The organism is Bowdeniella massiliensis, assembly GCF_023634005.1.
GTDB lineage: Bacteria > Actinomycetota > Actinomycetes > Actinomycetales > Actinomycetaceae > Bowdeniella > Bowdeniella massiliensis.
Window position 1 is genome coordinate 1 of the sequence record NZ_JALIQR010000005.1, and the last position, 191,943, is coordinate 191,943.

Annotated in this window: 172 protein-coding genes and 1 pseudogene; 43 read left to right on the forward strand and 130 right to left on the reverse strand. The window is 65.3% G+C overall.

The annotated features are described in order from the left end of the window. From MUN85_RS04230 to MUN85_RS04245, 4 genes and pseudogenes are all read left to right on the forward strand, one after another. Positions 1-689: IS256 family transposase (locus tag MUN85_RS04230; protein WP_250505531.1), on the forward strand; the 689-nt coding region annotated here is incomplete at its 5' end. 108 nt (positions 690-797) lie between these two features. Next, positions 798-2,975, forward strand: coding sequence for a type I restriction endonuclease subunit R (locus tag MUN85_RS04235; protein WP_284500907.1), 2,178 nt, complete (start codon positions 798-800; stop codon positions 2,973-2,975). A gap of 248 nt (positions 2,976-3,223) precedes the next feature. Further along, positions 3,224-3,820, forward strand: a pseudogene (locus MUN85_RS04240) (transposase family protein); the annotation flags it as partial. Positions 3,821-4,187: 367 nt separating this feature from the next. Continuing rightward, positions 4,188-4,781: a hypothetical protein gene (locus MUN85_RS04245; RefSeq protein ID WP_250505533.1), complete on the forward strand. Its 594-nt coding sequence runs from the start codon at positions 4,188-4,190 to the stop codon at positions 4,779-4,781. 142 nt (positions 4,782-4,923) lie between these two features. Here MUN85_RS04245 and MUN85_RS04250 read toward each other — a convergent pair whose 3' ends face one another. The 12 genes from MUN85_RS04250 to MUN85_RS04305 form a co-directional block, all read right to left on the reverse strand. Further along, entirely contained in the window at positions 4,924-5,160 is a 237-nt protein-coding gene (locus MUN85_RS04250) for a type I restriction-modification system subunit M N-terminal domain-containing protein (protein ID WP_348647944.1), read from the reverse strand. A 444-nt stretch (positions 5,161-5,604) separates the two neighbouring features. Then, a complete protein-coding gene (locus MUN85_RS04255; RefSeq protein ID WP_250505534.1) occupies positions 5,605-6,252 on the reverse strand; it encodes a hypothetical protein in 648 nt (215 codons plus the stop codon). Then, positions 6,233-6,520 carry an extracellular solute-binding protein gene (locus tag MUN85_RS04260; protein WP_250505535.1) on the reverse strand — a complete coding sequence of 96 codons (288 nt, stop codon included), beginning with the start codon at positions 6,518-6,520 and terminating at the stop codon, positions 6,233-6,235. Before MUN85_RS04260 ends, MUN85_RS04255 begins: the two co-directional genes overlap by 20 nt. 196 nt (positions 6,521-6,716) lie before the next feature. Further along, positions 6,717-8,213 carry an FGGY-family carbohydrate kinase gene (locus tag MUN85_RS12880; RefSeq protein WP_250505536.1) on the reverse strand — a complete coding sequence of 499 codons (1,497 nt, stop codon included), beginning with the start codon at positions 8,211-8,213 and terminating at the stop codon, positions 6,717-6,719. A 133-nt stretch (positions 8,214-8,346) separates the two neighbouring features. Next, positions 8,347-10,803, reverse strand: coding sequence for an alpha-ketoacid dehydrogenase subunit alpha/beta (locus MUN85_RS04270; protein ID WP_250505537.1), 2,457 nt, complete (start codon positions 10,801-10,803; stop codon positions 8,347-8,349). A gap of 24 nt (positions 10,804-10,827) precedes the next feature. After that, positions 10,828-12,195 (reverse strand): dihydrolipoyl dehydrogenase, encoded by a 1,368-nt coding sequence (lpdA, locus tag MUN85_RS04275; protein WP_250505538.1) that lies wholly within the window; start codon positions 12,193-12,195, stop codon positions 10,828-10,830. Between the two features lie 9 nt (positions 12,196-12,204). Continuing rightward, a complete protein-coding gene (locus tag MUN85_RS04280) occupies positions 12,205-13,596 on the reverse strand; it encodes a dihydrolipoamide acetyltransferase family protein (protein ID WP_250505539.1) in 1,392 nt (463 codons plus the stop codon). Between the two features lie 8 nt (positions 13,597-13,604). Continuing rightward, positions 13,605-14,354: a DeoR/GlpR family DNA-binding transcription regulator gene (locus MUN85_RS04285; protein ID WP_250505540.1), complete on the reverse strand. Its 750-nt coding sequence runs from the start codon at positions 14,352-14,354 to the stop codon at positions 13,605-13,607. Between the two features lie 85 nt (positions 14,355-14,439). Then, positions 14,440-16,101 carry an alcohol dehydrogenase catalytic domain-containing protein gene (locus tag MUN85_RS04290; RefSeq protein WP_250505541.1) on the reverse strand — a complete coding sequence of 554 codons (1,662 nt, stop codon included), beginning with the start codon at positions 16,099-16,101 and terminating at the stop codon, positions 14,440-14,442. A gap of 11 nt (positions 16,102-16,112) precedes the next feature. Continuing rightward, complete coding sequence (locus MUN85_RS04295; protein WP_250505542.1) at positions 16,113-18,353, reverse strand: SDR family NAD(P)-dependent oxidoreductase; 2,241 nt, start codon at positions 18,351-18,353, stop codon at positions 16,113-16,115. 15 nt (positions 18,354-18,368) lie between these two features. Further along, complete coding sequence (locus MUN85_RS04300) at positions 18,369-19,118, reverse strand: DeoR/GlpR family DNA-binding transcription regulator (RefSeq protein ID WP_250505543.1); 750 nt, start codon at positions 19,116-19,118, stop codon at positions 18,369-18,371. 83 nt (positions 19,119-19,201) lie between these two features. After that, complete coding sequence (locus MUN85_RS04305) at positions 19,202-20,650, reverse strand: rhamnulokinase (protein ID WP_250505544.1); 1,449 nt, start codon at positions 20,648-20,650, stop codon at positions 19,202-19,204. 329 nt (positions 20,651-20,979) lie between these two features. Here MUN85_RS04305 and MUN85_RS04310 point away from each other — a divergent pair, with 329 nt between their 5' ends. The 7 genes from MUN85_RS04310 to MUN85_RS04340 all read left to right on the forward strand — a co-directional run bounded on the left by MUN85_RS04310 (position 20,980) and on the right by MUN85_RS04340 (position 29,198). After that, positions 20,980-21,411 (forward strand): RbsD/FucU domain-containing protein, encoded by a 432-nt coding sequence (locus MUN85_RS04310; RefSeq protein WP_092564673.1) that lies wholly within the window; start codon positions 20,980-20,982, stop codon positions 21,409-21,411. Beyond that, complete coding sequence (locus MUN85_RS04315) at positions 21,404-22,930, forward strand: sugar ABC transporter ATP-binding protein (protein ID WP_250505545.1); 1,527 nt, start codon at positions 21,404-21,406, stop codon at positions 22,928-22,930. The genes MUN85_RS04310 and MUN85_RS04315 overlap by 8 nt, the downstream gene beginning before the upstream one ends. Then, positions 22,927-23,949, forward strand: coding sequence for an ABC transporter permease (locus MUN85_RS04320; RefSeq protein WP_250505546.1), 1,023 nt, complete (start codon positions 22,927-22,929; stop codon positions 23,947-23,949). The genes MUN85_RS04315 and MUN85_RS04320 overlap by 4 nt, the downstream gene beginning before the upstream one ends. A gap of 32 nt (positions 23,950-23,981) precedes the next feature. Beyond that, complete coding sequence (locus MUN85_RS04325) at positions 23,982-24,974, forward strand: ABC transporter substrate-binding protein (protein WP_250505547.1); 993 nt, start codon at positions 23,982-23,984, stop codon at positions 24,972-24,974. Positions 24,975-25,044: 70 nt separating this feature from the next. Then, the gene (gene xylB, locus MUN85_RS04330; RefSeq protein WP_250505548.1) at positions 25,045-26,532 is read left to right on the forward strand and encodes a xylulokinase; all 1,488 of its coding nucleotides are present in this window, start codon (positions 25,045-25,047) and stop codon (positions 26,530-26,532) included. Further along, positions 26,532-27,545, forward strand: a complete 1,014-nt coding sequence (locus tag MUN85_RS04335; protein WP_250505549.1) for a LacI family DNA-binding transcriptional regulator — start codon at positions 26,532-26,534, stop codon at positions 27,543-27,545. The genes xylB and MUN85_RS04335 overlap by 1 nt, the downstream gene beginning before the upstream one ends. Positions 27,546-27,560: 15 nt before the next feature. Beyond that, complete coding sequence (locus MUN85_RS04340; RefSeq protein WP_250505550.1) at positions 27,561-29,198, forward strand: hypothetical protein; 1,638 nt, start codon at positions 27,561-27,563, stop codon at positions 29,196-29,198. Between the two features lie 67 nt (positions 29,199-29,265). Here the strand turns inward: MUN85_RS04340 and MUN85_RS04345 are convergent, their stop codons facing one another. Further along, positions 29,266-29,925 (reverse strand): transaldolase family protein, encoded by a 660-nt coding sequence (locus MUN85_RS04345; protein ID WP_250505551.1) that lies wholly within the window; start codon positions 29,923-29,925, stop codon positions 29,266-29,268. Positions 29,926-30,564: 639 nt separating this feature from the next. Between MUN85_RS04345 and MUN85_RS04350 the strand changes: the two genes are divergently transcribed. Beyond that, positions 30,565-31,056 carry a hypothetical protein gene (locus tag MUN85_RS04350; RefSeq protein WP_250505552.1) on the forward strand — a complete coding sequence of 164 codons (492 nt, stop codon included), beginning with the start codon at positions 30,565-30,567 and terminating at the stop codon, positions 31,054-31,056. Between the two features lie 5 nt (positions 31,057-31,061). Here MUN85_RS04350 and MUN85_RS04355 read toward each other — a convergent pair whose 3' ends face one another. The 15 genes from MUN85_RS04355 to hisD form a co-directional block, all read right to left on the reverse strand. Beyond that, on the reverse strand, positions 31,062-31,817 hold the full coding sequence (locus tag MUN85_RS04355) for a TrmH family RNA methyltransferase (RefSeq protein ID WP_250505553.1): 756 nt from the start codon (positions 31,815-31,817) through the stop codon (positions 31,062-31,064). Positions 31,818-31,877: 60 nt separating this feature from the next. Continuing rightward, positions 31,878-32,261 (reverse strand): 50S ribosomal protein L20, encoded by a 384-nt coding sequence (gene rplT, locus MUN85_RS04360; protein WP_092564691.1) that lies wholly within the window; start codon positions 32,259-32,261, stop codon positions 31,878-31,880. A 41-nt stretch (positions 32,262-32,302) separates the two neighbouring features. Beyond that, complete coding sequence (rpmI, locus tag MUN85_RS04365) at positions 32,303-32,497, reverse strand: 50S ribosomal protein L35 (protein ID WP_092564693.1); 195 nt, start codon at positions 32,495-32,497, stop codon at positions 32,303-32,305. 86 nt (positions 32,498-32,583) lie between these two features. Continuing rightward, entirely contained in the window at positions 32,584-33,255 is a 672-nt protein-coding gene (gene infC / locus MUN85_RS04370) for a translation initiation factor IF-3 (RefSeq protein ID WP_284500910.1), read from the reverse strand. 131 nt (positions 33,256-33,386) lie between these two features. Continuing rightward, the gene (locus tag MUN85_RS04375) at positions 33,387-34,319 is read right to left on the reverse strand and encodes a DUF4184 family protein (protein WP_250505555.1); all 933 of its coding nucleotides are present in this window, start codon (positions 34,317-34,319) and stop codon (positions 33,387-33,389) included. A 65-nt stretch (positions 34,320-34,384) separates the two neighbouring features. Beyond that, a complete protein-coding gene (locus MUN85_RS04380) occupies positions 34,385-37,174 on the reverse strand; it encodes a cation-translocating P-type ATPase (protein WP_250505556.1) in 2,790 nt (929 codons plus the stop codon). Positions 37,175-38,075: 901 nt separating this feature from the next. Then, positions 38,076-39,287, reverse strand: a complete 1,212-nt coding sequence (locus MUN85_RS04385) for a hypothetical protein (RefSeq protein ID WP_250505557.1) — start codon at positions 39,285-39,287, stop codon at positions 38,076-38,078. Between the two features lie 574 nt (positions 39,288-39,861). After that, positions 39,862-40,635 (reverse strand): SseB family protein, encoded by a 774-nt coding sequence (locus MUN85_RS04390; RefSeq protein WP_250505558.1) that lies wholly within the window; start codon positions 40,633-40,635, stop codon positions 39,862-39,864. Further along, positions 40,628-41,374 carry a bifunctional 1-(5-phosphoribosyl)-5-((5-phosphoribosylamino)methylideneamino)imidazole-4-carboxamide isomerase/phosphoribosylanthranilate isomerase PriA gene (gene priA, locus MUN85_RS04395; RefSeq protein ID WP_250505559.1) on the reverse strand — a complete coding sequence of 249 codons (747 nt, stop codon included), beginning with the start codon at positions 41,372-41,374 and terminating at the stop codon, positions 40,628-40,630. Before priA ends, MUN85_RS04390 begins: the two co-directional genes overlap by 8 nt. A 13-nt stretch (positions 41,375-41,387) precedes the next feature. Next, positions 41,388-42,020 carry an imidazole glycerol phosphate synthase subunit HisH gene (gene hisH / locus MUN85_RS04400; protein WP_250505560.1) on the reverse strand — a complete coding sequence of 211 codons (633 nt, stop codon included), beginning with the start codon at positions 42,018-42,020 and terminating at the stop codon, positions 41,388-41,390. Beyond that, a complete protein-coding gene (locus MUN85_RS04405; RefSeq protein ID WP_250505561.1) occupies positions 42,013-42,624 on the reverse strand; it encodes a hypothetical protein in 612 nt (203 codons plus the stop codon). The genes hisH and MUN85_RS04405 overlap by 8 nt, the downstream gene beginning before the upstream one ends. Next, complete coding sequence (gene hisB, locus MUN85_RS04410) at positions 42,621-43,247, reverse strand: imidazoleglycerol-phosphate dehydratase HisB (RefSeq protein WP_092564707.1); 627 nt, start codon at positions 43,245-43,247, stop codon at positions 42,621-42,623. Before hisB ends, MUN85_RS04405 begins: the two co-directional genes overlap by 4 nt. Continuing rightward, on the reverse strand, positions 43,234-44,346 hold the full coding sequence (locus MUN85_RS04415; RefSeq protein ID WP_250505562.1) for a histidinol-phosphate transaminase: 1,113 nt from the start codon (positions 44,344-44,346) through the stop codon (positions 43,234-43,236). Before MUN85_RS04415 ends, hisB begins: the two co-directional genes overlap by 14 nt. 10 nt (positions 44,347-44,356) lie before the next feature. After that, on the reverse strand, positions 44,357-44,794 hold the full coding sequence (locus MUN85_RS04420) for a GNAT family N-acetyltransferase (protein ID WP_250505563.1): 438 nt from the start codon (positions 44,792-44,794) through the stop codon (positions 44,357-44,359). A 67-nt stretch (positions 44,795-44,861) separates the two neighbouring features. Further along, a complete protein-coding gene (gene hisD / locus MUN85_RS04425; protein ID WP_250505564.1) occupies positions 44,862-46,178 on the reverse strand; it encodes a histidinol dehydrogenase in 1,317 nt (438 codons plus the stop codon). Between the two features lie 77 nt (positions 46,179-46,255). Between hisD and MUN85_RS04430 the strand changes: the two genes are divergently transcribed. Then, on the forward strand, positions 46,256-46,774 hold the full coding sequence (locus tag MUN85_RS04430) for an O-acetyl-ADP-ribose deacetylase (RefSeq protein ID WP_250505565.1): 519 nt from the start codon (positions 46,256-46,258) through the stop codon (positions 46,772-46,774). Here the strand turns inward: MUN85_RS04430 and MUN85_RS04435 are convergent. Genes MUN85_RS04435 through MUN85_RS04470 form a run of 8 tightly spaced genes read right to left on the reverse strand, consistent with a single transcriptional unit; the run spans position 46,771 to position 54,375 of the window. Beyond that, positions 46,771-48,012: a Zn-dependent hydrolase gene (locus tag MUN85_RS04435; RefSeq protein WP_250505566.1), complete on the reverse strand. Its 1,242-nt coding sequence runs from the start codon at positions 48,010-48,012 to the stop codon at positions 46,771-46,773. The genes MUN85_RS04430 and MUN85_RS04435 overlap by 4 nt on opposite strands. Beyond that, the gene (locus MUN85_RS04440) at positions 48,009-48,908 is read right to left on the reverse strand and encodes a ribokinase (RefSeq protein WP_250505567.1); all 900 of its coding nucleotides are present in this window, start codon (positions 48,906-48,908) and stop codon (positions 48,009-48,011) included. The genes MUN85_RS04435 and MUN85_RS04440 overlap by 4 nt, the downstream gene beginning before the upstream one ends. Next, positions 48,905-49,960 carry a nucleoside hydrolase gene (locus MUN85_RS04445; protein WP_250505568.1) on the reverse strand — a complete coding sequence of 352 codons (1,056 nt, stop codon included), beginning with the start codon at positions 49,958-49,960 and terminating at the stop codon, positions 48,905-48,907. The genes MUN85_RS04440 and MUN85_RS04445 overlap by 4 nt, the downstream gene beginning before the upstream one ends. Next, positions 49,846-50,595: a glutamine amidotransferase gene (locus MUN85_RS04450; RefSeq protein WP_250505569.1), complete on the reverse strand. Its 750-nt coding sequence runs from the start codon at positions 50,593-50,595 to the stop codon at positions 49,846-49,848. Before MUN85_RS04450 ends, MUN85_RS04445 begins: the two co-directional genes overlap by 115 nt. Before the next feature lie 16 nt (positions 50,596-50,611). After that, the gene (locus MUN85_RS04455) at positions 50,612-51,643 is read right to left on the reverse strand and encodes a phosphotriesterase family protein (protein ID WP_250505570.1); all 1,032 of its coding nucleotides are present in this window, start codon (positions 51,641-51,643) and stop codon (positions 50,612-50,614) included. Next, positions 51,640-52,644 carry an ABC transporter permease gene (locus MUN85_RS04460; RefSeq protein ID WP_250505571.1) on the reverse strand — a complete coding sequence of 335 codons (1,005 nt, stop codon included), beginning with the start codon at positions 52,642-52,644 and terminating at the stop codon, positions 51,640-51,642. Before MUN85_RS04460 ends, MUN85_RS04455 begins: the two co-directional genes overlap by 4 nt. 7 nt (positions 52,645-52,651) lie before the next feature. Beyond that, the gene (locus tag MUN85_RS04465) at positions 52,652-53,386 is read right to left on the reverse strand and encodes an ATP-binding cassette domain-containing protein (protein WP_250505572.1); all 735 of its coding nucleotides are present in this window, start codon (positions 53,384-53,386) and stop codon (positions 52,652-52,654) included. 35 nt (positions 53,387-53,421) lie between these two features. Continuing rightward, entirely contained in the window at positions 53,422-54,375 is a 954-nt protein-coding gene (locus tag MUN85_RS04470) for a substrate-binding domain-containing protein (protein ID WP_250505573.1), read from the reverse strand. A gap of 186 nt (positions 54,376-54,561) precedes the next feature. Between MUN85_RS04470 and MUN85_RS04475 the strand changes: the two genes are divergently transcribed. Beyond that, on the forward strand, positions 54,562-55,557 hold the full coding sequence (locus tag MUN85_RS04475) for a LacI family DNA-binding transcriptional regulator (RefSeq protein ID WP_431603545.1): 996 nt from the start codon (positions 54,562-54,564) through the stop codon (positions 55,555-55,557). 19 nt (positions 55,558-55,576) lie between these two features. On the opposite strand, the gene dnaE is transcribed toward MUN85_RS04475, so the two are convergent. The 23 genes from dnaE to dinB form a co-directional block, all read right to left on the reverse strand. Beyond that, positions 55,577-59,119 carry a DNA polymerase III subunit alpha gene (gene dnaE / locus MUN85_RS04480; protein ID WP_250505575.1) on the reverse strand — a complete coding sequence of 1,181 codons (3,543 nt, stop codon included), beginning with the start codon at positions 59,117-59,119 and terminating at the stop codon, positions 55,577-55,579. Positions 59,120-59,237: 118 nt separating this feature from the next. Beyond that, on the reverse strand, positions 59,238-59,714 hold the full coding sequence (locus tag MUN85_RS04485) for a GNAT family N-acetyltransferase (RefSeq protein WP_250505576.1): 477 nt from the start codon (positions 59,712-59,714) through the stop codon (positions 59,238-59,240). Further along, on the reverse strand, positions 59,711-60,640 hold the full coding sequence (locus tag MUN85_RS04490; RefSeq protein WP_250505577.1) for an RluA family pseudouridine synthase: 930 nt from the start codon (positions 60,638-60,640) through the stop codon (positions 59,711-59,713). The genes MUN85_RS04485 and MUN85_RS04490 overlap by 4 nt, the downstream gene beginning before the upstream one ends. Then, positions 60,637-61,182, reverse strand: a complete 546-nt coding sequence (lspA, locus tag MUN85_RS04495) for a signal peptidase II (protein WP_250505578.1) — start codon at positions 61,180-61,182, stop codon at positions 60,637-60,639. Before lspA ends, MUN85_RS04490 begins: the two co-directional genes overlap by 4 nt. A gap of 70 nt (positions 61,183-61,252) precedes the next feature. Beyond that, positions 61,253-61,909: a DivIVA domain-containing protein gene (locus MUN85_RS04500; protein WP_250505579.1), complete on the reverse strand. Its 657-nt coding sequence runs from the start codon at positions 61,907-61,909 to the stop codon at positions 61,253-61,255. Between the two features lie 126 nt (positions 61,910-62,035). Continuing rightward, positions 62,036-62,326: a YggT family protein gene (locus tag MUN85_RS04505; RefSeq protein ID WP_250505677.1), complete on the reverse strand. Its 291-nt coding sequence runs from the start codon at positions 62,324-62,326 to the stop codon at positions 62,036-62,038. A gap of 24 nt (positions 62,327-62,350) precedes the next feature. Beyond that, positions 62,351-62,833, reverse strand: coding sequence for a cell division protein SepF (locus MUN85_RS04510; RefSeq protein WP_092564728.1), 483 nt, complete (start codon positions 62,831-62,833; stop codon positions 62,351-62,353). A gap of 42 nt (positions 62,834-62,875) precedes the next feature. Then, positions 62,876-63,556 carry a purine nucleoside phosphorylase YfiH/LACC1 family protein gene (locus MUN85_RS04515; RefSeq protein ID WP_250505580.1) on the reverse strand — a complete coding sequence of 227 codons (681 nt, stop codon included), beginning with the start codon at positions 63,554-63,556 and terminating at the stop codon, positions 62,876-62,878. A gap of 14 nt (positions 63,557-63,570) precedes the next feature. After that, positions 63,571-64,815, reverse strand: coding sequence for a cell division protein FtsZ (ftsZ, locus tag MUN85_RS04520; RefSeq protein ID WP_250505581.1), 1,245 nt, complete (start codon positions 64,813-64,815; stop codon positions 63,571-63,573). Positions 64,816-64,951: 136 nt separating this feature from the next. Next, entirely contained in the window at positions 64,952-65,878 is a 927-nt protein-coding gene (locus MUN85_RS12885; protein WP_250505582.1) for a cell division protein FtsQ/DivIB, read from the reverse strand. After that, a complete protein-coding gene (murC, locus tag MUN85_RS04530; protein WP_250505583.1) occupies positions 65,875-67,215 on the reverse strand; it encodes a UDP-N-acetylmuramate--L-alanine ligase in 1,341 nt (446 codons plus the stop codon). Before murC ends, MUN85_RS12885 begins: the two co-directional genes overlap by 4 nt. Beyond that, complete coding sequence (gene murG, locus MUN85_RS04535) at positions 67,212-68,342, reverse strand: undecaprenyldiphospho-muramoylpentapeptide beta-N-acetylglucosaminyltransferase (protein WP_250505584.1); 1,131 nt, start codon at positions 68,340-68,342, stop codon at positions 67,212-67,214. The genes murC and murG overlap by 4 nt, the downstream gene beginning before the upstream one ends. Further along, on the reverse strand, positions 68,339-69,580 hold the full coding sequence (locus tag MUN85_RS04540) for an FtsW/RodA/SpoVE family cell cycle protein (protein WP_250505585.1): 1,242 nt from the start codon (positions 69,578-69,580) through the stop codon (positions 68,339-68,341). The genes murG and MUN85_RS04540 overlap by 4 nt, the downstream gene beginning before the upstream one ends. Before the next feature lie 65 nt (positions 69,581-69,645). Further along, a complete protein-coding gene (gene murD, locus MUN85_RS04545) occupies positions 69,646-71,103 on the reverse strand; it encodes a UDP-N-acetylmuramoyl-L-alanine--D-glutamate ligase (RefSeq protein WP_250505586.1) in 1,458 nt (485 codons plus the stop codon). Continuing rightward, positions 71,096-72,184 (reverse strand): phospho-N-acetylmuramoyl-pentapeptide-transferase, encoded by a 1,089-nt coding sequence (mraY, locus tag MUN85_RS04550; protein WP_250505587.1) that lies wholly within the window; start codon positions 72,182-72,184, stop codon positions 71,096-71,098. The genes murD and mraY overlap by 8 nt, the downstream gene beginning before the upstream one ends. Then, positions 72,181-73,593, reverse strand: coding sequence for a UDP-N-acetylmuramoyl-tripeptide--D-alanyl-D-alanine ligase (locus MUN85_RS04555; RefSeq protein ID WP_250505588.1), 1,413 nt, complete (start codon positions 73,591-73,593; stop codon positions 72,181-72,183). The genes mraY and MUN85_RS04555 overlap by 4 nt, the downstream gene beginning before the upstream one ends. Beyond that, the gene (locus MUN85_RS04560) at positions 73,590-75,119 is read right to left on the reverse strand and encodes a UDP-N-acetylmuramoyl-L-alanyl-D-glutamate--2,6-diaminopimelate ligase (RefSeq protein ID WP_250505589.1); all 1,530 of its coding nucleotides are present in this window, start codon (positions 75,117-75,119) and stop codon (positions 73,590-73,592) included. Before MUN85_RS04560 ends, MUN85_RS04555 begins: the two co-directional genes overlap by 4 nt. 25 nt (positions 75,120-75,144) lie before the next feature. Beyond that, a complete protein-coding gene (locus MUN85_RS04565) occupies positions 75,145-76,932 on the reverse strand; it encodes a peptidoglycan D,D-transpeptidase FtsI family protein (protein ID WP_250505590.1) in 1,788 nt (595 codons plus the stop codon). 12 nt (positions 76,933-76,944) lie between these two features. Further along, positions 76,945-77,334, reverse strand: a complete 390-nt coding sequence (gene ftsL, locus MUN85_RS04570) for a cell division protein FtsL (protein ID WP_250505591.1) — start codon at positions 77,332-77,334, stop codon at positions 76,945-76,947. After that, positions 77,331-78,287: a 16S rRNA (cytosine(1402)-N(4))-methyltransferase RsmH gene (gene rsmH, locus MUN85_RS04575; RefSeq protein ID WP_250505592.1), complete on the reverse strand. Its 957-nt coding sequence runs from the start codon at positions 78,285-78,287 to the stop codon at positions 77,331-77,333. Before rsmH ends, ftsL begins: the two co-directional genes overlap by 4 nt. 108 nt (positions 78,288-78,395) lie before the next feature. After that, positions 78,396-78,827, reverse strand: a complete 432-nt coding sequence (gene mraZ / locus MUN85_RS04580) for a division/cell wall cluster transcriptional repressor MraZ (RefSeq protein WP_250505593.1) — start codon at positions 78,825-78,827, stop codon at positions 78,396-78,398. 249 nt (positions 78,828-79,076) lie between these two features. Then, a complete protein-coding gene (locus MUN85_RS04585) occupies positions 79,077-79,448 on the reverse strand; it encodes an SCO2097 family morphological protein (protein ID WP_092564757.1) in 372 nt (123 codons plus the stop codon). A gap of 76 nt (positions 79,449-79,524) precedes the next feature. Beyond that, positions 79,525-80,736: a DNA polymerase IV gene (gene dinB / locus MUN85_RS04590; protein WP_250505678.1), complete on the reverse strand. Its 1,212-nt coding sequence runs from the start codon at positions 80,734-80,736 to the stop codon at positions 79,525-79,527. 34 nt (positions 80,737-80,770) lie between these two features. On the opposite strand from dinB, the gene MUN85_RS04595 reads away from it, so the two are divergent. Together MUN85_RS04595 and MUN85_RS04600 are read left to right on the forward strand one after the other, a co-directional pair. After that, positions 80,771-81,601, forward strand: coding sequence for a spermidine synthase (locus MUN85_RS04595; RefSeq protein ID WP_250505594.1), 831 nt, complete (start codon positions 80,771-80,773; stop codon positions 81,599-81,601). A 64-nt stretch (positions 81,602-81,665) separates the two neighbouring features. After that, positions 81,666-83,558 carry an HNH endonuclease signature motif containing protein gene (locus MUN85_RS04600; protein ID WP_250505595.1) on the forward strand — a complete coding sequence of 631 codons (1,893 nt, stop codon included), beginning with the start codon at positions 81,666-81,668 and terminating at the stop codon, positions 83,556-83,558. Between the two features lie 54 nt (positions 83,559-83,612). On the opposite strand, the gene MUN85_RS04605 is transcribed toward MUN85_RS04600, so the two are convergent. Further along, positions 83,613-84,968, reverse strand: coding sequence for an MFS transporter (locus tag MUN85_RS04605; RefSeq protein ID WP_250505596.1), 1,356 nt, complete (start codon positions 84,966-84,968; stop codon positions 83,613-83,615). A 24-nt stretch (positions 84,969-84,992) separates the two neighbouring features. After that, positions 84,993-86,075 carry a PAC2 family protein gene (locus MUN85_RS04610; protein WP_250505597.1) on the reverse strand — a complete coding sequence of 361 codons (1,083 nt, stop codon included), beginning with the start codon at positions 86,073-86,075 and terminating at the stop codon, positions 84,993-84,995. A 185-nt stretch (positions 86,076-86,260) separates the two neighbouring features. Between MUN85_RS04610 and MUN85_RS04615 the strand changes: the two genes are divergently transcribed. From MUN85_RS04615 to MUN85_RS04625, 3 genes are all read left to right on the forward strand, one after another. Then, positions 86,261-88,486, forward strand: a complete 2,226-nt coding sequence (locus MUN85_RS04615) for a HelD family protein (RefSeq protein WP_250505598.1) — start codon at positions 86,261-86,263, stop codon at positions 88,484-88,486. A 69-nt stretch (positions 88,487-88,555) separates the two neighbouring features. Beyond that, positions 88,556-89,800, forward strand: coding sequence for a phosphoglycerate dehydrogenase (gene serA, locus MUN85_RS04620; RefSeq protein WP_250505679.1), 1,245 nt, complete (start codon positions 88,556-88,558; stop codon positions 89,798-89,800). Between the two features lie 78 nt (positions 89,801-89,878). Beyond that, complete coding sequence (locus tag MUN85_RS04625) at positions 89,879-91,615, forward strand: AMP-binding protein (protein ID WP_250505599.1); 1,737 nt, start codon at positions 89,879-89,881, stop codon at positions 91,613-91,615. Positions 91,616-91,630: 15 nt separating this feature from the next. Here the strand turns inward: MUN85_RS04625 and nrdR are convergent, their stop codons facing one another. After that, entirely contained in the window at positions 91,631-92,086 is a 456-nt protein-coding gene (gene nrdR, locus MUN85_RS04630) for a transcriptional regulator NrdR (protein WP_250505680.1), read from the reverse strand. A gap of 63 nt (positions 92,087-92,149) precedes the next feature. After that, positions 92,150-92,710: a LysM peptidoglycan-binding domain-containing protein gene (locus tag MUN85_RS04635; RefSeq protein WP_250505600.1), complete on the reverse strand. Its 561-nt coding sequence runs from the start codon at positions 92,708-92,710 to the stop codon at positions 92,150-92,152. 184 nt (positions 92,711-92,894) lie between these two features. Here MUN85_RS04635 and lexA point away from each other — a divergent pair, with 184 nt between their 5' ends. Further along, on the forward strand, positions 92,895-93,680 hold the full coding sequence (gene lexA / locus MUN85_RS04640; RefSeq protein WP_250505601.1) for a transcriptional repressor LexA: 786 nt from the start codon (positions 92,895-92,897) through the stop codon (positions 93,678-93,680). Here lexA and MUN85_RS04645 read toward each other — a convergent pair. Both MUN85_RS04645 and hflX read right to left on the reverse strand, forming a co-directional pair. Further along, entirely contained in the window at positions 93,677-95,665 is a 1,989-nt protein-coding gene (locus MUN85_RS04645) for an ATP-dependent DNA helicase (protein WP_250505602.1), read from the reverse strand. The genes lexA and MUN85_RS04645 overlap by 4 nt on opposite strands. After that, positions 95,662-97,125, reverse strand: a complete 1,464-nt coding sequence (gene hflX / locus MUN85_RS04650) for a GTPase HflX (protein WP_250505603.1) — start codon at positions 97,123-97,125, stop codon at positions 95,662-95,664. Before hflX ends, MUN85_RS04645 begins: the two co-directional genes overlap by 4 nt. A gap of 383 nt (positions 97,126-97,508) precedes the next feature. On the opposite strand from hflX, the gene MUN85_RS04655 reads away from it, so the two are divergent. After that, positions 97,509-98,120, forward strand: coding sequence for a class I SAM-dependent methyltransferase (locus MUN85_RS04655; protein WP_250505604.1), 612 nt, complete (start codon positions 97,509-97,511; stop codon positions 98,118-98,120). A 10-nt stretch (positions 98,121-98,130) separates the two neighbouring features. On the opposite strand, the gene dapF is transcribed toward MUN85_RS04655, so the two are convergent. From dapF to miaB, 3 genes are read right to left on the reverse strand one after another with little or no spacing between them, the layout of a single operon-like run. Next, positions 98,131-98,970: a diaminopimelate epimerase gene (gene dapF, locus MUN85_RS04660; protein ID WP_250505605.1), complete on the reverse strand. Its 840-nt coding sequence runs from the start codon at positions 98,968-98,970 to the stop codon at positions 98,131-98,133. Next, positions 98,961-99,929 (reverse strand): tRNA (adenosine(37)-N6)-dimethylallyltransferase MiaA, encoded by a 969-nt coding sequence (gene miaA, locus MUN85_RS04665; RefSeq protein ID WP_250505606.1) that lies wholly within the window; start codon positions 99,927-99,929, stop codon positions 98,961-98,963. The genes dapF and miaA overlap by 10 nt, the downstream gene beginning before the upstream one ends. 14 nt (positions 99,930-99,943) lie before the next feature. Further along, entirely contained in the window at positions 99,944-101,467 is a 1,524-nt protein-coding gene (gene miaB, locus MUN85_RS04670) for a tRNA (N6-isopentenyl adenosine(37)-C2)-methylthiotransferase MiaB (RefSeq protein ID WP_250505607.1), read from the reverse strand. A 91-nt stretch (positions 101,468-101,558) separates the two neighbouring features. Between miaB and MUN85_RS04675 the strand changes: the two genes are divergently transcribed. Continuing rightward, positions 101,559-103,874: a S1 domain-containing protein gene (locus tag MUN85_RS04675; protein WP_250505608.1), complete on the forward strand. Its 2,316-nt coding sequence runs from the start codon at positions 101,559-101,561 to the stop codon at positions 103,872-103,874. A 176-nt stretch (positions 103,875-104,050) separates the two neighbouring features. On the opposite strand, the gene MUN85_RS04680 is transcribed toward MUN85_RS04675, so the two are convergent. After that, positions 104,051-105,751: a formate--tetrahydrofolate ligase gene (locus tag MUN85_RS04680; RefSeq protein ID WP_431603546.1), complete on the reverse strand. Its 1,701-nt coding sequence runs from the start codon at positions 105,749-105,751 to the stop codon at positions 104,051-104,053. 169 nt (positions 105,752-105,920) lie between these two features. Here MUN85_RS04680 and MUN85_RS04685 point away from each other — a divergent pair, with 169 nt between their 5' ends. From MUN85_RS04685 to MUN85_RS04700, 4 genes are all read left to right on the forward strand, one after another. Next, a complete protein-coding gene (locus tag MUN85_RS04685; RefSeq protein WP_250505609.1) occupies positions 105,921-106,670 on the forward strand; it encodes an amino acid ABC transporter ATP-binding protein in 750 nt (249 codons plus the stop codon). Positions 106,671-106,682: 12 nt separating this feature from the next. Then, complete coding sequence (locus MUN85_RS04690; protein WP_092564788.1) at positions 106,683-107,531, forward strand: glutamate ABC transporter substrate-binding protein; 849 nt, start codon at positions 106,683-106,685, stop codon at positions 107,529-107,531. Positions 107,532-107,605: 74 nt separating this feature from the next. Next, positions 107,606-108,271 (forward strand): amino acid ABC transporter permease, encoded by a 666-nt coding sequence (locus tag MUN85_RS04695; RefSeq protein WP_250505610.1) that lies wholly within the window; start codon positions 107,606-107,608, stop codon positions 108,269-108,271. Further along, positions 108,268-109,167: an amino acid ABC transporter permease gene (locus MUN85_RS04700; protein WP_250505611.1), complete on the forward strand. Its 900-nt coding sequence runs from the start codon at positions 108,268-108,270 to the stop codon at positions 109,165-109,167. The genes MUN85_RS04695 and MUN85_RS04700 overlap by 4 nt, the downstream gene beginning before the upstream one ends. Here the strand turns inward: MUN85_RS04700 and MUN85_RS04705 are convergent. Then, positions 109,164-109,304 (reverse strand): hypothetical protein, encoded by a 141-nt coding sequence (locus MUN85_RS04705; RefSeq protein WP_250505612.1) that lies wholly within the window; start codon positions 109,302-109,304, stop codon positions 109,164-109,166. The genes MUN85_RS04700 and MUN85_RS04705 overlap by 4 nt on opposite strands. Between MUN85_RS04705 and MUN85_RS04710 the strand changes: the two genes are divergently transcribed. After that, on the forward strand, positions 109,293-109,487 hold the full coding sequence (locus MUN85_RS04710; RefSeq protein ID WP_250505613.1) for a hypothetical protein: 195 nt from the start codon (positions 109,293-109,295) through the stop codon (positions 109,485-109,487). The genes MUN85_RS04705 and MUN85_RS04710 overlap by 12 nt on opposite strands. An 80-nt stretch (positions 109,488-109,567) precedes the next feature. Here MUN85_RS04710 and MUN85_RS04715 read toward each other — a convergent pair whose 3' ends face one another. From MUN85_RS04715 to dapA, 10 genes are all read right to left on the reverse strand, one after another. Next, entirely contained in the window at positions 109,568-110,170 is a 603-nt protein-coding gene (locus MUN85_RS04715) for a regulatory protein RecX (protein WP_250505614.1), read from the reverse strand. A gap of 3 nt (positions 110,171-110,173) precedes the next feature. Next, on the reverse strand, positions 110,174-111,226 hold the full coding sequence (gene recA, locus MUN85_RS04720; RefSeq protein ID WP_092566147.1) for a recombinase RecA: 1,053 nt from the start codon (positions 111,224-111,226) through the stop codon (positions 110,174-110,176). Between the two features lie 224 nt (positions 111,227-111,450). Then, the gene (locus tag MUN85_RS04725; protein ID WP_250505615.1) at positions 111,451-111,693 is read right to left on the reverse strand and encodes a DUF3046 domain-containing protein; all 243 of its coding nucleotides are present in this window, start codon (positions 111,691-111,693) and stop codon (positions 111,451-111,453) included. 1 nt (position 111,694) lies between these two features. Further along, positions 111,695-112,093 (reverse strand): helix-turn-helix domain-containing protein, encoded by a 399-nt coding sequence (locus MUN85_RS04730; RefSeq protein WP_284500915.1) that lies wholly within the window; start codon positions 112,091-112,093, stop codon positions 111,695-111,697. 5 nt (positions 112,094-112,098) lie between these two features. Further along, positions 112,099-112,608: a CinA family protein gene (locus MUN85_RS04735; protein WP_092566151.1), complete on the reverse strand. Its 510-nt coding sequence runs from the start codon at positions 112,606-112,608 to the stop codon at positions 112,099-112,101. Further along, positions 112,605-113,201: a CDP-diacylglycerol--glycerol-3-phosphate 3-phosphatidyltransferase gene (gene pgsA, locus MUN85_RS04740; RefSeq protein ID WP_250505616.1), complete on the reverse strand. Its 597-nt coding sequence runs from the start codon at positions 113,199-113,201 to the stop codon at positions 112,605-112,607. Before pgsA ends, MUN85_RS04735 begins: the two co-directional genes overlap by 4 nt. Then, positions 113,177-115,732 (reverse strand): DNA translocase FtsK, encoded by a 2,556-nt coding sequence (locus tag MUN85_RS04745; protein ID WP_250505617.1) that lies wholly within the window; start codon positions 115,730-115,732, stop codon positions 113,177-113,179. The genes pgsA and MUN85_RS04745 overlap by 25 nt, the downstream gene beginning before the upstream one ends. Positions 115,733-115,961: 229 nt before the next feature. Next, complete coding sequence (locus tag MUN85_RS04750) at positions 115,962-116,885, reverse strand: PfkB family carbohydrate kinase (protein WP_250505618.1); 924 nt, start codon at positions 116,883-116,885, stop codon at positions 115,962-115,964. 5 nt (positions 116,886-116,890) lie between these two features. After that, positions 116,891-118,576, reverse strand: coding sequence for a ribonuclease J (locus tag MUN85_RS04755; protein ID WP_431603547.1), 1,686 nt, complete (start codon positions 118,574-118,576; stop codon positions 116,891-116,893). Between the two features lie 62 nt (positions 118,577-118,638). Next, positions 118,639-119,538, reverse strand: a complete 900-nt coding sequence (dapA, locus tag MUN85_RS04760; RefSeq protein ID WP_250505619.1) for a 4-hydroxy-tetrahydrodipicolinate synthase — start codon at positions 119,536-119,538, stop codon at positions 118,639-118,641. Positions 119,539-119,603: 65 nt separating this feature from the next. On the opposite strand from dapA, the gene MUN85_RS04765 reads away from it, so the two are divergent. The 7 genes from MUN85_RS04765 (at position 119,604) to MUN85_RS04795 (ending at position 128,000) form a co-directional block, all read left to right on the forward strand. Then, positions 119,604-120,278, forward strand: a complete 675-nt coding sequence (locus MUN85_RS04765; protein ID WP_250505620.1) for a glycerophosphodiester phosphodiesterase — start codon at positions 119,604-119,606, stop codon at positions 120,276-120,278. Then, complete coding sequence (locus tag MUN85_RS04770) at positions 120,275-121,111, forward strand: sensor histidine kinase (RefSeq protein ID WP_250505621.1); 837 nt, start codon at positions 120,275-120,277, stop codon at positions 121,109-121,111. Before MUN85_RS04765 ends, MUN85_RS04770 begins: the two co-directional genes overlap by 4 nt. After that, positions 121,104-121,784 carry a response regulator transcription factor gene (locus MUN85_RS04775; protein ID WP_250505622.1) on the forward strand — a complete coding sequence of 227 codons (681 nt, stop codon included), beginning with the start codon at positions 121,104-121,106 and terminating at the stop codon, positions 121,782-121,784. The genes MUN85_RS04770 and MUN85_RS04775 overlap by 8 nt, the downstream gene beginning before the upstream one ends. A 123-nt stretch (positions 121,785-121,907) precedes the next feature. Next, positions 121,908-122,957, forward strand: coding sequence for an ABC transporter substrate-binding protein (locus tag MUN85_RS04780; RefSeq protein WP_250505623.1), 1,050 nt, complete (start codon positions 121,908-121,910; stop codon positions 122,955-122,957). Between the two features lie 18 nt (positions 122,958-122,975). Then, the gene (locus tag MUN85_RS04785) at positions 122,976-124,730 is read left to right on the forward strand and encodes an ABC transporter permease (protein ID WP_250505624.1); all 1,755 of its coding nucleotides are present in this window, start codon (positions 122,976-122,978) and stop codon (positions 124,728-124,730) included. A gap of 1 nt (position 124,731) precedes the next feature. Further along, on the forward strand, positions 124,732-125,877 hold the full coding sequence (locus tag MUN85_RS04790; protein WP_250505625.1) for an ABC transporter ATP-binding protein: 1,146 nt from the start codon (positions 124,732-124,734) through the stop codon (positions 125,875-125,877). Positions 125,878-126,095: 218 nt separating this feature from the next. Then, positions 126,096-128,000, forward strand: coding sequence for an HNH endonuclease signature motif containing protein (locus MUN85_RS04795; RefSeq protein ID WP_250505626.1), 1,905 nt, complete (start codon positions 126,096-126,098; stop codon positions 127,998-128,000). Positions 128,001-128,080: 80 nt separating this feature from the next. Here MUN85_RS04795 and MUN85_RS04800 read toward each other — a convergent pair whose 3' ends face one another. The 5 genes from MUN85_RS04800 to MUN85_RS04820 are packed head-to-tail and all read right to left on the reverse strand — an operon-like array spanning position 128,081 to position 132,015. After that, on the reverse strand, positions 128,081-128,728 hold the full coding sequence (locus MUN85_RS04800; RefSeq protein WP_250505627.1) for a response regulator: 648 nt from the start codon (positions 128,726-128,728) through the stop codon (positions 128,081-128,083). Then, complete coding sequence (locus tag MUN85_RS04805; protein WP_250505628.1) at positions 128,725-129,276, reverse strand: sensor histidine kinase; 552 nt, start codon at positions 129,274-129,276, stop codon at positions 128,725-128,727. The genes MUN85_RS04800 and MUN85_RS04805 overlap by 4 nt, the downstream gene beginning before the upstream one ends. Next, positions 129,249-129,878, reverse strand: coding sequence for a hypothetical protein (locus MUN85_RS04810; RefSeq protein WP_250505629.1), 630 nt, complete (start codon positions 129,876-129,878; stop codon positions 129,249-129,251). The genes MUN85_RS04805 and MUN85_RS04810 overlap by 28 nt, the downstream gene beginning before the upstream one ends. After that, on the reverse strand, positions 129,875-130,825 hold the full coding sequence (locus tag MUN85_RS04815) for a D-alanine--D-alanine ligase family protein (RefSeq protein WP_250505630.1): 951 nt from the start codon (positions 130,823-130,825) through the stop codon (positions 129,875-129,877). Before MUN85_RS04815 ends, MUN85_RS04810 begins: the two co-directional genes overlap by 4 nt. Next, positions 130,810-132,015 (reverse strand): alanine racemase, encoded by a 1,206-nt coding sequence (locus MUN85_RS04820; RefSeq protein WP_250505631.1) that lies wholly within the window; start codon positions 132,013-132,015, stop codon positions 130,810-130,812. The genes MUN85_RS04815 and MUN85_RS04820 overlap by 16 nt, the downstream gene beginning before the upstream one ends. 122 nt (positions 132,016-132,137) lie before the next feature. Between MUN85_RS04820 and MUN85_RS04825 the strand changes: the two genes are divergently transcribed. Then, positions 132,138-132,704 (forward strand): GNAT family N-acetyltransferase, encoded by a 567-nt coding sequence (locus MUN85_RS04825; protein ID WP_250505632.1) that lies wholly within the window; start codon positions 132,138-132,140, stop codon positions 132,702-132,704. Here the strand turns inward: MUN85_RS04825 and MUN85_RS04830 are convergent. Then, entirely contained in the window at positions 132,701-133,249 is a 549-nt protein-coding gene (locus MUN85_RS04830; RefSeq protein WP_250505684.1) for a DUF4232 domain-containing protein, read from the reverse strand. The two genes, MUN85_RS04825 and MUN85_RS04830, sit on opposite strands and share 4 nt — an antisense overlap. Before the next feature lie 59 nt (positions 133,250-133,308). On the opposite strand from MUN85_RS04830, the gene MUN85_RS04835 reads away from it, so the two are divergent. Next, a complete protein-coding gene (locus tag MUN85_RS04835; RefSeq protein ID WP_250505633.1) occupies positions 133,309-133,674 on the forward strand; it encodes an ArsR/SmtB family transcription factor in 366 nt (121 codons plus the stop codon). Between the two features lie 5 nt (positions 133,675-133,679). Beyond that, the gene (locus tag MUN85_RS04840; RefSeq protein WP_250505634.1) at positions 133,680-134,972 is read left to right on the forward strand and encodes an MFS transporter; all 1,293 of its coding nucleotides are present in this window, start codon (positions 133,680-133,682) and stop codon (positions 134,970-134,972) included. Here MUN85_RS04840 and dapB read toward each other — a convergent pair. The 14 genes from dapB to rimP form a co-directional block, all read right to left on the reverse strand. Further along, positions 134,878-135,618, reverse strand: coding sequence for a 4-hydroxy-tetrahydrodipicolinate reductase (gene dapB / locus MUN85_RS04845; RefSeq protein WP_250505635.1), 741 nt, complete (start codon positions 135,616-135,618; stop codon positions 134,878-134,880). The genes MUN85_RS04840 and dapB overlap by 95 nt on opposite strands. 153 nt (positions 135,619-135,771) lie before the next feature. Beyond that, on the reverse strand, positions 135,772-138,144 hold the full coding sequence (locus MUN85_RS04850; protein ID WP_250505636.1) for a polyribonucleotide nucleotidyltransferase: 2,373 nt from the start codon (positions 138,142-138,144) through the stop codon (positions 135,772-135,774). A 158-nt stretch (positions 138,145-138,302) separates the two neighbouring features. Then, positions 138,303-138,572, reverse strand: coding sequence for a 30S ribosomal protein S15 (gene rpsO / locus MUN85_RS04855; protein WP_092565689.1), 270 nt, complete (start codon positions 138,570-138,572; stop codon positions 138,303-138,305). A gap of 155 nt (positions 138,573-138,727) precedes the next feature. Continuing rightward, complete coding sequence (locus MUN85_RS04860) at positions 138,728-140,197, reverse strand: basic amino acid/polyamine antiporter (protein WP_250505637.1); 1,470 nt, start codon at positions 140,195-140,197, stop codon at positions 138,728-138,730. Between the two features lie 9 nt (positions 140,198-140,206). Continuing rightward, positions 140,207-141,154 carry a bifunctional riboflavin kinase/FAD synthetase gene (locus tag MUN85_RS04865; RefSeq protein WP_348647947.1) on the reverse strand — a complete coding sequence of 316 codons (948 nt, stop codon included), beginning with the start codon at positions 141,152-141,154 and terminating at the stop codon, positions 140,207-140,209. Beyond that, positions 141,151-142,164 (reverse strand): tRNA pseudouridine synthase B, encoded by a 1,014-nt coding sequence (locus MUN85_RS04870; RefSeq protein ID WP_250505638.1) that lies wholly within the window; start codon positions 142,162-142,164, stop codon positions 141,151-141,153. Before MUN85_RS04870 ends, MUN85_RS04865 begins: the two co-directional genes overlap by 4 nt. Then, a complete protein-coding gene (gene rbfA, locus MUN85_RS04875; protein WP_250505639.1) occupies positions 142,157-142,585 on the reverse strand; it encodes a 30S ribosome-binding factor RbfA in 429 nt (142 codons plus the stop codon). Before rbfA ends, MUN85_RS04870 begins: the two co-directional genes overlap by 8 nt. A 10-nt stretch (positions 142,586-142,595) precedes the next feature. Beyond that, the gene (locus MUN85_RS04880; protein WP_092565681.1) at positions 142,596-143,075 is read right to left on the reverse strand and encodes a response regulator; all 480 of its coding nucleotides are present in this window, start codon (positions 143,073-143,075) and stop codon (positions 142,596-142,598) included. A gap of 3 nt (positions 143,076-143,078) precedes the next feature. Then, the gene (locus tag MUN85_RS04885; RefSeq protein WP_250505640.1) at positions 143,079-144,983 is read right to left on the reverse strand and encodes a sensor histidine kinase; all 1,905 of its coding nucleotides are present in this window, start codon (positions 144,981-144,983) and stop codon (positions 143,079-143,081) included. Beyond that, positions 144,980-146,395, reverse strand: coding sequence for an SLC13 family permease (locus tag MUN85_RS04890; RefSeq protein WP_250505641.1), 1,416 nt, complete (start codon positions 146,393-146,395; stop codon positions 144,980-144,982). Before MUN85_RS04890 ends, MUN85_RS04885 begins: the two co-directional genes overlap by 4 nt. Before the next feature lie 397 nt (positions 146,396-146,792). Continuing rightward, positions 146,793-149,624 carry a translation initiation factor IF-2 gene (infB, locus tag MUN85_RS04895; RefSeq protein WP_250505642.1) on the reverse strand — a complete coding sequence of 944 codons (2,832 nt, stop codon included), beginning with the start codon at positions 149,622-149,624 and terminating at the stop codon, positions 146,793-146,795. Between the two features lie 135 nt (positions 149,625-149,759). Next, positions 149,760-150,044 (reverse strand): YlxR family protein, encoded by a 285-nt coding sequence (locus tag MUN85_RS13045; RefSeq protein WP_092565673.1) that lies wholly within the window; start codon positions 150,042-150,044, stop codon positions 149,760-149,762. Positions 150,045-150,079: 35 nt separating this feature from the next. Beyond that, a complete protein-coding gene (nusA, locus tag MUN85_RS04900) occupies positions 150,080-151,054 on the reverse strand; it encodes a transcription termination factor NusA (protein WP_250505643.1) in 975 nt (324 codons plus the stop codon). A 76-nt stretch (positions 151,055-151,130) separates the two neighbouring features. Next, on the reverse strand, positions 151,131-151,589 hold the full coding sequence (rimP, locus tag MUN85_RS04905) for a ribosome maturation factor RimP (RefSeq protein WP_250505644.1): 459 nt from the start codon (positions 151,587-151,589) through the stop codon (positions 151,131-151,133). 122 nt (positions 151,590-151,711) lie between these two features. Here rimP and MUN85_RS04910 point away from each other — a divergent pair, with 122 nt between their 5' ends. After that, positions 151,712-152,521, forward strand: a complete 810-nt coding sequence (locus tag MUN85_RS04910; RefSeq protein WP_250505645.1) for a hypothetical protein — start codon at positions 151,712-151,714, stop codon at positions 152,519-152,521. Here the strand turns inward: MUN85_RS04910 and MUN85_RS04915 are convergent. From MUN85_RS04915 to MUN85_RS04925, 3 genes are read right to left on the reverse strand one after another with little or no spacing between them, the layout of a single operon-like run. Beyond that, the gene (locus tag MUN85_RS04915; protein ID WP_250505646.1) at positions 152,518-153,075 is read right to left on the reverse strand and encodes a DUF488 domain-containing protein; all 558 of its coding nucleotides are present in this window, start codon (positions 153,073-153,075) and stop codon (positions 152,518-152,520) included. The genes MUN85_RS04910 and MUN85_RS04915 overlap by 4 nt on opposite strands. Further along, positions 153,059-154,855 carry a proline--tRNA ligase gene (locus MUN85_RS04920; RefSeq protein WP_250505647.1) on the reverse strand — a complete coding sequence of 599 codons (1,797 nt, stop codon included), beginning with the start codon at positions 154,853-154,855 and terminating at the stop codon, positions 153,059-153,061. The genes MUN85_RS04915 and MUN85_RS04920 overlap by 17 nt, the downstream gene beginning before the upstream one ends. 9 nt (positions 154,856-154,864) lie before the next feature. Then, positions 154,865-155,263: a hypothetical protein gene (locus tag MUN85_RS04925; protein WP_250505648.1), complete on the reverse strand. Its 399-nt coding sequence runs from the start codon at positions 155,261-155,263 to the stop codon at positions 154,865-154,867. Positions 155,264-155,507: 244 nt separating this feature from the next. Here MUN85_RS04925 and MUN85_RS04930 point away from each other — a divergent pair, with 244 nt between their 5' ends. After that, on the forward strand, positions 155,508-159,164 hold the full coding sequence (locus MUN85_RS04930) for a S8 family serine peptidase (protein ID WP_250505649.1): 3,657 nt from the start codon (positions 155,508-155,510) through the stop codon (positions 159,162-159,164). A 325-nt stretch (positions 159,165-159,489) separates the two neighbouring features. Continuing rightward, positions 159,490-162,870: a S8 family serine peptidase gene (locus MUN85_RS12675; RefSeq protein ID WP_284500916.1), complete on the forward strand. Its 3,381-nt coding sequence runs from the start codon at positions 159,490-159,492 to the stop codon at positions 162,868-162,870. Positions 162,871-162,924: 54 nt separating this feature from the next. Here the strand turns inward: MUN85_RS12675 and MUN85_RS04945 are convergent, their stop codons facing one another. The 11 genes from MUN85_RS04945 to rpsB all read right to left on the reverse strand — a co-directional run bounded on the left by MUN85_RS04945 (position 162,925) and on the right by rpsB (position 173,349). Beyond that, the gene (locus MUN85_RS04945) at positions 162,925-163,815 is read right to left on the reverse strand and encodes a GNAT family N-acetyltransferase (RefSeq protein WP_250505650.1); all 891 of its coding nucleotides are present in this window, start codon (positions 163,813-163,815) and stop codon (positions 162,925-162,927) included. 6 nt (positions 163,816-163,821) lie between these two features. Continuing rightward, entirely contained in the window at positions 163,822-164,964 is a 1,143-nt protein-coding gene (gene ispG, locus MUN85_RS04950) for a flavodoxin-dependent (E)-4-hydroxy-3-methylbut-2-enyl-diphosphate synthase (protein ID WP_092565653.1), read from the reverse strand. A 79-nt stretch (positions 164,965-165,043) separates the two neighbouring features. Further along, positions 165,044-166,315 carry a M50 family metallopeptidase gene (locus tag MUN85_RS04955; protein WP_250505651.1) on the reverse strand — a complete coding sequence of 424 codons (1,272 nt, stop codon included), beginning with the start codon at positions 166,313-166,315 and terminating at the stop codon, positions 165,044-165,046. Beyond that, positions 166,303-167,520: a 1-deoxy-D-xylulose-5-phosphate reductoisomerase gene (gene dxr / locus MUN85_RS04960; protein WP_250505652.1), complete on the reverse strand. Its 1,218-nt coding sequence runs from the start codon at positions 167,518-167,520 to the stop codon at positions 166,303-166,305. The genes MUN85_RS04955 and dxr overlap by 13 nt, the downstream gene beginning before the upstream one ends. Further along, positions 167,520-168,071, reverse strand: coding sequence for a DivIVA domain-containing protein (locus MUN85_RS04965; RefSeq protein ID WP_250505653.1), 552 nt, complete (start codon positions 168,069-168,071; stop codon positions 167,520-167,522). Before MUN85_RS04965 ends, dxr begins: the two co-directional genes overlap by 1 nt. Beyond that, a complete protein-coding gene (gene rlmN, locus MUN85_RS04970) occupies positions 168,068-169,237 on the reverse strand; it encodes a dual-specificity RNA methyltransferase RlmN (RefSeq protein ID WP_250505654.1) in 1,170 nt (389 codons plus the stop codon). Before rlmN ends, MUN85_RS04965 begins: the two co-directional genes overlap by 4 nt. Further along, a complete protein-coding gene (locus tag MUN85_RS04975; protein ID WP_250505655.1) occupies positions 169,234-170,163 on the reverse strand; it encodes a phosphatidate cytidylyltransferase in 930 nt (309 codons plus the stop codon). The genes rlmN and MUN85_RS04975 overlap by 4 nt, the downstream gene beginning before the upstream one ends. After that, positions 170,164-170,721, reverse strand: coding sequence for a ribosome recycling factor (gene frr / locus MUN85_RS04980; protein ID WP_250505656.1), 558 nt, complete (start codon positions 170,719-170,721; stop codon positions 170,164-170,166). A 41-nt stretch (positions 170,722-170,762) separates the two neighbouring features. Next, positions 170,763-171,482 (reverse strand): UMP kinase, encoded by a 720-nt coding sequence (gene pyrH / locus MUN85_RS04985; protein ID WP_250505657.1) that lies wholly within the window; start codon positions 171,480-171,482, stop codon positions 170,763-170,765. 76 nt (positions 171,483-171,558) lie between these two features. Next, a complete protein-coding gene (tsf, locus tag MUN85_RS04990) occupies positions 171,559-172,383 on the reverse strand; it encodes a translation elongation factor Ts (protein ID WP_250505658.1) in 825 nt (274 codons plus the stop codon). Positions 172,384-172,395: 12 nt separating this feature from the next. Continuing rightward, positions 172,396-173,349 carry a 30S ribosomal protein S2 gene (rpsB, locus tag MUN85_RS04995; protein ID WP_250505659.1) on the reverse strand — a complete coding sequence of 318 codons (954 nt, stop codon included), beginning with the start codon at positions 173,347-173,349 and terminating at the stop codon, positions 172,396-172,398. 348 nt (positions 173,350-173,697) lie between these two features. Here rpsB and MUN85_RS05000 point away from each other — a divergent pair, with 348 nt between their 5' ends. Then, positions 173,698-174,219, forward strand: a complete 522-nt coding sequence (locus tag MUN85_RS05000) for a M23 family metallopeptidase (protein ID WP_250505660.1) — start codon at positions 173,698-173,700, stop codon at positions 174,217-174,219. On the opposite strand, the gene MUN85_RS05005 is transcribed toward MUN85_RS05000, so the two are convergent. The 16 genes from MUN85_RS05005 to MUN85_RS05080 all read right to left on the reverse strand — a co-directional run bounded on the left by MUN85_RS05005 (position 174,216) and on the right by MUN85_RS05080 (position 190,771). Further along, positions 174,216-175,142: a tyrosine recombinase XerC gene (locus MUN85_RS05005; RefSeq protein WP_250505661.1), complete on the reverse strand. Its 927-nt coding sequence runs from the start codon at positions 175,140-175,142 to the stop codon at positions 174,216-174,218. The two genes, MUN85_RS05000 and MUN85_RS05005, sit on opposite strands and share 4 nt — an antisense overlap. Positions 175,143-175,166: 24 nt before the next feature. Further along, positions 175,167-176,303 carry a DNA-processing protein DprA gene (gene dprA / locus MUN85_RS05010; protein ID WP_250505662.1) on the reverse strand — a complete coding sequence of 379 codons (1,137 nt, stop codon included), beginning with the start codon at positions 176,301-176,303 and terminating at the stop codon, positions 175,167-175,169. Further along, a complete protein-coding gene (locus MUN85_RS05015) occupies positions 176,287-177,828 on the reverse strand; it encodes a YifB family Mg chelatase-like AAA ATPase (RefSeq protein ID WP_250505663.1) in 1,542 nt (513 codons plus the stop codon). The genes dprA and MUN85_RS05015 overlap by 17 nt, the downstream gene beginning before the upstream one ends. Next, positions 177,825-178,184, reverse strand: coding sequence for a YraN family protein (locus MUN85_RS05020; RefSeq protein WP_092565630.1), 360 nt, complete (start codon positions 178,182-178,184; stop codon positions 177,825-177,827). The genes MUN85_RS05015 and MUN85_RS05020 overlap by 4 nt, the downstream gene beginning before the upstream one ends. Positions 178,185-178,284: 100 nt before the next feature. Next, a complete protein-coding gene (locus MUN85_RS05025; protein ID WP_250505664.1) occupies positions 178,285-178,584 on the reverse strand; it encodes a DUF2469 domain-containing protein in 300 nt (99 codons plus the stop codon). 81 nt (positions 178,585-178,665) lie between these two features. Continuing rightward, positions 178,666-179,349, reverse strand: a complete 684-nt coding sequence (rnhB, locus tag MUN85_RS05030) for a ribonuclease HII (RefSeq protein WP_250505665.1) — start codon at positions 179,347-179,349, stop codon at positions 178,666-178,668. Beyond that, positions 179,333-180,121, reverse strand: a complete 789-nt coding sequence (lepB, locus tag MUN85_RS05035) for a signal peptidase I (protein WP_250505666.1) — start codon at positions 180,119-180,121, stop codon at positions 179,333-179,335. The genes rnhB and lepB overlap by 17 nt, the downstream gene beginning before the upstream one ends. A 110-nt stretch (positions 180,122-180,231) precedes the next feature. Continuing rightward, positions 180,232-180,573, reverse strand: coding sequence for a 50S ribosomal protein L19 (rplS, locus tag MUN85_RS05040; RefSeq protein ID WP_092565622.1), 342 nt, complete (start codon positions 180,571-180,573; stop codon positions 180,232-180,234). 135 nt (positions 180,574-180,708) lie between these two features. After that, entirely contained in the window at positions 180,709-182,046 is a 1,338-nt protein-coding gene (gene trmD / locus MUN85_RS05045) for a tRNA (guanosine(37)-N1)-methyltransferase TrmD (RefSeq protein WP_250505667.1), read from the reverse strand. Next, positions 182,043-182,549 carry a ribosome maturation factor RimM gene (gene rimM / locus MUN85_RS05050; protein ID WP_250505668.1) on the reverse strand — a complete coding sequence of 169 codons (507 nt, stop codon included), beginning with the start codon at positions 182,547-182,549 and terminating at the stop codon, positions 182,043-182,045. Before rimM ends, trmD begins: the two co-directional genes overlap by 4 nt. Positions 182,550-182,605: 56 nt before the next feature. Then, positions 182,606-182,842 (reverse strand): RNA-binding protein, encoded by a 237-nt coding sequence (locus MUN85_RS05055; RefSeq protein ID WP_250505669.1) that lies wholly within the window; start codon positions 182,840-182,842, stop codon positions 182,606-182,608. Positions 182,843-182,844: 2 nt separating this feature from the next. Beyond that, positions 182,845-183,333: a 30S ribosomal protein S16 gene (gene rpsP, locus MUN85_RS05060; RefSeq protein WP_250505670.1), complete on the reverse strand. Its 489-nt coding sequence runs from the start codon at positions 183,331-183,333 to the stop codon at positions 182,845-182,847. A 220-nt stretch (positions 183,334-183,553) separates the two neighbouring features. Next, the gene (locus tag MUN85_RS05065; RefSeq protein WP_250505671.1) at positions 183,554-183,973 is read right to left on the reverse strand and encodes a VOC family protein; all 420 of its coding nucleotides are present in this window, start codon (positions 183,971-183,973) and stop codon (positions 183,554-183,556) included. Positions 183,974-184,008: 35 nt separating this feature from the next. Beyond that, complete coding sequence (locus MUN85_RS05070) at positions 184,009-184,863, reverse strand: helix-turn-helix domain-containing protein (protein ID WP_250505672.1); 855 nt, start codon at positions 184,861-184,863, stop codon at positions 184,009-184,011. Positions 184,864-184,897: 34 nt separating this feature from the next. Beyond that, positions 184,898-185,785: a DNA-formamidopyrimidine glycosylase family protein gene (locus MUN85_RS05075; protein WP_250505673.1), complete on the reverse strand. Its 888-nt coding sequence runs from the start codon at positions 185,783-185,785 to the stop codon at positions 184,898-184,900. Positions 185,786-185,788: 3 nt separating this feature from the next. Further along, on the reverse strand, positions 185,789-190,771 hold the full coding sequence (locus MUN85_RS05080) for an Lhr family helicase (protein WP_250505674.1): 4,983 nt from the start codon (positions 190,769-190,771) through the stop codon (positions 185,789-185,791). 110 nt (positions 190,772-190,881) lie between these two features. Between MUN85_RS05080 and MUN85_RS12680 the strand changes: the two genes are divergently transcribed. Further along, positions 190,882-191,013: a hypothetical protein gene (locus tag MUN85_RS12680; protein WP_284500918.1), complete on the forward strand. Its 132-nt coding sequence runs from the start codon at positions 190,882-190,884 to the stop codon at positions 191,011-191,013. A 64-nt stretch (positions 191,014-191,077) separates the two neighbouring features. Continuing rightward, positions 191,078-191,943: hypothetical protein (locus tag MUN85_RS05085; protein WP_250505675.1), on the forward strand; the 866-nt coding region annotated here is incomplete at its 3' end.

Consider the following 191,943-nt stretch of genomic DNA (forward strand, 5'->3'; position numbering starts at 1 on the left):
TGGGTATCTGGGTCCAAGACACCGAAGGGTCAGCATTCTGGGCCCACGTGTGCGCGGACCTGGCCAACCGGGGCGTGGCCGATGTGCTGATCGTGTGCTGTGACGGGCTTCAAGGCCTGCCAGAAGCCATCGAAGCGACCTGGCCGGACTCGATGGTCCAGACCTGCGTGGTCCACCTGATCCGGGCCTCGATGCGGTTCGTGGCCTACCAAGACCGGAAGAAAGTCTCGGCTGCGATCAAACCGATCTACACTGCCCCAAGCGAGGAAGCCGCACTGGCGGCCTTGGGTGAGTTTGAGGCATCCGCTCTGGGACAGAAGTACCCCTCGTCGGTCGCGACCTGGGAGAAAGCCTGGGACCGGTTCACCCCGTTCCTGCAGTTCCCGCCGATGCTCCGCAAGGTCATCTACACGACGAACTCCATCGAGTCGTTGAACTATCAACTACGGAAGGTGACGAAGAATCGGGGCCATTTCCCGTCAACGGACGCGGCCGTCAAACTCCTGTGGTTGGCGATCTGCAATATCGAGGACAAGCGAGCGATCGAGCGAGACAAAGAACGAGGCAAACCCCGCGAGCAACGCAAAGCACACGGCCGGCTCGTCGAGGGCCAAATCGTCACGAACTGGAAACAAGCACTCGCCCAACTCGCAGCCGCCTACCCAGACCGTATCAACCCCTACTTGTAACCAATCAACTTACACAAAAAACTTGACAGGCCCAAGGATTCCCTGCTAGATATTCTCCATCGGTTCGTCCAGTTCATTCCGCACGAGAGCGACCGGCGCAAAGACAAGTTGATCTTCCCGCGCTACCACCAGCTTGATGCCGTGCGTGCGCTCGTGGCCGACGCCAAAATCCACGGTGCAGGGAAGAATTATCTGGTTCAGCACTCGGCCGGGTCAGGCAAGTCGAACACTATTGCGTGGCTTGCCCACCACTTGTCGAACCTGCACGATGACCAGCAGCGCGCAGTCTTTGACTCGATCATTGTGATCACAGACCGGCGCGTGCTGGACAAACAGCTACAAGACACGATCTACGCGATGGACCACACCGCTGGCGTGGTGGTGAGGGTCGATAAGAACGCCCGCCAACTGACAGAGGCGCTCGCCGATGGTGCGAAGATCATCATTTCCACGTTGCAGAAGTTCCCCTTTGTCGACGTGAGCAATGTGGCGACGACTGGTAAGCGCTTCGCGGTCATCGTTGATGAGGCGCACTCGTCACAGACAGGCGAGGCGTCGGAGAAGCTCAAGCAAGTGCTCGCAGACACCGCCACTGCTGGCAAGGAATCTGAGGAGGACCTGCTTGAACGCTATGCGGCCGCCGAAGCCCAGATCGAAGCGGAACAGCTAGAGATTGATGAGCAGATCGCCGAAGAGCTGCGCACACAGGGCCGTCAGCAGAACCTGTCGTTCTTCGCGTTCACTGCGACGCCGAAACAGAAGACGCTAGAGATATTCGGCACTCCGGTACAGGATGCTACTCCACGCCCGTTCCACGTGTACTCAATGCGTCAAGCGATCGAAGAGGGCTTCATCCTCGACGTTCTGAAGAACTACACCACGTACCAGACGTATTACCGGGTCGGGAAGACCACGGCTGAGGACCCTAAGTACTCCACCAAGCAGGCGAACAAAGCTCTGGGAAAGTATCTGAGCCTGCACCCGTATAACTTGCGGCAAAAAGCGGAAATCATCATCGAGCACTTCCGCACCAACGTTGCCCACAAGATTGGCGGGAACGCTAAGGCGATGCTCGTCACCGGCTCTCGCCTGCACGCGGTGCGCTACTATTTCGCCTTCCGTGACTACATTATGCAGAGAGGTTACACCGACCTTGGCGTGTTGGTGGCATTCTCTGGAACGGTCGAAGACGAGGGTGCCGAGTACACCGAAGAACAGCTCAACCAGATTCCAGAAGCGGAGCTACCCGAGAGATTTGCTACCGGCGAGTACCAGCTGCTGCTGGTTGCAGAGAAATACCAGACAGGCTTTGACCAGCCCCTGTTGCACACCATGTACGTGGATAAGAAACTCCACGGAGTGAAAGCCGTACAGACGCTATCGCGGATCAACCGTATGCACCCGGGAAAGACCGACACCTTCGTCCTCGACTTCGTCAACTCCGCAGAGGACATTCAAAGGTCCTTCCAGGACTACTACATCTCCACTGGTATCACGGAAGAAACCGACCCCAATATCGTCTACGACCTGTACCACTTCCTTGCCTCATACCATTTGTGGACAGACAAGGAAATCGAGGCTTTTGCCAAGGTGTTCTTCACCGAGCAAAAGAAGCAAACGAATCTCGACTTCAGCAAGCTCAACGCCTACCTTGACCCGGCGGTAGGCCGGTTCAACGAGCTTGACGAAGAAGACAAACTGGAAGTGCGGGCAAGGATGAACAAGTTCACCCGCAACTATGACTTCCTGACACATATCATCCGCTACGACGACGAGCGCCTCCACCGCTTTGCCGCATACGCCAGGCTCCTGGTGCGAAAGCTCCACATCGACGGTGACCCCGCGCCGAGCCTTGAGGACGAGGTTACCTTGCAGTACTACCGCCTCCAGCAGGTGTACGAAGGTTCGATCGACCTCGCTGATGAGGAAGGCGAACTGTCGAACAATCCCGATACGGGTGGGGCCAGTGAGGACGAGAAGGACACTTTGTCAAACATCCTCTCCAAGCTCAACGACCGCTGGGGCACCGAGTTCACCCACATGGACAAAGTCATCGAACAGCTCACCGAGGACATGGTTGACGACCCTGAGGTTCAGTCACGTGCCCACAACTCGCTGGACATGTTCGCCATTGTTTACGGCGAGCGCATCCAAGACATTGTGCTCGAACGGATGAGCCAAAACCAGGATTTTGCGATCAAGTACCTCTCCGATCCTCAGTTCAAAGCAGATGTTGACCGCGTGCTCTTGCCCCTGATTCACGACCGACTCAACCGCAAGGAGTAGCTACCCCGGGCAGCCTGCAGGACTGTTCGACGCGCCCCAAGAAGACTTCTTGCAACCCGCTCAATTCGCGTGTTCGCATGGTAGCGAACACGCTAGGAGGATAGATGAGCAACCAATTTGAGTTCGGGAGATTCGTGGCTCTTCGCAGATGAGGGGGTAGCTGGCTGAGCGCGTCGGTGGCCGGTTGAGGGTCGAGGTCTTCCGATGATGGAAGTTCTCACGCTGACCATCTGCCGGAAGACCTCGACGTGCTCCACGCTACCTTCGCGACCCCTGATCTGACCGTGTTCTGCCGTCTCGATGAGCTCGGCCTCCAAGCTGTTGGCCAGTGCCTTGAACCGGATCGTGCGGTGATTGAGTGCCGCGTCGCTGAACCGGATCCGTGGTGTCGGGGTTGCGGCGGCCAGGCGCTGTCCCGCGGAACGGACACGCGGTTGCTCGCGCACGAGCCGTTCGGTCACCGCCCGACCACGCTGCTGATCCGTGTCCGCCGTTACAGGTGTCCCGGTTGCGGGCGCTCCTGGCGCGAAGACATCACTGCGGCGGCACCTGCGCGGGCGAGGCTGTCCCGTCGCGGGATGCGGTGGGCACTGGAAGCGCTCGTGCTCGACCACCTCACCGTCGCCCGCGTCGCCGCGGGCCTTGGCGTGTCCTGGCACACCGCGAACAACGCGGTCCTTACTGAAGGACATCGAGTGCTCATCGACGATCCCGACCGGTTCGACGGCGTTCGGGTGATCGGCGTGGACGAGCATGTCTGGCGCCACACACGCCAGGGTGACCGCTACGTCACCGTGATCATCGACCTCACCCCGGTGCGCGAGAAGTCGGGACCATCGCGGCTCCGCCCTCGGCTTCCGGAACCTCACGAACTACATCGCCAGATCGCTCCTCGAGACCGGCGGGTTCAGAAACCACCTACACCCTCAAATGCGATGAGCCGGTTTGGTCGTTCATTTCCGGCCTCAAGCTGGGCGATGTGATGGGCTACATAGTCCTGATTCTCATCCCACTCGGAATCATCTTTGCGGATTCCGTTTGCAAACCAACCCACCACCCCGGGTTCACTTGCCGTTCACCGACGGTTGATGACCGATTCACCTCGGGAAGTTAGCTTAATCTCAAAAGATACTTTCTTTGGCCTTTGGGGTCAGATTTCTGCAGCTCTACCAGCGAAAGCGGTGTACTGCACCGAATACAAAGGACATCGCCGTGACAACCTCACCAGAAGCAACGAATACTTCGAAAACTCCGATGGTTCGCAGGCTTCTCAAGAAGGCCCCGCCTCAGATCCGAATTATCTTCGGCGTCCTCGGAGCACTCCTGCTCTTCGGGCTGTTCACCGTAGGGATGAGCCTGTTCATGCTCCTGATCGCAGTGATGTTGGAAGTGCCGTGGGTCGCATCAGGGATTCTCCTTGGGATCTTCCTCTTACTGCTCCTGCCATGCAAAGGGTGGACCGTGTTCGGTACCGGCCTGTTCATCATCGGGGCCATCGCCAGCGCGCTCGCCGACGTCCCCGGCAATCCGATCTACAACGCGCCGTTCGAAGCGCTGTTCCTCAACGAGGGCGAATACCTCTCCGCTAGCGTCATCATCGAACACCCCACTCAAGGCGAAACGGCCATCACCGGCGACAACATCATCGTGGACGCGGAGGGCAACAAGCTCCGCGACATCAACGACTTCCTCACGTTCCTCTACCGCCTGGTTCTGTATTCGGTCATCTACGGCGTACTCATCACCCTGCGCGGCTTCCTCACGAAATTTAAAACCACGTCCACGAGCGCCTCCCCGAGCGGATAAGGGTCAGTCAAGAGTCGTCTCAAGACGCCCTAGGCACGGCGGCGCCGGATCAGCTGGTGCATCCGCTGGCTGTTCGATGGTGGACTTCTTCTCCACCCCGAACGTCGGCCGCCGCATCTCAGCGATAGCTTCCCCATCATCGTTATGTGCGACAAGTCTGAAGGTGCGGGCACTCTGGTTGCCGTTCCCTGACTGCTTGGCGCGGGCCGTCGCGTCGATTATGTAGGTTATTGGCATACATCAGCTGCTCAACCTGATCGGAGAGGAATTTATAGAAGATGAAGCCGAGGATGTAATCCTTGTACTCCTGAGCCTCAATCTTCGACCGCATAGTGTTGGCCGACTCCCAAATGCGAGAGGCGAGTTGTCGTTTATCCACGTAGGTACTCCTGACGCTTACGCTACCCAAAATCTGGCGATCTCATACCACCCGCTACTCCGATACATACCGATGCAGTGATCGGCCTCAGCCCGTGTACGTGATCGTTGAATATGAAACAAAAAGTAACACAACGCAACGACGGCGATATCGTAAGTTCAGCGCAACTCGACACAGGTCGAAGGAGCATTGCACTCGGCTTCACCGGCAGTATGCGAGTGCCCATGAGCAGCTCCGTAATCCTCAACCGTATCGAAGCCACCATTCGGCCCACCCTCCTAGGGAGGTTGGGGGGGTAGATCCACCTATTGCCCTTTTCTCGAGATCCTCCTTTCACCGGAGTAGCGAAAAAACAATCAAGTTATGTCTGTGTAGTTCCTGCTAGCGCGGCGAACTCGTCGCCACACGCATTGCCTGATCCTGCCAAAACCTGCACGTCTCTTATCACCAGATTCTTACGACGAAATCTGGCAGCCCCTGTTTCGTGGAGGCGTATTCAACGAGTAGTCTCTGCGCTCCGTCCATATCAGAAGACTCCAGCACTCGATGGACAGCACAGCGGTCCCGGCTAACAATATCGATTGTGTCAATGCCCTCGATTGGTGCAGAGAGCTCGAAGACAAAGGTGTTGAGCGGAACATCATTATTGTCGAGGTTTTGCTCCCATAACACCTTCGTGTTCGCATCTCCCGATTCGCCCCCGTGATGTTTCCTATTTTGGGAGGAGCTCATAAATCCGAGATCCTCTACAGACCATGCGCCTTGTCTCGGCCCTCCACTGGAGCGGCGTACGAACCCCTCAGGACGTTTCAGAGACAAACTGATACGCGGCAAGGAACGTGGCTTCGCACTCTCCATCGATCGATATATCTCATGGTGGCTCAAGGCCCGGTCCCAAACAGTAATCGCGGCAATCCGCCCCGCAAAATAGTTCCCCATTCGTGGCGTGACACGTACCGCGCCGACAGTGAAGTCCGAAATCGATGTCGAGTTGAGCCCCTCATCGAAGACGTAGGGGGTTTTCGAGTAAGTCGTGCGATTCCCAATTGGCGGCGCGGGCTCTTGGTAATCTTCAAAAATGTCGGTTTTCAACGGGGTTGTCAAAGAACTGGTAGTCACGAACGAACTGGTCGTTGGCCTCGGCGAGAGCGAGCGTGTACCAGAGCTGTCCCATCGGGTACTCCGCTCCGGCTTCGGCGAGCGGTGTCATACCGGCTTCAACGAAAGCGTCCATCGCATCTTCAAGCTCGTCGAGAGTCGTAGGAATCTCAACGCCGACCTCATCAAAAAGCTTCTCGTTGTAGTAGACGAAGACGAACTCATCGTAGTTGGGGATGCCATACCAGCTTCCGCTTCCCATGAGATGCAGAGTTCACAGGCCCAGCGCCTACCGCAACTCCCACTGTTGTCGCTGGTATCGGACATGTGGAGAACTGCGGAGGAAACCGTTGGCGAGCGACGATAGAACCGGACTCCCATGGGCCGCTGCTCGTAGAGTTCGGCTAACCCTATCCTCGCGGCACGATCCCGCCTCCTCAGGGGGCGGGATCGTTGCGTCACGACCGCCCGTCACCCTCGCGCTGAATGGCCGCGAGCGCGTGCATCTGCTCCATATTCGCGGGGTACAGCGACTTATAAAGGCGGTAGAGCTCGTCGTATCGTGCGTAATCCTCCGCGTTCGGCTCGAGCGTCCGTGCGGGCGGATTCCACTCGTGCGCGGGGATCGGTTCGATCGCGCATGCGGCGAGCCATGCCATTCCAAAAGCGGCCCCGATGGTGTGCGTCGGGATGACCTGCGGCCGTCCAGTCACGTCCGAGACGATCTGCGTCCACAGATCTCCCTGGGTGCCGCCGCCGACGGCAATGATCCGCTCGATTTTGCCTCCGACAGCTTCGATCGCTTCGATGTTGTGGCGGACTCCCATGGCTGTGCCTTCGAGCGCTGCGCGGTAGAGGTCGCCCCGGGAGTGGTCGAGGGTTAAGCCGAGGATGAGTCCGCGGGCATCAGGATCGGAGATCGGGGTCCTCTCCCCCGCGAAATACGGCAGCATGATTAGGCCGTTCGCGCCGAGTCCCGATTGCCGAGCTTGCTCGGTGAGATCTGCATAATCCGCGTCGCCGAAGAGCCTGCGCAGCCAGCCGGTGATGGCACCCGATGTCGCCATTCCGCCGGCGACGTTTCGCGTATTGGGCAGAGCACCGACGGTGCCCCACAGCTCTTTCGACAGCACCGGCGAATCGACGGTGTTGATGAAGAACATCGTCGTGCCGTACATGAGCATGAGATCGCCGACGTTGTGGGCATCGACCGATAGCGCTTCGGACCATGCGTCAATCGTGCCGGTGACGACAGGAATCCCCTCGGGAAGGCCCGTTGCCGCATGGCCTTTCGCCGTCACTGTTCCGACGGTCTCGCCCGCCCAATAGAGCTCCGGCAGCTCGATCGCTGGGGCTGACTGCTTCGCCCAGGGCTCGTACCACGTGAGGGATTCCGTGTCGTAGAGCGGCGTGCACTGTGAGGCCGACTGATGATCGAGGGTGTACTGGGAGGTCAGCTGCCACACGAGGAAGGACGCCGGCATAAAGAACCGCTCGGCCCGGTCATAGACCTCTGGCTCATTGTCCTTCACCCAGAGAAACTTGGGGCCCGCCGCCTGCGAACTGAGGACGGATCCGCCTCGCTTGAGGATCTCTTCCTCTCCGCCGAGCTCCTCGGTGAGGCGAGAAACCTGGTCCATCGCTCGGGTATCGACTCCGTAGAGGATTGCTGGGCGTACTGGCTCCCCATCACGGGTTGTGAGCGCGACGCACGGCCCCATTCCTGAGACGCCAACCGAGACGACCTCGACCTCGGGATGTTGGTCTAGGAGCTCGTGGGCGACGTCGCAGAGCTCGGTCCACCAGATTCTCGGGTCCATTTCCACGTGCCCACTGTGGGGCCGCTGGACGTCGTGCGGGCGTTGGGCGGTTGCGAGGATCTCCCCGCTCAAGGTCGTGAGAACGCCCTTGCTGCTAGAGGTTCCTACGTCGAATCCAAAGACTGCCTTCACCACTACTCATCCACTTCGTTGTCGATTTCGTACTTCATGCGGACTCAAAAGCCTACTGCACCGCTGAGCGCCGATCCGAATACGCGACCGGGGTCATCTTCTCGGACTGACGATGACCCCGGTCTCTGCTATCGGCTTACAACCCCTTGGCTGCTCGCCGCAGGATCTCGCCTTCCGTTGCATTCGTCGTGGGCGTATGTCCCTTCAGGGGAACGATGCGCTCGTGGATGGTGTCAATCATCCAGTCGACCTGCGGGAAGTAGAGGTCTTCCAGCTCGGGGGCCGGAGTGACGTTGTTGCGCGATCCGACGACAGCCACGGGTGCATCGAGGTAATCGAAGGCCAGGGTTTGCATGTCGGAGGCAACCTGGTTGAGGAAGGAGCCGCGGGTGACCGCGTCGGAGGACAGCAGCAGGCGCCCGGTCTTCTTCACCGATTCCAGCAACGTGTCGTACTTCAGCGGACACAGGAAGCGAAGATCAATGACCTCAGCCTCCAGGCCGTACTTCTCTTTCAGCACGTCGGCGGCTTCCAGCGCGCGGTACAACGTCGCGCCAATGGTCGCGATGGTGATGTCCTTACCCTCGCGGCGGATGGCGGGCTCGCCTTCCTCGGTCTCGTAGTAGCCGGTCGGCACGCCCTCGGGCTCGAACTCTTCGCCCTTGTCGTACAGCAGCTGCGACTCCAGGAAGACCACCGGGTCGGTACCGCGCAGGGCAAGGTTGAGCATGCCCTTGGCGTCCGTCGGAGTGGCCGGGAAGTAGACCTTCAGGCCAGGGATGTGGGCGACGATCGAGGACCAGTCCTGCGAGTGCTGGGCGCCGTACTTGTTACCGACCGACACGCGCATGACGAGCGGCATTTTCAGCAGGCCTGCGCTCATCCCCTGCCACTTGGCGGCCTGGTTGAAGATCTCATCGCCGGCGCGTCCGAGGAAGTCACAGTACATGAGTTCAACGACCGCGCGGCCGCCGGACAGTGCGTAGCCAACTCCTGCGCCGATGATGGCGGCTTCCGAGATCGGCGAGTTGAACAGGCGGCGGTAGGGCAACAGTTCGGTCAGGCCACGGTAGACCGCGAACGCACCGCCCCAGTCGCGGTTTTCCTCGCCCCATGCGGCCATGGTCGGGTCGGTCGCAAAGCCGTGGGCCATGGCCTCAAAGAGCGCATCGCGGAAGGAGAACATCCGGATCTTGGAGACCGGCTTGCCGTCCTCGGTGTGCGAAGTGCGGATCTTCTTGGCCAGCGACTTGACGCGGTCGTTGTCCTCGAGCGGCTGGGAGAGCTCGACCTCGGCGTCCGAGAGCTTGGGCTCGTTGCCGTTGGAATACAGGATGGACTCCATGAACGAGGCATCCACGCGCGGGCAGGCCTCGTCGTCGATCGTCAGCGCGAGGACCTTGGTTAGGCGCTCGTCGATCTCTTCGGTCATCTGGTCGACCTCGGAGCGCTTGAGGACCTTCTTCTTCACGAGCAGGTCGCCGAAATCCTTGATCGAATCGACGCTCTCCCACAGTTCGACCTCTTCGCGGGTGCGGTAGGAGGAGGCATCCGAGGGCGAGTGGCCGGCGTAGCGGTAGGTGATGGTGTCCATGAGGACCGGGCCGCGGCCAGCCAGCAGGAGTTCCTTCTTGCGGCGCACGGCATCGGCGACGGCGAGCGGGTTGTAGCCATCGACTCGCTCGGCGTGCATCTGGTCGACGTTCACGCCGGCGCCGACGCGGGCGAGGATGTCGTAGCCCATCGTCTCGCCGGAGGTTTGGCCGCCCATGCCGTAGAAGTTGTTGAAGAAGTTGAACAGGATCGGCGGGTTGCCGCCGTCCTCTTCGCGCCACAGGGTGCGGAACTGGTCCATAGCCGCGAACGACATGGCTTCCCATACCGGGCCACAGCCCATGGAGGCGTCACCGATGTTGGCGATGACGATGCCGGGTTCCCGGTTGATGCGCTTGTACAGCGCCGACCCTTGCGCGATTGGCGCCGAGCCGCCGACGATCGCATTGTTCGGCATGGAGCCGAACGGGGCGAAGAAGGCGTGCATCGAGCCGCCCATGCCGCGGTTGAAGCCTGCGGAGCGAGCAAAGATCTCGGCTAGGGTTCCCACGAGGATGAAGTTCTCGACGAGGTCTAACTCGCCGTCATACGGGATCTTCTCGGCTAGGCGCAGTGTGTCGCCGTCGAGGAAGTCCTTCATGATCGACTGGATCTTCGGCATCTCGATCGAGCGGGAGGCTGAGAAGCACTTGGCCAGGATTTCGCCATGGGAGCGGTGGGAGCCGAAGACGAAGTCCTCGGCACCGAGCTCGGCGGCCTGCCCAACGGCGGCGGCCTCCTGACCCATCGACAGGTGGGCCGGGCCGCGGTGGTTGTATTCGATGCCGTTGAATCCGCCGGTCTTCTTGATCGAGTCCAGCATCGATTCGAATGCGCGGATGGCGATCATGTCGCGCAGCATGTTCTTCAGGCCATCCTTGCCGTGATGCTTCAGCTCGGCCTTGAAGTCCATCTCGTAGGCGTTGACCGGGATATCGGAAAACGTGATGGATTGGGATTTCCGGACGTCGGCCGGATCAACAATGAGGTGCTTGGTCATGTCCTATTCACTTACCTTCGTGGGTTAATCGGCGATGGCCCAGGCCGCTTCGCGGATACCCTCGGAGACGGTCGGGTGGGGGAAGATGACCTGCCGTAGGTCATCGATACTGAGTTCTTGTTCGAGGGTGGCGGCCGCGCCCCAGATGGTCTCGGGTGCGTAGTTGCCGACCATGTGGATGCCGCGGATAACGCGGCTGTCAGCTTCGGCGATGAGCTTGACGGCTCCGGGCTCCTTCACGCCGTTTTCGGCGACGAAGCGACCCGACAGGACGAGCGGGACGGTCACCGTCACCGGCTCGATTCCCTGGTCTGCCAGCTGGGCTTCTGTCAGGCCGACGCCGGCGGCTTCCGGCAGCGAGTAGACGGCCCAGGGAATGCACTCTTCGCGCAGCACCTGGCCATCGGCCTTCGCCTTGGCGCCATCGATGATGTGGGCCGCGGCGATCTCGCCCATCCGGTAGGCGGCGTGCGCGAGTAGCGAGCGTCCGGTGACATCGCCGACCGCCCAGACGTTCGGCAGGTTGGTGCGCATCGTGTCATCGACGCGCACGCCGCGCCGGTCCAGTTCCAGTCCAGCCTCGTCAGCGCCCCAGCCCTCGGTCGCGGGCTTGCGGCCGACGGCCATGAGGACGACGTCCGCTTCGAGCGTGTTGGTCTTGCCCTCGGGATCGGTGAAAACGACTGTAGAGCCCTTGATCTCGGTGACCTGGCATCCGAGGTGGAAGGAAACGCCGGGCATCGCCGAGCGCAGCAGGGAGCCCAGCTCGTCGTCCATGAAGGGCACGATCTCCGGGAGCATCTCGATGACGTGGACCTCGGTTCCTAGCGCGCCAAAGATCGAGGCGAATTCAACGCCGATGACGCCGCCGCCGATGATGACGAGGCGCTTGGGCAGCTCCGAGATTTCGAGCAGGCCGGTGGAGTCCACGACGGCGGGGTTGTCCTGCGCGCCCGGGATGGGCGGCATGACCGGCACCGAGCCGGTGGCAACGATGACGTGCTCGCAGCTGAGTTCCTCATCGCCGACCCGGACCTTGCCGGGGCCAACGAGGCTGGCATGCGCATTGCGGACATCGACCTTGCCGCGCTTGAGCAGCTGGCGCACACCGCCAACGAGCGTCGCGACGGTCTGCGCCTTCCACGCCTGCATGGTCTCCCAGTTGGCGCTCACGCCCTGAACGCTCACGCCGAACTTCTCGGATTCCAGCGCGTGGCGGTAGAGCTTGGCGGAGTTCAGCAGCGACTTCGTCGGGATGCAGCCCACGTTCAGGCAGGTGCCGCCGACGGTGTCCTGTTCGGCGACGCAGACCTTCTTGCCGGCGTGGGCGAGGCGCTCGGCGGCGATGTAGCCGCCCGGTCCCCCGCCGATGATGATGACGTCGTAATCCATGACCATCCCCTAGCCGATGACCGTGAGGTCGATGTTCTCGATCGCGGCGACGAGGTCGCGCAGGAAGCGTGCCGCGTCGGCGCCGTCGACGACCTGGTGATCGGCCGTGAGGGAGAATCCGATTCGCTGCTCGACGACGACGTTCCCTTCGGCATCCGTCGTGGCGCGCGGCGAGATGGTGTTGACGCCGAGAATGCCGGTTTGCGGGACGTTAATGATCGGGGTGAAGGACTCGATGCCGAAGGCGCCGAGGTTGGAGACGGTGAAGGTCGCGCCCGAGAGGAGTTCGGGATCGATCTTGCCGCCGATCGCCTGGCTGGCGAGGTCCTTCGTGGTGGCCGACAGTTCGCGGATGCCCATGGCGCTCGCGTTGCGGATCGTGGGAACGAGCAGGCCGCGGGGCGTGTCGACGGCAAGGCCCAGGTGGACGGCCGCGAACTCGGTGAGGGTGCCGCCCTCGAGGTGAGCGTTCAGCACCGAGTGCGAGGCGAGCGTCTTGACCGTGGCGAAGCAGACGAGGTCGCCGATCGTGATGGCCGAGTAGCCGAGCGCCGGGTCCGAGTTCTTGAACCGGGCGCGCAGTGCGAGCAGGGCCGCGGCGTTGGCGCTCGTGGTGTAGGACAGCTGCGCGGAGGTCTCCAGCGCATTGCGCATCCGGTCCGCGATGAGCTTGCGAACGCCCTTGAGTGGGGTCTGCGTCCTCGCGCCCGGGTAGTCGCGGCCGGTCGCTGCGGGAAATGCCGCTGCCGGCTCGGCCGCGCCTTCGAGGTCGCTGCGGCGCACGCGGCCGCCGAGCCCGGTGCCCTGGACCTCGCCCGGCCGGTACTCGCCGCTCGCCTTGACGGCAGCGCTCGCGCCGCGGCCGCTGGCCGCTGCCGCAACGACATCCTGCTCGATGATGCGCCCGTGGGGTCCGGTGCCGCTAACGGAATCGAGGTCGATGCCCTCGTGGCTGGCGCGGCCGCGCGCCCGCGGGCTTGCCGGCGCGCCGGCGACGGGTGCCGGGCGCTCGGCGGCCTCGGGGGCCGCCGGTTCGCTCGTGGTGGCTGTCTCATCGGCTTCGGGGGTGAGCGGATCCTCGCTCGACTCGTCGACCTCGCCGGCTTCGCCGGTGGTCTGCGGTTCGATGCCGAGCTCCTTCAGCGCGGCCTCGGCGTTTTCGTCCGCGTTGCCGATAAGGATGATGGGGTCCTTGACTGGGACCTCATCGCCTTCCTCGGCGAGCAACGCGAGCACGGTGCCGCTGACGCCCGATTCCACGTCGATCGTGGACTTATCGGTTTCTGCTTCGCACAGGACGGTGCTGGCTTCGACGCTATCGCCGACCGCCACATTCCAGGACACGAGGATGCACGATTCGACGGTGTTACCCGCCTGCGGCATCACAACGGTTTGGGCCATGATTCCTCCTAGACGGCACGCACGTCGGCGTGCTCTGACACCTCATCGACCGCGCCCTCGGGTAGATCGGTGTCGGTGATAATTCCGGTGAGCTCGGATAGTCCGAGCACGTTGACGAAGCCTGCGCGCCCATATTTCGATGAGTCGGTCAGGAGCCAGGTTTCAGTTGCTGCCTCATGCATCGCAGTGATGATGTCGGCGCCTTCCGCGAACTCGGTTGTCAGGCCGTCGCGCGAAAAGCCGTCGGTGCCGACGAAGGCGAGGCGGACGTTGTAGTCGCGGATCGAACGGATCGCTCCCGAGCCGACGAGCGACTCGCTTTCGCGGTGGAAGGATCCGCCCGTCACGATGATGTGCAGTTCGGGGTTGACGCGCGCTTGGTTGAGCACGAGCGTCGAGTTCGTCACGATCTTGATGTTGCGCCGGCCGGTCAAGAATCGCGGGAGCAGCGAGGTGGTCGTCCCGGCCTCGATCATGATGGTGTCGCCATCACGCACGAGCGCCGCGGCGGCCTGCGCGATGCGTTCCTTTGCCTCGGCGTTTTCGCCGCGGCGCTCGAGCACGTGCTGGATCGAGGATGGGCGGGCACCGCCGTGCGTGCGCATGAGCAGGCCGCGCGATTCCAGGTGACGCAGGGTGTTTCGGACAGTTACCTCGGAGACATCGAATTCCTTGGCAAGATCCGCCACGTACACCTGGCCATCGCGGCCCAAGCGATCGAGAATGAGCGCTTCTCGCTCGCGCCGATCCCCGTTCATGATCCTCACTGACCTACTTTCGCTTCACTTTCGATCCTATTCCGACTACCTTTCGGTCGCAATAGCTTCGACAGTTTTTCGTGCGTCAGTTTCCGTTCCCGCCACGCAGCAGCTCCTCCTCTGCGGCCCGCGTCCACAGCCCGCCCTCGAGCTTGGCGGCGACCTCGGGCAGCTGGTCGGCAAGGTCCTTCAGCGAGATGAGGGGCAGGTCGTGCAGCTGCGGGTAGACCATGATCTTGCCGCCGGAGGTCCGATTGATGACGGCGTTGATCGCGTCGTTGAACCCGGCCATGCCGGTGATCGAGTCGAGCGAGATCGTCGTATCGTAATCGCCGCGCTCGATCTTGTTCACAACCGTGCGCATATCGGAGACGTCCGAGCCCGAGGTGCCGATCATGAAGATCTGGCGCTCGATGACGCCTTGGACGTCGATCTCGGCGAGCGTGCCGGCGGGAATGCCTGCGAAGGCGTTGACGATCGCACCTTCGCCGGCGATGGTGACGGCCTCGGCGATGAGGGCCGGCGCCGGCACCATGACGACGACGTAGGAATAGCCGGCTTCGAGCTGCTGCTCGCTCGTATTGAGGTAGGTGACGGGCACGCCCGTCTCGGCTGCGACCGGGTCGATGACGCTCGCGAGGTGCTCGAGCCGGGAGGCCGACAGGTCGGTGGCGTCGATCGAGATATCGGGCAGGCCAAGGACGACGGCGCGCATGGTGTGCATAAGGCCCATGGGCCCGGCCGCACCCATGATCGCGAGCTTGTCGCCGGCGCGCACCTCCCCCGTCTCGGGGATCCAGGCGTAGCCGGCCGCCGGGTCGGAGCCCGTGGTGCCGCAGTAGCGGATGAAATCGTAGTGGACGCGGCCGACGTCGACCTTCGTGACGCCCTCGATCCGCTTGCCGCCAAGCACGATGTTGAAGATCGAGCGGGCGGCAAGGCGGGCGCCCAGGTCCGTGATGACGCCGGCATCGGCGCCGAAGTAGATGATGTCATCGAAGCGCTGCTCGCCGAGCTCGGCTAGGCTCGCAGTGGTCGTTGCGGCAACGCCCAGGGCCTCACCGGTAGTCCCGACGGCGGTAATCTCGCCCGGGGCCGCCTCCGATACCAGGGCCGCGATCGAGGAGACGGCAGCATCCGCGTCGGCGACGACGAGGAGATGGCCGCCAGCCTTGAGCGTGCGGCGCTCCCGCCACGCGTAGGCGCCCTCGACGGTTGCCCACGGTTCGATCAATCCGATCGCTGCGGCAGTTGGCTCTTCGGCGACGCGGATGAGGAACTCATCGCCGTTAGGAGCAACGATGCACCGCTCGTCGACGACGACAAATTCCTGCAGGGCGCCTTCAAAGTTGTAGCCGAAGGCGGCGTTCGACTTCGCCGTCGGCAGGTGCTTCCAGTCCGCCTGGACAAGGACGCGCTCGCCCACTCGGAAGTGGGTCACCTTCTCGCCGACCTCAATGATGCGGGCGACGGGCTCGTGCCCGGGCACGGTGGGAAGGCTACCCGGCTGGTAGCCGGGGATCTCAGCGAGTTCTTCTTCCGTCAGGCCTGCAACGACCTCGGACTTGCGGGGGTGGGCGTCGAAGGCGTGCAGCAGCTTGGTGTCGGAAAAACAGATGCCGCATGCTTCGATCTGCAGCATGATCCCGTGCGGGCCGACGCTCGCGACGGGCTTTGCGGGATTGATGGTGATCTCATCGACGCCAGTGAACTGGACGGCGTACTGGGTGGAGGGCACAACACTCATCGGGGCATTCCTTAATTCAGCATGTTCTGGCCGCCGGTGACAGGCAGCGCCTGCCCGGTCTCGTAGGCCTGTTCGGTCAGGTAGAAGATGGCTCGCGCAAGGTCGATCGGCAGGCAGCCGCGACGCATCGGGACCTTGGCTTCGTAAAACTCTCGGACGTCGTCGATCGTTTGGGCGCCCGGGACCTTGCCTGCGCGCAGATATTGCACGAACAGGCCGCGCTCCGGGTCGGTCCACAGCGGCCCGTCGAGGTAATTGCCCGGGCAGACCGCGTTGACCTTGATGCCATGGTCGATCAGTTCGAGCGCGAAGGACTGGGTGAGGCCAATGCCGCCGAACTTGGATCCGGCGTAGGCGAAGTTTCGCTTCGAGCCCTCCAGCCCCGATTTGGAGTTGACCTCGACGATGTCGAGCAGGCGGGAGGGGTCGGCTTCGAACTGGGCGGCCATGACGGGCGCGACCGCGCGCACGCACAGGAAGTAGCCGCGGTAGTTGACGTTGGTGACGAGGTCAAAGTCCGCAACCGGCTGGGTCATGACGCTCTCGGCGCGCAGCACGCCAGCGTTGGAGACGAACAGGTCGATACCGCCGAAGGTGGCGACGACCTCGGCGATGGCCTCCTTGCAGGAGGCTTCGTCGGAGACGTTGATGGCCATGGCGCGGGCCCGACCCTCGCCGTACTGCCCCTCGAGGCGTTCGGCTTCGGCGCACGCGAGGTCGATGTTGAGATCGGCGAGGACGACGGTGGCGCCCTCGGCCAGGAGGTGCTCGCTGATGCCGAGCCCGAAGCCCTGGGCGGCGCCCGTGACGACAGCGATCTTGCCGGAGAGCCGGCCGGCGACCGACAGTGGCTGCCCAATCGCGTAGAGCGCGCCGCCAGCCACGACGAGCTGCGGGTCGTCGCCGTGCTCCTCGCGATAGCGCGCGAGGGACTCGCGCAGCTCGGCGATGTCTGCGGCGGCGGAGACCTCCCACGCGCCAGCAAGGTCGGCGTCGGCGGCGTCATCGGTCACAACGATCGCCGGACCGGCCTCGGTTGCGAACAGGCCTCGCAGCTTCGGCGCGAGGAGATCCGGCTCGGATCGGCGCGCGGCGCCAGCCGCGGCGCGGATGAGGCGATCGCCCTCTGCCCGCAGCTCATCGACGTCGCCGACGACGCTGCCATCCTCGCCGATATAGCCGGGCTGACCGTTGCGCGTGCGCTCCTGATGCGCGGCGACCACGCAGGTCGCGTCGTAAAAGGCCTGCCGCGCCATGTCGGACAGCGGGCCGTCGGCGCAGTGCGGCAACAGTGGGAGCCGCTCCTGCGTGTTGTGCTCGGTCCCGGCCATGACAATGATGCCGGCGGCGGTGAGTTCGGTGACGTAGCGGTCGACGATCTCGCTGCGGTTGCGGTTCGGGATGAGCTCGACGGCGAAGATGCCGCGCGCTTTGAGGTGGCCAGCAAGGACATCGGGCGTCCACTCAAACTCCGAAAGTTCAGGGGCGCCATCGGCCAGGATTGGGAAGGTCGGGATGCCGCCCATCTCGAGGATGTAGCGGTAGGCGTCGGAGAAATCGAGCGGGACCTCGGGCGCATATCCGGGGGTACCGGACTTCATGAGCCGCGAGCGAATCTCGCCTTGGGTCGCAACCGAATCCGCGGGATCCTGGTTCGGCTCGCCGCCGTAGAGCGCTCCAAGCGTCGCGGCGCGCTCACTTTCCGGCAGCTTGTCGATCTCATCGGCCACCGCACGCGCAATGTGGCGCTCCTGCAGCGAGACCCATTCGGCGGGGACACCGCCGCGCTGTGCAACCTCGGCCTCGATGTCGCTGGTCTTCAGGCCGGGCGCCACGCCGTGCTCGCGCAGGTGGGCATCGAGCCGCTCCACCATGAGGCCCGAGCGCTCATCGTTGCCGGTGCGGATGTCGCGAGCGATGGTCTCGGCGAGGTCGGACTTGGTGCGGAACGGGTCAATCCCCTTGCCGCACAGGTAGATGCGTCCCGGGTTGACCGGATCGTTGACCTTCACGCCCGCCGCCGCCAACTCCTCATCGAGCGTGATGAACTCCAGGCCGAACAGGGGCACGATGCCCGCGTCCTCGGCGAGCGTCGCGAATGTCGAATAGACCTGCTGGTCAAAGAAATTGGAGACCCCGAGCGCGGCGACGCCTTGCGCGGCGGCCTCGGCTACCGCATCTTCGGGGCTGGAAAACGCGGAGAAGTTGGGCGGAATGTGGACGTGTGTATTAACAACGGGCGGCTGCGACATACCTAATCCTTCGGGTTACAAAATCTCGACGTGATCGCGGAAGGGATCAAGCAGGGGGTCGTCCGGATCCAGTTCCGTGACGAGTACGTCGATCTCGGACAGCGGGAGGGACAAATTGGCGGCGGTCGTCATGAACTTCGACGAATCCGTGGCGAGCACAATCTCACCGGAGCGAACCCGCAAGGCCCGCTTAAACGCGGCAGTTTCGATCGTCGAATCTGTGGCACCAAACTCGGGGTGCAAGGCTGAGATCGAGATGAAGGACCGCGCGAAGTAGAAATCCTCCAGTGCCTTCAGTGCCACGGGCCCCACGAGGTTGTCGGTCGCCTCTTCCAGTTCGCCACCGGAGAGCACGACACGCTTGGCCTTGCCTCGCATGGCCAGGAAGTTCTCGATGCCGGTGGTAAAGACCTCGACATCAAGCGCATCAGATCGCAACGCGAAGGCGTGCAGTGTGGTGGACGAGTCCATCCCGATCATCCCGCGCGCCGGAATGAGGGCACCGAGCTTGCTCGCGATCTTGATCTTGGCGGAGCGGTTCATCGCGACGCGGCGCTCGAAGCGTTCTGGTTCCACGGAGACAGCTCCCCCGCGAACCCGTTTGACCAGGCCGCGTGATTCCAGCTGCTGCAAGTCGCGGCGGATTGTCATTTCCGAGACGCCGCATGCTTCGGCCGCTTCTGCCAGATCGAGCGATCCGCTCTTTTCCAGCAGGTCGGTCAAAACTGCGTGGCGCTTCTCTGCGCTGAGTGAGCCAATAGCCATCGACTATCCCATCTGCTTGTTAGATCATGTTAAGTCTAACAGCTCCGAACATTGGTGGGAAGGACTTTTGTCTCGCGCGTCTGCTAGAAGATTCGGCTCGCTGCCTCATCCCAGGGCCGAGCGCTGCCGTGCGGCTCGTAGCGGATGACGCCACCGGAGTTCGCGATGACCTTTCTGAGCGCCGCGCGGTCGCCGTCGAGCTCGCCCATGGCGCGGGCCTGCACGATGATGTTGCCGAGGGCGGCGGCTTCCACGGGGCCCGCGACGACGGGCAGCTGGCAGGCGTCGGCGGTGAGCTGGCACAGCAGCTCGTTTTGGCACCCGCCTCCGACGATGTGCACGGCGTGGACCTCCGGTCCCCCGAGCTCTTGGATGGCGCGGATCGTGCGGGCGTGCGCCAGCGCGAGCGAATCGAGCACGCACCGAACCATTGCTCCCTTGTCCTGCGGCACCGGTTGGCCGGTCCGGCGGCATTCCTCGGCAATGAGGCTCGGCATATCACCGCGAGCAAGGAAGACCTCCGAGCCCGCATCAACGACGGAGACGAGCTCCTTTGAACGCGCCGCGGCGTCAAGCAGATCGAAGAGGTTCGCGTCCTCGCCGGCTTCCTGCCACACGCGCTGACATTCCTGCAGCAGCCACAGCCCAGTGAGATTGCGGTTGAAGCGCACGGTGCCATCGATCCCAAGTTCGTTCGTATAGCCGGCCGCCAAGGCCTCACTCGATTTGATCGGCTCGAGGAGCTCGGCACCCACGACCGACCAGGTGCCACACGAAATGAAGGCGAAGTGTTCATCGACTGCGGGCGTCGCCGCGACAGCCGATGCCGTGTCGTGGCCACCGACGGCAACGAGTTCGATCTCGCTGTCCTCGATGAGGCCCGGGCGCAATCGCCCGCGGCGAGTGCCGGGCTCTTGCAGGTCGGCGAAGATCTCCAGCGGGATCCCCGCGGCGCTCGCCATCTCCGGAGACCACTGGCGGGTGGCAGCGTCTAACAGCTGCGACGTCGAGGCGATCGTCGCTTCAGCTCCGCGCGCTCCACTAAGCAGGAAGCCAACGAGGTCGGGAGTAAAGAGCACCTGATCGACGAGCGGCCACTGCACGGACGTCATGTCGTCCATGAGCTGGTAGATCGTGTTGTAGGCGGCGCCAGGCTGAATGCCCGTCATCCGGTAGAGCTCGTCATCGGCGAACTGAGCGCGGAGTTTTTCTTGCTGCGCGATGGTGCGCTCATCGCGGTAGTGGCGCGGCGATCCAAGCAGTTGGCCCTCGGTGTCGATCCGGCCGTAGTCCACGCCCCACGAATCCACGCCCACGGAGGAGACCTTGCCTACCCGGTTTGCGCGACGTAGACCTTCGACGACTCCGGCATACAGCCCCAGCGTGTCGGTGTAAAGATGGTCGCCAACGGGAATACCGCCGTTTGGAAAGCGATGAATCTCGGTTAATGTGACCGCCCCATCGGCCACCGACCCGATCATGACTCGCCCGTTTGAGGCTCCTAGATCGACTGCCGCGTGTTGCGTAGCCATCGTTCACTCTCCTTCGTGTGACGCGCCGGCATTGATGTGGAAATCGGTTTCATCATAACGTGCCCCGACTCACGATGCAGCCCCCGAAAATGACCAGAATCGCTACTGAACGCAAGAAATCACCCGGAATCGAGGCTGGCCACGCACGCCAGAATCGATGTCGTCGGCTGAAGCCACCTGCCTTCCGCGCGCCCATCTCCAGGGTTTCAGCTGTTTTTTAGCGCACTTTGAGTTATTTTTCGATGGCGCTTGACGAAACGTGTGTCGTACCATACGCTCTAAGAAATCGATTTCGTGAAATTGGTTTCACTCTACCGTTGGAGGCAAAGGTGCTGCTCAACATCAATCCCTTGCTCACAGGCCAGATCCTGGCTGCCCTGGACGCAATGGGACACTCTGACTCCGTGGTCATCGCCGATGCCCACTTTCCCGCTGCTCGGTTAGCTCACGCCGGCATCAGCATTGATCTTCCCGGCACCTCGACACCCGAAGTCCTGGCGGCAATCTGCACCGTCATCCCTCCCGATGACGCTCCCGGACTGGACCTTATGGAAAGTCCCGAGCCCGAATTGCTGCCGGTCCAAGCCGAGCTCGTGGCCGCCGCGGGATTAACGCGCGAGACCGTCCGCCTCGTCGAACGCTTCGCCTTCTACGACGCCGCGGCTGACGCACAGCTGATTATCCGCACCGGTGAAACCCGGATCTATGGCAACGCCCTGCTGCGCAAGGGTGTGGTGCCGATGGGAGTGACTCATGGCTGACCAATCGTTGTTGCTTGAGCTGAAGAACGTCTCCAAGACGTTCCCCGGCGTTAAGGCTCTACAAAATGTCGACCTGACGCTGCGCAAGGGAGAAGTGCTGGGCCTGTGCGGTGAGAACGGCGCAGGCAAATCCACCCTGATGAAAATCCTGACCGGCATCTACACGATGGATCCCGGCGGCGAGATCTACCTGCAAGGCAACCGCGTGAAGGTCAAGGATGTGAACCACGCGCGCGACCTGGGCCTATCGATCATCCACCAGGAACTCAACATGGTGCCGGACCTGACAGTGGCACAGAACCTGTACATGGGCCGGCCCGGATACTCCCGCGGCGGCATCATCGATGACAAGAAGATGCTTTCCGATGCCCGCGATCTATTTGATCGTCTCGGCATGGAAATTGACCCGAAGGCCTACTGCCGGGAGCTGTCGGTTGCGCGGCTGCAGATGATCGAGATCGCTCGCGCCCTGTCCTACGACTCCAAGGTCCTCATCATGGATGAGCCGACCGCGGCGCTGACCGTGCAAGAAACCGAAGCCCTGTTCGAGATGATTAGGGACTTCGTCGGCCCCGAAACCGGCCTCATCTATATCTCGCACCGCATGCCCGAAATTGAGGAGATCACCGACCGCGTCTCCGTCCTGCGCGACGGCGAGTACATCGGAACGGTCGAGACCGACAAGGTCGAGGTCCGCGAGATCATCTCGATGATGGTCGGCCGCCAGGTGGCAGCCGACGCGCGACCGAAGACAGCTCCCCTGTCCGATGAGATCGTCCTATCCGTATCCGGGCTGTCGACCAAGCGCCTCTTGCATGACGTCAGCTTCGATCTGAAGAAGGGCGAGATCCTCGGCTTCGCGGGACTCATGGGCGCCGGCCGCACCGAGGTCGCTCGCTGCATTTCGGGGGCCGATCACCGCACCGAAGGCACGATCGAGGTCCACGGTAAGAAGGTCAAGATCAGTAACGCCGCAGACGGTGTCCGCCACGGGATCGGTTACCTGTCCGAAGACCGCAAGCAGTTCGGCCTGTTGGTCGACCAGGACGTCAAGACCAACACCGCCATCGCCTCGATGGACCATTACACGAGCGCCGGCGTCATCAACGATGCTAAGACCAAGCGCGATGCCGACAAGTACCGTGGTCAGCTGCGGATCAAAACGCCGTCCATTAACCAGACGCTGAACAAGCTTTCTGGCGGCAACCAGCAAAAGGTCGTGATCGCCAAATGGCTGATCCGGGACAGCGACATCCTCATCTTTGATGAACCTACCCGCGGCATCGACGTGGGCGCCAAGGAAGAGATTTACCAACTGCTCGAGGACCTGACGGCCCAGGGCAAATCCATCATCATGATTAGTTCCGAACTGCCCGAAGTCCTCCGGATGTCCCACCGGATTGCTGTCATGGCCCACGGACGAATCACCGGCATTCTCGACAACGAAGAAGCCACTCAGGAAAACATCATGGAGCTTGCCACCGTCGGCAAAGCCCTTATGGAGGGAGACGCGTCGTGACCGAAACAACCCCACGCGAACGGGCGGAAGCCCGCGCTGAGGAAGGAGCCCCGAACCCCGTACTCGGGTTCTTTAGGGCCTCCATGCAGCAGCTCTTTGCGGCAGCAGCCCTCATTGCGGTCTATATCATCTTCCTCATTTTCGCCCCCGGATTCTCCGGGCCGACGATCCTGCCAGACATTTTGCTCAAGACTGCAGCGATCGGTGTTATGGCACTTGGTGCAACCTTCGTCATCGCGACTGCAGGCATTGACCTGTCGGTCGGAACGGGCATGACGCTGTGTGCTGTGATGGCAGGCCTCTTCCTGTCTACTGACCACATGGGCCTGCCACTTCCAGTCGGCTTGCTGCTCACCCTAGGGGTCGGCTTACTTCTCGGCTTCATTAACGGCGCAAATATCGCGATTCTCGGTATCCCACCGTTCATCGCCACGCTCGCCATGATGATGGTCGCCAACGGCCTTTCCCTCATCCTGTCCAAGGCATCCTCGATCCAGATCCAGTCGCCCACCTACTACGCCATCTCCAATGGCAACATCATTCCGGGTTTGAAGAACGCAGCACTCGTCTTCATCGTGTGCACGATCATCGCCGCGTTCTTGCTTTCCAAGACTCTCGTCGGGCGCTACGCGCTCGCGATCGGTTCGAACGAAGAAGCAACTCGTCTCTCGGGCATCAACGTGAAGAAGTGGAAGATCATCATCTACATGGTGGCCGGCCTCTTCACCGCTATTGGTGCCATCTTGTACAGCGCGCGTTTCGGATACTCCCAGCCTGCTGAGGGCCTGGGCCTCGAATTGCAAGCTATCGCCGCCGTCGTCATCGGTGGCACGTCCCTGGCTGGTGGTCGAGCCAACATCATCGGCACCATGATCGGTGCTCTGCTGATGAACACGCTCACGACCGGTCTCCAAATGATGGGAGTCGCCCAGCAGTGGCAGCTCGTCGTCACGGGCATCGTCGTCCTTCTGGCCGTCTTTGCCGATAACGTCCGCCGCAGCCGCGCGGCCGCCGTCTAGTCCAACACAACACATCAACGAAAGAGGAAACCATGCGTCGACTCAAGACGATCGCCGTTGCAGCCGTATTGTCGCTCGGCCTGGCTGCCTGCGGCGGAGGAAATAACGCTCCCTCCGATACCGGCGGAGCAACAGGTTCCACCGAAGGTGGCGGCGGGGAGCAGACGATCTACCTCGTCTCCAAGGGCTTCCAGCACCGCTTCTGGCAGGCAGTGAAGGAAGGCGCGGAGGAAGCCGGCAAGGAATTCGGTTACAAGGTCGAGTTCGTTGGCCCCGCAAACGAGCAGGCCATCACCGAGCAGCTCGATCAGCTGAAGACCGCGCTGAACACCAAGCCGGCAGCCCTCGGGTTTGCCGCGCTTGACTCCAAAGCCGCCGCGCCGCTGCTGGAAGAGGCGAAGAACGCCAACATTCCGGTCGTCGCATTCGACTCCGGTGTCGAGTCCGATATCCCGGTCACGACGGTCCAAACGGATAACAAGGCCGCTGCCGCGGAAGCCGCCAAGCAGCTGGCCGAACTTCTCGGCAACAAGGGCAAGGTAGGCCTGGTCTGCCATGACCAGACCTCCCAGACGGGCAAGGACCGTTGCTTCGGTTTCAAGGAGTGGATGGAACAGAACGCTCCGGACATCGAGGTCATCCAGGAGCAGTACGCGGGTGAGGTCGGCAAGGCTGCTGACGTCACCAAGGCCATCCTGAACTCGAACTCTGACATCACCGGCATGTACGGCACTAACGAAGCCGCAGCCATCGGCGTTGTTCAGGGCGTCAAGGAATCCGGCAACGTCGGCAAGGTGACCGTCGTCGGCTTCGACTCCGGCAAGCCGCAGCTGGATGCGATCAAGGACGGCTCCATGGCCGGCGCTATCACCCAGTCGCCGGTGAAGATCGGTTACGAGACCGTCAAGGCTGCCATCGCCGCGATCAAGGGCGAGAGCCTCGAGCCGGTCATCGACTCGGGCTTCGCCTGGTACACCAAGGACAACATGGACAGCGACGAGATTAAGCCCAACCTCTACGAGTAAGTAGAACGGCCAGATCTCTTGCGGGGGCAGGCCGCCGGTCTGCCCCCGCATTTCATGAAAGGAGGACATCGTGCTCATCGCTTTTGACATTGGAACATCGGCGACCAAGGCGACCCTGCACGATGACGACGGCACCATTCGCGCCGCATCGAGTGCCTCCTACCCGACCGCATATCTGGCGGGCGCTCGCGTAGAGCAGAACCCCGACGACTGGTACCACGCCGTCGTCAGTACTTCGCAGCAGTTGCTCGCGAAGACCGCGACTCCCCCGGCAGCGATCAAGGGCCTGTGCGTCAGCGGCCAGATGATGGGCCTCGTTTGTCTGGATCGATCCGGCACTCCCATCCGGCCCGCGCTCATCTGGTCCGACCAGCGCGCTGCCGCCCAAGCCGCGGCCCTGACCGAAGCCCTCGGGGACGAACATAGCTACGAGGTCACAGGGCACCGCCTCGCAGCGACCTACACGCTGCCTAAACTCATGTGGGTCCGTGACCACGAGCCCGAGAACTTCTCGAAAATTTCTCGCATCTGCGTCGCCAAGGACTACGTCAATTACCGCCTGACGGGCGAGGTCGCGACCGACCACTCCGATGCCTCATCCACCGGCGCCTACGACATCAAGAATAAGACGTGGTCGAATGAGGTCCTCGCCGCAGCCGGGATCTCAAACGATATCCTCCCTCCCATCCATTCCTCGATCGACACGCTCGGAGTGTTGCGCAGGGACGCGGCAGCCGAACTCGGATTGCAACCGGGCATCCCCGTCATCGTTGGCGGTGGCGATGGCCCTATCGCGAGCATTGGAGCCGGCTGCACCGCAAGCGATGATCCGCCCTACCTTTCGCTCGGTACCTCCGCGTGGGTGGCCGCTACGACGCATGACGTGTTGTCGGATCCGCAGCGCCGCGGCTTCACCTTCGCGGCCATCACCCCGGACCATTACTGCCCGTGTGCTACGACCCAGAATGCGGGCAGCACTCTTGAGTGGATCGCCCGACTCGTCGGAAGCGACACCCCCACCCTCATCTCTGAGGCCCTGAGCCTGACGGATCCGGACCCCGATCTCATGATGGTCCCCTACCTCCTCGGCGAGCGCTCTCCCTGGTGGGATGCCGATGCTCGAGGCGCAACGATCGGACTCACGCCGCGACACACCCGCGCAGACATCACGCGGGCCGCACTCCTTGGCATCAGCTTCACGCTCGCGCTGTGCCTAGAGGCCGTGGCACCCGAGGATACCTCCCCACGCTCCCTCGATGCCGTTGGCGGCGGCGCGCAATCTGACGGCTGGCTCCAACTGCTCGCCGATATCGTGCAACTGCCAATCAATCGCCGCAATGTCACAACCAACGCCACCTCGCTTGGCGCCGGAATCACCGGCCTGGTGGGGCTCGGCCAGCTCAGCTTTAGCGACGCCCGGAGCGCATCGCGCATCACCGCGACCTTCGAGCCGCAGACTCGTCAGTATCGCGATGAGCTTCAACGATTTACCGAGGTCTACCGTACGGTAAAGAAGATTGATGATCTCCCTCGGTTCGGCAAGGAGCTAGCCCGGTAATGACAACGATTTACGATGTGGCTCAACTCGCGAATGTCTCGCCTGCGACGGTCTCTCGCGTCCTCAACGGCGGGCGGACCTCCCCCAAGAGCATTTCCGCTGTCATGGCCGCGGTGCAAGAACTGGACTTCGTACCGAACCGCAACGCCAGACGCCTCCGTACCCGGGCCTCCGAGCTCATCGCCATGCTCGTTCCCGACATCGCGAACTCCTTTTACACAACCATCGTGCGAGCGGTCGAGGATATCGCTCGCTCCCGCGGCTACGCCGTTATGATCTGCAATACCGACGAAGACCCGGTCAAGGAAGCGGAATACCTCAAGGCGGTTATCTCCGAGCCGGTGGCCGGAATCATCTCGGCACCGGTCAACGCCCAAACGGACTACTCGCTGGCCGAGCTCCATCGCGTTCCTGTCGTCACGATCGACCGGACGGCACGACTCAACAGCCTCGATTCCGTCATCATCGACAACGTCCAGGGCGCGCGCGATGCCGTGCTCGCCCTCGCCTCACACGGCTACCGAGACATCGCCTGCATTACGGGGCCTCCGGGGACCGAAACCGCAGACAATCGGGCCGAAGGCTGGCGTCGAGGAGTCTGGGACGCCTTCGAAAAGAACGCCCGGCCAGACCTTCTCGTTCGCACGAGCTACACGATCGATGGTGGCATAAGCGCCGTGCGCGAACTCTTGGCGCTCGATTCTCCGCCAGACGCGATCTTTGCGGCCAACAATCGCCTAACCGTCGGAGCCCTGCGGGAACTCGCTCGGGCCTCGATCCATCCGCCGGAGATGGGCATCTTCTCCTTCGGTGAGTTGCCCTTCATCCTTGATCCACCGGCAGGAATCCTCGTCGCGGGCATGCCCATGCGCGAGATGGGATCCCACGCCGCCCACATGCTGATGGAGCGCATTGAATCTAGCGCTGCGCCCACCAAGTCGATCGTCCTGCCACCGACAATCGGGACAGAATTCGCCACTGCACCTCCGACTATTCACTCGGTAACCGCATAACCCAAGGAAGTGAAGATGAGTTACACATTCCCAACCATTGCTGAGCGCCCCAAGGCCAAAGACAAGACTTTGTATGTCGTTGCCAATGGCGATCTACGTTTGACCACGAACGTCAAGACCTGGGACAAGCAACAAGAGGTTGAGAGCCAGTTCGCCGCAGCAGCCAAGGACTTCGGTTGGGACGTTGAGCGGGCTCACGACGTCAATCCTGAGACCGGTCACGGTTTCATTGACTCCCAAAAGCGCGGCATGGAGGTCTTTGCGACCATCCCGAAGGACGCCCCGCTCGTCGTCATTGAGGCTGTGTGGCAGTACTCCCACCACCTGCTGCACGGCCTACGAGACCACGAGGGACCGATCCTCGTCGTCGCGAACTTCGCCGGTGACTTCCCGGGCCTCGTCGGCCTGCTCAACCTGACCGGATCGATGACCAAGGCCGGCATCGACTACTCCGCACTGTGGAGCGAGGAGTTCACCGACGACTGGTTCAAGGACAAGCTCAAGGAGTGGCTCGAGACCGGATCGATCGAGCACGATACCTCTCACGTAAAGGATCTGCCGGAGCTTGCCGATTCGGATGAAAAGCGCCTGGGCGTCGCGCTCGCCCGCCAGCTCAAGGAAGAAAAGGCCATCCTGGCCGTCTTCGATGAATACTGCATGGGCATGTACAACGCCCTGCTTGAAGACGAGCTCATCAACCCGGCCGGCATCTACAAGGAGCGCCTGTCCCAGTCGGCCCTCGTGGCCGAGATGGAGACCGTCTCCGATGAAGAGGCCGACGAGGTTCGAGCCTGGCTCGACAATGCGGGCATGACCTTCCACATCAACAATGAGGGCGATGAGAAGGAAAACCTGACCGATGAGCAGGTCCGCTCGCAGTGCAAGATGTACATCGCGGCCCTTCGCATGGCCGATGATTTCGGCGCTGACGCCGTCGGCATCCAGTACCAGCAGGGCCTGAAGGACGTCGTGCCGGCGTCGGATCTCGTGGAGGGCCTGCTCAACGATCCAAACCGCCCGCCGGTGAAGTCACGCGAAGGTGACCGCGTACTGTACGAGGACAAGGCGTTGCCGCACTTCAACGAAGTTGATCAGTGCGTCGCCGTCGATGCGCTGGTCACCAACCGCATCTGGACCGCCATGGGCCTGGATCCTTCCACGACCCTGCACGATGTGCGCTGGGGCGGTATGTGGGACGACGAGTTCGTGTGGGTGCTGGAGATCTCCGGCGCCGTTCCGGCCTCGCACCTGGGCGGCTACGAAAACGCCCACTCCTACCGCCAGTCCTACTACTTCTTCCCGCTCGGCGGCGGCACCCTGCAGGGCACGAGCAAGCCCGGCGAGATCGTCTGGTCGCGCGTCTTCGTCATGGACGGCAAGCTCCATGTCGACCTCGGACGAGGCACCTGTGTGGAGATGCCAGATGAAGAGGTCCAGCGCCGCTTGGATGGCACCAACCCCGAGTGGCCGATCATGAACGCCATCTTGCACGGTGTCACCCGCGATCAGATGATGGCCCGCCACAAGGCGAACCACCTGAACGTCGTCTACGCTCCCGACGAGGAGACCGCAGACAAGGCTCTCACTGCCAAGGCCGCAATGTTTGAGGCCATGGGCTACGAAGTCCACCTCGTTGGAGACGTCTCCATCTAGGTCAGTTCTCCTACCGCTGACCACACGGCGCCGCTCATGTATCTGAGCGGCGCCGTTCTTTTTGGTCTTAGCGCTCGAGGTTGCGGTCGTGGTGACTCATCTTTTCTGAGTCACGCATGAACGCATCGACCGCCTCGAGAGTGTGTGGATTGTCGATGATGCGCTCGGCGATCTCCACGCTCATCGTGAAATCGGGAACGCCCCGGGCCCCCAGGATTCCCACGATGTCGGGGCTCCGCAGCGATGCCGCAAACGTGCGCACCCCGGTGCCGCGCAGAATGTCGACCATCGTGGCGATGGTCTTGACGGGGTCCTGGCCGAGATCTTCGAGCCGACCGGCGTAGGGCGCAATCCCCCAGCAGCCCAGTTCCTTGGCGGCCATCGCCTGAGTGGGGTGGTAGGCCGCGGTCAGCAGTGTGGGAATGCCGCGTGAGTGGAGCTCGTGCACAACCTCGTAGCCTTCGCGGGAGGCGGGCACCTTCACGATAATGTTGCGTCCGAGGTTCGCGATTTCCAGACCCGATTCCAGGAGTTCACCGGTGCTGTAGCCGATAGCTTGAAAGAAAATGTGCTCGAACGGGAGCTTGCAAAACTCCTCGTAGAGTCCGGGGATGGCGTCCTGCCCCAAGTTCGAGCGGGCGAGGATGGTGGGATTCGTCGTAATACCTTTGAAAAGGCCGGTGCGAACGAGTTCCTTGGCCTTATCGACGTTGGCGGTATCGAGCATCAGCATAAGATGGGGCCCCTTTGAAAACTGAGGTGGTACGCCCAGTCTAACGCCGAGGTGAATCCCTGGATCTGAGCCTCTTGGCCTAGATGGTGCGCCAGAATCGACCGAGTTCTGCGCGCGGCAATCCTCTCAGACCATAGGAAACTGAGGGGGGAAAAACCTCGAACTCGTTGCATTGCGTGCAGCGCCGATATCGGCGGCAGACTTCGGCTCATGCACCTGACCGCAAACCGCCATCTTCGTTGAGAATCCATCCACAGAAACCTCATGCACTTCAGATCTGCCCGAATATGATGACGGTGTGGCCTCACATTTACTCGCTTTTAGCGAGCATCTCGTGCCAAGCCATGCCATCAAGAAATTCACCGCCGTAGCAGTTCTTAGTTTGCTGCTTACCTCCTGCGGAACCTCGTTACCCGAACCAGCAGCGATTACGACCCCCTCGACCGCGGAGGCCGCGGACAAGCCATCATCTGCTCCTCCACCTACACCCTCTCCGGAGGCGGCTACAACGCCGCAGCAGTCTGCACAACCTACCGTTCAACGGCACCTTCCCCAAAGGAGCCGGTCGAGAAAGTAGCACCGTCACCAAAGGCGAAGAATCCCCGGCCGAAGCTACGCGAGTGTCCTCCTCAGGTGTTTCCCATCTGGGGTACAGAGCCGATGTGCGTCGGCGGCTACATACTTTTGACCGAAGATCTCCAGTATCGTTCAGGAAGTTTCTGTAGCCCCTTCATCAACAGCAACAGCAACAGCAGAAGTATCGAGCTCTTTTTTGATTCGACTGCGCAGAAGTGGCTCGACACACAGCAAGGCAAAAAGTGTCCGTTCACATCCGCTGGTCTGCCTAATCACTTCATCGAAATCAGTCACGATATTGCCTCGCCAACTGCGCCGGAAACAACCATGGCGCCCGAAAACAAACGGATTCCGAACTTAGGTAACAAGATCAGCCGCGAAAGGAGCGGCGAGCAGAGCGAGTTGATGAAGTGTTCAATCTACCTGGAGGGGATCAAGCTTGCAGTACGCACTTCCTATGACTCAGCAGATCCCCAGGGCCAGAGAGTATTCCTTAGCCGGTTCCTGCGCACTTACATCACGGAAAGCCCATTTTTTACGGGCGAGTGACTGGTTTACCAGATCCGGGTGTACATGCAAATTGCCGCTGCTGCGGCGACATTGAGAGATTCAGCGCGCCCGAGTAGCGGCACCTTTGCTAGCTCGTCGCATGCCGCGCGCTCGGCTGCGCTCAGACCGTGGGCTTCGTTGCCGAAAACCCAAGCGAGACGATCCCGCTGTAGTGCGGGAACGTTGGGCAGTTCGTTGTGTGCATGCCCATCAGCCCCAACCACGATGTACCCCTGGTCGCGCAGTAACTGGGCGACAGAGTCGAACTGGGTATCGGTGACGATCGGGAGGTGGAACACCGAACCGACACTGGATCGAATAACCTTTGGGTTCGTGAGCTCCACGGATCCGGAACCGATGATGACGGCATCAGCGCCGGCAGCATCAGCGATCCGGATCAGGGTGCCGAGGTTTCCCGGGTCGGAGATTTGCGGCAGACACATCACGAGGTGGCCACCGCTCACCGCTTCGGCCAGGTCTGCAGCAGCTACTGCGAGTGGCAGCTCGGCAACTGCGGCGATTCCCTGACAGTCGGCGGAGATCGCGCGCATGACCTCGCTTGTTGCAATCGAGGTGCGTACTCCGCCGGATTTAGCTTCCCGCGCGATTTCACCGATCGCGACGTTCGCTACGGACAGATCTGCGTAGAGGTCCACGATCGAGGTCGGCGCGAACCTCACGGCTTCGCGAACAGCCTGGGGTCCTTCGATGAGATAGCGACCGTGGCGGGAACGCACAGAGCGCCCGCCGAGTGCTGCCACCTTCCGGATCCGATCGGATCGGGGGTTAGCGAGCACTGGCGGGCGCTCTGAATTGCTCAACTAGGAAGCCTTGGGAGCGTTGACGTCCTCCGGCAGAGCCTTCTTCGCAGCGGCGACCAGGGCCTTGAAGGCGGCCGGGTCGTTCACGGCGAGCTCGGCGAGCATGCGGCGGTCAACCTCGATCTCGGCGAGACGCAGGCCCTGCATGAACCGGTTGTAGGTCATGCCTTCGGCGCGGGCGGCCGCGTTGATGCGCTGGATCCACAGGCGGCGGAAGTCACCCTTCTTCGCCTTGCGGTCCCGGTAGGAGTACACGAACGAATGCGTGACCTGCTCCTTGGCCTTGCGGTAAAGCCGCGAACGCTGGCCACGGTAACCCTTGGCGCGTTCCAGAGTTGTGCGACGCTTCTTATGGGCGTTAACTGCCCGCTTCACGCGTGCCATCTACTTCTCCTTGATTCTCTAAAAAGTCTTCAGTGCGCCGGTTACTTACCGAGCAGGCGCTTGACGGTCTTGGTTTCCGCCTTGGCCAGCACAACGTCCTTCGACAGACGACGCTTGCGCTTGGTCGGCTTGTGCTCCAGCAGGTGACGCTTGTTGCGGCGCTCGTGCATAATCTTGCCGCTGCCGGTCACGCGGAAGCGCTTCTTCGCACCGGAGTGCGTCTTGTTCTTCGGCATATCCTGTGTCCTTCAGGTGTGCGCCTTGCGGCGCTGTTGTCCTGCCCGGAACCGGTGGGCACCGGGCGATTCACGAATAGTGGCGGTTAGGCGTCCTGTGCGGCTGCCTGCTCGGCCTGCTTGGCTTCGCGGCGGCGACGCTGTTCGGAACGGGCCTGAACCTTCTTCGCCATGGGTCCAATCACCATGGTCATGTTGCGTCCGTCCTGGCGGGGCTGCGACTCAACATTTCCGTACTCGGCGACGTCATCGGCTAGGCGCTCAAGGAGGCGAATGCCCATCTCCGGTCGTGACTGCTCGCGGCCACGGAACTGGATGATCGCCTTGACCTTGTCCCCACCCTTCAAAAAGCGGATCGCATGCCCACGCTTCGTTTCGTAGTCGTGGTCGTCGATCTTCAGGCGGAACCGGATTTCCTTCAGCTGCGTGTTCGCCTGGTTGCGGCGAGCATCGCGGGCTTTCATGGCGGCTTCGTACTTGTACTTGCCGTAGTCCATGAGCTTGGCCACCGGGGGCCGAGCATCGGGGGCTACCTCGACGAGATCGAGGTTCACCTCTTCTGCGAGTTTCATTGCTGCGTCGACGCGAACGACACCGACCTGCTCGCCATCGGGTCCGATAAGACGGACCTCTGGCACGCGGATCCGATCGTTAATGCGTGGCTCGTTGATGTGATCGCTCCTTGCAGTTTGAGGGGCCGCCACGAAGAAAAGGCCTCCGTAGCGGGGTGCGCACGGAGGCCTACAATGACGCCGCATGCCAAAGGCTGCGGTATCGTGACCCGGCACCAGTCATCGGGATTATCCGAAGGTCGGCACCTGGGTGGGAAGCAGGCTTCCGCTTTGCAATGACGGTATGGACCGTCTACCAGCAAGCTACTTTACCAGAATCACTTCGATGCGCCAGGGGTCGGCGGTGTGGCGTGCGCCAATTCCTGCAGCGCCGTATCCCTCGATCCCTCATCGCGGGGCCGAGCCAGGTTTGCTCGGTTTGCTTGGCTCACCACGTGCCACATGATCGCCCCCAGGGTAGCTCCGGCCGCTGCCCACACCACGCCGACCGTTCCCGCGTAGGCAACTACGTAGGAAAACGGAGCCGTGAGCATGACGCTTACAGCCTTTCCCATGCCGACGAGGGCGCCACCGATGAGGGCCGTCCTCATGAGCAGCCGCCGGCGGTTGCGCAAGGCCTTCGCCGTTGTCGAAACCCATTCCTTCGCTCCCGAATCGAGCTCGGAGTCCTCACCCTTGCGTTCGAGCAGCCAGCTTCGAATGGCCAGAAAGACAACGACCAATCCGAAAACTGAACCGGCATACTGAGCCCATTGCGCGACGCTCACTCCGGCGATCAGCGTGTCATACCAAGCGATGGCCGTGTGGGCCCAGCGCCCTTCATGCGTGAATTCATCGACGAGAACGTGACTCGCAGCCCCAATCCACAGCCCGAGGATCGAAAGCCCTGCCGTAAAGATCCTGGACCGGTTCCCGCCCCTCCCCCTGCGGTGCCTGGTTCTTCTCCACGGATCGATGTCGGGGTTGGAGTTGCGCCAGGAGGCCGGCAGCGCGTCGTACAGCGGGCGCCGGATGAATAGCCACCACGCCCAGAGCACTATGCCGGTAGCGAGGCACAGCGTGAGGATCCCCGTGACCGAGTGGGTAGCGGAATAGCTCCACCCCGCGTTTCGCAATGGCCTTCCCACGCCAACCATCTGTGCCCAAACGGGCAGGTCAGGCGTGAGCGAACCGATCGCGAGCGCCGTGGTAGGAAGGCCAAGTCTGCGCAGCGGGATCGCGAACGCTGGGTGAGACAGTGTGTAAGGCACACTAGGAACGCTACGGGCGAGCCCCCTTCTTCAGATCCTTCCCGAGCATCGACGGGACCGTAACTTCATCGTGCACGAGACCGATGAGAAATAGCCGAAGTGCTGACAATCCACCGCCGCACGAGCTTGGAAAGCTCTTCGGACCACAGCACGATCGAGGCGAGTCCGACGGCGGTGCCCCACTGGGTCACGGTCATTGATTCGGTGGAGAACGCCACCTGCATAAACGGCACGTGGACGACGGCAATTTGGAGTGCGATCGCGAGCGCGATCGACGCCCACAACCACCGGTTGGCGAAGAGCCCGCGGAACGCGCTGTGGTGATCGGAGCGGGAGTTCAGCGCATTAAACAGCTGGGCGAAGACCAACGTGGTGAAGCCGACGGTGCGGGCTCCCTTGAGTGAATCTGGCTCGATCGTGACGAGGCCCCCTGGCAGGAACATGTCGATCGCGAGGAGCGAGACCGTCGCCATGATGACCCCGATGAAGCCGATCCGGCCCCACATGTGGCGGTCGATGATCGCCTTTGACGGGTCCCTGGGCCTGCGCTGCATGACGTCGCCGTCCTCCGGATCGACCCCCATCGCGAGCGCGGGGCCGGAGTCGGTCACGAGGTTGATCCACAGGATCTGGGTGGCGAGCAGCGGCACGGCAAGCCCGGCGCCAGCGGTCTGCGACAGGCCAAGGAAGCTCGCAAAAACGACGCCGAAGAACACCGTCATGACCTCGCCCATGTTGGACGACAGCAGGAAGCGCAGGAACTTTCGGATGTTATCGAAAATGGCGCGGCCTTGGCGCACGGCGGCGACGATCGTGGCGTAGTTATCGTCGGCCAGAATCATCGAGCCGGCTTCCTTGGTGACCTCGGTGCCGGTGATGCCCATGGCGACGCCGATATCGGCGGCCTTCAGCGCGGGCGCGTCGTTCACTCCATCGCCCGTCATCGCGACGATCCGGCCCTCGTCTTGCAGCTCATCGATGATCCGCAGTTTGTGCTCGGGCGAGACGCGCGCGTAGATGCTGACCTCGCGTACGGCCGCGCGGAACTGCTCGGGACTGAGGGTATCGAGGTCGAGGCCGGTCAGGGCCCGGGCGCCGGGCTCAACGATGCCCAGGTCGGCGCCGATGCGCGCGGCGGTGCGAGGGTGGTCGCCGGTGATCATGATTGGGCGGATGCCCGCGGCCTTCGCTTCGGAGATCGCGTCCTTGGCTTCCTCGCGCGGCGGGTCCATGATGCCGACGACGCCGACGAACGTGAGGTCCTCTTCGGCGTCCGCGCCGAGCTCATCGCCCGCGTGCTCGAGTGCGCGATAGCCCACCCCTAGCGTGCGATAGCCCTCGGCCGACAGGCGCTCAACCTCGCGCAGGATCTCGCTGCGGCGCTCATCGCTGAGCGCTACTGCGTCGTGGCCGGAGCGTTCGGTTCCGCAGTGCGCGAGCAGCACGTCGGGCGCGCCTTTGGTCAGGAGGATTGGCTCGCCGCCGCCGCGCACGCCGGCGACGGACATCATCTTGCGCTCGGAAGTGAAGGGGATCTCGCCGCGGCGCTCGAAATCGGGCTCCTCGCCCAGGACCTTGCGCAGCGCGACGAGGAAGGCGGCCTCCGTCGGATCGCCCTCGATCGACCATTCGCCGTCGTTGGTCAGCTGGGAGTTGTTCGCGAGCGCCCCGCCGATGAGGACGGCGCGGGCCTCGGCGAGCGTCTCGGCGCTCGGCTCGCCCAGGATCTCGCCGTCGGGGCTATAGCCGGTTCCGGAGACCTCGAGCTGGCCGGAGCGGGTGATGATCGTGCGCAGCGTCATCTCGTTGCGCGTCAGGGTGCCGGTCTTGTCGGAGGCGATGACGGAGGCGGCGCCGAGCGTCTCGACGGAGTGGAGATTCTTCATGATCGCGTTGCGTCGCGCCATCGCGCGCACGCCGATCGCGAGGACGAGGGAGAGGATCGCGGGCAGACCCTCGGGCACGGCGGCTACGGCTAGGGAGACGCCGAGCAGCAGGATTTCGACCGCCTCGGAGACGTCGTCGACGTCGTTGAGGAGGAAAAGCGCCCCCATGACGATGATGGCGATCGCGATGACGAGGATGCCGAGGAGCTTGGAGACCTTGTCGATCTCGCGGGTCAGGGGCGATTGATCGGCTTCGGTTGACTCGAGCATGTCGGCGATCGCGCCGACCTCGGTGTCCATTCCGGTGGCCGTGACGACCGCGCGGCCGACGCCCTGGACGACGCCCGTACCCTTGTGGACCATCGTGGTGCGGTCACCGAGCGGGGCGGGCCCGGAAAGGGCCTCGGTCTGCTTCGCACTGGCCTCCGACTCTCCCGTCAGCGAGGCCTCCTGCACGCGCAGACTCGTCGCGGAGATGAGGCGTGCGTCGGCGCCGACGGCGTCGCCTTCGGAAAGGACGAGGATGTCGCCGGGGACGAGGTCCGCGGACTCGATCGTCGTGAGGGCACCGTCGCGCAGGACGGTGGATGTCGCGGCCGTCATTGACGACAGCGCCGCGACCGCGCCTTCGGCCTTGCGTTCTTCGATGAGGCCGATGATGGCGTTGGCGACGACGATGAGGGCGATGACGATGGCGTCGATCGGCGCTCCCGCCGCGCCCTCGACGAGCCAGGCGACCAGCGAGATCGCCATGGCGATAAACAGCAGGTAGACGAGCGGGTCCTGGAACTGGGCGAGCACCTTGCGCCACATCGGCACGGGCGGCGCGTGGCGCAGCTCGTTGCGGCCATAGCGTTCGCGGAGCTTATCGGCCTGCTCGCTCGTGAGGCCCGACTCGATGTCGACGTCGAAGTCGGCTGCCACCTCGCGGGCGGGGCGCTGGCTGGGATGCGTAGTGATGGTCTCCACCTAGAAACGTCGGGACGCGGACGTCTCCATTGTCTCGCGTGCCGCTACGAAAGCGCGCGCACCGCTACTTTTCCGTCGAATCACGCTTCTGGCGATATGCCTTCTATTGCCCCAAGGCATTCAGAATGACGGCGCCAAGCACATTGGCACCAGTACTCGATACGAAGTTTGAAAGTGCATTGTGGAGCGCCACCAAGTCCTTACGCTTCGGAGAATCAGCGTGAAGTTTCTTTATCTCTTCATTAATGCTTCTGAGGAGTTCCTCAACAGTGGCTTCAGGAGATAGCCAAGCCCCAGCAACCCGCAAGCCCAATCTCAACACCGGCCGTCGCGTTCGATTGGCAGGCAGGCGAGAGTTGCACGTTCGAGTTCGATGCGTTGGTCGGTGACTCCAGCTCGAGCCGATTCAGCAGTCAGAAACTCATTCAGATCCGGGCGCGTCTAGGTAGCGTCGGACACCGTTCTTTCAGAAGAGGAGCGTGAGAGTTCTCATCTTCGGAAGCCGCACCTTCAGCCAGCCGACACGCCGCAACCCCGAACAGCTCAACCTATACCCTCGTTTGGGAAGAGCCAATTTGGCGGCATTGACTCCAAAGTAGCGACTACGACAAGCTCCACCCGATCCGCGCAGTTAGTGCACAGCTGCCCAGACTGTCGGCGCAGCTAGACACGAGTCGAGAGCGCAACGCCAATGCCTGGAACGGCTCGCCTCGCCGCGTCCAGCGCTCCAGCTGTCCACACTCCCGCTCGGTCAACTCCCGCTTGGTCATAGTGGGTCCGGTTCGTTACATACCCCAGTCCTACTATCTATAGAATGAAACTACAGCGCAACACACTAGAAGTACGCCATTCTACATTACTCACACGGCTCTACACTGCTTACTATTTCGCCATCAACAACCTAGTTATAAGTGTTGTAGCAACCGGGCAGTGACCGAGCCTTCTCCGCCGAAAAATTCCAGGAGCTCGAGGCATTAGGAACCTCAGGTGCAGGTACCACAGTGCCCATACAAGCACTCGAAGGAGATAGTGGTAGAAGTGTCTTAACAGCTCCGTCAGAAGTATGCGAATATTCGCAAGAGTTAAACACAGCCTGATATAACCCACTCATCGGGCTCGATGCCGGCCACCCCCTAGGTGCGCGAATCTCAATTCTAAAACTCTTCACCCCAGCAGAGTTCTCCGGTATATTCCCTGGATGAGCTATACCAACCGCGATCGATTGCCGGTCACACGAATCAAATATGTCCGTCCAATCCCAGTAGAATCCGATCTCTTTATGATCGATCTGAGGGCCAGCTTCAGTGAGAATAGACCAGGAGTCGATGCCATCGTTCGATGAATTATACCGAGCGGCCCAAAAATCGTCCAAGTACCGCCTATCGCCTTCCTTCGGATCATTTGGGTCATAGCCACAGTTTGGGCGAATAGCAGGCGGGATTGTCGGCGGAATGAGGTTATCGTTATAGAAGTTAAACTCTACCTCCATGCCGAAATGCTCCGGCAAAGCGCGGGCATCGAAACCCTCATATGGCAACCAAGCTGACGATAGTTCCATGACGGCTTGATCACCTTCGTTATAGCCCCGCCAATACGTATATGGTCCCGGCGCCCAAGGGGCAATCTGTTTAACCGAACCTGCCGCCTTTAGGCCGCTACGCATCGCAGTACCGTGTCTCTGCACCTCTGAAAGCTTCGCTGAAACGGATTCGGGATCGAGGCTCTCCGGTTCAGCCATGGAGACCTCGGAGGATAGCAAACGGACGAGCTGTTCGGTCGAATTGCTCGAACCTCGGTCAACTTTGGCAACAAAACCGATAAATGCAGGGGTTGCGTCGAATTCATTCTGGAAGGCAGAAACGAACTCTGTTATTGACGTTTCGTCTACTTTGAATATCTCCCCTGTAATGCCGGGATTAGAATACCGGACAGCGACTATCTTCACGCCAGACCCGCGCACGGAAATGTCGTCTCGTAGGCTCTGTACCCCTTTTGCGTCGACAGGATGCGAAAAAGGCAGGTCGATAATTCTCTCGCTGCTGCTCGCCCTGTCTTCGGAATCGAAATAACTACCAGGCGGCGATACAGCACTCGCGGGGGTTAGCGTCGCCATTAGCGCGCTCGCCCACAGAGCAAGCACACTACCAGTACCTAGAGACCTCTTTAGCATTGATCCTCCTCGTAGGATCATCGACAAATGGTTGACTTCAGAAGATCGCAATCCTACTGGCGGTCTATAAAACACTTTGAGATATAACGTAATACTCCTCCCGCTATAAGCAAACCTACGGCGATGAGTCCAATATTTGACATGTCTAACTGAATTACCCGATCATCAGTTCCAACGTCGAGACAATAGGATTTCATAGTGATAAATGATGCTTCCCACGAATCAAATCCTCGACGCCCACAGTTTTGATCCATCTTGAAAATGAGGGCAAAGAAAGAAAAGGCAAACGTCATGCCAGACAAGAGAAAGCACGTGAACGAGAGATAGCCGTAGGGGACAAACCTGGCTAACATTTTCAACGACAACGGTCGCTTACTCTTGGGCTGCCTCACCTGCTGTGTCTCCTAGGGTCACGGACAACTTATCGGCGGGGATCTGCGCGTTTCAGACCACCCTGGCTGTAGCGCGACCCTACCATAGAAACAGATGTCGTATTTGCTCAGGGGCAGTGAGGTTTCTAGGCTTCGGCGAGCGAAATCGGGTAGAGCTCCATCGATTCGACGCGCAAGCGCACGTCGTCGTTGTTCTTTAAGCGTTCGCTGGCCTCGGTCAGGCTCGCGCGCAGCTGCTCGGCATCAAGGCCAGGACGCAGGGCGATGACGATCCTAATCTCCGTGGTCTTACCCGGCTCCACGCGCACGCCCGCCAGGTGCGGGACGCCCGTGAGGGTGCGGGCGATCAGGCCCCCGAGCTCGGGATCGCGCTGGGCGGGGATCCACTCGCGGCCCTGGGCGAGGGCCCACGCGGCGGGGCGCGGGATGAGGGTGGCGTGCTCGCTGCCCGGATCCAGCAGCATGAGCCCATCGGCTTCGCTCGCGGCCGCGAGGGCGGCGCGCGGCGCCTCGGTGGGCACGGGCCGCGCGGCGCTATTCCACTCGCGCATCCGGTCATAGGAGGAAAACACGGGCATGGCGTGGCGACCGTCGGCAAGCTCGACCGAGACGAGCTTTGCCGACTCGCAGGCGTTGTCGACCTCGTCCTCGTCGTGCTTCATGTTCACGCCGCCGTCGGCGGTGCGGCCGGGGTGGGCGTGCGGGACGACGGGCAGCAGGATGCGCTCGGTTGCCAGGGCCGCAACGACGGCGATCGTGCGCTCGTCGGCGGCAAGGGCCGCCGCAAGTGCGGTCGGGCAGGAGCCGTCGTCATTGCTGAACGGGTTGGCGCGCAGGAACTTCTTCGGCGTGGGCGGCGGCGGGGCGGCGACGCCCTCGGGCAGGTGGGCCTCAACCACGGCGGGCCTCGGCTGCGGTCTTCCCGGCGGCGACTCGCAGGGCCTGGGCGAGAGTGAAGTTCCCGGCGTACAGCGCCTTGCCGATGATGGCGCCCTCGACGCCGGTATCGACCATGCCCGCAAGGGCCTCGACGTCCTCGAGTTCGGCGACGCCGCCGGAGGCGACGACGGGCGCGTCGGTGGCGGCGCAGACCTTGGCGAGCAGCTCCAGGTTCGGGCCCTTCAGCGTGCCGTCCTTGGTGACGTCGGTGACGACGTAGCGCGCACACCCGGCCTTATTGAGGCGCTCGAGTACCTCGAAGAGCTCGCCGCCCTCCTTCGTCCAGCCGCGGGCGGCGAGCGTCGTGCCGCGCACGTCGAGCCCGACGGCGATGCGGTCGCCGTGCTCGGCGATGGCGCGCTCGGTCCACTCGGGGTTTTCCAGCGCGGCGGTCCCCAGGTTCACGCGGCGGCAGCCGGAGGCGAGCGCCCGCTTAAGGGAGGCGTCGTCGCGGATCCCGCCGGACATCTCGACGTTGACGTCGAGGGCGGCGACGATGCTGGCGAGCAGCTCGGCGTTCGATCCGCGCCCGAAGGCGGCGTCGAGGTCAACCAGGTGGATCCAGGTGCCGCCCTGGTCGGCGAAGTCCTGGGCGGCGGCGAGCGGATCGCCGTAGCCGGTTTCGGTGCCGGCCTCGCCCTGCACGAGGCGAACGGCCTGGCCATCGACGACGTCGACCGCGGGTAGCAGCTCTAACACGGGGGTCCTTTCGTTACAGGCGCTGCAGCCAGTTGGCGAGCAGCGTCAGCCCGGCCTCGCCGGACTTTTCGGGGTGGAACTGGGTGGCGACGAGCGGGCCGTTTTCGATCGCGGCAACAAAGCGCTCACCGTAGGTGGTAAAGGAGGTCAGCGGCTTTCTCGTCTTGGACTCGCCGTACAGCGCGGCCGGGTCCTCGTGCGCGGCATAGGAGTGGACGAAGTAGAAGCGCTCGCCCTCGATGCCCGCAAACAGCTGGGTCTCGGGGTGCGTGGCAACGGTGGACCACCCCATGTGCGGCACGACGGGCGCCTGCAAGCGGGTGACATCGCCCGGCCACTGGCCAAGGCCGCTCGTGTACTTGCCGTGCTCATCGCCGCCGTCGAACATGATCTGCATGCCGACGCAGATCCCGAGGACCGCGCGCCCGCCGGCTAGGCGCCGCTCGATGAGGCGATCGCCATCGACGGCGCGCAGCTGCGCCATGCAGGCGGCATAGGCGCCCACTCCCGGCACAACGAGGCCATCGCACTCGAGCACGGAGGTGAAATCGGCGGTGAGGGTGACATCGGCGCCGACGCGCTCCAGGGCGCGGCAGGCGCTGCGGACGTTGCCCGAGCCGTAGTCGAGGACGACGACCTTACTCACTCGCCTCGCCCTTCGGGCCGCGGCGCAGTCCGCGCATGAACAGGCGGGCGGCCTTCAGCCGAGACAGCTTCGAGGAGTCGTGGACCTCGGGCAGCTCCGCGAGGGTGACCTCGCCCAGCAAAAGGTTTTCCACGACGTCATCGGCGCTAGCGAGCACAAGCCCGGGCGAGACGTCCTCGCCGGGCTCCCCGTTCGCATAGTTGCGGGCGATCATCTGGCCCGTCGTGCCCTGCCCGCCCTCGGGATCAACGCTCACCTCGACGACGAGCAGCACCGCGCCCATACGGGAGGTCTTGGACAGCGCCCGGGCGGCCTCATCGGCAAAGGCGGGCACGGCAACGCCGCTCGTGAGCGCCTCGACGCTCCAGTCCTCTTCGGGTGTGAACTCGGCGGCCGCGACGGCGCCCGTCGATGAGTCGATGACTTTTAGGTCGAGCCCCGCCATTGCGCACAGGCCCGCGAGCGCCTGCGCGGAGGCGATCGGCGTCATGATGACTGCGAGCGCGCGGCGCTCCGCGGCCGCGATGTCCTCCTCGCCGAGTTTGTCGAGCCCCTCGGCGCGCATCATCTGCGCGAAGATGTCGTCGACGTTCTCCTCGCTCATAGCGCGCCCTTCGTTGAGGGGATCGCGTCCGTGCGCGGATCCTTCTCGCAGGCGAAACGCAGCGCTCGGGCGAGGGCCTTGAACTGGGCCTCGACGATGTGGTGCGGATCCCGGCCCGCGAGCAGCCGCAGGTGGATACAGATCTCGGCGTGCAGCGCGATCGATTCGACGACGTGGCGCATGAGCGCACCGGTGAAGTGCCCGCCGATGAGGTGATACTGCTGGCCCTCGGGCTCGCCCTCGTGCACGACGTAGGGCCGCCCGGCCAGATCCACGACGGCGAGCGCGAGCGCCTCATCCAGCGGCACGGTCGCGTCGGCAAAGCGCCTAATGCCGCGCTTATCGCCGAGGGCCTCTTTCAGCGCCAGGCCGAAGCAGATCGCCGTGTCCTCCACCGTGTGGTGGGCGTCGATGTGGGTATCGCCCGTCGCGGCGATCGTGAGGTCGATCAGCGAGTGCTTGGCGAGCGAGGTGAGCATGTGGTCGTAAAACGGCACGCCCGTGGAGATATCGGAGACGCCGGTGCCATCGAGGTTGAGGCTGAGCGTGATCTGGGATTCGCTCGTCGAGCGCGCGATGCGCGCGGTGCGATCCTTGGTCTTCGTCTTGCTATAGCGCGCCACCGGTAACCTCCATGAGCGAGCGGTAAAACAGGTCCATCTCGTCGTCGGTGCCGATGCTCACGCGCACGAACCCCTCGGGTCCGACCTCGCGGATCAGCACTCCCTTATCCAGCAATTGTGCCCACACCGCGTGCGAATCGGGAAACCGTCCAAACAGCAGGAAGTTGGCATCGGAGTCGACGACCTCAAAGCCGCGCGCATCGAGCCACGCGGCGGCCTTATCGCGCAGCTGCCGCAGGTGCGCGATCTGGGCCATGAGTTCCTCGCGGTGGGACAGCGCCGCAATCGCGGCGGCCTGCGTGATCGCCGAGAGGTGATAGGGCAGCCGCACGACGCGCAGCGCGTCGACGATCTCGGGGGTGGCCGCGAGGTAGCCGAGCCGCAGCCCCGCCATCCCGAAGGCCTTCGACATTGTGCGCGTCACGACGATGTTCGGGGCCTCGGAGAGCAACGTGAGTGCGGAGTCGACGCCCTCGCGCCGGAATTCGGCGTAGGCCTCATCGACGACGAGAAGCGTGTCCGAACCGTTCGGCCCGACGCCGCGCACCCGCGTCGCGAGATCGAGCAGGTCGGCAAGCGGGGTGGCCGTGCCCGTCGGGTTATTGGGCGAGGCGATGAGGATGAGCGAGGCGTTGGTGCGCGCGGCCGCGATCGCGAGGGCTTCGACGTCGATCGAGAAGTCCGCGCGGCGGGCCACCAGCTGGTACCCGGTGAAGGTATCGCGCGCGTACTCGGGATACATCGAATAGGTCGGATTGCTGGAGAGCACGACGCGCCCCGGCCCGCCGAAGGCCTGCATGAGGTGGAGCATGACCTCGTTCGAGCCGTTGGCCGCCCAGATCTGCTCCGGGGCCAGCCTGACCCCCGATTCCGCCGCGAGGTAGTCCGCGAGCGCCTCCCGCAGCGCCGGAAAATCGCGCTCGGGATACCGATTGGCGTCCTTGGCCGCCGCAAAGACGCACTGCGCGATCGATTGCGCAACCTCGTCGGAGGGGCGGTAGGGGTTTTCGTTGACGTTCAGCCGGGCCGTCACCCGAAGCTCGGGCGCGCCATACGGCGAGCTGCCAACGAGGTCATCGCGAAGCGGAATGGAGGTCATCGGGGCTTTCTTAGTCGACGGCGGAATAGCGGTACACGTTGGTCTCGCGCACGGCGAACCCGCAGCGCTGGTAGAGCCGGTTGGCGGCCTCGCGGCTCGGGCGGGAGGTCAGGTCGATGCTGCGCGCGCCGAGCTTTTCTGCATAGCTCGTGGCGGCCTCGACGAGCTGCTGGCCGGCCCCCTGGCCGCGGGCATCTTCGTGGACGACGACGTCCTCGATCCAGGCGCGCAGGCCCGTCGGAATCCGGAAGGTGGCGAGCGTGAGCATGCCAAGGAGCGCCTCGGTTGCCGGGTCGCGGTAGACGAACAGGTAGACGCCCTCCTGGTGGACGACGGCTTCAACGTCCTCGAGCGTCAGCTCCCCCGTCGAGCTCGACAGCTGCGGGATGAGGAGGTTTACGGCCTCGAGGAGTTCGGGTGAGACGACCTCGATCAGTTCAACGCCCATGATGGGCCCCTTCCAGTGAGAAACGATGCCCCTCTATTATGTCGGAGCGATGCCAGCTGGCGGCGAGCTATGCCCCGCGAACCTCGGCAGCAAACGCGTGCGCGGGCAGGTCCTCGGCGCGTGCGAGGGTCACGAGCGGCTCCGTGATGGCGGCGAGCGCCTCCCGGCTGTACGTCACCTGCTGCACGGGTCGGATATAGGCCATGACGCTCAGCCCCGCGGCGTGCCGGGCCGTGCCGCCCGTGGGCAGGACGTGATTGGAGCCGGCAACGTAGTCGCCCGCCGGCACCGGCGTGTAGGGCCCGACGAAGATCGCGCCCGCATTGAGGATTCGCGCCGCGACGCCCTCGGCGTCCTCGGTCTGGATCTCCAGGTGCTCGGCGGCGTAGGTATTGGCGACGGTGATCGCGTCCTCAATGCTCGCGACGAGCACCGTCGCGCTCTGCGGGCCCGAAAGCGCCGTGCGCACCCGCTCACGGTGGCGGGTCGCTGCCACCTGGGCGGCCAGCTCCGCATCGACGCGATCGGCGAACTCGGCCGAATCCGTGATGAGCACGGAGGCCGCCGCCGGGTCGTGTTCGGCCTGGGACAGCAGATCAGCCGCGACGAACGCCGGATTGGCGCTGTTGTCAGCGATCACCGCAATCTCGGTCGTGCCTGCCTCGGCATCGATACCGCAGCGCGAGGCAACCGCACGCTTGGCGGCCGCGACGTAAATATTGCCCGGGCCGGTCACCACATCCACGCTCTCGCACAGCACCGAGCCGTCGGCGTTCTTCGCGCCATAGGCAAACATCGCGATCGCGCCCGCTCCCCCGACGGCATACACCTCGTCAACGCCCAGGAGGTAGCACGCGGCGAGCACGCTCGGGTGCGGCAGCCCACCGAACTCTTTTTGCGCCGGGCTCGCGAGCGCAATGTCCGCCACGCCCGCGACCTGCGCAGCGACGGCGTTCATGACGACGGAGCTCGGGTAGACGGCGAGCCCGCCGGGCGCATACAGCCCGACGCGTCGCACCGGAATCCAGCGCTGGCGGATCGTGCCGCCGGGCACGATCTCGGTTGTCACCTCACGCGGCAGCTGCGCCGAGTGCCCCGCCCGCGCGTGCTCGATCGCGACTTTCAGCGCCGCCGTCAGCTCCGGGTCGAGCTCGTCCGCCGCCCGCTTCAACTCCGCAGCCGGCACCCGCAGGTGTTCGGGCCGTACCCCGTCAAAGCGCTCGGCCTGCTCGATCAGCGCCGGAGCCCCGCGATGTCGTACATCGTCGATGACGCCCTGCACCTGAGCCAGGGCCTCACTCACGTCGAGCGCCGCGCGCGGCAGCAGCTCCTCGATGTCGCACGTCGCGAGGTCAGTAGTCCGCAAATCGATCCGGTTGAGCATGATGCCAGGATAGTTGAGCGCGGGCGCCAGAACCCGGGCCGTCCAGCGAAAACTGGGACTCCTACTACGATCGAGTCATGAAGATCACAGCTGTCACTGGCGACATCACCGAGGCCCACGTTGATGCGATCGTTAACGCCGCGAACTCCTCGCTCATGGGAGGCGGCGGCGTCGACGGCGCGATCCATGCCGCCGCCGGCCCGGAGCTCCTTGGCGCCTGCACCGAAGTGCGCAGAACCCAGTACCCCGACGGCCTGCCCGTGGGCGAAGCCGTCTCGACGCCGGGATTCGATCTGCCAGCCTCGTGGGTGATTCACACCGTTGGGCCGAACCGCCACCGCGGCGAGTCCGACCCGCAGCTGCTCGCGAACTGCTTGCATTCTTCTCTCGAGGTAGCGCGCCTGCTGGAAGTCCAGTCCATCGCGTTTCCCGCAATCTCAGCCGGGGCCTACGGCTGGGACATGGACGAGGTCGCCAAGGTACTGGTCGCCGCGGCGCGGCAGGAAGCCAAAAACCCGGAAAATGACGGCATAGCTGAGCTCCGCTTTGTTCTGTTCTCCCCCGAGATGACCGAGGCGTTCAAGTCGAAGCTCTAGGTGAGGTCTCGTAGTCGGACAGCCTCGGCGAGGACGTCGATCCCCTTGACGATCTGATCGAGGTCGGTCCATTCCTCAGGGCAGTGGCTCCGCCCGTCCTTTGATGGCACGAAAATCATGGCGCTGGGGACGAGCGCGGCCATTTCCACACTGTCGTGGGTGGCACCGGAGTACAGCCGCATGGCCTCATGTCCGACGTTGGAGGCTGCCTGCACAGCGATCGACGAGAGTGCGTCATCCATGACGGCGGGGGCGTCAAGCTTCCATGACAGTTCTGAGTGCGTCCCGTGTCGAGCACCGAGGTCCGGGATCGTCCGTTCAAACGTTTCTCGCAGCTGTGTGAGGTCGGACTCGCGTGGGCTGCGGAATTCCCCGGTCACTCGCGCCTGCTCGGAGATGGTATTTGTGAGCGGGCTCGTCGTCGTCACGGCCCCCACGGTTCCTACGGAGTCACTGCCCGCGGCTGCGATCCGCTGGACGGCAAGGACAGCGTCCGCAGCGCAGCACATCGAGTCAGCGCGCTGGTCCATCGGCATTGTCCCGGCGTGATCGCGGCGTCCTGAGATATCCAGGACGAACGTGTTAATGCCACAGATATGCGTCACGACGCCGACGCTGGCGTGTGCTGCCTCCAGGTGTGGGCCCTGTTCGATATGCAGTTCGAAATAGCTGCACAGATCTTTGGGGTTCCATCGTGCTTTGGCTGCGTAGTCGGGAGATCTTCCACCCGCTTCCATCAGAGCCGCTAGTGTCTCGCCTTCATCATCGGTAGCAAGCAGAGCAGAGCGGCGAAGGGTGCCCGCTGCTGCCCGCGAGCCAACGAGCTTGATGCCCTGTGGATTGCCCTCCTCATTAGAAAAATCGACAACCCGCAGACCGTGTCGAAGACGAACCCCTGATCGGCGGAGAATCTGCACCACTTCGATGGCTCCGACGACTCCGACGATGCCGTCAAACCGGCCTCCACCGGGCACGGTGTCGGAATGCGAGCCGATCACGATGTCGGGGGCGTTGGGGTCCTCGCCTTCCAGTCGGCCAATAACGTTGCCGACCGCGTCGGTCACGACATCGAGGCCCACCTTCCGCATTTGGTGGGCTACCCAGTCACGGGCCGCCCGATCCTGCTCGCTAAATCCGGTGCGCGACCAGCCCGGAAGGTCGGTATCGGTGAGCGTCGACAAATACTCGATTCGCTCGTCGACCCAGTCGGGATCTGCAGATCGCAATGTGTCGGTCATCGCGGGCTCCTCACTGGCATTTGAGCTCCCGGGATCGTCGTGCTTTCGGCGGCTAAGATCACGGCGTACTCTGTTGCCTCAATGAGGTCTACTCCCCGACTGACGGCGCATGCAAGAGCGCCACAAAACACGTCACCCGCACCACTGGTGTCGACCGCGTCAACTTCTGGTGCGGGAATATGGATGGCAGCTGCGTCAACGTTTTCAAACACGGCCGCGCCTTGAGACCCGAGGGTGACAACGACCGATCGTGCGAAATCGAGACTTCGAACGCACTGTTCTACCTCGCCTAGCGCCGTCGGAGTCGCTCGGCCGGATAGATCGCCGAGCTCCGACTGGTTTGGCACGACAACATTCGCCCGGTCCAACAGTGGCCGGATCTCATCGACTGCCATCATCGGGGCAGGGTTCAAGATGAACACGCGCCGGGGGTCATGGTCAGCGGCCGCTTGGACGGCCTCGACCGGCACTTCAAGCTGACACAGGACGACGTCAGCCTCGAAATGGGTGAGGACCTCGGTTACATGGTGGGCGCTCAGCTTGGCGTTGGCCCCCGGATTGACGACGATGACATTCTCACCGGTGTCATCGACGATGACCGTCGCGGTCCCCGTTGGTTCGTCATCGACGAATTGCACACCAGTGATATCGACACCGTGCTGGCTCATGCTCTGCAGCAGCGTCTCTGATGCGGCGTCGTGCCCGAAGGCGCCGATAAACCACACGTTGCCGCCAGCAACCCGAGCCGCGACCGCTTGATTAGCGCCCTTACCCCCGGGTGTGACGCTGCTATCTGTTGCCAACAGTGTCTCCCCCGCTAGCGGCACTCGAGGCACCCGTAGCGTTGTGTCGAGATTGGCAGAACCTACGATCGCCACATTGCCGTCGATTGTCATGATCGCCTCCCAAGGTCATCGATCGCCTGCAAGACGAGGCCCCAATACCTATCTCGATCTAGTGTGATCGCAATAGCGGCATTTTTGGGCTGGTCTGCGTAACGATCATGGAGATCGACGATCGTCGTTCCTCGTGTCCAGGTCCCTTCGAGTTCAACGGCCAGGAACGATTCTCGCCACTCAATCACGTCGGGATCAATCAAGGCGGCAATCGTGCAGGGGTCATGCACGGGCGGCGCCTCGAACTCCCAGATCCTGTTGTAGGAGTCGCCGAAGAATCCCATCCAGTCAGCACAGATGTGCCCGATTGTGTGCTCCATAGCCGACATCGAGCGGACCACGTCGGGGGTCGCAAGCGCCTGGTGCGTGAGGTTGAGCCCCACCATCTTCACGGGTACCCCGCTGTGCAGCACGACATCGAGCGCCTCGGGATCTGCATACACGTTGAATTCCGCCGTGGGAGTGTGGTTGCCGCGCCCGGTCGACCCCCCCATGAAGATCACCTCAGCAACCTTCTGGATACTGCTCGGGTGTTCCTGAAACAGTTGCGCGATGTTAGTCATGGGGCCCGTGACGGCGATCGTGACCTTTTCGTCCGAGTCACTCAAGACCTGGGCTAGCAGATCTGGTGCTGACTCAGAGCCAACTGACATCGCCGGTTCTGGTAATTCTGGCCCATCAAGGCCGGAAGCCCCGTGCACATAATTGCCCAGGGCAAGCTCGCCTCTCAATGGACCGGAAGCTCCCTTGGCAACGGGGATCTCCGTCGCGCCATAGAGACTGAGAATCCTCAGCGCGTTATATGTGGCGTCGTCAACGGAGCAGTTGCCAAAGCAGGTTGTCACAGCCAGGAGTCTGACTCGGTCGGAAGCTACGGCTAGGAGTAGCGCAAGGGCATCGTCGTGTCCTGGGTCGCAGTCGATGATGAGTGGTCGCGTCACTGGTCCCCCTCGCCAGCAAGCCAGCGCAGCATTCCTCCAACGAGAGCCGGGAACCCTTCCCAGTCCAGGAACGGTTGGGGGCACCAGTGCGGACCGATGTCCGTAGACCATGCGAGAGAACGTCCCTTACCCACCTGTTGGGTGGCAAGCAGGACGTCATCGGCTACTTTCGCGACCACGTCTGCTTCCTCTTTAGCCTGCAGCTCGTTGTAGCCCAAGAGGTGCGGAGCGCCGGCAAATAGCGACGCCAGTGGATGGTTGGATTCCACTCCCACGACTTTTGCTCCTTCGGGGGTTTCTACTCGGTCATCGCAGGTCAACATGGTGACCGGTAGGACCTCTGCGAGTGGACTCCGCGCGAAGTTTGCGGCGGCATTAATTCCCTGAAAGCTCAGGTAGCCACCGGCCATCATGAGGCCGCCACCCGATTTGGTCCACTCGACGAGCGACTTCAACGAGTTGGTGCTCTGCTCGCCGTCCGACCACGTTTCAGGGGTGAGAACGAATGAGTTGTAGCCAATATCGGAAATGATGATGACGTCATATTCGGACTGCTCTTCAACAGTGCGGGGAAACTTCGCTGGGACGTCGTGACCATACATCTGCTCCACGTCGATCCCCTGCGCCGCCGCTGCCGCAATGAAGGCATCAGCGCCGGTATCGAACGTCGTGCTTGTGAAGATGTCGAAGCCTTTTTGGTGGGTTTCGTGAACGACCCAGCTCTCTCCAGCGAGAAGTACACGCATCAGTTTCTCCTTGTTCTCATGAGCCCTGGAAGAGGGCCTGCGGGTTGGTGATCAGAAGTTGGTTCGTGTCATCCGTGGACAATCCGTGACGGTGAAGTCGTGGAACGAAATACTGCAGAATATGCCCATATCCCGGCCCGCCATGGGCGCGGAGGAGCGATTTGAGGAATATGTCCTGGGAGATCAGTAATTGGCTGATCCACCCGCGCTCCACAAGACGCGCAATCCATTGGGCGTTTTGTTCATCGGAGGGGCACTGGACATCTTGGTCGGCATAGAACACTTCCATGCCGACCATGTCGTATTGCACCCATGCGCCACGGCGGAGGAGCGCTTCTTGATAGGCAAGGTCCTCCCCCGACGGCCCCATGTGGCAGAGCACCACATTCCGCGGGGAGACTTCGCACTCTTCAGCGATATCTAGGACTTCCGTGCCGCGCCTAAACCATGCGGGCAGGTGAACCTGGACCGGAAGACCCGTTTCCCGCTGAGCGAGGAAAGCTCCCCTCAGGCTGCGGTGTTCCGCTTCTGGAAAATCAGCCCCAACACCGATCTCACCGATGATGCCCGGCCGAACGCCGGACTTACCGTTTCGGATGTCATCCAGAATCTGCTCCGCGATGTCCTCGGGACTGAGCTTTTCAAACTCGGGAGGGTGGCTGGGTTCCAGGTAGTACCCGGTACCCGCGATGATGTGAACACCTGTCCGCTCACTGACCTCGCACAGCCCCGCGAGCCGACGCCCAGTATTCATACTCGTCGCATCGATAATCGTCGCGCCACCGAGATCACGGAATCGTGACACCTCCGTGACGGCTAGATCGAGGTCATCAAGCTTGCAGTTATCCAGGTTGCCAAACGGGTCGTGTTTCAGATCCCACAGGATGTCTTCGGAGACGGGATGTACCGCGTATTCTTCGGGATCCCATCCCTGCGATGATGTGGTGTGGCTCCAGGAGGAGACATCATTGAGGACATGTTCATGCGGCAGCGTCACTCCCATTTCCGAGACAGGGATTTCACCTCGGACCGTCATGACGTGGGTCATGATCGCGTCCCCGAAAATCGACCGAATAGTTTGGTGTTCATGAGGATTGCAATGACCAAGATGAGGCCTTGAACAATCGGAACCCAGTACACATCGACCCGTAGGAGCACGAGCCCATTACTGATGATGCCGAGAGTGAGAGCGCCAATGGCAGAACCGATCACCGATCCTCTGCCGCCCATCAGACTGGTACCACCTAAGACGACTGCCGTGATGACTTCGAGCTCGAACATCGTTCCCGAGTTGGGCGAGCCGCTGGCGAGCCGCGCCGCGGTGACGACGCCCGCGAGCGCCGCGGCGAGTCCCGTCAGCGCTAGCACGGCCATCTGAATCTTCCTGATATCGACACCGGAGCGACGGAGCGACTCGGCGTTTGATCCCACGGCAACGACGTATCGACCAAAACGGGTGTGATTGAAGACGTACCAAGCCAGGGCTACGACGACGATCGCAATCCACGTCGGGGTATATAGTCCGAGAAGCCGTCCCTGCCCTAGCGGCAGCAGGAATGGGGACGTAATGGGGGTGCTATACCCTTCCGTCAAGTACAGCGCGAGCCCACGGAAGGCTGTTAACGCTGCCAGGGTGACGATAAAGGACTGCATTCGCCCGTATGCGGCGAGCGCGCCGTTGACGAGCCCCGCAACGAGCCCCAAGAGCAACGTCCCGATGAGCGCAACGACGGGGCTGCCGCTTGCGGCCCACAGCCCAAGTAGCGCTGCTGACAGTCCAACAATCGAGCCGACCGACAGGTCGATCTGACCGGTTGTGATCACGAAGGTCATGGCCATCGCAACGATGACCGTGGGAGCGATCTGTCGAAGCACGTTGACGAGATTGTCGACCGTGAGGAAAGCATCGGCGCGCAGGGCGAAAAACATAAAGAGGATCACGAAGACGACCGAAATCGACAGCACGCCAAAATGGCGACTGACGAATGTGGATACCGCGGAGTAATCTTTCTTCTTTGAGTCTTGCGTTGTGGTGGTGGTAGTAGTCACTCCTCGCTCACTTCCCCATCATTGCCGTGACCAGTTCGGTCAGATCGGTCTTGTCAGGCTCGAGTTCGCGGTGTAACACACCTTCATAGAGGACCACGAAACGATCACACACTTCGAACAGGTCTTGCAGACGGTGCGTAATCAAGACGACGCTCACTCCTCGGTCAGAGACATCTCGCACAAGTTGAAGCACCATCTCCACTTCTTTAGCCGCCAAGGCGGCCGTCGGTTCATCGAGCACAAGAACCTTCGGATCGAACGTGACGGCGCGGGCAATAGCAATGGCTTGCCGCTGCCCACCCGACATGTTCCCGACTTCTTGTGTGGTATCCGAGATTCGAATGTGGAGCTTCTCCAACTCCTCGGCAGCCTCCTCATGCATCCGGGCATGGTTAAGCCGCCGATTGAACGGGTTGTAGATCTCTCGCCCGAGGAAAAGATTGGCCGCAACATCGAGATCGTTGCACAGTGCCAGATCTTGATAGACCATCTCGATTCCGGCGGCTCGTGCCGCCCGGGGCCCGGAATCAGTCACCTCTTTGCCATCGACAAGGATCTTGCCCGAATCCGGGCTCACGGCTCCCGCAAGCATCTTCATCAGCGTGGATTTTCCGGCGCCGTTATCACCGACGAGGCCGACGACCTCTCCCGGCGCGACCGCCAGATTCACTCCACGAAGGACCGAAAGGGCACCGAATTTCTTTCGGATATCAACCATCTCTACCCGAGCGGTGGATGTCATCGTGCCTCCCTTACTTTGGTCAACGGACACCGCGTCTATTCGAAGATTGAGCGGTACTCGTCGACGTTGTCTGCCGTCACGATGTCGATCGGTACATCAATGAAGCCCTTGGGCTCAGCGCCATCCAGGATGGCCTTGATCTCCTTGACCGCCTCGATCCCTTCTTGCTTGGGATTCTGCTGAATCACTGCATGAACGAGGCCGCTGTCGATGCCGTTGATGACTTCCTTCGTGAGGTCCCACCCGATGATGACGGTGTTCGTGTTACCGGCGAGCGCTGAAACGGCGCCGACGGTAGCGGGCTCGCCAGTCGTGTAGACAAAATCGAGGTTGGGTTGAGCCGTGACAAGGTTCTGTGCTGCCGTCGCGGCCTTTTCTTGCACGTTGTCGCCGTTGACGCTCTGCGTGTACTTTGCGCCAGCCGCATCAATGGCCCCGCGGAAACTGTCTTCCCGCTGGTTCTGGATGAAGGAGTTTCGGGCGTTCACGACGCCGTAGGACTTGCCGTCAACGAGGCCTTCTTCGATCATCCATTCGCCGACCTGCTTGCCGGCGGTCTCGTTATCGACCCCGACGAAGGTCTCGACATCCTCGAGCTGGGCATCAATGGCGACGACCGGAATATTTTGATTCCTGGCGGCATCGACAGCCGGTTTGACGCCATTGACATCGATGGCCACCACGATGATCGCGTCGACGCCCTGGCTGACGAAGTTCTCGATATCGCTGGACTGCCGCGCAGAGTCATTGTTGGCGTTGGCGATGGAGACCTCACACCCGACCTCCTTGGCAGCTTCCTGAGCGCCTTCATTCATCTGTGTGAAGAAGATGGCTGTCTGGTTGATCTGAGTCATGCCGATCGTGCAGGACTCCGACCCGGTATTTTCACCGCCAGCAGCATCGGTCGTCGGACTGGCGGGGCTCTCGTTTCCAGTAGAACAAACAGCAAGCAAAGTTGCTGCAAAGGCCGCAGCAGCGGCGGCGCGCAAACGGGGACGGGTCCTTGTCATGATGCCTCCATTGGAATCTTGGAAAACGTTTACCAGCTATGGTCTGCCAACCATAACGTGACCCACACCCCATTTGGCAAGAGGATCGAGGCACGATGTAGGTAACGATTCGATCACGAAGTCACGCGTGTGTAACCTGCAGGTAATTAAGTAAGGGGTGGAGTGATGAGGGACAAACGAGTCACGATTAAAGATGTTGCCGCTCATGCAGGCGTCTCTCTCGCTACTGCGTCTCGCGCCTTGACCGGCAGTCGCCCGATGTCGCAAGACCTTCGCTCCCGAGTCCTTGCCAGTGCCGCCGAGTTGAACTACCAGGTCAATCTCTTAGGTCGAGCGCTACGGCAGAAGAGGCATCCGGTCGTAGGGTTGACGGTGCCCGATCTCGACAACCCGTTCTTCGCATCCCTCACCGAACATCTCAGCCGCACGATGCGGGCGGCTAACTATGAACTCCTCGTCTCGAGTGCCGGCGGATCCGTCGAGGCGGAAGCCGAAGGCGTCCGCGCATTCCTCGGGCGTCAGGTCCATGCCGTGGTCATCATTCCCTGCGATGAGGCGTTAAGTGCAAGTACCGTGCAGTTCGCATCACAGCAGGCGCTGACCATTCAATTTGACCGGAAAGTTGACGACGCTAATGCGGCATATGTCGGTTGCGACAATCTGCATGGAATGGACCTCATCGCAGACTACGTTCACAATGCCTTGGGCCCGGATCAGCCACTGCACTTCGTCGGTGCCGGAATGGAATCATCCTCCGCGAGGGAACGGCTCCAAGGATTTCAGCGTCACTTCCCCGATGCGCCCACGATGCTCGGAAACTTCAGCCATGAGTGGGGGGTGACTGCCGCTAAGAGGATCCTGGAGCAAGGCGTGAGCAGCGGGATTATCGTGGCAGCCGCAGACGTCATCGCATTGGGACTGATTTCTGGGCTGCGTACCAATGGCTATCGGGTTCCTAAAGATTTCCAGGTCATCGGATTTGATGGAGTCGGCCCCGCAGCGTTTGCTCATCCCCCGTTGCTGACCATCCAGCAACCTGTCGAAGCGATGTGTGAATCCATCCTTAAGCTCGTCCAAGAGGGCAGCTCGGATAGTCATGAGGAGGATGAATCCTTCAAGTTCAAACCGGTGCTGGTGGGCGGGGACCACCCAACCGCGTAGGAGCTCACTGCGGGCGACGTCAGCGCAAACAGTTTGCTCCGAGCAGTGCTTTAAGATCACCGAACAGTGCCGGCCCTGGCTTCACGCGATAGGCATCGGCAAGAGCCACAACGGTCCGGCGTCCGGCCGACGTTAAGTGAATGCGCACTTCGCTCGGCCCGTGATGGTTGGAAAGCACCCTGGTGAGCGACTTGATCGTGGACTGGGTGCAGCGGTGTGCCGGCAGCGAGATGTGCACGGGCGCTCCGGAGTCGATGTCGACATCGGGAATGGACATCTCCATCGCAGCGATCGTGGGTGACTGTCCTTCTTCGGCACGGAACCGGCCCTTGATCGCGACGACCAGGTCCTCGGCGATCTCGGTGGCGACCGTTTGGTAGGTCTGCGGGAAGAAGTTCACCGTGACGCCGCCGGTAAGGTCTTCAATCTCGAGCGATGCCCAGGGTTTACCGAGCTTTGTCACCCTGCGGTGGACCGCCGAGATCAGGCCACAAATCTCGACTCGGTCACCATCGCGCTGCTCGGGTTGGTCCATGAGTGAGGCGACCGTTGTGTTCGCGTGCATGCTCAGGACATGTTCGAGGCCGGACAGCGGGTGGTCGGAGACGTAGAGCCCGAGCATTTCGCGCTCGAACGTGAGTTTTTCTCGCTTGTCCCAATCCGGGATGTCCGGTACGACGGAGGTGAAGTTGGTGGATTCTTCCTCATCGTCGACTGCCGAGAACAAGTCAAACTGGCCGGCCGCTTCTTTACGTTTGATCGAGATGATCTCGTCGACGAAATCTTCGTGGCAGACCACGAGCGCCCGGCGTGAGGGCTGTAGTTGGTCGAAGGCGCCGGCTTTGATGAGGGATTCGATCGTGCGCTTGTTACACACCTGGACCGGCACCTTGTCCAAGAAGTCCTCAAAGCTCGTGAAGTCGCCCTTTTCTGTGCGAGCTTCGACGATGCCTTCCACGACGTGGGCGCCGACGTTACGGATCGCTCCGAGACCGAAGCGGATGTCCTTGCCCTGCGGCGTGAAGGTCGCTTCCGAGGAGTTGACGTCCGGCGGCAGCACGGTAATGTCTAGGCGACGGCACTCGGCAAGGTAGACCGCGAGCTTATCCTTGTTACCCTGCTGGCTTGTCAGCAGCGCCGCCATGTACTCGGTGGTGTAGTTGGCCTTGAGGTATGCGGTCCAGTAGGACACGAGACCGTAAGCCGCCGAGTGCGACTTGTTGAATGCGTAATCAGAGAACGGCAGCAGGATGTTCCACAGCGTCTCGACCGAGTCTTCCGGATAGCCGCGCTCGATCATGCCGGAGTGGAAGCTCTCGTACTGCTTGTCCAGCTCGGCTTTCTTCTTCTTGCCCATGGCTCGACGCAGCAAGTCTGCTTGGCCGAGCGTGTAGCCCGCGAGCTTCTGGGCGATCGCCATAACCTGCTCCTGATAGACAATCAGGCCATAGGTCGTGCCGAGGATCTCCTGGAGAGGTTCTTCCAGGGCCGGGTGGATCGGCGTGATCTCTTGCAGCCCGTTCTTGCGCAGCGCATAGTTCTTGTGGGAGTTCGCGCCCATCGGTCCGGGACGATACAGCGCGCCCACGGCGGAGATGTCTTCGAAGTTGTCGGGGCGCATGAGGCGCAGCAGTTCGCGCATGCCATCGCCATCGAGCTGGAAGACACCGAGCGTTTCCGCGCGCGACATGAGTTCATAGGTGGCCTTGTCATCGATCGGTACGTGATCGAGATCGAGCGGCGCTCCCCCGTTTTTCACGATGTTATCGAGTGCATCGGTGATGACCGTGAGGTTGCGCAGCCCGAGGAAGTCCATCTTCAGCAGGCCGAGGGTCTCACACGTAGGGTAATCGAACTGCGTGATGATGGTGCCGTCTGCGGGCCGCTTCATCAGCGGAATGATGTCCATGAGCGGGGCACTGGACATGATGACCGCGCAGGCGTGCACGCCCCACTGGCGGGTGATGCCCTCGATCCCCTTGGCCATGTCCACGATTTTTTGCACGTCCGGATCTTCGCCGTGCATCTCGCGGAACTCCGCTGCTTCGGCGTAGCGCTTGTCCTTCGGATCGAAGATGCCGGGGATCGTGATGTCTTTGCCCATGACCGTGGGCGGCATCGCCTTGGTGATGCGGTCGCCCATCGCGTAGGGGTAGCCGAGCACGCGAGAGGAATCCTTCAACGCCTGCTTGGCCTTCATGACACCGAAGGTCACGACCTGCGCGACGCGGTCCTCACCGTATTTATCGTTGACGTAGTCGATGACCTCGCCTCGGCGGCGCTCATCGAAGTCGACATCGAAGTCCGGCATCGAGACGCGGTCCGGGTTGAGGAATCGCTCGAAGAGCAGACCGTGCTGGATCGGGTCGAGATCGGTGATGCGCAGCGCGTAGGCGACCATCGAACCGGCACCGGAGCCACGCCCCGGACCGACCCGGATGCCGTTGTTCTTCGCCCAGGTGATGAAGTCGGAGACGACCAGGAAGTAGCCGGGAAAGCCCATCTGCAAGATGACTTTGACCTCGTAGTCCGCCCGCTCGCGCACGTGGGCGGGAACCCCACCCGGGAAGCGCAGCTGCAGGCCCTTTTCCACTTCCTTGATGAACCAGGACTCTTCGTTTTCCCCGGCCGGGACCGGGAAGTGCGGCATGTAGTTGGCGCCATCCGCGGTGGTCGTGAACTTGACGTCGCACATCTCGGCAACGAGCAGCGTGTTGTCGCAGGCCTCGGGCAGTTCGGGCCACAACGCCCGCATCTCTGCCTCGGGACGGATATAGAAGGTATCGGAATCGAACTTGAAGCGATCCGGATCCGACAGCGTTGAGCCGGATTGCAAGCACAGCAGCGCGGAGTGCGGGATGGCGTCTTCGGGCTTGACGTAGTGCGAGTCGTTCGTCGCGATGAGCGGGGCCTTGAGCTGGCGGGCGATCTTCAGCAGATCCTGGCGGACCCGGGTTTCGATTTCCAGGCCGTGGTCCATGAGTTCGACGAAGAAGTTCTCCTTGCCGAAGATGTCCTGGAAGTCGCCGGCCGCGCGCAGCGCCTCGTCGTAGTGGCCGAGCCGAAGCCTGGTCTGAACCTCTCCCGAGGGGCACCCGGCCGTGCCGATGAGGCCGCTTGAGTACGTCTGCAGCAGATCGCGGTCCATGCGCGGCCACTTGCCGAGCTGGCCTTCCATCGAGGCGAGCGAGGCCATCCGGAACAGGTTGTGCATACCCTCGGTGGTGCGAGCAAGTAGCGTCATGTGCGTGTAGGCGCCGCGGGCCGAGACATCATCTCCGGCGCGCTGCTGGGCTTCCGTGCCCCACGTGACGCGGGAGCGATCCTTGCGGGAGGTTCCGGGCGTCATATAGGCCTCGACACCAATAATGGGCTTGAGGCCGTAGGAGGTGGCAGTCTTCCAAAACTCGTAAGCGCCGAAGACATAGCCATGATCGGTCATGGCTATGGCGGGCTGGCCGAGCCGAGCGACTTCCTGGCAGAGTTTGTCGATCTTCGCGTGACCGTCCAGCATGGAGTACTCGGTGTGTACATGCAGGTGAACGAAGTCCTCGGAAGCCATGGCCCCAACTCTACCTAGCGGGGCGGTTACGCAGGCGCCTGGTCCGCCGGGGTGTCGAACGCGGCGGCGGCGGTTTCCGCATGGTCTACGCGACTGGTGAATTCAGCGGTGAGCAACCTCATTGCACGGGAGTGATGAGTGTTTTGCGCATGTCGTGGTGCCAGATTCCGGCATCGAGGTAACGCTCCCGCCCGATCGTCTCGTAGCCCGCCTTGCGATAGAAATCCAGGGCGTACTCCTGTGCCGACAGTTCGCTGATGAGGCCCGCGGAAGGGTCCGGCGTGAGCTGGCGGATCGCTTCGGCTTCGAGCTCGGCAAGCAGGCGCGCTCCCAGCTGCTGACCGCGATAGCGCTCAAGAACGGCGAGGCGGCCGACGTGCACGACGCCGGGGTGATCGTGGTCCGGTAAGAGCCGCCCGGTACCGGCGGGCTTACCTTCAATCGTCATGAGGACCTGGATCGTGTCGGGCAGGGCATCTCTCGCATCGACCTCCAACACGAGCGGGACCTGCTGTTCAATAACGAAGACCTCGTAGCGGATTCCTCGCGCGGCCTGGATGTCTGCCGGGTCGCTGACGACGCGGAAATCGATCATGACTCTCGTCCTTTCCTGAGCGTTGCAAGCGCGGCGGCAAGTTCCTCGGCCGGCTCGCTCCGGAACGTCACGGTCTCCCCCGTGCCCGGGTGGGTAAAGCTCAATTCGTAGGCGTGCAACCACTGCCGGATGAGGCCGAGAGCGTCGGCCTCTTTCGGGTTTGCGCCATAGGTCAGGTCCCCGACGAGCGGGTGTTTGATCGCCGAGAAGTGCACCCGGATCTGGTGCGTGCGCCCGGTCTCCAGGTCAACGTCGACGAGGCTCGCGCCCGGCAGCTCTTCGATGACCTCATAGTGGGTAATCGCGGGTTTGCCGTCGTTGCGGATCGCCATCTTCCACTGCTTGCCACCCTGGTGCGCGATGGGCGCATCGATCGTGCCTACCGCGGGGGTGACGGTGCCCTGGGCGAGGGCAAGGTAATTCTTTTTCACCTCGCGATACTTAAACGCGCGCTTCAGGGCCGAGTAGGCGCGATCCGAGCGGGCCACGACCATGAGTCCGGAGGTCCCGACGTCCAGGCGGTGCACGATCCCTTCGCGCTCGGGCGGCCCGAGGTTGGAGACGCGGAAGCCGGAGGCCCGCAGCGATCCGACGACGCTTGGGCCCTCCCAACCCGAGGACGGGTGGGCGGCAACGCCGGCGGGTTTGTCGACGACGATGATGTCGGGGTCTTCGTGCAGGATCCGCATGCCGGCAACGACGATGTCGGCGGGCGGTTCCTCCTGCGGGATCGTGATGTCGAGCAGCATGTCGCCGCTGAGTTTTGCGCTGCGCGCGAGCGGCATGCCGCTGGCGTAGACGTGGCCGGCATCTAGCAGGTCGGCGACCTTGGAGCGAGACATCCCGAGCATCCGAGCCAGTGCGGCGTCGGCTCGCTGGCCGATCAATCCGTCGGGCACGGGCAGGTAGCGCCGCTCGGCGGTCATGAGCCGGCTGCCTCCTCGTCAACAAATGCCGTTCCGTCGTCGGTCAGCAGCTTGCGGCCGGGCCGCGGATCGGAGGTGAAGGACAAGATGGCGAGCACGATCGCGGCGCCCACGATGAAGATGTCGGCAACGTTTCCGACGAACCAGTTCGAATATGACAGGAAGTCGACGACGTGACCCTGGAAGGCGCCCGGAGCACGGAAGATCCGGTCAATGAGGTTGCCCGCACTACCGCCGAGCAGAACCGCGACGACGATGATCCACGCGGGATGGGTAATGCGGGTCAGGGCGTAGGTGGCGCCGATGACGCAGGCCGCGGCAACGATGGTGAAGATCCAGGTGGCGCCCGAGCCGAAGGAGAAAGCGGCGCCGGAGTTGAATACGAGCGTCAGGCCAAAGGCGCGCCCGAGGACCGGGTGGTAGACGCCGGGCTCCAGGGCGGACAGCGCCCAGATCTTTGTGGCCTGGTCGATGGCTAGGCAGGCGAGCGCGATGGCCATCCCGATGCCGAAGGCCGCCCGCGGTGCGCGTTCGCGTTGCACCAATTCAGTTCCGTTCTGGACATGCGCAACGGCGGCACGTTCTACGGTGCCGCCGTTGTGCAAGGGGGTGTTAGGACAGGGTCTCAGGCGAGGCCTCGACGTCACGCAGCAGGCCCTCGAGGTAGCTCTTCAGGCGCGAGCGGTAATCCCGCTCGAAGGTGCGCAGCTCATCGATCTTGCGCTCGAGCAGCGAGCGCTCCTTCTCCAGCTGAGCAAGCGTGTTGTTGTACTTGTCTTCAGCTTCCTTGATGATGCTGTCGCCCTGCTGGCGGGCCTCGGTGACGATGCGTTCGCCTTCGTCCTGGCCGTTGCGCACGTATTCATCGTGCAGGCGCTGCGCGAGAGCAAGCATGCCGGCTGCGGACTGGGCGGAATCGCCCCCCTCGCCGGGAGCGGCGAAGGCGTGGGCCTGGGGCTCAACCGGGGCCTGCTCCTCGTGGACCTCGGGCTCGGCCGGGGTCTCCACTTCTTCGGCGACGGGCTCGTCCACCTGGGCGGGGGTTTCCTCGGCGGGCTGGTAATCGCCGCCACCGGCGCCCAGCTCGGAAATCCGGCGCTCAGCGGCCTGCAGCTTAGCCTTCAGCTCTTCGTTCTCGGACTGTACGGCTCGCAGCGTGTTGACTACTTCGTCTAGAAAATCGTCGACCTCATCCTGGTCGTAACCTTCCCTAAACTTCGTCTGCTGGAACTTTTTGTTGAGGACGTCGTCCGCTGTTAGCAGCGCCATTGTCGTCACCTCGTGGTCGTAGTTGCAGATGTGCGCAGCGCAGGGTCTGCGCGCTAAAAATTACAATACCTGAAACATCGCTACGATGCGCATTCTCTGGCTGAGTATTCGCGGTACAGATTGAGATTAGACCGCGATAGCTAGCGAGATAAATATGCGCTCTAAGATGATCACGCCGAAGACGATGACGAGGAATCCAACGTCTAGCGCGATGCCGCCGAGCCGCAGCGGCGGGATGATCCCGCGCAGGGCCTTCACGGGCGGATCGGTCAGCGCGTAGATGACGTTGGCGATCACCAGGATGGGGCCGCTGGGGCGCCAGGATCGATTAAATACCTGAATCCAATCGAGGATCACACGAGCGAAAAGAATCAGCAGGTAAATCGAACACAGGCGCGCCAGCAGCACAAAGAGCATGGACACGAAAGTGTGGGGTCCTTCTTAGCCGAGGTGCTTGACCGGGTCGGAGTCTTCCGCATCGCGGTAGACCTCGACCGTGGCGGGCGAGAGCAGGAAGACCCGCTGGGTCACCTTCTCGATGCCGCCTTCCAGGCCGTAGGCCAGGCCCGAGCAGAAGTCGAGCATGCGCTTGCCGTCGGCTTCCGACATACCAGACAGGTTCAAGATGACCGGGATGCCCTCACGGAAGGCGGTGCCGATGACCTTGGCTTCGTTGTAGGCCGTGGGGTGGAAGGTGACGATGCGGGAGAGTTCCTGGGAGGAGGTGTTCTCGTGCACGTCGAAACGCTGGCCGGCGGAGGCGGCGCGGTGGATGGGGGTCACGGGAGCAGCAGGCGTCTCGTCCACGGTGTCCTTCACGTTGTTGACAATGTCGGTGGTGAAGTCGTCGTAGACTTCCTCGGTCTCTTCTTCCGGCTGCGACAGCGCCAGATATTCCATGGACTTGCGAAGGAATCCAGCCATCGGGATCTCCTCAAAACTCGTGTGGGTACTCGTGTCTTTACGTTATGGGTGATTCTGGGCGCCGGGCGGCAACGGGCTCGGCGTGTCATCGATCAGCAGGGCGCTCGTGATCCGCCGGGACGTTCCATCTCGCCGGTAGGACCACCACGCCTCGTTTTCCAACGTGCACCACTGCTCGGTGGGTACGTCGACCTCGACCACGTGAACGCCGCCGTCGGCAAGTTCGCGGCGCGCCATCGCGGTGAGGTTCAGACCTGGGGTGCCCCACGAGGTGGTGGCGCGGGCTTCGTCCCGCTCGCGCGCGACTTCTTCTTGCAGCTCGGCGGGTACCTCGTAGCAGCGGGCACATATGTGCGGACCGATGAGGGCCCACAGCGGTTCGCCCGTGAGTTCACGCAGTCGCTCGATCGTCTTGGTGATGATGCGCGACTGCAGGCCTTTGCGTCCCGCGTGGGTGGCCGCCCGCACGGTGCCGGATTCGCTCGCAATGAGGACGGGCACGCAGTCGGCGGTCAGGACCGCGGGGGCGAGGGCGGCCTCGCGGGTGATGACGGCATCGCCTTCCCCGATGATGCCTGGGGCGGCGGATTCAAGGACGATGTCGGAGTGGATCTGGGCGGCGCGAGTCAGCTCGACGGCGCCGCAGTGCTCGAACGGGCCGGGAGCTGCCGCGGTCGTGATGACCGCGAGCGCTCCCGGCCCGCATGGGAGGGAATAACGCACCTAACGAGGGCTCGTTATTTCAGGAAGTCCGGGATGTCGAGGTCGTCATCCTTGGACTGGTTACGGCCCCCGTCGGGAAAGACCGGGGGAACATCGAGCTCGGGGGTGGCCTCTTCGGGCTCCGGGCTCTTGTCGGACTCGGTGAAGCCGGGCACGGCGGGAGCGGTGCGCGGTACGGAGTGCTGGCCCTGGCGGTCGGCGACCTGGCCGGGGGTGCGATCTTCGGTGGGCTCGGGTGCGGGCTCTTCGCGCTTGGGCTCGGGGGCCGGGCGCTGCGGAGCCTGCTGGCCACCGGCGGGCTTGCGGCCCTCGGGCTGCTGATCGAAGCCGGCGGCGATGACGGTGACGCGGACTTCGTCGCCGAGGGCATCGTCGATGACGGCACCGAAGATGATGTTGGCTTCGGGGTGAGCGTTTTCCTGGACGAGGCGCGCGGCCTCGTGGATCTCGAAGAGGCCGAGGTCCGAGCCACCCTGGATCGAGAGCAGCACACCGTGCGCGCCGTCGATCGAGGCCTCGAGCAGCGGGGAGGAGATCGCGAGTTCGGCGGCCTGGACGGCGCGGTCCTCACCGGAGGCGGAGCCGATGCCCATGAGGGCGGAGCCGGCGTCCTTCATGATCGACTTAACGTCCGCGAAGTCGAGGTTGATGAGGCCCGGCGTCGTGATGAGGTCGGTGATGCCCTGAACACCTGAGTGCAGCACCTGGTCCGCGGCGCGGAAGGCGTCGAGGACGGAGACGTTGCGATCCGAGATCTGCAGGAGGCGATCGTTCGGAATGACGATCAGGGTATCGACTTCCTTGCGCAGCGCCTCGATACCGGCCTCGGCCTTGGTGGAGCGCTGGCGGCCTTCGAAGGCGAAGGGGCGGGTGACGACACCGATCGTCAGGGCGCCGATTTCACGAGCGATCTTGGCGATGACGGGCGCGCCACCGGTACCGGTGCCGCCGCCCTCACCGGCGGTCACGAACACCATGTCGGCGCCGCGCAGGGCTTCGGTGATCTCCTCGATCGAATCCTCGGCGGCCTTGCGACCGACCTCGGGATCGGCGCCGGCACCGAGGCCGCGGGTCAGGTCCCGGCCGATGTCGTGCTTGGAGTGGGCGTTGGATAGGACCAGGGCCTGGGCATCGGTGTTGATCGCGACGAACTCGACGCCTTCGAGCCCCTCTTCGATCATGCGGTTCACCGCATTGACGCCACCGCCGCCAATGCCGACCACTTTGATGACGGCCAAATAATTCTGTGGTGATGTCACGGGTTTCCCTCTCGTTGCGAGCCTTCAACCTTCAAGCTCAGGTTGAAGGTGAAACTTTTGTCGTCGTTAGGCGCAAGCAAAGTACGCGCTTGCAGGAGGCAGAACAACGACCGACACGGCGTGTTGGGAAATCGAGTTATTTCGTCACGGGGGTTCGCGGCGCGGAGACGTCGTAGACCTTGGCCTCCTGGGTGAGTAGCACCTGCAGCACCCGCGATTTCAGCTCGGTGTCGTTGGAGCCGCCCCAGATGACTCGGGCGGAATTATCGAGTGTGAAGCTCATAAGGCCGTCGCCGTCGATCGCGGCGGAGCTCAGGCGCGAGCGCACCTCATCTGGCAGGGCGCCGAGCGTCGTGAGGACGTCCTGGACGAGCGCGCCGCGCAGGTGTTCTTCTCCCCCAACGGAAATGACGGGGATGCCCTCGGGTGCCTCACCGCGCTTGCCAAGGACAACGCCGTGGGCGTCCAGAAGTTCGAACTCACCGGAATCGGCCAGTTGCTGGGCGGCGACGGCTTCGCGTCCCTTGACCGTGACGATGACTTCCTTGGGCCAGGATCGTGCGATCTGAACGGTCTCCACGACGGTCAGTGCCTCGACGGCTGCGCGCATATCGCCGGTAGAAAGTCGTGGTAGTGGCGTCCCGCGGTAGGGCTCAAGGACGGCCGTCACAGCCGATTCCGAGACCTCCGGCCCCTCGGTTTTCACCTTAATCGTCGTCAGCGCAAACAACGGGGAGAAGAACGCGCCCCACACGAGCGCCGCAATGAGCACGATGGCCCCGGCGGCCCAGTAGGCATAGCGCTTGCGGGCGTGCCACACGGCTCGGCGGCGTTCATCGCGCACCCGGTTCAGCGAGGTGACGGGCGAGTGGTCGCGGCGCAGAGTTTCCTTTGCGCGCGCGGCGAGCTGCGTGATCGGGGCGGGCGAGCGCTCAGCTTCGGCGCGGGGCTCGGGCTTGGCCCGGTCCTCGGCCTCCTCCTCGGGCGCGATGAGCGCTTGGCGGTCGTCCTCGTTCAGACCCGGCCGGTGGATCCGCGGCCTTGGGCGTGGCGGTGGTTTCACCGTGCCTGCTCCGACAGTTCGGCAATAACGGTTGCGTCGGCTTCGGTGATCGAGCCGGCTCCCATGGTGAGGACGATGTCGCCGGGGCGGGCTAGGCTTGCGGCCAGGCGCGCGGCTTCATCCATGTCGGCGACGTAGCGGGCCTTGGGGAGCTTATCCGTGATGAGTTCGGAGGTCACGCCCGCAACCGGGGCCTCGCGGGCCGGGAAAATGTCGGTGACGATGACGGAATCGGCGCCCTTGAGCGCTCCGGCGAACCGATCGGCGAAGGCCTGGGTGCGGCTAAAGAGGTGCGGCTGGAAGATGACGATGACGCGCGAGGCACCGACCTGGGTGCGGGCGGTCGCGATTGTGGCGGCGACCTCCGTCGGGTGGTGCGCGTAGTCATCGATGACGCGCACGCCGCGCACGTAGCCACGCTGTTCGAAGCGGCGTCCCGTGCCTGCGAAGGCGCCGAGTGAACGCGACATCAGGGTGGCCGGCACGCCGAGTTCGATACCGGCGATGAGGGCGGCGGCAGCGTTCAGGCGGTTGTGGTCCCCTGCCACCTGCAACGCGAGGCGATAGTGGCGATCATCGATGATGACGTCATCGCCCGCGACGCCGACATCAGCGTTCTTGGAGCGGCCATAGGTGACGACGCGCAGCCCCTCGGCGGCAGCGCGCTCCGCCAGGTCGGCAGCGCCCGGGTCATCCGCGCAGCAAATGAGGAGCCCGCCCTCGGTCAGGCGCGACGCGAAGTCGAGGAAGGCCTGCTTGAAGGCCGCCTCCGAGCCATAGTGATCGAGGTGATCGGGTTCGACGTTCGTCACGATCGCGACGCGCGGCGCGTAGTTCAAGAACGAGCCGTCGGATTCATCGGCCTCGGCAACGAACACCGAACCGGTGCCAAGCCTCGCTCCGGAGCCGAGCCCGAGGACCGTGCCGCCGATGGCATAGGACGGGTCGGTACCGGCCTCCACGAGGGCGGCGGCCAGCATGCCGGAGGTCGTCGTCTTGCCGTGGGCCCCGGCGACCGCGACGAAGTCCAAGCCTTCGGCGGCACGTACGAGGGCCTCGGAGCGGTGCAGGATCTGCTGGCCGCGATCGATGGCGAGCGCGAGTTCCGGGTTTGTGTCCTTGATCGCCGTGGAGCGCACGACGGTGAAATCAGCGGGCAGGTTCGTGCCGTCGTGGCCGATGAAGCAGTGGATGCCCTTGGCGCGCAGGCGCTGCAGCGCCGCGGAGTCCTTCGCATCCGAACCCTGAACGATCTGGCCGCGGGCCGAGAGCAACTCGGCGATGACGGACATCCCCGCACCGCCGATCCCGATGAAGTGGTAGCGCTCGCGGTTCATCGCCGGACCTTTTCAATTTCGTCAACGAGTTTCGCGGCGCCGTCGATTGCTCCGATGCGGGCGGCGGCCGCTCCGGCCTGCTCGAGCGCGCTCGGGTCGGTCAGCCACGGGCTGATCGTCGCCGTGAGGGAAGCCGGAGTGAGGTCCGAATCCTCCAGCAGCAAGCCACCACCGGCGGCGAGCACATCGGCCGCATTGCGGCGCTGCTCCCCGTTGCCGATCGGCAGCGGGATGTAGATCGCGGGCAGCCCGAGCGCGGTGAGTTCGGCGACGGTGCCGGCGCCCGAGCGGCAGATGACCATATCTGCGGCTGCGTAGGCCTCGTGCATCGCGGGCAGGTATTCGCGCACGTGGTAGTTTCCGAGTTCCATGCCGTGATCGGCGAGCGCGGCGTGCACCTCGCCCGCCTTGCCCTTGCCGGTCAGGTGCAGGACCTGCACGCTGCGCTGGGCGAAGTAGGGCGCGTTCTCCGCGGCGGCGGCGTTGATGGACTTGGCGCCGAGCGAGCCACCGGTGACGAGCACGGTCGTCATCTCGGGGTTCAGGCCGAGCTTTTCGGCGGCCTGGCTGCGGGCCCACGCGCCATCTCCCCCGCGCCGGCGCATCGCGAGATCCAGGATCGGGCCACGGATGGGCAGGCCCGTCGTCACGGTCCGGCCGCGCTTAGCGGCAAGCGGCGTCGACGGGAAGGTCAGGGCGACGACGGCGGCGCGCTTGGCGCCGAGCTTATTGGCATAGCCGGGCCTGGCATTTTGTTCGTGGATAACGAACGGGATGCCATCGCGCCAGGCAGCGAGGTAGGCGGGGGTGGCGACGAAACCACCGAAACCGACGACGAGGTCGGCTTTCACGTCGGCCAGGACCCCGCGCACCTGAGAGATCGCAGAGCGAAACTTCACCGGGAAGGTGAGAGCGCTCGGGGTGGGTTTGCGCGGCATCGGAACCTTCGGGATCGTCACGAGATTGATGCCCGCGGCCGGAACCAATTCGGTTTCTAATCCGCTTGCTACCCCGAGCGCCGTAATCCGGGCGGCCGGGTAGCGGGCAGCGATTTCGCTGGCTGTTGCGAGCAGCGGGTTGACGTGTCCCGCGCTGCCACCACCGGCCAGAACGATCGAGTGAATCACGAACTTCTCCTTGCACGGCGGCCGATCACCGATAGTGACCGCCTCACCGCGGATGTCGATTGCGCCAGGGCCACGCTAGCGCCGGGCTCGGTTCGAGCCAGGGCCAGCAAGACTCCGATGGCCATTATCGTACTGACGAGGGAGGAACCGCCAGAAGAGATCAAGGGCAGCGGCACGCCAATGACCGGCGCAAGGCCCAGCACAACGAAGATGTTCATGAAGGCTTGCCCGATGATCCAGGTGCCGAGTCCCGCCGCAAGCAGCCGCGCGTAATCGTCGGTCAACACCTGGTAGAGCCGGAAAATTCCCCAGGCCAAAACGGCGAAGAGCACGAGCACGAGCGAGGTTCCCACGAGGCCGAGTTCCTCGCCGATGATCGCGAAAATATAGTCATTGTGCGCCTCGGGTAGGTAGGCCCACTTCTCGCGCGAGGCGCCCAGTCCAACCCCAAAGACACCGCCGGTGCCAAGCGCCCAGCGGCCGTGGCGCGGCTGATAGCCGAGCGCATCGGAGGTGCCCTCGGTCGCGTGTTCCATGCCGGGCAGGAACTGGATGATTCGGGCCATGCGCGTCGGGTTATCGATCACCATGTACACGACGGCGCCGAGCGCCAGGATCGCGAGCACGCCCAACCACTTCTTCGGCAGCCGCGCGCAGACCAGCATCGCGGCGACCATGACCGCGATGACGAGCGCGGTGCCGAGATCGTGGCCACCGAGGACAAGAACCATCGAGATGCCCACGGCACCCAGCGGCACGACGAGATGGCGCCAGTTCTCCAAGTGTCGCCGGTGCGCCGCAAGAATCGAGGCGAGGAAGAGCGCGAGGGTGAGTTTGATGAACTCCGATGGCTGGATCGCAAACGGCAGGCCCGGAATTCGGATCCAGGCGACGTTACCGCCCTTGCCGACGGCCAACGGTGTGAAGATTAGCGCGCCGACCACCCACGAGCCGAGGAGCGCGAACGGAGCGATCTTGCGCAGCGTTGGAATGGACATCCGCGACAAGAGGTATGCCGGGATGAGCGCGGCGGCGGCGAAACCCATCTGCCGGGTGGCGTCGTTGTACGGGGTACGCCCCTCCTTGATGGAGGTGACCGTCGACGCCGACATCACCATGGTGATGCCAAAAACGAGCAGGACGACGGCCGAGCCGAGGATGAGGTAGTAGGACAGCGCGCCCGGGTGAGTCCGGGTCAGCGAGTGCTTCGGTGTTTCTTGCGTCAACGTGACCGGCATGACTCCCCTTCCCTCTCCCCTATTGTGCGGTGCGATTGGTGTGCGGCGTGCCTAACACGCCGCGACTAGCCGTTGCGCACGGCCGTGGCGAATTCCTCACCGCGCACGGCGTAGTTCGCGAACTGATCCATCGAGGCGCACGCGGGCGCGAGCATGACGGTATCGCCTTCACTTGCGAGTTCGCGCGCGGCGGCGACGGCGGCGGCCATGACGCTGCGGTGCGCGGGATCGATGACGCGCACCGGGATTTCGGGGGCCTCGGCTGCGAGGGCACTCGCCAGGGGTTCCTGGTCGACGCCGATGAGCACGGCGGCCTTGAGCTTTGGCCGGACCTCGGCGACGAGTTCCTCGAAGCGCGCCCCCTTGGCCAGTCCCCCGGCGATCCACACGACGCTGCCATCGGCCATACCCGTGAGCGAGGCGCGGGCGGCGTGGGCGTTGGTGGCTTTCGAGTCGTTGATGTAGCGCACGCCGTCGATCTCGGCGATCGTTTCGATCCGGTGGGCGCCGGGCGCGAAGGAGCGCAGGCCCGCGGCGATCGCTTCCGGCGGCACATCGGCGGCGCGGGCCAGGCCCGCGGCGAACAGCGCATCGATGACGACGTGGCCGGGCAGGCTGCCGCCGGGCGCGAGGTGAGCGAGGTCGGCGAGCGTTGCGAGTTCGACGCCTTGGGTGTGGCGCTCCGCGTGGTAGGCGCGATCGACGAGCATATCCTCGACGAGGCCGAGGCCCGCGAGCGGTGGCGTGTCGGTACCAATCGAGATCGCGCGGGCACCCTCGGTGACGTCGGCCTCCTCAACCATCTGGCGGGTTGCGCCGTCGTGGCGGGAATACAGGCAGGCACGCAGCGTGCCGCGGTGCACGCGCGCCTTCGCGGCGGCGTAGGCGGCGGCCGAGCCGTGCCAGTCGAGGTGGTCATCGTCGATATTCAGGCATGCCGAGGCGAGCGCCCGAACCGAGGACGTCGAATGGAGTTGGAAGCTGGAGAGTTCGGCGGGCAGCGCGTCCACGCCGCCGCGGGCGGCGACGAGCACCGCAGGGGTGCCGACATTCCCGATGGCCGGCGCGACGAGGCCCGCGCTGGTGAGGATCGTGCTCGTCATCGTCACCGTCGTCGTTTTGCCGTTCGTGCCGGTGAGCGTGAGCCAGGGCGCGAAGCTGCCGTCGGCCTTCGGGGCCTGCACGCGCCAGGCCAGCTCGATCTCGCTGATAACCTCGACGCCGCGGTCGGCGGCGCGGGCATACAGCGGCGTGTGGGGCGCGATGCCGGGCGAGACGACGACGATATCGCGATCGCCCGTCGCGAGGTCAGCAAAGTCCTCATCGCTCGTGGCGTGGGCGAGACGGCCGGGCAGCTGCTGCTCTGCGGCGGCCTCGATGGCGGCCTCTGAGTGGTCGACGCCGAGCGCGTCGATGCCGAGCGTGCCGAGGACCTCGAGCGCGGCCTTGCCGGAGGCGCCGAGCCCGGCGACGGCGACGCGCGCGCCGGAAAGATCAACGCGGGTGCGGGGCGTGCTAGCCACTGAGTGACACCCACTCCCCATAGAACAGGCCGAGGCCGAGCGCGACGCACAGGCCGGCAATGATCCAGAACCGGATCACGATCGTGACCTCGCCCCAGCCCTTGAGCTCGAAGTGGTGGTGCAGCGGCGCCATCCTGAAGACACGTTTGCCAGTGAGCTTGAACGAGCCGATTTGGATGACGTCGGACATCACGATAATGACGAACAGGCCACCGATGACAACGGCGAGCACCTCGGTGTGGGTGAGGATGGAAAAGCCCGCGACGGCGCCGCCAAGGGCCAGCGAGCCGGTATCGCCCATGAAGATTTGGGCGGGCGAGGCGTTCCACCACAGGAACCCGAAGCACGCGCCCATGAGGGCCGCGCCAAGGATCGCGAGGTCTCGCGGATCGCGCACCTCGTAACACGCCTGGGTGGGCTCTGCCAGGAACTGGCAGGACTGGTTGGACTGCCACATCGCGATGACGGTGTAGGCGGCGAAGACCATGACGGAGGCGCCGGTCGCGAGCCCGTCGAGCCCGTCGGTCAGGTTCACGGCGTTCGACCAGGCCGTAATGAGGAAGTTGGACCAGATGACGAACAGGATCATCCCGAGGACGACGCCGGCGAAGGCGAGGTCGATCGGCGAATCACGCACGAAGGAGATCCGCATCGAGGCGGGCGTGCGGTTGTTTTCGTTCGGGAACAGCAAGACGGCGACGGAAAACGTGATCCCGATGAACGCCTGGCCGAGGATCTTGCCGAGCGGGTTCAGCCCGAGGGAGCGTTCGCGCGAGATCTTGATGTAGTCATCGAGGAAGCCGATGATGCCGAGCCCGATGATGAGGTAGAGCAGCAGCACGGCCGAGACGTTCGGCAGCCGGCCGGCAATGAGGTTCGCGCCGGCGTAACTCAGGACCGTGGTAAGGATGATGACGACGCCGCCCATCGTCGGCGTGCCGCGCTTGGTGAAGTGCGCGGCCGGCCCGTCCTGGCGGATGAACTGTCCATAGTTGCGCTTGACGAGGAACTTGATGAACAGCGGCGTCCCCAACAGGGACAGCACCAGGGCGATGGTGCCTGAGTACAAAATCGCGGTCATGCGCCGGCTTTCTGATCTGCTGCGAGATGATCCGCTACCGACCATAGCCTGGCGCCGTTGGAACCTTTGACTAAGACGACGTCACCGTCACGAAGCTCACCTTCAAGCAGCGCGAGCGCAGCTTCGTTGGTTTCCAGGGCGTCGACGCGAAGTTCGCCGCGAGCTGCCTCACGGGCGCCGCTGGCGATCGCATCGGCTGCGACGGATATCACCCAGTTCAGGCCAGCGGCCGCGGCATGGGAGCCGACCTCGGCGTGCTGGGCTTCGGCCTCGCCCCCCATTTCGAGCATCGTGCCAAGCAGCGCGATGCGGCGCGTGGCCGAGAGCCTAGCGAGCGCATCGATCGCGGCGCGCATCGACTCGGGGTTGGCGTTGTAGGCATCATCGAGGATCGTTACGCCATCGGCGCGCTCGGTCAGCGCCATCCGGTGCGGGCTGATCGTGGCACCCTCGATCGCGCGCGCGGCCCGAGCTAGGTCCAGGCCCAGCGCTGCGACGGCGGACAGCGCCGCCAGCGCATTATTGACGTGATGCACGCCGACGATCGGCAGGCGCACCTCGATGCCGTCGAGACTAAAGCTCGCGCGGCCAAGGGCGTCCTCGCGGATGTCCGCGGCGGCGAGCCCCGGGCGCCCGGCCAGATCACCGCGCGCGGAGAAGTAGCGCACGTGATCGGCCGCAAGGGCGCTGCCATCGGCGTGGGTGGGACGCATCGCGGAAACGCGCGCGTCATCGGCGTTGAGGATGGCGGTGCCGCCGGGGCGGATCGCTGCGACGAGTTCGCTCTTGGCTTTCGCGACGTCGGTAAGCGACCCGAACCCGCCGACGTGGGCGTGGCCGACCATGAGCACGATCGCGATATCGAGCGGCGCAATCGTCGTCAGCCGGGTGAGTTCGCCCGCGGCCGACGCACCCATCTCGGCGACGAGGTAGCGCGTGTCCTCGTCGCAGCGCAGCACTGTCAGCGGCAGGCCGATGTCATTGTTGAAGCTCGCGACGGGCCAGATCGTCGGCGCGAATGCGGACAGCGCCGCCCCGAGCAGGTCCTTCGTCGTCGTCTTGCCGGAGGATCCGGTCACGCCGATGACGCTGATCTCGCCGCGCTCACGCAGGGCCCGCAGCACGTGGGCGGCGAGCGCGCCAAGCGCCTGCACGGTGGAGGCGACGCGCACGTGCGGGACGTCAACGTCTTGCTCACTGAGGATGACAGCGGCGCCGGCATCAGCGGCGCCCGCAACGTAGCGGTGCCCGTCGATGTTCTCGCCCGCGATCGCGACGAAGCAGTCCCCGGGCGCGACCTCGCGCGAATCGGTGACGACCTGGCCGGTAACGCTCGCATCGGCTGCGAGCCCGCCGGCGAGCACTCCCCCGGTTGCCGCCGCAATCTCGGCGGCGCTCAGCGTGATCATGCATCCTCCCGTTGCGTGAGCGCTTCGCGGGCGACGGGCACATCGTTATACGGGTGCATGACGCCCTGAATTTCTTGGTAGGGCTCCGCGCCCTTACCCGTGACGACAACGGTATCGCGCGGCCCCGCGGCAAGGATCGCATCGGTCAGTGCCTGCCGGCGCGTCTCCCCCTCGATGACCCCCGCCATATCCGGGCGCACCTCACGCACGCCGGCCAGGATCGCGGCCCGGATCGCGGCCGGATCCTCGCTGCGCGGATTCTCGTCCGTCACATACAGCCGATCGGCGAGCCGCGCGGCGACCCGCCCCAGGTCCGGGCGCTTGTCGCGATCGCGGTCCCCGTCGGAGCCGAAGACGATCGTCACCTCACCGGGGGTCAGCTCCCGCAGGGTGGAAAGGATCGCCTCGAGCGCTTCGGCGGTGTGGGCATAGTCGACCATGACGAGCGGGTGGCGCTCGCTTCTCGCCCCGACGACCTGCATGCGCCCGGGCGCGGGCGAGACGGTCGCCATCGCGTCGGTCACGTCCTGCCAGTCGATCCCGAGCGTGCGCGCGAGCCCAATCGCCACCATGGCGTTTTGCACCATGATCTGGCTCGATAGCGGCATCTCGATGACGTGGCGGTCCTCGCCCTCGACGACGGTGAAGCGCGTGCCCGCGCCAATCGCGGTGATGTCGGTGGCGATGAGATCGGCCGGCTTGTCGGTGGCGACGGTCAGCACCGGGATCTCGCAGCGCGCCGCGAGCTTCTCGCCCCACTCATCGTCGACACACACGACGGCGCGTTCGGCATATTCGGGCGTAAAGATCATTGCCTTGGCTTCGAAATAGGACTCCATCGTGCCGTGGTAGTCCAGGTGATCATGCTGCAGGTTGATGAACCCGACCGCGGCAAAGCGCACGCCCGCCACGCGCCCCAGGTGGGCGGCATGCGAGGAGACTTCCATCGCGACGGCGGGCACGTGATCCTCCCGCGCGAGGGCCAGCAGCCGGTGCACGACGCTCGCCTCCAGCGTCGTGCGAGGCGAGACCGAGGCCTGCTGGCCAAGGCGCACCTCGACCGTGCCGAACAGGCCCGATTCCCCATGCGCGCGCGCGAGGATTTGCGACAGGATCGTCGACGTCGTCGTCTTGCCGTTGGTGCCCGTCACGCCGATGACCTGCACGTCACGGGCGGGATCGCCATAGACCAGGCGCGCGGCCGTCCCGACGACCGCCCGCGGATCGGCGACCTCGAGCAGCGCGACGCCCGGCGCGTCACCGATGAGGTCGAGCCCCTGCTCGTCGGTGATGATGGCGCGCGCCCCGCCGGCGATCGCCTGCCCGGCGTACTTCGCGCCGTGGGTGGTGAAACCGCCGATCGCGATGAAGGCCTCCCCGGCGCGGGTATCTGCCGAGTCCACCGACACTCCCGTGACCGGCCCCTCGCCGGCATCACGCACGACGCGCGCGCCGATCGCGCTCGCTAGATCCGATACGCTCAGCCCGAAAACGCGCGGGCGGCGGTGCAGCAACTCATCAGTCACGCAGCTAGGTCCTTAGAACTTGAGGTTATTCGTATTCGACGGGGTAAAGCTCCGGGGCCTTACCCGAGGGCGGAATGCCTAGATAGCGTACCGCGAACGTCGCAATCTCCTTAAAGACCGGGGCCGCGACGATGCCGCCCTGGAAGCCGGAGGACGGGTTATAGACGACGACGGAGATCGCGAGGCGCGGGTTATCCGCCGGAATGACGGCGTTAAAGACGCCCGCGGTTTGCGTCAGCGCGCCCGTCGGACCCGCGACCTGCGCGGTACCCGTCTTCGCGGCGACGCGATAGCCGTCGATCGCGGCGCGGATACCGGTGCCGCCGGGCTGGGTGACGCCCTCCATCATCGTGAGCATTTCCTGCGCCGTCTTCTCGCTGATCGCCTCGTGCCGCTCGGGGGTCTCCGCCGCGCGGTAGACGCCCTGCGCGTCGGTCACGCCGGCCACGAGGGTGGGCGCTACCCACTGCCCCTTGTTCGCGATCGCCTGCACGATTCCCGCATTTTGCAGCAGCGTGACGGCGTAGCCTTGGCCGAACATCGTCGTGTATTTTTGCCGGCCATCCCACTTCTCGGGCGGCACGAGGATGCCGGCGCTTTGCCCGGGCATTCCGACGTCGATGACCTGGCCGAGGTTGAACTTCTTGAAGTAGTCGTAACGCACCTGGTCGGTGATCGTCTCGCCGATCTTGACGGTACCCGTGTTGTAGGAGCGCATGAGGATGCCCGCCACCGTGCGCTTTTCGACGCCGTGATCGGCGAAGTCCTTGATGACCTGGCCGTTTGGCGTCGTATAGCGCGACGGGTTTTCGAAGTGCGTTTCGGGCGTGACCTTGCCCTGGTCGATCGCGGTCGCGTACGTCAGGAGTTTGCCGGTAGAGCCCGGCTCGTAGACCGCGGAGATCGAGCGGGCGCCCTGGTTGGCGGCGTCCGACTTCCAGTATTCGTTCGGGTTGACGGTGTCCGAATCGGCGATCGCGAGCACCTTGCCGGTGCCGACCTCCTGGACGATCGCGGCCGCCCAGCTCGCCCCGTAGGTGTCCTTCGCGTTTTGCACCGCCTGCTGGCTGACGTCTTGCAGGTCGCGCAGCAGCGTGAGGTGGACGGTCGAGCCCGGTACGGCGTCGACCTTTTCGTTCAGGCCCGTCGGGATATGCGGGCCACCGATGCCGACCTCCACGCGTTCCTTGCCGGGTATGCCCGTGAGGTCCTCGTCGTAGCTCATCTCCAGACCCGCGGAGGCGACGCCTTCCTTGTTGACGAACCCGATGATGTTGCCGGCCGTCGTGCCGTTGGGGTAGGTGCGAATCGAGCGGAAATCCGGTTCGATGCCATCGATGCGCAGGTCCTTGATTTGGCGCCACTGCGCGGGCGTGAGGTTCTTGGCCAGCACGCGGTAGGTGGAATCGCCGGTGAGCTTGCCGCCGAGTACGGCCGCATCTTCGCCGAGCAGCGGCGCAAGCTGCTTGGCAGCCGCCGCGGGCCCGACGCCGACGATTGTTTTGCCGTCCTCGCCGCGCTGGACGTAGTCGCGCACCTTGATTTGGTTGACGCCGACGTGCACGATCTGCGTGGAAGCGGCAAGCACGTTGCCTTCGGCGTCGACGATGGGGCCCCGCGGCGCGGAGATCTCAAAGGTTTTGGTGCGAAAATCGCGCGCCTGCTCGGCGAGCGCCGGAGCCATGATGATCTGCAGCCAGATGAGTTTGGTGAACCCGGCGAGCAGCGCGACGAGTGTCAGGACGAGGAATTTATTGGACCGGTGCCACCAGGCCTTGACGCGCGCGTAGAGCGAAGTTTGCGACCGTGCCATCGCGCGTCTCCTCTACTGTTGGCCCTCCTGCAGGGCCGTAATCGTGCCTGCCTGCAGGTTCATAATGAACGTCGTCGAGGCCGGAACCATCCCGATCTTGCCCGCGGCACCGCGAAGGTATTCGGGTGAGCCGAGAGTTTCGACCTCAGCTTTCAGTGTCTGTGCTGTTTCGGTTAACTCGACCAACTGGGCGCGCGTGTCGCGAATCTCGTAGGAGGTCACAGCCATCTGAGTGTTGAGCATGAGCGTCAGCCCCATGGCCGTGGCAAGGATTGTGATGAGGAGCGTGAGGAACGGCGCGATGGACCGGCGCAGCGCCGGGGCGCGCACGACCGACAGGCTCGGCCGCTCGATCGTCGTCGTTGTCCGCCGTGGGCGGGCGGCAGTCGCGAGCATGCTCATGTCGTACTCCTAATTTTGCGCACGGCGCGCAGCCGTACCGGGGCCGAACGGGGGTTTGTTTCGAGCTCTCGCTCATCGGCGCGCTCGGCGCCGCGGGTGAGCAATTCCAAGCGGGGCTTGGCGGATTCGGGGATGACGGGCAGGTCGAGCGGCGCCGTGCTCGTGGCGCCGGCGGCGAAGACCTGCTTGACGATGCGGTCCTCCAGCGATTGGTAGGACTCGACGACGAGGACGCCGCCCACATCGAGGGCGTCGATCGCGCGCGGCAGCGCTTCGGCCAGGATCCGCAGCTCGTCGTTGACGGCGACGCGCAGCGCCTGGAAGACGCGCTTGGCGGGGTGGCCGCCGGTGCGCTTGGCGGCTTGCGGGATGCACTCGCGGATGATCGCCACGAGCTCATCGGTCGTGGTCAGTGGCGCCTGCTCGCGGGCCTCGACGATCCGGGCCGCGATCCGGTTGGCGTACTTTTCCTCGCCGTAGGTCCGAAACGTTCGAGTCAGCTCCCCGACGCTCGCGGTTGCGAGGATCGAGGCGGCCGTGACCTCGCTGGTCGGATCCATTCGCATGTCCAGCGGCGCGGATCGCGCATAGGAAAACCCGCGCTCGGCCTCATCGAGCTGCATCGAGGAGACACCCAGGTCCATCAAAATGCCGACGACGGCGAGCCCGGTGCGCTCCCGCATCTGCTCGGCGACGTCGCCGATCTCGTCGTAGGTGGTGTGAAAGGCGTGGAAGCGATCGCCAAAGCGCGCCAGGCGCTCGCTCCCAAGCGCGATGGCGCGGTCATCACGGTCGATTCCCGCGACGACGAGTTCAGGGTTCGCCTCGAGGATCGCCTCGCTGTGGCCGCCAAGGCCCAGCGTCGCGTCGATGATGACACCCTTGGACGATCCGGACAGCAGCTCGACGCAGCGATCGCGCATCACCGGGATGTGCCGCGTCGTGCCCGCCATACTCACGCCCTTTCAGTTTCGAGGTGCTCACAAGAGGTCTGGACCCACTCCGGCTGATCCGGCGACGGGGAAGTTCGCCGGAGCATCGGAGTAAGTCCACGCGTCTTGCTAAAAGACACCGGGAACAATCTCGTCTTCCGTGTCGGAGAATTCGGACTCCTGAGCCGACAGGTAGTCCTGCCATGCCTTGTTGTCCCAAATCTCCACCCGGGTCCCCATGCCGATGACGGCAAGATCCCGACCGAGCCCGGCATAGGAGCGCAGGTTCGCGGGAATGGTGATCCGGCCTTGCTTATCGGGCTGTTCGTCCGCCGCCCCGGACAAGAACACGCGCAGGTACTGCCGCGCCTGCTTGCTCGTCAGGGGTGCCGCGCGCAGCTGCTCGTGGATCTCCTCAAACTCCCGCATCGGAAAGACGTACAGGCATCGTTCCTGTCCGCGGGTGATGACGAGGCCGCCAGCGAGCTGCTCACGGTACTTGGCGGGCAGGATGAGTCGACCCTTGTCGTCCAGCTTCGGTTCATACGTCCCGAGGAACATTCGGATCCACCTCCGTCCTGCCACGAACCGCCGATTAACTCCACAATACTCCACTTTCCTCCACGCGCAAGCGTTATTTGCTTGTTTTGCCTCTTTCTTTCCCGACGACATTCGCGTGATCTCGCGGAAAACCAGCAAGTGGCGGGCAGTGGAGGGATGAGCCACATTCGGGCCGGACGAGGACCCGAAAACGGGCAAGAAAAAACCGCCCGGAGACCGGGCGGCCAGGAGAAGGGAGGGAAGTGGAGGTTAGCGGCCGTCCTTGCGCTGCTCCCAGCGCTCGGCCTGCTTATCCATAAACGAGGAGCCCGACGTAGGCGCCTTCGGCTTGGGGCGCGCTCCCCCGCGGGCGACCCGCCCACCGCGCGTGGGCGACATCGCCCACAGCACCGAGCCGAGCATGACCACAAACCCGAGGACCCCGAGCCAGATCTGGCTGGCAGCAACGCCGCCGATCAACCCGAGCAGGCCGACGATAAAGCCCAAGATGCCAAGCGAGATCCGTTTCGCGTCAAACTGGGGGCGCGCAGAACCCATCTGCTGAGCGAGCTTCGGATCATCCGCCCGAAGATGCTGCTCCATCTCCTTTAAGACGCGCTGCTCATATTCGCTGAGAGCCATGACGTCCTCCTTGGCCTCGCGGCATTGTTTCGGGCTTTTATCGTACGTCGTTAAGGGCCCAATTGCCACTGGGGTTTCACTGCTGATCTAGCAGTCTCGCCGGTCGGATTGCATCGCTGCCGAAGCGGGCCGCAATCTGGTCGGCGACGCTCTCCGCCTTGCGCGCCCGACCATCGTCATCAAGCGCCAATTGCACCCCGCGCGAGCGCTCCTGCAACTGGTCCACCTTCGTGCCGATGAGGCGGATGCCGGAGTCCGGAATGACGATTTTGTCGAGCAGCGCGAGCGCCGCCTGCGCGATCTCGCCGCCCACGTCCGTCCCGACGCCGATCGACACCGAGCGCGTGAGCGTGGAAAAGTCCGCCATCCGCACCTTGATCCCGATGCTCGATCCGAGCAGGCCCGCCGCGCGCAGCCGGCGCGCCAGCCCGTGGGACTGGCCGATGATCGTGCGCTCCAAGACGTCGCGATCGCGCACATCGGTGGCAAACGTTTCCTCGGAGCTGACAGACTTTTCTCGCCGCTCCGGATGAATCCCGCGCACCTCCTCGCCCGCCGCATAGCGACGCAGCGCGGCCGCCTGCGCGCGGCCCAGCCACGCTGCAAGGCGCGCCGGTGGCACCGCCATGAGGTCCGCGACGGTGCGCAGCCCGTAGCGTTCGCACACCTCCGTGCCCTTCGCCCCCACCCCCGGCATCGCCGCCACGGGCAGGCCGTAAAGGAACTCGCGCGTGCGCGCATGAGGAATGAGCATCATCCCATCGGGCTTGGCGAATGTAGAGGCCATCTTCGCCACGTGCGTCACGCTCGCCACCCCCACGCTCGCGGGCACGCCGACCTCCTCGCGCACGCGCGCGCGGATCCATTGTGCGATCTGCGTCGGCGATCCCATGCGCCGCAGCGAGCCCGCCACGTCAATGAAGGCCTCATCGACGCTGACCTGCTCGAGAGTCGGCGAAACCCGGGAGATCACGTCCATCACGCGCGCCGAGACCTCGGAGTAGACCCCCTTTCGGTTCGGCACGACGACAGCCTGCGGGCACAGCCGCCGGGCCCGGCTGATCGGCATCGCGGCGTGCACCCCGAAGGCCCGCGCCTCATACGTCGCACTCGTGACGACGCCCCGGTTGCCCGACCCGCCCACAATGAGCGGCTTTCCCGCCAGTTCGGGACGGTACAGCAGCTCGACGGAGGCGAAAAAGCAGTCCATGTCGACGTGCAGCACCGTGCAGCCGGTATCGTCATCGCCCCAATGGCGGGCAATCGCCGGCCGGATCCCTCGCGACATCGCTGCCACCTCCCTTCCTCGTTAGGCTATCGGCATGGCCCGCACTCGAGCATCCGGCTCTCCCACCGCTTTTCCCGCTGGCACCCTGACGACCTCTACCGGCTCCCTCACCTTCGACGCCGTCACGCCCCGCGCCGCGCTCCTCGTCCTCGACGGGATGGAATCCTCCTACATCGATCTCGACGATCCGACGCACCTGGAATTTGAGTACATGCAGCAGATGGACCTTGCCGCCCGCGTCGCGCTCAGCGACGGCCCCATCCGAGCCCTGCACCTTGGTGGCGCCGGCTGCGCGCTCGCCCGAGCCTGGGCGGCCTCCCGCCCCGGCTCGCGCCAACTCGTCGTCGAATGGGATGCGGTTCTTGCCGAGCTCGCCCGCGAGTTTTGCGACGTGCCGCGCGCGCCCGAGGTGAAGATCCGCGTCGCCGAAGCCCGCGCTGCGCTGCAGCGGTTTCCGGAAGATCGCTGGGATGTCGTCGTGCGCGACACCTTTACCGGCGGCGCCGTGCCCGCCCATATGCGCACCTATGAGGTGGCGCTTTCCGCCTCCCACACCCTCGCCGAGGGCGGGCTGTTCCTCGCTAACCTCACCGACCGTCCGCCGCTAGCCATGGCCCGCAGCGAGGTCGCGACGATCTCGGCGGTATTCCCGCACGTCGCCATGATCATCGACCCGGCAATCCTGCGCGGCCGCCGCTACGGCAACGCCCTCATCGTCGCCGCCAAGGCCCCCTTCGACGTGACCGCCCTCGCCCGGGCCTGCCGCGGCCTGCCGCTGCCCGTCACCGTCGTCGCGGGCGAGAAGCTGCGCGACTTTGCGGGCACGATGCCCGTCCTGCACGACGAGGCCTCGACCGCCCCCTAACAGTTATCCACAGGCCAGGCGTCGGCCCTTGTCGGGTGCGAGAGCGGCCATTAGCGTCGCTTGCATGACAACCGGCACGATGCTCGAGCAGCTGCGCAGCGCACATGACGCGCTCGCCGCTATTGACGCCTCGATGCTCATCGCCGTGAGCGATGCGGAGAAATTGGAGGCCGCTCGCCTAACCCTTGCGATCGAATCGAATCTCGCGGGTCTGCGCGATGATCTGATCGCTGCGGTCGAGGCCGACGAGACGACGCGCCGCGTCACCGGCCAGCCCACCTCCACATGGATTCGCACGACGACAAACTCCACCCAGGGCACCGCGACCCGCCTCGTCAAGCAGGCCACGGCCACCTCCCGCTATCCCGCGCTGCTCGCCGCGCTGCGTGAAGGCAGCATCACCGACGCGCACCGGCACACCGCGCTCACCCAGCTCGAGATCCTCTCCCGCGAGGAGCACGTCATCGCGGATCCGAGCATCCTCGTCGCCGCCGAGCAGGCCCTCATCAACCTCGCTCGCGATCTCGAACCCCGCACCTTCAAGACGGAAGCCGCGCGCCTGACGGAGTCGATTGCCGCGCGCTCGACGAACGATGCGGAAGAGGCCGCCGCCCGCGCGACGGCGCGCGTGCGAGCCGCGCGCTCCCTGTCAATCTCGACGAGCGCTGACGGCCACACGACGTATATCAACGGAACCTTCGCAACGGTCGACGCACTGAACGCCGTCGCGATCCTCAACGCTCGCGCCCAGGCCAAGTTCTCCCAGTCGCGTGATACCGCCGGAGCCTCATCGACGGGGCCGGAGGCCGCGAGTCCAGACCTCACGCGAGACACCTCCCCTGCCACCGTGCGCAAGTTCCTCGCCGACGCCTTTCTGGAGGTCATCACCGACGAGCAGCGCGCGGGTGGCTCCCCGATGCTGGGCGGTGACCGCCCCCGCATCGTCATCACCGCTGACTTCCGTTCCCTACTCGCCGAGTCCTGCCAGCTCCTTGGCATCACCGAGGCCGAACTCGCGCCGCCCGCAGATCTTTTCTCCACCCCTCCCGAGCCCGCCTCCGCGGACCCGGTGAGCGATACTGACCTCGATCGCGACCTGGCCGAGGCTGCAGAAGCGGACCCCATGGCAATATTCGACGCCTGGCCGCCGCTTGTCGACGGCGATATCGCCGACGCCCCGGATTTCGCGCAACCCCTGCCCGGCGAATATGAGGATCCGCCGCCACCGACACAACCATCCACCCCACCACCGGAGTCCATCGCTCCGCAACCGACGTCCCTCGTCCCGCTGCCGCATTCCATCGCGCAGATGCCGCAGGCCATCGCCCCACCACGGCAGGACTACCCGCCACCGTCGTCGCCGGAAGAAAACGTGGCGCGAGCCCGCGCCCGCGCGATGGTCGAGGCCCTGCGCACCACCGCCTCACGCTACTGGCATCGTCGCCTCGATAACGGCCACCACCTCTCGGCGCTGCACCTGCGGCTGCTGGCCTGCGACGCCGAAGTCATGTTCGTCGACCTCGATGAGCACGGCCTGCCGCGCGGCTCCAGCCCCCGCTCCCGCGTCGTCGGCGCCAAACTCCGCCGTGAGCTGGCCATCCGCGATCGCGGCTGCGTCTATCCCGGCTGCACGGTGCCGGCCGCGGGCTGCGAGTCCCACCACATCGAGGCCTGGGCGCTTGGCGGCCCGACGACGATGTCGAACCTCGTCCTGCTGTGCGCCTTCCACCACCGCGAGGTCCAGCACGACGCCGGCGACACCGAGAACTGGCGGATCCGCATGACCGCCGCGGGCCTCCCCGAGCTGATCCCGCCGCTGCGCGTCGATCCGGACCAGCGCCCGGTCATCCACGACCGGTTCAAGCCCTACCGAGGGCCGGCCGCCGACGACGCTACCCCCGTCGGCACCAGCATTGCTGACGACGAGAGCATCGCTGGCGACGAGAGCGTCGCCTAGTTCCTCGATCCCGAGCGCTCAGCTCGCTCGCAGGCTGACGCCTTTCGTCGGCCCTCAGTCCCCTTGCGGGGCCTCGCCCCCGCGCCCGCGCCGCCGAGGCAGGCGCCCACCGCGCGTCACATGCCGCACGATCTGCGGCACCGACATCGGATACACGCCCTCGGTGGCGAGCCGTCGCCGCATGAGCGCGCGCGAGATGACGATCCCCGCAACGCCGATGAGCGCGATCGGCACCATCACCGCGAGCGCTAGCCGGAAGTCATCGTTCGTGTAGTTCTTATCGGGCGCGAGGTAGTCGAGGACGAGGCCGATGCCCCAGACGACGGCGATCGAGGAGATGAAGCCGCCCATGTTCACGAGCCCGCTCGCCGTGCCGTAGTGGTGCGGCGGCAGCGAGGTGCGCGCGATGTCGAAGCCGATGGAGGAGCCTGCCCCGCCGAAGGCAAGCACGATGACGAGCAGGGCCCACAGCCACAGCGGTCGCTGCCCACCCGGAACGAGGACGGCCGCCCACGCGGCCGCGAGCACGCCGATGATGAACAGGACAAGCAGGGCACGCTGCCACGGGTGTCGCACGAGCATCGCGGCGACGGCGGGCCCCGCGATCACGCCGGCGAGCGAGTTCAGGGAGATGAGCGCCGCGGCGGTCGCGGCAGAGTAGCCCTGCCCGACGGTCAACAGCGGCATCCCCCACAGGATGAGGAAGACGTTGGGCGAAAACAGCAGCGTGAAGTGGGTGAAGAACCCGAGCCAGGCACCGGGGTGCGCCGTCACCGAGGACATGATCGTCGCGACGCGATCGCGCGGCGGCGCGGCGGCAGCCCCGCCTCCGGGGGCGTCGCGGATCGCGAGGAAGGCCAGGAGTGCGACGAGCACGCCCGCCGCGGCGAGCGAGATGAAACCGGCGCTCCAGCCGAAGCCGCGGACCGTCGCGAGGAATGGCACCGCGGAGATGATCGGGCCGGCCTGGCCAAGAATCGCCGTCAGCTGCGTCATGAGCGGGATGCGGCGCGCGGGAAACCACGCAGGAATAAGCCGGATGACGGAGACGAAGGCGGTCGCATCTCCGGCGCCGACGAGCACTCGCGCGGCGACGGCCCACCCGTAGCTGGGCGCGACGGCTACGGCGAGTTGACCGGCTGCCAGCAGCAGCGCGCCGCCGCCAAGCATGACTCGCGGCCCGAATCGGTCCAGGGCTAGGCCGACGGGGACCTGGGCGAGCGCGTAGACGCCGAGGTGCACGACGACGAGGGTCGCGAGCGCCCCGGCAGAAATCGAGAACCGGTCGCTTGCGATGACGCCGACGACGCCGAAGCTCGTCCGCCCGGCGATCGCGATGATGTAGACGACGACGGCAGCCAGCCAGACGCGCATCGCCACCGAGGGGCGCGCAGGAACGGTGAAAGGCACGCCCCTATCGTGGCATGACGTGGGCTAGCGGGGCTCCTCGCCCTCAGCATCCGGCCGCGAGTCGGCTTCAGCGTCCTCGCTCGCGGCTACCGCGTCCTCGCCGTTGCTCGGCAGTTCGCCAAAGTGCTCGCGCCTGCGCTCGCCCTCGCGGGCGGACTGCTCGCGAATGAAGTCCGCGAGGAAGGCCTCGGCGGCGGCGCCGATCTCGTCGGCGCTGGGAATGTCGGCGAGGCTCGTCTGGCCCTGTTCGGCGCCCGCCTCCGAGCGCTCGTCGTACTGCGATTCCATCCACCCGAGCATCTGCTCCATGCGCGCATCGCCCTGAAGCTCATTGCTGATCGCAGCCGAGACCTGCAGGGACGCCGCCTCCAGGTCCCCCAGCGGCAACGCAAGGCCCGAGACATCCGAAATCTTGCGGATGAGCTCGGCGGCGGCTTGCGGATAGGGGTTTTGCGCGATGTAGAACGGGATGCCCGCCCCGAAGCCGATCGCGTCGATCCCGGCCTGGCCGAGCTTGTATTCGATCGTTGAGGCCATCGACGCCGGCCACTGAGCGACGCCGTCGACGATCTCCTCATCGGCGCCAAGCCCCTCGCGGTTGGCGTGCTGGATGACGTGCACGGGCCGCGTGTGCGGCACCGTCATCGGGATGGAACGCACACCGATCGCGAGCTCGGCGTCGAACTCCTTGACAATTTCGACGACGTGGCGCGAGAACTTCTCCCAGCCGAGGTCCGGTTCCGGGCCGTGCAGGAGTGCGACCGTGCGGCCCTCGTCATCGCGCAGCACGTCGATCGCGATCTCAACGGGCTGATAGTCGACGAAGCGGTTGCGGTCGAGCGTCACGAGCGGGCGCTGGGAGGAATAGTCGATGAACTGATCGGGATCGAAGGTGAAGACGCGCTCGCCGTGCAGGCTGGTGAGCAGGTTTTGCGCCAGCAAATAGTTTGCTTGGCCGGGCTCACCGCGGCTGCCGAGGGCGTGAATGAAAACATCGGCCTGCGGCGTGGCACGGTGGCGCGTCACGACGCCGTCCTCGAGCGGAAACTCGGTGCGGCCATGCCGCTGGCGGCGCGTCTGGCCCGCACTCTGCTCGTGTTCGCTCATGTTCCACCTCCGAAATAGGTCCTTCTATCTACCCTAACGCGGCCCGAGCGCCGGACATTCCCGCGCTCGCCAAGGTGCGGCGCCCACGCGCCGCCCACCTGCCGCCGCCCGCCTACCTCTTGGCATTCGGCGCGCGGTGGCGGATAATGGAAGGCCGCCATTTTTGCCATGAAAGGCTAGCCTCCGTGCAGACCAACTCTCGCCGCGCCATGAGGGAAATCGAAGTCGAGCAGCGGGCCGTGTCGCGAATTTACGCGCGACTCGATGCCCTGCGCGCCCATTACCGTCACCAGCTCGCCAAGGTGCGGCGCCAAGAGGCCACGGGCAGCGCGCAGGCCCGCGCCGAGCGCGACGCCTTCGCCACGCACTATGAGGACACCCTCGCCCGGCTCGACAACGTCGAAAACCGCCTCGTCTTTGGGCGCCTCGACCTCGCCGACGATACCCGGCTGTACGTCGGGCGGATGGGGATCAGCGACGAGGATCGCAAACCGCTGCTGATCGACTGGCGCGCACCCAACGCCCGTCCGTTCTACCAGGCGACGGCCGCCCACCCGGGTGAGGTCGTCCGCCGCCGCCACATCACCACCCGCGAGCGCACCGTCGTCGATCTGGAAGACGATCTGCTCAACGTCGCCGCCGCCGGCCCGGAGCTCGCCGAAACCCTCACCGGCGAGGGCGCGCTGCTCGCGAGCCTCAGCCAGGCGCGCGATGGCCGGATGACGGATATCGTCGCGACGATCCAGGCCGAGCAGGATGCGATCATTCGCGATCAGCCCGACGGCATCCTCGTCGTGCAGGGCGGGCCGGGCACGGGTAAGACGGCCGTCGCGCTGCACCGCGCCGCCTATCTGCTGTATGCGCACCGCGAGCGGATGGAAAAGCGCGGCGTCCTGCTCGTCGGGCCCTCCTCGATCTTTTTGGACTATATCGACCAGGTGCTGCCCTCCCTCGGCGAGACGAACGTCGTCGCGACGACGATGGGCTCGCTGCTGCCGGGGGTGCGGGCCACCGAGCACGATGAGCTCGACGTCGCCGACGTCAAGGGCTCGCTGTTCATGTCGCGCCTGGCCGAGCGGGCCGTGCGCGGGCTGCAGCGCGTGCCCGAGGAGGACCGCGTGCTCACGATCGAGGGCACGCGCCTGACGCTGAGCCGCGCGCAGATCGCCGAGGCGATGGAGCGCGCCCGCCGCACCGGCGCCCCCCACAATGCCGCCCGCGTGAGCTTCGTGCTGCCGCTGCTCAAGCAGCTCACGAGTGCCTACGCCAAGGCCCGCGGGATGGATGAGAAGGAGGATTACGCCTTCCTGTACGAGGACGTGCGCCAGGCGCGTGATGTGCGCGTCGCCCTGAATCTCGCGTGGATGCCGACAACGCCGCAGGGCCTGCTAGAAAAGCTCTACGCCAACCGCGACGTGCTCGCCGAATACGGCGAGGAGTTCGACGAGCGTGAGCGCGAACTGCTCTACCGCAGCGCGGGCAGCGAGTGGACGATCGAGGACATCCCGATGCTCGACGAGCTCGCCGAGCTGCTCGGCGAACACGAGGGCGCGGCCGCGCGCCAGGAGCGGATCGCGGCCGAACGCCAGGCTCGCGCCGACGTCGAGTTCGCGGCCGAAGCGATCGAGGGCCAGAACCTCGGCGGCGGCATCGTCTCGGCCGAACAGCTCGCCGCGCGCTTTGCCGACCGCGGCCCGCGCCGCACCCTGGCCGAGCGCGCCCGCGCCGATCGCACGTGGGCCTACGGCCACATCGTCGTCGACGAAGCCCAGGAGCTCTCCCCCATGGCGTGGCGTTCGCTGCTGCGGCGCTGCCCCCAGCGCTCGATCACGGCCGTCGGCGATCTCGCCCAGCGCTCCACCGCGGCGCCGGCCTCCTCGTGGCGCGCGATCATGGGCAAAGCCGGTCGCGAGCAGGTGCGCCAGGCCGCGCTCACCGTCTCCTACCGCACCCCGGCAACGATCCTCGACGCGGCAATGCGCGTCCTGCAGGCCTACGCCCCGGGCGATTACATCCCGGTGACGGCCGCGCGCGATGCGGAAAATTCGCTCGCGGACACTCCCGGGCCCTGGCGCGAGATCCTCGCCGACGTCGTCGCCGCGGAGCTGCGCCACATGGGGCCGGGGCGCCTCGCCGTCATCACCCCGCACGGCCTGCGCGAGGAGGCCTTCGAGCTGCTCGCCCCGCAGCTCGGCGGCGCGATGACCAACCCGTCTGGCTCGCTGCTGCGCTCCCCGCTCGTCGTCATGGACCCCACCGAGGTCAAGGGCCTGGAGTTCGACGTCGTCGTGCTCGTGGAGCCCTCCCTCATCGCCGACGATGCCGCGGGCGATATCTACGTCGCGATGACGCGCCCAACGCGCCGGCTGCACGCCGTGCACACCGGCCTGCCCGCGGGCTGGTACGTCTAGCGCCCAAGCCGCTTCCCACTGGGCGGAACTGTGCCGCGCGGCTGCGCCCGCTGCGGCATGCTGGAGGCCATGAAGGCCCTCATGCTCGAAAACCCGCACACCAACGCCGACCCCTTCCTCGCCTCGGCTGGGCTCGCCGTCGCGCGCCATCCCGGCGCACTGCAGGGCGAAGAGCTCATCGAGGCGCTGCAGGGCGTGACCGTCCTTGGCATCCGCTCCAAGACGACGATCACGGCCGAGGTGCTTGATCGCTGCCCCAAGCTGCGCTGCATCGGCGCCTTTTGCATCGGGACGAACCAGATCGATCTGAAGGCGGCCACCTCCAAGGGCGTCGCGGTGTTCAACGCGCCGTTTTCCAACACGCGCTCCGTCGTCGAGCTCGCCATCGCCGAGATCATCGCGCTGCTGCGGCGCCTGACCCAGCGCGACCGCGCCCTGCACGAGGGCCGGTGGGAGAAATCGGCCGCCGGCGCCCACGAGGTGCGCGGCAAGGTGCTCGGCATCGTCGGCTACGGCAACATCGGCGCGCAGTTGTCCGTCGTCGCCGAAGCCCTCGGCATGTCCGTCGTGTTTTACGACAAGGCCGAAAAGCTCGCGCTCGGCAACGCGCGCCGGATGCGCAGCCTGGAAGAATTGCTGCGCACCGCCGATATCGTCACCCTGCACGTCGACGGCGTCAGCTCCAACGCCTCGCTGTTCGGCGCCGAGCAGTTCGCGGCGATGAAGCCCGGCTCGATCTTTTTGAACCTCTCGCGCGGCTTCGTCGTCGATACCTCGGCGCTGCGCGATTACATCATCGAGGGGCATATCGCCGGCGCCGGGATCGACGTGTTTCCCGACGAGCCTGACGCGAACGGCGATCCGTTTACCTCCGAGCTGCGGGGCCTGCCCAACGTCATCCTCACCCCGCACATTGGCGGCTCGACGCTGGAGGCGCAGGTCTCGATCGCGCAGTTCGTCGGCACCCGCATCTCGCGTTACGTGATGGATGGCACGACGAGCATGTCGGTCAACCTGCCGCGGCTCGCGCTCGATCCCAGCCAGGATACGAAATTCCGCCTCACCTACGTCCACCGCAATACGCCGGGCGTGCTCGCGCTCATCAACCAGGCCCTCGCCGAGCACGGGGTGAACATCACCGGCCAGATCCTCGGCACGGCCGCGGAGATCGGCTACGTCATTACCGATATCGCCTCCGATATCGACGACGCCTTTATCGCTGGGATTACGCAACTGCCGGACACGATCCGGCTGCGCATCATCGACCGCAAGGGCGTGACGCTGGCCGCGCATTCCGGGCAGGGCTACCTCTAGCCCGCCCGCGCATCGCCCGCGCATGACCTCGTGCGGTTACGTGGGCGTAGGTTACTCACGCGTAGGTAGAATGGGGGCATGGTTTCCGAGGTCACTGCGCGCTCCCGCGCCCACTATCCCGCCGCCGTTCCTGCCGAGATCGAGGTCCCCGAGCTCGTCCTGCCGGACCTGCTGGATGCCGCGGCGCGCGATTTTCCGGACCGCCTCGCGATCGACTTTATGGGCCGCAAGACGAGCTACGCGAAGCTCGCGGATCGGGTGGAGCGCGCCGCCGGGCTCTTCCATAACCTCGGCGTGCGGCGCGGCGACGTCATTGCGCTCGTCATGCCCAACTGCTCGCAGCACGCCATCGCGATCTTCGCGGCGCTGCGCCTGGGCGCAATCGTCGCCGAACATAATCCGCTCGCCCCGGCCGACGAGATCCAATCGCAGCTCGCGCGCCACGGCGCGAAGGTCGTCATCGCGTGGGAGAAATCGCTCGACGCCGTCTGCCCCGACGGCGATCTGGGCGGGCGCGTCGTCCTCGCGATGGACCTCACGCGCGACCTGCCGCATGTCAGCCGCCGCCTGCTTTCACTGCCGCTGAAGCGCACCCAGGAGCTGAAGGACACCATGCGCGCCCCGATCCCCGCGGGCGTCGGCAGCTTCGTCCACTTCCTCAAGCGCGCCAAACCGATCGGCGACGACGTCGAGCGCCCCAAGCCGGGCGATACCGCCTTCTATTTGCACACCGGTGGCACGACGGGCTCGCCGAAGACGGTGCCGCTGACGCACCGAAACCTCGTCGCGATGGTCGAGGAGGGGCGCGTGTGGCTGCCGCAGTTCGCGCGCGGCACCGAAACCGTGGGCGCGGTGCTGCCCTATTTCCACGCCTTCGGGCTCACGCTATCCCTGTTGTTCGCCGTCCACATGGCCGCGAGCCAGGTCGTCTTCCCGCGCTTTGACGTGGAGATGGTGCTCTCGGCGCAGCGTCGGCGCCCCATGACGTTTCTACCGGGCGTACCGCCGATTTTCGACCGGGTCGAAAAAGAGGCCCGGGCCAAGGGCCGCAGCCTGTCCTCCATCCGGATCGCGCTCGCGGGCGCGATGAGCCTGGACGGGGAGGTGGCGCGCCGCTGGGAGGAGACGACGGGCGGCCTCATCATTGAGGGCTACGGCATGACGGAGGCCTCCCCCGTGCTCGTCGGGAACCCGACCTCGCCGCAGCGCCGGCCCGGCACGCTGGGCATCGCTTTCCCCAATACCGATATCCGCATCGTTGATCAGGAGGATCCGAGCGTCGACGTGGCGCCGGGTGAGAAGGGCGAACTCATCGCGAAGGGCCCGCAGATCTTTGCCGGCTACCTCGACGCGCCGGAAGAAAACGCCGAACTGTTTACCGCCGACGGGTGGTTGCGCACCGGGGACGTCGTCGTGGAGGACGACGGCTTCATCAAGCTCGCGGATCGTCGCAAGGAACTCATCATTTCCGGCGGCTTTAACATCTACCCCTCGCAGGTGGAGGACGCCGTGCGCAATATGCCGGGCGTCGTCGACGTCGCCGTCGTCGGTGTGCCCTCGGGCGCGGTGGGCGAAAAGGTCGTCGCCGCACTCGTGCTGGAGGCCGGCGCCCGCGTCGATCTGGAATCGGTGCGCGCCTGGTGCGATAAGAAGCTCAGCCACTACGCGATCCCGCGGCAGGTCGAGGTGCTCCAGGAGCTGCCGAAGTCGCAGCTGGGTAAGACGCTACGCCGCAAGGTCCGCGAACAGATTATGAGCGCGAGCGAATCGATGAAGGATGCCTCGGACCGGCTGCGCGGCCGCGACGATTCGTAGCGGATGCGCGGCTGCTCAGGCGTCGTCGCGTTCGGCGCGCAGCTCTGCGATCGCGGTTTCGAAGTCCTCGAGCGAGTTGAAGCCGGAGTAGACGGAGGCGAAACGCAGGTAGGCGACTTCGTCCAGTGCCCGCAGCGGGGTGAGGATGGCGCGGCCGACCTCGCCCGCGGGAACGACGGCATTGCCGAGGGCGCGCACGTCGTCTTCGACTTTTTCTGCCAGCAGGGCGAGCTGGTCATTGGTGACGGGGCGGCCCTGGCAAGCCTTGCGCACGCCCGACATGACCTTGTCGCGTGAGAAGGGTTCGGTCACGCCCGAGCGTTTGATGACGGAAAGGCTCGTCGTTTCCATCGTGGTGAAACGCCGCTTGCACGACAGGCATTCGCGGCGGCGCCGAATGGAGGAGCCATCGTCGGCCGTGCGGGAGTCCACGACTTTGGAATCCTCGTGGCGGCAAAACGGGCAGATCATCGCGGGCATCCTCCGGGCAGTGCGCACAATAGTGTGTGCTGACACGCTAGAGCCAAGCGCGAGTTAAGGCAACTTCGGAAGGGTGAGGGCCTGACCGGCCTCGATCGTCGCGGAGTCAAGGCCGTTCAGCGCGATGATGGCCGCGACGTAATCGCGCGTGGCGGCGGCGTTTTCAGTGTGGGCTGCGGCGATCGACCACAGGGACTGGCCGGCCGTGACGGTCACGGTCACGCCCGAGGAGGTGACGGGCGGGTTGAGGGCCGAGGCGATACCGCCCGCGACGCCGATCGTGAGCGCGGCGGCGAGCGTCCAGCCGAGGGCCGCCTTCACGAGCTTGGCGGGCAGGCCGGTGGTGCGGGCCGAGGTGGCGGCGCGTGCGGCGGCGGACGTTGCGGTGGCAGCCGATGCCGGTGCTGCGGGGGCTGCGGCAGGTGCGGCGGCGGAAGCGGCGGCGGGCGCCCCTTGGGGCATGGTGAGGGGCAGTGGGCGCGCGGGAGCCGCGGCCGGCAGCGAGCGGAAGGGCAGCGTCGCTGGACGAGCCGCCTCCACATCTTTGCCGCCCACGAGGCGCAGGCCACGCGTCGGAGCTAATTCGGGAAGCGCTGCGAGGGGAAGAGCAGTCATGTCAGCATTCCTTTCACGAACAGGTGTTCGTCGAACATCTGTTCTCATTGTAGAACGAGTGTGCGGCCAATGTCGAGACACGCTCGAACGAATGTTTGAGTTTCGCCCACCGCGCCTCTACGCTGAAAGCAGTTAACCGCGAAGGTAGGACACGCAGGTGATCTCGCCGGGAAAGGATTCGAACATGGCCGCAACGATGACAACCGCGCCGGCGGATCTGACCGAGCGCCAGTGGCAAATTCTGGCGACGATCGCCTCTTCGGTGAGCGAGCGGGGCTACTCCCCCACGATGCGCGAGATCGCCTCGGCGGTGGGCCTAGCATCGCCCTCGTCGGTCAAGCATCAGCTCGAGGCGCTGGAGACCAAGGGCTATATCCGGCGGGATCCGAAATCCCCGCGCGCGATCGTCATCGACGACAAGGCGCATGCGGCGCTCGGCACTCCGGGAGCGGGCGGCGGGCCCGGGGCCGATGATGAGCCGGGCGGCCCGGACGAGATCTCGGCCGCGCGGCAGGCGGGGCGAGGAGGGGGGCGGCCCGCGGCGCAGCATCGCGCCCAGCAGGCGGCGATCGACTTTCTGGGCGAGGCGGCAATTGATACGACGCCGGTGCCGCTCGTCGGGCGAATCGCTGCGGGCGGGCCCATCCTCGCCGAGCAAATGATCGAAGACGTCTTCACGCTGCCGACCCAGCTCGTCGGCTCAGGCGAACTTTTTATGCTGCAGGTCCAGGGCGATTCGATGATCGACGCCGCGATCTGCGACGGCGACTGGGTCGTCGTGCGGCAGCAGGATGACGCCGACAACGGCCAGATCGTGGCGGCGATGATCGACGGCGAGGCGACGGTCAAGACGCTGCGACGCAAGGACGGCCACCAGTGGCTGATGCCCGCCAACTCCGCCTACACCCCGATTTGGGGCGACGATGCGCGGATCCTTGGCAAGGTCGTCTCGGTACTGCGGGCGCTCTAGCCGGATTGCTCGCGCAGGCGCGCGAGGGCGTTTTTCGCCAGGCGGGTGTCGCTCGTCGGCCACATCTGCGGCATCGAGGCCGCGAGAAAGCCCCCGTAGCGAGCGATCTTCAGCCTCGGATCGAGCACCGCGACGACGCCGCGATCACTGTGCGTGCGGATGAGGCGGCCCGAGCCCTGGGCCAGCATGAGCGCGGCATGCGTCGCCGAGACCGTCATGAACGCATTTTGGCGGCGCGAGGTCGCCAGCTCGTTACGCGCTTCGATCATGGGATCGTCGGGCCGCGGGAACGGGATCCGATCGATGACGACGAGGCGGCAGGTGGTACCCGGCGCGTCGACGCCCTGCCACAGGCTGAGGGTGCCGAGCAGGCTCGCGGATTCGTCGGCGAGGAAATCATCGACGAGCTGGGAGAGCTGCCCTTCGCCCTGGACGTAGACGGGCGTATCGATGCTCACGCGCAGCCGTTCGGCGGCGCGTTCGGCGCCGCGACGCGAGGAAAACAGGCCGAGAGTACCACCGCCGGAGGCCTCGACGAGTTCGGCCATGACGTCCAGGGCCTCTTCGCTGATGCCGTCCCGGTCCGGGCGCGGCACGTGCGTCGCGATGTAGATGATGCCCTGCTTGGCGTAGTTAAACGGCGAGCCGACGTCCAGATCGGTGACGGTATGGTTCGCCAGCAGGTGCGCCCCGACTTCGGCCTTCGCGGCGGCGAAGGAGCCGCCGAGGCTCAGCGTCGCGGACGTGAGCACGGCGCCGCGTTCGGCCAGCAGCTCGTTCGCGATGAGCGGCGCGACGTCCAGGGGCGAGATGTTCAGCCGCGGCGCCTCGCTGCCATCGCGACCGCGATCGATCCAGGCGACGTCTGCGCCCGAGGTGATGCCCTCGGACAACACGCGCACCGCCATCTCCGACAGCTCAAGCAGCGCGGCCTTGGCTTGGGCGCGGGCGCCGGAGGCCTCGGGATCGGCGGTGCGGCGCGCGCCGGGGGCGGCCGAATCGCTCCGGCCCGCTTCGGCGGCCTCGGAGGCGGCGGAGCCGAGCAGCAGGAAGGCGTCGTGCAGCGCGGGGCTAAGGGCGCGCAGCCGGCCGGCGGGCGCCTCCTCAATTGCCTCTTCTACCGCCGCGACGGCGTCATCGAGGTGCGTCGTGGGGAATTCGCGGGCGGCAGTGCGGTGCAGCCGCGCGAGCATCGCGCCCGAGATCTGCAGCGTGCCCGCCTGGGTGACGCGCGAGACGAGATCGTGAGCTTCGTCGACGATGAGCGCGTCGAAATCCGGCAGGACGGGCACCTCGGAGGCGGCCTGAATGCCGAGCAGCGTGTGGTTAGTGACGACGAGATCGGCCTCGGCTGCGCGGGCGCGGGCACGCACGGCGAAGCACTCCTCGAACAGTTCGCAGCGCGAGCCGAGGCACTCTTGGCGGGAGACCGAGACCTGGCGCCAGGCACGATCGTGCACGCCGGGCGTGACGTCGTCGCGGTCGCCGGTTTCGCTCTCCTTGGCGAATTCGCGCAGCCGCAGGATCTGATCGCCGAGGGTGCCGGCCGCGGCGGCGGTATCGTCCTCGGTGAACAGCGTCTCGCCCTCGTCGGGATAGCCGCCGTTCAGCTTGTGCAAACACACGTAGTGGTGCCAGCCCTTTTGGACGGCGACGGTGATGGCGCTGCCCGTGGTGGCGCGCACCGCCTCGGCGGCGAGCGGCGCGTCCTTGATGAGGATTTGGCGCTGCAGCGCGAGGGTGGCGGTGGCGACGACGACGCGGTTGGCCTCGCCGGTGGCGAGCGCCGTCATCGCGGGCACGAGGTAACCGAGCGACTTACCGGTGCCGGTGCCCGCTTGGATGAGCGCGAGGTGGCCCTCGCTGAGCGTCTCGATCACGCGCTTCGCCATGGCCGACTGGCCGGGTCGGGGCTCGCCACCAAGGTCCGCGACGGCGGCCGACAGCGCGCGCTCCGTGAGCTCGGCGGGTTCCTGCCCCGTCATGACTGATCGGCGGCGGCCAATTCGCTGGCGAGATCCGGGTGGGCGCGGCCCACGATGTGCGTGCCCGCCTCGGTGTGCTCGAGCGAGTCGATGTCCCCCTCGGCGTGCATGTGCGAGACGAGATCCCCGCGCGTGTAGGGAATCGTCACGTCGACGTCGACATCCGGATACGGCAGCGCCTCCGCGATGCGGGCGATGAGTTCGTCGATGCCGGCGCCGGTGCGCGCTGAGGTGAGCACGATGCCCGGGAACGTCGAGCGCAGCGTGAGCTTCGTCGTCTCATCGATGAGGTCCGATTTGTTCCCGACGATGATCGTTGGCAGGTCACGCGCGCCCTCGATATCGTGCAGCACGTCATTGACGGCCGCGACCTGGGCGAGCGGGTCGGGGTGGGCGGCGTCGAGGACATGGACGATGAGATCGGCCTGGCCGACCTCCTCCAGCGTGGAGCGGAAGGCCTCCACAAGCTGGTGCGGCAGGTTGCGCACGAAGCCGACGGTATCGGCGATCGTGTAGGTGCGCCCGTCGGGGGTCTCGGCGCGGCGGACCGTCGGATCCAGGGTGGCGAACAGCTGGTTTTGCACGAGCACGCCCGCGCCCGTCAGGCGGTTGAGCAGCGCGGACTTGCCGGCGTTCGTATAGCCCGCGATCGCGACGGAGGGCACGTGGCCGCGGCGGCGCGAGGCGCGCTTCGTCTCGCGGGCCGGCGCCATATTCGCGATATCGCGCCGCAGCTTGGCCATGCGGGTGCGGATGCGGCGACGATCGAGTTCGATCTTCGTCTCGCCCGGGCCGCGCGAGCCGATGCCCTCACCGGAGGCGGCGCGACCGCCCGCCTGGCGTGACATCGATTCACCCCAGCCGCGCAGGCGTGGCAACAGGTACTCCAGCTGGGCGAGCTCGACTTGCGCCTTGCCCTCTTTTGACTTGGCATGCTGGGCGAAAATGTCGAGGATGAGCGCGGTGCGGTCCACGACCTTGACGCCGACGACATCCTCCAGCCCGCGGCGCTGGGAGGGGGCAAGCTCGGTATCGACGATGACGGTATCGGCGCCGAGATCAGCGACGAGGCGCGCGAGCTCCTTGGCTTTGCCCGACCCGAGGAACGTTGCCGGGTCCGGGTTCGCGCGGCGCTGCAGCAAGCCGTCGAGCACGGTGGAGCCGGCGGTCTCGGCGAGCGCGGCGAGCTCCTGCAGGGAGACCTCCGCGTCGGCGGCGGCCCCGTCGAAAATGCCGACGAGGACGACGCGCTCCAGGCGCAACTGGCGGTATTCGACCTCGGTGACGTCATCGAGTTCGGTGGACAGGCCCGCGACGCGTCGCAGCGCGGAGCGTTCGGCCTGCTCCAAGGTGTCACCGGTGGCTTCCGCCTCATCGGTGTCCTCGGTTTGCAGCGCCGCCGCGGCGCGGGCGAGAACGCGGGCGACCACGTCCTCGGTGCGATCGTTTTCGCGGGTCATATCGTCCTTTCGGTAACTAGGGGTTGTGTGCCGAGTGCGCGGGGCGAATCGGCTCCCCCCAGCTTGTCACGAAAGCGGCGAGCGGTCGCCTTGTTTTTGCAATCGGCGTAGGGCGGGCCGGTTTCCTTACGCGCGCGGGTGGGCGCGCGAGGGACCGGCGAGGTTTCCTTATGCGCTCATGCGTAGGGCCTGCCGCGTCCACGCACTCACCCTCACCGGAGAGGTTTCCTTACGCGCGCGGGCGTAGGACGGGTGCTCTTTCCTTATGCGCGCGGGTGCGCGGGCGCGCGGGGGGGCGCGGCGACGTTCGCACCAGGGCAGGTGCGGATGGGGAGGCGAGCGTAGTCGGGCGGGCGAGCGAGCGGCGTCGCTACGATAGGTGCGTGGCCCACTACTTTTCCTCCTCCCCCGATTCGGACGCCAAGCGCACGCCCATCCGCGTGGAGCTCGCCGACAGAGACGTCGACGTCGTCACCGCGGCCGGCGTCTTCTCCCCCGGGCACGTCGACCTCGGCACGCGTCAGCTGCTGCGCGCCGCAACCGAGCTGCCCGAGCGCGGGCTTTTCATCGACGTCGGTTGCGGCTGGGGGCCGATCGCGCTCGACATGGCGCTGCGGCGGCCGCAGGCGCGCGTCGTCGCCGTCGATGTCAACGAGCGGGCACTTGAGCTCACGCGCGAAAACGCCCAGCACCTCGGCACAACGAATCTCGAGGCAATGACGCCGGAGGAGGCTGCCTCGCTCGCGGACATCGACGTGATCCGCTCCAATCCGCCGATTCGCATCGGCAAGCAGGCGCTGCATGAGCTGCTGGCGGCGTGGCTGCCGCGCCTTAGCGAAGATGGCGTCGCGGAGCTCGTCGTCTCTAAAAACCTCGGCGCGGATTCCCTCGCGGCCTGGATCGGCGCGGAGCTCGGCCTCGCGTGCGAGAAACTCGCGAGTCGCAAGGGCTTTCGAATCCTGCGCGTGACGCGCGGCGCTAGCTCAGCAGGGTGACGGCGCGGCGCTAGCTCAACAGGGTGACGTCGGCGACGAGTTCGGCCGGCCCCGTGAGGTAGACGTCCTCGCCGTCGATCTCGACGACGAGGGTGCCGCCGGGCACGCGCACCTGCCAGATCGCAGGCGCGCCCGCACCGGCCCAGTGGCGCACGGCGAAGGCGGCGGCGCACGCGCCCGTGCCGCACGAGCGCGTCTCACCCACCCCGCGTTCGATCACGCGCATATCGATGACGCCCTGCCCGTCGGAGGTTTCGCCACCCGGCACGACGAGCTCGACGTTGGTGCCGGCGCGCGGAGCCGGATCGATTTGCACGTCGGCCTCGGACAGCCACGGCAGGGCGGCAAGATCGGCGGCGTCGGGTAGCGCGACGACGACGTGCGGGTTTGGTAGCGCAACCGATAGGCCGGGGCGCTGGCCCGCGATGCCGGCGATGGTGACGGCGACGTCGAACCCGTCGCGCTCGGCGATGTCGCGGGCGGGCATGATGGCCCGGCCCATGGCGACGCGAAAACCCCCGGCAACCGCGTCGACGGTAACGATGCCACCGCGAGTTTCGATCCGGGCGGGCGCCGAAAATTCGTGCAGGCCGCGCTCACGCAGGTATGCCGCCATCGCGCGGATGCCGTTGCCGCACATCTCCGCGTAGCTGCCGTCGGCGTTGCGGTAATCCATAAAAAAGTCGCCCTCGCGCGCGGGTGCGATGCGGATGAGGCCGTCGGCGCCGATGCCGAGGCGGCGGTCGCACAGGCGCCGAACCTCGGCGTCGGTGAGCGGCTCGCTAACACCGGCGAGGTCGGCGTACAGGAGGAAGTCGTTCGCGGTGGCGTGCGCTTTGGTTAGCTGCATGCTTCAAGCATAGGGGCGAGATCGAAGCCCTCGCTCGCACCGGCAGCGCTGCTTGCGCCTGCCGGACCGCTCGTGCCAGCAGCGCCGTTCATCTCGAGCCAGGTGATGCGGGGATCGGCGCGGAACCAGGTGGATTGCTTTTTCGCCAGCTGGCGGGTGGCGAGCGTAATCGCCTCGCGGGCCTGTTCGGCGCTGAGCTCGCCGCGCAGGTAGGCTGCCGTCTGCGCATAGCCCGTCGCCTTGGCGGCGGTGCGTCCCCACCCGGCGGCCATGAGCTGCTCGGTTTCCTGCGCGAGGCCCGCGCGCCACATGGCCTCGGTGCGCGCGGCGATGCGCGCGGCAAGGGCATCCGCCGCAAGCGCGCACCCGAACTGGTGGGTGGGCGCGACGTAGCGGCGGCGCGGCATCGTCGCGGAAAACGGCCGGCCCGTGACCTCGAAGACCTCCAGCGCCCGCACGACGCGGCGCACATTGGCGGGGTGCAGCCGCTCGGCAGAGACCGGATCGACCGCCGCCAGCCGCGCATGCAATGCCGCGGGCCCCTCACGCTCGGCTTCGGCCTCCAGGCGCGCTCGGATCGCCGCGTCGGTGCCGGGAAAATCGATCTCATCGAGCAGCGCGCGCACGTACAGCCCGGAGCCCCCGACGACGATCGGCAGGTGGCCGCGGGAGCGGATCGCGGCGATATCGGCGCGGGCGTGGCGTTGGTAGGCGGCGACGGAGGCCTCCTCGCGCACGTCGAGCACGTCGAGCTGGTGGTGGCGCACCTCCGCGCGCATCTCGGGTTCGACCTTGGCCGTGCCGATGTCCATCCCGCGGTAGAGCTGCATCGCGTCGGCGTTGATGATCTCGGCGTCGCGGTAGCGCGGCGCTGCTCCAGCGCGGATCGCGCGCACGAGCGCGAGGCTCGCCGCGGTCTTGCCCGTGGCCGTCGCACCGACGATCGCGATGATGGTCATGATTGCGTGCCCCCCTAGGGCCGGCGTAGGCTCGGCATCCCCAGTCCGACGGCGGTGGTGGGGTGCTCGCTCGCCTCGCGGGCCTCGCGCGCGGCGGCCTGCGCGGCCTGCCAGGTATCGCCCGCCCGGGTAGGTTCGACCTCGAACAGCCCGCCGGCAAACGCGGAATCGGCGACGAGGTAGTGCGGCGCGCCGTGGGTGACGCGGGCGCGCACGATATCGCCCGGACGCGGCACGGGCCCGGCCAGCTCCGGCGGCAGCGCGACGTGTACGAGCCGGTTATCGCGGGCGCGCCCCGAGATCCGCTCGCTCGCCTCGTCCTTGCGGCCGGAGCCATCGGCGACGAGGACCTCGACGACGCTGCCCTGCAGCGCCTCGTTTTCCTCCGTCGAAATCCGATCCTGTAGCGCGATGAGCCGCTGGTAGCGCTCGGTCACGACGTCGGCGGGCACCTGGTCGGTGCGGTCGGCCGCGGGCGTGCCGGGGCGCGGCGAGTACTGGAAGGTGTAGGCCGAGGCAAACCGGGAGGCTTCGACGACGGCGAGCGTCTGCGCGAAATCCTCCTCGGTCTCGCCTGGGAAGCCCACGATGATGTCCGTCGTGATGGCCGCATCCGGCATCTTGTCGCGCACCCGCTCAAGGATCCCGAGGAACTTTTTCGACCGGTAACTGCGCCGCATTTGGCGCAGCACGGCATCGGAGCCGGACTGCAGCGGCATGTGCAGGCTCGGCATGACGTTCGGTGTCTCGGCCATCGCGTCGATCACGTCGTCGGAAAATGCCGCCGGATGCGGCGAGGTGAAGCGCACCCGCTGCAGGCCCTCGATCTGGCCGCAGGCGCGCAGCAGCTTGGCGAAGGCGCCGCGGTCACCAAAGCCCACCCCGTAGGAGTTGACGTTTTGGCCAAGCAGCGTGACCTCGATCGCGCCGGCGTCGACGACGGCTTGAATCTCGGCGAGGATGTCGCCCGGGCGGCGGTCACGCTCCTTGCCGCGCAGGGAGGGCACGATGCAAAACGTGCACGTGTTATTGCAGCCGACGGAGATGGAGACCCAGGCGGCGTACGGGTTCTCGCGCTTGGTGGGCAGCGTCGAGGGGAAGACCTTGAGAGACTCCTCGATCTCGACGGCGGCCTCGTGATTGTGGCGGGCGCGCTCCAGCAGTACCGGCAGCACGTCGATATTGTGCGTGCCGAACACGACATCGACCCACGGCGCGCGGTGGACGATCTCCTCGCGCATTTGCTGGGCGAGGCAGCCGCCGACGGCGATCTGCATGCCGGGGCGCTCCCGCTTGACCGCGGCGAGCTGGCCGAGGTTGCCAAACAGGCGGGTGGCCGCGTTTTCCCGCACGGAACAGGTATTGACGACGACGATATCGGCGCCGCCATCGCCCGCGTCGGTCGCGCGCGCCGCGGCATCGGGCACGAGGTCGACCGGCGTGTAGCCGGCGTCGACCAGCAGCCCGGCCATGCGCTCGGAGTCATGCACGTTCATCTGGCACCCGAGGGTGCGCACGGAAAAAGTCGTGGGAGTCATCGCCCCGATTCTAACGGCGTTATGGCCCGTTGCCGCACCCGCTGCGGTGATCGCTGGCACAATGGAGGGCTAACGATCCAAGGAGGAGACCATGCCAAAGCGCAAACGCTCGAAGGAGCGCGCGGCGCCCGCACCCGCTCATCGCTCCCCGGACGTCTCACCGCTTTCGCTCTCCCCCACCGCCGAACGCCCCTATGCCGGCGAGATCCAAACGATCGACGACGAACGCCTCGCACGCAACCTCGCGCACTACCTGATCGACGAGGACCGGCCCGTGCCGATCGTCGTGCTCACGACGAAGCCTGGCGAGACCACGCCCGCGATCCCGCCCGGCCCGCTCGTGGCAGCCGCGGCAGGCAAGGCCGACGTCGTCGTCATGGTCACGGGCGATGTCTCGCGTGCCTTCGAGGCCGATATGCCGGCGGGCACGCACGTCTTTGGCGGCGCTGGTCGCGTCTACCCGACGGGCAGCAAGTGGACGTCCGCGCCGCACACCTCGCGGCTGCGCCTGATCACCGGCGCCCGCACCCCCGAGATTGCTAGCCGCGATCTCGTGCGCGATCTCACGCACCACATTCGCGCGGTGGCGGCCCGACGCAAGCGCCTGGAGCGCGAGGAACGCGCCCGCATCCTTAACTCGCGCCCGGCCGCGGCCGCGGGCAGCGTCGAACTCGCGAACGCCACCTACACCGTCGTCGGGGAACGCGCCGCCGAGCGCCTCGCCACGCGCCTGATGCACCCCGAGCGCGATTTCCCGCTGCTCGTCATCTCTATCCCGACGGGCCAGCTCGCGCCGAGCATCGACGTCGCGCAACTTGAGGACCACCTCAAGGGGCTCGTCGAGATCGCGCTCCTACCCACCGATCGCACCTCCTGGCGGCTCGCGGACATGCTGCCGCCGGGCACGAACGTCTACGGCGGCGCGGCCCGCGTCTACCCGCCGGGCACGCAATGGATGCAACGCATCGACCTCGCGCCGCTGCGGTTTTCCTACGGCCCCGACGATGAGGCCGCCGCGACCGACGTGCTGCTTGCCGATGCAATGCGCGTCGCGCGACTGCGCACCCACGGCGCCGCGACCCGCCCCGCCAGCGGCATCGTGCGCGGCCTCGTGGACGAGACTCGCGCGCTCGTAGAGTTGAGCGACGGCGTCTACTGCACGATCTGGTCCGACCTCACGCTCGCACAGGCGCCGCTGTCCTCGCTGCTCGCCGTCGATCAGCGCGTGAGCGGCATTCTCGACGAGTCCAGCCGGCGGCTCGACATCACCGACATGCTCACGAAGCCCACGCTCGACTACTCCCCCGGGGACGTCGTTCTCGCGCGCGTGCGCGACGTGCGTCCCGCGCGCGTGTCTCTCGCGCTGCTACCGGGCGTGGAGGTCGTCGTCCCGCGTGAGCTCGTTACCTCCAATCCGCGCGATGCGCTCACCTCGCTGTTTTCCCTCGACGAGGTCGTCGCCGCGCGCGTCGGACGCGATGAGGACGGCGAGCTCATGTTGCGCCTCGATGACGTCGACGACGATGAAGTGGCGGTGCGCCCGCCGGCCCTGACCCGCGGCGGCCCGCCCTGGCTCAGCCTCACCGGCCCGGAACCGGAGGAGGATGAGGAGGAAAGCGTCGACTGGGACACGCTCGTGTCCTGGCGGGACGACGAAGGCCAGCGCGAGGCGAGCGCCGCGAGCCCAGCGCCGAGCCCCGCGCCCGGGCCTACCCCCGCACCTGTACCGATCCCCACGCCGAGCGCGATCGCGTCCCCCAGTGCACCCGCCGCGCCAACCGCGCCGCTGCCCGCAGCAATGCCGCCGGGCGCGGCCGCCCGGATCGCCGATCTCACTCAGCGACTGCGCGACGCCGACCGCCAAAACGTCGCGGTGCGCGAGCGCGCCGGCAAGCTCCGGCTGCGCATCGACGCCCTAGAAAAGGATGTCCGCGCCCTGCGCACGGACCTGCGCCAAACCAAACGCCAGCTCGCGGCCAAACGCCTCGCGGGCTGGGGCGGCGATGAGGTCAGCGTCGAAGAGATGGTGCGCTTCGCCGTCTTTCGCGCCTGGCGTACCCGCCTGTCAACCGGCGAGCGCCGCGGCGAAACCCTGCCCGATTACACGCTCGGGCCCGATTTCCTACCCACGGTCAAACAGCTGCACGGCCTGGACCAGGCCAAGCTCGTCGACGTTATCGTCGACGTGCTGACGGGCCGCGCCGCCGAACTCGACTCGCGCGCCCTGCACCGGCTACGCACCGGGCCGGGCGGCGATGACCCCTACCGCGAGCGCGCCGACGGTGCCAAGGCCTACCGCGTCGCGCTCGAACGCAACAGCCCCTCGGCGCGCCGGCTGCACTACTGGAAGCTCGGCGAGGTCTACGAGTTCGCGCGCGTCGTCACCCACGACGACATGCGGATCTAGGCGATCGCCGCCTCGTCCAGGTCGGTCCGCGCGGCGAGCTCGCCCGCTGCTGACGGCGCAAGCAGCGCGATCCGCACGTCCTGCCCGTCGAGGCGGAAGTCGACGTCTGCCTCGCCCGCGTCGGGATCAAAGTGCGCGATGAGCAGCCCGTTGGGATCTGCGGCCCAATCCCGCCCCTAGCTCAGTCCCACAATGTTGCCCTCGGAATCGAGGTCGATCCGCTCGGCGGCGGGATGCGAGGACAGGCCCGGCATCGTGCGCATATCGCCGCAGATCGCGTAGATATAGCCGGCGCCGGCCGCGAGCCGGACCTGGCGCACGGGCAGGCGCCAGCCCGTCGGCGCGCCGAGCAGTTTCGGATCGGCCGACAGACTCAGGTGCGTCTTCGCCATGACGATCGGTAGATCGCCGTAGCCGAGCTCGGTGAACTTGGCGAGCTCGCGCCGGGCCGCGGGCGCGAAGTCCACGCCGTCGGCCCCGTAGACGCTCGTCGCGATCTTCTCGATCTTCGTCTCCAGCGGTTCATCGTCGCGATACAGCGGCGCAAAGTCCACCTCGAAGGTCTTAAGCGCCGTCATGAGCGCCCGCGCGAGCTCGACGGCCCCCGCCCCGCCGTCGGCGACGTGCGTGGAGCGCGCCACCTCGGCGCCGGCCTCGCGCGCGATCGCCTCAATCTCGGCGAGCTCCGAATCGTGATCGGTCGGGAACACATTGATCGCGACGACGGGGGCAACCCCGAAGGAGCGCACGATGTCGATGTGCTTGACGAGGTTTGCGGCGCCCGCCCGCACGTCCTCGACGTTCTCGGCGAGCATCTCCTCGGGCAAGGGCTTACCGGGCACGACGGAAAAGCGCCCCGAGTGGGTCTTCAGCGCCCGCACCGTGACGACGAGGACGGCGGCGTCGGGCGCGAGGCCCGAGGCGCGGCACTTGACGTTGAAGAAGCGTTCGGCGCCCATGTCCGCGCCGAAGCCCGCCTCGGTGAGCAGCACCTCGCCCATGTGGATGCCGATCCGGTCGGCGACGACGGAGGAATTGCCCGTCGCGATATTGCCAAAGGGCCCGGCGTGGATGAGCACGGGCGTATTTTCGGTGGTTTGCAGCAGGTTCGGGTCGATCGCCTGCCGCAAAATGACGGCCATCGAACCCGCGGCCTTCAAATCCTCGGCGGTGACGGGCTTGCCGTCGTAGGTGTAGCCGATGACGATGCGCCCGAGCCGCTCGCGCAGATCGGTGAGATCGGAGGCGAGCGAGAGGATGACCATGACCTCCGAGGCCGAGGTGATGTCGAAGGAGGATTGGCGCGTCACGCCATCGCCGCGCGCGCCGAGCCCGATGACGACGTTGCGCAGCGAGCGGTCATTGACGTCGAGCACGCGCGGCCAGGAGATCGCCCGCGGGTCGATTCCCAGCTCGTTGCCGTGGTGCAGGTGATTGTCGATCATCGCGGCGAGCAGGTTGTGCGCCGCCGTCACGGCGTGAAAGTCGCCCGTCAGGTGCAAGTTGAGGTCTTCCATCGGAACGACCTGGCTGTAGCCGCCGCCGGCTGCGCCGCCCTTGATCCCGAACGTCGGGCCCATCGACGGCTGCCGCAGCGCGAGCGTCGCGCGCGTACCGATCTGCTGCAAGCCCTGTGCCAGCCCCACGGCCGTCGTCGTCTTGCCCTCCCCGAGCGGCGTCGGCGTCACCGCGGTCACGACGACGTACTTGGCGCGCTCGCGGGCCGCTTCCTCGGTCACGGCCGCCGTCGGGACTTTCGCGACGTGGTGGCCGTAGGGAATGATCGCCTCCGGATCGAGCCCGGCAGCTGCGGCAATCTCTGTTAGCGGCCGGAGTTCAGCGGCCCGGGCAATCTCGAGGTCAGATGGCAGTGTCACGCGGAAACCTTTCACGTCGTTGTTCTCGGTGCGCTTGCACGCACCCTCAGCTTAAACGTCTCACCCGCCGCTGTCCCCATCGCCGCTGGCTGCGCCCGACAACAATTGTGGCCAAACTGTGACCCGGCCGACATGACACAGGTCACTTAAGTGCGGTAGGTTCACCGTCATGGCCTCTTCCGACATGCCCCTCGTCGCCCTGCACGATGTCAACAAGCACTTCGGCGACCTGCACGTTTTACAGGACATCAACCTCGCCATTAATCCCGGCGAGGTCGTCGTTGTGATCGGTCCTTCGGGCTCCGGCAAGTCGACGCTGTGCCGCACGATCAACCGGTTGGAGACGATCGACTCCGGCACGATCACGATCGACGGGCAGGAGCTTCCCAAGGAGGGCAAGCAGCTCGCCCAGTTGCGCGCGAAGGTCGGGATGGTCTTCCAGTCTTTTAACCTCTTCGCCCACCGCACCGTGCTCGATAACGTCATGCTCGGCCCGATGAAGGTGCGCGGCATCAAGAAGCCCGAGGCGAAGAAGCGCGCGATGGAGCTGCTGGAGCGCGTCGGGGTCGGAAACCAGGCCGAGAAGTACCCCGCGCAACTCTCCGGCGGCCAGCAGCAGCGCGTCGCCATTGCCCGCGCCCTCGCCATGGACCCGAAGGTCATGCTCTTCGACGAGCCGACCTCCGCGCTCGACCCAGAAATGATCAACGAGGTCCTCGACGTCATGACGGACCTTGCCAAGGGCGGCATGACGATGATCGTCGTGACGCACGAAATGGGCTTTGCTCGCAAAGCCGCCGACCGTGTCGTGTTCATGGCCGACGGCCAGATCGTCGAGGAAGCCGAACCCGACACCTTTTTCACCAACCCCACGTCCAACCGGGCCAAGGACTTCCTGTCCAAGCTCATCACTCACTAAAGGAGACACCTCATGCGGACGACTACCAAGATTGCGGCGGCGATGGCCGCCGCGGCACTCGCCCTCGCCGGGTGTGCGTCAAACGACGGCAACGGGGGCGGCGATAACGCATCCGGCGACGGCGACAAGGGCAAGATCACGATCGGCATCAAGTTCGATCAGCCCGGCCTCGGCCTGAAGGAAGGCGCCAACTACACCGGCTTCGATGTCGACGTCGCAAAGTACGTCGCCAAGGAGCTCGGCTACAACGAAGACCAGATCGAATGGAAGGAATCGGTCTCCGCCCAGCGCGAGAACATGATCGCCAACGGTCAGGTCGACATGATCGTCGCCACCTACTCCATCACCGATAACCGCAAGGAGAAGGTCGCCTTCGCAGGTCCCTACTTCGTCGCCGGCCAGGGCCTGCTCGTGCAGGAATCCAACTCCGATATCTCGGGCCCCGACAGTCTCGACGGTAAGAAGCTCTGCTCGGTCGCGGGTTCCACCCCGGCCGAACGCATCAAGGAAGAGTACTCCCAGGGCGTGCAGCTGCAGGAAGCCCAGGGCTACTCCGAGTGTGTTGAACTGCTCGGCTCCGGCACCATCGATGCCGTGACGACCGATGACATCATCCTCGCGGGCTTCGCCGCCCAGGACCAGTACCAGGGCAAGCTCAAGCTCGCCGGCACGCCATTTTCGGAAGAAAACTACGGCGTCGGTGTCAAGAAGGACTCCGACATGTGCGAAAAGGTCAACGAGGCCCTCACCAAGATGATCGACGACGGCTCCTGGGAGAAGTTCCTGAAGGAGAACATGGGTGAGAACTACAAGCCCAACGAGTCGACGAACCCGCCGAAGCCCGGCGGTAACTGCAGCTAAGTCACGATGATTCCGGCCGCGGGCCCAGCGTCCGCGGCCGGAACACATCTAAGGAGAGGAAGAGCGCAGCCCCCATGGGTGAACTGTTAGCCAACTACGACGTCGTCGGGGCGTTTTGGGTCAACATTCAGTTGACCTTCTTCTCCGCGATCGGCGCCCTGATCCTTGGCACGATCCTCGCCGTCATGCGGATCTCGCCCTCGGCCGCGCTGCGCGCCGCGGGAACCGCCTACGTCAACCTCGTACGTAACACTCCACTCACTCTCATCATCTTGGGCTGCTGGCTCGTGCTGTGGGGCCAGCTCGGCGTCAATGTCTCCTCTGACCTGCAGCGCAATAACTTTTGGATGGCCGTCATTGGCCTGGCCGTCTACACCGCGGCCTTTGTGTGCGAGTCGCTGCGCTCCGGCTTCAACACCGTGCCCGTCGGCCAGGCAGAGGCAGCCCGCTCGATCGGACTTGGATTCGCCCAGACGGTGAACCTCGTCATCCTCCCCCAGGCCTTCCGCGGCGCAATCGCGCCCCTTGGTAACACCTTGATCGCCCTGACAAAGAACTCGACCGTCGCGGCCGCCGCCTCCGTGCTGCAGGCCTCGACAGTCATGCAGCAGATGATCGAATTCGACTCCAACCAGGGACTTGCCATTTTCATGGTCATCGCCCTCGGCTTCGTTGCCATCGTCTTTCCCATGGGCCTGCTGTTCACCTGGCTCTCCAAGCGTCTGGCGGTGGCCCGATGAACCAGCTGCAAAATCTCTTTGACGTTCCCGGCCCCCGCGGCCGCCGCAACCTCGCGATCCTCAATACCCTCGGCGCATTGCTCGTCGGCGGCATCGTCATCGCGATCATCATCTTCCTGGTCAACAAGGGCCAACTCGCGGCCGCGGCCTGGCAACCCTTTTTCACCGCCGAGGTCTGGAGCGAGTACCTCATTCCGGGCCTTCTTGCCACGCTGAAGGCCGCGGTCATCGCGATCGTCACGTCGAATATTCTGGGCCTGCTGCTTGGCATCGGGCGCCTATCCGCCATCGCGCCCATTCGCTGGCTGTGTGGCATCATCGTCGAGTTCTTCCGGGCCGTGCCCGTGCTCGTCATGATGATCTTCTTCTACTTCATGCTCTCCGAACTCGCGAACCGCACGGGCGTGATCTCCTCATCCGACGCACCGTTTTACGGCGTGGTCCTGGGCCTGACGCTCTACAACGGCTCGGTCATTGCCGAACTCGTGCGCTCCGGCGTCTATAACCTGCCCAAGGGCCAGCGCGAGGCGGGCAAGGCTATCGGGCTGCGCCACGGCCAGCTGCTGCGCCATATCGAATTGCCGCAGGCACTCGTGGCGATGATGCCCGCCATGGTCTCCCAGCTCGTCGTCATCCTGAAGGACACGGCCCTCGGCTACATCGTCGTCTATCCCGAACTCCTGCGACAGGCAAAGCTCGTCGGAACCTCGTATTCCAACCTGCTGCCCGCCCTGATCGTCGCGGCACTGATCTTCATCATCGTCAACACTCTGCTCGGTTTCACGGCCGACTGGCTGCAGCGCAAACTCTCGAGCCGCACCGCCGGGGGCGCGATGGCTGCCAACGCCGAGATGGTGACAGACGTCGATCCCTCGGTGCTCGTCGAGGGCGACTAGCCGCGAGGCGCGGAAGCTGCCATCTTCTGCAGGGCGCGCCTTACGTCGCCTTCCATGATGAACTGCAGATCCGAGGTGAGCCGGACGGGATCCGCCTGCATGTCGGTCGCGAGCCAGTGCAGGAAGTGACCGAGCACGCTCGACGTGTCCTGACAAACAGCGCGGTAGCGGTCTACCCGGTGAAGGTCATTCGGACACGTCGTCGCAATCCGCTTCGCGATGAGCTTTACGACAACACACCGCAGTTCCAGGAGATCGTCGCGCAGCACAAGCCCATTGAAACAGGGGACGGGGTGCTGCGTACGGAATTAGCGGTCTAGCCCTTGCCCGCGATCACGCCGAGATACAGATTTTCCCCGGAGACCGTCACGGTTTCCGGGGAAGTTCTCTTTGTTGGTGTTTAGTCGCGACCGAGCGCCTCGTCGATGACGCGATACGCCACCGACGAGCTGTGGCCCTTGCGGCCGAGTGCTCCAAGGAGTCGGCGCTTTTGCACATCGCGCGGGGCGCTTTGCATGGATGACTGCCTCATCCGTTTGGCGACGATTTCGCGGGCCGCCTGGAGTTCATCATCCTCGTCGACCTGCTCGAGAGCTTCCGACGCTGCCGCGCCGGTAATGCCTTTCTTCATCAGCTCGGCACGCAGGGCTTTGCCCGCGAGTTGGCGCTCTGCGTGCCGTGTTCGCACGAGCATCGCAGCGTAGGCCGCATCGTCGATGAGACCGACCTCTTCGAAGCGGTCCAGCACGCGGTCGGCGATATGGTCCGGGACGAGCTTTTTCGCGCACAGCTCCGCGAGTTGGGAGCGGGATGCGGAGGAGCGATCGAGTCGATTCAAGATGATCGTGCGCGCGATCTGTTCGGCTTGCTCATCGCTGACCGGCTGCGGGTCTTCGCCCTCGCGCTCGGGCTCCCGCTGCCAATGGGAGCGCGCCCGCCCTCGACGGACGGGCGCGCGCTCCTCGTCTGGCTCAATCCACGGGTTCGTGGTCGGCTCTGCCATGACTTACAGCCCCGCGGGAACCTCGTTGGCGACGTTTTCCGCCTGCTCGGTTCCGGCAACGATGATGCCGAGGGCCGACAGGATCTTGTGCTCAATCTCGGCGGCGAGCTCGGGGTTGTCCTTCAGGAAGCGGCGAGCATTCTCCTTGCCCTGGCCGAGCTGGTCTCCCTCGTAGGTGAACCACGAGCCGGACTTTCGCACGATCCCGTTATCGACGCCGAGGTCGATGAGGCTACCCTCGCGGGAGATGCCCTGGCCGTACAGGATGTCGAACTCTGCCTGCTTGAAGGGCGGAGCCATCTTGTTCTTCACGACCTTGACGCGGGTGCGGTTGCCGACGGGCTCGCTGCCTTCCTTCAAGGTCTCAATCCGGCGGACATCCAGGCGAACCGAGGAGTAGAACTTCAGTGCCTTACCACCGGTGGTGGTCTCGGGAGAGCCGAAGAAGACGCCGATCTTCTCGCGCAGCTGGTTAATGAAGATCGCCGTGGTGCCGGATGCAGACAGGGCGCCGGTGATCTTGCGCAGGGCCTGGCTCATGAGGCGGGCCTGCAGGCCGACGTGGCTATCGCCCATCTCGCCTTCGATTTCGGCCTTTGGCACGAGCGCGGCGACGGAGTCGACGACGATGATGTCGAGCGCGCCGGAGCGGATCAGCATGTCCGCGATCTCCAGGGCCTGCTCGCCGGTATCCGGCTGAGAGACCAGCAGGGCGTCCGTATCGACGCCGAGCTTCTTGGCGTATTCCGGATCCAGGGCGTGCTCCGCGTCGATGAAGGCCGCGACTCCGCCGGCACGCTGGGCGCTCGCCACGGCGTGCAGCGCAACCGTCGTCTTACCGGAGGATTCCGGCCCGTAGATTTCAACGACGCGGCCGCGGGGCAGGCCGCCGATTCCGAGGGCGACATCGAGTGCGACGGAGCCGGTGGGGATGACGGCAACGGGCGGACGGTTGTCATCGCCGAGGCGCATGACGGAGCCCTTGCCGAAGTTCTTATCGATTTGCGCGAGTGCGGCTTCTAGGGCCTTGCTGCGATCAGCCTTGGGTGCGGCCATGGTGTTCCTTCCATCGAGGCGGCTCTCCGCCGACGTATCCTTCAGGTCGTTTCTGAAGGTGCCGCCCTCTCCGGGTGGCGACCTGGGACCACCGTATGCCCGACCTGTGACATTGCGGCGGGCGAAGATTCCAGTTGTGGATAACTCTTCGCCTGGTTATTCCCACAGCAAGCATAAGGCGAACACGTGTTCGAAGCGCAACCGGGATGGGCGTGTCGTGATTTTTATCCGGAGCGGCCGGCGCGTCGCTCTCGAGTGAGCGAGCGGTGATAGAAGCGAACCTCGTCGTCTGCTTCCATCTCGTCACAAAACGCGGCCCACACCCTGGCTGGATCAATGCCGTCGGCGAGGGCTGCATTCATACTTCGGCCGCCGAACTGCACGAGGGCAAGATCGGCGGCCAACGAAGTACCGAGGGCCTCACCGTAAGTTGCGGTGAGAGCCTCGAAAAGCTCGGAGCGACGCACGTTAGGCGCGTGGCATCGCCGGAGCGAGGTTTGCCGGAATCGTGTCAGGCACGACGACGGCGGCTGCCTGCTCGGCGGCATTGACGCGCAGCGCCACGTCCTTTAGGAAATGGGACAGGCGATAATCGAGCGCGTCGCAGATCGAAGCGAGGAGTTCACTGGAGGCTTCCTTCTGACCGCGTTCTACTTCGGATAGGTAACCGAGGGAGACCTGCGCTGCAGAGGAGACCTCCCGCAGGGTGCGTCCCTGATCGAGACGGATCTCGCGCAGAACCGCACCGATGACCTCGCGCAGCACGATCGGCTCAGCGGCCGGGGCCGCCAACTGCCGCATAATGGCACGAGGGTTGGAGCGTTGTGCCGGTCGGGTGCCGGCGCCAGGGTGCGTCATATTTTTCATCATCACTATCCATAACACACGGGCGGCCCGGTTTGTTCCCCGAGTGTGGATACGAGATCGAGCGCGGCCCCGGCGGCGACCGTTCGCACGCGATCGCGGTCCCCCTCAATCGCGAGTTCGCGCACCAGCAGGTGGTGATCAACGCAGGCAGCGACGTAGACGGTCCCGGCGGCCTTCCCATAGGACGGGCCGGGGCCGGCAACTCCCGTCGTCGCCAGACCGAAGTCGGCGCGCAGCAGGCGGGCGGCTCCCAGAGCTAGTTCGGCGGCGACCTTGGGGTGGACGGGACCGTGGCGGCGCAGCAATTCCTGATCGACGCCGAGCAGCGAGTGTTTAATGTCGGTGGCGTAACAGACCACTCCCCCACGCAAAATAGCGGAGATTCCGGGGACGGTCGCGAGCGTAGAGGTGATGAGGCCGGCGGTCAGCGACTCGGCGCAGCCCAGGGTGCGGCCTTTAAGGACCTGGGCGACGTATTCGACCTTGGCGCACAGATCGTCGGGCGCGCTGCTCATGGTGTGCGGCGAGCGATCCGCCAGGCGGAAACGCAGTATTCGAGGCCCGTGACGACGGTGACGGCGAGCGCGGCCCACATGATGACCTCAGCGACGGTGACCATCGTGTGGCCAAAGCCGCCGAGCCCAAGGCCCGTCCACGGCACCAGCATGAGGGTAATGAAGAGCATTTGCAGCACCGTCTTCACCTTGCCGCCACGTGAGGCGGCCATGACGGAGCGGCGCACCATGAAAAAGCGTAGGACGGTGATGCCGAGCTCGCGCACGACGATGAGGATCGTCACCCACCAGGGAACGAGTCCCGTCGCTGACAGCAGCGCGAGGGCCGCGATGACGAGTGCCTTATCGGCGATCGGGTCCGCGAGCTTACCGAAGTCCGTGATGAGGCTGCGGCTGCGCGCGAGATGGCCATCGAGCTGATCGGTGGCGGCGGCGATCATGAAGGTGATCGTCGCCCAGATTTGGCTCGTCGTATCCCCCCGCAGGAACAGGTAGATAAAAACGGGCACGAGCAGGATCCGCACCACCGTGAGAACGTTGGCAATATTGAGCACGGGAACCTTGCCCGTTAGCTCCGATCGGTTAGATCCCACGCGTCCTCCTCACCGGCTGCCTCGACGACCTCGAGGTGGGCGTCGGCCGGATGGATCATCGTGTCCATCTCGTCGGCGGATGCCTCTCCTTCATCGTCGTCCTGCGCCTCGGTTGGCGCAACTTCCTCCCCGCGCAGCATCGCGAGCACGGTCGGCAGTTCTTCCGGCGGGACGAGCACATCGCGCGCCTTGGACCCCTCCGAGGGCCCGACGATGTCCCGCGATTCGAGCAGGTCCATGAGCCGGCCGGCCTTGGCGAAACCGACGCGCAGTTTGCGCTGCAGCATCGAGGTGGAACCAAAGTTCGAGGTGACGACGAGCTCCGCCGCGGCGAGCAGATCCTCGAGATCATCGCCAATATCCTCGTCGATCTTCTTCTTCGACGCCGTCTCCATCACATCGTCGCGATAGACCGGCTTCATCTGGTTCTTGACGTGATCGACGACGTGGCGGATTTCGGTTTCGGTGACCCAGGCACCCTGCACGCGCATCGGCTTGGCTTTGCCCGACGGGTGGAAGAGGGCATCGCCCTGGCCGATGAGTTTCTCGGCGCCGGCGGCATCCAGGATGACGCGGGAGTCCGCGAGCGAGGAGGTAGCAAAGGCGAGCCGGGAGGGCACGTTGGCCTTGATGAGGCCGGTGACGACGTCGACCGAGGGCCGCTGAGTGGCGAGCACCAGGTGGATGCCGGCGGCGCGCGCCAACTGCGTGATGCGCTGGATCGAGGCCTCCACATCGCGTGCGGCGACCATCATGAGGTCCGCGAGCTCGTCGACGATCACCAGGAGGTAGGGGTAGGGCGCGATCTTGCGTTCCGAACCCGACAGGGGTTTGACCTGGCCCTTGCGCACCGCCGCGTTGAACTCGTCGATGTGCTTGTAGCCGAACTGCGCGAGATCGTCGTAGCGCATGTCCATCTCGCGCACGACCCATTCGAGTGCCTCGGCGGCCTTCTTCGGGTTCGTGATGATCGGCGTGATGAGGTGTGGGATGCCCTGGTAGATCGTCAGCTCGACGCGTTTGGGATCGACGAGGACCATGCGCACCTCTTCCGGGGTGGCGCGCATCATGATCGAGGTGATCATCGAGTTGACGAAGGAGGACTTACCCGAGCCGGTCGCGCCTGCCACGAGCAGGTGCGGCATCTTGGCGAGGTTGGCGACGACGTAGCCGCCCTCGACGTCCTTTCCAACGCCGACGACGAGCGGATGCGTGGAGCGGCGGGCGACCGAGGAGCGCAGCACGTCGCCGAGCGCGACGGTTTCGCGGTCATCGTTCGGGATTTCGATGCCGATGGCGGACTTGCCGGGGATCGGCGAGAGGATGCGGACGTCGGCGGAGGCAACGGCGTAGGCGATGTCCTTGGCCATGCGCGTGACGCGGTCGACCTTCGTGCCGGTGCCGAGCTCGACCTCGTAGCGCGTGACCGTCGGCCCGCGCGAGAAGCCCGTGACCTGGGCGTCGATGGAGAATTCCTCAAAGACGCGGGTCAGACGTTCGACGACGCGGTCGTTGACGGCGGAGCGGACCTTGTGCGGCGCCCCCTTGACGAGCATATCGTCGGTGGGCAGTTCGTACATGACGTCGGAGCCGAGCGTCAGCTGCTCGGTGCGGTCCGGTAGCGGGTTGAGCGGCGGCGGGCTGAGCTCCGTCGCCGCGCCATCGCCGCCTGCCGCGTCACCGGCGGGTGCTCCCGTGGCGGCAGCGGCTGCTGCCCCTGCGGCGCCGGCACCAGCGGCCCCAGCGCCCGCGGCAAGGATGCGCGTCGCATCGTCATCGGCCTGGGCGTCAAAGACCTCGGTCTTCTTGCCGCGCGAGCGGCGCGGTTTAGCGGGCTTGGCGGCGCCGTCGAGTTCCGCGGCCTGCCTAAAGGGCTCATCGCCGTCGTAATTGTCCTCGACCTCAACGCTCTTGCGCCGGCGGCGGGCACGCTTGGCTAGCGCCTGCTGCCCGTCGGCATCATCGAAGGGCTCCTCCGCTGCGGGCTCGCCGCGGGACGACAGGTACATCGTCGTGTTGCGGAAAAAGTCCGGGATCGCCGACAGCGGCGTCGCGGTAATCGACATGATCGACACGCCAATGAGCAACAGCAGGATCGGGATCGCCGCGTAGTGCGTGAACAGGATCGACAGCGGTTCGCCAAATACCCAGCCGACGATGCCGCCGGCGGATTCGACACCCGCGAAGTTCTCCAGCAGGTTTGGCCGCCCCTTGAAGATGTGGATGAGGCCGGCGATGCACGAGATGAGAATGGCGAGTGCGATCGCGACGCGGCCATTGGCGGCGACGTTTTCCGGGTGCGCGATCAAGCGCACCGCGATGATGACGAGCAGGACAGGCAGCAGCACGGCGAGCAAGCCGACGAGTCCGGCGGAGGCGTGATGCAGGATCGCGCCGGCCGCGCCGGACAGGTTGAACCATTCGCGGATCGCCACGACGATGGCGAGCGCAATGAGGGCGACGGCCCAGCCATCCCGCCGACGGGTGGGGGCTTCGCTCTTCGCTGCTGAGGCAGACGTGCGTTTGGACATGATATTCAGACGTTACCGTGAACTGGGCGCTGGCCGCGGGCCGCCACCCCGGGCGGCGACGTTGTTTTCGGCCTCACGTTTGTATCCGCGACTTCCTCGCGCGCGTGCGCGTGCGCGCGTGTGCGTGCGCGCGGGTGGGCGCGTGCGGATGCGCGCGTGCGTATGTGCGCGCGGGTGCGCGAGTGGATCCGCACACGAGGGGCGAGCAACTCCCCCACCCGGGACCCTGCTAATGCGCCGCGAGGTAATCGTCGATCTCGCTGCGGCTCGGGCAGCGCGCCGGGCCTAGCCGCTCCACGGACATGCCCGCCGCGACGTTGCCGCGCCGGATCGCCTCGATCAAGTCCAGGCCGTCCATGAGCGAGGCTGCCACGACGCCGGTGTGCGCATCGCCGCTGCCCGTCGTGTCGACGACGGTGAACGAAAATGCGGGGACGCGCTCCGGTACCGCGCCGGCACGCACCTGCACCCAGCAGCCCTCGGAGCCGGCCCGCACGAGCGCCTGGCACTCCTCGGAAACAAGCGAGCGGATCGCAGCAAACCGCTCCGAAACGCCCGTCATGTCGGCCACCAGTCCGGCCTCGCGGCGGTTGAGCGAAATGAGGTCGCAGCGCGCGAGCACCGGATTCAAATGCTCGGGCGCAATCTCGTTGACGATCGGGCCGGTGTCGACGATGAGGCGGACGCCCTCGGGCAGGTTGGCGGCAAATCGCGAGACGACGGGCGCCGAGCTCGGGTAGGCGAGGTCGTAGCCGGAGACGTAGACGACGTCGCCTTCGCGCACGTCGATCGAGTCGAATTCGTCGTGGCTGGGCTCAGCCTCCACGCCGAGCGTCGTAATAAAGGTGCGTTCCCCGTCGGGTTCGCGCAGCGTCAGGCACAGCCCGGTATCGCCGACGAGGGTCTCCCCGACGTGCTCGATGCCCTCGGCTTCCAGCGCGAGCCGCACCTGCGCGGAGTTTGCGCCGGTGCCAAGCGGTGAGGCGAGCAGCGTCTCGATCCCCTGGCGGGCGACGGCGGATACGACGTTGAAACCGCCCCCGACGACGGCGCCCGCGCTCTTGGCGATCACGTCGCCGCCGCGCGTCGGGAAATGCGGCAGGTTCATTGGCAGGTCGAGAACGCAGCTGCCGGTTGAGATAAATCGAGCCATGGTGCCTACTTCATGACGACGGCGGGAATGATCATGGGCCGGCGCCGCAGCCGCTTGGAGGCGAACTGCCCGACGACGCGGCGCATCGCCTGCTGCAGCGCATGCTCCTCGTTCACGCCCTCGGCGAGCGCCTTATCGAGCGCCTCGCGCACCTTGGGTTCGATCGCGGTGAAGACCTCATCACCCTCGGCCACGCCCTTGGCTTGAATGCGCGGGCCGGCGAGAACCTCGCGCCGCGCCACGTCGATGACGGCGAACACGGAGATAAAGCCCTCCTCAGCGAGGATCATGCGGTCCTTGAGCTCGGCCTCGGTGATCTCGCCGATGGAGGAACCGTCGACGAAGACGAGCCCACACGGCACCGCGCCGACGAGTTTCGCGACGCCGTCCTTCACATCGACGACGCCGCCGTCTTCGGCCAGGATGACGTTCTCGCGCGGCACGCCCGTCGCGGTGGCGAGGTTGCCGTTGGCCACGAGGTGGCGGATCTCGCCGTGAATCGGCATGACGTTTTCCGGCCCGACGATGTTGTAGCAGTACAGCAGTTCGCCGGCCGAGGCGTGCCCGGAGACGTGTACGCGCGCAATCCCCTGGTGAATGACCTTCGCGCCCAGGCGCGTGAGCCCGTTGATGACGCGCGAGACCGAGTTTTCGTTCCCCGGGATGAGCGAGGAGGCAAACAGCACGGTATCGCCCACGCCGATCTCGATCTTGTGGTTGCGGTTCGCCATCCGCGCGAGCGCCGCCATCGGCTCGCCCTGCGAACCCGTCGCGACGAGCACCACCTTGTCATCGGGCAGGTCCGCGAGCTTGTTCAGCTCGACGAGCACACCCTCGGGCACGTTCAGGTAGCCCATCTTTTCGGCGATGCCCATGTTGCGCACCATCGAGCGGCCGACGAAGGCGACCTTGCGGCCGTGATTCTTCGCGGCGTTGAGCACCTGCTGAATGCGGTGGACGTGGGAGGCAAAGGAGGCGACGACGATCTTGCCGGGCGCCGCACCAAACACCGAGTCGATCACCGGCCCGATTTCGCGTTCATGCGTGGTAAAGCCCGGCACCTCGGCGTTGGTGGAGTCGACCATGAATAGGTCGACGCCCTCGTCGCCAAAGCGTGCGAACGCGCGCAGATCGGTGATGCGTCCGTCGAGCGGCAGCTGATCCATCTTGAAGTCGCCGGTGTGCAAGACGTTGCCGGCCTTCGTGCGGATCATGACGGCGAGCGCGTCGGGAATGGAGTGGTTGACGGCGACGAACTCGCACTCGAAGGGCCCGAGCTGTTCGATGTCGCCCTCGGAGACGGTGAGCGTCAGCGGCGTAATGCGGTGTTCGGCTAGCTTGGCCTCGATGAAGGCCAGCGTGAGGGAGGAACCAATGAGCGGAATGTCCGGCTTGAGCTTGAGCAGGAAGGGCACCGCGCCGATGTGGTCCTCGTGGCCGTGGGTCAGGACGATAGCGAGCACGTCATCGAGCCGGTCTTCGATGTAGGAAAAATCCGGCAGGATGAGGTCGACGCCAGGCTGATCATCCTCGGGGAACAGGACGCCGCAGTCGACGATGAGCAGGCGGCCGTTGATCTCGAAGACGGTCATATTGCGCCCGACCTCGCCAAGGCCGCCGAGCGGAACGATCCGCAGGGTGTCGTCGGCTAGCGGGGGCGGGGCAGGAAGTTCACTGAAGAGGGCAGTCACGTCGCTAATTCTACGAGGTCTGTCCAATCGGAGCGGCCAGCAGCCCGCATCCGGGCCGGCCGCTACAGGTAGTTCAGCGCTTCCATCGCGCTGCGCAGTCGCGCGACTTGGGCCGACGTCGCCGCCGTCAGCGGCAGCCGGAATGAGGCGGCGGGGAGGTGACCCTGCAGCGCGACGGCGGTCTTGGCCATGACCGCGCCGAGCCCCTCGCCCATGACGGCATCCACCAGCGGCAGCACCTCGTGGTGGATCTCGGCCGCGCGCTCCAAGTCTCCCGCATCGAGCGCATCGACCATCGCGCGGTAGCGATCGGCCGCGACGTGGGCGACGACGGAGACGACGCCCACCCCACCGTGCGTAAGGAAACCGAGATTGAGCGCATCATCGCCGGAATACACGGCCGTGCCGGTCGCGCGCCCGCGCGCGATCCCGCCCACGACGTCGCCCGTCGCCTCTTTGAACGCCACAATCTGCGGATGCTCGGCGATCTGCTCGGAGCACTCGGGGCCGATCTTCACCCCGGTGCGTCCCGGGATGTCGTAGACCATGACGGGCACGCCACCCGCGTCAGCGACCGCGAGGATATGAGCCGCAATGCCCTCCTGGCTCGGCTTGTTGTAATACGGCGAGACGACGAGCAGCGAATCCGCGCCGGATTCCACGGCCTGCTCCCCGATCCGCACCGCGTGCTTCGTATCGTTGGACCCCGCACCGGCCATGATGCGTGCCCGGTCGCCGACGGCCTCTTTCACGACGCGAATGAGCTCGTTCTTTTCCGGGGTGTGCGTCGTTGGCGACTCCCCCGTCGTCCCCGACAGCAGGATGCCGTCACAGCCCTGCCCCACCAGGTGATCGGCGAGCCGTGCCGCCGCGTCAAAGTCGATTGATCCATCCTCGGCAAAGGGCGTGACCATCGCAGGAATGACCGAACCGAAGATTGCGCGGGCCTCATTGCGTTCCATGTCAGAAGGGTAGAGCCACGCATGTCGCACACAGGTGCCTGACCAAAGACTGGGACGATTGAGACATGCAGGTCATCAGCCACCGCGGCTACCACGCGCGCCACACCGAGAACACGCTGCCCGCAATCCGCGCCGCCATGGAACTCGGCGTCGCCGGCGTCGAGGTCGATATCCAGCTCGCCGGCGACGGCTCGATCGCCGTCATTCACGACGCGACGACGGCCCGGCTGTGGGCCGATCCCCGCCCGATCTCCGCCCACAGCGCGGAAAGTCTCGCGGCGCTTGGCACCGGCGAGGACCGCATCCCGACGCTCGACGAAGTCCTGCAACTCTCGGCCGATTACAACATCCCGATCATCCTGGACCAAAAAAGCCCCGAGGTCGCCCTCGCCGCCCTCGGCCTTCTCAAGCTCAAAGGACTCGAAGGCCGCGTCGCGTTTTGTGGCGAGCTGCCGGGCCTCATCGAGGTCCGCCAGCATTCCACGCGCACCGAGATCTATCTGAACGACGAGGGCCTTTTCACCCCGGACATTCGCATCCTCGCAAACCTCAAACCGAGCGCGATCAACCCGCAGTTTTTCGGGGTTAGCCTCGGCCTCGTGACCTCCGCTCACGCCTTCGGCCTCGACGTGTCCTGCTGGACGCCCAACAGCGAGCCGGAACTTCGCGCCATGGCCGCCCTCGGCGTCGACAAGGTCATGACCGACAACGTCGAGCTCGCCCTCGAGCTCGCGCAATGAGCCCCCTCGCACAGTGGCCGGCGGCCGCCGTCCTCACCCTCATCGCGGCCCTCGCCGTGACCGCCGTGGTTGCCGCGGTGAGTATTGTCCGACTGCGCAAGGCGAGCCATACCCACCGCGCTATGAGAGCCGAAGCCGAACGACTTCGCGCCCTGGCCAAGGATCGCGCCCAGCGCATTGCGATGCTCTCCCACGAAGTGCGTACTCCCCTAGCCCTCATTCGCGGCGCCGGCGAGCTCTTGCAGGACGGCTCGGCCGGTCCACTGACCGAAGAGCAGCAGCGTTTTACCGCGACGATCATGGACAACACGACGCACGTCATCTCGCTCGCGGAAGACCTGCTAACCCACGCTCGGTTGGAAGCGACCCTATTCGACCTGAATGTCGAGCGGCTCGATCTGCGCTCGCTTGTGCGAGCCACGGTTCGCGAATTACGCGCGATCCATACCGCCAGAATCCAACTCGATAACAGAGGCCGCCCCATCCCGGTTCTTGCAGATCCGCGCCTGTTACGAGAAGCCCTGTGGAACCTCGGAAATAACGCCATCCGCCATGCCGGAGCCAGCGCGGTCATCACGTTTCGAGTAACCGAGGGCGAGGGCCAGGCGGTGCTTGCCGTCGCCGACGACGGCCACGGCATCGATCCCTCCACCCGCAGGCGCATGTTCGATCCGTTTCACACCACCAGCCGCGACGGAACCGGACTCGGCCTCACGATCACCAAAGCTATCGTGGAGCTACACGGTGGAAACGTCCTAGTCGATACCGCTGCCCGCAGTGGCACGACGATGTATTTCACGATTCCGACGGCTCGGGAGGACAGCGATGAATAACGACGGCAGTGGTCGCATCCTCATCGTCGAGGACGAGCCTCAGATGGCCGACATCATCGCATTCGTCCTCGCCAAACATGACTTTGAGCCCACCGTCGCTACCACCGGAGAAGCGGGCTGGCGGACGTTGCGATCCAAGGACTTTGATGCCGTCGTCCTCGATGTCATGCTGCCCGACCTCTCTGGCCTGGCGCTGTGTTCGCGTATCCGAACCGCCAGCGACATCCCCATCATCTTTTTGTCCGCCCTCGGCTCCGAAGACGAACGCATCGCGGGTCTGGAGGCCGGGGCCGATGACTACCTTGCAAAGCCCTTCTCACCCCGCGAGCTTGCGCTTCGCGTCAAAGCCCTGCTTGCTCGCACGCGCACGGGTGGATCGCACGTCATCACGGTAGGTTCACTGGCCATTGACACAAGCCAACCCGTCGCGATCTATCACGATGATCGCCTCCAACTCACGTCGACCTCGCACGCGATTCTTCGAGCGCTCGCTGCCCGACCAGGTGAGGTCGTTACTGTCAAAGAACTCCTCAACGAGGTGTGGCAAACGTCCTCGGGCCTCGGTGGCAAGCAAATGGTGAAGACCGCCATCTACCGGTTGCGGCAAGAACTCGGCGAGGCGGGTGACCTCGTCGCGACCCGACGAGGCGCCGGATACAGCTTGAAGAAATAGCGACCCTTTCTCCTTTATTTTCGCCAGGTCACGCAACCGTGACCTTTTGTAACCATTTCTTGCTCCCGCACGCGAGATAGCAGTGGCACGCTGCAAGTATCACCACTCAACGAGGAGAACACCATGAAGCTCAAAGCTCCCGCCCTCACCGCCAGCGCCTTGGCATTGACCCTCAGCCTCGCCGCATGCGGCTCATCTGACGGCGATGGCTCATCCGATGGAGGCAGCGGCCAGATCACCATCGCCTGCGGCGCGATGGAGGACCTGTGCCAGAAGTGGACCGAAGCGTTCACTGAAAAGACAGGCATCAAAGCAAACTTCGTCCGCTTGTCATCTGGCGAGACGGTCGCCCGCCTCGCCTCTGCCAAGGACAGCCCCGAATTCGATGTGTGGCATGGCGGCCCCGTCGATGGTTATGGCGCCGCAGTAGAGCAGGGCCTCATCGCTGAATACGCCTCCCCCGAGGCCGAGGCGATCCCCGATAAGTACAAGGATCCGAACCACATGTGGACCGGCGTCTACGTTGGCGTCCTCGGTTTCTGTTCCAACCAGTCGGTGTTGCAGAACCTCGGAGTTGAGCAGCCCAACAGCTGGGATGATCTGCTCGACCCGAAGCTCAAGCAGCAGGTCTCCACCGCCCACCCCTCGACCTCGGGAACGGCATTCACCACGCTGTGGACCCAGGTCGTGCTCAACGGCGGCGATGAGGGCGGTCTCGACTACATGAAGAAACTGCACCCGAACGTCTTGCAGTACACCAAGTCCGGTACCGCGCCCGGGCAGGTAGCCGGACGCGGCGAAGTGGCCGTAGGCCTCGTCTTCTCCCACGACTGCGTGAAGTACAAAGAAGAGGGCATGAGTGATCTCGAGGTTTCCTTCCCCGAGGAAGGAACCGGCTACGAAGTCGGCGGTGTCGCCATGATCAAGGGCGCCAAGAACGAGGAGGCTGCAAAGAAGTACATCGACTTCGCGATCTCCACTGATGCCCAGAATATTGGGCAGACCGTCGGCTCTTACCAGGTGTTGACGCACCCCGATGCCAAGGTCGATGACCGCATGGTCAAACTCGACGACGTCAACCTCATCGACTACGACTTCGCCAAGGCCGCCGCCGAAAAGCCCGGACTGACCGCGAAGTTCGACGAAGAGATCGCTGCGGCGCCGCGCGACTAGATTTCCTGAAGGCTACTCATGAGCACAGTCGCTCACGTGCCCGGAGCCCCCGCCGTCGTACCACGTCCGGCGCGGGGCTCCGCCCGCACCCGTGTGAAACAGGATCCGGTCACGATCTCGCTGATCGTCGCCGTCGTCCTCATCTTGTTACTCCTCGTTGGAATGCCACTGGCGCAAATCCTCGCCAAGGCCTTTGGTGAGGAGGGACTGTCCGCGCTGAAACGGATTTTCACTTCCCCAGTGAATCTCCGCATCATCCGCAATACCGTCGTTCTCGGGGCGCTCGTTGGAGCGATCGGGACCGCCGTCGGTTTCCTATTCGCCTACGCGCAGGCTCGCCTGCAGTTCCGTGGCAAGCGAATCCTGCATCTGATCGCGTTGCTCCCGATCGTCTCGCCTCCGTTCGCGGTCGCGACGGCGGCCATCACGCTTTTTGGTCGCAACGGAATCGTCTCTAAGCAGTTCCTTGGCATGCCGTGGAACATTTATGGTCTCGACGGTCTGACACTCGTATTGTCGTTGTCCTTCTTCCCGGTCGCGTACATGAACCTCCTTGGCATGTTGCGATCACTCGATCCAGCGATGGAAGAGGCAGCCGCGTCCTTGGGAGCGTCGAAATGGAAGATCTTCCGGACCGTAACGCTGCCGCTCCTCGTGCCCGGTTTCGCAGCGTCATTCCTCCTGCTCTTTGTGGAGGCTATTGCGGATCTCGCCAACCCACTCGTCATCGGTGGCGACTTCACTGTCCTTGCCTCACGGGCGTATATCGCTATTACCGGCGAGTACAACACTGCTGCGGGGTCCGCATACTCCTTGGTCCTTCTTATCCCGGCGCTGCTCGTCTTCATCGTTCAGCGGTACTGGACCGGCCGAGCATCCACTGTCACCGTTACCGGCAAGCCAGCCGGCCAGGGGAAACTCAACACGTCCTGGAAAGCACGCGTTCCGATCCTCACCGGTGTTGGAATCGTAACAGCCCTGGTCATCACTATTTACGCGGCCGTCTTTATCGGAGCATTCGTGAAGATCCTCGGCGTCAATAACACCTTCACGCTGGATAACTTCACCTACCTGCTTTCGGGAATCGGTAACGATGCCATCATTGACACGACAATTCTGGCCCTCATCGCAACCCCGATTGCGGGTATCCTCGGCATGCTCATTGCCTGGCTTGTGGTCCGACGACTCAAGCGTGGCCGAGACCTGCTCGACTTCTTCGGCATGTTGGGTCTCGCTGTGCCTGGAACCGTCATTGGTATCGGTTATGCGATCACCTTCAACACTCCCCTGAAGATCGGAGGAGTCACCGTCCTACCTGCGGTTGCCGGCGGCGGAGCTATTCTCGGCGGTGCCATCGCTATCGTCATGGTCTTTATCGCGCGGTCGATGCCTGCTGGACAGCGTTCGGGCATCGCGGCGCTGCAGCAGATCGATCCGGCAATCGATGAGGCCGCAACGTCGCTCGGAGCCTCCGGTCTCACGACCTTCCGAACCGTGACGCTACCGCTCATCCGGCCGGCCTTCCTGACCGGTTTGTCATACGCCTTTGCTCGATCCATGACGACACTGTCACCGATCATTTTCATTACAACGCCGCACACACGGATCATGACGTCGCAGATTCTCTCCGAAGTCGACGCTGGTCGCTTTGGTAACGCTTTCGCCTTCTGCACCATTTTGATCGTCATCGTTATGACCGTCCTTGGCCTTATCAACCTGGCTGTCCGTGGCAACCCTGCGGTTAAGGCCCCCATCACCCCCGCAGGAGCATGAGATGACTGCACATACTGACACGATTGAAGAATTCGAGCAGACCGAGGAAACAGGTCGACTGAAACTCGACGTGCTGAGAAAAACTTTCGGCTCGGGAGACTCAGCTGTCCATGCGGTCGACGGTATTTCACTCGATATCAACCCGGGAGAATTCGTCACGCTGCTAGGTCCTTCCGGCTGCGGAAAGACGACGACCTTGCGGATGGTCGCGGGATTCGAGGACGCGACTAGCGGGCGTGTCGAACTCGACGGCGTCAATCTCGTCGATCAGCCGCCCAACAAGCGTCCAATGGCCATGGTGTTCCAGTCCTACGCGCTCTTCCCTCACCTTTCGGTCCGGGACAATATCGCCTATGGATTAAAGCTCAAGAAGCTACCCGCCGAAGAGATCAAGGAGCAGGTTGAACTGGCACTGACGTCCATGAATCTCAACGCACTTGCCGACCGTGCCCCTAACCAGCTATCTGGCGGGCAGCAGCAGCGCGTCGCCCTCGCCCGAGCAATGGTGATGCGACCGAAGGTTCTCCTGTTCGATGAGCCCCTGTCTAACCTCGATGCCAAGCTCCGCGTACGCATGCGCCAAGAAATCCGGCGCCTGCAGCACCGACTGGGAATCACGAGCTTGTACGTGACCCACGACCAGGCAGAAGCGATGAGTCTGTCAGACAGGATCGTCGTGATGAATGCTGGAAAAATCGAGCAGGCTGCCTCACCCGATGAGATTTACCGCCGTCCAGCATCCGAATTCGTCGCAGACTTCATCGGACGAGCAAACTTCCTGTCAGCCGAGGTGTTACACAAAGCTGGCGATAGTGCGACTGTTAAGGTCCTCGAACGTGAGTTCACCATCCCTGCCCATCCCGACGTCGAAGTTGGTCGACCTGCGCTCGTACTTGTCCGACCGGAATCAGTGCGGTTAGAGAAGGTCGCCGCCAACGGCTCGACGAACAATGTTGTAGGCGACCATGGACAGGTTCTGGCTGCGGTTTTCTACGGCGAGAACGTCGAATACGAAGTCGAAACCGAACACGGCACGATCGTCGTGATCGAATCCGATCCGGATCCCGCCCAGATTCACGAGGAAGGCAGCGAAGTCCGAGTCGACTTCAACTCTGAGCGCTCCTGGCTCTTACCTTCTCAGGGCTAACCGGCTACAAAGAGCGGCCGTCTCAGTACTACGTTCTGAGGCGGCCGCTCTCTTCTGTCCTGGCCGTTGTTCTCCACAGCCCGCCTCCCGACGCCTCTCGCATTCCCGTTGTGGTGGGTCTTCGATTTTCGGGTGTTGACGTGCTGGTTTGATCGTGGTCAGTCGCTTGCAGCACCCCGCAGCAGGCACAGATCATCCGGTTTGGAGGGAGGCGCATCATGGACTTGCATCCACTGTTTGAGGCAGCTGGTCTTGATGTGCCCACCAGCCACCCGGCCGCTGGTACTGCTCCTGTCGTGTCGGAAGACCTACTCAATCTCGGGATCGGGATCCTCGCCGCAGCGGTCGAGAACGGTGTTGACCTTCCTGAGGCGCTGCATAAGTTGATCGCGGCCCGCAACATCGAACGCGCCTACAACGCCGTGGCCACACTGCGGACGCAGATTATTGCGGCAGCAGACAAGGCGGGTGCTGCCGAGATCGATGGCCTGTCTATGGCGGACGTGATCGCTGAAGAACGCCGCATCCCGAAGAATGCTGCCACCAGCGAGATCCGTACCGCACGTAGCCAGGCTGAGTTTCCGAACGTGTTGAAAGCCGCCGCAGCTTCCCGTATCTCGCAAGAGAACCTGTATACGGCGGTTAAGACGTTGGAGAAGATGCGGCCCCACTACAGCCAGGCCGAGTTCCCCCACGTCGAAGCAGCCCTCATTAGAGAGGCGGAGACTCCGGTGCCGGGTGAGTTCCGTAAGAAATGCCGCACCACCTTAGAGATGCTCGACGAAGCCCTACGTAAGGCCAATAACGCGGCGACCGCGAAACGTAGGAAGCAGTCCTTCCAGGATCGCGGGCTTGCCATCACGCTGATCCAAGACGGTGAGTTCGGAGCGAACCTGTTCGCTCACATCCCCGCCGAATATTTACGTATCTTGATGCCAGCGTTGGAGAAGAAGGCCGAAGCCATCGCCAGAGCCCAACGCCACAGCAAAACCCGCAAAGCCGCCGACCGTAAAACCCGGCTACTGGATGCCTTGTTCACCACCATGACCGGCCACTACCCACCCGAGCCCGACGACCTCACCCACCTCACCGGAAACGACACCGGCACCGGCCAGGACCCGACAGATCAAGATCCTTCCAAAGATCTCTTCGACGGCGTCGAGTCCTTCAACGACGAAGACCCATCTGATGGTCAGGACCCGTTCGATGGGCAGGATCCGTTTGATGGTCCCGGCCCCTACGGCGACCAGGACCCGCACGATGACAACGACCCCTCGGGCGATGACAGTGACGGCCCATCCGGTAATGGCGGTGGGAACCCGAGCCCGAGCAACCCGGGTGGCAATGGAAGTCATGGAGCCCATATGGAGGGCCCGGAAGCGGACTCCTTTGAAGATGATGCCGAGTCGCTTATCGACCGCATCATGGCCGGCGATGACTTCACCAATGGCGACTCATCTCGCCCCAGCGCTACGAAGTCGGTAGCTACCGGAACCGGTGCGGAAACTGCCGAGTTGACGCCTGCACCGCCGGCTCCTCCGATCCTTGCGGACCCCTCGGTGGCGTTCCCGGAGCGTACCCGCCACATTTGGGACACGCGCGAAGCAGACCGAGGACGAGAAACCCGCCTCGCCTCCAAAAAACTCCGAAAACTCCTAGCCCTCCGGGACGGGGGATGTGTCTTCCCGATGTGTACCGACCCTCCCGAAGGATGCGTGGCCCACCACATTATTTCCTGGGAAAGCGGCGGCCCCACCAACCTCACCAACCTGGCCTTGGTGTGCTCACGGCATCATCCCCGAGTCGAAAAACCACCCGGCGACCCCAACAGCTGGACCATCATCATCGATGAGAACGGGATCCCAGCAGCTCGGCCACCCCGCAGAATAGATCCCGACCAACAACCGATCTACCATCCGCGCCTCACGCCGCCTGTCGTTGCCATCCCCAAACCAGGCGCACCACCCGGCCCAGACGATCAACCCCACGCCACCCCCGCGAACACCGATACCGCGATGACACCTGAGGCAACGCAGACAAGCGCGGCAGGACAGCCGCGCGGCTTCACCCTAGCCAACGACTGGCGCTTCGACGAAGCCCTGAACGGACCACCACCTTTTTGATGCGGGCAGCATTCCACTGCCAAAAGAAAGCCGCTCCGATACTTCAGATGAGAATCGGAGCGGCTTTTTTGCTGCCTCCCTTAGTCCAAGAGGCCGTGCTCGTACGCAAAGACGACAAGCTGAACTCGGTCGCGCAGGTCGAGCTTTCGTAGCAGCGCCGAGATATGGCTCTTGACCGTCGATTCCGAAGCGCCGATCCGCATAGCGATCTCAGCGTTCGATAGTCCCTCCGCAATAATCATCGGGACTTCGCGTTCTTTAGTCGTGAGGCCATGAAATGCCTCGGGCAGCTTCTCGCGAGTGCGGAAGCTACCCTCCATGAGCGTGGAAAGATCATTGGGGGCCAGAACCGCATTACCAAGATGGACCGTGCGGATCGCTTCAGCTAGCTGCGCCGGCGAAGCATCCTTCAACAGAAAGCCGGCCGCACCGTGACGAATGGCCGTCGTCGCACGGTCGTCGAGATCGAAAGTGGTCAAAATAAGGACGCGGACGTCGGAATTGTTGCCAACGATCCGTCGCGTTGCCTCCACACCATCCATGTCAGGCATTCGAATGTCCATGATGACGACGTCGGGCCGAAGCTCGTCAGCCATTGCCACTGCTGCTACCCCATCTTCTGCCTCGCCGACAACGTCGATGTCGGGAAGTGCTTTGAGTTGGATCGCAATCGCGGTCCGAAAGAGTGCCTGGTCATCGACGATGATGACGCGAATCGGAGTGTTCATTGGATTTCCTGATGTCGGGTGATGGGGATCGAGAAGTGGGACGTCACAATGTCGCCATCGCGCCAGACGCGCGCGGTTCCACCAACTGCGAGGGCCCTCGCCGTCATGGACTCTATTCCCATTCCGGATCCGTCCGGCGCTGGTGTTGCCGCCGCGCGGTTACTGACGTGGACCTGTAGGTTATCGGACCAGATCCACGCCACGTGTACCGGCTCAGATGGATCTGCGTGCTTGACGACGTTAGTGACGATTTCCTGCAGAATCCTGCGAATCGTCGTCGATAATTCCGGCGGGAGTGGTCGCGGTGTACCCGTCGAGGTTTCGACGACTTTGAAACCGGAGCCCGCGAGCGCCCGGAGCGGGGCATGAAGATCGCTCGTGTCCTGTTTGAGGTCCGCAAGGACGGTTCGAACGTCTCGCAGCGATGAGCGCGCGACGCCGGAAATTCGCTCCAGCGTGGCACGAAGCTCTGCTTCGGTGGTCACGAACTGGCCGGCCTCGGCTTGGGCGAGGATGACCGTCAGCGAGTGTCCCACGACGTCGTGCACATCGCGCGCGATGGCGCTGCGTCGTCGGCAGCAAGGCGCGCTTGCTGTTCCTCGATGAGGTCGCTTTGGCGCTCTTCGGAGGCAGCCGCGAATCTTGCAGCAATTCCCGCACCTAGCGGGGCTAGCAGCGGAAGCAGCACTAGGGAAACTGCCACGGTTGCGCGAGCCAAGGGGCTGGAGAACCGACCGATGATTGCGCGCAACGTACCCAGCAGCTCATAATCGACCGCACTGCCGAGACCCACGACGACGAGCGCCGCTAAGGGCACCGAGACCGCCGCGGCGATGACGGTCGTAAAGCTGCCGTAGCGACCAATGCCGTAGGCGATCCAGATCGCCAGGATCTCGATTGGTAGCGCCATGTGGCCAGCAAGCAGGTGGGCTCCCAAGGCGAGCCAGGTGAGGCCCAGCGCTGTCCCCGGCGAGCGGCGCGCTAGGGCCGCTGCTGCGAGCAGGCAGGCGCTGACGAGCATCATCGCGGCTAATTGCTGGCGGCTGCCGGGCGGCACCGTCAGGATCGAGACGAGCATTCCGGCAACGACGACGATCAGCTCGGGGTACCACGTCGTCGGCATTCGAGAGACGGGAAAACCTGCCGTCATCGGGCGCTCCGCACGAGATCGTCAACGAGTTGGGGGTAGCTGATGCCTGCGGCGGCGAACATGCGCGGCACCTGGGAGTGCTCCGTGAAGCCCGGGATCGTATTGACCTCGATCAAGACGGGGCCCGCGGGCGTTAAGAAGAAATCGATGCGGGCTAGCGAGCGGCACCCCAATGCGCGATACATCGTGAGCGCGCCATCCTCGATGCTCTGGCGCTCCTTGGAGGTCAGCTCGGCCGGGATCCGGAAGTCCGCTGCGCCGCCGTACTTTTCTTCTTCGTCGAATAGGCCGCCGCTCGCTACGACAATCTCTAATACTGGCCCGCACTGCACCGTGCCGTCGGGCAGGTCACGAATAGCGATATCGACCTCGCGCCCGATGATCCGCTCTTCGATCAGCACCCGGCGGTCAAATCGTTGTGCCTCGCGGATCGCGCCCGGAAGTTCTGCTGGCTCGCTGACGAGCACGACGCCGTGGGAAGAACCTGCCGCGACGGGTTTGACGACGGCTGGCAGGGCGACGTCGGCGGGGACCTCGTCGAGCTGCGTGATAAGCCGGCCGGGGGCGACGGCAATGCCCTGGGAGGTGGCGACGGCGCGCGTAGCCCACTTGTCCATCGCGACCGCGCTGGCGACGAGCGGGGAAAAGACGCAGGGAATGCCGACGAGTTCGGCCAGGGCCGCGATTGTGCCGTCCTCTCCGGCGGGGCCATGCATCGCGGGGAATAACACGTCGACGCCATCGAGTGCGTCGAGCGCACGAGCCAGGGATTCGCGCACTGACGTGCCGAGCGGCTCGCCGTCGCACTCCCACAGGCCATTCCGGGTTATTCGAACGTCTCGCACGCGGTGGCCGCAGCTCTGGAGTGCCGCGCGGATGCCTTCGGCCGAGGCGAGTGATACCTCGTGTTCGGAGGACGTGCCCCCGCCAATTACTGCGACGTCCATGGTGCCGCCTCCTCGTCCCTGTGCTCTTCACGGTACCGCCGCCGGGGACGATGACCGATCCCGGTAACGATGGTGTGCTCGATCGTGTGATCCCACGTTGCCCACTGCGCGGCCGTGGGCGCTATCCCGTCGTGGCCAAAGAGTGTCGCAATCTCGCCGGGTGGGACGGTATCGCCCGCAAGGTCGATCACGGTTTGATCCATCGATACCCGCCCCACGATCGGACGCTGTTTGCCCGCGAGCCAGACGTGGCCGCGGTTGGATAGCGAGCGCGGCACGCCATCGGCGTAGCCACATCCAAGGAGCGCGAGGGTCGTGTCGTGCTGTGCCTGCCAGGTGCCGTCGTAGCCGACCCTTCCGCCCGCGCTCACGCGATGGCAGGCAAGGACCGGCGCCCGAAAGGTGAGGGCGGAGGCGAGCGTGGTCGTACCAGAGGGATCGATGCCGAACAGGCCCGCTCCGATGCGGATGGCGACGCGCGGACCGGGGGCGGTGCCAGGACGATCGCAAGCCTGAGGTGTGGCATTGCGCGGGTGGCGCCGGTGCGGGCAGCTGCGGGCGCGCCAGTCCGTGAGGGCGGCAGCCGTCGCCGCGAGATGCACAATCTCGGGCCGAAGCCCGGCAACGAAGGCCTGGTGGTAGGAATCGGCGAAAAGCTCTAATCCCCCGTCGTTGTGTTCGGGCCCGAGTCCCGCGTCGGGTAGATGTCCCATGAGGCCGATCACCCGAATGAGGCCGGCGCGCTCCAGGGCGCGGGCCCGGTGGATGAGCGGCAGCAACTCCGAGCTGCGCGCGCCCTCGCGGTTCATGCCGCAATCGACGTGCAGGTGGATTCGCCCGGTGCGCCGCGTCGTGACGCAGGCGCGCGCGATGGCGTCGAGCACATCGAGGGTGCCGACGGCGATATCGAGCTCGGCGGCGAGCGCTGCCTCATGGTCATCGCCCGGCGAGATGAGCCAGGTGAGGATCGGAGCAGTGATCCCTGCCCGTCGAAGCCCGAGGGCCTCGTGGTACGTCGTCACGCCGAGCCCCGAGGCGCCGTTGCGCATCGCGGTGTGGGCGACGCGTACATCGCCGTGGCCAAAGGCATTGGCTTTCACGACCGCGATGACCTCGGCCATCGCTGCGAATCGTCGAACATTATCGGCAACTGCGGCCAGGTCGATAATGATTTCACTACGTCCATCCATACGATCAAGCGTGCGCGAATGGGCGTTTGTTGACATCACTCTGGTGGCCCGTTTCAGCTGGCTTTCGGGTTGGGCGGGCTAGCCAAAAGTACGACGGCGCCATCCCTCGGTAGGGTGGGAGCATGCCGTTGCCTGATGTTTCCGTCCGCCCTGCCCTTGCCGATGACGCCGAGGCGCTCTGGGCTATTCAACGCTCCGCCCTGACTGAGGACATCGCCGCGGCCTTCGGCGGCCAGGTCCCGGACGCCGCGCGGCAGCTGATCGAGGAGACGGACGGCACGTCCTCGTGGCGCCAGACGATTGAGTCGCTGCCGAAAAACTCCGCCGTCGTCGTCGCGCTGCGAGCCAATCGCGTGGTCGGTTACGGCTCGCTCGTTCCGCTGCCGGAGCCGGTCCAGACTCCGGACGGCCACGGCATCATCCACGCGGAGATTACCGGCCTGGACGTTCGCGGCGCCGATCAGCGCGCCGGGCATGGCTCACGGCTGCTCGCCGCCCTAATGGACTATGCCGACACGTTTGGTTTTTCCGGCGTTGCGACGTGGGCCGTTGCCGGGGAGGAAAGCCGCACCCGCTTCCTGATTTCCGCTGGGTTCGCGCCGCTCGGGATCAAGCGAGACCTCGACGTTGCCGGCCAGGTGCTGAGCCAGGTCGGGTGGTACACGCTCACTCCGGCGCGCGAGAGCTAGCGCGCTTTCTGCTGGATATCGTCCAGACTGACCCCGACGGGCCACACCTTCAGCATGGGGGTGTCGAGATTGGTACAGACCGTCGCGGGGTATTCCACGAACTGGTTGCCATGACCCCCGGGCGGGGTGATCGATAAACCGCTCACGTGCATGGGCTCGCAATCCGAACCGAAGGCGGACATGTCGCGCAGCTGCAGGGCGACGCTCAGTGCTCGATCCGGCGTGACGCGAAAGGACTCGGCTGTCCCCGGTTGTTGTTCTGCGGGATCCCCCAGCGGGGTGCCGTCGCTATCTTGCGAGAACGTCACCTTCGGATAGCCCTCGATCGTGCAGCTACTCGCATGCGCTGCATTGATGTCTACGACGATGAAACCGGCAGCGGCTCGTTCGTCGTCGGGTACCCGGACATTCAACACGAGGTCGGACGACACGCACGGAACCGCGGCGCCGCCTGACGTGGCTGACGGCACTGGCCGAGATATCGTCTCGGTACCCGCGCAGGCCCCCAGCATCAGGGCCGCGCCGAACACCGTCCCTGCGAGCATCCTCACCCCCTGATCGTACGCCCCTGGAGTCCCGCGTCGCCGTATGTCATAATCTGCGTATGAATGCAGATAACGAAAATGCCTGGGGTCATACCGATCCCGCGACGCACACGCCTGATTCGGCTGATGTGGAGCTCGCGGTCGAGGTGTTCTCGATGCTCGCGGACGCCACTCGGATCCGCATTATCTTGGCCCTGCGCGCGGGCGAGCTCCCCGTCAACACGCTTGCTGAGATTGCCGGGAAGTCTCCCGCTGCGGTCTCGCAGCACCTCGCGAAATTGCGACTGGCCAAGATGGTCCTCACCCGGCAGGAAGGCACGCGCGTCTTCTACCGGTTGGCTAATACCCACGCGAGCGATCTTGTCTCCGATGCCATCCACCAGGCCGAACACATCGTTGCGGCGGCGCCCGGCCACGAGCACTGATCGCCATGCTCGCCGTTCTCAAAAACCCGTCGTATGCCCGACTGTTCAGTGCCCAGGTCATTGCACTTATCGGGACCGGCTTACTGACGGTCGCGCTCGGATTGCTCGCCTTCAATATCGCGGGCGGGAATGCCGGCATCGTGCTGGGAACCGCCCTGATGATCAAGATGGTCGCCTACGTCGCCGTTTCTCCAGTGATGGCCGCCCTCACCGCGTCTCTCCCGCGCAAGCATGTCCTCATTGCCGCGGACATCGTGCGAGCATTGGTGGCGGTCGGCCTGCCGTTCGTGACGGAGACGTGGCACATCTACGTGCTCATCTTTGTGTTGCAGGCCGCCTCGGCGACATTCACGCCGACGTTTCAGGCGGTCATTCCCGAGATTCTTCCCGCGGAGCGTGACTACACCTGCGCGCTCTCGCTATCACGCCTCGCCTATGACCTCGAAGCGGCCCTCTCCCCCATGCTCGCGGCGGCGCTGCTCACGGTCATCCCGTTCAACGATCTGTTCATCGGGACGGTTGTGGGGTTCGTGGGTTCCGGACTGCTGGTGGCCCTCACGACCTTTCCACCGATGGCAGCCAGCGATGCGGCGCCGTTCGTTGACCGGCTGACGCGCGGCGTTCGGGTATTTGTGCGGTCCGCGGAGCTTCGCGCTTTGCTTGCGATCAATGTCGTTGTCGCGGCTTGCTGCTCGTTCGTGATCGTCAACACCGTCGTCCTGGTGCAGTCCTACCTCTCGCGCCCAGAACGAGATGTCGCGGTACTGCTCGCTGCTTACGGGCTGGGTTCCATGGTTGTCGCCCTGCTCTTGCCGCGGGCTCTTGGTTCGGTTTCGGATCGACCCATCATGCTCGCAGGTTCGGCTTTACTCGCCTTGACCACGCTCGCCGTTGCCGCGACGCTCAGCGCCTCGCCCGCAGAGCTGTCATGGACGAGGCTGCTGATCCTGTGGGCAATTTTGGGAGCTGCGACATCGGCGGTTTTGACCCCCTCGGCTCGCCTGCTGCGCAGAGGGTCGACGGAGTCCAACCGGCCCGCGGTCTTTGCAGCTCAGTTCGCGCTGTCGCATGCCTGTTTCCTTGTGACCTACCCGCTTGCCGGTAATCTCGGGGCGCGGATTGGATTGTCGTCAACGGCAGCAATCCTCGGCGGGATCGCCGTGGTTGCGGCAGTGATCGCCATCGTGGTGTGGCGTCCGGCGGCTACCGTCCCGGCAAGTCCATCACCTGGTCGAGGCCGTAGGTCAGCGGCTGCAACTGGGAAATCTTCCGAATCGCGAGCAGCACACCCGGCATAAAAGACGCCCGATCGAAGGAGTCCGTGCGGATAGTCAGCAACTCGCCGGGGTTGCCTAGCAGAATCTCTTCATGCGCGGTGAGCCCGCTGATGCGCAGCGCGTGAACCCTCACGCCGTCGATGAGGCCGCCGCGCGTGTTCTGCGGATCGTGCTCCGTCGCATCGGGCATCGGCGCGGAGCCGCGGGCCTCAGCGATCTTCTTCGCCGTCGCTTGGGCGGTACCACTCGGGGCATCCAGCTTGTTCGGGTGGTGCAGCTCGATGACCTCTGCAGATTCAAAATAGGGCGCCGCAAGCGCCGCGAAGTGCATCGCAAGAACGGCTGATAGCGCGAAGTTCGGCGCGATGATGACGTTTCGTCCGCTGTCTACAGCGGCTTGTCGCACGCTGTCGATGGCTTGTGGCGTCCATCCCGTCGTTCCGACAACGACATGGCATCCGGCGGCGAGTCCCGCGAGCACGTTGGTCTGCGCCGCCGCAGGGACAGTGAAGTCCACCAGGACATCTGCACCGCGCACGGTATCGGTCGAGATCTCGTCTTCGTGATCGAGCTCCGCGACGAGCTCGAGATCGTTAGCTGCCGAGACGGCCTGAACAACGGTGGAGCCCATACGGCCGTGAGCCCCGGATACGGCGACGGTAATCATGACCTAAAGGTAGCGGAATGGGCGCCTAACTCGCCGCGCGCTCATGTTTCGAGATCAGGTGTAACGCTGCCGGCTAGGCGGCGGCCGGGCCAAAGGGAACCGGCCAGGTCCGTTATGGGGACCTGACCGGTTTCGTTGGTGAGTTAGGCGAGCTTACTCGCTGTCATCCTCGCGGCGACGACGGGTGCGCTGGCGCGGGCGACGCTCGCGGCGGCGGTCATCTCCGTTGGAGCGACGGCCATCGCGACCACCGCGGCGCTCGGAGCGCTCTTCGCGGGGCGAATCCTCGCGGGAGTCGGTGTCGTCGGGGCCGTCTTCGTTTTCTTCGCCTTCGACGACAGCGTTCAAGGAGAGCTTGCCGCGGTCATCGATTTCGGCCAGTTCAACCTGGACCTTGGAGCCGACGGGCAGCACGTCGTCGACATTCTCGACGCGCTTGCCGCCGACGAGGCGACGAATCTGGGAGACGTGCAGCAGCCCGTCCTTGCCCGGGGACAGGGAGACGAACGCACCGAAGGTCGTGGTCTTGACGACCGTTCCGACGAAGCGCTCACCGATCTCGGGCATCTGCGGGTTGGCGATCGCGTTGACGGCGTCGCGGGCGGCGTCCGCGGCAGCGCCGTCGGAGGCGCCAATGTAGACGGTGCCGTCGTCCTCAATGGTGAGCTCGGCTCCGGTGTCTTCCTGGATCTGATTGATCATCTTGCCCTTGGGGCCGATGACCTCACCGATCTTGTCGACGGGGATCTTCACGGCGATGATGCGCGGCGCGGTGGCGGCCATCTCGTCGGGCGCGTCGATCGCTTCATTCATGACGTCCAGGATGTGCAGGCGCGCGTCGCGGGCCTGGGACAGGGCCTTGGCCAGTTCCTCCGACGGGATGCCGTCGAGCTTGGTGTCAAGCTGAATGGCGGTGACGAACTCGCGGGTGCCGGCGACCTTGAAGTCCATGTCGCCGAATGCGTCTTCGGCGCCGAGGATGTCGGTCAGGGCGGCGTAGCGGGTTTCGCCGTCGACCTCGTCGGTCATGAGGCCCATGGCGATGCCGGCGACGGGGGCGCGCAGCGGCACACCGGCCTGCAGCAGCGAGAGCGTGGAGGCGCACACGGAGCCCATCGAGGTGGAGCCGTTGGAGCCGAGTGCCTCGGAGACCTGGCGGATCGCGTAGGGGAATTCCTCGCGGGTGGGCAGCACGGGCACGAGGGCGCGCTCGGCGAGGGCGCCGTGGCCGATTTCGCGGCGCTTCGGGGAGCCAACGCGACCGGTCTCGCCGGTGGAGTACGGCGGGAAGTTGTAGTTGTGCATGTAGCGCTTGGAGGTGACCGGGCTCAGGGAGTCGATCTGCTGCTCCATGCGCAGCATGTTGAGGGTCGTGACGCCGAGGATCTGGGTCTCGCCGCGCTCGAAGATTGCCGAGCCGTGAACGCGGGGCAGAACCTCTACCTCGGCGGACAGGGTACGAATGTCCTTCAGGCCGCGGCCATCCATGCGGACGCCTTCGGTGAGGGTGCGGTGACGCACGAGCTTCTTGGTCAGCGCGCGGTAGGCGGCGGACAGTTCCTTTTCGCGGCCCTCGAATTCTTCGCCCAGGGCTTCGAGCATCTCGTCGCGGCCGGCGTCGATCTGGGCTTCGCGCTCCAGCTTGCCGACGATCGCGATGGCCTTGGACAGGTAGTCGGTCGAGTGCTTTTCGACGGCCTCGAACGCGTCGTCCTGGTAGTCCAGGAACAGCGGGAATTCGGCGGTCGGCTTGCCTACCTTTTCCGCAACGACAAGCTGGGCTTCGCACAGCGCCTTGATGAACGGCTTGGCGGCCTCGAGGCCCTCGGCGACGATTTCTTCCGTCGGAGCCGTCGCGCCCTGGTTCTTCACCAGGTCCCAGGCGTTATCGGTGGCTTCGGCTTCGACCATCATGACGGCGACGTCGTCGCCCACGATGCGGCCGGCCACGACCATCGAGAAGACCGCGCGCTCCAGCTCGGAGTAGCGCGGGAAGGCCACCCACTGGTTGTCGATGAGCGCGATGCGCACGCCACCGATCGGGCCGGAGAACGGCAGACCGGCGATCTGGGTCGACATCGAAGCGGCGTTGATGGCGACGACGTCGTAGGCGTCGTCGGGGTGGATCGCGAGGATCGTCTCAACGATCTGCACCTCGTTGCGCAGGCCCTTAACGAAGGCGGGGCGCAGCGGGCGGTCGATGAGGCGGCAGGCGAGGATCGCATCGGTTCCCGGGCGGCCTTCGCGGCGGAAGAACGAGCCGGGGATCTTGCCCGCGGCGTATTGACGCTCTTCGACATCGACGGTCAGCGGGAAGAAGTCGAACTGATCCTTGGGGTTCTTGCCGGCAGCGGTGGCCGACAGGACCATGGTGTCCTCGTCGAGGTAGACGACCGCGCTTCCGGCGGCCTGGCGGGCGAGCCGCCCGGTTTCAAAGCGTAGCGTGCGCTTTCCAAACGAGCCGTTGTCGATGACGGCTTCGGCGAATGTGATTTCTGGGCCTTCCATGGCACCTTCCTGTGTCATGGCCACTCCCCCGACGGTCATCGATCGAAGCTCACGGACTCGACTGTTCCGGGAGCCACCACCGAGGACCGGGCAGGCGGTGTGGCGCTCTTCAGTTGGGGTTTGCTTCGCGCACCAAGTGCACGAACGGCCCGGGAGTTACCCCGGGCCGATTCCGTCTAGCGGCGAATGCCGAGACGTTCGATGAGGGAGCGGTAACGCTCGATGTCGATCTTCTTCAGGTAGTCCAGAAGACGACGACGCTGACCAACAAGCAGCATGAGACCACGACGTGAGTGGTGATCGTGCTTGTGGGTCTTGAAGTGTTCGGTCAGATCCTTGATGCGCTGGCTCAGCAGCGCAACCTGGACCTCGGGGGAGCCGGTGTCGCCCTCATGGGTGGCGTACTCGGCGATGATCTTTTCCTTGACGTCCTTGCTCAGCGGCACAGGCTTCTCCTTCTACTTGTTGCACAGAGCCTCGGGGCAGGTTCTCCCAGGCACGACGCATCCGTGGCCGATAGTGACGGCAACCGCTAGGTTATCACGCACACCTCGCGATCAGCGGAGCGGGCAACGACGTTCGCTATGTGCGATCAAACACCCTAGAACGATGCCCGTCCGGTGGCGAGCATCCACATGAAGGTCATGGTGCCAGCGATGAGGAATGCGAGGACCGCCCATTCGACGGGTTTGAAGATCCCGCGGTGGCCGGATTCGCGCCGTGCGGCGACATACAGCGGCGTGAGAACGAGATAGGCGGTGATGGAGCCGAAGAAGTACTCCAGACCTCCGGCGTAGATGAGCCAGATGCCGTAAATCGTCGCGAGGAAACCGATCACGGTATCGCGTTTGCGCACCTGCTGCGCGTCCGGGGCGCTGGGCTTAAAGGAGCTCAGCAGCTGGAAGAGCGCGACGAGCGTGTAGGGAATCAGGAAGACGCCGGAGGCGAGCAGGATGAGAAACTCGTAGGTTTTTTCGCTAAAGGCCGTCCACAATAGGACGATCTGTACGCAGATATTCGTGATCCACAGCGCGATACGCGGCGTGCCGTGGGAGTTGAGGCGCCCGATGCGTTCGGGGATGACACCGTCGAGGGAGGGAATGCGCAAAATCTCGGTGGCGAGCAGGATCCAGCTCAGCAGAACGCCAAGCAGGGAGATGATGAGGCCACCGGAGATGAATTTTGCGCCCCACGGGCCGACGACGTGAGCAAAGACGCCGGCAAGCGATGGATCGGCGACGTGCGAGAGCTCGTTTTGGCTCATCACGCCGTACGACAGCAGGTTGACGGCGATCAGGAGGGCGAGGACGAAGAGAAATCCGAGAACGGTGGCACGGCCGACGTCGCGGCGCTCGCGAGCTCGTCGGGAGAAAATCGAGGCGCCCTCAACGCCCGAGAACACCCACACGGTAATGAGCATCATGCCGGCGACCTGGCTCATGGTGGAGCCGAGCAGCGTTTCCTCGCTCGTTCCGTTGACGCTCACTGCGGCGTTGTCTCCCCAGAAGTTCTCGGTCAAAAAGCCGGCTTTGAAGAAGAAGAACGTCACGATGATGAAAACGAGCAGCGGCACGACCTTGGCGATCGTCACGATGACGTTGACGATTGCTGCGGTCTCCACGCCGCGCAACACCAGGTAGTGCACGACCCACAGCAGCGCGGAGGCACACGCGATCGCGATCCACGTGTTGCCGCCTTCGAAGGCGGGCACGAAGGTGCCGATCGAGCTCATGAGGAGCACGAGGAAGCCGACGTTTCCGATCCAGACGCCGATCCAGTAGCCCATGGCGGCGCAAAAACCGATGAAGTCGCCAAATCCCTCGCGGGCGTAACCGTAGATGCCGCCGTCGAGCCGCGGTAGCCGCATGGCCAGCGACTGGAAGGACAGGGCGAGCATGAGCATGCCGAAGCCGGTGATGGCCCAGCCGATCATGAGCGGGCCGGGAGCTGCGGCGCGCGCCATCTGGGAGGGCAGTCCGAAGATACCGCCCCCGATCATGGAGCCGACGACGAGGGCCGTCAGGGCTGGCAGGGCAAGGCCGTGCTGCTTCGGTGCAGTCTGGGAGGACATGTGCCTACTTTAGCGTGCAGTGACGTGGCTTGGGTCGACACGGCAGGCCGCTGGGATACCAAGGATGCGGCTGGTTTCGGCCAGATCGTTATCCATCGCCGCGAGGAGCTCGTCGAGGGAATCGAAACTCGCCATCGCGCGGATGCGTTCGGTGAACTCGACTTCGACCGTCTCGCCGTAGAGGTTGAGGTCGGCGCGGCCGAGGACGTGGGCCTCCACCGTGCGGCGCTCACCGTCAAAATGCGGGTTGGTGCCCACCGAGATGGCGGCGGGTAGGCGCTGCTCGGTGGCGTCATCGCAGCGGATGAGCCAGCCGGCGTAGACGCCATCGGCTGGGACGACGCCGACGCCCTTGGCGTGGACGTTGGCCGTCGGGAAGCCGAGTTCGCGGCCGCGCTTTAGGCCGTGTTCGACCTCGCCGCGCACCCGGTGCGGGCGGCCGAGGACGTAGGCGGCCTCGCGCACGTCGCCCTTCAGCAGGGCTTCGCGCACCCAGGTGGAGGACCAGCGGCGCCCGGTGCGCGGATCGTGCAGGTCGCGCACGATCTCGACGTCGAAGCCGAGGTCCGCGCCGAGGGCGGCGAGGCAGGCCGCGTCGCCCTCATTTCCGGCGCCGAAGCGCATGTCTTCGCCCTCGACGACGCAGGCGGCGCCGAGGCGCTGAAGCAGGAAGGTTTGGACGAACTCGCGCGGGGACTGCGCGGCGAAATCGAGGCTGTAGGGCACGACGTCGACGTCATCGACGCCGAGCGAGGTCAGCAGATCGATGCGGTGCTCGAGCGTGGTGATCTCGGTGAGGTAGGCGCCCGGGCGGTGGACCTTGACGGGGTGCGGGTCGAACGTCATGACGATGAGGGGCACGCTGCGGCGATCGGCCTGGGCGCGCGCGGTGGCGAGGACCGCTTGGTGGCCGCGGTGCACGCCGTCATACATTCCGATGGTGACGACGCTGCTCACTGCGCCTCCAGGACGATGACGGGCCGCGTCTTGCCCTCGCGGGTGGTGATGACGGCGATGAGGCGGCCGGCGCAGGCGGCGAGGGCGAACTCGGAGGTGCGGGTCGGGGCGGAGGCGGAGGCGGGCTCGGAGTCGGACGCGGGCTCGGAGACGGACGCGGGCGCGGGCAGTTCGACGGGGTCGAGGAAACGCCCCTGGGCCAGATCGGCAGCCTCGGCCTCGCTGACCTCGCGCACCGGCAGGACGCGGCTCATGACCGCGAGCGGATCGAGCAGCTCGGGGGCCGCGAGCTCGCTCGCATCGTCCAGGGTGAAGGGGCCGACGGCGCTGCGCTTCAGGCTCGTGAGATGGCCGCCCACGCCGAGCGCGGCGCCCAGATCGCGCGCGATTGCGCGGATGTAGGTGCCGGAGCTGACGCGGGTGCGGATCGAGAGATCGATGACGCCGGCCCCGCTCTTGCCCGTGGTAGGCGTCGGGCCGGAGACGAGCTCGAGCTCGTGGATCGTGACCGGGCGGGCGGCGAGTTCAACGTCTTCGCCCGCGCGCACGCGGTCGTAGGCGCGTTTACCGTCGACCTTGATTGCCGAGACGGCAGTGGGCCGCTGCAGGATGTCGCCGTGGAAGGCCTCGAGCGCGCTCAGGATCTGCGCGTCGGAGAGGCGGAAAGCGTCGGGCGCTGCTGCGTCGTCGTCGGGATCTGCGGCGGCGTCGTTGGAAGCGGGCGCGGCCGCGGGCGCGGAGAGGAACTCCCCCTCGGCGTCGTCCGTCGTCGTCGCCTCCCCCAGGCGGATCGTCGCCTCGTAGGTTTTATCCAGCCCGACGAGGTAGGTCAGCAGCCGCGTGGCGCGCCCGACCCCGGCGATGAGCAGGCCCGTCGCCATCGGGTCCAGCGTGCCGGCGTGGCCGACCTTGCGGGTTTTCAGTTCGCGGCGCAGCGCCGCCACGACGCCGTGGGAGGTGGGGCCGGCGGGCTTGTCGATCAGGACAAACCCGCTGGGGCCGTTACTCATCGACGCGCGGCTTCTTGTACGGGTCCGCCTCCCCCGCATAGGACTTGGTGGCGGCCTGCTCGGCGATCTCGGCGTCGGCGGCCGCGGCGCGGCGCAGCGCGTCGTCGATCGCGGCGGCGGATTCCGGCAGGGCGTCGGGAATGAACTCGATCGTTGGCGTCAGGCGCACGCCGGTGCCCTTGCCGACCTCGCTGCGGATCAGGCCGCGCGCGGATTCGAGCGCCGCCTGGGTGCCGGCCTGCTGCTCCTCATCGCCGAGGACGGTGTAGAAGATCGAGGCGTGTTGCAGGTCGCCCGTCATGCGCACGTCGGTGATGGTGACGAAACCGAGGCGGGGGTCCTTGATGCGCGAATCCAGGAGCTTTGCGACGATGACCTTGATTCGCTCGGCGAGCCGCCGGGCGCGTTGTGGATCAGACATGCCTCTAAGGCTAGTAGCGCTCGCGAATGCCGTCCATTGCGCGCACCGCATCAAGGATTCGCAGGTGCGGCAGCGGGTCGAGGCCCTGCTCGATGACGTAATCGGTGAGCTGGTTTTTCACGACGGCGATGAGCTCGGCGGGCGACCATGGCTTGGCGATGTAGTGATCGAGGCCGGCCTCATTGACGGCACGGATCGTGTCGTCCTGATCGGCCTGGCCGGTCACGAGCACGGTGCGGGCGGCGGCCGTGCGCGCATCGGATTGCATGGCGACGAGGAAATCGACGCCCGTCGTGCCCGGCAGGCGGTGATCGGCCAGGATGAGGGCGAACGGGTCGCCGTCGGCATCGATCTCGTCGACGACCTGCCAGGCGTCGGGCACATCCTCGGCGAACTCGACGCGCGCAACCTCGGCGATCGGCGCGAGATCGCGGGCGAGGGCCGCGCGCACTTCGGCCTCGTCTTCTAGCACGATGATGGCAAGTCGCATGTCTTACTCCTTTGTTGTGGGTAGGCAGACGGTGACGCTCGTGGCGCCGGGCTGCGAGTCGATATCGATCGAGCCGGCGTGTTCGTTGACGATGTGGGCAGCGAGGCCGAGCCCCATGCCGAGGCCGAAGCGCACGGTGCCGTGTTTCGTCGTGAAATGGGGTTGGAAGACCTGCGGCAGGACGTCCGGATCGATGCCCGGGCCGTTATCGGCAATCGTGACGCAGACGCGATCGTCGGGGGCGTCGGCCACGGTGATGGTGATGACGCCGCCGCCTTGCGGGCGGTGTTCGGCGAGCGCCTCGCCCGCGTTGACGAGCACGTTCGTCCAGACCTGGCCGAGCTGGGAGGGGTGGCCGGGCACGCGGCTGCGGGCGGTGTAATCGCGCACGATCTCGATATCGCGCAGGCGGTGCGAGACAAGGTGCAGGGTGTCGTCCAGCGTTTCGGCGAGATCGATCGCCGGCAGGATTTCCTCGTCCGGCCGCGCGTAGGAGCGCAGCGAGGTGACGAGGGTCGTGATGCGGCGGGTGGCGACGGTGATGCCGCGCAGCTGGGCGCCGATACGGCTGGCGAGTTCGAAGCGGTCGACGGCGGCGGGGCCCTCGGCAAGGACTGCGCGCGCGGCGGCCTCATCGGCGATGCCCGCCGTCACCAGGCGCCAGGCCGTGGCGGCGTCGGTGAGCTTTTCGAGCGCGCGGCGCAGGCGGCGTTCCTCGGCGGTCGAGCGCGGGGCGCGGGTACGGGCGGCGGTGATCGTCGCGGTGAGGGCGGCGCCGTCCGGGTGGCTGGCGAGCAGCGTGTCGAGGTCATCGGCGAGGTGATCGGCGCTGCGGGTCAGGGCCGCGACGGGGTTGTTGAGCTCGTGGGCGAGGCCGGCCGATAGCTCGCCGAGCGTGGCAAAGCGCGCCTGCGCGATGAGCTCCAGGCGCGCCGCCTCCAGCTGGCTGAGGGCGCTGGCCAGTTGGGCGCGCTCCTTTTCCAGCGCGATGTTGAGGTCATTGCGCTCGACCTGCAGCTGCTCGCTGCGCAGCAACCGCGCCGCAAACCCGCGGATCGCGACGGCCGCGAGCGCCGCGCCCACTTCGGCATCGAGGGCGAGGGCACGATCAAGCTGCTCGATCGAGAGGTGGATGACGACGACGTCGGTGGTCGTCGTCGCGGTAAAGAACGCCTTTTGGGAGCGCGATAGGCTCAGCAGCCCGACGACGGGCCCCGTCGAGGCGTGATGCAGCAGGAGGTCCTCGGCCTCGGTGTGCCGGGTGAGCGCGACTCGGCCGGAGAGCACGACGAAAACGCCGTCGACGCTCCGGCCCTGGCGGGTCAGGCGCACCCCGACCGGCAGGTGCAGGCGCGGCCGCGGCCCGAGCGCCCGCTCGATCGCGGCGACGAGTTCGCCTTCCACGACGTGGCTGGAGGCCTCAATATCGCGCAGCAGCTCGGACTTGGGCGAATCCGCGCTGGCGGCCTGGTCCTGCTCCTCGAGCACGGCGAGCGCGCCGGGGTGGTGCAGACGCAGCCAGCGCGCGATCTGCGAGGAGGCATGCTGGCCCAAGAATCCGCTCGTCATCGGCAGCGCGACGAACGCGTCAACGGTGCCGGAGTCCACGGCGCGCGCGACGTCGGCGTGATCGCCCGGCGAGGTCAGCAGCAGCACTCGCGCCCCCGCGAGCTGCTCCATCGCCGCGAGCGCATCGATGCGCTGATCGGCCGGCCCGAGCCCGGGCAGGATGACGAGCAGCGGCACCTCGCGGTCGCCCGGCAGCTCGGCGCGCACCGCCGCCACGTCGGGATAGGTCGAGACGATGGTCGCCTCATCGACGACGGCGCGCAGCTCGGCGGCGACGTCGTCGGCGAGCTCACCGTGCCCAACGACGACGACCCTAAGCGGCCGGATGCGATCGGTCATAGGAGGCCCAGCGTCGTCCAGAACCAGGGCATGACGAAGGCGAGCAGCACCGCGCCGGCAAGCCCAACGATGATGCCAATGAGCGCCATGTACTTCGTGGGGACCTCGCCCGTGGCATAGGCGATCGCATTCGGCGGCGTGGAGATCGGTAGCGACATGCCAAGCGAACACGCGAGCGCGATGATGACGCCCACCTGAGCGATGTCGAGCGCGATCGCGGAGCCGAGCCCGAGCGCCAGCGGAATGAGGAGGTTGGCCGCGGCCGAGTGGCTGATGACGTTGGACATGCCGAGCCCCATCGCCGCGAGGACGACGATCAGCCCCGTCACGCTCATCGCGGTCCAGTTCACCGAGCCGAGCAGCCATTCATCCAGGCCCGAAGCGCCCACGCCTACCCCGAGCGCGATGCCGCCGGAGACGAGCCAGAGCACGGGCCATTGCAGCATTTTCAGGTCATCGCCCGTCATGACCTGCGTCGCGAGCAGGATCGCGACGGGGATGAATCCGACGACGTTGGAGTTGATGCCGTGCAGCGGCTCGGTCATCCACAGCGCGACGGTCAGGCCTGCGACGACGTAGTAGATGCGCGCGGGCGCGGAGCGATCGAAGTTGCTGCGCAGCGCCAGCTCAAGGTTCGTGCCCTTGGGGATGAAGAACGTGACGATGACGAACCAGCCGATCGCGAGCACGATGAGCATGAGCGGGACGGCGAGCATCATCCATTTCAGAAAGGAGATCTGGATGCCGTGGGAGGCGAGCGCGCCGAGCGCGATCGCGTTCGGCGGTGTCCCGACGGGAGTCCCCATGCCGCCAATATTGGCCGCGACGGGGATCGACAGCGCGAGCCCAGCGCGCGCCTTCGCGTCGGACATCACCGCGAGGATGGGAATGACGACGGCAAACATCGTCGCCGTCGTCGCCGTATTCGACATGAACATCGACAGCGCGGCCGTAATCCCCATGAGCCCCAGCACCGTCATCCGGCCGGAGCCCTGGAACGGCTTGAGCATGACGGCCGCGAGGTTGCGGTCAAGGCCGAATTTCGCGGCCCCGTCGGCGAGCAAAAACCCGCCGAGGAACAGGATGATGACCGGGTCGGCGAGTGCCGCAAAATAGGCCTTCGCACCGAGGGCCTGCTCCCCCACCGGCAGGAGCGCCGCGGAGGAGATGAGCAGCACCTCGAAGAGGATGACGAGCACGGCCGTCGCGACGAGCGGGATCGCCTCGGTCACCCAAAAGACGATCGCGAGCAGGAAGATCGAGAGCATCCGCTCGCCCTCGGGCGCCAGCCCGGGGATGTCGACGACAAAGGGCACAAGGAAGGCGAGGACCCCGAGGACGATGCCGGTGAGCTGGACCTTGTTCGGGCGCTCAAGACGGACGACGGGGCGAGTGTGTGCTGATGCGGGCATCAGGTCTCCGTGGCTAAGGTTCGGCCGGGCTGCACTGTCCGGCTGGCGCGCGCCACCTGGGCGCGGCCACGTTCCTCATTCTAGGCGGGCGGGCGCGCTCGCTTCGGGCCCTTCGGCCCGAGCGCTCGGCCGGCAGCCGCCGGCCGCGTCATGGCGACTTCGTGGTTCACCGACGAGGAATTCGACGGCGCACAGACACGCCCATCGAGTCATAGCGCGCGAGGGCTGCGTCGGTGGCGGCATCGCCGGTACGGCGTCCCGGCACCGGGACGGTTGTAGCTGAAAGCTGCACGGTTTCCCCCTGTTTTACGCTCCGCGTGTCAGCGGCAAACAGGTCAGGATATGGCACGGGCCGGCATTTCCGCAATGGAAATACCGGCCCGCGTCGACTGCGTGGTTAGTCGCGCTTCTTTTCGCGCATCTCCCACGTCTCGATGGTGTCGCCTTCGGCGATGTCCTTGATGTTGCCAAGGCCAATACCGCACTCGAAGCCCTCGCGGACCTCGGTCACGTCGTCCTTTTCACGACGCAGCGACTCGATCTTGAGGTTGTCGGCTACGACGATGCCGTCGCGCAGCAAGCGGGCATGGCTGCCGCGCTTGATGATGCCGGAGCGAACGATGGAGCCCGCGATGTTGCCGAACTTGGAGGAGCGGAAGATCTGGCGGATTTCCGCCGTTCCCAGCTGCGCCTCTTCGTAAATCGGCTTGAGCATGCCCTTCATCGCGTTTTCGATGTCCTCGATCGCCGCGTAGATGACCGAGTAGTACTTGATCTCCACGCCCTCGGCGTCGGCCAGTTCGCCCACGCGTTCGGCGGGGCGGACGTTGAAGCCGACGATGACCGCGTTGTCGACGGTCGCGAGGTTGACGTCGTTCTGCGTGATCGCACCGACTCCGCGGTGGATGATCCGCAGCTGGACTTCTTCGCCAACATCGATCTTGAGCAAGGAGTCTTCCAGTGCCTCGACGGCACCGGAGACGTCGCCCTTGAGGATGAGGTTGAGGGTTTCGACCTTGCCTTCCTTCAGGGCGGCATCGAAGTCCTCCAGCGAGATGCGCTTGCGGCGCTTGGCCAGCTGCGCGGCACGCTCAGCGGCCTCACGCTTGTCAGCGATCTGACGGGCGGTGCGGTCATCGGGCGCTACCAGGAAGGTGTCGCCGGCGCGCGGCACGCTCGTCAGGCCGATCACCTGGACCGGGCGGGACGGGCCCGCCTCGTCGACGTTCTCGCCGTACTCATCGAACATCGCACGGACGCGACCAAACGCTGTGCCCGCGACGATCGAATCGCCGACATGCAGGGTGCCGGACTGCACGAGTACCGTCGCAACCGAACCGCGGCCGCGGTCAAGGTTGGCTTCGATGGCGACACCGCGCGCGTCCTTGTCCGGGTTGGCCGTGAGTTCGAGCGCGGCTTCGTCGGTGAGCAGGACGGCCTCCAGGAGGCTGTCGATGTTCAGGCGCTGCTTAGCAGAGACCTCGATACACATCGTCTCGCCGCCGTATTCTTCCGGCACGAGTCCGTACTCGGTGAGCTGGCCCTTGATCTTGTCAGGGTTCGCTTCCTCGCGGTCGATCTTGTTAATCGCGACGACGATCGGCACGCCGGCCGCCTGCGCGTGGTTGATCGCTTCGACCGTCTGCGGCATGACGCCGTCATCGGCCGCGACCACGAGGATCGCGATATCGGTGACTTCGGCACCACGGGCACGCATGGCGGTGAACGCCTCGTGGCCCGGGGTATCGATGAACGTGATCGTTTCTTCGTGGCCCTCGTGCGGGACGCGGACCTGGTAGGCGCCGATGTGCTGGGTGATGCCGCCGGCTTCGCCTGCCACGACGTTGGTCTGGCGGATAGCATCCAGCAGCTTCGTCTTGCCGTGATCGACGTGGCCCATGACGGTGACAACCGGTGGGCGCTTGGGCAGATTCTCGCCCTTTTCCTCGGCCGCTTCCGCGTCGAGGTCGATATCGAAGGCTTCCAGCAGCTCACGATCCTCGTCTTCGGGCGAGACGATCTTCACGACATAGCCGAGTTCGGCGCCGAGGGCCTGGAAGGTGTCCTCGTCGACGGACTGCGTGGCCGTCACCATCTCGCCGAGGTGGAACATCACCGTGACGAGCGATGCGGGATTAACGTTGATCTTGTCGGCGAAGTCGGTGAGCGAGGCACCGGCGCGGATCCGAATCTCGGTCGTACCATCGCCGCGCGGGATCTGGACGCCGCCGATCGACGGCGCTGACTGCTGCTCGAATTCTTGCCGCTTCGCGCGCTTGGACTTCCGGCCACGCACGCGCCCGCCGCCGCGCCCGAAGGCGCCCTGCGTCGAGCCGCGACCACCGCGACCACCGCGGGGAGGACCGAAGCCGCCGCCACCGCCGGGACCACCAGCGCCGCCGGGGCCGCCGCCACGACCGCGGCCACCACGGCCGCCGCCGCCACCGCCCTGACGTCCGGAGGCACCCGGGCGCGAGACGGCCGAGCGATCGGGCATCATGCCCGGGTTCGGACGTGGGCCACCGCCGCCACCGGGGCGGGGGCCGGGAGCCGGCCGCGCGCCACCGGGACGCTGCCCGGGACGGGGACCGCCCGAGCCGCCCGGACGGGGCATGCCCTGAGAGGAGCTGAACGGGTTATTGCCGGGACGCGGACCGCCGCCGCCACGCTGGCCCCCGCCGCGCTGACCCGGACGGGCCATGCCCTGCGAGGAGCTGAACGGGTTATTACCGGGACGCGGACCGCCGCCGCCACGCTGGCCGCCGGGCTTGGGTGCCTGGGGGCGCGGTGCGCGGGCACCGGGCTTGGGTGCCTGGAACTCCGGTGAGCTCGACTCCGCCTTGGGTGCTTCGGCCGCGGGCTTGGGCGCCTCGGGGGCCGGAGCAGACTGGCCGGTAACGTCGGCCGGCGTCGGAGCCGCCGGGCGCTTGGGCGCGGGCTTCGGGCTCGGCGCCGCCGATTCGGCCTCTTCGGCCGGTTCGCTCTTCTTTGCTGGGCCGGGCTTCGCGCCGGCCGTTGGCTTGGGGGCGGCCTTCGGCTTAGCTGCCGGGGCGTCCTTCTCAGCCTCGTCCTTTTTCGGGAAGGCATCGCGTACGCGCTTGGCTACGGGTGCCTCGACCGTCGAGGACGCTGTTTTGACGAATTCTCCGAGCTCGCTTAGCTTCGCGAGCACGGTCTTGCTGTCGACACCGAGCTCTTTGGCGAGCTCGTGGACACGCAACTTTGCCACAATTCTCCTGTCCGGGTCCGTTCCCGCACAGGAAACAGACCGCTAGTTGTGCTGGCAGCTCATCGCTGGGTACTCATCGGGTGCCCATCGGCTTCCAACCCGCTTTCCTCGTTGGTGGTCCACATTGGACCAGTCTTACTGGTTGATCGTCTCGACCGACGTAATGCGCGTTTTGAATGCGCGGTTGAATCCGCCATTTTTTAGCGCCGCCGCTCGACACGTCTCATCCGGATGCAACCAGGCTCCGCGTCCCGGTGCACTGGCTTGGGGGTCATAACAAGCCGTGCCCGAACGCACAACGAACCGAATGAGGCGATCACGTGGTGAACGTTGCCGACAGCCGACGCAGGTACGCAACGGCGTGCCGATCTCATCATTCACCGGATCCACCCTAACGCCTGGGGCGCAGTTTCGCCGCATTCAAATGCGCGAAGAGCCCCGTTGCGTGAGCGGACTCACTGCCCGGCGGGCTCCGCATCCGAGCGGATATCGAGCTTCCACCCGGTCAATCGGTGGGCGAGGCGGGCGTTTTGCCCCTCCTTGCCGATCGCGAGCGAGAGCTGGTAATCCGGCACGATCGCGATTGCCCGGTGGGCTCCTTCGTCGATGATGACCTGGGAAACCTTCGCCGGGGACAGCGCGGCAGCTACGAACTCGGCGGGATCGTCACTGTAGTCGACGATGTCGATCTTCTCGTTACGCAGTTCGCTCATGACGGCCCGGGCGCGCTGACCCATCGGGCCGATGCAGGCTCCCTTGGCGTTCAGGCCCGCCACGTTGGACTTCACCGCGATCTTGGAGCGACGCCCGGCTTCCCGCGCAATCGAGGTGATCGTGACGTCGCCCTTGGCCACCTCGGGGCACTCGTGGGCGAAGAGGCCGCGCACGAACTCGGGGTGGGTGCGAGAGACGATGATCTGCGGGCCCTTGCGGCCGCGGCCGACCTCCACCACGTAGGCGCGCAGGCGCTCGCCGTGCTCGTAGGTTTCGCCGGGCACCTGCTCGTGTTCGGGCAGGATCGCCTCGACGTCGCCGAGGTCGATAGAAATGTGGCGGGTGCGGTGATCGTGCTGGACGACGCCGGAGACGAGCTGGCCGGCCTTGTCCTTGTAGTTGCCAAGGACCTGCTGATCCTCGGCGTCGCGCAGCCGCTGCACGATGACCGAACGGGCGGTCTGGGCCGCGATGCGGCCAAAGCCCTCGGGCGTGTGCTCGAACTCGCCGATGATCGTACCCTCATTGTCGTACTCCGGTGCCCACACCGTCACGGTCCCGGTGCGACGATCGATATCGATCCGGGCACCGCGTACGGAATCGGGCAGGTGGTGGTAGGCGGTCAACAGGGCTTCTTCGATCGCCGAAATGAGGACATCCAGCGAGATCTCCAGCTCGCTTCCCACGAGCTTGAGCGCACTCATGTCGATATCCACAATCGTCTCCTTATCTCACCCGATGCCGGGTGTGGCCATAGCTTGATGTTGGTGGGCGCGCGCGGGGCGCGGCCTCTTAGAGTGCGAGCCGAATGCGCGCTTTGCGCACCTGCTCGATGGGTAGGACCACGTCGTCTTCGCCGATGCGCAGCGTGACGGTCTGATCCTCATCGGAGGCGTCGATGACGCGGCCAAGGAGCTTGGTGCCGTCGTGCACGAATTCGATCTCGTGGCCCTCGGTGCGGCGGAAATGCCGGGGCGTGGAAAGGGTCCGGGTGGCGCCCGCCGTCGTCACTTCCAGCGTGTAGGTTCCGGGCAGCGGGTCGTGCTCGTCGAGGTAGCTCGAGATTTCGCGGGAGAGCTCGGTGAGTTTTTCCGAATCGACGCTGCCGGGACCGTCGGGCAGATCGACGGTGACACGGAGGACGGATTTCTTGCCGGCGGACACGACTTTGACGTCTTCGAGCAGCAGTCCGTGCGCTTGGCCAAGCGGGGTGAGGTGGCGTAGCAGGTCGGTTTCGCGTTGGTCGGCCATCTGACAACCCTCCATGTGTAGTTGTATCGCTCGCCATGCTACCAGGACGCGCGCGGCGGATTTTTCCGCCGCGGCGGCGGCTGTGGCACCCTAAAGAGGTGCAACGACTGCGACTTCTGCTAGTGGCCTTGGGCTGCGCGTTACTGCTCGGCGGGTGCGCGCTGCGCTTCGATACGCCCGCACCGACGCCCGAGCCCCCGAGCGCGGAGGAGACCCTGCGCCAGGAGGCCGCGATCGCACTGCAGGCGCTGGCCGAGGCGAACCCGGAGGCGCTCGGCGATGAGCAGGCCGCTGACCGCTACCGCACTCGCGTCGAGCTCGTGGGCGGCGTGTGGCAGGCATGCCCGACGGACGCGAGCGAGCAGGAGTGCGAGGCACTGCCCACTCCCCCGGCGATTCCGCCCGTGACGACGAGTGAGCAAGCGATTGCGCAGCGCACCGCCGCAGCAACGGCCCTAAAGCAGCTGGCGGACGAGGACACGTCGAGCGGAGTCGTCGCCGCGGGCATGCTGCCCGCGTTGCTCGCCGAATTCAGCGCCGAGGATGCCCCCGTCGAGCTGCCGGATTGGGGCAGCGGGCGGTGGACGACGTCGGCCGCCGTCGTGGAAGCCCTCGACTGGGGTGCATGGCAGCTGGAGGCGCTCGGCGCGCGCTCCGGTGACAAGGAGTCCGTGACGCTGGCCCGCAGTTATCGCGCGGCCGTCGCGGCGCCGCAAGCAAGCGGCGTGAGCGGGGTGCGACCGCCGTCGACGTATGTCACGGAACAGCTCTCGCGCGCTGAGATTATCCAGCGCAGCGCCGCGGCAGTCGCGGGCGCCCTGCCCGATCTGGCGGTGGCCGAGCGCGGCGCGGTCATGAGCTATTTGACTGAGGCGACGCGGCAGCTCGCGACCGCGAAGATTGAGGTCCCCGCGAGCTGGTTGGCCGGCTAGGCGCCGCTACCATCCCATACGAGGCCGCCCTCGGGTAGGAGACGCGCGCCGTCGCTGATGCGGTGCGCCTCGCGCCGGTTGCCGGGTAGCAGGTGGACGACGCCGACACCGAAGCTGAGCTCGGTGACGTCGGCGATGAGGCGGCGATGGCAGCGCCACCATACCGTCTCCGAGCACATGATCGCGACGCGCCCGCGAGGGGCCTCGGCGAGGAGTTCGTTCATCGCGTCGGCGAATTCGGGGGTGCGGGTGTGGGCGGCGTAGGCGCGAAACGAGGCGACCTGCCACCACGTATCCGGCGAGCGCGCATCCGCCTCACGGTTCAGGTGTCGCCGGCCGCCGAGGCGCTCATCCCAGCGATAGGCAATGGCGTGCTCGGCGCACATGCGGGCGATGGCCTCGCCCTGCGCGTCCGGATTGTGCCGCGAGTGCGGAAAGCGCCGGACGTCAACCAGTTGGGTGACGCCCGCCGATGTGAGGAGCGCGGCCAGGCCGGCTGCGGTGAGCCGGCCGTGGCCGCACGTGAGGAGTCGCGCCTTAGGCTCCGGCGTCAAGGAGCTGGGCGGTGAGCTCGTCGGCGATGGCCTGCGAAGCACCGTCAATCTCGATCTCGCGGGACTCGCCGGTCGCGCGGTTGCGCAGTTCGACGACACCATCGGCAAGGCCGCGCCCGACGACGAGGATGTTCGGCACGCCGAGCAGCTCTGCGTCGGCGAACTTCACGCCGGCGGAGACTTTGAGGCGATCGTCGTAGATGACGTCGAACTCGGCGTCGTCGAGGTCCTCGGCGAGCTGGGCCGCGGCCTCAAAGATCGCCGGGTCCTTACCGGTGGCGACGATGTGCACGTGGGCGGGCGCCACCTGGATCGGCCAGGTCAGGCCGTGCTCGTCGTGGTATTCCTCGGCGAGTGCCGCGAGAATGCGCGAGACACCGATGCCGTAGGAGCCCATCGTCACGATGCGCGATTTGCCGTTCTCATCGAGGACGCTCAGCCCCAGCGCTTCGGCATACTTGCGGCCAAGCTGGAAAATGTGTCCGATCTCGATACCGCGGGCGAGTTCGAGCTCCCCGGAGCCGTCGGGGGCAGGATCGCCCGCGCGGATCTCGGCGGCCTCGATGCGGCCGTCGACCTCGAACTCGCGGCCGAACACGTTGTTGATCGTGTGGTAGCCATCTTCGTCGCCGCCCGTCGCCCAGGCGGAGCCGTACGGCACGCGCGCGTCCATGAGGTAGGTGATGAGCGAGTTGCCGTCGGCGTCCTTGCGGCCCTGGGGGCCGATGTGGCGGGTGCCGATGAAGCCGGGAACAAGCTCGGGGTATGCCTTGAAGTCGTCCTCGCTGGCGGGTTCGACCTCGGCGGGGCTGAGTGCCGCCTCCACACGCTTCAGGTCGACGTCGCGGTCACCGGGCAGGCCAATAACGAGCAGGGAGTCGCCATCGGTGGGGTGGCTGACCTTGAGCACGACGTGCTTGAGCGTATCGGCCGCACTCCAGCCCTGTTCGCGGGGAGCTTCGGTCTCCAGTCCGGATACCAGCGTCGCGATCGTCTTGGCGCCCGGGGTATGGATCTGGCTCGGCTCGGGCACGCTGGAAAAATCGACGTCGGCGGGCACCGGCGTCTCGACGGCCTCGGCATTGGCGGTGTAACCACCGGGCGAGCGCACGAAGGTGTCTTCGCCGATCGCCGTCGGGAAGAGGAACTCTTCGGACTTTGAACCACCCATCGCGCCGCTCATGGCCGCGCAGATGACGTAGTCGAGGCCGAGGCGCTGGAAGATCTTTTCGTAGGCTTCGCGGTGCTTGGCGTAGGACTCATCGAGGCCGGAGTCTTCGACGTCGAAGGAATAGGAGTCCTTCATGATGAACTCACGGGCGCGAATGAGGCCCGCGCGCGGGCGCGCTTCGTCGCGGTATTTCGTTTGGATCTGGTAGATGATCGCTGGCAGGTCTTTATAAGAGGAGTACAGGTCCTTCACGGCCAGGGTGAACATCTCCTCGTGCGTGGGAGCAAGGAGGTAGTCGTTATCGCGGCGATCGCGCAGGCGGAACAGGTTGGGGCCGTATTCGACCCAGCGGTTGGTCGCCTGGTAGGGCTCGGCCGGCAGCAGCGCCGGGAAGTGCACTTCCTGGCCGCCGATCGCATCCATTTCTTCGCGCACGATGGCCTCGACCTTGCGCAGAACCTTCAGGCCCAGCGGCAGCCACGTGTAAATGCCCGGGGCGGCCCGGCGAATATATCCGGCGCGCACGAGCAACTGGTGGCTCGTGACTTCCGCATCGGCGGGGGTTTCGCGCAGCGTGCGAAGGAAGAGTGTTGTCAGTCGAGTGATCACGGTTTGACCTTACCTAAAAAGATCGGCAGACGGTTCTCGCTGTGCGCCGGCGGCCGGGCGCAATGAAAACGACTGCACGTGCCAGGATCCGTCGTGGCGCGCACTCATGTGGAGCGCGCTGTGCTCGACGCGGCCGTCGGCGTGCCGCGTGCTCACTTCGCCACGAATCGTCGCTAGGTCACCGCGCCAGGACACGTGGGCGCCGTCCAGGTGGTAGGTGGGGGCGAGCTCTCGAGCGAGAGGAGCATCAGTTGCACGTTCGGCGCGTCCGGAAAGCGCACGCGAACCTGAGATAAGTCTCACATATTCTGGGGCGACGATGCCGCATGCAAGGTCGGTTAAGCCAGCCAGAACCGAGAAAACAAGGGCCTTGGTCTCAGCGTCAGTAGGGCGTGTCGTCGCATTCATAGCGCCACCTTACTGGTCTTCCCAGACCCTCGAGTTGAGAATCCTTTATCGCAACAATAATTAGCAAGATTCAGCGACAGCTGTTGGGTGAGTGACCCCTCGCGGCCGCTGTCAACCCTTCAGCTTTCCGCGAGACGACACACATATGGGCACCCCTTATGGGGGTGGAAAGCGTCGCGTAGCGTAACCCCATCGAGTGACCCTCGACACCATGTTGTAATTTCTCCTCACGATAGGACTGCCGATGCCAGGTAGATTCTCCCGGCGTGCGGTGGCGATTCCCGCGGGTCTTGCCGTTGCGTTTTCGCTCACTGCACCCGTCGTCGCCGCTCCCTCGCCGAATCCCGATGTCGCCGAGCTCAGCGCCGCCGTCAAAAAGACCTCTCCGAGTCCGTCCGCCAAGATCGTCTCTCCGCTAGAAAAGGGCCGCGTTACCGCCTTCGTGCAGGTCGCGGCCCCCAGTGTTGTCACGGCCAGTGATGATGGCGTGGCACCCTCGACCGCTAAGAAGCGCGTCGAGGCCATGACGTCGGCCGTCGCCGATGCCATTGCCGATCCCAAGGCGACCGTTATGTACACGACGACGAACGCCATCTCCGGTTTCGCGGTTGAGGCCGATGCGGAAGCCCTGACCAAGCTTGCCCAGCGCGATGACGTCATCGCGATCCGCCCTCTGACGCTCCGCACGCCGTCCAACGGCGGGACGAACCAGCTCACGAAGGCGCTGCAGGCTTGGAAGTACTCCGGCGCGACCGGTAAGGACGTGACGATCGCCGTCATCGACTCCGGCGTCGACTTCACCCATAAGACCTTCGGTGGCTCGGGCGACTACAGCCCCTACCGCGATGCGGCAGCTCGCACCGCGAAGCCGACGTGGCCGATCGGCAACGTCATCGGCGGCTGGGACTTCGTCGGTGAGGACTACTCCCCCTCCGGTTCTCTCGGCTCGCGCGTCGCGGTCCCGGACCCGAACCCCATCGACATCGCCCCCGAGGTCTGCACCGCTGACCCGAAGATCCGCCGCTCAGGCGGCCACGGTACGCACGTGGCCGGAACCGCTGCTGGCAAGGGCGTCAATGCCGATGGCACCACCTTCACCGGCGAGTACGCCGCCCTGAGCGACGAGGATCTGGCCGGCTTCCAGGTCGCCCCGGGCTCAGCACCGGAAGCCAACATCCTCGCATTCAAGGTGTTCGGCTGCGCGGGATCCACCGGCTACGTGCCGGCTGCTCTCGATGAGCTCCTCGCCAAGAACGACGACGGCTCCTATAAGTGGCCCAAGGTCGACATCGTCAACATGAGCCTCGGCGGCACCTACGCGCCGGCTGGCGATCCCGAAAACCTCATCGTCGATGCCCTGTTCAAGGAGCGCGGCATCGTCTCCGTCGTCGCTTCCGGCAATGACGGCGACCAGTACGACATCGGCGGCTCCCCGGGCAACGCCGCGTCAGCGCTGACGGTAGCGAACTCCACCAATGGCGTGTCCTACTTCGACTCGGCGACCTTCGACCTGGGTGGCACGGAAGAAAAGCTCGCCGGCCAGTACTCGGTGAGCTACGAGTGGACCTCCGAAGCGGTGGGCCCGAAGGAGGTTGTCGCCCTGACCGGAGACAACTCCGAGGCGTGCGAGCCGCTGTCGGCCGAGGATGCGGAAAAGGTCAAGGACAAGGCCGCGCTGATCGACTGGGTCGAGGCCCCCTCGCTGAAGTGCGGATCGGCCGCCCGATTCAACAACCTCGAGGCCGCTGGCGCCGCAGGCGTCGTGCTGAAGTCCTCGGTCAACGAGTTCACCTCAGGCATCGCCGGTAATAAGGCCCTGCCTGGTTTCCAGCTCACCGCCGATAACTCCGCCAAGGTCGAAGCGGCGCTGGACGCGGGACCGGTCTCGGTTACCTTTACCAAGGACGGCATCAGCGCGATCCGCGAATTCGACGCGAACAACGCCGACAAGCTCAACTCCTCGTCCTCGCGCGGCGTGCACGGCTCCTTCGGCATCGTCAAGCCCGACGTGGCAGCCCCCGGCACTCAGATTGTCTCGGCCGCGGTCGGTAGCGGCAACGGCCCGACTGCCATGACCGGCACCTCGATGGCGACCCCGCACGTCGCGGGCGTGACGGCGCTGGTCAAGCAGGCGCACCCGGAGTGGAACGCAATCCAGCTCAAGGCCGGCGTCATGAACACCGCCTTCCACGACATCACCTCCGACAAGGGCGCCTACGGGCCGCAGCGCGTTGGCGCCGGCCGCGTCGATGCCAAGGCCGGCGTGGACAACCACATCGTGATGTTCGATTCGCAGGCCTCGGCTCTCGCCTCGGTGAACTTCGGAATCGTCGAGTTCCCGGCGGCCGGCTTCACTGCCGATCGCAAGGTCACGATCCAGAACACGGGCGATAAGGCCGCAGCCCTGAAGCTCTCCTACCTCGAGGCCACCAAGGTTCCTGGCGTGACATATTCGGTCTCCCCGGCCGCGGTCAACGTCCCGGCAGGTGGCCAGGTGGAAGCAACGGTGACGATCGCGATCGATCCGAAGCGCTTCGCCAAGGTCATCGACCCGACGATGCCGCTCGAGCAGGAAGTCGCAGCCCTAGGCGGCGCGAAGTTCCTGCGCGAGTTCATCTCCACCCCGACGGGCCGCCTCGTTGCCAAGGGCACCGGCGCTCCCGAGGGCGGCGAACTGCGCCTGCCGATCTCCGCGACGGTCAAGCCCGCCTCCGCCCTCACCGCGAAGTCCGACTTCGACGCGGACAAGAACACCGGCACGCTGAGCGCCACCGGCGAAACCTTCGCTCACGACAGCGCCTACCCGGGCAAGGTCAACGCGTTTGTGCCCGTGGCACTGCCGCTGGAGTTCGTCGCCTCCTCCCCGGAGAAGAAGGTCTCCGCCGAAGAGGAGCCATACGCCGAGGTGTTGAAGTCCACCGACATCAAGCGCGTTGGCGTCCTGAGTAATGTCAAGCAGTTGACCGGCACCCCGGAGGAGATCGCCAAGGAAGCCCAGGTGCTCGTCGGTCTGGAGACCTACGCCGCCTGGCCGATCTCCCCGGCCGCCCCCGGCTACCTCTCGCTGAAGGTCCAGGCTAAGGGCAAGACCTACTCGGTCCAGGCCATGCGCCTGGAAGGCTCCGATGTCGCCGTCGTCGCGGTCTTCGACGACGCGGGTAAGAACACCGGACTGTCCTTCGTCAACCAGGTGCCCGGCGGCGCCTTCGATACGAACACCTTCGATAGCGCTGTCATGGCGCTGCCGTTCGAGCTCACCGCCGTCGGATTCACGCCGGAGGAGATCGCCGCCGGTGATCTGCCGCTGACCATCACCGCGGTCGGTAACTCCTGGTACGCCGCGGAAAAGCCCGACGAGGGCCTGGCCGCTGGCGAGACCGACGCGGTCACATTCGAGTACAACGCTGGCAAGCCGCGCATCTCGTTTGCCTCCAACCTCGGCGTCAAGGGCGTGGATCTGAACCTCGACGGGGAAGCCATTGCCTACACGCTCGATCCGGACGCCAAGCGTCCCGTCGCGAAGAACGCGCAGGAGGGCGACGACAAGCACGACGTGCTCTACTTCCACCTCCACAACGAGGTCGGCGAGCAGGCCGAACTGTTGGCGCTGAAGGCGGCAACCGAGCCGACGGAAGAGCCCACCGAGACTCCGACGGAAGAGCCGACGGAAGAGCCCACCGAGACTCCGACTGAGGAGCCCACCGAGACTCCGACTGAGGAGCCCACGGAAGAGCCCACTGAGACTCCGACGCAGTCCCCCACCGATGAGCCGACGGCCAAGCCGACGAACCCCGGTAAGCCCGGACTGCCGATTACCGGCGGCGAGGTGCTGGGCGCAGGATTCCTTGCGCTCGTCCTGCTCGGCGGCGGCGCGCTGCTGATCCGACGCCGGACGGCCTAACCGATCCGAGCCCCACGGGCCGGGTTCCACCACGGTGGGACCCGGCCCGTTGGCGTTGCCGACATGCCGAATTTCGGGGAGGAATTTTTTAGCTCTTCTAAACTGGCAGTCAAGAAGAGCTAAACGAGAAAGATCCGCGTGATGATGCGGAAAGAGTGTGGCGCAGATCCCGGCTATTAGGTGACGAAATGGTAACGATTCCGCCTTGCGGCTTCATGGCGAGGTGATCTGGTACATGACGGGCGACATTTTTGATCGTAGGATGTCCAGAGTCGAGTGACCCTCGACACCCCTGAAGTTAGATCCCTTCACGGTAGGACTGCCGATGCCAGGTAGATACCACCGTCGTGCGGTTGCGATTCCCGCCGGTATTGCCGTCGCGTTATCGCTTACCGCGCCCGTCGCAGCTGTTCCCTCGCCGAATCCGGATATCTCGGAGCTCAAGGCGGCGGTTGCTGCAGCAAAGATCTCCCCCTCGGACAAAATCGTCTCCAATCTCGATAAGGGCCGCGTCTATGCCTTCGTGCAGGTCGCGGCCCGCACTGTTGTGGATGCGACGGACGCGGGCGAAAAGGCCTCCGTGGCAAAGAAGAAAGTCGAAGATAAGGCGAAGGAAGTTGCCGGTGCCCTGACCGATTCCAGCGCCGAAGTCCTGTACACGACGACGAACGCTATCTCCGGCTTCGCGGTCCAGGCCGATTCGGAAGCGCTGACCAAGCTCGCCGAGCGTGATGACGTGGTGGCGATTCGTCCCCTGACGCTGCGCACCCCGTCAAATGCTGGCAGCAACCAGCTGACGCGTGCCCTGGATGCCTGGCAGTACTCGGGCGCCACGGGTAAGGACGTCACTATCGCCGTTATCGACTCCGGCGTCGACTTCACCCATAAGACCTTCGGTGGCTCGGGCGACTACACGCCCTACCGCGACGAGGCCGCGCGCACCGTCGCCCCCGAATGGCCCATCGGCAACGTCATCGGCGGCTGGGACTTCGTCGGTGAGAAGTACTCCCCCTCCGGTTCTCTCGGCTCGCGCGTTGCGGTCCCGGACCCCAACCCCATCGACATCGATCCCGACGTGTGTAACGCGGATCCGCGCATCAGCCGCGCGGGAGGCCACGGCACGCACGTGGCCGGCACAGCCGCTGGCATGGGCGTCACCGCAGAAGGCGAGACCTTCACGGGTGACTACTCGGCGCTCACCGCCGAGGATCTCAACACCTTCAAGGTTGCTCCGGGCTCGGCGCCCGAAGCCCAGATCCTCGCGTTCAAGGTCTTCGGCTGCGCGGGCTCGACCGGCTACGTGCCGGCTGCCCTCGATGAACTGCTCGCCAAGAACGATGACGGTTCCTACAAGTGGCCCAAGGTAGACGTCGTCAACATGAGCCTCGGCGGCAACTACGCCCCCGCGGGAGATCCCGAAAACCTCATCGTCGACGCGCTGTTTGAAGAGCGCGGCATCGTCTCCGTCGTCGCCTCCGGTAACGCGGGCGACCTGTATGACGTTGGCGGCTCCCCCGGCAATGCGACCTCCTCGCTGACAGTGGCGAACTCCACCAATGGCGTGTCCTACTTCGACGCGGCCACGTTTAACCTGAACGGGTCGGAAGAAAAGCTCGCCGGCCAGTACTCGGTGAACTACGAGTGGCCCTCGGACGTCGTCGGCCCGCAGGACGTTGTTGCCCTGACCGGCGCGAACTCCGAGGCCTGCCAGCCGCTGTCGGCTGAGGACGCCGCGAAGGTTGCCGGCAAGGCCGTGCTGATCGACTGGATCGACACGCCTGCCCTCGCCTGCGGCTCAGCCGCCCGATTCAACAACGTGGAAAACGCTGGCGGCATCGGCGTCGTGCTGAAGTCCTCGGTCAACGAGTTCACCTCGGGCATCGCGGGCAACGCCACGATTCCGGGCTTCCAGCTCACGGCCGATAACACCGCCAAGGTCGAAGCGGCGCTGGCCGCCGGACCAGTCTCGGTTACCTTCACCAAGGACGGCATCAGCGCCATCCGCGAGTTCGACGCGAACAACGCTGACAAGCTGAACCCATCGTCCTCGCGCGGCGTGCACGGTTCCTTCGGCCACGTCAAGCCCGATGTGGCTGCCCCCGGCACCCAGATCGTCTCCGCGGGCGTCGGTAGCGGCAATGGCCCGCTTACCCTCACGGGCACCTCGATGGCCACTCCGCACGTCGCGGGCGTGACGGCGCTGGTTAAGCAGGCGCACCCGGAGTGGAACGCCGTTCAGCTCAAGGCCGGCGTCATGAACACCGCTTTCCACGACATCACCTCCGATAAGGGTGTCTTCGGGCCGCAGCGCGTTGGCGCCGGCCGCGTCGATGCCAAGGCGGGCGTGGATAACCACATCGTGATGTTCGATTCGGCCAACCCGCAGCTTGCTTCGGTGAACTTCGGTGCCGTCGAGTTCGCTGACAACACCTTCAACGCCCAGCGCAAGGTGACGATCCAGAACACCGGCGATAAGGCCGCTGCCCTCAACCTGTCCTACGTCGAGGCCACCAAGGTTCCCGGCGTCACCTACACCGTGACGCCCGCGAAGGTTTCGGTGCCCGCCGGCGGCCAGGTCGAGGTTTCGGTCAAGCTCAGGATCAACCCGAAGAACTTCTCCAAGGTCATCGACCCGACGATGGAGTTGTCGCAGACGGTGGCCGCCCTGGGCGGCGTCGAGCTGCTGCGCGAGTTCATTTCCACCCCGACGGGACGTCTCGTTGCCAAGGGCAGCGGCGCTCCCGAGGGCGGTGAGCTGCGCCTGCCCGTCTCGGCCGCGGTCAAGCCCGTTGCCAACCTGAAGGCGAAGGCCAAGCTCGATAAGAAGACGAACGAAGGCACTCTGACCGCTAACGGCAAGTCCTTCAGCTACCCGAGCGCCTACGACGGCGTCGTTAACGACTTCTTCCCGGCTGCCCTGCCGCTGGAGTTCGTGGCGTCCTCGCCGGAGAAGGTCGTGGATGAGGCCGACGCGGAATACGCGGAGCTGCTGAAGTCCACCGACATCAAGCGCGTCGGTGTCCGCTCCAACGTCAAGGAACTGACCGGTACGCCGGAAGAGATCGCGAAGGACGCGCAGGTCATCGTGGGTCTGGAGACCTACGGCGCCTGGCCGATTTCCCCGGCCGCGCCCGGCTACCTGTCGCTGCAGGTCGTCGCCAAGGGCGTGCCGTACTCGGTTGAGGCCATGCGCCTGGATGGTTCGGACGTGACGATCGTCGCCGTGTTTAACGCCCTGACGGGCCGCAATACCGGCATCTCCTTCGTCAACCAGCTGCCGGGTGGCGCCTTCGATACGAACACGTTCGATAGCTCCATCATGGCGCTGCCGTTCGATCTGACCGCGGTCGGCTTCACGCCGGCCGAGATCGCTGGTGGCGACCTGCCGCTGACGATCCGCGCGATCGGTAACTCCTGGTACGCCTCGGCCAGCCAGGAAGAAGGCCTCGCCTCCGGTGAGACCGACGCCGTGGTCTTTGAGTACAACGCGGCTAAGCCCCGCATCTCCTTCGGATCCAACCTCGGTGTGACGGGGATCGACGTGAGCGCTGATGGCGAGCCGATCCCGTTCAAGGTCTTCCCCGAAAACCCGCGCCCCAACGCGCTGAACGCCCAGGGTGGAGACGACAAGCAGGACGTGCTCTACTTCCACTTCCACAACAAGGTCGGCAACCAAGCTGAACTTCTGAACCTGAAGATCAAGTAGCCGATACGAAGGCGGCCGGCACGATTGAGATCGTGTCGGCCGCCTTTGTCGTCTCTAGAACAAAATCGTCGCGAAGGTGGCGACCTGTTCGAAGCCGGTGCGCTGATAGATTCGCATCGCCGGCGCGTTATAGGAGTTGACGTACAGGCTCACCGTCGAGGCGAGGTGGGCGGTCGTCAGCTCGCACACCCCGGCCATCGCCGCCGAACCGATGCCGCGCCCCCGCAGGCGTGGATCGACCCACACGCCGTGAATCTGCGCGACGTCGCCCGCCAGCACCCCTACCTCGGCGGTGAAGACCACGGGCGAGCCGGGCGTATCGTCCTCGGTAATGACGAAGGTGCGGCCCGCGCGGATCTGGGAGCGGATGTGGTGCTCGTAGCCCGCACCAAAACGCCGCGGGTCATAGCCCACTTCCTCGGTGTACATCGCGATCGCGGCTGGGACGATCGCCTCGGTATCGGCCACGGTGGCGAAGCGCAGCCGCGGATCGGGCGCGACGCTTGAAGGCTGGCGTTTGACGAGGACGGGCTGGTCCAGGCGCTCTTCGCGCGGTGGCGACCATACATCGCGCAGGTGCTCCCAAAGCCCGGTGACGTGGCCGAGATGCCCCACGATCGAGGAGCAGCGCCGGCCCTGGCTCGCGGCCAGCTTCGCAAAATCATTAAGGGCGTCTTGATCGCCGAGCGCGATGAGGTTCGCGCCCGACCACAGGGCTGCATCCACCCGCGGTCCCCGCTCGGTTTGCTGCACTCGGGCATAGAGCTGGCCGTAGGCTGCCGAGCGCCGACCCATCGCATCGACGTGGCGACGCATCATCACCCCCGTGACGGGTTCGGCTTCGCACAGCTCGATGACGGCGTGGCGCAGCGCCACGTCTTGGGCCGTGACCGGCCGGATCTGGGGGCCTCGGCTCCCGCCGCGTCGCGTCCACCGCTGCAGCACGGCGGCTTACTTTACGGCGACGGTCGGTTCGCCGGAGGCGTGCCCTTCGGCTTCCATCTGTTCGGCGATGCGCTGGGCTTCGGCGATGAGGGTCTGCACGATCTCAGCCTCGGGAACCGTCTTGATGACCTCGCCCTTGACGAAGATCTGGCCCTTGCCGTTACCGGAGGCGACGCCGAGATCGGCTTCGCGGGCCTCGCCCGGGCCGTTGACGATGCAGCCCATGACGGCGACGCGCAGCGGCACGGTGACGTCCTTCAGGCCTTCGGTGACCTCGTCGGCGAGCTTATAGACATCGACCTGGGCGCGGCCGCAGGAGGGGCAGGAGACGATCTCGAGCTTCTTTGGCCTAAGGTTCAGCGACTGCAGGATCTGGATGCCGACCTTGACCTCCTCGACCGGCGGCGCCGACAGCGAGACGCGGATCGTGTCGCCAATGCCCTTGGACAGCAGCGCGCCGAAGGCGACGGCGGACTTGATCGTGCCCTGGAAGGCCGGACCGGCCTCCGTCACGCCGAGGTGCAGCGGCCAATCGCCACGCTCGGAGAGCATCTCGTAGGCCTGCACCATGACGACCGGGTCGTGGTGCTTGACCGAGATCTTGAAGTCGTGAAAATCGTGTTCCTCGAACAGCGAGGCTTCCCACACGGCGGATTCGACGAGGGCCTCGGGCGTGGCCGAGCCGTACTTTTCCAGCAGGCGCGGATCCAGCGAGCCGGCGTTGACGCCGATACGGATGGAGGTGCCGTGGTCCTTCGCAGCCTGGGCGATCTCCTTGACCTGATCGTCGAACTTGCGGATATTACCGGGGTTCACGCGCACGGCCGCGCAGCCGCCCTCGATCGCGGCAAAGACGTAGCGCGGCTGGAAGTGGATATCGGCGATGACGGGGATCGTCGACTTGCGAGCGATGATCGGCAGCGCTTCGGCATCGTCGGCGCTCGGGCAGGCGACGCGCACGATATCGCAGCCGGCGGCGGTCAGCTCGGCGATTTGCTGCAAGGTGGCGCCGATGTCCGTCGTCTTCGTCGTCGTCATCGATTGCACCGAGATGGGGGCATCGCCGCCGACCTCGACGGAGCCCACCTTAATCTTGCGGGTCGGGCGCCGCTGCGCGAGGACGGGCGGGGCTTCCTTAACCTGGGGCATGCCTAGTGAGATCGGAGTAGTCACAGCCCTAGGGTACCGCTGCTGGGGCGGGCGTGCGTTCGGGAAGGGATGGCACCCGCTATAACGTGATCGGTTTGACGATGTCGGCGTAGCCAAGCAGCAGCGTCATCGCGATCAGGAGGATGAAGACGGTGTAGGTCAAGGGCAGCATGCGCGCGGTGTCGACCGGGCCCGGATCCGGCCGGCCGAAGGCGCGCGCGATGCGGCGCCGGGCGCCCTCATACAGCGCGCCCGCGATGTGGCCGCCGTCCAGTGGCAGCAGCGGGATGAGGTTGAAGGCGAACAGCGCGATGTTCAGCGAGGCAATGAGCGAGAGCAGCGACATGATCTTGTCAGTCCAGCCGGGACCTGTGCTAGTGCCGGCAGCGCCGCCCTCGCTCGGGGTGGCCGCGACCTCGCCGGCGAGGCGGCCCACGCCAATGATCGACATGACGCCGTCCTCACGTGGTTCGTCGGTCACGAGTGAGCGGGCCACGTCATACAGCCGCATCGGCAGCGCCCCGATGACCTTGAACGTCTCGGTGACGCCCTTGCTCGTCATCGCGACGACCTCGCCGAACGCTGCGGGCTTGCGTTCCTGGCCGGCGATCACGGTGATGACGGGCCGTTCGACGACTTCGCCATCGACGCGGGTGACGCTGCGCAGCTGGGGCGTGATGGGCGCGGTGTGCTCGACGCCGTCGGAGACGAAGGTGATCTCCGTCGGCTTCAGGTCGTTTTCCGCTACCGCGCGGGGCAGATCCTCCCAGGTGCGGATGGGCTTGCCCGCGAAGCCGGTGATGGTATCGCCGGGGCGCAATCCCGCGGCGTATGCGGCGCCGGGGCTATCGCACGGGTCGGACTCGGTGGCGCACGCGGGGACGTCGGCGAGCGTCGTCGAGGCGACGGGCAGCCCCCAGCCCATGAGGATTCCGGCGAGCAGCACGAACGCGATGATGAGGTTCATGACCGGGCCGGCGAGCATGACGATGATCTTCTTGGGCGTCGACAGCCGGTAAAAGGCGCGGTGCTCCTCCCCCGGATCGAGGTCCGAAAGGGCCTCTGCGCGGGCGGCACTCGCCAGGGAGCGGCGATCGGCGGGGACGTTGGCGAGCGCCTCGGCTGGCGGGTACATTCCGGCCAACCGCACATAGCCGCCGAGCGGAATCGCCTTGATGCCGTATTCGGTCTCGCCGCGTTTCGTCGACCACAGCGTCGGGCCGAAGCCCACGAAGTACTGCGGCACCTTCACGCCGAACTTCTTCGCCGGCCACATGTGGCCGACCTCGTGCAGCGCGATGGACACGAGGAGTCCAACGATCAGTAACCCGATACCGATCAGGTATGACACGCGCTCAACCTTTCGCTCGCTTCGCGCCGGGCCCAGGCATCGAGCTCGGCGAGGTCGTCGAGGCTTGGCGTCCTACCGGAATCCCACCGGTGGGCGGCCAGCACCTCGCTGACGGTATCAACGATCGCGAGGTAGGCGATGTTCCCGGAAAGGAACTGTGCGACGCACGCCTCATTGGCGGCGTTGAGCACGGCCGGGTGCGTGGGGGATGCGGCGACGGCGGCGCGCGCGAGTTCGGTCGCGGGGAAGGTTTCGGTGTCCACGGGCTCAAAGGTCCAGTTCGTTGGCGCATCCCACTGGCAGGCGGGCGCCGGGTAGGTGCGCTGCGGCCAGGTCAGGGCGAGCGCGATCGGCAGGCGCATGTTGGGCGGGGAGGTCTGGGCGATCGTCGAGCCGTCGACGAAGGTCACCATGGAGTGGACGATCGATTGCGGGTGGACGATGACGTCGATATTCGCGGCGTCGACGTCAAACAGGAGCTGGGCTTCGATGAGCTCCAGGCCCTTGTTCATGAGGGTGGAGGAGTTGATCGTCACGACGGGGCCCATGTCCCACGTGGGGTGGGCGAGCGCCTGCTCGGGGGTGACGTCGCCGAGCTCGGCGCGGGTCTTGCCGCGGAAGGGCCCGCCCGAGGCGGTCAGGACGAGGCGCGCGACGTTGGACTCGCCGTCGAGGTTCTCGCTGCACAGGCCCCGGTGGTGCGTGCCGGCGGCGAGCGCCTGGAACATCGCGGAGTGCTCGGAGTCGACGGGCACGATCTGGCCTGGGCGCGTCATGGCTTCGGCGACGAGGGCGCCGCCGACGACGAGCGACTCCTTGTTGGCAAGCGCGAGGCGGGCGCCGGTGGCAAGGGCCGACAGCGTGGCGGGCAGGCCGATCGAGCCCGTGATGCCGTTGAGCACGGTGTCCTCGCTTTGGGCGCGACCCGCGAGCTCGGCGGCGGCGGCCGCGCCGATGAGGATATCGGGAGCGGCGAAGGTACGGCCGGCGCCGGCCTCGGCCAGCCGCGAGCGCAGCTCAGCCTCGCCGCGCTCATCGGCGATCGCGATTACCTCAGGCGTGAATTCGGCCGTCTGGGCGACGAGCAGCTCAAGGTTCGCGCCGCCGGCGGCTAGGCCCGCAACGCTCATCTGCTCGGCGCGGGCGACATCCAGCGCCTGCGTGCCGATCGATCCCGTCGCCCCGAGGATGAAGAGGGCAGCCACTACTCGACCGCCAGCAGGACTTCGGCGACCCGATCGAGATAGGCGTCGACGACGTTCTCGCTGTAGGCCTTCGAGCCGCGGGCGGCGGGAAAGTCCGCGTGTCGAATGTCGTGGCTCGTGAGGTCAGCGCCGTCGTCGAAATAGGACACGAGCGTCTCCATCAGCTCATCGACGTCCTTTTTGGCATAGCCGCTGCCCTCGGCGTCGGCGAAGCGCTCCCCGGCGGGGCGCTGCAGGCGCGGGTAGAGCGTCTTGGCGAGCTCGGCAATGTGGTCCATCCAGGCATCCTGGCCGTTGGCGGCGATGAAGTCCGCGCGGCGGCGTTTGACGAAGGCGACCTCGAGGCGGTCCAGGGCCGCGTCGACGGCAGCGAACCGGTAGCCGCCGCGCACCTGTTCAAAGGCGATGTTGCGCACGTCCTGATCGCTCATCGAGCGCGTGCCAGCATCCGCCTCGTAGGAATCGCGAGCCCGGGTGAAGAATTCCTCGACCTGCTCGATGTCGTATCCCTCGCTGAAGCGAGACTCGCGCGGAAACATGTCCTTGCTCATGACTGTGCCCCTTTCAGCACCTCGGTCGCGAGCTGGCCGCACGCGCCGTCTATGTCGCTGCCTCGAGTATCTCGCACGCTCGTGTGAATTCCGGCCCAACGCAGCGTGTCGACGAAGGTCCGGGTCGCCTGCTCGCTCGCGGCCGTCCACATCGAGCCGGGCGTGGGGTTGAGCGGGATGGGGTTGACGTGCGCCCAGCCGTGGCCGCGCGCGTTGAGCTCATCGGCGAGCAATTGGGCGCGAAACGCCTGGTCGTTGATGTCCTTAATGAGGGCGTATTCGATCGAGACGCGGCGGCCCGTCGCGCGGAAATAGGCGCGCGCGGCATCGAGTAGCTCGCCGACTTTCCACCGTGAGTTCACGGGAATGAGGTTGTCGCGCAGCTCGTCGTCGGGTGCGTGCAGTGAGACGGCGAGCGTGACGGGGATGCCCTCGGCCGCGAGCTTATTGATAGCGGGCACGAGGCCGACGGTCGAGACGGTGACGTGGCGCGCGGACAGGCCAAAACCCTCGGGCGATTCATCCACGAGGCGGCGCACGGCGCCGATGACGGCGCGATAGTTCGCGAGCGGTTCGCCCATGCCCATGAAGACGATGTTCGACATGCGGGCCGGACCCGTTGCGAGCGCGCCGTTTCGGCTCATTGCCGCCGCGATCCGCACCTGCTCGATGATTTCGGCGGTTGATAGGTTGCGCGTCAGGCCCATCTGGCCGGTGGCGCAAAACGGGCAGGCCATGCCGCAGCCGGCCTGCGAGGAGATGCACAGCGTCGTGCGATTCTCATAGCCCATGAGGACGGATTCGACGCGCACCCCGTCGAAGAGCTGCCACAGCGATTTGATGGTGGCGCCACCGTCGGCGGTGATATCGGTGACCTTGCTGACGAGTTCGGGCAGCAGCAGCGAGGTGAGCGATTCGCGCTGGCTCGCGGGAATGTCGGTCATGTCGCCCGGCTCGCGCGTGAAGTGCGTGAAGTAGTGGCGCGAGAGCTGATCGGCGCGGAAGGCGGGCAGCCCGGCTCCGCTCACGAGTTCGCGGCGTTCGGCGCGCGTGAGGTCCGCTAGGTGCTTGGGCGGTTTGCCGCGACGCGGCGCGGTGAAGGTCAGCGGCAGGCGCAGGGCCGGGTCGAGCGACTCAACGGGCGCGCCGGTCGGTTCGGATGTCATGCGACGGCCTCCAAGACGAGGTAGATCACGGGTACGGTCACGAGCAGGGAGTCGAGGCGATCCATGATGCCGCCGTGCCCGGGCAGGATCGTGCCCATGTCTTTCAGGCCGAGGTCGCGTTTGATGAGCGATTCGGCGAGATCGCCGACGGTTCCCGTCAACACCCCGAGCACGCCGAGCAGCACGCCGGTCCACCACGGCAGGCCGAGCGCAAAGTGCGCGCAGACAATGGCGATCGCCGTGGCAAGCGTGATTGAGCCGGCAAACCCCTCCCAGGACTTCTTCGGCGAGATCGACGGACTCATCGGGTGCTTGCCAAACAGCACGCCCGCGACATAGCCGCCGGTATCTGAGGCGACGACGATCGCGACGAAGGTCAGCACCGCCCACGCGCCGTCGGGCCGCCGCGCCAAAAGGACGGCGAAGGAGGCCAAAAAAGGCAGATAGGCCGCGACGAACATCGCCGTGGAGGCATCGCGCACGGCTGCCAGTCCCCCACCTTCGACGACGCGCCAGACGAAGACCGCGCCGCAGGTCAGGGCGAAGGCCATGAGCAGCGCCGATGGGCCGCCGACCCACGCGGAGATCATCATGCCGGCGCCGCCCACCCACAGTGGTTCGAGCGGGATGCGAATGTTGGACAGGCGCACGGCGCGCGCGAGTTCCCACATGCCCGCGCCGATGACGAGGGCGACGAGGCCGACGAAGATACGGATGTCGTAGAGCAGCGAGGCGACGAGCACCAGCGCGAGGCCGATGCCGACGCCGATGGCGGCGGTTAGATCGCGACCGGCCCGGCCGTGGGTCGTCGGCGGATCCGTTGGGGTGGGCGGGGCGGGCTCAACGAGCGCGCTTGACGCCCGACGTCGAGCCTCCCGCAGCCGGTCGAGGACCTCGCGAGTATCGGATTCTTCGCTATGGCGCACTTAGATTTCGAGGAGGTCGGTTTCCTTGGCGTCCAGCAGCTCGTCGATGAGCTCGACGTACTTCTTGGTCAGCCCTTCCAGCTCCTTTTCGCCGCGTTCGACGGCGTCTTCACCTTCGTCGCCGTCCTTCTTCAGCTTGTTCAGGGCGTCCATCGCCTTGCGGCGTTCGTGGCGCACGGAGATGCGGGCGTCCTCGGCCTTCGTCTTGGCGAGCTTGACGTACTCCTTGCGGCGCTCTTCGGTCAGGATCGGCAGCGCGACGCGGATGTGCTGGCCGTCGTCCGTGGGGTTGACGCCCAGGTCTGATTCGCGCAGCGCCCGCACGATGGCGTCGGTGGCGCCGCGGTCGTAGGGGTTGATGAGGACCATGCGGGCCTCGGGAATCGTCAGGCCCGCGAGCTGCTGCAGCGGGGTCGGCGCGCCGTAGTAGTCCACCAGGATCGATTCGAACATGGCGGCGTTGGCGCGGCCGGTGCGGATATTGCCGAACTCTTCGCGCGTGAAGTCCACGGCCTTGCCCATCTGCTCCTCGGCTTCGAGGAGAATATCGTCGATCACTTGTGCTCCTTACAGGGGGTATCTCGCTACCGGCGGCGCCGCTAGGAGGCGCTAACCAATGTTCCTATTGTGTCACCTCGAAGCGCCCGCGCGACATTGCCGGGCTCGCTCATGCCGAACACGCGCATGTTCAGGCCGTTGTCCATGCACAGCGAGAAGGCCGTCGCGTCGACGACCTTCAGCCCCTTGGCAAGGGCGTCGTGGTAGGTGACGAAATCGAGTTTTTCTGCGTTCGGGTCGACCTTCGGGTCGGCCGTGTAGACGCCGTCGACGCCAGATTTGCCGACGAGCAGCTCATCGCAGTTCGTCTCCAGGGCGCGCTGCGCGGAGACGGTATCCGTCGAGAAATAGGGCATGCCGGCGCCGGCGCCGAAGACGACGACGCGGCCCTTTTCCATGTGGCGAATGGCGCGCAGCGGAATGTAGGGCTCGGCGACCTGGCCCATGGTGATGGCGGTTTGCACGCGGGTGCGGGTGCCGGCCTGCTCGATGGCGTCTTGCAGCGCGAGTGCGTTGATGACGGTGCCGAGCATGCCCATGTAGTCCGCGCGGGCGCGGTCAAAGCCGCGGCTGGACAGTTCGGCGCCGCGGAAGAAGTTGCCGCCGCCAACGACGCAGGCGACCTGGACGCCTTCGGTGACGGCGTCGTGAATTTGGGAGGCAATGAGGTTCAGGACGTCGATGTCCAATCCGAGAGTGCCGCCGCCGAAGACTTCGCCGGAGAGTTTGAGCAGGACACGACGGGGCTTTTCGGACATCATTCCTCGTTTGCAGGTGGTGGGTGGTGGTTACGGGCCGGCCCCGCCTCGCGCAGTGCGAAGCGGGGCCGGGGCGACATTAGGCGCCGACGCGGAAGCGAGCGAAGCCGGTGATGGTGCCGCCGGTGGCGGACACGATCTGGCCGACGGTCTGCTTCGGATCGCGGGCGAAGGCCTGGTCCAGCAGGCAGTTCTCCTTGAAGAAGCCGTTCATGCGGCCTTCCACGATCTTCGGCAGCGCCTGCTCGGGCTTGCCTTCGTTCTTCGCGGTTTCCTCGGCGATACGACGCTCGTCCTCGACAGTTTCGGTGGGAACCTCGTCGCGGGACAGGAAGTTCGGCGAGTAAGCCGCGATGTGCATCGCGACGTCGCGGGCAACCTCGGCGCCAGCGGCGTCGGAGGCGACGAGCACGCCAACCTGCGGCGGCAGGTCCTTGGCGGTGCGGTGCAGGTAGACCTCGACGTTCTCGCCGGTGACCGACGCGATGCGGCGGATGACGATCTTCTCACCGAGCGGCGCGGTGGCGTCGGTGAAGGTCTGGCCGAAGTCGGAGTTCAGCAGCTCTTCCGGCGTCGCAATGCCGTGCTCGGCCGCGTATGCGACGGCCTTGTCGGCGATCTCGATGAACGGGCCGGACTTGGCAACGAAGTCGGTCTCGCAGTTGATCTCGATCATCGTGCCGACCTGACCGCCGTCGCCGGGGCGCACGTCGGTGGCAATGATGCCCTCGGAGGTGGAACGGCCCTCGCGCTTGGCGATGCCCTTCAGCCCCTTGACACGGATGATCTCGTGAGCTTTTTCGGCATCGCCGTCAGCCTCGTCGAGAGCCTTCTTCACGTCGAGCATGCCGGCGCCGGTCTTTTCGCGCAGCGCCTTGATGTCAGCAGCGGTGTAGTTAGCCATGGATGGTTCTCCTTAGGCGTTGTCGGTGGTCTCGGACTTGTCGCCTTCGACGACGGTCTCCGAGGTGGTCTCCTGGTCCACGTCACCGGCCGGGGTCGACTCGGGAGTGGCGGTCTCGACTGCGGACTCTTCCGTCGTCGAGGCTTGGGCCTGCTCGGCCGCTTCGGCCGACTCGTCGGCCTCGGTGGCGGTCTTGTCCTCGCCGGAGCCTTCGAGCATCTCGCGCTCCCACTCGGCCAGTGCTTCGCCCTCGCCGGCTTCGCCGGTGGAGCCGCCGTGGCGGGTCACGAGGCCTTCGGCAGCGGCATCGGCGATGACGCGGGTGAGCACGGCGACGGAGCGGATCGCGTCGTCGTTGCCCGGGATGCCGTAGTCGACCTCGTCGGGATCACAGTTGGTGTCGAGGATCGCGACGATCGGAATGTTGAGCTTCTTGGCCTCAGCGACGGCGAGGTGTTCCTTGTTGGTGTCCACGATCCACACGGCCGAGGGGACCTTGGCCATGTCGCGGATGCCGCCGAGGGTGCGCGAGAGCTTGTCCTTCTCGCGGGACTGCATGAGCAGTTCCTTCTTCGTCAGGCCGGAGCCGGCAACGTCATCGAAGTCGACCTGCTCAAGTTCCTTCAGGCGCTGCAGGCGCTTGTGGACGGTGCCGAAGTTGGTGAGCATGCCACCGAGCCAGCGCTGGTTGACGAACGGCATGCCCACGCGCTGGGCCTGCTCGGCCACGGCTTCCTGGGCCTGCTTCTTGGTGCCAACGAACAGAATGGTGCCGCCGTGGGCGACGGTTTCCTTAACAAAGTCGTAGGCGCGATCAATGTCGGTCAGCGACTGCTGCAGATCGATGATGTAGATGCCATTGCGTTCCGTGAGGATGAAACGCTTCATCTTGGGGTTCCAGCGACGGGTCTGGTGTCCGAAGTGGACGCCGGACTCCAGCAGCTGGCGCATGGTTACGACGGCCATGACGCTTCCTTCCCGCAGACGGTTGCCTGCGATATTTCGGGCAGCGTAGCTACCCTGATTTCGGTTGATAGTCCTAGTGCGCGGTTCGCCGGGCGCCCCAGGGGGACCGATGCCGGGCGAGGTTTTCCACGCACGCGATAGTCAACGAGCAGAAGAGTTTCCACACGTTGCCACGCGTGAGTTTACCTGATTGCGCGGCGTCGAGCCACGACGAGTGCGCCGATCCTGCGGCGAGGTTGCCCACATGCGGCGGCTGTCGCAATCCACATGGTGGCCGGGGGCGCCTGGCCTAGCGATGCGACGATGACGAAACTCATGGAGTGCCATGTCGCGGTGCACGGTGGGGCCATGAATCGACGAGTACGTGCGGCAGGGCTTTTGGCGATCACCATGGTGGTGCTGCTGTTTTCCCCGGGCGCTGCAGCCACGCGGACACCGGAGCCGAGCGATCTTGACTTCGACTGGCCGACCGGAGGGCCTGTAGCGGTGCTGCGCGCCTTCGATCTGCCCACCCAGCGCTGGCAGAGCGGACACCGCGGTGTTGATCTGGAGGCTGGAGTGGGCTCGCCTGTTCGAGCTGCGGGGGCGGGCCGGGTCGCCTTCGCGGGCAAGGTCGGCGGCAAGCCCGTCGTGGCGCTGGAACACGCGGGCGGGCTGCGCACGACGTACGAGCCCGTTCAGGCCCTCGTGAGCGTAGGGGACGTCGTCGCCCGCGGCGAAGTGATCGGCGAGCTACTGTCCGGCCACTGCGAGGGCGCTTCCTGCCTGCATTGGGGCGCGAAATACGGCACCGGGCGATCCGAGCAATACATCGACCCGCTGCTGCTGCTCCAGCCGCTGCGCTACCGGCTCGTGCCTGATCGCGACTAAGCGCGGGGATGGGCCTGCTCGAACGCGGCTCGGAGCTTATCTTTCGTCACGTGGGTGTAGCGCTGCGTCGTTGAGAGCGAGGAGTGGCCCAGTAGCTCTTGGACCGTGCGCAGGTCTGCTCCCCCGTCGAGGACGTGGGTTGCGGCCGAGTGCCGCAGGCCGTGCGGCGCAATATCGCGCACGCCAGCGCGGGTGGCGAGGCGATGCAACGCCGCTCGAATGGTTCGCGGGTCAAGGCGCCCGCCACGTGCACCGACGAAGAGCGTCGTGGCATCGTTCGAAGCGATGTCCGCTCGGACGGCAAGCCAGCGGTCGATCGCTTGTAGCGCGGGTCGTCCGATCGGCACCGTGCGGGTCTTGCGGCCTTTACCGGTGACGGTGACAACGAGCCGGGACCGGTCGATTGCATGCAGTGGCAACTCGGCCGCTTCACTGACGCGCATTCCCGCCGCATAGATGAGCTCAAAGATCGCGGCGTCCCGGATCTTTATGGGATCGTCATCGGATGCTTCCTCGTTGGCGAGTGCGAGCAGCGTCGAGACTTCGTCTTCTCGAAGGACCGTCGGCAACCGGGAGTCACGTTTGGGAGCGACGAGACGGAGCGCCGGGTTCGATTCGATGAGCGAGACATTGGCGGCCCAGGAGAAGAACTGCTTTATGGCGGAGGTGCGGCGCGCTAGCGATGCGCGTGACTCCCCCTCTGCGGCAAGTGTCGCGAGCCAGCCGCGCAGCGTCGTGAGGGTGAAGGCGAAGGGTTCGAGCGATTCGGGGGACGAATCCTTCAGTGCTGCCGCCGTCGTGGAATCCGGCGCCGCAAATATCAGGAGCGAGCGCACATCGGAGAGGTAGGCGCGCACGGTGTTCTCGCTGACGTCGCGCTCATAGCGCAAGAAGTCAGCGTAGCGAGAAAGGACCGGGGCCATGCCCTCAATCGTGCCACGGCCTCCTCACGAACGTCGGAATGCATGGCCCACCTGTTCGACTTTTCCGGTCAGCGTCAGCATGCCGAGGGCCGCGCGAGCGTCCTCGATGGACAGCGCACTTTCTTCGGCAACGCGGGTGAGCTCGTAGCTGCCGCGGGGCGGGAGTACATCGAGCACCTTGGCCTCGTGGGGCTCGAGTCCATCGAGGAGGCCAGCTTGCTCGGATACCTTCGTGGCATCGTGGGTGCCGATCGGTGCGATGAGCTCGCGGACCTCGTCGGCATCGGTCACGAGCACCGCCAGCTGGGAGCGAATCGCCTCGTGGCAGCCGGCGCTCGCCATATCGGTGACCGGGCCAGGAATGGCCGCGACGTGGCGTCCAAGTTCGCTAGCGTCGCGAGCTGTGCGCAGGGCGCCGCTACGCAATGCCGCCTGCACGACGATCGTGACCGCCCCGAGGGCGGCGATGAGGCGATTGCGTTCCAGGAACCGGAACCGCGAGGGCGCGCGGCCGGGCGGGTGTTCACTGATGATCAGCCCGCGGCTTTCGATTGCTTCCAGCAGGGATGTATGCGCTGCCGGATAGAACCTGTCGGGACCTCCCGCAAGGATCGCGACGGTAGGGCCATCGACGGCGAGCGCGCCGCGGTGCGCAGCCCCATCGATCCCGAAGGCGCCTCCGGAGACGATCGTGTGGCCAAGAGTTGCCAGGTGCGAGGCGAGCTCCGTTGCCATGTGCAGCCCGTACGTGGTGGCGGCGCGCGCTCCAACGATCGAGACGTGCGGCGCCGCGCTCATGAGCGTCGCGAGGTTCTTGCCGCGAACCCACAGCGCAAACGGGGCGCGGTCGCCCAGGTCAGCAAAGGGTCTCGGCCAGGCATCATCGTCGGGCGTGAGCAGGAAGCCGCCGTAGCTCAGGTGGCGGTCAACAAGTTCGTCGAGATGGAGAGCCGCGATGCGCGGCGCCCAGCGTTGCACCGCTTTGCCGGGAATGGCGTTCTCGGTGCTGCCCGCGATCGCGCTGCCCACGAGGTTGAGTGCCTCAATGGGTCCGTGCCGGGCGATGAGGCGGTGGGCATCACCGTCGCCGCTTTCGGTCAGCGCCGACCATGCGGCATAGGCCATTCGGACGGGGTGGGAATAGTTACGCCACGTGAGCATGGTCGTCTCCGATACGAAGCAGTAGGGCCGTTGAAATGTCATCGCGCGTGGGCGCTGCCCCGCGCAGATCCGCCAGGGTGAGCGCGAGGCGAAGGATACGATCAAGCCCGCGCAACGTGATGTGGCCGCGCGCGAGATACGGATCGAGCATTGTGCGAGTCGAGGCGGGAAACGGAGAGTCGGCACCCCGCAGGATCTTCGCTGGCACATGAGCGTTCAGCGAGAACGGGTAGTCGCGCCACCGCTCGGCCTGCCGGTTCCTAGCATTGGCGACGCGCTGCGCGATCATGACGCTTGTTTCGGTGCCTGCGACGGGGCGGGACGTCGAGGGTGCCATGACGTAGCTGCGAATATCGATGCGATCGAGCAGTGGGCCCGACAGCGCCTCGAGGTAGCGACGCTTCTGCAGTGGCGTGCACCGGCAGCGAGCACCCTTGCCATGGCCGTTGCCACACGGGCACGGGTTCGCCGCCAAGACGAGTTGGAAGCGCGCCGGGTAGGTCGCCACCGATTGCGAGCGGTGGATCGATATCTCGCCCGATTCGAGCGGCTGACGCAGAAGCTGAAGATTGGCGGCACCGAACTCGGGGGCTTCGTCGAGGAACAGGACCCCGCCGTGCGCCTGGGAGATCGCGCCGGGGCGCGCGATGCGGGCTCCCCCGCCAACGAGCGAGGCCCGCGAGGCGGAGTGGTGGGGCGCCACAAACGGCGGCGTTCGGACGAGTTCGGTGCCGCTGAACGTCCCCAGCACGGAATGCACTGAGGAGACCGCGACAGCGACGTCGTCGTCAAGGGGCGGCAGGATCGTCGGGAGCCGGGAGGCGAGCATCGTCTTGCCGGTGCCGGGCGGGCCCATGAGGAGGACGTGGTGACCACCCGCCGCGGCGACTTCGAGGGCGTGTTTGGCATCGTCTTGACCGGTGACGTCAGAAAAGTCCAGTGCCGCGGCGGGCGGATCGTCGGCAGGGATAGCCAGCTGGCTGATCACCGGCATGGGCGTCACGGTGCACTCGAGCGCGTAGTGGTGCAGCAGGTGGGACAGGTGATCGAAGGCGAGCACATCCATTTCGGGTACGAGCCTGGCCTCGGCCTCATTCGCGCGGCTCGTCACGACCGCGCGGTAGCCGGCTGCCTTGGCGGCTTGCACTGCTGGCAGGACGCCACGCACCGGCAGGATCGCGCCATCGAGGCCGAGTTCGCCGATGTGGACGACGTCGGTAATGGAGGGCCGATAGGCGGCAGGTTCGTTCGCAACGAGCACGGCGATCGCGATCGCGAGGTCGAACCCGGATCCGGTCTTCGGCAGCGAGGCGGGCTGCAGGTTCACGGTGATGCGCTGCGGTGGCAGGATGCGTCCGCAGGATTCGATCGCTGCACGCACCCGATCCTTCGCCTCGGCAAGCGATGCGTCGGGCAGCCCGACGAGGGTGAAGCGCGGGATGTGTGTCGCGAGGTGCGCCTCGACCGTCACGACATCGCCGACGAGGCCGCTCAGGCTGACAGCGAGCGTGCGGGCGAGCTTCACCGGTCCGCTCCTTCCAGGTGCCACACCTGGGGTGTGGTGCCGGAGGCGTCAACGCAAATGAGGTCCAGCCGAACCGGGTGCGGTCCGCCCTTTTCCCGTCGCCAATAGCCCGCGACCTGACGCATTCGCGCGATTTTGGCGCGCGTGATTGATTCAGCCGGGTGGCCGTAAGCAAAGGTTGATCGCGTCTTGACTTCGACGAGGCAGATCGGGCCGCCGCTGGCTTTCGCGACGATATCGACTTCCCCGGCAGCGCATCGCCAGTTGCGATCGATGATCTGATAGCCGTGGGAGACGAGGTAGGCGGCGGCGGTGTCCTCGCCGTAGGTTCCGAGGCGTTGATTGTGGGTGCTCATGGAGCACAGCCCACCAGGCATTGCGCCTCAGCTGGCAACGCGGTGTGTCCTCAGCCGGCCTTTGCGCACCAATCGCGCGCTTGTGGATAGTGCCGGCGAGCTAGATCGTCATGTCGGGTTTGGTGAGCTCTTCGATGTTGACGTCCTTGAACGTCACAATGTTGACCTTCGCAACGAAGCGGGCCGACCGGTACACGTCCCACACCCAGACGTCGGTCAACGTGAGTTCGAAGAAAACCTCGCCCCCCGCGCTGCGTGGCTTGAGCTCGACCTCGTTGGCGAGGTAGAACCGTCGCTCAGTTTCCACGACATAGCTAAACAGGGAGACAACATCGCGGTATTCGCGGTAGAGATCAAGCTCGAGCTCGGTCTCGTAATTTTCCAGATCATCGGCACTCACTCTGCCATCATGCCGCGTTGACTGCCCGCGCGCAGTCGTTTGTCTGGCGCTGTTCGCCACCGGGTGAACACCCGCGCCGCGTTAGGGGGTTGGCAGCAGGCGCCACCTGCGCCGATGAAAATCGCTCGGCCCGAGCCGCTGCAGTGCCTCCCGGTGCACCGCGGCGGCATAGCCCTTGTGCGCGGCAAAGCCGTAGCCCGGGTCGGGGTATTCCACCATGATCCGATCACGCTCGACTTTGGCGAGCACCGATGCAGCCGCGACGACGGCGCACTGCTGATCGGCCTTGACCTGCATCGTCACGGGTGCATGGCACCAGGCATGCGTCTCAGTGGGCGTGAAGAGATCGAGCGTCGGCACGAGCCAGTTGTGGCTCCCATCCAAAATGATGGCGCAGGCGGCGGCACACGCATCTTCCCCACCGAGGCCTTGGGCGGCGACGGCGAGCGCCCGCAGCGCGGCAAGCCTGAGTGCCGCGATGATCCCGACGGCATCGATCTCGGCCGGCGAGGCATGCCCGACGGCTCGCGCTGCACCCCACGAGGCGAGCTCTGCCACCATCGCCTCCCGGCGGGTGGGGGTCAGCAACTTGGAGTCGGTTAGCCCTTCCGGCGGGCGTCTCGTGTCAGCGTCGACGACGCACACGCCGACGCTTACCGGCCCGGCGAGCGCGCCCCGCCCGACCTCATCGATCCCGATCACCCAGCGTGCACCCGCCAGGAGCTCGGTTTCCAGGTCGCGCGTCGCGCTACGGAGCTGGGACATTGTCAAAGGCCTTGGATCCATGGCCGAGCGACGTCCAGTGGTCGTAGGGCCACATGATGACAAACGCGCGGCCGAGCACGTGATCGAGGGAGACGAAGCCGCCCCCTGGCAGCCCGATGTGTGCGCGTGAATCACGTGAATTGGAGCGGTTATCGCCCATCAGCCAGACGCTGCCGTCGGGGACCTTGACGGAGAACTCGATATCCGAGGGGCTCACGCCGGGTTTGAGATAGGGCTCATCGATGCTCTCGCCATTGACCTTGATCCGGCCCTGCGCATCGCAACACTCCACGGTGTCACCCGGCAGCCCGATGACGCGCTTGATGAGGTGTTCGCCCGCATCGGCAGGCAGGATGCCAATCGCGGTCAAGGCATCTTTGCCGAAGCGTTTGATCGCCGACGGCTCTTCCATCATCGGTGGCAGCCAGCCGCCCGGATCTTTAAAGACGACGACGTCGCCCCGGGAGATATCGTCGCTTCCCACGGCCTTGTTCACAAGGATCCGGTCGCCGATCCGCAGCGTGTCTTGCATCGAGGCGCTGGGGATAAAGAAGGCCTGGACGAGGAAGGTCTTGACGAGGAAGGACAGCACGAGCGCGATGACGACGATCAGCGCGGTTTCCTTGAGCCACGTGCCGAAGCCCTCTTGCGCGATCGCGCGCGGAGAGAGGTGCTTGGCGGGCTTTTTCGGTTCGATACTGGGCGGCATCGTATCTTCCGTCTCGCCACGCGGTCGGATGGTCCTCCGCGTAATGCGAGGTTCAGATGCCATGGAGTCCTCTTTCGGAAAACGTCAGTTACTGACCTTACTGCATTCTCGCACGAGTAAAGACATCGGCCCGGCAGGTGCTGCCGGGCCGAAGCTGAGGTGTGAAAAACGACTTAGCGCTTTTCCTTGATCTTGGCGGACTTGCCGTGACGATCGCGCAGGTAGTAGAGCTTGGCGCGGCGCACGGCGCCACGGGCCACGACCTCGATGTGGTCGATCGTCGGAGCGTGCAGCGGGAACGTACGCTCAACTCCAACACCAAAGCTCACCTTGCGGACGGTGAACGTCTCGCGAACACCGCCACCCTGACGGGCCAGGACGGTGCCCTGGAAGACCTGGATACGCGAACGGCTACCTTCGATAACCTTCACGTGGACCTTGACGGTGTCGCCGGCACGGAAATCCGGCACGTCGTCGCGCATCGACTTCTTGTCGAGGGCATCCAGCTTCTGCATGATTGTTCTCTTCCCGCTCGCGCCACAGGTCGCGCGCGCATATCGGGGCAACGGTTGTTGCCGGGTGGTTTGTGGTGTGCCACCGAACTTCGACCGCCCCCTGTGGCAGGTGGCCGCGCGAGGCACATGACCGCACTAGTCTGCCACAGGCCTCGCGTATTTTGCCAGCTTCGGAACTGTGATGATGACATCGTCTTGGGGCTCGCCTCCGACATCGAACGTCCGAGATCCGGTGACTTTCCAACCGCAGCGCTCATAGAACGTGATGGCGCGAACATTGGAGCGATTGGTTCCGAGCCACAGCCCGCGCACCGTCGGGCTCGCGCTCGCGACATCGCGCATGACGCGATCCATCAAGGCGCGCGCTAGACCCGTGCCGCGGGCGGCACGATCGACGTAGAACTTAGAGACTTCGGCAATCCGCCCCTTCGGCAGGCGGTGACGGACCTCGCGCGCGCCCTCTTCGTCTTCTGGGCGCAGCCCGAAGATGACCATGCAGTAGGCATGCAGCTGGCCGCCGGCGCTGGCGAGCCAGATTCGTCGCTGTGGGTCGGCCAGGTAGTGCGCGAACTTTTCTGGCGTCAAGTACGTCTCGATGAACTCCGCGATCGCTTGCGGGCCGAGCTCCGGTGGGCAGGCGTCCGGGAACGTACGGCGAGCAAGCTCCGCGACGGCCACCGCGTCCGCCGTCGTCGCCTCGCGAATCTCACACGGCAGGACCTCTCCCCCAAGGACAACGAAGCCGGCGCGCACGAGCGTGAGCCGATCGGCCATCGACAGGGGCTCGTCGCGCTCGATCAGCATGTCTGGCCGACGCTGCGCGGTACGCAGGAGCGCTTGCGCTCGCCGCCACTGCCGGATCTTTGCATGGTCGCCGCTGAGCAGGACCTCGGGGATGTCCTCGCCGCGCCAACTCACGGGGCGGGTGTAGACGGGGTATTCGAGCAGGCCGGCAGCACCGTGGGACTCTTCCACCAGGGATTCTGGGTTGCCGACGACGCCGGGCGCTAGCCGACCAATCGCCTCAATCGCGACGAGAGCCGCGACCTCGCCCCCGTTTAAGACGTAGTCACCGATCGAAAACTCGACGACGCGCACCCGCTGCCCGTAGGACTGCGCGACGCGTGCATCGATGCCTTCGTAACGTCCGCAGGCGAACACGAGATGGTTCTCGCGCGCGAGGTCCTCGGCCAGGCGCTGGTCGAAAACCTCGCCAGCAGGCGTGGGCACGAGCAAGACCGCGTCGTCGGTCAGTACCTCATCGAGCGCCTGCCCCCACACGTCCGGGCGCATGACCATCCCCGCGCCGCCGCCGGCCGGGGTGTCGTCGACGGTGCGGTGCTTATCGCTCGTCCAGCCGCGCAGGTCGTGGACCGCGAGCTCGATCAGTCCCCGCTGGCGGGCCTTGCCAATGAGGGAGAGATCCAGCGCCGCGAGATAGTCGGGAAAGATCGTGACGACGTCGATCTTCACGGCCGGACTTCTTCCGCGTCATCATCAAACAAGCCCCCGGGCGGATCGACGACGACGCCGCTCTGCGTTACCTCGGGCACCAGTTCGCTGACGAAGGGGACCATGACCTCGCCGCGGGCGGTCTCAACGATGATGAGGTCGTGGCCCGGCATCGCTTGGATCCGTTTGACCGAGCCGAGTTCGCGGCCGGCCGTATCAACCACCGGCAGCCCGAGCAGTTCGTGATGGAAAAACTCGTCCTCGTAGGCGTCTTCGTCATCGGTTTCGATGTACAGCCGGACATCGCGCAGCGCCTCGGCCGCCGTGCGGTCCTCGTGCCCCTCAAAGGCCACCTGCCACGACTTGCCGTCGCTGCGCACATCCGCGACGGTCAGTTCGCCCTCATCGGTGAGCAGGAGCGCGCCGGGAACGAACCGCGCTGCGGGATCATCGGTCGCGACCTTCAGCCGCACGTGGCCTTTAAGCCCGACGGCCGAGGCGATCGTTGCTACGGCAAGACGCATGATGGTCCTTTCAGATATGACAAACCCGGCCCATGTGGGCCGGGCGTGTCAGCTAGTTAGCGGCGGTCGGTATCGACGACGTCAATGCGGACCTGATCCTCTGACAGCGAACCGACGACGGTACGCAGCGCCTTCGCGGTGCGTCCGGAGCGTCCGATCACGCGGCCGAGGTCTTCCGGGTTGACGTGCACTTCGAGGAGTTCTCCTCGACGCAGCCGCCGGGTGTTGACCCGGACATCGTCCGGGTTGTCGACGATTCCGCGAACCAGGTGGTCCAGTGCTTCAGCCAGCATGATTACTCAGCGGACTCAGGCGAGTCAGCGGACTCAGGCGAGTCAGCGGACTCCGGGGAGTCAGCAGACTCGGCGGAATCGGCGGACTCAGCGGAGGCGGCTTCTTCTTCAGCCTTCTTGGCGGAGGCAGCAGCCTTACGCTTCTCGGCTTCTTCCTCGGCGGCCTTGATGGCGGCGCGAGTTTCTTCCTCGCTGACGTCCTCAGCGGTCCGGACCTTGCTTTCGGTGTCCTTCTCGCCCTTGAACTTCTGCCAGTCGCCGGTGAGCTTCAGCAGCTTCTCGACCTGGTCCGTCGGCTGCGCACCAACGGAAAGCCAGTACTGCGCGCGCTCCGAATCGATCTCGATGACGGAAGGCTCGCGGGTCGGGTGGTACTTGCCGATCTCTTCGATCGCACGGCCATCACGCTTGGTGCGCGAATCCATGACGACGACGCGGTAGAACGGCGCACGGATCTTGCCCATGCGCTTCAAACGAATCTTGACTGCCACTTGTGTGGTCAACTCCTGATAAATATCGGGGTGGACGCGCGCCCCTGCTGGTGGGTCACAGCAGCGGTGGTTGTCCTGGACACGTCCTCGCACGGTGAGAGGGGCCGTACGGGCCGGGTACAGCAGATCATTGTGCCACGAAATGCGGGCCGACGGCTAGCACGACGATGCCGGGCGAAAGGTGATACGCCTAACGCCCGGCACTCGCGACATCCCAGGGCTAGTTGCCGGGCACGTCAAATGCCCACATCACTCCGAACTTGTCGAAGACCTGACCGTAGGTATCACCCCACGGCGCCTTCTCGAAGGGCATGTTGATCTCGCCGCCCGCAGCGACGAGCGCATCGATCAGCTTCTGCGCTTTGGCGACATCGTCGAGTTCGTACATGAGGGAGTAGCTGCTGCCTTTGACGACGTATTCCTCCCCCGGCATTCCGTCACTGCCCGTGATCGTTCCACCCGGCAGGTCGAGTTGGGCGTGCGCGACGGCATTTGGATCGGGTTCGAAGGGCATGCCCTCCATTAGCGGCATATCGGCGTAGGTGATGAGGGTGAGGTCTCCGCCGAAGACCTCCTGATAGTGCGTGAACGCTTCCTTGGCGCTGCCCGGGAAGGCGATGTAGGTCGAGAGCTGGGCCATGATGGACCTCCTGAACGTGTGGTGGTCCTTCGAACCTAGGGCGTGCCCGGGCCGTCCGCTTGTCCCGAGTTGCTCACCTCGAGATCGAGCTGGCCTTTGGCCGCTTGCGCGAATAATCGCGGCAGGTTCAAGGTGATCGGCGGATCCTCGGCGATGCGCTCACGCAGCTCAAGGTCAACCGTCGCTCGTTCGGTCAGCGGGAACTGGACCGGCACTCGGCGCAGTTGGCGACGATTTCCCGCCATCTGGAAGTAGGCCCGCACATCGGATCTGCGCGGCACCTCGACGACCATGACGTAGTAGCTGCCTGCGGGAATCGCATCGACGTTGTATGTGTTCGTACCGAGCAACGCGATGCCTAACGTTGGCTCGTCGCGCACCAGCGGATCAGGATTCAGGGCGACGAAGAGCGCGCTGCCCGGCTGCGCGCCGCTGACCTGAACCGTCAGCGGATGGGCCGAGCGGTGTTCGCCCGCCACGAATCGCCGGTGAAGCACCACCAGCGGCGCATCCCGGTTCTGCTGGCGCATAAGGAAAGCCGCAAGCGACTGCATCTGTTTGCGATACTCTGCGGGCGCCATGCCGGTGTGACGACGAAATGCGCGATGAAAACTCGAGGGCGAATCGTGCCCCGCATCAATCTGCGAGCGCGTGACGTTATGCCCGTCGACGAGCCCATCGATACTCCGCTCCACCCGCGCCGCCGCGAGAAAATCACGCAACGGAAAGCCGAGGTGCTTTTTCAGCAGACGGGACAGGTGGAAGCGCGAGAAATGCGCCTGCGCGGCCAGCTCATCGAGAGAATCAATCTCCCCGCGACGCGCAGCATCGAGCAACCGGGCGACGTCGTCGCGGGCCGGCTCCTCGGCGGGGGTGCCTGTGGGCGCCATGCGCTCATTATGCCCCTGCCCTAGCGGTGGCGGGTCAACCTCGTTGACAACTCGGGCACCACCACACCCAGCGCAGCTTCAGCGGCCGACCATCGCGCTCCAGCACCTCACCGCTCGGACCCAGCGCCAGGACCGAATCATCATGCTCCGCGACGAGGATGCACTTTCCGCAGCGACGACACGGCCGGCCACCGCGCACATAGACCCATAGCGAGTCACGGCCGCGCGCCGCAAGCCCCGTGGTGGAGCGCGGCAGCCTGAACTTATTGAGGTCGAGCAAGCGATGGGCCGTGCGCACTGCCTCCTCGACCTTCTCCGCGGCGACATCCCCGACGCGCACACCGTGGCGCAGCCCGATGAGGAACATCGTCTCGTTGCGGTAAATATTTCCGATGCCCGCCAGATTTCGCTGATCCATCAATGCCGACGACACACTGCGCGCCGGCCGTGCCAGGATTCGCTCGACGCTGGCTTCGACGTCGAGCTCAGAAAAACGTGGGTTGAGCAGGTCCGGGCCGAGATGGCCGATGAGCGAGGCCTCATCGCGCGTTGGCACGAGTTCGAATCCCTGGACGTCTTCCGCATAGGCGCGCACCCGTGCGCTTTCGAGCATTGCGCGCACCCGAAAATCTCGCGGGCGCGGCCAACTCGCCTCCTGGAAGCGCCACATCCCATCCATCATCAAGTGGGAATGGAGCGTGAAGTCCCGCGTCGGCCTGGCCCCTTTCGACGACACCTCCGCGGGTGCGCGCAGCCGAATCAGGAGGTGTTTGCCGACGGGAATGGCCTCGCGCACGAGCCAGCCGGAAAGGTCCGTCGTCGCGAGCTGCGGGACGCGAAACTCGCTGCGCACCACGATGTCACCCGCGAGCAGCTGGTGCAGGCGCGCCGCGGTCTGTAAGACGGTATCTCCCTCGGGCATCATTCACGCCCGCAGGCGCATTCCCTTCGGCGTCGCGGTAAAGCCCGCCTGCGCGAGCGAGGCCTTAACCTCCTCCGGAAGGGGGTGGCGCGCGTGAATCGAAAGTCCCGCGACCGTCTCAATCGTGACCCGCGACAGGGCTCCGGCAGCGACGACGGACGCGATCGCAGGCCCAACATCAGCGAGCGACGCCTCGTCATCGCGAAAGACGAGGAGCGATTTGCCGCCGCGTTCGACGTAGGCTAGCAGGTCCCCCTCGCGTAGCAGCACGACGCCACCGGCTCGGCGCGCGGGACGGTGGCGCGCGGCGTCCTCGTCGAGGCTGATCGCTTCGGGCCATGCGAGGGCCGCGCCGTAGGCATTGGCCGGATCGGAGGCCGCGAGCGCGAGCACTCGAGGCCCCGCATCCTCACTGCCGGCCTGCGCCGAATCCGCCGCCCGCGCTTCCGCGTCATCGAGTTCACGAGCCACCTCGCGCAGCAGATCCACTGTGCTGGCCGCGGCGAACTGGGCACCGCCTAGGTGGGAGATGAAGTGGCCCCGCCGCACCGCACCCGCATCCTCCATCGCCGCAAGGACTCGGTAGAGCGCTGCAAAACCACCCGGCACGTCCTCGCGGATAAGCGATCCGCGTGTCACGACGCCGTGCCGGTCGAGCATGAGCTCGGCGGTCGCGGCCGCGCGGATGGCGGGTTCGAGTTCGCCGCGCCGCACGAGCGACCAGCGCCCGGCCGCCCGCTCGGAGGCGACCGTCATCGCACCGCGCACCGCCACAGTCGTGAGGCTCCCGCGCCCCAGCCGCGCGGGTCGCAGCCGCCCCGCACCACGCCGCAGTGAATTGCGCGCCACGGGTGCCGGCGCCTTCGCTTTGTGTGCTCCGCCGCGCCGCAGCAGCGAGCGAATTGGCGCTAGCGAATCGTTCGTCACGTGCCCCGCGAAAAACAACTCCCACAGCGCCTCGGTGATCTCCTCGCCGCTCGCCGCCACGCCCGCCTCCGCAAGCGCCGCCGCAATCTCGGCGTGCCGAAAACCGCCGCCGCCCGCCAACACCTCGGCGATGGCCTGCTGAACGCCGGGTGCCACGGCCGTATTCGGCTCCGTCAGCGTGAGATCGGCGGCCTCGGCCAGGTGAAACGCGATCCACGCATCATCGCCGCCGAGCCGCCCCGCCCCGGTGACGAGCACCTCGCCAGAGCTGAGCGCAGCATCGAGCAGATGCGGCGCATAATCGGCGACGCGCGCCGGCAGCACGAGCGACTCCCACGCCGAGGCGGGCAGCGCCACGCCCGCGAGCTGATCGATCGCGGTCAGCAGTGCGTCGGTACCAGAGCCCGGCGCAGCGAGGTGGTGCCACATCGGCAAGAACTTGGCGTAGGCCCGCTGCGAGGTGGGCTCGACCTCGGCTCGCAGCGCCGCAAGACACCGTCGCCGGATCGTCTGCAGCACCCGCGCATCGACCCACTCCGTCCCGCTCACCCCGGGCGTAAATTCGCCATCGGTCACGCGCGCGGCGTCCTTCAAATCCATGAGCGCATGTTCCACGACGCCGACGGCGAGCCCCAGATCCGCGGCGGCCCGCTCGAGCGTGAACGGCCCGTGCGTTCTCGCATATCGTCCGACGACGCCCCGCAGCGGCGCCACGGCCGGCTCGAGGAACGTGCGCGCGATCCCCTGCGGGAGCACAACCCCATACACGTCCCGAAGTTGCGCGGCATCCTCGATCGCGACGACGACCTCCTGGCCCGCCAGCCGCACGGCCACGGCGCGCCCGGCCGCCACCAGCTCCTCGATCCAGGCCCGTACTGCCACCCGCGCGGTATCTCCCGACGGAACCTCGTCGCCTCCGCTCGCTGCGCCGGCCCCCTCCCAAGTAAGCCGTGCGGCGATCGCGTCCGCCGATAGCGGCCCTAGTAACCGCAGCAGGTCGGCGACGGACTCGGCGCTTGCCGGCAACCGCCGCTGCTCGCTCAGCCGCTGCAGATCGGCCGCGACCTGCGCGATGACGTCCGCGTCGAACAGCTCGCGCAGCCGCGCCCGCCCCAGCAGATCGTCGAGCAGCGAAGGATCGAGCGCAAGCACGGCCGCTTTCCGTTCGGCAAGCGGCTGATCGCCCTCGTACAAAAACTGCCCGACGTAAGAGAACAGCAGCGATTGCGCAAACGGTGAGGCGACGCGCGTTTCGACCTCCAGGAGGGAAACCTCCCGCGCCGCAATGCGCGTGAGCAACCGCGCCAGCGCCCCGACGTCGTACACGTCGTGCAGGCATTCGCGCAGCGTCTCAAAAATGATCGGAAAATCGCTGTGTTGACGCGCCACATCAAGCAGTTGGGCGCCGCGCCGACGCTGGGCCCACAGCGGCGACCGCTTGCCCGGATAGCGCCTCGGCAGCAGCAGCGCGCGCGCCGCGCACTCCCGAAATCGCGACGCAAACAGCGCTGATCCGCCGAGCCTGCGCACGACGATGTCCTCGATCTCATCGGCGTCAAAGGTCACAAGCGAGGCGATCTGCGGCGGCTCGTCAGTGCGCGGCAGCCGCATGACGATCCCGTCGTCGCTGGCCTGCACATCGCCGGCGGTGCCGTAGCGTTCCTCGACGCGCTCCCCGATCGCGAGCGCCCACGGCGCATGCACCTTCAGCCCGTAGGGCGAGAGCAGCACAATCCGCCAATCGCCCAGTTCGTCCTCAAAGCGTTCGATGACGAGCGCCCGATCCGAGGGCAGCACGCCCGTCGCGGCCTTTTGCTCCGCGATATACGACGCGAGATTCTGCCGCGCGTACTCATCCAGATCCGCCAGCCCCAACGCCGCACCAGTCTCCCCGCCGACGTCGCGGCGCGAGGGAGAGATGCGCGCCCCGAGCTCGCGCACGAACTGCCCGACGGCCTCCCCGAGTTCGGCGCCGCGGCCACCGCCCTCGCCGTGCCAGAACGGCACCTTGCCCGGCAGCCCCGGCGCTGGGATGACGCTCACGCGGTCATGAGTGATCTCGGTGATTCGCCAACTGCTTGCCCCGAGCGCAATGACGTCCCCCGCGCGCGACTCATAGACCATCTCCTCATCGAGTTCGCCCACGCGCATGGGCGCGCGCCGCGCCCCGGCACCGCTTCCCGCTCCGGCCCCGGCCACCGTGCCACCAACGACGGTCCCGGCCTCTGCCTCCGCAGCCTCGGTGCCGGGCCCCGCGAGGTAGACGGGGAAGAGCCCCCGGTCGGGAATCGTGCCACCGCTCGTGACGGCGAGCCGCTGCGCCCCGGGCCGCCCGCTCAGCACCCCGGCCGTTCGATCCCACACGAGGCGCGGCCGCAATTCCGCGAAATCGTCGCTCGGATACCGCCCCGCGAGCATGTCGAGCGTCGCCTCGTAAAGGCTGCGTGGCAGCGTCGCGAACGGCAACGTCGTGCGCAGCAACGCAAACCACTCCTCGACGTCCAGGTCGTCCATCGCGGCGGCGGCCACCGTCTGCTGTGCCAAAATGTCGAGCGGATTGGCGGGCGGCGCGAGCGCCTCAATGAGCCCGGCACGCATCCGACGAACGATGACGGCGCTTCCGACGACGTCGGCGCGATGCGTCGGAAAGAACACGCCGCGGCTGATCTCGCCGACTTGATGCCCCGCGCGCCCGACGCGCTGCAGTCCCGACGCAACCGACGGCGGCGTCGCCACCTGAATGACGAGGTCGACGTCCCCCATATCGATGCCGAGCTCTAGCGAACTCGTCGCGACGACGCATCTCAGTTCACCGGATTTGAGCGCATCCTCGATTGTCGCGCGCTGCTCCTTGGACACCGAGCCGTGGTGCGCCCGCGCGTATTCCTCGCCGCCATCGGCGACGGCGGCCTCGTTGAGCCGCGCCGTGAGCCGCTCGGCCTGCCCGCGCGAGTTCGTAAACACGATGGTCGACGTGTGCGCGGCGACGAGCTGGGCGATCTCGGCCTCAATGTGCGGCCACAGCGAAGGCCCACGCTCCCCGATTCCTCCCGCCTCAGCATCCTCCGCCTCGACGCTCCCTCGTCCGCCCGCCTCGACCTCAGCATCTCCAGCCCGCGCGTCCGACTCGTGCCCAACGCCCGCGAGCCGCGGATCGACGAGCTCCTGGAGCCGCGGCGTCACGTTCCGCCTCTGCTCCGCACCTGCCGCTTGCCCCGGGATCCCGGCCAGATCGGTCATGTCCGGAGCCGGCACCCGCACCGAAAGCTCGAGGTCCCGCCGCGCCTGCGGGTCCACGACGGTGACCGGCTGCGCGCCACCAAGGAACCGCGCCACGGTCTCGACGGGCCGCACGGTCGCCGATAGCCCAATACGTTGCGGCCGCCGCCCCCTCTCCGACAGCCGAGCCGCCTCATCCGCGCCTCGCTGCAACGCGTCGAGCCGCGCCAACGACACCGCTAAGTGCGACCCCCGCTTCGTGCCGGCCACCGCATGAATCTCGTCGATGATCACGGTGTGGACGTCCCGCAGCGTCTCGCGCGCGGCACTTGTCAGCAGCAGATACAGCGACTCGGGCGTCGTAATGAGAATGTCCGGCGGCTGCGAGACCTGCCGCCGCCGCTCGGCCGCAGGCGTATCCCCCGTCCGCACCCCGACCCGCACCTCGCGCGTCGCCTGCCCGAGCTGCGCCGCACTGCGCGCAATCCCGACGAGCGGCGAGCGCAAATTCCGCTCAATATCCGTCCCGAGCGCTTTGAGCGGCGAAATATAGACGACGCCGACGCCACGTCCACGCTCTGCCCCGTCCGAGTCCTGCTCCGCGGCGGCGCCTCGCCCACCCGCCGCGCCGCTGCCACCGTTCGGCGCGAGCGTCTGATCGAGCGCATACAAGAACGCGGCGAGCGTCTTACCGGAACCCGTAGGAGCGACGACGAGGGTGTCCTCACCGCGAGTGATCGCCTGCCACGCCCCAGCCTGCGCCGCCGTTGGCGCAGAAAAAACGGCCTCAAACCAGTGGCGCGTTGCCGCACTAAAACCCGCGAGCGCCTCATCCGTCATGACGACACCCTATCCCCGGGACGCCGGCCCTCGCGCGCCCGCGCACCCGCACATGCACCCGCACCCGCCCGAACCTGCGCCCCGCTCTTGGCCGCCCCATCCCCGACGACATGGGTTTCGCCCCGGGCTGCCGGGCGGACATTGTCCTTATCGACGCGATGAATCCGCTCGACGCGCTCGTGCGCACGCTGCCCCGCGAGGCGGTCATCGGCGCTGGCCTCCTGTTGTATTCCCGCACCTAGGAGTTATCCACAGCAAGCGCTAACCCCCTCGACAGGTGCGCCGCGAGCCCGCATGCTGGCGTACATGTCTGCTGTTGCACCGATCACCTACGCGGAGTTCACCGCCGCCCGCGAGCTGCTCGCCCGCGCCGCGAGCGCCGGCATCGCGATGCAATCCAAGCAGACCAAACTTGCCCTCACACGCGAGATCCTTGCCCTTGAGCGCAGCGTCGCTACTGCAAAACTGCGGATCCTCGCCGCCGCCGACGCTGCCAAGGCTGCGCGCAGCGAGGGCCACGACGTCGCCGACGTCCTCGCCGAATTCGAACACCTGCCAACGCGCGAATGCGAGGGGATCGTCCTTGGCGCACACCGCTCGCTGCGCCATCCCGAGCTCTTGGAGGCCTACCGCAGCGGCCGCATCAGCCGCGCAAACCGCGTCACCGCCGAGTTCACGATCGACCACCTGCGTCCCCTCATCGCCGACGCCACCGAACTCGCGAGCATCCAAACGGCACTTATCGCCGACGCGCAGCGCCTCACCCCCACCTACTTCCAGCGCCACGCTGAGGCACTGAAGCATCGCTACGACGGCGAAGCGGCGAAGCGATCGAAGGTTGAGCGCGCCAAACGCGCCCGCGCCGCCCACGAACGCCGCGGCGTGCGAATGAGCCAGCACGGGCCGGCCTTCCGGCTGGGGCTCGACCACACGGCCGCGGCCGGTGACATCATCACCGAGGCCCTGGGCCGCCGCGCCCGCACCACCCGCGCCGCGCGCCTGAACGCCCGCACCCCCGGGGCTGCGGTACCGCTGCGTCAGCGCCTGGCGGACGCGCTCCTTGAGCTGTGCCGGGAGGACAACGCCCGCTACCCGTCGGCGCGCGAACTCCTGTCCGACCCCACCCCCAACACCACCTCCCCGCCGTACTCCACCGGCGAGACCGGTCGCGT

Bases quoted from the DNA above. Each gene is read 5' to 3' on its own strand.
- MUN85_RS04260 (WP_250505535.1), bottom strand. From the start codon at position 6,520: ATGGGAAGCGGAAGCTGGTATGGCATCCCCAACTACGATGAGTTCGTC.
- MUN85_RS04270 (WP_250505537.1), bottom strand. From the start codon at position 10,803: ATGACCAAGCACCTCATTGTTGATCCGGCCGACGTCCGGAAATCCCAA.
- lpdA (WP_250505538.1), bottom strand. From the start codon at position 12,195: ATGGATTACGACGTCATCATCATCGGCGGGGGACCGGGCGGCTACATC.
- MUN85_RS04280 (WP_250505539.1), bottom strand. From the start codon at position 13,596: ATGGCCCAAACCGTTGTGATGCCGCAGGCGGGTAACACCGTCGAATCG.
- MUN85_RS04285 (WP_250505540.1), bottom strand. From the start codon at position 14,354: ATGAACGGGGATCGGCGCGAGCGAGAAGCGCTCATTCTCGATCGCTTG.
- MUN85_RS04290 (WP_250505541.1), bottom strand. From the start codon at position 16,101: ATGAGTGTTGTGCCCTCCACCCAGTACGCCGTCCAGTTCACTGGCGTC.
- MUN85_RS04295 (WP_250505542.1), bottom strand. From the start codon at position 18,353: ATGTCGCAGCCGCCCGTTGTTAATACACACGTCCACATTCCGCCCAAC.
- MUN85_RS04300 (WP_250505543.1), bottom strand. From the start codon at position 19,118: ATGGCTATTGGCTCACTCAGCGCAGAGAAGCGCCACGCAGTTTTGACC.
- MUN85_RS04305 (WP_250505544.1), bottom strand. From the start codon at position 20,650: ATGGCTACGCAACACGCGGCAGTCGATCTAGGAGCCTCAAACGGGCGA.
- MUN85_RS04315 (WP_250505545.1), top strand. From the start codon at position 21,404: ATGGCTGACCAATCGTTGTTGCTTGAGCTGAAGAACGTCTCCAAGACG.
- MUN85_RS04325 (WP_250505547.1), top strand. From the start codon at position 23,982: ATGCGTCGACTCAAGACGATCGCCGTTGCAGCCGTATTGTCGCTCGGC.
- MUN85_RS04335 (WP_250505549.1), top strand. From the start codon at position 26,532: ATGACAACGATTTACGATGTGGCTCAACTCGCGAATGTCTCGCCTGCG.
- MUN85_RS04340 (WP_250505550.1), top strand. From the start codon at position 27,561: ATGAGTTACACATTCCCAACCATTGCTGAGCGCCCCAAGGCCAAAGAC.
- MUN85_RS04345 (WP_250505551.1), bottom strand. From the start codon at position 29,925: ATGCTCGATACCGCCAACGTCGATAAGGCCAAGGAACTCGTTCGCACC.
- rplT (WP_092564691.1), bottom strand. From the start codon at position 32,261: ATGGCACGCGTGAAGCGGGCAGTTAACGCCCATAAGAAGCGTCGCACA.
- rpmI (WP_092564693.1), bottom strand. From the start codon at position 32,497: ATGCCGAAGAACAAGACGCACTCCGGTGCGAAGAAGCGCTTCCGCGTG.
- infC (WP_284500910.1), bottom strand. From the start codon at position 33,255: ATGCGGCGTCATTGTAGGCCTCCGTGCGCACCCCGCTACGGAGGCCTT.
- MUN85_RS04385 (WP_250505557.1), bottom strand. From the start codon at position 39,287: ATGGCGACGCTAACCCCCGCGAGTGCTGTATCGCCGCCTGGTAGTTAT.
- MUN85_RS04405 (WP_250505561.1), bottom strand. From the start codon at position 42,624: ATGAGCGAGGAGAACGTCGACGACATCTTCGCGCAGATGATGCGCGCC.
- MUN85_RS04415 (WP_250505562.1), bottom strand. From the start codon at position 44,346: ATGACCTCCATTCCGCTTCGCGATGACCTCGTTGGCAGCTCGCCGTAT.
- MUN85_RS04420 (WP_250505563.1), bottom strand. From the start codon at position 44,794: ATGGGCGTTGAACTGATCGAGGTCGTCTCACCCGAACTCCTCGAGGCC.
- hisD (WP_250505564.1), bottom strand. From the start codon at position 46,178: ATGCTCAACCGGATCGATTTGCGGACTACTGACCTCGCGACGTGCGAC.
- MUN85_RS04430 (WP_250505565.1), top strand. From the start codon at position 46,256: ATGAAGATCACAGCTGTCACTGGCGACATCACCGAGGCCCACGTTGAT.
- MUN85_RS04435 (WP_250505566.1), bottom strand. From the start codon at position 48,012: ATGACCGACACATTGCGATCTGCAGATCCCGACTGGGTCGACGAGCGA.
- MUN85_RS04440 (WP_250505567.1), bottom strand. From the start codon at position 48,908: ATGACAATCGACGGCAATGTGGCGATCGTAGGTTCTGCCAATCTCGAC.
- MUN85_RS04445 (WP_250505568.1), bottom strand. From the start codon at position 49,960: ATGGTCTACGGACATCGGTCCGCACTGGTGCCCCCAACCGTTCCTGGA.
- MUN85_RS04450 (WP_250505569.1), bottom strand. From the start codon at position 50,595: ATGCGTGTACTTCTCGCTGGAGAGAGCTGGGTCGTTCACGAAACCCAC.
- MUN85_RS04455 (WP_250505570.1), bottom strand. From the start codon at position 51,643: ATGACCCACGTCATGACGGTCCGAGGTGAAATCCCTGTCTCGGAAATG.
- MUN85_RS04465 (WP_250505572.1), bottom strand. From the start codon at position 53,386: ATGACATCCACCGCTCGGGTAGAGATGGTTGATATCCGAAAGAAATTC.
- MUN85_RS04475 (WP_431603545.1), top strand. From the start codon at position 54,562: ATGAGGGACAAACGAGTCACGATTAAAGATGTTGCCGCTCATGCAGGC.
- dnaE (WP_250505575.1), bottom strand. From the start codon at position 59,119: ATGGCTTCCGAGGACTTCGTTCACCTGCATGTACACACCGAGTACTCC.
- MUN85_RS04485 (WP_250505576.1), bottom strand. From the start codon at position 59,714: ATGATCGATTTCCGCGTCGTCAGCGACCCGGCAGACATCCAGGCCGCG.
- MUN85_RS04490 (WP_250505577.1), bottom strand. From the start codon at position 60,640: ATGACCGCCGAGCGGCGCTACCTGCCCGTGCCCGACGGATTGATCGGC.
- MUN85_RS04500 (WP_250505579.1), bottom strand. From the start codon at position 61,909: ATGGCGCTGCTAACAGCGGACGACGTCCTCAACAAAAAGTTCCAGCAG.
- MUN85_RS04505 (WP_250505677.1), bottom strand. From the start codon at position 62,326: ATGCTCTTTGTGCTGCTGGCGCGCCTGTGTTCGATTTACCTGCTGATT.
- MUN85_RS04510 (WP_092564728.1), bottom strand. From the start codon at position 62,833: ATGGCTGGATTCCTTCGCAAGTCCATGGAATATCTGGCGCTGTCGCAG.
- murC (WP_250505583.1), bottom strand. From the start codon at position 67,215: ATGAACCGCGAGCGCTACCACTTCATCGGGATCGGCGGTGCGGGGATG.
- MUN85_RS04540 (WP_250505585.1), bottom strand. From the start codon at position 69,580: ATGCCGGTCACGTTGACGCAAGAAACACCGAAGCACTCGCTGACCCGG.
- mraY (WP_250505587.1), bottom strand. From the start codon at position 72,184: ATGACCGCGATTTTGTACTCAGGCACCATCGCCCTGGTGCTGTCCCTG.
- MUN85_RS04555 (WP_250505588.1), bottom strand. From the start codon at position 73,593: ATGATCACGCTGAGCGCCGCCGAGATTGCGGCGGCAACCGGGGGAGTG.
- MUN85_RS04565 (WP_250505590.1), bottom strand. From the start codon at position 76,932: ATGGCACGGTCGCAAACTTCGCTCTACGCGCGCGTCAAGGCCTGGTGG.
- ftsL (WP_250505591.1), bottom strand. From the start codon at position 77,334: ATGAGCATGCTCGCGACTGCCGCCCGCCCACGGCGGACAACGACGACG.
- rsmH (WP_250505592.1), bottom strand. From the start codon at position 78,287: ATGGCGGGCACGACGCGGCACATCCCGGTGATGCGCGATCGCTGCGTC.
- mraZ (WP_250505593.1), bottom strand. From the start codon at position 78,827: ATGTTCCTCGGGACGTATGAACCGAAGCTGGACGACAAGGGTCGACTC.
- MUN85_RS04585 (WP_092564757.1), bottom strand. From the start codon at position 79,448: ATGGCTCTCAGCGAATATGAGCAGCGCGTCTTAAAGGAGATGGAGCAG.
- dinB (WP_250505678.1), bottom strand. From the start codon at position 80,736: ATGTCGCGAGGGATCCGGCCGGCGATTGCCCGCCATTGGGGCGATGAC.
- MUN85_RS04595 (WP_250505594.1), top strand. From the start codon at position 80,771: ATGGCCCGCACTCGAGCATCCGGCTCTCCCACCGCTTTTCCCGCTGGC.
- MUN85_RS04600 (WP_250505595.1), top strand. From the start codon at position 81,666: ATGACAACCGGCACGATGCTCGAGCAGCTGCGCAGCGCACATGACGCG.
- MUN85_RS04610 (WP_250505597.1), bottom strand. From the start codon at position 86,075: ATGAGCGAACACGAGCAGAGTGCGGGCCAGACGCGCCGCCAGCGGCAT.
- serA (WP_250505679.1), top strand. From the start codon at position 88,556: ATGAAGGCCCTCATGCTCGAAAACCCGCACACCAACGCCGACCCCTTC.
- MUN85_RS04625 (WP_250505599.1), top strand. From the start codon at position 89,879: ATGGTTTCCGAGGTCACTGCGCGCTCCCGCGCCCACTATCCCGCCGCC.
- nrdR (WP_250505680.1), bottom strand. From the start codon at position 92,086: ATGATCTGCCCGTTTTGCCGCCACGAGGATTCCAAAGTCGTGGACTCC.
- MUN85_RS04635 (WP_250505600.1), bottom strand. From the start codon at position 92,710: ATGACTGCTCTTCCCCTCGCAGCGCTTCCCGAATTAGCTCCGACGCGT.
- lexA (WP_250505601.1), top strand. From the start codon at position 92,895: ATGGCCGCAACGATGACAACCGCGCCGGCGGATCTGACCGAGCGCCAG.
- MUN85_RS04645 (WP_250505602.1), bottom strand. From the start codon at position 95,665: ATGACGGGGCAGGAACCCGCCGAGCTCACGGAGCGCGCGCTGTCGGCC.
- hflX (WP_250505603.1), bottom strand. From the start codon at position 97,125: ATGACCCGCGAAAACGATCGCACCGAGGACGTGGTCGCCCGCGTTCTC.
- dapF (WP_250505605.1), bottom strand. From the start codon at position 98,970: ATGCAGCTAACCAAAGCGCACGCCACCGCGAACGACTTCCTCCTGTAC.
- miaA (WP_250505606.1), bottom strand. From the start codon at position 99,929: ATGACCATCATCGCGATCGTCGGTGCGACGGCCACGGGCAAGACCGCG.
- miaB (WP_250505607.1), bottom strand. From the start codon at position 101,467: ATGACTCCCACGACTTTTTCCGTGCGCACCCTCGGGTGCCAGATGAAC.
- MUN85_RS04675 (WP_250505608.1), top strand. From the start codon at position 101,559: ATGCCAAAGCGCAAACGCTCGAAGGAGCGCGCGGCGCCCGCACCCGCT.
- MUN85_RS04685 (WP_250505609.1), top strand. From the start codon at position 105,921: ATGGCCTCTTCCGACATGCCCCTCGTCGCCCTGCACGATGTCAACAAG.
- MUN85_RS04690 (WP_092564788.1), top strand. From the start codon at position 106,683: ATGCGGACGACTACCAAGATTGCGGCGGCGATGGCCGCCGCGGCACTC.
- MUN85_RS04695 (WP_250505610.1), top strand. From the start codon at position 107,606: ATGGGTGAACTGTTAGCCAACTACGACGTCGTCGGGGCGTTTTGGGTC.
- MUN85_RS04700 (WP_250505611.1), top strand. From the start codon at position 108,268: ATGAACCAGCTGCAAAATCTCTTTGACGTTCCCGGCCCCCGCGGCCGC.
- MUN85_RS04715 (WP_250505614.1), bottom strand. From the start codon at position 110,170: ATGGCAGAGCCGACCACGAACCCGTGGATTGAGCCAGACGAGGAGCGC.
- recA (WP_092566147.1), bottom strand. From the start codon at position 111,226: ATGGCCGCACCCAAGGCTGATCGCAGCAAGGCCCTAGAAGCCGCACTC.
- MUN85_RS04730 (WP_284500915.1), bottom strand. From the start codon at position 112,093: ATGAAAAATATGACGCACCCTGGCGCCGGCACCCGACCGGCACAACGC.
- MUN85_RS04735 (WP_092566151.1), bottom strand. From the start codon at position 112,608: ATGAGCAGCGCGCCCGACGATCTGTGCGCCAAGGTCGAATACGTCGCC.
- MUN85_RS04745 (WP_250505617.1), bottom strand. From the start codon at position 115,732: ATGTCCAAACGCACGTCTGCCTCAGCAGCGAAGAGCGAAGCCCCCACC.
- MUN85_RS04750 (WP_250505618.1), bottom strand. From the start codon at position 116,885: ATGGCTCGATTTATCTCAACCGGCAGCTGCGTTCTCGACCTGCCAATG.
- dapA (WP_250505619.1), bottom strand. From the start codon at position 119,538: ATGGAACGCAATGAGGCCCGCGCAATCTTCGGTTCGGTCATTCCTGCG.
- MUN85_RS04765 (WP_250505620.1), top strand. From the start codon at position 119,604: ATGCAGGTCATCAGCCACCGCGGCTACCACGCGCGCCACACCGAGAAC.
- MUN85_RS04770 (WP_250505621.1), top strand. From the start codon at position 120,275: ATGAGCCCCCTCGCACAGTGGCCGGCGGCCGCCGTCCTCACCCTCATC.
- MUN85_RS04775 (WP_250505622.1), top strand. From the start codon at position 121,104: ATGAATAACGACGGCAGTGGTCGCATCCTCATCGTCGAGGACGAGCCT.
- MUN85_RS04780 (WP_250505623.1), top strand. From the start codon at position 121,908: ATGAAGCTCAAAGCTCCCGCCCTCACCGCCAGCGCCTTGGCATTGACC.
- MUN85_RS04785 (WP_250505624.1), top strand. From the start codon at position 122,976: ATGAGCACAGTCGCTCACGTGCCCGGAGCCCCCGCCGTCGTACCACGT.
- MUN85_RS04790 (WP_250505625.1), top strand. From the start codon at position 124,732: ATGACTGCACATACTGACACGATTGAAGAATTCGAGCAGACCGAGGAA.
- MUN85_RS04795 (WP_250505626.1), top strand. From the start codon at position 126,096: ATGGACTTGCATCCACTGTTTGAGGCAGCTGGTCTTGATGTGCCCACC.
- MUN85_RS04800 (WP_250505627.1), bottom strand. From the start codon at position 128,728: ATGAACACTCCGATTCGCGTCATCATCGTCGATGACCAGGCACTCTTT.
- MUN85_RS04810 (WP_250505629.1), bottom strand. From the start codon at position 129,878: ATGACGGCAGGTTTTCCCGTCTCTCGAATGCCGACGACGTGGTACCCC.
- MUN85_RS04815 (WP_250505630.1), bottom strand. From the start codon at position 130,825: ATGGACGTCGCAGTAATTGGCGGGGGCACGTCCTCCGAACACGAGGTA.
- MUN85_RS04820 (WP_250505631.1), bottom strand. From the start codon at position 132,015: ATGGATGGACGTAGTGAAATCATTATCGACCTGGCCGCAGTTGCCGAT.
- MUN85_RS04825 (WP_250505632.1), top strand. From the start codon at position 132,138: ATGCCGTTGCCTGATGTTTCCGTCCGCCCTGCCCTTGCCGATGACGCC.
- MUN85_RS04830 (WP_250505684.1), bottom strand. From the start codon at position 133,249: ATGCTCGCAGGGACGGTGTTCGGCGCGGCCCTGATGCTGGGGGCCTGC.
- MUN85_RS04835 (WP_250505633.1), top strand. From the start codon at position 133,309: ATGAATGCAGATAACGAAAATGCCTGGGGTCATACCGATCCCGCGACG.
- MUN85_RS04840 (WP_250505634.1), top strand. From the start codon at position 133,680: ATGCTCGCCGTTCTCAAAAACCCGTCGTATGCCCGACTGTTCAGTGCC.
- dapB (WP_250505635.1), bottom strand. From the start codon at position 135,618: ATGATTACCGTCGCCGTATCCGGGGCTCACGGCCGTATGGGCTCCACC.
- MUN85_RS04850 (WP_250505636.1), bottom strand. From the start codon at position 138,144: ATGACACAGGAAGGTGCCATGGAAGGCCCAGAAATCACATTCGCCGAA.
- MUN85_RS04860 (WP_250505637.1), bottom strand. From the start codon at position 140,197: ATGTCCTCCCAGACTGCACCGAAGCAGCACGGCCTTGCCCTGCCAGCC.
- MUN85_RS04870 (WP_250505638.1), bottom strand. From the start codon at position 142,164: ATGAGTAACGGCCCCAGCGGGTTTGTCCTGATCGACAAGCCCGCCGGC.
- rbfA (WP_250505639.1), bottom strand. From the start codon at position 142,585: ATGTCTGATCCACAACGCGCCCGGCGGCTCGCCGAGCGAATCAAGGTC.
- MUN85_RS04880 (WP_092565681.1), bottom strand. From the start codon at position 143,075: ATGCGACTTGCCATCATCGTGCTAGAAGACGAGGCCGAAGTGCGCGCG.
- MUN85_RS04885 (WP_250505640.1), bottom strand. From the start codon at position 144,983: ATGACCGATCGCATCCGGCCGCTTAGGGTCGTCGTCGTTGGGCACGGT.
- MUN85_RS04890 (WP_250505641.1), bottom strand. From the start codon at position 146,395: ATGCCCGCATCAGCACACACTCGCCCCGTCGTCCGTCTTGAGCGCCCG.
- MUN85_RS13045 (WP_092565673.1), bottom strand. From the start codon at position 150,044: ATGCGGCGAAACTGCGCCCCAGGCGTTAGGGTGGATCCGGTGAATGAT.
- rimP (WP_250505644.1), bottom strand. From the start codon at position 151,589: ATGGCCGACCAACGCGAAACCGACCTGCTACGCCACCTCACCCCGCTT.
- MUN85_RS04925 (WP_250505648.1), bottom strand. From the start codon at position 155,263: ATGAATGCGACGACACGCCCTACTGACGCTGAGACCAAGGCCCTTGTT.
- MUN85_RS04930 (WP_250505649.1), top strand. From the start codon at position 155,508: ATGCCAGGTAGATTCTCCCGGCGTGCGGTGGCGATTCCCGCGGGTCTT.
- MUN85_RS12675 (WP_284500916.1), top strand. From the start codon at position 159,490: ATGCCAGGTAGATACCACCGTCGTGCGGTTGCGATTCCCGCCGGTATT.
- ispG (WP_092565653.1), bottom strand. From the start codon at position 164,964: ATGCCCCAGGTTAAGGAAGCCCCGCCCGTCCTCGCGCAGCGGCGCCCG.
- MUN85_RS04965 (WP_250505653.1), bottom strand. From the start codon at position 168,071: ATGAGCAAGGACATGTTTCCGCGCGAGTCTCGCTTCAGCGAGGGATAC.
- rlmN (WP_250505654.1), bottom strand. From the start codon at position 169,237: ATGACATCCGAACCGACCGGCGCGCCCGTTGAGTCGCTCGACCCGGCC.
- pyrH (WP_250505657.1), bottom strand. From the start codon at position 171,482: ATGATGTCCGAAAAGCCCCGTCGTGTCCTGCTCAAACTCTCCGGCGAA.
- tsf (WP_250505658.1), bottom strand. From the start codon at position 172,383: ATGGCTAACTACACCGCTGCTGACATCAAGGCGCTGCGCGAAAAGACC.
- rpsB (WP_250505659.1), bottom strand. From the start codon at position 173,349: ATGGCCGTCGTAACCATGCGCCAGCTGCTGGAGTCCGGCGTCCACTTC.
- MUN85_RS05000 (WP_250505660.1), top strand. From the start codon at position 173,698: ATGAATCGACGAGTACGTGCGGCAGGGCTTTTGGCGATCACCATGGTG.
- MUN85_RS05005 (WP_250505661.1), bottom strand. From the start codon at position 175,142: ATGGCCCCGGTCCTTTCTCGCTACGCTGACTTCTTGCGCTATGAGCGC.
- dprA (WP_250505662.1), bottom strand. From the start codon at position 176,303: ATGCTCACGTGGCGTAACTATTCCCACCCCGTCCGAATGGCCTATGCC.
- MUN85_RS05020 (WP_092565630.1), bottom strand. From the start codon at position 178,184: ATGAGCACCCACAATCAACGCCTCGGAACCTACGGCGAGGACACCGCC.
- rnhB (WP_250505665.1), bottom strand. From the start codon at position 179,349: ATGTCCCAGCTCCGTAGCGCGACGCGCGACCTGGAAACCGAGCTCCTG.
- lepB (WP_250505666.1), bottom strand. From the start codon at position 180,121: ATGGCATCTGAACCTCGCATTACGCGGAGGACCATCCGACCGCGTGGC.
- rplS (WP_092565622.1), bottom strand. From the start codon at position 180,573: ATGCAGAAGCTGGATGCCCTCGACAAGAAGTCGATGCGCGACGACGTG.
- rimM (WP_250505668.1), bottom strand. From the start codon at position 182,549: ATGCGTCTTGCCGTAGCAACGATCGCCTCGGCCGTCGGGCTTAAAGGC.
- MUN85_RS05055 (WP_250505669.1), bottom strand. From the start codon at position 182,842: ATGCTGGCTGAAGCACTGGACCACCTGGTTCGCGGAATCGTCGACAAC.
- MUN85_RS05065 (WP_250505671.1), bottom strand. From the start codon at position 183,973: ATGGCCCAGCTCTCGACCTACATCGCCTTCCCGGGCAGCGCCAAGGAA.
- MUN85_RS05070 (WP_250505672.1), bottom strand. From the start codon at position 184,863: ATGGCGCCCACAGGCACCCCCGCCGAGGAGCCGGCCCGCGACGACGTC.
- MUN85_RS05075 (WP_250505673.1), bottom strand. From the start codon at position 185,785: ATGCCCGAGGGAGATACCGTCTTACAGACCGCGGCGCGCCTGCACCAG.
- MUN85_RS05080 (WP_250505674.1), bottom strand. From the start codon at position 190,771: ATGACGGATGAGGCGCTCGCGGGTTTTAGTGCGGCAACGCGCCACTGG.
- MUN85_RS12680 (WP_284500918.1), top strand. From the start codon at position 190,882: ATGGGTTTCGCCCCGGGCTGCCGGGCGGACATTGTCCTTATCGACGCG.